This is a genomic window from Alphaproteobacteria bacterium LSUCC0396 (genome assembly GCA_041228345.1).
GTDB lineage: Bacteria > Pseudomonadota > Alphaproteobacteria > Puniceispirillales > Puniceispirillaceae > UBA3439.
The window spans coordinates 518133-747644 of the sequence record CP166131.1; the positions used below are offsets into that span (position 1 = coordinate 518133).

Genomic DNA, 229512 nt, shown 5'->3' on the forward strand with positions numbered 1-229512 from the left:
GAAAACAGCTGCTCAGTTTCCTGCGGTGTCAGCACTGATGTTGGCTCGTCCATGATCAGCAATTTCGGATCTTGCAGCAAACAGCGGATAATTTCCACACGCTGTTGCTGACCGACGGAAAGATTATGGATGCGAGCCGCCGGATCGACTTCGATCCCGTAATCCTTGGAAATGCCTGAAATACGGGCAGATAATGACGCGATACTCTCGCCGGCGGGCATGGCAAGCTGGATATTTTCTGCAACAGTCAGGGCGTCAAACAAAGAAAAATGCTGAAATACCATGCCGATACCCAGCTGGCGCGCCTGTTGCGGCCCGCGAATTGACACAATCTCACCATTCCAGAACAATCTACCCTTGTCTGGCTGCAAAAGACCGTAAGCGATTTTCACAAAAGTGGATTTACCGGCGCCATTTTCACCCAAAAGCGCATGGATTTCACCCGGATGGATGCGAAAGGACACATCAGCATTGGCGGTGAAATCGCCAAATTTCTTGGTGATGCCAACCGCTTCAAACAGGGGCTGTGGGTGCGAACCGCTTGCGTTTGATTTTTGCGACATACGTCTCTCAGCTCAGTTAGGCACCCATGTTAAATCCGGTATGGGCGCCGCTAACATCAGGCACATTCCGCCCGCGGAACTTGAGCCGTTAGAATAGGAGAAAAGAACAACTTCTGTAAAGGTTCAATGAGGGCTGAAATATTATGTTTTTCCACACCTTAAACTTGGGTTTCCTCTAACCTAAGTAGGGGGTTTCAACCTAAACAGCCAGCCCCGATCAAACCGGCGCTGGCTTCTATTTTAGGTCAGTGCGGCAGTGCCGCTTTAGTGCTTAGCGTGAAAACTCGGGATAGGCATCCATGCCGAGTTCGGCGCTGTCGAGACCCGCCAATTCATCTTCTTCGCTAACCCGGATGCCCATGATCTTATCAATCGCAAACCAGACAATCGCTGAGGCGATAAAGGTGAACGCACCGACGATGACAATTGAGGTGATCTGGGTGCCAAAGCTGGCATCGCCGTTTGTCAACGGCACCGCAAGTGTTCCCCAGATACCGGCAAAAAGGTGAACCGGGATCGCACCAACGACGTCGTCAATCTTGATCTTGTCAAGGAACGGTACGGCAAACACGACCAGCACACCGCCAACACCGCCGATTAGAGTTGCCGCGCCAAGGGTTGGGGTGAGCGGCTCGGCAGTGATTGACACCAGACCAGCAAGCGCGCCGTTCAGCACCATGGTCAGATCAACCTTGCCATAGAAAATTTGAGTAAGGGCAAGGGCCACAAGCGCGCCGCCAGCAGCAGCCGCATTCGTGTTCGCAAAGATCCGCGAGATATCGGCAACATCACCAACACTTCCCATTGCCAATTGTGAGCCACCGTTAAACCCGAACCATCCCATCCACAAGATGAATGTTCCAAGCGTTGCCAGCGGAAGGTTTGCGCCCGGCATCGGCACAACACGCCCGTCCTTGTATTTACCAATACGCGGGCCAAGGATTAACACACCGGCAAGCGCTGCCCAGCCGCCAACCGAGTGTACGACCGTCGATCCAGCGAAATCAAGAAAGCCCATGGCGTCAAGGAAACCGCCGCCCCATTTCCAGCTGGCCTGCAATGGGTAAATAACCGCTGTCAGGATGAAGGTGAACAACAGGAACGGCCATAGCTTAATACGCTCGGCTACCACACCCGACACGATCGACGCCGTTGCCGCACAGAACATCAACTGGAAAAAGAAATCCGACCCGGTTGCAGCATAGCTAAGGTCGTCAACCTTATCAGGTGCAACACCAACGGCCTCAAGCACAGCCACCGCCGGTAAGACACCGGACAAAACACCCTCAATCGACCATGTCCCAAGCGGGTACATCAAATTATAGCCGATAAGGTAATAACCGATAGCCGCAAGTGAGAATAGCGCCACGTTTTTCGTCAATTGCATCGAGGTATTCTTGGCTCTGACAAGGCCCGCCTCAAGCATACAGAAGCCGCAGGCCATGAACATGACCAAAAAGCCAGACATCAGGAACAGCAGCGAGTTCAAGATGAACACGCTGTGCGCTGGTGCCTCTTGCGCCAAAGCCGGGCTAGCGATCAGTCCAACCACACCCGCAAGAGGTAAAGATTTCAACATTAATTTAACCATTGGTAACTCCTAAATTTGGCTTTTAAAGCGCGCTTTGCCCTGTTTCGCTGGTGCGGATCCGAACCGCATCCTGAAGATCAAAAGTGAAGATTTTGCCGTCACCGATTTTGCCGCTGTTGCTAGCGGCCTTGATCGCCTCGACGGTCTTGCCCGCCATTTTTTCTGGAACGGCCAGTTCGATTTTGACCTTTGGCAAGAAATGAACGGTGTATTCTGCGCCGCGATAAATCTCGCTTTTGCCCTTTTGCCGGCCGTAGCCTTGAACCTCGGTCACGGTCATGCCGGTAATGCCGATTTCAAGCAGCGCATCATGCACAGCTGTCAACTTTCCCGGCTGGATGATTGCAATGATATATTTCATGTCTCGTCCTTCCTCGACGTTTGTCTGGCACTTTTAATGCCGTCCTTAAAAAGCTTGGTGATCCGCCCTCGACTTGGGGCTTTCATCAAACAAGCGGTAATTCGTGACGGTCTTTTGGGGGGAACCTGGCGCCGTCGATCCTGCGGTTATGAGCCGTTGGCAAGGGTGTAACAGCTGCTTTGCGAAAAAAATTCTGCTAGTTTTGCATAATTATGATGCGTTTTTTGCACCACCATACTAATGTTGCGCGGTAATCTTAGTGTTTTCTTATTTAAATCGAGTCTATGCCGATGCGTTTTATGACTTCTTTACGGTTTATTGATGCGGTTGCGCGGGAAAAATCAATCCGCAAAGCCGCTGAAAAACTGGCCATCACCTCGACTGCATTGAACCGACGAATCCTGCAAATTGAAGATGAAATTGGTCAACCGCTATTTGAACGATTGGCATCGGGGGTAAGGCTAAACACGGCTGGTGAGTTGTTCGTTCAACATATTCGCACACAGACGGCCGAACTGGCCCGGGTACAATCACAAATTGCCGATTTATCAGGGATACGGCGCGGTCATGTGCGGATTGCTAGTGGGGCGGATACGATGCGTTATTTCCTGCCCGAGGCGGTCGCCCGCTACCGCAGCGAGCACCCCGCCGTTACATTTGATCTGATTCGCCAGCAAGGCGACGCCGCCGAGGCAGCTTTACGCACGCTTGAGGCTGATCTCGCGCTGATTTTTGAGCCGATCAAAAGCGCCGATTTCCAAACCATGGCGACCGCCCGCCAACAGCTGCATTGCATGATGGCCGCTGATCACCCGCTCGCCAAAAAATCGGTGATAAGGCTTCGCGACTGTATCGGCCAGCCAGCGATATTGCCCCGATCCGATGCTGGGCTTCGGCAGCTGCTCAATGTCGGTCTGATTCGTCGCAATGTCGCGCTTGGCACAGTGATTGAGTCCAACAGTCAAGAATTTCTGCAGAACTACCTCACGCTGGAGCCAGTTATTTCGTTCCAGATTCCCATTGCCATGCCAAGTGATCTTATCACCACCCCCCCACCATCAGATAAAATTGTCGCAAGGCCTGTCGATCTTGGCGATGTGCCAGCCGGTGTCTTGCATATTGGCCAGCTTAAAGGCCGCGTTCTACCTGTCGCAGCGGCAAAGTTTTTGGATAGCATCATTACCGAATTGGGCGCGCGGTACGGTGATGATATTGACCAATAGATCGGCCAATAGATCAGCTGGCAAAACCGCATTAAACTGGATTTTGCAAATCAAACCAGCTATTCTGCCCAGGCAATTTTGGGGCGTGCATCTTTACCGGTAAGACGCCTGCAATGTGACAAAACTGACAAGGGTGAGCGATTATGGCGGCAACGCAACTTCCAACCTATCTGACCCAACGGTATCTTGGCTGGAAAGCAACAAAATATCAGGAAAACAAGGCTTGGTTCCGCCATCTTGCCGATATGGGTCAGCACCCCCGCGCGATGGTCATTTCCTGCTGTGATAGCCGTGTTCATGTGACTGCAATTTTTGGCTCGGATACCGGCGAGTTCTTCATTCACCGCAATATTGCCAATCTGGTACCGCCATATCTGCCCGATGGTGATCATCACGGCACCTCGGCTGCTGTCGAATATGCGGTAACGACGCTGAAGGTTGCGCATATCATTGTGCTTGGACATTCAAGCTGTGGCGGCGTGCACGGGTGTTATGAAATGTGTTCGGGCGCTGCTCCGGAACTTGAGCAAAGCTCGAGTTTCGTTGGCCGCTGGATGGATATTCTGCGCCCTGGCTATGAACGCATTAAAGATAACGGCACCCGCGAAGAACAGATCGTCGCGCTGGAACGTGAAGGCGTGGTGGTATCCCTAGACAATCTGATGAGCTTTCCGTTTGTGCGTGAGGCTGTGGAGGGCGAGACCCTGTCAATCCACGGTTTGTGGAACAATATTGGCGAGGGCAGCCTGTTTTACTATGACCCCGAGACCAAGAACTGGGGCCCGGTCGAATAACCCAAACCACCGATCAGTATCCCAATAATCAGGCATTCCGGCCGGCAACATAGCCAGACGACCACGCCCATTGGAAATTATACCCACCAAGATGGCCGGTTACATCGACCACCTCGCCAATGAAATAAAGGCCATCAACCGATTTCACCTGCATTGTCTTGGATGATAATTCGTCCGTGTCCACACCGCCAAGCGTGACTTCGGCGGTGCGATACCCCTCGGTTCCGCTTGGCACTAATTGCCAGTCATTGACCATCTGGCCAAGCTGGCGCAAATGCTTATCACTGCGATCGGCCAACCGGCCAGCCACCCCAGCAAGATCGCATAATTCCGCCGCCAGCCGTTTTGGCACCAACTCAGCAAGGCAACTCGTAACATCGGCCTTCGGCTGGCTGGCTTTACCGCCCAGCAAATGTGCTGTTGCATCATGCTGCGGGGCAAGATCTACCGCGACAGGATTTGCCTCTTGCCAATAGGATGAAATCTGCAAAATCGACGGGCCGGATAGGCCGCGATGCGTAAATAACAGTCCCTCGGCAAATGCGGTGTTGCGGTAATTAACCTCGGCCTCGACCGACAGACCCGACAGGGTTTTGCAACGGCTTAGTACATCTTGATCAAACACAAGCGGCACAAGCCCCGGGCGCTGTGCGCGCAGCTTTAACCCGAATTGACGGGCAATATCATAGCCGAAACCGGTCGCGCCAATCTTTGGAATCGACAGGCCGCCGGTCGCCACAACTAATGATTGCGCCCTAAAAATCCCATGATCACCCCTCACATGAAACCCGTCTTCCAGCTTGTCAACGGCGTGAATTTTGAGCCCCATCTGCAAATCAACACCGGCCTGATCACATTCACGCACCAGCATATCAATGATATTCTGCGCCGAGTCATCGCAAAATAGCTGACCCAGCTTTTTCTCGTGATAGGCGATCTTGTGGCGTTCAACAAGGGCGATGAAATCATGCTGACTATATTGACGGAGTGCCGATTTACAGAAATGCGGGTTGGCCGATAAAAACGCCTCTGGCGCGGTATAAAGATTGGTAAAATTACAGCGACCACCGCCCGAAATACGAATTTTCTCAGCCAGCTTTGTCGCATGATCAATCAGCAGAACGCGCCGCCCCCGAAACCCTGCCGTGCTGGCACACATCAGACCCGCCGCCCCGGCCCCAATGATAATCACATCAACATCGCTCACAACAGCATTGGCCGTCATCGCAAACTCGCTCGAACCATACGCAAATCCAAAACCCTCAAAATCTGTCCGACACGACCTTATCGCGCAGGTTATGTTAGCAGGTGATGCGCCAGAAAGCTTAACCAAAGCAGGCTGGTAAAATCGTCTTTGTCCAGTATGATATCGCAAAACCCTTGCGATAAGTGATGCTTTTTATGGATTGGCAGATTTACATTTTGAAATGCCGCGATGGCAGCCTTTACACCGGCATCACCAACGATCTGTCAAAACGAATTGCCGCCCATAATGATGGCACTGGCGCCAAATATACTGCGGCGCGGCGCCCTGTCAGGCTGGTCTATAGCGAGGCATCGGCTGATCGCTCGAGCGCAAGCAAACGTGAAATTGCCATCAAACGGCTGACCCGAAAGGCCAAGCTGGCATTATGCCAATCCCCATGATGACACGCCCCAAAATGGCAAGCCCCATGATGACACGCCGGGTAAATTTCGGTTACGCAACCACCTGATCCAGCGCGGCCTCAAAATTGCGCACTGTGCGGTCGATGTTATGCAGTTTATCAAGGCCAAAAAGTCCGATGCGAAAGCTCTTGTAATCTGGGCCTTCACCGCACTCAAGCGGCACGCCAGCGGCAATTTGCACGCCGGCAGCGGCAAATTTGCTGCCATTCTTGATCATATCATCATCGGTAAAGCTAACCACAACGCTGGGGGCTTGAAACCCTTTCGCCGCAACCGAACGAAAGCCACGACTTTCCAGCAACTGGCGAATTTCGGCACCAAGCGCGATCTGCTCATCACGCACCTTTGCAAAGCCATATTCCTGTGTTTCAAGCAAGGTATCACGGAACACCGCCAACGCGTCGGTTGGCATGGTCGCGTGATAGGCATGACCGCCATTTTCATAAGCCTGCATGATCGCGTGCCATTTTTTGACGTCACAAACATAGCTGCTGGATTCGGTCTCACCCATCCGGGCTATTGCCGCCTCGGACAGCATGACAAGACCGCTACATGGTGATGCGCTCCAGCCTTTTTGCGGCGCGCTTAACAGCACATCAACCCCAAGCGCCTTCATATCCACCCACAGCGTCCCCGACGCCACGCAATCCAGCACAAACAAACCGCCAACCGCATGAACCGCCGCGGTAACCTGCTTTATATAATCATCCGGCAGCATCATTCCTGCCGATGTTTCAACATGCGGCGCAAACACGACCGCAGGCTTATCCTCGGCGATACGGGCGACCACCTCGTCAATTGGTACCGGTGCAAAAGGCTCTTGCTGATTGCTGCCGGAAACCCCGCCCTCACGGCGTGCTGCAAGCACTTTGGTACTGGCCGCAATTTTGCCCTTTTGAAGAATTTCCGACCAGCGAAAGCTAAACCAGCCATTACGGATTACCATCACATGCTGGTCACCGGCGAATTGACGCGCGATCGATTCCATACCATAGGTGCCGCCACCCGGGATCACGACCACCGCATCGGCGTTATAGGCGGTCTTCAGCGACACAGAAATGTCGTTCATAACGCGCTGAAATGACTTGGACATTGAATTTAGCGAGCGGTCGGTAAACACCACCGAATATTCAAGCAATCCGTCAGGATCAATATGTGGCAATAAAGATGACATGAAACCCTCCTTGCATAAGGCGCGGCACCAGACCGTCCTCTGACCTGTCCATATATAGGCCTGGCATTACCCGAATGCAAATAGACAAAATAACGCGTTTGCCAGAACCGCCATTGCGGTACCAGACTGGTCAAAAGCTTGGCTAAAAGCTTGGCTTCATCGCTTGGTCAATGGCCTGATAAGGAACGCCAAAAATCCAGCCTTCATAGCGCGCCGCCATTGCCAATGACTGCGGCAACTCAAAGCCCGAATTTTTAGCAAAAAACCGTAATGCCGCCGCCGCAATGATGGCATCCGCCTCGTCAGCGTCATTGCCGTTGGCGATAAAATCAGCCGGCACCGCTTTGCTGTCATATTGGGCCAGCGCGCGACCTAAAAACGCTGGATCTGCTGCGGCTTTTTTCGCTGGCACCATACCAAGCCGGTAAAAGTAAAAACTGGGAAAGATTTCCACCAGAACCATATCGGTCACACCAGCAATAATATCGTCAAACGGCCAGACTGACAAACGGCGGCCCATCCTTTGCCGCAACCGGTGCAGCAAGCGCATTCCAGCCAGTGATCCGGTTGCGACATTATCCGCCCCAATGGCCTTAAAGGTCGGCGATGGGCTGCGCCCGGCGTTACGGGCGGCTATTTCGGTGATGCGGCGGCGGCTCGCATAATGATCTGCCTGATAATCTGGCGGCGACAGGTAATAAGCGCCCCATATATCATGCGCAAACATCGAGCCACCGTATAAATCGGGCTGTCCTTCATTCACCTCGTCAACCAGCGCCCACAACGTGTTTGCGCTGGCCGGTCTGCTGGCCGGTATGCTGTTTAGTGCATTTTCGGCACCGGGAAAATATTCGCCTTGATCGACAAAAGGGTGCGCAAACGCAAAATCGATTCCCACCAGAACCGGCGCATCGCCTGTGGCGGCATCGGCCATTGCGGACAAATGATCAAAAACCTGCTGGCGCGACCAATATTTTGTTAATGGCGGCGCAACCCGCATTGGCACCGATACTCCCGGCATTGCCGCGGCAATTTGCAGACCTTGATGGTGCTTTGCCTTTGCCCCCGACCAATCAATACCAAGATAGGATGAAAAACGAATTTGGCTTTTCATGTAAGATCAGAGAAATCTGTGATAATACCGTTCACGAAACGCCCCTTTGGTCATCGCCATTGCCCCTTTGCCCAGCCCGGGCCCTATCGCCGGTGCGAAGGCTAGACCAGATGGGGGATCGTGTTAAGCTATTTGATTTCGAGAAAAGGCCGTCCGTGTCCAGATTAACGCCAAAATTCACCCCAGCCGGATCAAACTTGCCTGATCCCATTATGTTTGATCTGATGATTCTAGGCAGCGGCATGGCCGGGCTTGCCGCAGCACAATGCGCGCAAAATGATGGAAAACAGGTTATGCTCGTTGATAAGGGGCGACGCCTTGGTGGACGCGTCGCCACGCGCCGGAAAGATGGCTTTGTTTTCAACCATGGGGCCCAGTTCGTCACCGCGAAAGGCACTGTATTTGCCAGCTTGCTTGGCCGTGCCCAGCAATTAGGCTGCCTTACCGACTGGCAAATTAGCCCGGATAAAACTGTTCAAATCGGCGCACCGACGATGCGCGACTTGGCGCAATTCATCGCCAAAGATCTCGATATTTACCAGCAAACCGAAATCACCAGCATTGCCCATCACGGCGATGGGATCGGCTTTTTTGACATGGATGGTCTTGTTGCCTGCGGCCGCCAAGCAATTGTCACCGCGCCGGCCCCGCAAAGCGCCAGATTATTAGCGGCACTTTATCCCGGGCTTGCGGCAACCGCCAGTCTGGCCGCTTACGACCCATGCTGGACAATTATGCTTGGCCTCGAAAATGACGACGGCATAGCGCCAATGCCGCTGCGTGATGAAGCGGCCGGTATCCAGTTCGCTGCGCTCGAGACGTCTCGGCAAAAGCCTCAAAGCATCGCCGCTAATCAGATCCGGCCGGCAATGACCATTCAGGCCAGCGGCGCATGGAGCCAGCAGCATCTAGAGGACGATCCGCAAGAGGTGATCGAAAAGCTAACCGCCCTCTGGCAAGACATTACCGGACATAGGCTTGGCAATATCCTTAACGCCGCCGCGCATCGCTGGCGCTATGCAAAAGTCAGCCGGGCGACGCCAGAAACTGCCGCCCGGCTGAGTGACGATCAAAAACTCGCAATTGCGGGTGACTGGCTTGGTGGGCCGCGGATAGAACAAGCATTTGATAGTGGGCAACAGGCCTATTATGCCCTAAAAGCAAGCCTTGAGGCCAGACACGCCCGATAAACCGGCGCAAACCCCCGTTACCTAATGGTCAGGCTGGCCGCGAGCGTGCTAGAAAATATAAATTGAAATAGCGAATTTTTTAGATGATTGACGTTCTAAATATCTCGATCCCATTTTTTGCACTGATCTTTTTGGGGTTTGGTGCCCACGCGATCGGCTTTATTGATATCGCTGGCGCAAAAACCATGTCGCGGTTTGCCTTTTATGTGACGCTACCGCCCTATATGTTCTTAAAGGTATCGGCAAGCGAGCCGTCAAGCATCCTGAATTGGGGATTTGTCTGGCGTTACGAAAGCGCCACAATCATCATGTATCTGGCTGCGGCTGCCATCGGTTATTGGCTATTTCGCCTAAAGCGTCTGGAAAGCGGCATTTTTGGGCTGAATGTTGCCTATCCAAATTATGGCTATATGGGAATTCCTTTGGCGATCCTTGCCTTTGGCGATGCAGCGGCACTGCCCATGGCGTTGATCCTGTTTGCCGACACAATTGTTCTGCTGGCCCTGACATCCTGTTTTGTTGCGGGCAAAGATGGCGGTGTTTTTCCGGTTATTAAGCGTATTTTTATCACCATGCTCAGCAACCCGCTGGTTCTAGCGGTGATGGCGGGATTGCTATTTTCGGCATCTGGCCTGCCATTGCCCAAGATACCCCAACAATTCGGCAATCTTCTGGCCGGGGCTGCTGCACCGGTGGCATTATTTGCGCTAGGCGCCACGCTATATGGTCAGCCGGTACGCGCCGCCGCAGCAGAGGTGACTGCCATTTCCCTGCTAAAATTGATTATCCATCCGCTGTTGGTTGCGTTTTTCTTTTTGGGCATGGCTGGACAAGACCCGCTATGGATCAAGGTTGCCATTCTGTCGAGTTGTTTGCCGGTTGCTGCCAATGTATTTATGCTGGCTAATCATTACGGTGCCTACACCGGACGCACCGCATCGGCCATTCTGGTCAGCACGCTATTTGCCAGCATCACCGTTCCGGTATTTCTTTATTGGCTATTTTATGGGCATTTCTAAACGATTTGCAGGTGACTGCCAGCACCCCCCGCTGATACGAAGGGGGGCGTGCGACATATCGTCTTGGCGGTGGCAGGTTGGACGCGCTGGCATTTTTCCGGAGGCAATCTTATGCTAGGCTCTTGCCAATTCCGTGAGGCTGTTGGTCTGGATGCGCGCCCCCTGTTAACAGAAAGCTGCTTGATGCCATGATTACCGAACTTGGACATTTTGCGTTAATTACCGCGTTTGTACTCAGCCTTGCTCAGGGGGTTTTGCCGTTAATCGGTGCGGCACGCGGCAATGCCGCCACAATGCTAATTGCGCCGGCGGCAGCGATCAGTGTCATGCTGGCCGTTGCGTTTTCTTTTGGCGCACTTGTCTGGGCTTTTATCACCTCTGATTTTTCGCTTGCGCTTGTTGCTAATCATTCGCATTCAACCAAGCCAATGATCTATAAAATATCCGGCACATGGGGCAATCACGAAGGCTCGTTGCTGCTGTGGATTTTGATCCTCGCGATTTACGGCGGGGTTTTGGCGCTTGGCGGCCGCGCCATGCCGATGGCTCTCAAAGCCCGCATTCTTGCCGTTCAAGGTTTGGTCAGCACCGGCTTTCTGGCTTTTAGCCTCTTTACCTCAAATCCGTTTTTACGACTGGACACGGCCCCGCTGGATGGCAAAGGCCTGAATCCGATTTTGCAGGATCCGGGTTTGGCAATTCACCCACCGATGCTTTATCTTGGCTATGTTGGCCTGTCGATGGCGTTCGCGTTTGCTGTTGCGGCACTGATCAGTGGCGAGGTTGATCGGCTGTGGTCGAAATGGATGCGCCCATGGATTATGGCGGCATGGTGCGCGCTGACCTGCGGCATCGCACTTGGCAGTTGGTGGGCTTATTATGAGCTTGGTTGGGGTGGCTGGTGGTTCTGGGATCCGGTCGAAAACGCATCACTCATGCCGTGGCTGGCGGCGACCGCCCTGTTGCATTCGGCGATTGTTGTTGAAAAACGCGGCCAGTTAAAAAGCTGGACAGTGCTGTTGGCGATCATGGCTTTCTCCCTATCGCTGGTTGGCACTTTCATCGTTCGTTCGGGCCTGTTGACCTCGGTGCATAGCTTTGCCTCTGATCCGGCACGTGGTGTTTTCGTGCTGGTAATTTTGCTGTTTGCCGTCGGTATCCCGCTAGCACTCTACGCATGGCGCGGGCCACAGCTCGTCACCACCGCAGATTTCAGCCTGACCAGTCGCGAGGGCGGGCTGATAGCCAATAATATGCTGCTTGTTGTGGCAACTGCGATTGTTCTTCTTGGAACATTTTATCCGCTTGGTCTGGAAATGGTTACCGGTGCCCGCATTACGGTTGGACCGCCCTATTTCGACGCAACGTTTAACCCGGTTATGGCGCTATTGATGATGATTATGGCGATCGGACCGGTGATGGCGTGGCGGCGCGGAAAAACAGCGCGATTACGCGCAGTTCTGATCACGGCTGCCGCTGGGGCAGGCATTACCGCTATCCTTGTATCGGCCTTTGCCGCCGGATTTAGCATCGGCGCCCTGGTCGCACTTGGCCTGATCGGCTGGTTGGGCGCGGGCATTGGCGCTGATATCTGGCAGCAGCTTAAACCGCATGAAGGCGCTGGTATCGTTGGCCGCGCGCGGCGTGTTCCAAATGACGTTATCGGGATGTGGGTGGCACATTTTGGCATTGTTATTTTTATGCTTGGTGCGGTTGGCGATATTCTGTTTAACAGCGAACAGGTAGTCAGGGCAAAACCGGGTGATGTAATCCAGATTGCCGACCGCAACGTAACCTTTACCGGCGTTAAACAGGTTCAAGGACCAAATTATCAAGCCTTGGCGGCGCAGCTAGAATATCGCGATCAATCAGGCAAGCTATTCGCCGTTTTAACGCCTGAAAAGCGCGTCTATAACGCTGAACGCCAAACTACAACTGAGGCCGCAATTCGGCCAACTTTGCGCGGTGATGATTATGCTGTGCTCGGCGATGGTGATAACAAAATCGGCTATACGTTACGGCTCTATTACAAACCGCTTGTCAGCTGGATTTGGGGCGGTGCCGTAATAATGGCGTTTGGCGGGCTGATCGCGGCGTTCGGGCGGCACCGTACCACAGCCACGCAAACCAGCCACGGCCATGGATCAACACGCGCGATACCAGCATCAGGCGGGGGTGCATAATGAGCAAGGTTCGCCTGTCATTTCTATTACCGCTTTTGGCCTTTGGCATCTTGGCGTTGGTTGGCGCTGTGGCACTTTATGCCACCCTTTCGGGAAGCCGTGATCCAGCGCAACTGCCATCGGTTCTTGTGAACAAATCAGCGCCGCGCACAAACCTTGCCAGCCTAATGCCAAATGATGCTGGTGATAACATGGTCCAGCTTGCCGCATTCAGGGGGCAGCCCTTGCTGGTAAATTTCTTTGCCTCATGGTGCGCGCCTTGCCGCGCCGAAGCAGCAGCCCTCGAAATGTTGTCGAAACGCGTCGCAATTATGGGCATAGCCTACAAGGATCGCGGCGAGGACACGAACAGCTTTCTTGCACAATATGGAAACCCATTTCGGGCGATCGGCATGGATACGGATGGGCGAATGGGCATTGAATGGGGCGTTTATGGCGTGCCAGAAACCTATTTGCTGGATGCGAATGGCGTGGTGAAACTGCGTCATGCTGGCCCGCTGACCAGGGGCGTCATTGATACTACCATCATTCCGGCGCTAGAGGCACTTGGATCATGATTATGAGTCTAAACCGAACGCGCCATCTTATGCTTGTCAGCATTTTGCCGTTGGGATTGCTGCTTGCCAGCTTTTTGCCAAATACCATCGTCACGACAGCGGCAAACGCAATCACCGCCGAGGAAATGCTCGCCAACCCCCAGCTTGAAGAGCGGGCGCGCAATCTTTCCAAGCAATTGCGCTGTCTGGTTTGCCAGAATCAATCAATTGACGATAGCGATGCCGATCTTGCCCGTGATTTGCGACGTGAAGTCCGCAGTCAGATTGCTGCAGGCGATAGTGATGATGCGATTATTGATCAACTGCGCCAGAAATATGGTGATTATGTTTTGCTAAACCCGCCCCTTGATCCAGCCACGATGTTTCTATGGCTTGCGCCATTTGCGTTTATAATGCTTGGCGGGGTGATTGTGCTGGTGGCACGCCGCCAGCGCGGCATTGAAGACGTAAATGAGCTCGACGCAAGCGAGCGGGCAAAAATTGAAAAACTGCTAGCAAGCCGCAATGACCGGGACGAGCCAAAAACATGACCGCGCAAATCCTGAATAATTTGTCACTTGCCAACCTGCCGGTTATTGCCGGCACCATCGTGATCGCATTGGGTCTAACAGGGCTGGTTCTATGGATCATTCAGCGCGGCCGCCCGCAGGTGGCGCCGGGCGAGCAAGCCCAGATTATATATCGGAAAATTGATCTTTTGCAGGCCGAACGTCAGCGCGCCGACCAAGAGCGTGCCGATAGCAATATCAGCACCGATGATTATGCCAGCGCTTGCCGCGATATTGACCGGCGGTTACTTGGCCTTAGCGCCGAGATGGACCGGCTCACGACCATTGGTAACTCAATTTTGACATGGCCATCGGTGCTTGCCAGCTTGCTGGTGCCGGTGCTGTCGCTGGGGATTTATCTTGGCATTGGTAATCCTGACAGCCCGGACAGGCCTTTTGCCAGCCGGACCGCCGAAATTGCCGCGGCCAAGGCTGGCGCAAATGAAAATCAGAACGCCGCGGCCAATGCGCTTCGCGATGCCATCGCTGCAACCGAAAAAGCCCCCCAAGATATCGAGGCTTGGTTAATGTTGGCACAGGCGGCGGCAAATGTTGGTGATAGCGAAACCGAGATTCGCGCCTTGCGCACCGGCATCGACATCACCAACGGCGACATTGCCATCACCTCAATGCTTGCCGAGGCGTTAAGCCGTGCCGCCGATGGTCAAGTGACAATTCCGGCGCGCGCATTGATAAAAACCGTGCTTGCGGCTGATCCGGCGGAACCACGAGCCCTATTTCTTGCCGGTCTGGCAGCGTTTCAAGATGGCGAATACGCCGCCTCTATCCAACAATGGCAATCATTGTTGGTCGTATCAAACCCGGATGCGCCGTGGGTTGCACTCGTGCGCGAGAATATACAGCGCGCCGCCGAGGCTGGTGATATCGCTTTGCCCGCAAGCCAAACCGGAAATCAAGCCACTGGTGGCATGCCGTCAGGGCCAGATGCCGAGGATATCGCCAATGCGGCGAATATGACCGAGGCCGAACGCGATGAGATGATCGCCAGCATGGTAAAGCGACTAGAGGACCGGCTTGCCGAAACACCTGACGACACTGATGGCTGGGTTCGCCTTGCCCGCGCCTATGATGTATTGGGCAAAAGCGAGGCCGCGCTCGAAGCCCTAGCCAAGGCGGCAAAATCGGCACCGGATGACCTTGATATTCAGCTAAGCCTGCTGGAGCTTATTCTTGCCACTGGTAACACAAGCGCCGATATAACACGCGCAAGCGCCGCGCTTGCCGCTGCCAAGGCGATCGCACCAAACAACCCGCAAACATTATTTTTCGAAGGGCATCTTGCCCGCCTGTCTGGAGATAATGATGCCGCGCGTACCGCATGGCAGGCATTGCTGAAAATGATGGAACCGGGCAGTGGCGCGGCGAAAGCACTGGCAGCCGAGATCAAGAAACTCGACTAGTCATATCGCGCAACATCACATAAAAACCCGCGCTAAAGCGCCTTTTTTAATTTAGCAGCGTCCTTTTTCACCGCATCAAATTCGGCACGCAAACGGGCAATTTCTGCATCCGACAATAGCGCAATATTGGAATAATCTTTTTTCCAGTCGGCCGCCCCCGCCCATTTTAGCGGCGATGGCCTAATGGTGCGTGCCTCGCTGGCCTCCAGCAAAAGGTCTAGCGCCATCTTTGCGGCAAGATCCTGTGATGGCTGGTCGTGGGGCAGACCCGCACCATTGCCAAGCGGCAGATCATTAAACAGCAACCGCGGCGCCCCGACATAGACAATAATATCGCGGGCACAGCCCATAATCACCGTTGCAATTCCAGCCGCCTCCAGATGCGCCGCTGCCAGCGCCATTGATTGATGACAGACCGGACAATTTGGCACCATCACCACGGCATCAACTGCATCAGCCTTACATAATGACAATAATTCCGGGCAATCTGTTTGCGTGGTTACGCGTTGGGAACGGTTGGTTGGCAACCCATAGAAATTTGGTGATACCCCGCCAATATACCCAGCCTCGGCAAGCCGCTGTAACGCAGCAAGCGGGAAATAGCTTGCCATATCACTAGCGGTTGTATGCGCTCGGTCAATGGCAATATGCGCGACCCTGACATCAGGAAAAGGTGTAATCGGTTCAGCATAACAGCGAAAGAATTTCGCCTTGCCATTATAGGGCGCACCCGGCCCCTGCTCACCATTCGCCGGATCAAAGATTGACGCGGTCGTAACAATGCCAATCCGCGCCCCAGAAAGCGGCTTATTTAGGCGGGTGAACGGCACATCATCAAGCCTCGCCCATTCATAGGGCTTGCCATAGCCGAGGCCGATATAATAGCTCTTGATCCGCGGCAAATAATCCAGCGGCGCGTCGTAATCAGGTTCCATTTCACAATCCCCCTTAAAAGACTGCACCATAAGGTTTTCGGGCATATATTATGCCTTGGAAAAAGATAGCACCAGCGCCTGATCTAGGCCAGATGTCACGCCCCAACCCGCCGCATTATAATGCGGCCAGCCAGCAATCCGGCAATCAGCATACCGAAAAATGGTAACATCGCCGTGCCGTTCAGCAATAAACTGGCAACCACCGGCCCCGGGCAAAGCCCGGCAAGCCCCCAGCCAATTCCGAAAATCACGCTGCCCAGAACTAGCGGCTTGTCAATTCTAGACGCGGTTGGCAGCAAAAATTTTGCCGATTGGATTGGCGTTTTCCGCTTTAGCACAAAACGCAGACCTATGGCATTTACCAATACACCGCCGCCCATAACCAACACCAGAGACGGATCCCAATCGCCAAAAATATCAAGAAAACCAATGACTTTAGACGGATTTAGCATGCCAGCAATCGCAAGGCCGATGCCAAAGATAGCGCCAATAACCACGGCTGTTATCAAACGTGTCATAATCACCCCCGCTGCCGACTATATATGATTGACGATCGCGACGGTTGCCACCGCGCTTGTCATAAAGGCCATAACGGCAACGAATGAACGCGGCGAAAAGCGGGCAAGCCCACAAATGCCATGCCCTGATGTACAGCCCGATCCAATCGCCGTCCCCAGCCCAACCAGAAACGCCGCAATATAAAATTGCGGGCCAGCGGCAAAGGCCTGCCAGACAATCGGCGCTTTGATGACTGCCTGCCACGCAATCGGGCCGCCGACAACGCCTAATAAAAATGCTAACCGCCAGGTGCGGTCACCTGATGACGTGGCACCAAACAGCCCACCAAGAATGCCACTTATGCCCATTACCCGCCCTTGAAATGCCATCAGCAAGAGTGCCGCAAGACCGATAAGACAGCCGCCTAGAAACGCGCTAAGCGGGGTAAAACTTGCCCATGCAATAGTCATTTATTTTCCTTTGGTAACAATATTTTGTCGAAAAAACCCAGCGGAAAACAGTCATCTGGCACCGCTGAAAACAAGATCAGGATTATTTTCTAGGCTTTAGCCCTGAAATGGGAACTTTCAGATAAACGCCGCCATCAGGCTCGCTTGCTGGCATATGACCGGCTCGCATATTCACCTGAATTGACGGCATGATCAGCGTCGGCATGGCAAGAGTCGCGTCGCGTTTTGTGCGCATTGCAACAAAATCTGCCTCGCTGGCACCTTTACCAATATGGATGTTTTTTGCACGTTCTTCGGCAACGCTCGTCTGCCATGCCACCGCACGCCCACCGGGGCCATAATCATGGCAAACAAAAATACGCGTATCATCGGGAAGCGACAGAATTTTCTGGATCGACCGATAAAGCTGGCCCGCGTCCCCGCCCGGGAAATCGGCGCGTGCGGTGCCGCCATCTGGCATGAATAATGTATCCCCGACAAAAGCTGCATCACCAATAACATGGGTCATACACGCCGGCGTGTGGCCGGGCGTATGGATGACATAGGCCGGCATTTCACCAATCATGTACTGGCTGCCGTCCGTAAACAGCACATCAAACTGGCTTCCATCGCGTTGAAATTCGGTGCCAGCATTGAACATTTTGCCAAACGCTTCCTGCACCTCGACAATCTGCTGGGCGATCCCAATTTGCCCGCCGCGTTCCTGCTGGATATAGGGTGCTGCCGATAAATGATCCGCATGGACATGCGTTTCAATCAGCCATTCAACCGCCAATTGATGTTTTTGAACATAATCGAGAATTGCATCTGCGTGAGCATAGCCAATCGTGCCCGAGGCATAATCAAGATCAAGCACGCTATCAATAATCGCACAGGCATTACTATTCGGGTCTTTGGCCACATAGCTGATCGTGTTGCTTGCCGTATGGAAAAACCCTTCTACATGCGGGATGATTTGATCTGAATGATTACCAGATGGCATTTTTTAAAGTCTAGCCTCGCCTAAATTATATTTATAATCAGTTTATCAGAGATCAAAAAAATTGATATGACCTGCACTAATTTCTGCAAAATATATTACAGCAAAATCGGTTAGGCACGCAAAATATTTTCCAGTTGTAATTCATTTGATCGCCTGCCAAACTTTTACACATCCATAGGGTGTGTGCCGCGACATGGCATGTTCTTTCGTGATCCAGACATGGTTTTGATCCCGCAAAACCGAAGGTTTGGCTTTATTATGAATGCGGGCAAAACGGATTTTGAAATGCGCAAAGCTTATTGGATCAGCACCTACCAGAAAGTCATTGATGAAACTAAATTGGCCGCCTACGCAGCGCTGGCGGGGCCCGCAATTAGCGCTGGCGGTGGACGGTTTCTTGCCCGCGGCACGCCGACAAAGGCCTATGAGGCTGGCCTGCTTGAGCGCACGGTTCTGATCGAGTTTGACTCGCTTGAGACAGCCATTGCAACGCATGATGGCGCGGCTTACGGCGCCGCACTTGACGCGCTGGATGGGGGTGCGGTGCGTGAAATCCGTATCATCGAGGCGGCCGAGTAACCAGATAATCAAACAATAGTTCCCCTAAAGAATGGGGGCTTGGTCATTTATGAGGTTAATGGAGGCTTGCAATGGATTATGAAATTAAGCCACTGACCCAAGGATTTGGCGCAGAAATCTTTGGACTCGATCTTGCCACTGGATGCAGTGACAATCTTGCCCAAGATTTAGTCGGCGCGTGGAACGATGCCGGCGGCCTGATGGTGATCCATGGCCAGACCCTGTCGAGCGAGCAGCATATTGCGCTGTCAAAAAAATTTGGTCCGCTTTTTGGTGACCCGAGCGAAAGCCCTCTGCAAGACACGGTAAGCCGCTATATTCACCCCGACCATCCGGAAATCTATCGGGTGTCCAATCAGGTTGGCAAAGATGGTGCACCGAAAGGACGCAAAGGGGCTGGCACCTATTGGCATTCGGATGTGTCATTTCGTGACCGGCCAGCACAGGCGTCGCTGCTGCACGCCAAAACCATTCCACCGGTTGGCGGTGACACAATCTTTGCCGATCAGGCCGCAGCCTATGAGGCTCTGAGTGATGGCATGAAGGCCATTTTGGCACCGCTTTATGCATGGCATGATTTTGAAATGGCCGCGCGCACTCAATATGCCAAGCCGGTGATTGTTGAAAATGATATGGATGGAGGCAATCGGGCGCGTCATCCGCTGGTGCGCACAAAGCCCGAAACTGGCAGCAAGAGCCTGTTTGTAAATCCGGGGTTCACCTCGCATATCGACGGGCTTGATCCGGCCGAAAGCAACGCCATTCTTAACTTTTTGTATCAGCATTCGATCCAGCCACAATTTCTCTATCGGCATCGCTGGACCGAGGGGGACTTGCTCATCTGGGACAACCGGTCGCTGATGCATTATGCCGTGATGGATTATCCTGATGATGAGCCACGCTATATGGAACGCTGCACGGTAATCGGCGAGCGGCCGGCCTAGCTAGGCCACTAAAATCCATCGCTGTTCCGGTATTTTAAGAGGAAATGTCAATGCCCAAAGCCTATTGGATCACCACCTATCATAGCATCTCTGACATCAGCAAGGTCGAAGCCTACGCCAAGCTGGCAGGCCCCGCTGTCGAGGCGTGCGGCGGGCAGTATCTGGCGCGCGGCGTTGCCCAAGCGGTTTATGAAGCCGGCATTGCCGAGCGCACTGTTCTCAGTGTCTTTCCCAGCCTTGAGGCCGCTATCACGGCACATGACAGCCCCGGCTATGGCGCAGCCCTAGAGGCATTGGGCGATGGCGCGGTGCGTGAAATTCGCATCATCGAGGGGCTTGACTAGCGCGATAGATTTCGCTTTCCCGGGAGGCGCGCCCAAGCCCCGAAAACAATCAGCATGACTGGCCAGCGCCAACCACCAGGGCCGCACATTTCTCGCGGGTTACTGCATCAATCGGACAGGGGCGCTGATCATCGCTGGCAACGTTGACATGAACAAAAAACCCCGTTGCCGCCGTTGTATCAGCACCGGCCAGAAACAGCCCGACATCATATGTGATCGAGCTGCTGCCAATGCGGCGGATTGCAATCCCAACATCGACATCATCCGGATAGGCGACTTCAGTGAAGTAATCACAGCCCGATGATGCCACCAGAAACAGTGTTTCATCACCGGCAAGTGTTAGAATTCCCGAATCAATCAGGAATTTATTCACCGCGGAGTCAAACAGCTCGTAATAGACCGCATTATTCATATGCCCATATTGGTCATTATCACGCCAGCGTGTGGCAAAGCTGGTAAAGTGGCGATAGGCATCACGCCCTTTTGGATGCGGCCGCATGGTCTCTTTGGTCATCATCACCCCTTGGTTAAACTGCTTTTTTACCGGTCGCTATTCAGTTTTATGTTGGCATAACCGCGTCATTATCGCCTGACAAAAATCGCCGGATTACGACGGATAAGGACAAGCACATCACGCAAGGTGATTTTCCAGAAACGCCATGCTCCGGTTCCACGCCGTTGCCGCCGCCGCGGCATCATACTGGCCGCGATGATCGCAATTAAAGCCATGTCCGGCGTCATAGAAATAGGTTTCACTATTCGGCTGGGCAGCGGCAAAGGCACGCGCGCCCGCTTCGGGAATAGACGCATCAAGCAGGCCGAAATGCGCCATTACCGGACAGCTCGCCTCAAGCCCCGCCAATGCCGGCAACTCGCCGCCGTAATAGCTGATCGCCGCAGCAAGGCCGCTGGCACGATCACAAGCCATTCGCCACGCCAGCGATCCACCCCAGCAAAACCCAACGGCCCCCACCATGCCTGCAGACGCCACAAAATCAATCGCGGCCTTCACATCATCTTGGCTATTTGCATCGGCCTGTTCTTTCAGGCGCCGCCCCTCAGCAACGCCATCAGCATTATAAGCCAGCGCGATTGCTGGTCCAATCCGGTCGAAGAGCGCTGGCGCAATCGCAAGATAGCCCGCCGCGGCAAACCGGTCAGTGACCTCGCGGATATGCGGGTTCACCCCGAAAATTTCCTGAATTACCACCACCGCGCCTTTTGGCGTTGCGGCAGGGGTGGCAAGATACGCATCCAGTTGATGCCCGTCTGTTGCGGTTAAAATCACATTATTACCCATACTAACCTCTTTCCTGAACCAGACGCCCACTTACAGACCGCCAAGACACCGCATGATCGCGATGAAAACTGGTCATAGTTTGACCCAGCACCGCGGCAAAGACAATAATATTGGACGATAATATTGGGCATCAAAACCCGCCATCGACAGATTTGTCACCGCTTAGGGCTTGAAGCCGGTTTCCTCGCATGAAATAGTGATAAGGCAAGAAAGCAAAGCAAGAGCATGATCGCAGCAAGGCCATTCTGTAAGGCTATTTTGTGAGGCCATTCTGGCGGCACAGCGATAACAGCCCCTCCTAAACCCTTGTCAGCCCAAAATGCCCAGCCCATCATATTCAGCCCATTGTATCCAGCCGAGGAGAGTTTTATGCAAAAAAGACAATTAGGCAAAACCGGCCCGCATCTATCCGCCATTGGCATTGGTGCCATGTCTTTTACCGATTTTTACGGCAAAACCTCAGCGGCAGAATCGCATCAGGTGATGACGGCGGCACTGGATTTGGGGGTTAATCACATTGACACCGCCAATGTCTATGGTGGCGGCCTCAGCGAGACGGTCATCGGCAGTTTTCTGGCAAAGCAGGGGGCGCAAAAGACCAGCCTTTTCCATATTGCCACCAAAGCCGGCATCGCCGTCGACAAGGAAAGCGGGCGCCGTTATATCGACAATAGTCCGGCCTATCTTCAGGCCGAGCTTGACGCATCACTGGCGCGGTTGGGGCTGGATTATGTCGATCTTTATTATATCCACCGGCGCGACGCCGACACCCCGATTGAAGAGGTAACCGAAACGCTGGCGGCGATGGTAAAGGCCGGCAAGATTGGCGGTTTTGGCTTTTCCGAGATTGCCCCCACATCGCTTTATCGGGCCGCGGCCATTCATGATGTTGCGGCTGTGCAATCGGAATATTCGCTGTCGGTTCGCAGTCCGGAAATGGGGCTGGTGCAGGCGACAGCCGGATTGGGTGTATCGCTGGTCGCCTTTTCGCCGGTTGGCCGGTCTTTGCTGACCGACAAGCCGCATTCCGCCGACAGCGCCGCGGCCAGCGCATGGCTGAGGACCAATCCGCGTTTTATCGAACCGAACCTTTCCGCCAATATCGAGGCTACCGCCGGTTTCCGCAAATTGGCCGCCGAATTTGGCATGAGCGCCGCCGCGCTGGCGATAGCGTGGCTGTTGCATAAGGGCCCGCATATCATCCCGATCCCGGGCACAAGGTCGGCCGATCACCTTCGCCAGCATTGCGAGGGCGCGGCGAAATCATTGTCTGCCGATGATATGGCGCGGATCGAAACCGTGCTGCCAATCGGCTGGGCGCATGGCGACCGCTATTCAGACGGTCAATGGGTTGGCCCCGAAAAATATTGTTAAACAAAATATCATCGCCGCGACCATTTTAACGCATGGAAAGGGTCACTTCATTGCCCCTTTTTTCTGCTTTTGCTATCATCACCACATGATCACCGGATGATCTGTTCACGCGATCACCTTTCGAAAGGGTTGCCCTATGCCTAGTTTTGACATTGTGAGTAAGATTGACACGACCGCGGTCGATAATGCGCTGGCTGGCGTGACCAAGGAAATGGACGTTCGCTACGATTTCAAAGGCAGTAAATGTGAAGTTTCGCGCAACGACGAGACCATCCTGATCAAGGCCGATGATGAATTGAAACGCCGTCAGGTTGAGGAATTGATCGTCACCCACCTCACCCGCAAGGGCGTTGATACCAAGGCGCTGGAATTTGAAAAGCCGGAACAGGCTGGCGGCAATAGCGTTCGCCAGACGGTGCTGGTGCGACAAGGCGTGCATCGCGAGGTTGCGCAAAAGATCGTCAAGGCGATCAAGGGCGCCAAGCTGAAGACGCAGGCCGCAATTCAGGGCGATGAAATTCGCGTGTCAGGCAAAAAGCGTGATGATTTGCAGGCCACTATGGCGATGATCAAGGCACTGGATATCGACCTGCCGCTGCAATATGAAAATTTCCGCGATTAGGCAATTTTGACGATTAGGCTGAGCGTTAGCGAAATCAGGCCTTTGCCGGTTAACCCCTGCGATCAAATTACACGCAGCAAAAGAAACAAATACCCCACGCCCACCGCCGGTTAGCAACCGGCTGGCATTGATCAGCAAATATAGGGGAGATGGTGCGGCCGAGAAGGGTTAGCACCATTTTCCTTCTGAAACCCAAAGAAAATATAGCGATATGTCCATTTTATGCCCCTAGGTCGTACAAATGGTCACGTCCTTAAACTTGTTTTGACCGCAATGGGCTTATTTTTAACTCCCTCACGGAAAAATATATAAATCCCACTCAGCGTGATCAAAGTCATACCAACAAACGAAAAGTAGTCTGGGATTTCACCGAACAACCAATAACCATTAACTATCGCAAACACCAATAACACGTACTCAAACGGTGCAATTACAGGTGGATTTGAAATCCTGTAAGCGCTTGTAAGAAGCAGCATACCGCAGCTTCCGATGCATGCTATGGTCAAGATAGCTAAAATTGCATTCCAATCAGATATCACCCAAGGCCGCAGCAGATAGGCATAGCTTTTTGAAGTGCCAATATCTGGGCCTATCAGAGAGATTATGATTGAAGCGACAAGCCCTAGGATGCAACTACCCCAATACAAATGCATCATTTGCTGCCAAACGCTGTCTCTATCACGTGTATATTTAGCTATCATCATTGAGACCGAATATGTGAACGCCGAGACAAGCGGCAGCAAAGCGATCATTTCAAATTTGTTTGGGCTAGGTTTCACTATCAGAATAACACCTGCAAAACCGGTCAAAACCGCCCCTAAACGATGAAAACCAATGTGATTTTTGAACAAAAACTTTGATATTATCGTCACGAATATTGGGCTAAAGAAGAATAGACTAGTAACCTCCGCTAGCCCCATTTCGCTGAGCGCAAAATAAAAGCAAAGAAACCCAGAGAAAAATAGTATGACCCGGCATAAAGCTAGCTTTGGATAGGATGAAGTAAATAAAATAGGACGACCCGTTAGCTTCAAAAACGCTATAAGAATTGACCCGCCGATCAGTCCTCTGATTGTCATGATTTGGGGTAGTGAGGCTACATCAGCCAAATGCCTAACTAGTATGTCCTGAACACTGAATAGTGACATTCCAACCAAAATAAAGAGAATGCCACGCACATCATCGTTCATCGAGATCATCTCATCAGTTAATGAACCTCAAGATTGATTTAAAAAGCACGCTTAATCAATAATTTTATCAATAAAAACAGTCGTATAATGAACATTTAGTATCCTTTTTACGTCAAAGACTTATTCAAATCTACTCAGTGGTGCTGCCGCAGATGCTGGAAGGACGATAGCTTGCATCCATCGACTAGTGATCTCGATTTCGTAACCTTCCCCATAACTTTGACCCACGCCCGATGTCTTCCATCCATCCAGTTGATCAATGATGTCCGGCGGAAATTCGACAGCCCTGAGCCGATCGCGAAAACTGTGACGGAATGAATGGACAACACAGCCATCAGGAACTAACGGCCGCAGCCATTTATTTAACCCATTACTAGCGTAGTCCGACTTATTGCCTTCCGGTGAGAAATAACGAGGAAACAAAAAGTCACTTTCGGAAGACGCTTGAGCGCGTTTTATGCCCCACAGAGTGGCTCCAACGGCTGGAACGCGCCTTTGACTATTCTCAGTCTTTAGAGGCCTCCAAGGCCGCTCTGTGAGCGTTATAAGCGGTACTTTGCAATCCAAAGATATATCTTGCTTAGTGAGACCGATCGCTTCAGCTAACCGCATACGGCTGTCAGACAAAACAGCTATTAACCAACGCATCTCGTCATCTTTGCGTCGGCACTCTTCCTGAATAACTCGCAATTGCTCATACGGTATGGGCAAACGCCGAACAGGCTTGGCGCCGTTGCCATAATTCATGTTTGAGAAGGGGTTCACTGCATCAATAGCATTTTCAGTTGCGATGAAGTTCCATATGGCGCGAATACACTCAAAATTCCGTTTTACTGTGGCTTGCGCGACCCCTCTGGCAACAAGTGTATCGCTAAACCGAAATGCATCAGCACGAGTATAGGCCTTGATAGACTTGTTTCCAGAAACAGCCACTACCTCTGCTACCACTCGGCTTACATAACCACAGAACCGTTTATCGTCAGACTTACCCCTCATTTTACAACAAGTATCGGCAGCCTCTGTCAGTAACAGCACCTGTAGAATCCCTGATTTCAGGAAATCTGATGCGGCCACACCTTTTGGCAAAGTAAAACGTAAATCCTGCCATTCTTTTTCAAGCGACAGGACTATATCACTGGATATGCGAACGGCTTGCGCTCGGTCTCGCGTTCTCAACGATTTTTGGATAGAATGTTTCCCATAATGCGGCACAAGATCCGTTGGAATGCGGTTTTGAAGGTAGTAAATACCGCATTTGCGTTACAAATAAGGAGCTGAAACTTTCGTCATAAAGTACGACCATTTGTACGACCCTAGGGGCACAAAATGGACATATCGCTATATTTTCTGCGGGTTTCAGAAGGAAAATGGTGCGGCCAAGAAGAGGTTCGATGCCTTTCCCCTGCGCTAGCAAGTAACTGAATCTAGCTATAACAATAGCTTAACAGATCATCACATATGGTCAACTATCAAAACTTTGCCTGCAACCTTGCCTGAACCCAGTTTCGAGGGCCAAGAGCCAAGCCTCTCCAACATAGCGACTGGAACCTCCGCTCTCGGATCTCGAACCGGGGGGTTACTGAGGATGTTTCTGAGTTAGGTTTGGATTTGATTAGAGGGGGTGGGGCCGCAGGGCGCAGGGGCTTGCGTCTCAAGGGGGCGGTTTACTTGATTGGTTGGCAGGCTATTTGTTGTATTAATGTCAGTGATTTCTTTCAATACGACAATTTCACCAATTCTAAAGGTCTTACAATTTGTGATTTGCAATCGCAGAGTCATAACTTGACTGAAGGCTTTTTGTTATTTCTTTCAATTTTTCCTGAAACGCCTTTTCAGAGTCAAATAACTCACAATCAACAGAGACAACCGCTATTTCATCTCTCATGACCGACCTTCGACCAGTTTTGCGGTCGACTAAAATATTGGTTTCTTGACCGTTGTTGCTCAATGTCCAACTTATCGACGACGTGTTAGTTTCATATGGGACACCGTGGCGTGTTGCCTTCATCTCAATGCTGTCATTTTTTCGTTGCCAAGTATGCGTTGAGACCCGTTTTTCATCAAACCAATGCGCAACCAAAGATGATAACGGCTCATCACTCACCGCCCATTTAGATAAAAGATCCTCTGTTCTGCTGCAGATAAGGCCTTTTTCGGCGACTGCAGCATACGTCTGAATTGGTGCCATTGCGCTTACCATTAACAGGCACAGGGTAATAGAGAACAGGACTTTCATAGTTACGTTTAACGGCACAGCTTTACAAAATTATAGTCACAGGATTTCAACCTCAAAGACCTGCAACCAAACGTAAAAGAAAACCGCGCCTTTTTCTCCTTTCTGAATGATTGACTAACAGCGAATGACCAGTTTTTAGGGCAAATGAATGGTCATAATTGCCCCACCAGAAATCGGCGTAAGGTCAATTTTTGCGTTTATTTTTCTGGCGCGCATCATCATGTTATTGATACCAAACCCACCTTCGCGGTTGCCTTCAAAGCTTTTGCCGCCAGTATTTTCAATGGTAATGTTGAACTGGTTTTCGGCGGTTTTGCTGGCTGAAACAACCAAGGTTTTACAATCTGCTCGCACAATCGCGTTATGAAGTGCCTCTTGGAAGATGCGCGTAATTTCAAGAATAATGACCGAACTGCTTTTTGGATAACCCATCAAGGCAAGAATTGACCAATCAACCTGGATCTTCTCTTGTGGAATATGATCGACGATTTGCTGTCGCAATGTGCCAAGTGCAGAAAATAAATCTTCGTCAGATGCCTCGCGCTGACCAAGAATGACTCGAATTTCATTAATGGCAAAGCGGCTAAGCTTTTGAATGTCTGCAAGCGCAGTTTTCTGCTTTTCCTGCGATAAAATATTTACGATCGATAGGTAATTCAAAACACCATCATGCAGTTCTGAATGGACTTTTAGCATGGCTTGCGATTGCGACCGTTCTTTTTCCAAAATCAAATTATTGGCGGCAAGTTGGCTTCGTGAGTGCGCAACCCCGCTGATATATAACGTGCCAACGCAAAGAATGACGGCAACCGTACCCGCATGCACCAAGATAATGCCGTCAGATATCAGCCCAAACCGATATGCAGCGTCATGTCCCAATGTCACCAGGATGGCCATCATCGCGGCAAAATAAATACCTGAATTATTATTCCCAAGCCAAAAAAAGCGATGAAAACTTTTTGCCAAAACATAAAGAACAACCAGCAGCAGGATAGGAAGCGTCAAATATAAATTGGCAAGTTTCATCAGGGTTACTGATTGCGATCCGAACAACAGTAATGCAACAAATACGACGATTGCCGCGCCAAGATGCGATTTATTGATTGGTGGTTTGGACGGGTCAAATATGTTGTTGCCAAATTGAATCAGCCCAAAAGCAGCTAATGACATGAATGTGACTAAATAGGGAAAAGCATCAATGAGGGATGGAAACGCATTTCCGAAAATCCCAATCCCACCAATGATAAGTGCCGTCATAATAAAGATCGGTGCAACAGCGTCAGCATATACCAAGCCAAACGCAACAAGGGTGATCAGAACGATAACGATGAAGATTTCAGTGCCCCACAATGCAGCACGCATATTTTCGTAATAAACCGTGTTACGCTGTGCAGAGACGGCGAGTGAGGTTTCCTGTCCAAAATATATTTTGGACATAGTGACCGAACCAATTCCCTTGTTTTCGATTGAAAAGCTTATGTCAGGCCGGTGCTTTCCGTCTGTTTTGGGTAATTGAATAAGAGCATCAGGAATGCGAAGACCGCTATGCCAATATTTCTGAGTGTCACTGTCAAAGAATTGAGTGCCATTGGCGAAAAATTTCAGACGCCCTTCGTAAAAAGGAATGTAAATGGTATCCGTGGTGATGGGATCGTATCGATCAATGCTCAGATTTCCCTGAAGGCGAACCGGGGTATCAGTGCCATGCACGACCTCAGAAACAGGCAGGCCAATGCTGTGCGCCAAAGTGGGCGCGGCGTTAAATTCTTCAATAACGAAGTCATATTCAGACACGTTCAAAAACGCCTTTGGCGCCCAAAAACACATCAGGGGGCCCAAAATTGTGAGCATAACAACTAGAATTTGGCTTTTGGATTTTCCCCACACTAGTTCAGTAATCCCAAGTTCCGTGCTTCAAAAACAGCCTCTGAGCGATTATTCGATTGCAGCTTTCGATAAATATTACGGATATGAACTGGCACTGTCGTTGGTGCAAGAGATAATGTTGTGGCCACTTCAGAATAGGAAAGCCCACGTGAAATGAGATTCAGAACCTCTAATTCGCGCGATGATAAAATTTTGGCTTTTTGTTTTGGCTCGGCTTGACCTTCGGGCGTGCGGCCCGCCTTATTCCGGAAAAGGCTAGCAAGCTGCGCGTCGTTACCATTATTCTGAAGGGTGGCGACAATCTTATTTGCAATCGATGGCGAGATAGGTGAATCTCCAGCCATTGCTGTTTTGATAACTGTAATGATTTCAGACGATTCATCGCCCTTGTGAATATAGCCAACAGCGCCATCAGTAATCGCTTGCAGAATAACCGCACTATCCATTGATGATGAAATAACAATTGAGATCGCTGTATCGACTGCGGTTGAAAACCCCTTGATGCTTTGGTTTCCTCGCCCATCTGGCAAATCAAGATCAGCAAGAAGAATATCAATATGATGGTTTTCCAAACAGGCTAAAAACTCGGCATTGTCTGAACATGTAAAAACCTGCTGAACGTGATCCCAATCTTTTAGGACACGCGCAAATCGCCGCTGTAAATATAAATCATCTTCTAAAACGGCAATATTGATCATTCTTCGCTCTCTTGCATTCGTGCGCATTTATCTAGACGTGTTTTTTCAAGCTGTGCAAACAATCTAACTAGTTTTTGGTGCGAGCTACCATATCCGTAGTATTGAACGACTGGCTAATTTGCTGATGGTTAGTTTGGCAAAAAAATAGCTATTTACATGCTGGAGTCGTAAATTATGAAAAAGTCCCAACTTGCTGGCAGTGTTCTTTTGCTGTCACTGACTGGCTGTTCTTCAATCGGCAGCGGTTGGAACAACACGGTCGACTTTATTTTCGGGCCGGAGGATGGCGCGGGTCAACGTCAAGAAGCCGCTGCCAAGATGGCATCTGATGCGGCCACTAGTGCCAACCCAGAACAGGCTTTGGTCGATAATATCGTCAAGAAAAGCGTTGATAAAGCCGCTATGTCAACTGCGGCTGCCATCGACAATTCTATGGCCTATTCCAAAACTGACATCAGCATAACCGGCATTAAAAGTAAAAAGACACGTTATGCGATTACCAATGTCAAGGGCTTTGAACCAAGCGATAATAGCCATGCGCAAACATTCATGCAGTCATCGTTAACTAACGCTAATTCAAGAGCTGTTTTGAATTTGGGTTTGGGGCGCCGTTATCTTAGTGATGATGAGAGCGTCATTACTGGCGTCAATGCCTTTTTGGACTATGACCCAAAATATGGACATCAGCGGGTCAGCATTGGGGCAGAGTTAAAATCCTCGGCGTTTGAATTAACCGCAAATAACTATAAAGCCCTAACCAAATGGAAAAAAGGCAAAAGCGGCAATCAAGAACGAGCGCTGGACGGACATGATATCGAGCTTGGCGCACAAATCCCCTACATGCCGGCTGCAAAGCTTTATGTGAAAAATTGGAAATGGAAGGGCGAAGACGGCGCTGGTGACACCAAGGGTAATACCTACAGTTTAGCTTTCTCCCAGTTGATAAATGGTGTTCAAGTTGAGCTTGGCCGCAGAGATTATGATGGACTTCAAAAAGATGAAAATTTTGGCCAATTAACCTACACCATTCCAATGGGGAGTGCGCCTGCGCAGTCTAGCCAGCCATTATTCTCAAGTGAGATGTTTGAAAGCGCGTCGATGAAAGACAAAATGCTCGATAAGGTTCGGCGTAATAACGCAATTGTAATCCAAACTAAGTTCGTTGCTGCGGTTGGTGGAGTTTAATACTATGTCACATTATTTGAAAATTTTGTTTTCAGCATTGTTTGTTTTTTCAACGTTATCATTATCAGCCAATGCTCAGACAATAGTAAACGAGAACGCCATGGCTTTCTCCGCCTGTCCCGCAACCGGTGACATGGTGGCAGAAGATGGAGAGTGCCGCGTCACGCCATCAACGTTTTCGACAAAGATATATGAAATTGGGTTATGCACCGCACACCCATATGGTGCGGCAAAAACAAGCGCAACATTTGACGCTTCAACTTGTGTTGTGATTTATACCGATGCAGCCCCTGCTGCCGTCGACCTTGCGGCTGCAATCGGAACCAATACGTCTCTTCCCGGAACTGCATCAGCGCCACCTGAGGGAACTTATGGGTTTCCGTATATTAAGTTAGGAACAGATTTTACAGTAGCTGGTTCATTTACAAACACACCGACTGGTGGAGTAGCAACCACCTACTACAGCCGTAGCAATGGGACCGTTGGCACTACTGCGCCAGCAGTTGCGAAAACAGACTCACTGAAAAACTTTGGTGATGACGATTGCTCATCGGGTTATGTGGGCGCTGCAGTTGTTGGTGGAACTATGGACGGCTTCATCACCAATACTGCTTTTACAAGAAGTACTGATACTGACAAGAGCGGCGACCCGGTCATCTGCAACAAAAGTGATAGATTAGTCGCGGTTATGAATCTAGCGGCGCCCTTCACCGTTACGAGTCAAACATATGCGGTAAACTTTAACTTTATTCTTACTAACTATGGAGCTCAGTTTGTTGATGGAAACAACACTGCCGGCGCCCCTGAAGAATTTGCAAGCGCACCCTTTGCTGGTTACTTTACTGTGCTAAATGCTGACTAAACAAAGACTCTAAAATTTAACCTAACAAACTCTGATACTGCCGCCAAACAAAATGGCAGTGGTATCAGAGAAAATTTGGCTGATGGCAGCCGAGAAATTATGGACATTTTATGCATCACCAGTCTCAATCATTGTGAGGCTCTTATTTTCGAGACAATCCTTCAAGTACCCAATGTTCCGGGAAGAGCTTTGGAAAAACAAGCTAGCCTTCCCTGTTCCCTTTAGGCTTTGATAGCAGCGAAGCGCATCATCCAAACTTAGTGAAGTTTTCTTATCATTCGGTCGCAAATCAGCATTTATTAGAGATAACCCGAGTTCACGCGAATGAATCTGCTCAAGCCTCAAGCTATCCCAATAACGTTCTAGCCTATCAGACAGTGTCATCGATAAGCTGCGAGCCTTATCTGCTGATTTTGTCTTGAGTGATACTTCAACACGGCGCTTATTGAAGCGTGCCTGCAGGTCCGTAGGAACTGCGCGAGAGAAGTAATAAATGTCATTTCTTTGATAAAAGTATACCGGAGACCTTGTCCACACCATAACGTGTACCACCCTGCTCTAAAACATTAACTGTTTAGATACAGTTACTAGGCCACCGATCCGCGGTTCTTGAAACTAGGAAATGGTGCGGCCGAGAAAATCTATTATGCCTTACGTATGCACCATCACTGACCTGAACATCAGCAATACTCACATATTATGTGTCACTGACTCACTGTCAACAGGCACGTAATCTTTCACAGTTTCTTTCACAGTGAATAGAAATCTTCGGGTAATGGAATAAGCCTACATATCCTTATCGTTATCAGTACAGGGTAAGTGAGATATGTAGGTGATAGATACATATCCTTGTTAAGGACACCTGACTGTTAGCTTACAGTGCCTTAACAATCCCAATGTCAATAACACCTAACCACCTATGGGGCGGCGGGCGCCACCCCCCAGCCGCACGTATATATAAATGGACAATTACACAGATCAGTCTTTAAAAGTGTTAACCACTATCAGTTGTCATTCTTGTCATTTGTGTCATTTTTAATGAAGGCGTGCTTTGGATTGTGGCTAGATTAATCAGTCTAGGTTTGTCAGGTAATATCTGAGTAGTTAATTGGAAGCAAAATGATTATTGTATTTTTTAGGGCCTGACGATTGGTACGTGCTGGTCTTCTTATTCACCTGATCATGACTACTATTGCCGGAATTTATCCTGCCAGTGCGGCAGACTCTGCAAGGCGTGATATTTCCTGTGGCAATTACCGCTACATCATAGAGAAATCTTTATTTGGTGTTAATGTCAACATCATGAATATTAATGATAATATTATTGCCTCAACCGAACGTCCTTATTGTCAATCAAACCCCGATGCTCAGATGGTGGCTGAACTTTCAGTAGATGGTGATGATATATGGTGTGTTGAAAAGTTCTTTATCGTGATGGATCGAAAGCCCATTGCAAAAACTTCGCGTTTGCTAAGCCTCACTCTGGACCGCGTCTTTGAATATGACTATTTGTGGCAAGCTGGTGACTGGGTAAAAGCTGACACACGGACCATTACTTGTGCCAGTCACAAAGAGCCTAAAATGAAAAAAATCCCCGATTAGGACTGGTAATTTCTCGCCTCGCTCCTTTGTTGTCCTATCCTATTGGTTCTAACCGCGCAGGTAAGTGAACTCAACCATTAGCCTCGCAAAAGGCGCTTTGATTAGTTTGTGAGGAAATTATGAGTGCAAATCTGAAAAGTATAATCCTAATGGTTATTGGGATGGGTTGTTTAACCTTAGGTGATTTGCTGATCAAAATCGCCAGCCAAACATTACCGCTCGGACAGGTAATGATTATATTTGGTGCCGGCTCAATAACAGTATTTTTGGGGGTTATGCGTATTGAGGGTGAGTCTGTTCGGCTATCGCCATTCACTAATCTTGCAGTAGTGTTGAGAAATATTGGTGACCTTATTGCCATAAATGGTATGTGCTTGGCATTAGTATTTGTTCCCATATCCACTATTGGGGCAGTGATTCAAACTGTACCATTGATGGTTACCGCAGCCGCAGCTTTGTTTCTTGGCGAGCGAGTTGGCCCACGGAGATGGTTGGCCATTCTTATTGGTTTTTTAGGAACTCTGCTTATCATCCAGCCGGGTGCTGCTACCTTTGATATCGCGACAACCCTTGTATTGATTGCTGCAGCAGGTATGACGTTACGAGATATAACGACCAAGCTGGTTCATGAAAATTTTTCAACTCTGCTTCTGTCCTCGTATACGTCTGTACTATTTATAATAAGTGGCGGCGTTTTACTCATAATCTCAGGTGGAGCCAGCATACCTGATATAAAGATGATAGCCATACTTGTAGCAATGATCGCCTGCGGTTCTTTGGGTTTTTTCTTTACAACTAAGGCTGTCAGGTTGGGAGATGTGTCTGTTGTAATCCCTTTTCGTTACACTCGACTTCTGTTTTCTGTGGCGGCTGGCATTTTAATTCTTGGCGAGCAGGTAAATTTGATCATGCTAATTGGTAGCGCTTTAACGATTTCATCTGGCCTTTACATTTGGCGCAGAGAAATTGTTATTCAAAATTAAAATAGGCGTGGCAAGAAATTGCCTCGCTTTCTCATACAGCTTTCGATTAGTGTTTTTTTCAAAATGAAATAATCCTATTTTCCTCATAAATTCAGAGCAAAAATGACAAAGCCTATTGCTACAATATTAGTCCTTTTTGGGGCTTCAATGATGAGTTTTGTTGGGGTCCTGATGAGGCTGCTCGATGAGGCTACGGGGTTCCAAATTCTTTTCTATCGGTCAATTAGCCTCACATTAATGGTTTTGCTGGTCGTCTGTATTCGGCGCAGAACCACTCCTTCATTTTTCATCAAATCAATTGATAAGCATGACCTGCTGATGGGAGGCTGGCTTTCAGTAGCCTTCACCACGTACATTTTCTCTATGCTCTGGAGTTCAGTTGCATCAACCCTATTAATCATCACTATTGCACCGTTTCTTGCTGCAGTAATTGCTTGGAAGTGGATTGGTGAAACTCCCCACCCTGTTACATGGCCAACCATGATCGTTGCAACTTTTGGCGTGGGCTTAATGGTTTATGATGGGGCTAATCTTGGTTATTCACTGGGAAATATCAGTGCATTTGTCTCTGCATTATGCTTTGCCATAATGCTAGTTGTAGCAAGGCGCAGTCAAAAAACGGATGTTTTAGGCGGAACGTTCATGGCTGGCGTATTTAGCGTTTTACTTGGAGCCATAACCGCAGTTGTTTTTGATGGCAGCCTTAAAGTCAGCCAATCAGATATTTCAATTATTTTATTTATGGGTGCCTTCACTATTGGTCTTGGAATCGCTTTGGTAACAACTGGAACAGGATATATCCCTGCTGCAGAGGTAAGTCTACTTGTGTTGATTGAAAGTGTTTTGGGTCCAATTTGGCCGTGGGTGTTTTTAGGTGAACCAATCACTATTTATGAAATTATCGGCGGAGTAATTACACTTTTAGCCGTAGCTGCCTTCACTATTTATAGTCGTAAATCACGAGTGCCTTTATCTGATTGAGTTAACCCCCGCCTCCCAATGACACAAATGACAAGAATGACAACTGATCTATAAACCTCTGCCAATTCTTCTCATGGACGACTTTCCATTTCCTTTGTCATTTCTGTCATTCCTGTCACATACCCATTTAAAAAGATCACCAATAATGCATCACGTATTAGGCACCGGCTTTGCCTAAACACGTTTATGGGCATTTTAGTGACTCATTGAATTGCACTTAAATGGCAACTGATAGTGGTTAACACTTTTAAAGACTGATCTGTGTAATTGTCCATTTATATATATGTGTGGCAGGGGGGTGGCGCCCGCCGCCCCATAGGTGGTTAGGTGTTATTGACATTGGGATTGTTAAGGCACTGTAAGCTAACAGTCAGGTGTCCTTAACAAGGATATGTATCTATCACCTACATATCTCACTTACCCTGTACTGATAACGATAAGGATATGTAGGCTTATTCCATTACCCGAAGATTTCTATTCACTGTGAAAGAAACTGTGAAAGATTACGTGCCTGTTGACAGTGAGTCAGTGACACATAATATGTGAGTATTGCTGATGTTCAGGTCAGTGATGGTGCATACGTAAGGCATAATAGATTTTCTCGGCCGCACCATCTTCTCATCTAAACACCTGATATGTCGGCACATTATGTGCAACAGATTAGGCGTGTGAAATAGACACTCACGAAATCTGATGCTCCATCGTACTTACAGTAAATTGAGTATCAACATGGAATTTTTACTTCTTTGGGTTCTTGGTGGAAATGTATTGGACAGCGGTCTTCGCTATGAAGATGCTGGCAGCTGCTACGCTGCTGCTCAGAACAGCGGTAAAGACCTCCAAGAAATAGGCCTGTCTCCACCCAAGTTCACTTGTGTTCCAGTTGCCGAAGGCAAAGAATTGAAACTGCTGGTTCCTGAACAGCAAGGTTCACGCTTTCCATTCTGATACAGATTAGAGTCTCCTCATCCACTTCTCTAAGACCTCTAATGGATACCCATTCCCATATCCATGACCTACGCCAGAGGTCTTCCAGCCTCCTATTGCATCAACAATATCCGATGGACATTCCACGGCTCTTAAACGGTCACGAAGACTATGTCTAAAGCTATGAATGACACAGTTGTCTGGCACGTATTGATGCAGCCATTTATTAAGACCACCACTAGCTGAGTTGGCTTTACAGCTTGCTGCATCGCAGTATCTAGGAAAAGCAAAGATACTATCATTGTTGGCCTCTAGAAGCCTCTTAGACGCCCACAGAGTAGCCCCAACAAGCGGAATACATCTGTGACTGCCTTTGGTCTTTAAACTCCTCCACGGATGAGGTTTAAGGTCTATGTGAGGTATACAGTCATCTAGTTTTATGTCTTCTTTCAGTAACCCAGCTGCTTCTCCTAATCTCATGCCAGTGTCACTGATAAGAGCAATGAGCCACCGCATCTCATCGTCTATGTCTTTGCACAGAGATTGCACCCTCTTGATGTCTTGAATGGATATTGGCTGTCTTGATTGAGCATCATCATCATCAGGAAAGTAAGTCTTGGCAAAGGCATTGGAACAATCCAGCCCCTCCTCTGCTATCGCTAGGTTCACTATGGCTCTTATTGATGAAAAGACACGCTTGACTGTCTTAATACCCATACCTTTATCAATACACCAATCACGAAACTGAGCAGCTTCATTGGAGGAGTAAGAGGATATGGGTCTATCGCCCAAGAGTTTGGTCACATAGCTAGTGTTACGATTGGCGGTTCTTATGAACACCTTGTCTTTACCCACGCCTTTCAGCCGCAGGTATAACTCACAGGCTTCAGACAGAAGTAAACCATCATTAACAGCAGAATCACTTGATTTGACCACTTGAATAGCAGGTATATCCATATTTTGCAGTCGCAAACCAAGCCAATAATCCTCAAGGCGTTGGTTTATTGATTTGCTTGCACGAACAGCTACAGAGGCTGATTTGGTTTTAAGGCTGAAGCAGAGCCTACTCACATTATAGTAGGCAATTAGGTCATAAGGTATGTGACGAACATAATAGTAAACACCATCACGATTCATCACGTGTTCGGGAGCAAATTTCTTTCTCATTCTATTTCACACGCCTAATCTGTTGCACATAATGTGCAGACATATCAGGTGTTTAGATGAGAAGATGGTGCGGCCGAGACGCAATGTGGTGCGGAATCATTAGTGTCTAACTAATTGAATCATATAGACAGTTGTAAATCTTGGCAAGAGGCTTGTGATACCGATTGTGACACCTTTTTAAGGCTAGGGATTTTAGGAATCCTACTTCTAAAACCAACCCCCATACCCATCGAAATCTCACGGCTTCAAAAAAGGGGGCTAAAAGTCAGAGGTGTTGTTCTTGTTGTTAAAATCACACAGCAGTTGATGCAAGGGCAAAAAAGAGAGGCGCATTATCACGCCTCTCCGAGTTGTTATTGTAATGTCATTTTTTAGGATTCATGGTGAACATAAATATTTGCCCACCTGCATCACCGCCGTGCGCTTCCACAGCTCCACTCGATTCTGGACGAGCCTGAACCACTCCAATGTAGGTTTGCTCTGCGGTGCTGATTTTGCTGCGAATGTCCTGACGAGCCGTTCCTTTCAATTCTTCCATGGAGTAGAAAGAGCCATCAGTTTTCTTTGCAATTAGTGCAGTTACAGGCCATGAACCTGAAAATTCGGTTGTTCCTGGCTTAGTGAAAGCGCCACCCAGTGCAGATACACCCGCTTCATAACGTGAGCTGTATTTACCGCCGGAAATTGCTAGAAGATGGGCATCAGTGACGTTCATGTCATCGTCGATTGTCAGCACATATTTGCGTTCGCCGAAGTCATTTCCTGAGTCTTCGTCTACAATCAAATAGTCACCGTCTGCTGTTTTAGCCCAATAAAGTCCATCAGGATCAACCATCTTAGCGACACCTTTTTCCATATGGATAGACGCATCACCACCTTTCACCTTACCTTCGCCACCAACCTTTAGAGTTAAAGCGCCATCCACAGCTGCAACAGCCCGTTTGACTGAAACATCGAGAAATGCAGGAAGCTCACCCTTAGCTAGATTAAGAGCCTCAGCAAGGTTGCCAAGGTCAAAAGCAAGCAAGCCGCCTTCGTCAGTCATGTTTTGGAAATAACGCGCAGCCCCTGAAGGGTCAGCAGCAGGGTGTTCTGTTTTTGTGTCTCCATTAAAGAAGGCATAACCTTTTGGCTGTTCCTCTTTTTGTTCCCATAACATCATCTCTGTGTCTTGCACGGCGAGTGGTTTATCAAAGCCCTGCCATTGATAAGATGTTGGATAAAAACGACCATTGAAACTATTCGGAGCATCCTTGTTTTTCATATAGTCATCAACCATTTTTGCATCGAGTTTTGCCTCAATACCCAGTTTGGCGAATGTCTCACGAGCAAGTGCTAATCCATAGATTTTGCCATATAACAGGCCATTTCTCGCAAGGAATGCGTCACGTTCATTTGCTGTTGCATAGTTAATTTTGCTGCCATCTGCTCGGCGGTCTTTAATGCCAACATAAATACGATTCGGCGCTGGTTCTTGGCCATGATTGTAGCCAGCTGCCACGATAACCACGTAATCCTTATGGCCTGAGTTGATTGGCATTAGCTTTTCATAACCAGTTTGACCGAGAGCGGGAACCGTATATGCGGTCCGATTGGCAATATCCACGACAACACTCGCCAGACCCAGCGTTGATGCCGAGTCATGTTTCCCAGCAGGGAACATCTGCCCAATTTCCCACTCCTCAGCGGTCAGCCAGACATCGTCTCGAAAACCAATACCTTGACCATATTTATTCGCTTGCTCGTACCACGCTCCGCAGAAACTCTGGAAAAAATAATCAGCTTCGCTCAGGCGGAAATTCGGCTTAAACTGAACAAGTGTTCCGTCGGGTCGGGTTTGGTTGCCCCATTTGCCAGACAGGTAGGATGGGTCGAAAGATGGTGCAGAGACAATCTCGCCGAAACCGTTATATACTGTGTCAAATAGTTTCCCTGAGCCTTTTACCATCCCCTTTGCGGAGTTTGCATTCTTCATAAAGTCTGCAAATTTTGCTCTATCATAATCGATGGTATGGATGTGGGAGCCTGTGAAGGTTACACCATTCTTCATTCTCCAGGGATATGTTTCTGGCCGTGGGGCGCGGCCCATCGTTGCATATGACTCACTTTGATAGATCACCCTTACAGTTTCATCATCTGTGAGCATGGCTGCATGACCATCTGGATAGCCTGTCAAAGTTTCACCAGAAACAACGTCAACTTCGCCAACAGTTGCAATAGCTTTGAAGCTGGCAAAAGGAAAATTTGTATTAGCGCTTTCACCATCTTTCAAAGGCTTTGTTGCAAGACCAGCCTCAGGAATAAGAGCAGTGGTCTCGCCGATTACTTTTTGCGAGCCGTGGCTGCCAGCAACCGCTGAAAAAACAACTGAAGTAGATAGCAAAGTGGTGCTTAAAAGCGCAGTGAGAATTAGGTGTTTCATTTAGGAAGCCTCTCAAAATGAAGCGATTGGGAGGCTCTTCTTTCCAATTTTTTTATTTCACCTATGTTACCGAAATATTAAATTTTTGCTATTGAGGCATCCCCTCTGCGTCGCAGGACAAGGAAGACAAAACATATAAGCTAATCAGGCTTTAAGTTCTATTATAAACAGTATGATATTGCGCTGATATTAGAGGCAGAAATACTGATTAAGAAAATTTTTTATGGAACACCCACTATGTCTTGCAGCTGAATTTAAAGTTATTTTCCAAAGGTTGCCGTATCTGAACCACCCACTGCCAAGTCATTCAAGTCCAAAGGCTGATTGATGCAGAGTTTAATGTCAGCCAAATTGAAAAAAATTAACCGAGAATTAAAATTATTATAAGACGCGCTTCAGCCAATTATGACACGATTCGTGCAACTTTGGAGGGGTTGCTGAATATTTGAGACAAGCCTCACCGTTCTAGTAAACTTTTAGAATCAGTTGCTTAATGAAGTGGCTCGCTCTTGTAATAAATCTGCAAAGTTCGGTTAATCTACTCCAATGCGCAGAAACCGTTAACAAATAGTTTTGTTACAAAAATGGAGCTGAAGATGAAAAACGCTGTTCCCCTTAACACCATAGCAAGCACATATAACGTGTCCATTCACGAGTTGTTACTTTTGGTTAGCTCGATGAAGTTAGATTTGACTTATGTAGAGGGTATTGCATTTGTAAACGCCAGCGATTTTGAAGTTTTAAACACTGTAGAAGACATTTTCATCTACACGTTCGCTGACAGGCATAACTTATCGTCTAATGCCGAACTTTGATTTCGTGAGGGTTTGAGACTGCAAAAGTTTGGTTTGTTTGGTGCCTCAGTGACCCTCGGCCGTTGGTGTAGCCATCAAATATTAAGAAGATGTTATGTTAATATTACAATCAAGTGAAGAGTTGCACTGATTTTTTGACCACAGACCACAGCACACCCCCGTACCCTTCGTAATCTCACAACTTCAAAAAAGGGGCTAAAGGCTCTGGTTCTTGTTGTTCTTTTTGTTTCTGAGAAAATAAACACTAAAAGATAAGACAGCAAACAAAGCTATACTTCTCAGCTTCAGTCTGCCTTGGCCTAAGGTTCACTTAGGTTCCAGTGGCCTTTGGTTACTCTGGTCTGGTCTGTTTAATGGTGGTGTAGGAGGTGTAGGGTCAAGACCTTCATTCCAAAGAACCATTGTTCTTTAGAACCTATAGTTCACCCCTACACCCACTACACCTTTTTGTTTGGACTGGGGAACTAAGGTTACTTTGGGCCAAGGTTACTCTGGCCTATAGAACCTATGACCTTAGTTTCAGTCTTGATTGTTAATAATTAACTACGACACCTTCTACCTACTGCCTATAGTCAGGCAGGGGCGGACCGGAGTATACTAGTACGCATAAGGATGTGTACTCATGGAAGATGATTACGAAGACATCAGCAATGCGGCCTTTATGGCATTTAGCACCAAAGCAACCTCAGACAAGGCCAAGCAGCTTGTTGTTGAGGTGTTGCATCTCCTTCAGCAATCCGAACAGAGAAAACGCAAGCGTAAGGCAACAGACCAAGCCTCATTTGAACTTGGTGTTGAATTGGTTGTGTCTGACTTGCTCTCCACGTTAGCCAACAAACGTTCATCTTGGGTTTATCGGTCTATGTTTAGAAACACCTTCTCTGGTGAACCTATCGGAGCAGACACATTCAACAAAATCATAAACCTGATGCAAGACAATGACCTCCTAGAGACACACAAAGGCGGAAACGTAACAAACCCCTTCTATGACCCAAGCACAAGTTCACCAAAGTATATTCCAGGCAAAGCCAAGAGGTTCAGGCCATCAGAAGCATTGCTGTCTCTAGCTGCTTCCTATGAAATTAACGGTGATAACTTCTACGACCACTTCACAGTCTCTCTCCCTAAGAAGCCTATCAGGCTCAGAGCCGCTAAAGGCAGCTTTAAGTCACGCATGGACCGAGGGCCAGCTATGCGGTTCGAAGAGACAGAGCAAACAAAAGCCTTAACCGGGCAAGTACACAGCCTGAATGAATATTTGATAGACCACAGTCTCGAAGGTGGAAACTTTAATGGCTACATCAGAGGCTTTAATGAAGGTAATCACCCTGCCTTCAATTGGGATAGAGGTGGACGTCTATACGCTGTTGGCGCAGACAGCTACCAGCTGCTAAAGAAAGCCGAAAGGCTAAAGATGAAGATTGATGGCAAGCCAGTAGCAGAAATCGACATCAACGCTTCATTCTTGAGAATATTCCATAGCCTTATAAACCAGCCCCTGCCAGACCGAGATGACCCCTACACAGTTGATGGCCTTCCAAGGGATGTCGTTAAGGCTTGGGTCACCGCTACCTTTGGGCACGATAAGTTTCATCAGTCTTGGCCACCTAACTTGAACAAGCGTCTGAGGGACGATGGGATTGACACATCAAAGGGTATGTCGATGACCAAAGTCCAAGAAAAGGTGGTTGAAGCCATTCCATCCTTCAAACTCTGGAATCCACAGGAACATGGGTGGCCAAGCCTAATGTTTCTTGAGAGCGAGCAGATGATTACTTCAATGGGGCAGCTGCGAGACAACCACGATGTGCCAGCGTTTAGCATCCACGACAGCGTTGTTGTTCCAAAGGAAAGCGTTGAAATTGCTACAGCCGTTTTACGCGAAAGGTTCGAAGGCCGCTTTGGACTAGAGTATCGTTTTACAGCGCATTTTTCCAACAATCAGAGTGTCGCGATTTAAGACTCACTGAAGCCTCTTTATTGGGTGTTTGCTAGCAGAGTATGTCGCAGCCTGTAACACCGCTCAGTGACTCTCAAATCGCCGTTAAATGGCACCCCAAGTGTTGTGGTTTGGTTGCTTTGTTGGTGACGTCTAATCATTCAGGCTGACAAGGTGCTTGAAACCGCATTTCTTCGTCAAAGACCAACCCCCATCCAAATAATTTTCTCAAAAATACAGCTAGATAACGACCTGTTCCATGTACCTATGAAGCCTCTCCAGAGACGACCCTTGGCCATAGGTTTGACCAACGCTGGATTTAGACCATCCACCTATCTCATCCATTACATCTTGAGGACAATCGACCTCTCGCAGCCTATCCCTCATAGCGTGTCTAAAACCATGAAGAACATACTGAGGCGGAATATGCTCCTTCATCCATTTGTTAAGACCATTGCTAGCAGAGTTACTGTTGGTGCTGGCTTGCTTGTTGTACCTTGGGAAGAGGAACGGCGTATTGTTTCCAAGAGAGGCTTCTAAAGCCTTCCTAGCGGCCCATAGAGCCACGCCAACAAGAGGGACGCGTCTCTTGCTTGTCTTTGTCTTAAGACGCCTGTTGTCAGTCTCCTCAACGATAACGTGAGGAACTTCAGCGCCAAGATCAACGTGGCTTCGCTCTAATCCAGCAGCCTCTCCAAGTCTGAGGCCAGTGTCGCTGATTAAGGCTATCAACCAACGCATATCATCGTCTATTTCACGACAAAGCCCTTGAATATGAGCAATATGTTCGACTGGTATCGCTGGTCTCTCTTGCGGCTCTTGTTTCCTATATCGAAGACCAGCAAAGGGGTTATCCAGCTTTAGTGAATGCTCCTGATTCGCTAGATTAAAGACCGAATTAACAGAATCCATGGAGCGTTTGACGCTGGAAGTAGACAAAGGCGACTTGTTCAGTGCTTGGTCTGTTTCATCGTAAAGCCAGTCTTTGAATTTGTTTGCATCTGTTCTGGTGTACTCAGACAAAGGCTTGTCACCTAATACCGACAACAATCGTCTAATCGGTCGCTCTATATGGTTAAGGTCATTCTTGGATTTACCACTACCATTCATCTGATGATGAAGAGAAAGAGCATCTTCCCAATGCCAAGCCTTTCCATAGTTCAACTGGGTTGCGGCCTCTCTGATGATAGCAGTCTCTTCAGTCTCTTCTCTAGAGCCATAGCGAACTTCATCTAGCTTATCCTCGTACAACTCAAGCATAAGTTCGATGGCTGTAAAAGATGTCTCACGGTCAATCTTGCCAAGAGACTTCTTTGCTTGCCCTGGCTCGAATCCATGGCTCTCAAGGAAGGCTGTTGCCCTTTGACGCAAGGTTAATGGAATAGAACGGTCATCAGGATTACGGAAATAAGCCCACAGCGTGTCCAACTGCTGAGTAATACGAATTGCCGCAGCTTCTGCTTTAGCAGCCTCATGTGTCTTTAGTGATTGAACAAAGAACGACAGTCCATCATGGTGACCCTTGAGGTCATCAGGGATGCGTCTTCTGTAATAATACCGACCAGACGGTTTTCGCAGAACATACTTCAAATCGAGCCAAACTCGCATTTGTGATACCTTTGTGACACCTGTTATAACAACATAACTGGCTAAACACTAGGGTTTCCGGCACTTTTTGAAGAGAAATGGTGCGGCCGAGAAGACTCGAACTTCCACGGGGGTTAGCCCACAGCGACCTCAACGCTGCGCGTCTACCAATTCCGCCACGGCCGCACGTTTGAAGCACACCCTATATGTCACCTTCATGCTGAATTATCAAGCCTGTTTCGCCGGCAATCGGTAAAAAGAAAATCGCGGGGCTTTGCAGCATTCTGCCCAATCCCCAGAGGGATAGCCAGCCGCCCAAAGGCAGGCTATGCTGTCGTCATCGCCGTTGACGGCTTTTTTGAACCGGATCAATGCCCATGCCGCCCCCAAATCTGCCGCCCCAAAACCTGCCGACCTTATGGCAAAATTACCCAGATTTACAGCCCTATGCCCCGCTGGTGGCCGCAATGCAGGCGCACGCCGCCGCCATTCGCCATGATGGTGCCAGCGAGGCGATATGGCTGCTTGAGCATGAGCCGGTTTATACTGGCGGCACCTCGGCCAAGCCGCATGATCTATTAAACCCGGGCGACGTTCCGGTAATCGAGGTTGGGCGCGGCGGGCAATGGACATGGCACGGCCCCGGCCAACGGGTGGCCTATGTCATGCTGGATCTAACCCGCCGCGGTCAGGATGTTCGTGCGCTGGTCCATGCGCTGGAGGGCTGGATTATTGCCAGCCTTGCCGCCTTTGACGTTGCCGGTCAGCGGCGCGATGGCCTGCCCGGTATCTGGGTGAAAAGCGGCACAAGTGCCAGCGGCCTTGACAAGATTGCCGCGATTGGTATTCGCATCAGCCGCTGGGTGAGCTGGCACGGCATCTCGATTAATCTTGACCCCGATCTTGCCGCCTTTGACGCGATTGTGCCCTGCGGCGTCAGCGATGGCGGGGTGACCTCGTTTGCCCGACTTGGCATCAGCGCCACTATGGATGAGCTTGACGCCGTTCTAAAAGCGCAATTTGACAGGTTTTTCCCAACCCCTGCTGCCGGATCCTAGCATCAAGATCAACGGTTTCAGCGATCGGGGAAATTAGGGCAACCAGGACAATCAGGGCAAATCTTGCAGGAAATCCAACAGCGCAGTCACCGCCCGTTCCGCATCAGCCGTCAGCCAGCGCCCCGCATCGGCCTCGCCCATCAAGCCATCGCTTGGTGCTTCGTGATGCAACAACAGATTGCGCCGCCCCCGCAACCAGCCAAGATTGGCCGTGCTGCCGGCATAGGCAAAGGCCGCCCCGTCCAGATACCCCGCCGGACCTGCCTGTTCATGCTGCACAACATCAATGATCGTGGCGGCAAGAATAATGCTGCTTGCCGGTAATCCACTGGCCGCGCTGGCGATCAGTTCGCCGTACAGCAGGCGCGCATGCGGGCCTAAATCGCCTGTATCAAAACCCGACAGACGGTGCATTAAAGACGCGCTAAGCGCCATCGTGGCCGCGCCGCGCTTCATGCGCCCGTACCGCCCACATCCGGCGGCGTCAGCAAGCCGAGAAACCGCGCGGCATCAGCCAGTTCAGCCTGCAAAAACCGGTGCCGGTCAGCCGCCTCGAAATCGGTTCCCCATTTTTCGTTCTGCCAAAGCTCGTCAAGAAAGGCCAGCTCGAACATCTGCACAGGGTCAATCACACCCTCGACAAATCCCAGCCCCAGCACCAGCGATCCTGAAAGGCTGGTCGCACGGTGTAATATGCCAAGGCGCCAATCGTCAAAAACCGCGATTAGCGGCGGGAATTTCACCGCATCGGCCTGTGTAACCGGCATAATGCCGTTCACGGTTTCAAGATGAATAGCCCGTTCATCGCCAAGCCGGTCTAGCCAAGGCTGCCACTGGCGATGCTGCCGGCTGGCAAGGTCATCCTGATCATCACGGTAACATAAAAGGTCGTTCGCACCATAGGCGGCAAGCTCGGTAATAATCGCCTCGCGCTGCGGCGTTACGCGGTCAAGCACAGTGACGGCAAGGCTAAATAGCGGCATGGTCGACGGCTCAATATCATCACCCTGCCCGCGCCATTCATCGGCGATGGCGCCGGCCAGTGGCAGGGTTGGCACCAGCAAAAGACTGCCCGCGGGTGAGCGCAGATCTCGCCCATCAAGCTGTACCGATATTCCATAAGCCGATTTTGTGTCACCCGCATCCCCTATCGTGACGTCTTTATAAAACCGCTTTTTCGCACTCATGATATTTAACTTTCTTCAAAACATTCTTTGCCAGACGTCGCTATCCGATGTTCCGCCCCCATTATCGGCAGCACAGAAACCGGCGTAAGCCGCAACGGCCACCGCGCCCTATTTAATAATCCTGAAACCGCCACCCGGGCACCGGCAGTTCCATGCCCAGATCATCAAGACTGGCTTTTAGATGCGGGCTAGGCGGCGCGGTGATAACCTTGCCATCGGTTAATTTCAGCTGCCACGCATGGAGATGAAGGCGGCGCGCAATCAGCCCGCCCGGATGCGCATCATCACCGGCATATTTGCCATCACCGCAAATCGGGTTACCAAGATGCGCCATATGAACCCGCAATTGATGCGTCCGTCCGGTCAGCGGTCGCAGCGCCATCAGCGCCATTTTCCGGCCAGCATGATCCAGCCGCCGATAGAGTGTTTGCGCGCTTTGCCCATCATCATGGACTTGCATTTTCTCGCCAGCCTTCCCGCCAAGTTTCAAAATTGGCGCCCGGATACTGCCAGTTTCAGGCGGCAGGCCGATCACCAGCGCCAGATAGGTTTTCTCGAGCCGGTGCTTTTGAAATGCCTCGGTAAGGCTGCGCGCAGCCTCGATTGTTTTCGCCAATAGCAAAACCCCGCTTGTATCCTTGTCAATCCGGTGAACCAGCCGCAACCGGCTGCTTGCATCATCACTCATCGCGCGCAACATACCGTCAACATGATGATGCGTTCCGGTACCACCCTGCACCGCCAAACCGCTTGGCTTATTCAACGCCAACCAGCCCTTGCCTTCAGCCAAAAACATATCGTCAAATTGCTGGCGCAGCGAACTGCTGGCAACAATGCGCGGCGCCACAGGCGTGGCGGCGGCAGGCACTGCCGCGGCGATATTCGCTGGCAATCTTATCATCTGGCCTGCGGCAATCCTCGTTGCCGCCTTGGCCTTTACCCCATCCAGCCGGATCAAACCGTTGCGTAACATCCGCTCGATCTGCCCCTGACCCAAACCGGCAAAAAGACGCCGCAAAAACCGGTCTAGTCGGGTGCCATCCTCATTTTCTGGTACAGCTTCAAACCGCCATTGCTTATCGGCTTGCTTCTGAGGCTTTTCTTGTGCTGCGATATCTTTGCTCATTGCCATATCCCGCTATGCTTGACCGCCCAAAACGCCGCGCCAAACGCCAAGAGTGATAGAATAACCGAGGCCATCACATAGGCTCCCGCCATCAGGGCCCCCTGTTTCTGCCATAGAGTGCCAGCATCAAGCGCAAAGCTGGAAAAAGTGGTTAGCGCCCCAAGCAACCCAACCGCGAAAAAACCGCGCCACGTTTCGGGCAATACCATGCCAGCCGCAATCAAACCGGCAAGCCCGCCCATCATTGCCGATCCAGCGATATTCACCAGTAAGGTTGCCAATGGGCCAGCCATGCCAAAAATGCCCGCACCAACCACAAGGCTGGTCGTATAGCGCAATACCGCGCCAATCGCCCCGCCCGTCGCAACCGCAGCAATCATCATAGCATTCGCCATCTAACCCTCATCCGCTGGCGCATCTAATTTGCCATCAGCCTGTTTTACCTCTCGCAACCGGTTCCAATAGGCGAGCCGCTTGGCAATTTCACGTTCATAACCACGCGCAATCGGCTGATAAAACACCTGCCGCACCATCCCATCGGGGAAACAATTCTGCCCTGAAAATCCGTCAGGATCGTCATGGTCATACGCATAATCAGCCCCATAGCCAAGCTGTTTCATCAATTTGGTCGGCGCGTTCAAAATATGCGCTGGCGGGCTAAGCAATCCAGTTTTGAAGGCTGCCTTGGTGGCGGCCTTAAAGGCCTTATAGGCAGCGTTAGATTTCGGTGCGGTTGCCAGATAAATTACCAAGCCGGCAATGGCAAGATCGCCCTCGGGACTGCCAAGTCGCTCATAAGCCTGCCATGCAGCCAGCGCACGCGGCTGTGCCTCGGGTTCGGCAAGACCAATATCCTCGGCCGCAAAGCGCGTCAGCCGCCGCAGGATATAATGTGGATCCTCACCACCCGCCAGCATACGCGCCAGCCAATAAAGCCCGGCATCAGCATCCGAGGCCCGCAAAGTTTTATGAAGCGCCGACATCAGATTATAATGCTGATCACCGGCGCGATCAAAAGCTGGCGCCCGCCCGGCAACCAGTAACGCCAAAGCGTTGCTGTCAATCACCGGTGATGCCGGCAGATCAACCAGCTGGCCCGCCATATTCAAAAGATACCGCCCATCGCCATCGGCCATGCCAATAAGCGCCGTACGTGCCTCATCATCCAACGGTAACTCACGCCCGATATGCGCCTCAAGACGGGCCAGAATTGATGCCAGCGCCGCGCGATCAAGCCGGTCGAGTACCAGTACCTGCGCGCGTGACAATAACGCCCCGTTCAGCGCAAATGACGGGTTTTCCGTGGTCGCACCAACCAACGTAACCGTGCCATCCTCAACATTTGGCAATAACCCGTCTTGCTGGGCTTTATTAAACCGGTGCACCTCGTCAACGAATAACAGGGTGCGGCGCCCCTGCCGGCGTCGTTGCTGGGCACGCTCAAACACCTTACGCAATTCGCCAACCCCGTCAAACACGGCCGAGATTGGCTCAAACGCCATATCAGCCGCATCGGCCAATAATCGCGCAATCGTCGTTTTTCCGGTTCCGGGCGGCCCCCAAAAGATGATCGAGCCAAGCACATTGTTCGCCAGCATCACCCGAAGCCGGCCATTAGGGCCAAGCAACTGATCCTGACCAACAACGTCATCAAGCGTTTTCGGACGCAATAGTTCGGCCAGCGGTGCGGCAGGCACACTCTCAAGATCGAGTTCATTCATAGGCGCTATATTCGCCCAAGCCGGATATTGGTGCAAAGAAAAAAGGGCCACCCGCAGGCAGCCCCTTGTCAAATTCAAATTTTACCCGAACGAGGGGCGCGCCCAAAGTTAGGCAGCAGCACCTGATTCGGCTGCAACGGCGTCATCCACTGCAACCGGCCCTGAGTCCTGACCGCGTGCGTCCTCATCGCGATCAACAAGCTCGATCACCGCCATTGGCGCAGAGTCGCCATAGCGGAAACCGGCCTTCAATACACGTGTATACCCGCCCGCACGCTCTTGATAGCGGGGGCCAAGCACGTCAAACAATTTCTTTGTCATGGCTTCACAACGGATCCGGGCAAACGCCAGACGGCGGGCGTGCAGATCACCACGCTTGCCAAGCGTGATAAGACGCTCAACAACAGGGCGCAATTCCTTGGCCTTTGGCAAGGTTGTCACGATTTGTTCGTGCTTGATCAGTGCCTGAGCCATGTTGCGGAACAACATTTGGCGATGCTGCGAAGTACGGTTTAATTTCCGACCGGCATTACGATGACGCATGATATTTCTCCTAAGTTCCTCTGGGGTGAGACTGGTGTGCCGTTAAAACGGCTCATCCAGGCGCCGCGCCAATTCTTCAACATTTTCTGGTGGCCAGTTGGTGACATCCATACCAAGCTCAAGATTCATACCCTTCAGCACTTCCTTGATCTCGTTTAGGGACTTCCGGCCAAAATTCGGGGTCCGAAGCATTTCATGCTCGGTTTTTAGAACCAGATCGCCAATATAGACGATATTGTCATTCTTCAGGCAGTTAGCCGAACGAACAGACAATTCAAGCTCGTCAACTTTACGCAGCAGATTGCGGCTAAACGGCAATTCTGGCTCGCTTGGTGCTGGCTCGCCTTTTGGCTCTTCAAAGTTAATGAAGGTTTGCAGCTGTTCCTGCAAAATACGCGCTGCATAGGCAACCGCATCTTCAGGTGTGATTGACCCGTCAGTTTCGATGGTCAATAACAGCTTGTCATAGTCGGTGATCTGGCCAACACGGGCGTTTTCAACCTTGTAGGCAACCTGACGAACTGGGCTGTAAATCGCATCAATCGGAATGAGACCGATCGGCGAATCCTCAACCCGGTGAGCGGTCGCTGGCACATAGCCTTTGCCCGTATTAACGGTCAATTCCATCGATAATTTTGCGCCCTTATCGAGCTGACACAGCACGTGATCAGGGTTCATGATATCGACATTGGCTGTCTCGGTGATCATGCCAGCAGTCACAGTCGTCGGACCATCAACATTCAGGCGCAGACGCTTTGGCCCTTCTTCTGCCATGCGAACGGCAACACCCTTGAGGTTCAGCACAAGGTCGGTAACATCCTCACGAACGCCGGGGATTGACGAGAATTCATGGACAACGCCTTGGATCTGAACCGAAGTCACTGCCGCACCCTGCAAGGATGATAGCAGCACACGCCTAAGCGCGTTACCAATGGTAACGCCAAAGCCACGCTCAAACGGGCCAACAGCAACAACGGCCTGGCTTGGGTTATATTCGGAAACCTTAATTTCCATTTCGTCCGGCTTTTTGAGGTCTAGCCAATTCTTTTCAATCATGGCGGTATCCTTTAATTCGAGATGATCCGGCAGATTGCCAAAGGGCAAAAGCCGAAAATAAATTCAACAATAACGGTCGGATTAAACCCGCCGCCGCTTGCGCGGGCGACAGCCATTATGTGGAATAGGGGTTACGTCACGGATTGAAGTGACGTTGAACCCAACTGATTGCAGCGCACGAAGCGCTGACTCACGGCCTGACCCGGGGCCACGTACCTGAACATCCAGCGACTTCATGCCATGCTCGGCGGCTTTCTTACCAGCGTCTTCAGCCGCAAGCTGTGCCGCAAATGGTGTCGATTTCCGCGAGCCTTTAAAGCCCATCCCGCCAGCAGATGCCCAGGCAATTGTGTTGCCTTGCACATCGGTGATTGTCACCATGGTGTTGTTAAATGTTGAATTCACATGAGCAACGCCGCTGGTGATATTCTTCCGCTCGCGACGACGAACACGGCCTTGGCTTGGTTGTTTTGCCATTTGATAAGTCTCCTAGTGTTCGCGTTGTTATTTCTTCTTACCAGCAATAGCCTTTGCAGGGCCTTTGCGGGTACGAGCATTTGTATGGGTGCGCTGTCCACGAACCGGCAGGTTGCGGCGATGGCGAAGTCCGCGCAAACAGCCAAGGTCAAGGTAACGCTTGATGTTCATCGAAGTTTGACGACGAAGGTCGCCCTCAACCAGATGGTCTGCATCAATAATGTCGCGAAGACGGGTTAACTCCTCTTCCGACAGGTCATTGACGCGGCGTTCGTCGGGAACACCCGCCTTTGCACAGATATTTTTAGCACTGGTTGTCCCAATACCATGAATGTAAGTCAGTGCGATCTCGACCCGTTTTTTGGTCGGAATATTTACACCAGCAATTCGTGCCACAGCCTGGCTCCTTTTTAACTCACGACTATCATCTTTGGTTATCCGCGACGCGGAACCCATTTTCGCCAGTTTCGTCGGGTTTCCCTTAGAAGGCGGCGAATTATAGGCCTAAACCTGAAACAGTCAACCTTAACGCTATCGCGTTATCCCAAAATTCGATCAATTTGTGACGCGACATCATCAATTGAATTCATGCCGTCCACAGTCTGCAACACCCCTTTTTCCGCATAATACGGAAGCAGTGGTGCTGTATTCTCATGATACACCGCCAATCGCTTGCGCAATGTGTCGGCATTGTCATCACTTCTGGCGCCACCAGTTTCGGCAGCGCGGTTTTCGATGCGCGCGAACAGCGCCGCTTCGTCAACCTTAATCTCAATTACAAAATCAAGGGCAAGACCCTTGCTCATTAACATTTCATCCAGCGCGTTTGCCTGAGCAACGGTGCGCGGAAACCCATCGAGGATGACCCCTCTGGCGCAATCATCATCATCAATCCGGGCGGCAATCATACCGACGATGATATCATCTGACACCAAATCGCCCCGATCCATAATATCCTTGGCGCGAAGCCCAAGTTCGGTTCCCGCAGCAATCGCCGCACGCAGCATGTCGCCGGTTGACAATTGCACCAGCCCGCGACCGGCAACCAGCCGCTCTGCTTGTGTTCCTTTACCCGCACCCGGTGCGCCAAACAGAATGACATTCATTTATCTGCGTCCCTTCAAACGAGACTTCTTCACCAGACCCTCATATTGATGGGCAAGAAGATGCGATTGGATCTGTCCGACCGTATCCAATGTGACCGTCACCACAATCAGCAAGGACGTACCACCAAAGTAAAACGGCACTGCATATTTACTAATCAGCAATTCCGGCAGGATACAGATCGCCGACAAATAGGCGGCACCAAGCACGGTCAAGCGGGTCAAGACGAAATCAAGATAATCAGCTGTCGATTTCCCCGGACGGATCCCCGGGATATAGCCGCCATATTTCCGCAGATTCTCGGCCGTTTCTTCTGGATTGAAAACAATCGCAGTATAGAAGAACGCAAAGAATACAATCATTGAAACATAGATCAACAAATACAGCGGCTGCCCACGACCCAGCATCGCATTCAACGCCACCAACCAATCCGCGCCGCCAGCCTGACCACCCGTAAGGTTGATAATCGACACCGGCATCAACAAAAGTGATGAGGCGAAAATTGGCGGGATAACACCTGGAACATTGATCTTTAGCGGCAGGAATGACTGATCACCCCCAAACACTTTATTGCCATGCTGGCGCTTTGGATATTGCACCAGAATTTTGCGAACCGACCGTTCGATAAAGACGATGAACGCGATCACGGCCACAGCCATCGCCAACAACAGCACGATCAGCAATGAAGACAGCGCCCCTGTGCGACCCAGTTCAAGCGTACCAGCCAAAGCCGTTGGCAGATTAGCCACAATGCCAGCGAAAATAATCAGCGAGATACCATTGCCAACCCCGCGGCTGGTAATCTGTTCACCAAGCCACATCAAGAACAAGGTGCCACCAACAAGCGTTACAACAGTCGTAAGGCGGAAAAACAGCCCCGGATCATCAACAACACCGCTGGCCGCCTCGAGACCCAACGCAATACCGTAGCCCTGAACCGTTGCCAACAGCACGGTAAGGTAACGGGTATATTGATTGATCATCTTGCGACCGGCCTCGCCATCTTTTTTCATGGCTTCAAGCGTTGGCACAATCGCGGTCATCAACTGCATGATAATCGAAGCCGTAATATAGGGCATGATATTCAATGCAAAAATCGTCATCCGGCTAAGCGCACCGCCCGAGAACATATCAAACATTCCCAAGATGCCGCCTGATTGCTGCGAGAAAATATCCGCCAGCGCGCCAGGATCAATGCCGGGCAATGGCAAATAAGTGCCAAGCCGGTAAATAATTAAGGCGCCAACAGTAAACCACAGACGCTTCTTCAACTCGTCAGCCTTTGCTAACGCGCCAAAGCCTGCGCCTGCTGCCATGCGGTCTGCTGATGATGCCATATGCCTTGCCTGCCTATCTATTCGGCTGAAGCGGTTGGGACAATAATCTTGCCGCCAGCTTTTTCAACTGCCTCAACAGCTGCCTTTGAGGCACCCGCTGCGTGAATCTCGATCTTCTTGGCGGTCAGTTCACCCTTGGCCAAAATACGAACACCGTCACGCATTTTTGAAATAACGCCGGCCCCAACCATTGCAGCGGCATCAACCGGCTTGCCGGCATCCAGCTTGCCTGCATCAATTGCAGCCTGCAAACGGCCAAGATTAACCTCGGCATAATTCTTGCGGAAAATATTGTTGAAACCACGCTTTGGCAGACGGCGATGGATCGGCATCTGGCCGCCCTCAAAACCGTTGATAGAAACGCCTGAGCGTGCCTTCTGGCCTTTGTGACCACTACCTGATGTCTTACCGGTTCCCGAACCAATACCACGGCCAACCCGTTTGGCGTTCTTTGTTGCCCCCGGATTGTCTCTGACTTCGTTCAATTTCATTTGTCGCTCCTGCTAGCGCGCCACCTTAAAAGGCACGCCGCTGATAAAAACCGTTTACTGTTGTTCGACCCGAACAAGATGCTTGACCTTGTTGATCATGCCGCGGACAGATGCTGTATCTTCCAGCTCGCGGGTACGACCAATCTTGTTCAACCCCAGCCCAATCAAAGTTGAGCGCTGGTCAGCCTTCCGGCCAATCGGACTTTTTGTCTGGGTGACGATCACTGTTTCTTTGGCAGCCATCTTACTCTCTCCTGTTAGGATGCGGCGGCGTCGCCGGCAGCCTTATCTTCGCGTTTCACAAGAATGTCGCCAACGCGCTTGCCACGCTTTTGCGCCACTGCCCGTGGTGCCTGAATATGATTCAACGCGGAAAATGTTGCCTTGATCATATTATGCGGGTTTGAGCTACCGATTGACTTTGCAACGATGTCCTGAATGCCAAGCACTTCAAAAACTGCACGCATCGGGCCACCAGCGATAATACCAGTACCAGCCGGAGCCGCCCGAAGCAGAACCTTACCAGCGCCGTAATTACCCTTATTGTCATGGTGCAATGTGCGACCATCACGCAGCGGGATGCGAACCATGTTACGCTTGGCGCCTTCAGTTGCCTTGCGAATGGCTTCTGGCACCTCGCGCGCCTTGCCTGTGCCAAAACCGGCGCGGCCTTTACCGTCGCCAACCACAACCAAAGCGGCGAAACCGAAACGCCGGCCACCCTTTACAACTTTGGCAACACGGTTAATGCCAACCAACTTTTCGAGCAATTCGGGCTCTTCGCGCTCCTGGCTACGGTCCCGTCTGTCGTTATTGTGTGCCATCAATCGTACTCCCTAGAATTTCAGACCGGCTTCGCGCGCGGCTTCAGCCAGCGCCTTAACCCGGCCATGGAAAATGTAACCGCCGCGGTCGAAAACCACTGCGTCAATGCCTTTTGCCTTGGCGCGCTCGGCGACCAATTTGCCAACCGCAGACGCTGCGGCGATATCGGCTGTCTTGCTTGTTGCTGATTTAAAACCGGCATCAAGGGTTGAGGCAGCTGCCAAAGTTTTGCCAGCGACATCGTCAATCACCTGAGCATAGATATGCCGAGACGAGCGATGCACAGACAGCCGCAACTGGCCTTTGCTTGTTTTACGAAGCTTGGAACGAGTCCGCTGACGGCGGCGTTCGAATAATTCTTTAGCTGTAAACATGACTGTTCCCTACTTCTTCTTGCCTTCTTTGCGGACAATATGCTCTTCAGCATATTTCACACCCTTGCCCTTGAAAGGCTCAGGCGGCCGCTTTGACCGAATTTCAGATGCAAACTGACCTAGCAACTGCTTATTTGCGCCGCTGAGAATGATTGTGGTGTTGTTTTCAACAGCCGCAGTCAAACCAGCCGGAACATCCATTTCAACCGGATGGCTAAACCCAAGGCTGAGAACGAGCTTATTGCCCTGCATAGCCGCACGATAACCAACACCGTTGATTTCGAGCTTGCGGGTAAACCCAGTCGCCACACCGACAACCATGTTGCTGATCGACGCCCGCATGGTTCCCCATAGCGACAATGCCAATTTGGTTTTGCGCTTCGGCTTCAAGGTGGCAACATTATCGGCAACGCTTAACTCAACCTCACTGTGAAGTGGGGCGCTCAGCTCACCGTTCTTTCCTTTGACGACGACCACACCGTCCTGCTGTGACAAGGTCACATCAGCGGGGATGGTAATCGCACTACTTCCAACACGAGACATGCGAACAGCTCCTTAAAATACGTGGCAGAGGACTTCACCGCCAACCTTGGCTGTGCGGGCCTCATTGTCAGACAGGACGCCACGCGGAGTTGACAGTATGGCGATGCCAAGCCCGTTATAAACCCGCGGCAAGTCGCGAAGTCCGTAATAAACACGACGGCCCGGACGCGATACGCGCTTGATCTCGGAGATCACCGGTTGACCTTCATGATATTTCAGCTCGATCTTCAGCTCTTTTAAGCCCGGACGGATATCAACGCTTGAATAGTTACGGATATAACCTTCTCGCTTCAGAACTTCCAAAACATTGCTGCGGAACCGTGATGCTGGGCTAGACACAACGCTTTTGCGCGCGTTCTGGCCGTTACGGATGCGTGTTAGCATATCGCCAAGAGGATCACTCATAGACATTTTCTTTATCTCCTCTTTACCAGCTTGACTTCACAACGCCCGGAACCTGCCCCATTGAGGCAAGGTCACGTAGGGCGATACGAGACATTCTGAGTTTACGGTCATAACCACGTGGACGGCCTGAGACCTCACACCGGTTACGAATACGAATTTTTGCACTATCGCGTGGCTCCTGAGCCAGCTTAAGAACTGCTTGGAAACGCTCTTCAATTGCGACGTTCTTGTCAGCGATGATTGCCTTCAATGCAGCGCGACGAGCACCACGGGCGGCAACGATACGCTTGCGCTTGTTATTTTTTTCAACGGCGCTTTTCTTAGCCATGATTAAACCCCTTTGCTCTTACGCTTTAACGAACGGGAAGGCAAAACCAGCGAGCAATTCGCGGGCCTCATCATCCGTCGTTGCCGATGTCACCACAATGATATCCATACCGCGGATTTCATCCACCTGATCATAATCAACTTCTGGGAAAATGATCTGTTCTTTGATACCCATGGCATAGTTGCCACGTCCGTCAAAGCTCTTACCATTCAATCCGCGGAAGTCACGAACCCGTGGAAGGGCAATATTCACCAGCCGGTCAAGAAATTCATACATATGCTCGCGGCGCAACGTTACCTTACAGCCAATCGGCATCCCTTCGCGCAGTTTAAAGGCAGCGTTTGCCTTTTTTGAGCGAGTGATAACCGGCTTTTGGCCAGTGATTGCAGCGAGTTCACGGGCAGCATGTTCGACTTTTTTAGAGTCGCGTACCGCTTCACCCACACCCATATTAATGACAATCTTCTCGAGCTTTGGCGCCTGCATAGGATTGGCATAACCAAATTTCTCAATCAGAGCCGGGCGAACTGCCGTCAGATAGTGTTCTTCTAAACGCGTCTTCATCTCAGCTTTTTCACTCCTTACCCTTGGCCTTACGCCAGGGCTTTTCCAGACCGACGAGCGACCCGGACTTTTTTACCATCTTTTTCCTCATAACCGACACGCGTTGCGGTGCCGCTATCTGGATCGATATGCGCAACGTTGGAAATATGCAAAGGCGCTTCCATCGAAATAATACCGCCCGTGTCAGTCTGGGTGGCACGACGATGGCGCTTGACCATGTTTACACCCTGAACCCGAACACGTGACTCGGCGCGAAGAACTTCGAGAACCTCGCCCTTCTTGCCCTTATCACGACCGGTGATAACAATCACCTGATCGCCTTTTTTGATTTTAAACTTCTCAGCCATTATAGCACCTCCGGTGCCAGAGAAATGATCTTCATGAACTTGCGACCGCGCAACTCGCGGGTCACAGGGCCAAAAATACGAGTGCCAATCGGCTCGTCCGACTTGTTCAGCAAAACCGCTGCGTTGCGGTCAAAGCGAATGGCACTGCCGTCGGCCCGGCGAATTTCCTTGGCCGTACGAACGATCACCGCGCGGTGAACATCACCCTTTTTTACCTTGCCCCGTGGGATGGCTTCCTTGACCGAAACAACGATCACATCACCAACGCCCGCAACCTTGCGACCGGAACCGCCTAGCACTTTGATACACTGGACGCGGCGCGCACCAGAATTATCGGCAACTTCAAGATTTGACTGCATCTGAATCATGTCAGTCTCCCCTAATTCTTAGCTGCATCGTCATAGACCACTTCAAAGGTCTTTGACTTAGACATTGGCGCGCATTCGCGGATACGCACGGCATCACCTTCCTTGAAACGGTTTTCAGCGTCATGAGCTGCAAACTTTTTCGATTTTGTGATGAACTTCTTATACACCGGATGCATGATACGACGCTCGACGCGGACGGTTACCGTCTTGTCGGCCTTATCGCTCACAACAGTGCCTTGCATGGTACGCTTTGGCATAACTAGACTTCCCTATTTAGCTGCATTTTCTGAACTGGCCTTTTGACCAAGTACAGTTTTGATGCGGGCGATCTCACGGCGCACAATCTTGGCCCGTGTTGGATTTTCGACCTGACCACCAGCGGCCTGAAAGCGCAGATTGAACTGCTCTTTCTTCAGGTCAACGAGCTGTGTTTTCAACTCATCTGGGGTCTTTGCGCGAAGCGCTTCAGCTTTAACAATTGCCATCGGTGCTTCCCTTCTTAATAACTATCGCCTAAGCGACGAACAATCCGCGTATCCAGCGGTAATTTAGCGGCGGCAAGCGTAAACGCCTCTTTCGCCAAATCCCACGGAACACCATCAATCTCAAACATGATCCGGCCAGGCTTTACGCGCGCTACCCAATATTCAGGTGAGCCCTTACCCTTACCCATCCGAACCTCGGCTGGCTTGCTTGAAACCGGCACATCAGGAAAGATGCGGATCCAGACACGGCCGGAACGACGCAGGTGGCGCGTGATAGCACGGCGCGCTGCCTCAATCTGGCGTGCTGTTACACGCTCTGGCGTCACGGCCTTTAAACCGTAAGAGCCGAAATTCAACTGCGTGCCACCCTTGGCAAGACCGTGGATCCGGCCTTTATGGGCTTTACGAAACTTTGTACGCTTTGGCGAAAGCATCTACTTATCTCCTAAGACTTAACCGTTGCCGCGTGGCGCTGGGCCAGACTGCTGCTCGGCCATCCGCTTATCCTGAGCCATTGGGTCATGAGCCATGACCTCGCCCTTAAATACCCAAACCTTGATGCCACAGGCACCATAGGTGGTGAATGCTGTTGCTTCACCGTAATCAACCTCGGCGCGCAATGTGTGAAGCGGCACCCGGCCTTCGCGGTACCATTCGGTACGGGCAATCTCGGCACCGCCCAAACGGCCAGCACAATTGATCCGGACACCCAATGCACCAAGGCGCATGGCTGACTGAACTGCACGCTTCATCGCACGGCGGAAACCAACGCGGCGCTCAAGCTGCTGTGCAATATTCTCGGCAACCAGCTTGGCATCAATCTCGGGCTTGCGTACCTCAACGATGTTCAGGCTTACCTCACCGCCAATACGGCTAGCGAGATCGGCGCGCAGTTTTTCGATATCCTGCCCCTTCTTACCGATGATAAGACCCGGGCGGCCAGCGTGGATGGTCACACGGGCGCGGCCTGCCGGACGTTCGATGACGACGCGGCTAATCGCAGCCTGCTTGAGGCGATCCATCAAATATTCACGAAGTTTGATATCCTGATGAAGAAGCTGTCCATAGTTACGGCCAGCATACCAGCGCGAGTCCCATGTCCGGTTGATACCGACACGCAGGCCGATTGGCTTAACTTTCTGACCCATCCTACTGCTCTCCTCTTTCACCGACAATGATTGTCAGGTGTGAAAATGGCTTTAAAATCCGTGCGCCGCGACCCTTTGCCCGTGCCCGAAACCGCTTCATGACAAGACCTTTGCCGACATGAGCTTCTTTGACAAACAACCGATCAACATCCAACGAATGGTTGTTTTCGGCGTTGGCGATGGCTGATTGCAGCGCTTTTTTCACGTCACCGGCGATGCGGCGGCGCGAAAATGACAACGTCGCAATGGCCTTATTCACGTCCATACCGCGGATCATTGTCGCAACAAGGTTCAGCTTTTGTGGGCTGACGCGCAAATTGCGCACGACAGATTTTGCTTCACTGTCGGCCAAGCTGCGTGGATTTGATTGCTTACCCATAACCTACCCCTAACGCTTTGATTTCTTGTCGGCGGCGTGGCCGTAATAAGTGCGGGTTGGCGCAAATTCACCAAGCTTGTGCCCAACCATTTCCTCAGAAACAGACACAGGGATGAATTTGTTGCCGTTATGCACACCAAAAGTAAGCCCGACAAATTGCGGCATGATGGTTGAACGCCGTGACCATGTTTTGATCACTTCATTGCGACCAGACTCGCGAACCTTGTCCGCTTTTTTCAATAGATGCCCATCAACAAACGGGCCTTTCCAAACTGAACGTGCCATGATTAAGAATGACCCTTATGGCTTGCGACGCCGCACAATCAGGCGGTCAGTCTTCTTGTTAGAACGAGTACGCTTGCCCTTGGTTGGCTTACCCCAAGGTGTTACCGGATGACGGCCACCTGAAGTACGACCCTCACCACCACCATGCGGGTGATCGACAGGGTTCATGACAACGCCGCGGACGTGCGGACGACGGCCTAGCCAACGACTACGGCCAGCCTTACCAATTTTAATATTCTGCTGATCAGGATTTGATACAGCGCCGATAGACGCCATACATTCCGAACGCACGAGGCGAACCTCGCCTGACGTCAGGCGCAAAATCGCATAGCCGCGGTCACGACCAACCAGCTGGATATATGTGCCGGCTGAACGCGCCAACTGGCCGCCCTTACCCGGCTTAAGCTCTACGTTATGGATCAATGTTCCGACTGGAATATTGGCCAATGGCAGCGCATTACCCGGTTTGATGTCAGAAGCGATACCCGAGCTAACCTTATCGCCAACAGACAGGCGCTGCGGTGCAAGGATGTAGCTTTGCTCACCATCTTCATAAGTGATCAGCGCAATAAATGCAGTCCGGTTTGGATCATATTCGATCCGCTCGACAGTCGCGAACATACCGGTTTTGGTGCGCTTGAAGTCAATCAGGCGATACCGGCGCTTGTGTCCGCCACCCTTTTGCCATGCCGTCACGTGACCAGAATTGTTACGGCCACCTGTCTTGGTAAGACCCTCGGTCAGCTTTTTAACCGGCCCACCCTTATAAAGGGCAGATTTGTCGACAAGGACAAGGTTCCGCTGGCTTGGGGTTGTTGGATTAAATTTCTTTAACGCCATCTTATTACACTCCCATCAGGTCAATATTCTGACCCTCAGCCAATGTGACCATTGCTTTTTTCATGTCTGAACGACGACCGGGACGACCCTTGAAGGTTTTTGTCTTACCCTTTTGGACGATCGTATTCACCGCAGTGACCTTGACATTAAACAGCATTTCAACCGCTGCCTTGATCTGTGGCTTTGTTGCATCAATGGCAACAGCAAAGGTCACCTGGCCGTTTTCATTCGCCATCGTCGCCTTTTCGGTGATGATCGGGCGAAGGATTGTGTCATAGGCAGCTGCCTTTGAGACAACAGTTTTTACGGGCTTGCGCGCACGAACACTCATTTCAGGCGCTCCTCAAGATGGGCCGCAGCATCCTTGGAAAGAACCAGAACGTCACGACGCAGGATGTCATACACATTGATGCCTTGCTGGGGCAGCACATCAACCAGCGGAATGTTGCGCGCTGCCTTTACAAAGGCTGCATCCAACTCGGCACCGCCGATGATCAGCGCGTTTTCAGCGCCAAGCTTGCTCAGCTGCTCACGAAGTTTAGCTGTCTTACCAGCAGATTTGCCAGTTGATGCCAAGCTGTCGATAACCAGCAACTTGCCCTCTGCTGCCTTGGTAGACAGGGCAGACCGCAGACCAAGCTGGCGTACCTTTTTCGGCAATGCGTGACCATGATCACGAACGACCGGACCATGCACAACCCCACCACCACGGAACTGAACAACAGCGGCAGAACCGTGACGAGCGCGGCCAGTGCCTTTCTGCTTGAACATCTTCGCTGTGGTAATAGAAACCTCAGCGCGTGACTTCACCTTATGTGTCCCGGCGCGGCGTTTTGCAAGCTGCCACTTCACCACACGCGCAACAATGTCAGCGCGCGGTGCGACCCCAAAGACAGCATCAGCAAGCGTAATGTCGCCAGCCGCCTTGTTGTCGATTGTTTTCACATCAATCTTCATGACCCTTATTCCTTCTCGGCTTCCGCGTCCGCAGCGGCAGGTGCCTCAGCAACGGTCTCGTCAGCAACAGTCTCGTCAGCGGGCGCTGCGTCAGCGCCAGCGTCTGCAGCAATAACATCTTCGGCCACAGCGGCTTGCTCGCTTGCCGCAGCAAGGTCAGACAGCAAACCGGCAGGGAACGGCGCCTCATCAGGGCGCTTGACCTTGATCGCGTCGCTGATCAGTACCCAGCCATTCTTTGGGCCAGGAACCGCGCCGCAAAGCAGAACAACGCCTTCTTCATTATCAACGGCAACAACCTCGATATTCTGCGTGGTGTTGCGGACCGCGCCCATATGGCCGGCCATCTTCTTGCCTTTGAACACCTTGCCCGGATCCTGACACTGGCCAGTTGAACCGTGCGAGCGGTGAGATACGGACACACCATGCGATGCACGCAGACCGCCAAAGTTGTGACGCTTCATCGCACCGGCAAAACCCTTACCTTGGGTTGTGCCTACAACGTCAACCTTCTGACCAGCAACGAAATGTGAGGGAACCAATGTTGATCCAACCTCAAGTACCGCATCGTCACCAACCCGAAATTCGGCCAGCTTTGACTTTGGCAATACATTCGCTTTGGCAAAGTGACCACGCATCGGCTTTGATACATTCTTTGCCTTGGCAACACCCGCACCAAGCTGAACGGCTGTATAGCCATCCTTTTCCTTGCTACGAACTGCCACAACCTGAACATCGTCGAGTTTAAGCACGGTAACCGGCACATGGTGGCCAGCATCGTTAAACACTCGTGTCATTCCCATCTTACGGGCGATAATGCCGCTACGCATAACTCTGGTCCCTTCCCTAGAGCTTGATCTCGACGTCAACACCAGCCGCGAGATCGAGCTTCATCAGCGCATCAACGGTTTGTGGTGTCGGGTCGATAATGTCCAGCAGACGCTTGTGCGTACGAATTTCGAACTGCTCACGGCTCTTTTTGTCGATGTGCGGCGAGCGAAGAACGGTCATACGACGCATATTGGTCGGCAGCGGGATCGGCCCACGCACTTCAGCACCTGTACGCTTGGCCGTATTCACGATTTCTGCCGTGGACTGGTCAAGAATACGGTGATCGAATGCCTTCAATCGGATTCGGATATTCTGGGTTTCCATAACTGCTTTACCTCGTCTGGATAAACAAAGAAGGGCGAAACACCGCCCCCCTCTAACTTTAGACTATTTACTTAATGACCGTAGCAACGACGCCGGCACCAACGGTGCGGCCACCTTCACGGATCGCAAAGCGCAGACCTTCATCCATCGCAATTGGTGCGATCAATGTCACGGTCATTGCAATGTTATCGCCAGGCATAACCATCTCGGTGCCTTCCGGCAATACCACTGATCCGGTTACGTCTGTTGTCCGGAAATAGAACTGTGGGCGATAGTTCGAGAAGAATGGTGTATGACGACCACCCTCATCCTTGGTCAAAACATAGGCCTCACACTTGAACTCGGTATGCGGTGCGATTGAACCCGGCTTACACAATACCTGACCGCGCTCAACCTCTTCACGCTTGGTACCACGAAGCAGAACACCAACGTTATCGCCAGCTTCACCCTGATCCAACAGCTTGCGGAACATCTCAACACCGGTGCAGGTTGTCTTTTGTGTGTCTTTCAGACCAACAATCTCGATCTCTTCACCAACATTCACGATACCGCGCTCAATACGGCCAGTCACAACTGTACCACGACCCGAAATCGAGAACACATCCTCAATCGGCATCAAGAATGGCTGATCCTTCGGACGCTCTGGCTGGGGAATATAGCCATCAACCGCATCCATCAGCGCCTTGATCGCTTCACGACCAATGGTCTCGTTGCTGTCTTCCAATGCTGCCAATGCTGAACCACGAACAATCGGAATATCATCGCCAGGGAAGTCATATGATGACAACAGCTCACGAATTTCCATCTCAACCAGCTCAAGCAACTCTTCGTCGTCAACCTGATCAACCTTGTTCATGAATACGCACAAAGCAGGCACACCAACCTGACGCGCCAACAAAATATGCTCGCGGGTTTGTGGCATCGGGCCATCAGCCGCTGATACAACCAAAATCGCGCCATCCATCTGCGCCGCACCAGTGATCATGTTCTTCACATAATCGGCGTGGCCCGGACAATCAACGTGGGCGTAGTGACGGTTGGCTGTCTCATACTCAACATGCGCTGTTGAAATCGTGATGCCGCGCGCACGCTCTTCTGGCGCCTTGTCAATCTGGTCATATGCTGAAAACTCAGCGCCACCAGACTCAGCCAAAATCTTTGTGATCGCTGCGGTCAATGAGGTCTTGCCGTGGTCAACATGGCCAATCGTGCCAATGTTACAATGCGGCTTGGAACGGTCAAACTTTGCCTTGGACATCTTATCTGCTCTCCTATTTCTTAAGTTCGGTTAGGCCATCTTGGCACGGACTTCATCCGCAACCGCCTGAGGCACTTGTTCGTAATGGTCAAAAGTCATTGAATATTGGGCGCGACCTTGGCTCATTGAGCGTAAGGTATTGATATAGCCAAACATATTAGCCAGCGGTACCATCGCATCAATTGCACGCGCATTACCGCGCTGGTTCATCCCGCCAACGTTACCACGGCGGCTATTCAGATCGCCGATGATATCGCCCATATATTCTTCAGGGGTGATTACCTCAACCTTCATGACCGGCTCAAGCAGCTTTGGACTTGCCTTATTCATTGCCTCGCGGAACGCCGCACGGCCAGCAATCTCAAAGGCCAGAACTGATGAATCGACATCATGGCTGGCGCCGTCAATAAGCTCGGCTTCAAAGTCAATCACAGGGAAGCCAGCGATTGTGCCAGATTCTTTCGCCTGATTAATGCCCTTTTCAACACCCGGTACATATTCTTTTGGAACCGATCCACCAACGACAGAGTTGCTGAACTGGAACCCGCCCTCGGCCAAAGGCGCAAACCGGATTTTAACCCGTGCGAACTGACCTGAACCACCAGACTGCTTCTTGTGGGTGTAATCGACTTCAACTTCTTTGGTGATGGTCTCACGGTAAGCCACCTGCGGCGCACCGATGTTTGCCTCAACCTTGAACTCGCGCCGTAGGCGATCAACCAAGATATCCAGATGCAATTCGCCCATACCACGCATAATGGTCTGGCCCGACTCAAAGTCAGTGCTGACCTGGAAAGACGGATCTTCAGCCGCAAGACGCGCAAGACCGGCACCCATCTTTTCCTGATCGTTCTTTGTCTTTGGTTCAATCGCGATTTCGATAACCGGATCCGGGAACGTCATTGTCTCAAGAACAACTGGCTTTGCAGGATCGCACAAAGTGTTTCCTGTTGTGCTGTCCTTCATTCCGGCGAGCGCCACAATGTCACCAGCAAAGGCCTCTTCGATCTCTTCACGGTTGTTCGAATGCATCATCATCATCCGGCCAACGCGCTCGCGCTTGCCTTTTGTTGAATTTAGCAGGCTGTCGCCTTTTTTCAAAACACCAGAATAGATGCGGACAAAGGTCAATGAGCCGACAAACGGGTCATTCATAATCTTAAAGGCCAAGCCAGAGAATGGCTCAGCATCGTTTGCACGACGCTCAATGTTCCGGGTTTCAGTCACATCATCAGGCGAGAAACCGGTGTAGGCAGCAACGTCCAATGGACCCGGCAAATAGTCGATAACCGCGTTCAACAGAGGCTGCACACCTTTGTTCTTAAAGGCAGAGCCACAAAGAACCGGGACAAATGACATATTCAATGTGCCTTTGCGGATCAGCCGCTGGATTGTCTCAACATCAGGCTCTTCACCGTCAAGAAACTTTTCCATGACATCATCGTCCTGTTCGACGATCAGCTCGATCAACTCGGCGCGCATTTCAGCCGCCTTGTCAGCCAATTCAGGACGAATATCAGACAAGCGCCATGTCGCACCCAAATCTTCTGAGTCCCAAACCCATTCCTGCATGGTGACAAGATTAACCAAGCCAGCGAATTCGTTTTCCGCGCCAATCGGCATATGGATTGGTAAAGGCTGGGCACCGGTACGATCTTTGATCATATGGACACAGTTAAAGAAGTCTGCGCCGATCTTGTCCATTTTATTGACGAACACAATCCGCGGCACTTTGTAACGGTCAGCCTGACGCCAAACTGTCTCGGTCTGCGGCTCTACACCGGCATTCGCATCAAGCACACAAACCGCGCCATCAAGAACCGCCAATGAACGCTCAACCTCAATCGTAAAGTCAACGTGTCCGGGGGTATCGATAATGTTGAAACGGAATTTGGCCGCATCAGCATCAGTACCGTGCTCACCTGATGGGTCACTGCCATTTTCAGTGCGGAACCAGAAACAGGTTGTCGCAGCAGATGTGATCGTGATGCCACGCTCTTGCTCTTGCTCCATCCAGTCCATGGTAGCGTTGCCGTCATGCACTTCACCGATCTTGTGCGAACGGCCTGTATAATAAAGGATACGCTCGGTCGCAGTGGTCTTGCCAGCGTCGATATGCGCCATAATGCCAAAGTTACGATAACGATCTAATGAATATTCGCGTGCCATGATCTAGCTCCTACTAACCCAACTACCAGCGGTAATGTGAGAAAGCCCGATTTGCCTCGGCCATTTTGTGGGTGTCTTCACGTTTTTTAACCGCGTTACCGCGATTGTTAGCAGCGTCCAGCAATTCGCCTGACAGGCGGTCAACCATAGTTGTCTCACCGCGCTTGCGCGAGCTGTCGATCAACCAACGGATGGCCAATGCCTGTGCCCGCTCGGCGCGAACTTCAACTGGCACCTGATATGTGGCACCGCCAACACGGCGCGAGCGAACTTCAAGGTTAGGACGCACATTTTCCAGCGCATCATGGAACACCTTGACAGGCTCATTGCCTGACTTTTCCTGAATACGGTCAAACGCACCGTAAACAATCTTCTCAGCCACTGAACGCTTGCCATCAAACATTAAGCAAGACATGAATTTTGAAACAACAGTGTCCTTGAACTTCGCATCAGGAAGAACCGGGCGTTTTTCTGCTCTATGACGACGTGACATATCTGCCTCTTCTTACTTAGGACGCTTGGCGCCATATTTTGAACGACGCTGGCGGCGATCACCAACACCTTGTGTGTCCAAAGTACCGCGAATGATGTGATAACGCACACCCGGAAGGTCTTTTACACGGCCACCGCGAATCATCACCACTGAGTGTTCCTGCAGATTATGCCCTTCACCAGGGATATAGCTGGAAACTTCAAACCCATTGGTAAGGCGCACGCGGGCGACCTTACGAAGAGCCGAGTTCGGCTTCTTCGGTGTTGTTGTGTACACTCTGGTGCATACGCCACGCTTTTGTGGACATGCTTCCATAGCCGGAACTTTGGTACGTGCTACCGGACGCTTGCGCCCGTGACGAATCAACTGGTTAATCGTTGGCATTCCTGCCCCTTTTTTCTCGACCTAAACGCACAAAACGTGCAACAGGGCGGTTCTGCTCTCGATAAACATGAGCAGAACACCCATCCTTCTCCGCGTACGGAGCCTAATTTTCGACACCTAATATTCTGACTTAGCGTCTGGAACGACCACTGCGAAACGCTGGGTGATCCACCACCTAAGTCCAAAAGGTTGCCGGATACTATTTTTTGCAGGCCGAGCGGTCAAGCGGTTTTTACGCCTTCGCCTCGGTTATCCGCATTTTTTTTAATTCACCACCAGATTCATCGGATCTGGCGGCGATTTCTTATATATTTGCGTCAACTTCGGCAGTTTCAGCCTCAGATTCGACCACTTCAAGCTTTGGAGCCGCGGCTGCGCGCTGCGCCATGATGGATTTATCGCGGTCAGCCGCGATCCGGCGGAGGCGATTCATCACTGAACCAGTTCCTGCGGGAATCAGCCGCCCTACGATCACGTTCTCCTTCAGACCATCAAGCGTGTCTTCCTTGCCGCTTACCGCAGCTTCGGTCAGAACGCGTGTTGTCTCTTGGAATGACGCAGCCGAGATAAAGCTATTGGTCTGCAATGACGCCTTGGTGATGCCAAGCAGAACAGGATGCGCTGTTGCTGGCCGCAGACCCTCAGCCTCAAGGGCAGTATTGGCGCGGGCAAACTCTTCACGGTCTACCTGCTCACCAACAAGGAAGGTGCTATCAGCCGCATCTTCAACCTCGACCTTTTGCAACATCTGGCGGACAATCACTTCAATATGCTTGTCGTTGATCTTAACACCCTGCAACCGGTAGACGTCCTGAATTTCCTTCACCAGATATTCAGCCAGCGCCTCGACCCCAAGAATGCTGAGAATGTCATGTGGCACAGGGCTACCATCAAGCAGCAGATCTCCTTTACGAACGACATCACCCTCATTGACCGCAAGCGGGCGACCCTTTGGCAGCAGATATTCAACCGCATCAAGATCACCATCCAGCGGAACAACGCGGATACGACGCTTGGCCTTATAGTCATTGCCAAACTCAACCCGGCCTTCACCTTCAGAGATCACCGCAAAATCCTTTGGACGGCGCGCTTCGAACAATTCTGCAACCCGCGGCAAACCACCCGTAATATCGCGTGTCTTTGACGACTCGCGCGGGATACGTGCCAATACATCGCCGGCCTGCACCTTGGCACCATTCTCAACCGAGAGAATCGAACCAGCTGAGAGGAAGTAACGTGCCTCAAGCCCGTTTGCCAATGTCAGCACTTCGCCTTTTTCATTACGCAAGGTAATACGAGGGCGAAGGTTTGATCCACCGGCAGCCTGTTTCCAGTCAACCACCTCACGGCTTGAAATACCGGTTGCATCATCGGTGACTTCACGAACTGAAATGCCTTCGGTCAAATCAACGAAATTAGCAACACCGTTCATTTCCGTGATGATCGGCAATGTGTAAGGGTCCCATTCGATCAGAATGGCACCAGCAGCAACGTTCTGCCCATCTTCGACAAGCAGCTTACCGCCATAAGGCAGGCGGAAACGCGAGCGCTCGCGCTCTTGCTCGTCAAGGATCAGCAATTCTGTGTTACGGCTCATAACAATCCGGCTGCCTGTTTTATCAGTCACCAGTGATGCATCTTCCAGCTTTACCACACCGCCAATGTTGGCTTCGATATTTGACTGTTCCGCACCACGCTGCGCCGCGCCACCAACGTGGAATGTCCGCATGGTCAACTGCGTTCCAGGCTCACCGATTGACTGGGCTGCGATAACACCAACCGCCTCGCCGATATTAACATCGGTTCCACGGGCAAGGTCACGGCCATAGCAATTGCCGCAAATGCCCTTTTCAGCTTCGCAAAGCAGCGCTGACCGGATCAACGCTTGATCAACGCCTGACGCCTCGATCGCCGCGCCATGTTCCTCGGTCACCATCTGACCCGCCGGAACCAGAACATCACCAGTTTTCAGATCAATCAGATCTTCGGCCAGAACACGGCCCAGAATACGATCAAACAACGGGTCGACAACGTCACTGCCGTTCATAACGGGACGGATGGTCAGGCCCTTGTTGGTGCCGCAATCAACCTCGTGAACGATACAATCCTGTGCCACGTCAACAAGACGGCGTGTCAGATAGCCCGAGTTCGCTGTCTTCAACGCGGTATCGGCAAGACCTTTACGCGCACCATGTGTCGAGTTGAAATATTCCAGAACATTCAAGCCCTCTTTAAAGGACGAAATGATCGGTGTTTCGATGATTTCACCCGAAGGCTTGGCCATCAGGCCGCGCATACCGGCAAGCTGTTTGATCTGAGCAGCTGAACCACGTGCACCGGAATGTGCCATCATCCAGACTGAGTTGATCGGCTCGCCGTCCTTTGTGGTGGAAATACCCTTCATCATCTCATCGGCAACAAGGTCCGAACAACGTGACCAGACATCGACCACTTTATTGTATTTCTCACCTTGAGTGATCAGACCATCAAGATACTGCTGCTCAAAGGTTTTCACCTCTGACTCGGCTTCAGAAACATATTTTTCCTTGAGTTCCGGTGTTGTCAGATCAGCGATACCGAATGAAATACCAGCATCACAAGCCTGACCGAAACCAAGCCCCATCAAACGGTCACAGAAAATCACCGTGTCCTTCTGTCCGCAATGACGATAAACATGGTCAATCACGTCGCTGACCTCTTTTTTGGTCATCAACTTGTTCACCAGCTCAAACGAACAGGCTGGGTTATCCGGCAACAGATCAGCAAGCTGTGCACGACCCGGGGTTGTTTCGATCACTTTTAGAACACGCGTGCCATCGACACTGTCACGGGTCGGTACCCGCGCTTTCACCTTGGCGTGAAGGCTGACCGAACCATTCCCAAGCGCCAGCAAGATTTCCTGAACGTTTGAGAACATCATGCCCTCGCCCCGCTCATTGTCGCGTTCCATCGACATGTAATAGAGGCCAAGGATAATATCTTGTGACGGCACGATAATCGGCTTGCCATTGGCCGGGCTGAGGATGTTGTTTGTTGACATCATCAAGACGCGGGCTTCAAGCTGTGCCTCCAGCGAAAGCGGCACGTGAACCGCCATCTGGTCACCATCAAAATCGGCGTTAAACGCTGTACAGACCAGCGGATGCAGCTGAATGGCTTTGCCTTCGACCAACACGGGTTCAAACGCCTGAATACCAAGACGGTGCAGCGTTGGCGCACGGTTCAGCATAACCGGATGTTCACGGATTACTTCTTCAAGAATATCCCAAACCTCTGGGCGTTCCTTTTCGACCATGCGCTTGGCCATCTTGACAGTGCTGGCCAATGAATAGAGTTCCAGCTTTGAATAGATGAACGGCTTGAACAGTTCGAGCGCCATTTTCTTTGGCAGGCCGCACTGATGCAGTTTCAGCTCTGGGCCAACCACGATAACCGAACGACCAGAATAATCGACGCGTTTACCAAGCAGGTTTTGCCGGAACCGGCCCTGCTTGCCCTTTAACATATCAGACAGTGATTTCAGCGGACGCTTGTTCACACCGCTAATCACGCGGCCACGACGGCCATTGTCAAACAGCGCATCAACCGATTCCTGCAACATACGCTTTTCGTTACGCACAATGATATCAGGCGCACGCAATTCGATCAGGCGCTTTAGACGGTTATTCCGGTTGATAACACGGCGATAAAGATCGTTCAGATCAGAGGTCGCAAAACGGCCACCATCAAGCGGCACCAGCGGGCGCAGCTCGGGCGGAATCACCGGAACAACATCCATGATCATCCATTCTGGACGGCAGCCAGACTCGCGGAACGAGTCGATCAGCTTTAGCCGCTTGACCAGCTTTTTCCGCTTGGCTTCTGAACCGGTTTCCGCCAGTTCGGTGCGGATCTTTACGCGCTCATCATCTAGATTCAGATCTTCAAGAATTTTCTTGATCGCTTCGGCACCAATGCTGGCTTCGAATGCATCATCGCCATTTTCGTCCTGTGCGTCGTAAAACTCTTCTTCTGACAAAAGCTGGCCTTTGACCAATGAGGTCATGCCCGGCTCGATCACCACAAAATTTTCAAAATAGAGGACGCGCTCAAGATCCTTTAGCGTCATATCGACAAGCAAGCCAATACGACTTGGCAATGATTTTAGGAACCAGATATGCGCCACTGGCGCGGCCAGTTCAATATGGCCCATACGCTCACGCCGTACTTTTGACAGGGTGACTTCAACACCGCATTTCTCGCAGATAATACCGCGATACTTCATCCGCTTATATTTACCGCACAGACATTCGTAATCACGCACCGGGCCAAAAATGCGGGCGCAGAACAAACCGTCTTTTTCCGGCTTGAAGGTACGATAATTGATGGTTTCGGGCTTTTTGATCTCGCCAAATGACCATGAGCGGATGCGCTCAGGCGCAGCGATTGAGATTCTGATCTTGTCAAAGCTTTGTGGGCCTTGGGACTGCCCGAAAGGGTTCATCAAATCATTCATCTATTTATCTCCCCAACATTAGTTGGTGTCGTGTGAGTCAATTGGGTTTGGGTCAGCCAGACCAGCCTTTTCTGAAAAGGCTGGTCATAAGCCGGTTTAATATTCGGCCTCGTGGAGATCGACATTCAGGCCAAGTGAGCGCAGCTCTTTGACAAGAACGTTGAAGGATTCCGGAATGCCGGACTCAAAATCATCATCGCCGCGGACAATCGCTTCATAAACCTTGGTACGGCCTGAAACATCGTCCGATTTCACCGTGAGCATTTCCTGTAAGGTGTAGGCCGCGCCATAGGCCTCCAATGCCCAGACTTCCATCTCACCAAAGCGCTGACCACCGAATTGCGCCTTACCACCAAGCGGCTGCTGGGTGACAAGCGAATAGGGGCCAATCGAGCGGGCATGAATCTTGTCATCAACAAGGTGATGCAGCTTCAGCATATAGATGTAGCCAACGGTTACCTGACGATCAAAGACCTCGCCAGTACGGCCATCGGTTAACCATTCCTGCCCGGTTTTGCTAAGCCCAGCCTTTTCCAGCAGCGAAATGACATCGGCCTCGCGCGCACCATCAAAGACAGGGGTTCCCATTGGGACGCCGCGTGCCAGAATACCGGCCTGCTCGATGATCTGATCATCATCCATCACCGCCAGCTCAGAGCTATATTGCTCGTTACTATAGATATCAGCCAGCATCGTGCGGATTGGCTTGGTGTCGAGATTGGCGCGTGCAGCCTCGGCGGCGGCGCCGATCTGTTTACCAAGGCCGCGAGCAGCCCAGCCAAGATGCGTTTCGAGAATCTGACCGACGTTCATCCGCGACGGCACCCCAAGCGGGTTCAGCACGATATCAACAGGTGTACCATCATCCAGATACGGCATGTCTTCCATTGGCACGATGCGGGAAATCACCCCTTTGTTGCCATGACGGCCAGCCATTTTATCACCGGGCTGAAGCTTACGCTTGATCGCCACAAAGACTTTTACCATCTTCATCACGCCCGGCAGCAATTCATCGCCGCCCTGCAGCTTGTCTACCTTGTCGGTAAAGCGTGCCTGCAATGCAGCAACAGCTGAGTCAAAGTTGGCAACCTGCGCCTCGACCAGTTTTTGGACATCATCATCCTTAACGGCGATCTGCTGCCATTGCGACTTTGGCAATTCATCAAGAATTTCCTGCGTCAGCACGGTGCCGGCTTTCATGCCCTTTGGCCCGCTGGCAACGGTTTGCCCATCAAGCAATTCACTCATCCGGCCATGGAAACCACGCTCCAAAATAGCGCGCTCGTCATCGCGGTCCTTGCCAAGACGGTCAATCTCCGCCCGGTCAATCGCCAATGCCCGCTCGTCCTTTTCAACGCCGCGGCGCGAGAACACCCGCACCTCGACAATTGTGCCAGACCCACCCGGTGGCAGCTTGAGTGATGTGTCACGAACATCCGACGCCTTTTCACCAAAGATCGCCCGAAGCAACTTTTCTTCAGGTGTCATTGGTGACTCGCCCTTTGGCGTAACCTTGCCAACAAGAATATCACCCGGCCCGACCTCGGCACCAACATAGACGATGCCAGCCTCATCAAGATTTTTCAGAGCCTCTTCACCGACGTTCGGGATATCGCGCGTGATTTCTTCTTGTCCAAGTTTGGTATCGCGCGCCATGACCTCATATTCCTCGATATGGATCGAGGTGAAAACATCATCGCGGACAATACGCTCAGAAATCAGGATTGAATCCTCAAAATTGTAACCATTCCAAGGCATGAACGCGACCAGCACGTTCCGGCCCAAAGCCAATTCACCATCCTCGGTAGACGGGCCATCGGCAATAATATCACCGCGGCGAACCGTATCACCAACCTTCACGAGCGGACGCTGATTGACAGTTGTGTTCTGGTTTGAGCGCTGGAATTTCAACAGGCTGTATATATCAACAGGCGATACGTTGCCTTCGGTATCTTCACTGGCGCGAACCACGATACGGGTTGCATCAACCTGATCGATAACACCGGCACGATGCGCAACGATTGTAACACCAGAATCCCGCGCCACACGCGCTTCCATACCCGTGCCGACGATCGGTGCTTCGGCGCGCAAAAGCGGCACTGCCTGACGCTGCATGTTCGATCCCATAAGGGCGCGGTTCGCATCATCATTCTCTAGGAACGGGATCAATGCCGCCGCAACTGAAACTAGCTGCTTTGGCGATACATCCATCAGTTCAATATCGGTTGGCCGGGCAAGGCCAATATCACCTGAACGGCGAACCGGGATCAATTCGCCAACAAATTTATTGTCGCCATCCAGTTCGGCATTCGCCTGCGCAATTGTGTAGCGGCCCTCTTCCATCGCTGAAATATACCGCACCTCAGCCGTCACCTGACCGTCAACAACCTTGCGATAAGGTGTTTCGATAAAGCCATAGCGGTTGATCTTGGCAAAGGTTGCCAACGAGTTGATCAGACCAATATTTGGCCCTTCAGGTGTTTCAATCGGGCAGATACGGCCATAATGGGTTGGGTGAACATCGCGCACCTCAAAGCCCGCACGCTCGCGGGTCAGACCGCCCGGCCCAAGGGCCGAAACGCGGCGTTTATGGGTAATTTCAGACAATGGGTTTGTCTGGTCCATAAACTGTGACAATTGTGATGAGCCAAAGAATTCACGAACCGCAGCGGCGGCTGGCTTGGCATTAATCAGATCGGCAGGCATAACCGTGTCGATTTCAACTGATCCCATACGCTCACGAATGGCACGCTCCATGCGAAGCAAGCCAATCCGGTACTGGTTTTCCATCAATTCACCAACCGAACGCACACGGCGGTTGCCAAGATGGTCAATATCGTCAATGTCGCCCTGACCGTCTTTCAGACCGACCAGAACCTTCAGAATTGCCATGACGTCCTGTTTGCGCAGGATGCGGAGATTGTCCTCGGTTTCAAGATCGAGGCGCGAATTCATTTTTACCCGACCGACTGACGACAAATCATACCGATCAGAGTTAAAGAACAAGCTCTGGAACAGGCCATGCGAGCTTTCCAATGTTGGCGGCTCGCCCGGGCGCATGACACGGTAGATATCAACCAGCGCCTCTTCACGGCAGGTGTTACGATCAGCCGCCAGCGTGTTGCGCAGATGCGGGCCAAAATTAACATTGTCAATGAACAGAGTGCTGATTTCCTTGGTGCCATTGGCATCCAGCTTGGCAAGCAAATCCTCGGTGATTTCATCACCAGCCTCGGCAAAGACCTCGCCAGTTGTCATATTGACAACATCTTCAGCAGCAAACCGGCCCAGCAAATCTGAATCACCAACAAGAACCGACTTCACCCCGGCTTCGGCCAGCTTGTTCAGCGACCGCGGGGTCATTTTGGTACCAGCGCTAGCAATGACCTTTTTGGTTTTCGCATCGACCAGATCACGGATCAGCTTGCTGCCTTTCAACGCATCGACATCAAAATCATAGGCCCAGCCATCGCCCCGACGGCGATAATTCACTGACTTGTAAAAATTGCCCAGAATTTCTTCACGGCTCATGCCAACGATCCGGCTTGGATCAACGGCTTCACCGCTTTCCTCACAGCTTGCCATATAGGCAGCCGAATCTTCATCAGGCAGTGCCATCATAAAGGTTGTTGCCGGCAGCTTGCGCTTGCGGTCGATCCGTACGTTCAAGATATCTTTGGCGTCAAATTCGAAATCCAGCCACGAGCCGCGGTAAGGAATTACCCGTGCAGCAAACAGCAATTTGCCAGAAGCATGCGTCTTGCCGCGATCATGGTCGAAAAACACCCCCGGTGACCGATGCATTTGCGATACGATTACGCGCTCGGTGCCGTTCACGATGAAGGTACCATTCGATGTCATCAACGGCATATCGCCCATATAGACATCCTGTTCCTTGATATCGCGGATTGAACGCGATCCGGTATCTTCATTTTCTTCCCAAACAACCAGACGAAGTGTGACGCGCAGCGGCGACGCAAAGGTCAAACCGCGCTGCTGGCATTCTTCGACGTCATATTTTGGGGTTTCAAGGTCATAGGAAACAAATTCCAGAATTGACCGACCGGCGAAATCCTCAATTGGAAATACCGATTTGAAGGTTTCCTGCAAACCCAGATCAGCCCGCTCGTGTGCGGCCACATCCATCTGCAAGAAAGTATCATAGCTTGAGCGCTGAACATCAATAAGGTTGGGCATTGGGGTCACTTCTTCAAGTTGACCGAAAGTGCGGCGTACCCGTTTGCGGCTGTCCAGAGTGCTTACATGCGATACCATCAGTGATCCCTCGTCATAACTCAAGCCGCCAGTGGCAAAATCTACAAGCCATAGGCGCTTTTTCAAGTGGGTTTCGGACCGGTTAAAAACCGCCGATTATTAAACGACCTTGCACCGGACAGCCGAAACCGCCCGGTGCAAATATTTTAGACAGCTAAAAAACCAGCTGTACTGCCAAGTTATTTAACTTCGACAGTTGCGCCAGCTTCTTCAAGCTTTGCTTTGATCTGGTCGGCTTCGTCCTTAGACACGCCTTCCTTAACAGCCTTTGGTGCGCCTTCAACCAAATCTTTGGCTTCTTTCAGACCAAGGCCGGTGATGCTGCGTACTTCTTTAATGACGTTGATCTTTGACGAACCTGCGGACGCCAGAACAACATCAAATTCAGTCTTTTCTTCGGCTGCGCCGCCGGCGTCACCACCAGCAGGCATTGCAACAGCCATAGGAGCAGCAGCGGCAGAAACGCCCCACTTCTCTTCTAGCATGGTTGCCAATTCAGCAGCTTCAAGAACTGTTAGGTTAGAGAGGTCTTCTGCGATTTTTGCGATATCAGCCATTATATACTCCATTAAGGCTTGAACTTCTGATTTTGGGCATTATGCCCCTTGCTGCAATTGGTCTTCGCGTGCCTTGATTACACGAGCGAGTTTGCCGGCCGGAGCCTGAGTAACCCGTGCAATTTTGGCTGCCGGAGCTTGGATAAGCCCGACAAGCTTGCCACGCAATTCGTCAAGAGAAGGCAATTTGGCCAATGCTTCAACGCCAGCTTTGTCGAGAATTTTCCCGTCCATGCTGCCGCCAACAATGGTCAGCTTTGTATTTCCCTTGGCAAAATCAACGAGGGTCTTGGCGGCTGCGACTGGGTCTTGCGACATACCAACGGCTGTTGGTCCAGTAAACAGGCTGTCAAGATCTTCGAAGCGCGTGCCCTTTAGCGCTAGCTTGGCAATCCGATTTTTGGTTACCTTGAAGCCAGCATCGGCGTCCCGCATTTTTTTGCGCAGGTCACCGCTTTCCGCAACGGTCATACCAACCTGATGCGCCACAACAATTGTTGATGACTCATTAAAGGCTGATTGCAGCGTTTCGATCAGTTCGGCTTTTTCTGTTCTATTCACCGATCGTCTCCGCTCTCGATTGGGCAGTGTGGGTCACCCACTGTCTGCCTAGTTGCAAAATGAACCGACGGTCACCGCCAGTCCGCTGGCCTGCCCATAAGAAGTTCAAGCGAAATTCTTCGCCCTTGCTCCCCGTCTATTACGGGTTATTAAGTCCTGCCGATGGCAGCACCCCCGTAGTCTTGGACAGGTGCGGGGCATTTGTGTGTAACCACATCTGCCCCTGGTCTCCAACCCAGCCAATGGCATGAGCTGAAGAATTCTTATTACCCCAGCCTTATTGGCCGGCTGCTTCCTCAACGAACACACCTGCGCCCATTGTTGATGAAATGGTGATCTTTTTTACATACTGGCCTTTGGCACCAGATGGACGTGCTTTGCGAACCGCATCAATAAATGCTGATGCGTTCTCGACAATTTTTGCCTCGTCAAAGCTGGCCTTACCGATACCGGCATGAACAACACCAGCTTTTTCAGCGCGGTACTGCACTTCACCAGCCTTGGCAGCGGCGACCGCGGCTGCAACATCGGCAGTCACTGTGCCCAATTTCGGGTTTGGCATCAGGCCGCGTGGGCCAAGAACCTTACCAAGACGACCCACAACACCCATCATGTCAGGTGTCGCAATCACCCGGTCAAAGCCTGACTCGCCGTTCTGGATTGCTTCGGCCAGATCTTCGGCACCAACAAGATCGGCACCAGCGGCTTTTGCCTCATCCGCCTTGGCGTCTTTTGCAAAGACGGCAACCCGCATGGTCTTGCCAGTGCCATTTGGCATGGCAACAACGCCGCGAACCATCTGGTCTGCATGGCGTGGATCAACCCCAAGATTCATCGAAATTTCGATGGTCTCGTCAAATTTTGCCTTGGCATTGCCCTTTACCAGCGCAACAGCTTCGGCAAGTTCATACGCCTTGTTCCGGTCAATCGCCGCGTAGGCTGCTTTCAAATTCTTGCTATTTCTTGCCATCTTCTTAGCCCTCCACGACTTCGAGGCCCATGGCACGGGCAGAGCCGATCACCATTTGCATTGCGCCTTCAACGTCAACAGCATTCATATCGCCCATCTTCTGATCGGCAATTTCGCGCACCTGCGCCATTGTTACCTTGCCGGCAACCGAACGGCCCGGCTCTTTTGATCCACCCTTCAGACCGGCAGCCTTTTTCAAGAAATAGCTCACTGGCGCAGTTTTGGTGACAAATGAGAATGACTTGTCCTGATAGACAGTGATGACAACCGGCACTGGCATATTCTTTTCCAGCGAATCTGTTGCCGCGTTGAACGCCTTACAGAATTCCATGATGTTTACACCGCGCTGGCCCAATGCTGGGCCAACTGGTGGCGACGGATTGGCCGCGCCTGCCGGAATATTCAGCTTGATGTAACCTTGGATCTTCTTTGCCATCTTAATGCTTCCTTGACATAGGTACCGCCTGCCATCGACAGGCGCGATGTTCATTTGCCGCCCACCGAGTGCGGCACTTTAAAAATCTATATTTTTTCGACCTGACTATATTCCAGCTCAACCGGCGTTGACCGGCCAAAGATAGAGACCGCCACTTTCAAGCGCGCCTTATCATCATCGGCCTCTTCGACATAGCCGTTAAATGATGCAAACGGCCCGTCAGCCACCCGCACCTGCTCGCCGATATCAAAGGTGATGGTTGTCCGTGGACGCTCAACCCCTTCGCTGACTTGCTTGATAAGCCGCTCGGCTTCCTTGTCAGTAATTGGGATCGGGCGACCCTTGCCACCAAGAAAACCGGTAACCCGCGGCTGGCTTGTCACCATCTGCCACGCTTCATCGCTTAGTTCTAATTTCACCAGAATGTAGCCGGGGAAAAATTTACGCTCACCCTCAACGCGGACACCGCGCTTGACCTCGACCACGTTTTCGGTCGGAACCATGACGTCTTCGATCTGATCTTCCAATCCATGCGTAGCTGCTTGCTCACGGATAGACTGCGCGACCTTTTTCTCAGATCCTGAGAAGACATGAAGGACATACCAGCGCTTGGCCATTACCATTCTTTCCCGATGCGATTCGCCAAGGCGAAACGACAAAAAACCACTTCGCTCTTAGCCACCAAGGCCAAGAACAAACTGGACACCATTCGACAACACCCAATCAACCAACAGAAAAAACAGCGCGGCAATTGTTGTCATTATAAACACAGTTAGTGTGGCCGTGCCCGTCTCACGCTTAGTAGCCCAGGAAATCCGGTTGATTTCCTGACGGACCTGCCTAACAAATTGTGCGGGCGACACTTTAGCCATCGATATCTGCCAATTCAAGTTCAAATTTAGTCAAGGCAAAGCAATCAGCACCCGACGGTTTTCGTGGGTTTTCTATCAGGCTAATGGCCAGCGCCCTCGCAAAAAGGGTCTGGCTATTTATACCGTGAAAGGCTGGTCGCACATCCTTGGATAGCGGCTTCTATCAAAACCACCGCAGGAAGGCAACCATTTATCGCGCGTCCGGCGCCATAAAAGATGACAATGCCGCGCATAACGACATGATCAAGAGGCCGGTTGCGGTCACGACAAATTGATTAGCACCACCAAGCGCGATAATCACGCTGCCTGCAACGGCGCCAAACAGCATCTGCATCGCGCCTAAAATACCAGCCCCCGCCCCACTATTTTTGCCCGCTGCCTGCATGCTGCAAATCATCGAATTGGCAATGACCAAACCATTACAACAGCCAAAGCAGAAGCATAAAAAAGACAACAGCAACGGCGTCATAACCCCGCCAAGCGCCACTAACAGCATCGTCAACGGCACCAGAACCGTCAGCAGGCTGCCTAAAAACGCCATGCGGACAACGCCAACAGAACCAACCAGCTGGCGATTGGCAAAATTCCCGAAAACATAGCCAACCGAGGTCATCGCAAAGAACAGTCCATATTCCAGCGGGCCAACACCCATACGGTCGAATTCATAGGGCATCGCACCGCCCATGGCGAAAAACATCCCAACCGCCAGACCACCGGTTAACCCGTGAAACATCACCCCCGGCGTGCGAAGTAACTGCAAATAGGCTGTAATCGCCGATATCGGAGCGGTTGGGGCGGGGTCACGCTGGTGCGATTCGTCAATGAACAGATATGACGTGACGGTGATCAAAAGCGCGCCCATGACCATGATGCCAATGCTGCCGCGCCATCCGATAAATTCGGCAATCACCCCACCAAAAGCAAAACTTAATGCAGGAACAATAGCCTGCGCGCTGCTGACGATTGATAATTTACGCGCCGCCTCGGCCCCCTTGTAGACATCATTTACGATGACCCGTCCCATGGTCATACAGGCTGCCGCCCCAACCCCTTGCAAAATACGGAACCAAATCAACATATCGATATCGCCAGAAAACAGCGCACCAAAGCCGCCAACGGCAAAGATGACCGCGCCGCCGACAAGAACGCGTTTCCGGCCGAACCGGTCAGATAGTGATCCACTAATTAACTGGCTGATGGCAACCGACAGCATAAAGGCACTAAGCACCAGCTGTGCCTGATTGGCCGAGGCGTCAAGATCATCGCGAAGACCGGTGATAACCGGCGATAATATGGACAGACCAAGATTGGCGCTAGACGCGGCCAAAATCAGCACCCCAATGGGCGGCATCCTTACGGGCAGTGCCTTGACGGCAGGCGGGGCAGATTTTGACATGAGAACTCCACAGAAAATGGCATCCGATGCATCCGGTGCGCCCGGTGTAACGAAAAAACCCAAAAAATCCGGCCAAACATGACGCTCCCGAAATAGGACGCCAACCCAACCTTTGGAACTTCTTAACGGCAATTTCAAGATCACATTGGCCGCCGTTACGTCAAACCATATACCGGCACCTCATCACCGGTCACGCCCGCAATTCGTCATAAGATACGATGATATTGTTTTGATAGGCTGGCCGGCGACACAGCAACTCGTAATAGCGCCGTAGATGCGGCAAATCACGCCGCACCACATCAATATCGTAATAGCGGTAGAGGCAATAGCCAAAGGCGATATCAGCAAGGGTAAACGCATCACTGGCAAGATAGGTGCTGGTGGCAAGCCTAGCATCAGCCATCGCCAGAATATCTTCGAGGGTGACCAGCGCCGCCCGAACCGCATCATGATCAACCTTATCAGCTGGCGTGCGCACCAATTTCCAGAATGCCGTCATGATAAAGGCGTGACCAAAATTCCATTTCGCCCATTCGGCCCATTTATCGACCTGCGCCCGCGCCGCCGCCGCCGATGGCCAGAAACTTTCATCACCATATCGGCCAGCAAGATAGCGCAGGATCACCGCCGACTCAAAAATTGGCGGCGCATCGCCATCAATCAATACCGGCACACGGCCATTCGGGTTCATCGCCCGAAATTCGTCAGTATCGACCACCCCATAGATAAAACCGGCGTCGAGGCGTTGATATGGCAGGCGCATCTCGTCAAGCGCCCATAACACCAATTGGACATTGACCGAGGATTTACGCCCCCAAACGGTGATTTCACTCATCAAAAACCTCTCTTGGACGGGCATCTTTACGCATTGTCATACGCATTCTCATATGATCGTCTCGCTTGGCCGGCTGTTTCCGATTTTGAACGGCGACGAGCACATCTTGGCAAGCGGTGCATCTTGGCGGCAGGCGCCGGAAAGATCAAGCCTAACTGGCGTTCGTAATTTGCGCAGATGGCAGCATGTAAAGCTGCAAAACAGCGTTTACCAGCGATATCAAAATAGGCTAGCGTGCTATATCAATTATTTTTCATAAAAACCATCACCTGCTCAAACGGACTGGCTGGGCGATCCGAAAAAGGAACTGTAAAACATGAAATCAATTGGGTTTGTTGGATTGGGCGCGATGGGATCGGTTATGGCGCCTTTGCCTGTTCAGGCAGGGTTTAGCGTAACCGGATTTGATCCGGCGGCGCGGCTTGACGATGACACTGGCGTCATCATGGCGAACCAGCTCGTTGATCTTGCTGGCTGCGATGCAATCGTCTTAATGCTTCCCGACGGCAACGTTGTTACCAAAGTTGCGACCAGTCTGGCTGATGCTGGCTTTTCCGGCTTGATCATTGATATGTCGTCCAGCCAACCCGAAGGCACCATCGCCCTTGGCAAGCAGCTAGCCGACCGCGGCATTCGCCTGATTGACGCGCCGGTATCAGGCGGGCGCAAGAAAGCTGCGCTTGGCACATTAATGGTGATGGCTGGCGGCGATGCTGGCGATCTGGAAACGGCTGGCAAGCTGCTTGCTTGTTTCGGTGAGGTCGCCCATGTCGGGCCATTGGCCGCTGGTCATGCAATGAAGGCGCTAAACAACTATGTTTCAGCCGCCGGATTACTGGCCAGCATGCAGGCACTCGCAACCGCACAATCATTTGGCATCGCGCCAGAAACATTTACCAAGGTGATTAACGGATCGACCGGCCGCAACAATACCACCGAGGTCAAGCTTGAGCCATTTATCATTTCACGCCGATACGATTCCGGCTTTTTCCTGCGTTTGATGGCGAAAGATGTCGGTATTGCCAGCGAATTGATCAAAAATGCCGGATTTGATGCACCAATAACGACAGCATTAAATGAGTATCTAGCGGTTGCTGTTGACCAGCTCGGCCATGACGCCGATCACACCGGCCTCTATGAAATGGTCAATCCGGCCACATCATAACCCTGTTTTGCGCCGCCGCTTGATAGGCTGTCTAAAGATTATTTTGGCGAATGAATATTTTAGCAGGGCGCTAACGATACGCGCCCATCGCCTGCAACGCCTTCTCGCCATATTCCATTAATTCGTACTTTAGCGATAAAGCTCCCATTTTTGCGGTCACCGCATCGACCGTTTTAGGTAACGGTGGGATGGGCATAAAAAACCCTGTGGCGAGGCCTCGTGAACCGTTTTTGGGCGCGCCAATCATCCCAAGTAAATGGTCGATATGCTGGTTTATCTCGGTCTCGATATGCCGTGTATCACCCGCAAGGCTTTGCACCGCCAACGCGTTTGCAGTGCCCATCATGGCAAGTTCGGCGCGCAGTTCGTCAAGGTAACGCGGCACATCATCGCGCGAAAATGGGACGCCGGTTTTACGTTCAATCAATTCCATACCGGCAAATTCAAGCCGAAGTTTACGGATAAAATAACGCTGACGGGGCTTCTGCCGCGTTAGGGTCTTTCGCGCATTTTCTGACGCGTTGAAATTGGTATCGCCGCCGTCGTCGCGTCCCGAATCATTGGCAGCATCATTGGCCGCATCACTTTGGCTATCATTGGCAGCATCATTGGCCGCATCACTTTGGCTATCATTGGCAGCATCACGGCTACGCGCCGAAGCGCTGTCATCATCAGCACTCACCGACGCCGATGATGCGTCACTGCTAACACCCGGATATTGGGCTGTCGCCGGCGACAAACCGAGCGCAAAAATCACGCAACTCATCCCAATTAAGCAACGCCATTGGCAACGCCGCAGCCAGCACTGGCAAAAACCAGGATCAGCTTGACTGTTTCTTTTGGGCGCGCGCATCTGTCGGTTATCCTTTACGCCAGCGTTAAATGCGGCTGGCCTGAACATTGTCTGGCTAAGCAGGCTTAACGTCAGAACCAGTCCCATGTTTAGGACAAACCTGTGGCCGTTGGCGATAAATCACGCCTCGCATCAAAGAACTGGCAACGAAAACCATGTCAGAAAAGGCATCTGGCGACAAACAAAAACCCCCCTCAACCGCTTCGGGCTGAGAGGGGCTTTACTGTATGCACTACAGCTTTATCTGGCAGGAGTGGAGGGGCTCGAACCCCCAGCCCCCGGTTTTGGAGACCGGTGCTCTACCAATTGAGCTACACTCCTAAATGATCAGTGCCTGATAATAAGACACATAAATCACCGTTCGTCGATAGGCGGCCTTACTTAATGACCGTAGCAACGACGCCGGCACCAACGGTGCGGCCACCTTCACGGATCGCAAAGCGCAGACCTTCATCCATCGCAATTGGTGCGATCAATGTCACGGTCATTGCAATGTTATCGCCAGGCATAACCATCTCGGTGCCTTCCGGCAATACCACTGATCCGGTTACGTCTGTTGTCCGGAAATAGAACTGTGGGCGATAGTTCGAGAAGAATGGTGTATGACGACCACCCTCATCCTTGGTCAAAACATAGGCCTCACACTTGAACTCGGTATGCGGTGCGATTGAACCCGGCTTACACAATACCTGACCGCGCTCAACCTCTTCACGCTTGGTACCACGAAGCAGAACACCAACGTTATCGCCAGCTTCACCCTGATCCAACAGCTTGCGGAACATCTCAACACCGGTGCAGGTTGTCTTTTGTGTGTCTTTCAGACCAACAATCTCGATCTCTTCACCAACATTCACGATACCGCGCTCAATACGGCCAGTCACAACTGTACCACGACCCGAAATCGAGAACACATCCTCAATCGGCATCAAGAATGGCTGATCCTTCGGACGCTCTGGCTGGGGAATATAGCCATCAACCGCATCCATCAGCGCCTTGATCGCTTCACGACCAATGGTCTCGTTGCTGTCTTCCAATGCTGCCAATGCTGAACCACGAACAATCGGAATATCATCGCCAGGGAAGTCATATGATGACAACAGCTCACGAATTTCCATCTCAACCAGCTCAAGCAACTCTTCGTCGTCAACCTGATCAACCTTGTTCATGAATACGCACAAAGCAGGCACACCAACCTGACGCGCCAACAAAATATGCTCGCGGGTTTGTGGCATCGGGCCATCAGCCGCTGATACAACCAAAATCGCGCCATCCATCTGCGCCGCACCAGTGATCATGTTCTTCACATAATCGGCGTGGCCCGGACAATCAACGTGGGCGTAGTGACGGTTGGCTGTCTCATACTCAACATGCGCTGTTGAAATCGTGATGCCGCGCGCACGCTCTTCTGGCGCCTTGTCAATCTGGTCATATGCTGAAAACTCAGCGCCACCAGACTCAGCCAAAATCTTTGTGATCGCTGCGGTCAATGAGGTCTTGCCGTGGTCAACATGGCCAATCGTGCCAATGTTACAATGCGGCTTGGAACGGTCAAACTTTGCCTTGGACATCTTGTTTCGCCCTTTATCTCGCTTTAGTGGGCCGACGCTATGCTAACGTCTTCCAGCCCCATGTGATTTCAACTTTTGACGCCGGCGCAGGCACCACCGTCATTCCGCGCACCCACGCAGTAGTCAGATTGGCGGTGGTGGTGGGGGTAGGATTCGAACCTACGTACGCTACGCGGGCAGATTTACAGTCTGCTGCCTTTAACCACTCGGCCACCCCACCGGCTCGCCATTTTATCGCGCGCTCTTTGCTTGCAATGACGCGGCGATCCTGCGAGATAAAAAGGCACAGCTAATTTGTCAACAAAGAAGTCGTCTCATGGCCCCAAAAAGCGCGAAAAAACAACATTCGGCGAAAAACCCGCACCGAAACCGGCAAAAGCCAAATGCTAATCGCGGTGCTGCGGCCGATCCTAACGGCCGGCATAATCCTGCCAAGCGGCCGGCGCAATCGGGAAATATGGGTCATGCAGGCGGCAAGACCGTGCCAAAACCCCCACAGAACGGCTATTTCATCTGGGGGCGCCACGCCGTTTTTGCGGCACTTGCGAATCCGGATCGGCGCATCCAGCAGCTCTATATCACCAATGATAGCAGCGATGCGCTGACGGCCGTGATCACTGATCTGCCAGCACAGCGTCAGGCCGAACTGCCGACACCGCAGCTGACAGACCGCAGCCGCCTTGATCCTATCGGCGATGCCGGTGAAAAAGCTGTGCATCAGGGGATTGCCGCGGCGGTTTGGCCGTTAGACCCACCGCATCTTGATGATTTTCTTGCCAATCTTGCAATCCATCTTCGACCAGATAATGACCAAGAACAGGCAGAACCGGTTCGCCTGCTGCTGCTTGATCAATTATCTGATCCGCGCAATGTTGGGGCAATCATGCGTTCGGCGCGGGCCTTTGGTGTTGCCGCACTGATCACGACCTTTCGCAATGCCGCCGAGGAAAATGGCGTCTTGGCACGAACCGCATCTGGCGCGCTGGATCATGTGCCCCTGATCCGAGTGGTTAATCTGGCCCGCGCTATCGAGCAATTACAGGATCACGGGTTTCTGGTTGCCGGTCTTGCTGGCGAGGGTGATGTCGAAGTGAGCGCCCTTGGCACGCATCAGCGGCTTGCCATTATGCTTGGTGCCGAAGGGAGCGGCCTGCGGCGTCTCAGCCGTGACCATTGCGACATGCTGGTTCGGATTAATATCAATGAAGATGCCGAAAGCCTGAATGTTTCGAATGCCGCTGCGATCGCGCTTTATGCGGCAAGCCTCTATAAACCGGACGCGAACAAATGATCAGTATGGTTGGGTAATCGGGCGAGCCAGCTCAAGAGAGGTGGCCTTGAGCTGACCCACAGGACGTTGGTCGAAATTAGGCAAAATGGCCTCGCTAAGGGCTGCCGGCCAATGCCCAAAACCTTCTATCAGAACTGGCGTTCTTGGCCGGTACCGGAGGTGAAACGCCGATCAGGACAGCCCGTTCTGATACGCCATGATCATCATTTTTTTTTGCGCTGTAGCTGACACCTGCAATTTGGCTCTGCCACGGCACCCGCCCCACCCATGAACCGCGGCTGGCTTCGGTTTTGGCGGCGACCCGATCAATACCGATATCGCGGCGCTGCCATTCAGGCATATGGGCAAGGTGCCGCCGCTGGCGCGCCAATTCAATACGCATCGAATAAGCACGTAAACACGCACCGCACAGCCGCCGTGCCTTTGTGCCAATAGCGGCCAGCAACAATGCGCTTTTCACCGCACGAATTGCGCTGGTTCTGTATGTTTCATGGCTGTGATCTAACTGGGTCATGTCCCGCTCCTCGCTGCTGATAGGCTCGTGATCATTTGCGATCGATGCCCCGGCCAAGTGACCAGATCATCGCGACAAATTTATCGTGTTGGGTGATTTTGGTTAATTGAACCTATTTTGAATAATGATAAATCTTGGATGAAATCATCAAGGATATTGATATGAACAGAACCCTTGATCTGACGGCGCTTCGTTCGTTCGTTGCTGTTGCGGAAATTGGCGGTGTAACTGCGGCTGCTGATCGCCTACACCTCACCCAATCAACTGTTTCAATGCAGATAAAGCGCCTTGAATCGATGCTTAATCTCGACCTGATTAGCCGGTCTGGGCGCGGCATTGAACTGACCCCGCATGGCGAACAGCTCGCCCGCTATGGCAGGCAAATTCTGGGCATCAACGACGAAGTCTGGAACCGGATGACCAATACGCAATTTGAGGGCACGCTTGTCATGGGGGTGCCGCCAGATATTCTATATCCGCATATTCCGAACATTTTGAAAGCGTTCAGCGATGCATTTCCGCGCGTCCAGATCAAGCTGGTTTCAACCCGGACAAGTGAGTTAAAGGAAGAATTGGCGAAAGGCACACTGGACTTAATCCTCACCACCGAGGCAGATGATGCGAGGGGCGGCGAATTTCTATCCTCGCAGCCACTAAAATGGTTTTGTCAACGCGGTAACAAGCAGATATGGCGACGGCGCCCCTTGCCACTGACCTACGAAAGCACTGTATGTTCCGCAAAACAGTGATCGAAAAGCTGGACGCTGAAAATATCGAATGGGACATGACCTTCACCACAGCCAGCTGTCTTGATAGCATCCCATATGTCAGCGCCGGTCTCGCCGTTGTCGCGGTCTTGGAACAAAGTCGCCATGAGGATTGGGAAGAAATTCCCGCCGCTGCTGGCCTGCCAGAGCTGCCCGAATTTCGGATCCTCCTTTACCTGAACGATGGGCCGCAGAGCCTCCTACCGCATCATCTGGCTAGCATCGTGCGGGATGCCTATCACCATTAATGCACTGTTTCAGCCGAAATATGACGGCCGAAAATGACCGCTTGGCGACGGCAATAACATGATTAGGTTGGCCGCCAGAAATGGCGTTGATTTCACCAAAAGCCAGATTTTTAGCATTACGGCTATTGACCGCACGGAAATCTCTGGTAAAAAGCCCGAGATCGCTGGCGTGGCTCAATTGGTAGAGCACCCGATTTGTAATCGGGCGGTTGGGAGTTCGAGTCTCTCCGCCAGCACCATCTACCCCTCATGAAAATGGTGATACCCGCCCCGCATTCTCAAGCCTGATTTGGCTCATGTCAGCAGTTGATTTGGCGGTCTGATTTGGCGATCTTATTTGGCACGATATGGCGGTGAAACTACCCACCCCCCCTTGCGGTTACTATATTGTCGTGGCCGCCGTAAAACTGGTTTCAGTTTGAAAAACGGCGAAACCTCACAGATGCTAAAGATCATTCTCATCTCTGTTCTGGCCTTCCTCTTGGTCGTGGCCGCGATCAAGGCGGTGACGCGGTTGCGCGCATCAAGCCACGCCGCCGGTAAACCGCGCGCTTTGGCCCAACGCCTCTTGCAAAACCCGATTGTTCGGGCAATCTTGATCCGGGGGATATGGCGTTTGATTAGGCTGTTTATATTCAAGCGTTAAACGCCAAAAAGGCGGCGTGAAATCCACAGCACGGGGGGGGGCGCAGGCACATGACCATTGTCGTGATAATGAAGTTTTTCCATTACATCTCGCTATTTCTGGCAGGTGGTTTGGGCGTTGCCAATTTGATGCTGTTCAAAAATCATCAAAAAGCCGGTATACCGCCGGCGCTACCAGTTCAAAAAACCATGATGGCACTGGCACGGCTTGGCCTCGTTGCAATTCTCGCATTATGGATCACCGGCTTTTTGCTGATCCATCAGCTTTATGGCAGTTTCACCTTGGGCATAGCGTTCCATTTCAAAATGCTTGGCGCGGCAATTTTACTTGGCACCGTGGCTTTTCTGAATATCCACCTAAACATAAGGGCAAGACAAAACATCCCACCCCACCCCACAGTCATGAAGCTGGTGCCGCCGATTACCCGCGGCGCGCTGGTTTTGGCGCTTGTCAGCGTCGCCGTTTTGACCACATCCGCATAACCATGCCGCGCCCCATTTATCGAGAATGTTTTGCCCAATTGAAAATCCTTCAGAACGGATCATCTTGGCAGGCACCAACGGGCAGTATAGGTTAACGCTAGTATAGGTTACGAATTCATCAATAAGGGTCCACTCACTTGCAAATTTTTGGAACTTTTGCGCCAACCGGTGTGAACCGGATTATTCTGACCCTTGCCAAAATTGGATTTGGCCGCGGCCGGTTGAAACTATTATTTTCTCGGCTTTGGAACCGGCTCAATGGCGACCAGCCTGTTGATCTGATCTATCACGCGCTGAAATTGCGCCTGCAACCTCGCCGAAATACGATTGATGCAAAGATCATGTTCAGCGCAAAACGGCGGGAAGCAGCTGAATTGACGATGATCCGGCATCATCTTCTGGGCGGGGGCGTGATTGTCGATATTGGCGCGAATGTCGGCTATTACGCGCTGAATGCGGCGCTGATGAACGCCGATCAGGTTATTGCGGTTGAACCAAATCCGCCTATGTTGGCGCGGCTGCGTGATCATATTGCGCTGAATGAGCTTGCGGCAAAGATCACTGTTCACCCGGTTGCCGTTGGCGCGGTTGCCGGCGTGGCAAAACTAACCGTCTCGGACAGTGATTTTGGCAGTAGCTCGATCGTGAATGACAATGTTGGCACATCGCATATCGAGGTTGGAATTATGCCGCTTGTTGATATTTTAAAGGCCGATGGCGTTGCCAAGGCTGATATCATCAAAATTGATATTGAGGGCATGGAAGACCGCGCCTTATTTCCGTATTTTGAGGCGATTGGTAAAGATCAATATCCAAAATTGATTGTGATGGAGGACGGTATTAATGCCCGTTGGGAACGCGACATTCTGGGCTGGTTGCTGGAAAACGGCTATCACGCCGCCGCCCGCACAAGGGGCAATATCATGCTGGAGCTAACCCCGTAATCGGCGCGAAATATCTTTTATATTCTGGCCGATTTTGGTCTGCCTCGGGTAAGCGCCAAATGGCATCACTTAGACGCGCAATGCTGGCAACCCGACACCCGTTGCCTCAAAACCACCATCGACAGCCAGTGTTTGGCCGGTGATATAGCTGGCTTTTTCTGAACCAAGGAACACAATCGCCTCGGCAATTTCAGCCTCGCTGCCATATCGGTTCAGCGGAATAGCATCATGATAGGCATCAATAATCTCCTGACTATGAACCGCCATTGCCAATTTTGTGCGCACCGGACCCGGGGCCACACAATTCACCCGAATACCATGCTCGCCCATCTCGGCGGCAAATTGCTGGGTCATTTGAATCACCGCCGCCTTTGACGTGCCATATGCAACGCGCAAGGTTGACGCGCGCAGCCCTGAAATCGACGCTATATTGACGATATTGCCGCGGCTCTGCTTGAGCCCCCCTAGAACTGCGCGCGAGCACAGATAGACGCCATCCAGATTGGTTGCCATGATTGTCCGCCAGCGCAAAAAGCTTGCCTCTTCGATCGGGCAAAAATCGGCCACACCGGCGTTATTGACCAGACAATCAATCCGCCCGGAAAATGCCAGCACATCTGCCACCATTGCCTCAACTGCCCCGGGATCTGACACATCACAGATAAAAGCCCTGCCCCCGTCAAGCGTTGCCGCCGCCTCGTTTAGTACGTCGGCATCCCGGTCAACCATCGCTACCTGATAGCCCTGATCGGTAAAAAGCCGCGCTGTGGCAAGCCCGATACCGCGCGCCGCGCCTGTTACAATTACCGTTTTCATTCATCATGCCTCCAAAGCTAGTTTCAGCAACCATCACCCGTTCTTTTGGCCATTTCCCGAGCGTCAGCCGGTAAAATAATCGCCTTAGTGACTGTCCTTGATTGACGCCAGCTTGACAAGGTGGATTGATAGAGGCTCAAAAAAAGCGATCAAGCGAGGAAAACATGAAGTTAAAGCTGCATCACATTAATCTATCGACCAACAATGTTCCTGGCATGGATCAGTTTTACCGTGATGTTTTGGGGCTTAAAACCGAAACCGAAGGCCTGCCCGTTCTGGAAAAAAAAGAAAGGCTATGATGGCGATGTTGCGTTTGTTTCCGACGGTCATATCCAAACGCATCTCGCGCAAAAGGATCTTAATGTCAGGTTTCGCACTGGCCATATCGTCAATCCACTCGAGCGCGGTCATATTGCCTATCGCACCGATGATCTGGACGCTTTTAAGGCGCATCTAATCGCCAAGGGCATTGCCTTTTCCGACTGGGGCGAGACGGCAGTTGCCGGCTGGCAGCAGATTTTCTTTTATGACCCTGACGGCAATATCATTGAGGTTCATGAGGTCGGATCATAACCGCGTGGCCGCGCCATGCACCGCCGATTACCCAGCTAGAACTGCAAAGCCAAGCCCGATTGAAACACCAAAAAGTGAGTGCATCATCAACGCCAACGCACAAACAAGCGGCGGGTTCGGCGTCAGGCGCGCCATTATCCCTTTGCCAAGACAGGGCAGGAAAAACAGCCATGGCACTAACACGCTGATCACGCCAAAGACCAACCCACCAAGAAATCCGGCGTCAAAAATATTGCGATCCAATAACCATGCAAAAACTGCCGCATAGCCGATTGCAACGCCATAGTGAACCGCCCAGCCAAGCGCCAATTCATGGCGGCGCTCTGGCCTTGCTTCAAGATCACGGGCAATTAACTGACCATTGGTCATTAAACCAAGACTCCAGCGCCCAACCAATGCCCAATTGCTCGGTGGAATGGCCGTCAATTTCTGAAAAATACGTTGCCATAGATCAAAAATGACACAAGCGGCAATGCCCACAATGACAAATTGGAAACTCAACATAACGGCATCTCTCATTTCAGCATTTTTTACTGGCCAGATTTGGTGCGGCGGTGACATTTTAACAATAACGGCCGGAAAGGATATCCTTTAAACCATGACAATCATGCGGCCAGCTTCAACCATAGCCAGCTTCAACTATAGCCAGCATCATGGGCAAAAGACAGCAGAGAAAAGATCAAGCATTTGGGCAGATTTTATCATCCGGTCACTGCTGGCTTCATTTCGCCGACATCCTCTCAGTTTCGTCATTACCGGGTCACAGGACTTGATCGGCACTCTTGCCTTGTCTAGGCTGGTGATGCTGCGCTGCATTCGGACAAGCGCTGAAACCCACACAACCGCTTATGAGGTTTACCACCATGCCGCATCGGACAATCTTTCATGCAAATGAAGAAGACACCACCCTTGGCGGCCGCATTTCGATGGCGCGCGAAGCCTCTGGCCTTAGCGTTGCAGATGTCGTCAAACGCCTCGGGGTGAGGGCGGCAACCTATGAGGCGTGGGAGGCTGACCGGTCCGAGCCACGGGCGAACAAGCTTGTTGCGCTGGCTGGCATTTTGAATATTTCGCCGCCCTATCTTTTAAGCGGGCTTGGCAGGCAGCCTGTCGGCAATGATGCAGTTGGCCGGAAAATACAGCGGCTAACGGCGCAGATTGAACAGCTGGAGCAAAGCTTGAAAGCCGCAACAAGCAGTCTACGTCAAATCAAGAAATCGGTTGCCAAGTTGAAATGACCAAGATTGACCTTGGGCTGAAAACTGGCAGCAAACTGGTACTTATCATCCAACAACAGGTTGCTGCCGACTGAACATTCACGCAAAAACCGTCCCAAAGCGACAGGCCCCTGCATTAACATATTGATGGCAACAGGTAAAATGCTCTAGCTTGGCGGTCTATTATTTATCGTTTGTTACAAAGGATCGAGACACATCATGGATATTGCAGGTAAAAAAGCCATTGTTATCGGGGGTACGTCGGGCATTGGCCTAGCGGCGAGCCTTATGCTTGTTGAGAAGGGCGCAGAAGTTGTTGCCGTGAGCCGTGACCCAAGCAAGGCTGGCAACGTTCCCGCTGGCATTCGCCTTGCTGCACTGGACACGCGTGATGGCGAAGCGGTTGAGGCCTTTTTCAATGCTGAAGGTGATATCGACATTCTGGTGAATTCAGCCACTGGCGGCTCACGCGCTTTTGGCCCGTTTATGGAAATGGACGTAAAGGGGTTTCGGGGCTCGTTCGACAAATTATGGGGCTATGCCAACGTCGTCCGCTATGGCGCATCGCATGTTCGTGATAATGGCAGCATTGTTCTTGTCAGTGGCAGCCCTGCCCGCAAGCCAAAGCCGGGGCAGATCGCTTTGTCTGCCGTTGGTGGTGCCGTTGAGGCCTTTACCCGTGCAATCGCCGCGGAAATCGCTCCAAAGCGGGTTAATGTTGTCTCACCGGGCATTATTGACACGCCAATGGTGGCGTTGAGTGGTGATGACCGCAACAAGCATTATCAGAATGTCACCAAGACCCACTTGATCGACCGGGCCGGCTTGCCAGCCGAGGTTGCATCAGCGATCATCTTTGCGATTGAGAATGATTTTATTACTGGCACAACAATTGATGTTGATGGGGGCTGGCTAGTTGCGCAATAAACGCGCCTAAATCAGACCGATAGAAACTGTTCCAACCCCAATAATTTGTTCGGGCAATTTGTTTGGGCACATGATTCAAGCAAAGAGACCCAGCAAAAGGGCGGCTCAGCATGGACCGACAAAAATGGCTTGAATGGACCGGGGTTGGAACGGCGATCATATATTCGATGTTGATCGCACTGAATATGGGCTACCAAGTTCTCGGCTTTTTCTTGCTGTTTCTCTCGGCCGTCCTCATTGGCTTATGGGCCCATTTTGGCAAGCACCGCGGCATTTTGTTCCTACAGTTATTTTATGCAACCGCAGGATTAATCGGTATGGTACGCTGGTTTTAGATGTTATTTTATTGTTTTGAGCGTCGCGTCTGAGGCTGCAACTGTTTAACGTCGCCTTTTAGAAGTCATGTCACCTTTTAGAATTCACCAAATCCTCACGTACCAAAGATTAATATTCAAAAAACCCCGAGAGCTTTGACGTAGATGCGAGAACGTTTCGTAAATCTGTGCCTGCATTGGTCGACGCTGGTATTCATTGCCTATATTTCCCTCGCGGCAATTCAGATCCTGATCATTATGCCGATCGAGCAAGCAATTATTGGACATAATGTCACACTGGTCAGCCTGCTCTATTTACCGCATGCGGTGCGTGTCTTGGCGGCGTGGCTGATCGGCCCGCGCGCAATTTTTGTCCTTATTCCCGCCTCCCTAATTGTTTCGCTAGCCAATCAGGCAGATATCAGCGTGTTAACACAAGCCGACATCGTCATTCCGCTGGTTGGCGCGTTGTGCGCCCCGGTCGCACTTGAATTAATGCGTATTGTTAAAATCGATGTTTACCCGAATCAAAAAGGCGTCATCAGTTGGCGCACATTGGCATTTGCTGGGTTGTTAAGCTCGATTCTCAACTCTTTTTTCTCGACCTTTTTTATGGAAGGTCGCTTCCCTCTCGAGGATACGTTTGACATTCTAACGCGTTTCATCGTTGGTGATGTTATGGGACTTGTGGTAGTGTTAGTGGTATTGGTAGTAATATTAAAACTAGTTAGGAGAATTGGACGTGTCTAACCGCCTTGTGTTTGCACGTTTGTTGGAAACCATTACCGACATGGAAAAAGATGTTGGCTTAGCCGACTTCACCGCAAACGAACAGCAGGTCTATGCAGCGGTCGTATTGTTGTCTAATGATACTAATACACCGGTATCGATACATGACATCCGCGCGCACTACCTTGTTCGCAACATCCCGATGCCAACCGTTTATCGATCCTTTAACCGGTTGATCAGCGGCGACAAAATCGCCCATATTGGCGGCGAGCGTTCAGGGCTTTATGCCGTTACCGCCTAGCGGTGTGCTAGGCCTATTTCCTGCTGGCGTTAGCGCCATTGGCTAGGCCAGAACCCACATACTGCTAATCGTTATGGCGGCGCCAATAACGGCACCGATCAGCATTGTGATGATAGTGCCTGATAGCGCGGGCCTGACGAATGCTGTGGGGTTGGTGACCCACAGAAGTTTTTTAGGCTTAGATTTTCGTGCCAGGGTGCTTTCGAACAGGGCTTTATCGGTGAACGCAGTGATCTCTGCTTCGCTTAAGCCGATTGGTTTTTGCACGCCCGAATCCATACAAGAAGTGACCATCCATCAAGAGGCACTAACCCCCCAATAGGTCGCCTATTTTGCCGCTGGTTAACCTTTTTCACCAAATCAGTACGATAAATCAGGCGGGCCACTCGGGGCGGGCAATCGGGGGGTAATAAAATCGGCAAAATCGCAAATGCCTATGCTGGCGCGTCCGCCGGTGTAACGACATAGCCTAAAACCGGAAAATGCACCGCGATTTCCCCAACCTCGTCATGCTGATGATCAATTGAAACCCGCATCTGGTCGCAATAGCGCAGGCGGCCAATAACGTCAGGGTCGGCAGTGTTGCCCTTGGGCCTTATCCGGACAGTCTGGCCAACGGCAAATCCGCCGCCTCCATTCATGATGCCGATTGGCGATTGCGGCGTGGCCGCCTTGGCAATGGCCAGCGCATCAATGGCATCTAAATTTTCTGACACGCCCTCACCGCACGCGGCAAGACCTGCCTCTACCGCGCACAAGGCCGGATAATGCGACAGCATCTCGCCGCCGCCATCCCAACGCCCCCGCAGAAACCAGCAAATATATGCAAGTGACGCATCGCCATAGCAGGGCTGCTGCCCACCAAGGTAGATACCGTTTCCGGCTGCCAGCTGTGCATCAGCCAGCCGCAATGCGGCATGCATCTCAGAAATCACCGAAGGCAGGCTAGCGCGCAGTCCGGCCTCGGTCCAATTTTGCTCAAAATATAGCGATCCACGATCACGGATGAAGTCATCGGGCACCTGACCTAGCGCATTGGTCAGAACAATACGCACCGCCAAATCAAACAATGTGGTCTCGGCCCAAGCGCTGATCATCATCGCCATGCCAAATGTCTGGTCCGGGAACAGGCGCGCTGGCTGGCCTGACTGTTCGATGGCAAGCGCGATATTCTGACTATCGCAATAGATATCAGCCCCGATCTGCAAAACCGGCGTCCGCCGATAACCGGCAGTCAGCGGCATTAACAGCGGCTTTGGCGGCAATCGCGGGATTTCAACCGACTGCCAGCTTGCCTTGGCGATGCCGAGCGCCAACCGCACCTTGTGCGCGACCGGCGATTGCGGATAATGATGCAAGATAAGCGATGCCAAAGCCAAGGCCCCCCTTTTTTTCAATGAGCAGCTGCCCACGGCCGAAGATCGACAGCATAGCAAGCAATGACGAGGCGGCAAGCGCCACCCGCCGGCACGAAAACCTATCGCTAAAGTCCCAAGAAATACATCTTTTTCAGCGCAACAATGCTAAGCTTAAATTTGCGCTTTTTATTGATTAAACTTTATGTTTTACTCCCGCCACTTGGGTGAGACTTCTAGTCCCAAAAAATCATATCCACGTTGCAAATATCGCGACTTAACGTTGGAAACGAGCCAGAAAGAGTGCCGCTCTCATGTCTATTAACCAAAAGATTGTTAGTGATTTTATCAAAAATAAAATCGAATTTGTTACCACCGTCCCTTGCAAGCAATTAGCCGGTGTCATTGACGAGATTGAAGCCTCAAAGGATATCTTTCATATTCCGTCAAACAAAGAAGATGAAGGCATGGGGCTATGCGCTGGTGCCTATATGGGCGGCAAGCGTTCAGCGATCATTATGCAGAACACCGCAATTGGCGTTACCATCAACACGCTGGTAACATTGATCCAATATTATAATATCCCGCTGCCAATGCTGATCAGCTATCGCGGCGAAATTGGCGAGCCGGTTGCCTGTCAGGTCGAAATGGCAGTTCACACCAAGGCCTTGTTGAACCAGTTGAACATCCCGACCTATCATTTCCATGAGCAACGCGATGCGGATGAGCTGGATGGTATTTTGAACCACAGCTTCATGGCGAAAAAGCCTGTTGCCATTCTTACCGATGCCAGCTTTTGGCAGGGAGCATAATCGATGATTAGAAGCGAAGTTCTGAAAACACTGATCCCGATCATTTCTGATCAGTTGGTTGTATCCAACATCGGCCTGCCATCACAAGAACTGCATCTGCTTGATGACCAGCCAACCAATTTCTATATGCTTGGCACCATGGGGCTCGCCTCATCAATCGGTCTTGGCCTCGCGCTGGCACAAAAGGCCAAGGTGATTTCCATTGATGGTGATGGTTCGGTTCTGACCAATTTTGGCACATTGCCAACAATTGCGAATAATCCGGCCGATAATTTCATTCTGCTGATCATTGATAATGGCAGCTATGGCTCAACCGGTGACCAGCCAACCTATGCCGGTATGAAGACGTCGCTGGCAAAGGTTGCCACCGCTTGTGGATGCGAGAATGTTGTCGAATGCAGCGCCGAAGACACCGCCGCCGCCGTTCAGGCAGCATTAGATGGTGATAAAATGACCATCATTGTCAGCAAATGCGAGTCCGGCAACATCAAGGTGCCGGTCATCGAGATGGACGCCCCAGTAATCCGCCATCGCTTTATGGCCGAAGTCAGCCGCCGCAACGCATAATGATGATAATTGTCCCGGCCACCCCTAAAAAGCCCACACCAAAACAGCCCCGGCTAATGTCAAAGCTGTTTCGGCGGTTAGTGGTGCTGGCCGGGCTGATCATCACCATGATTTTTACCGCCAGCCTGCCTGCAACGGCAGATGACGGCCGCTTTGACGGAACAGTGATTTTCCTGCGCCACGCATTGGCACCGGGCAATGGTGATCCGTATAATTTCAATCTGAAAGACTGCAAGACGCAGCGCAACCTTGACGAAACTGGCCGGCGCCAAGCACGCGCGATCGGCAAACGTATCGCCGTGGCCAATCTGAAACTTGCCGGCATCTATTCCAGCGAATGGTGCCGGTGTCTTGAAACTGCATTATTGCTTGATCTTGGCGCGGTTACGCCCTTTAGCGGGTTAAATTCCTTTTATGAGAACCACGCCCCGCGTGAGGCAACATTGGCCTCATTAGAGGCCAAGCTTGCCAGCCTACCCCGTGATGGCGCGCCGGTGATTATGGTTACGCATTATGTAACGATACAAGCGATCACCATGCAATCTGTGCCGTCGGGCGGTGCTGTTCTGTATGATCTGAAAACCGGCTATGCGCGTGAATTATCGCTATCGGCTTTTTCCAGCGCTGATTAACTGGCATCCTCGTCTCGGCGCGCTGGCCTGACAACGACATCTTTCACCTGCCGCATGGTCAGCCACACAGCAACGGCAATCGCCGGCACCGATGCCGCCTTGATATAGGTCAGCGACAATCCCCATTCGGCGATCGGCAGGCTAACCGCTATATACCCGACAAGCCCAACACCATAATAGGTCACCGCCGCAATCGACAGACGCTCGACCATTTGTTGGATGCGGAGTTGATGCTTGGCACGCTCATCCATTGATTGCAGCAGATCTCGGTTTTGCCGTTGGATCACCAGTTCGGTCTGGGTGCGCAGCAATTCGCCAGCACGGCTAATGCGGCGTGATAGGCTGGCCAGCCGTTCAGAAAAGGCCGAACAGCTTTGCATCGCTGGTGCCATTCGCCGGTCAAGAAATCCCCGAACCCCCTGAAAGCCCGGCAGGCGCGTCATCTGCATTCGATCCAGCCGCGATGTCAGGATATTGAGATAGGCCGTTGTTGCTGCTAGCCGGTACGACGTTTTCGAATAAATATCCTCAACCTCGGCCGCTTGTGATGACAAGATTGATAAAAGTGCCTGTACCTGTCCATCGGGCAGTTTGATCTGTTCAGCCAGATCATTCGTCAATGTGCTGACAACATCCTCGATCATGCCAAGCCGAGACGAATATTCCTTGACCGTTGCAAGCCCTAGCAAGGCCAGCAACCGGTAGGTTTCCACCTCGACAACCCGTTGTACCACGCGCCCCATGCGGCTAGACTCGATCTCCTGATTAAAAATCACCACCCGCGAAAAACCAGCCTGATCAATATCAAAAGCGAAATGAACCTGTGCCGCATCATCGCTGAATTTATTTGACGCGACGGCACGGCTTTCTAAAATTTCCAGCATACGCGACTGGGCAAGGCCGCGCGGTGGATTGCCTCCCACTTCGACCCATATCGCATGAAACAACGGGGCTGGCGCATTGCGCGCCCAAGAAAACGGCAGATGCTGCAAACCGGCCTCATCAAACGAATTCGCCGGCAACCCATTTTTGGCGCGCAATCCTTTTTCAACAAAGCTGATGGATAAAAACTCTGTGTGACGCTCAATGCGCAGCGCGTAACCATCCATGTCCTGACGGCGGAATTTTTCACCCGCATCAATGGGGGCAATTCCAGCACCTGACAGGAATTGATTGACATAGGCAACGACCTTGCCATCATCACTGCCAACCAGATAGACAAAGCGGATAAACCGGCCAGCCCCCTCAAAATCGTGAAACGCGCGAGCGTGCAATTCATCAGATAAAACGCGCCGAAGGGCATATTCCTGCATAAAAGCGTCCTTAAAAACAAGCATCCCGGGGGAATCATAAACGGCCCAAGGGTTAGGATGCGTTGTTCCAGCGAGCCTGTCCAGCCCCAATAAATGTGCCTGCGGCGATATGCGCCAACCAGATCAGGCCATGCGTAACACAATTACGCCGGAGAAAATCAGCAAAATAATCACCATTTTAAACAGCGTCATCTTTTCCTTTAAGAACAGAACACCAAGGGCAACAGCGAACAGAACCGAGGTTTCACGAAGCGACGATACCACCGCCACAGGCGCCGATAAACAGGCCCATAACACGGCGACATAGGCAAAATAAGACGCCGCGCCGCCAATGATAAAGGTGCGCGGCGCATCGGCGTACATGCGCTGCAAAACGGTCGGATGAAACCGCGCCAGATAAATGCCAAACAGAACTGCATTCGCCGTGGTAGAGGCGCCATAATAGCTTAACGCGCTCTGTGTCAGGCGCGTGCCGGTTGCATCAACAATCGAATAGCTGGCGATAAAGCAGCCGGTAATCACGGCCAGCACAATGCCGGTTATCCCAACCGACTTGTTGCGATATTGGGCGATGCCATATGCCATGATCGCGCCCGATACCATGACCACGCCCACAATTTCCATTGGTTTTAAAACCCCCGGAACCGTAATCATGGTAAATAGCGTGATCAATAAGGGCGATGCACCGCGCGCAACCGGATAAATCTGCGTCAGCTCGCCAAACCGGTAAGCGTTCAGCAGGAACACCTGATACCCCAGATGCAGAAACGCACTCGCCATAACATACGGCCACGCGCCTTCGGGCGGTAATCCGGCATAGAACAGCCCGACAAAAGCCAGCGGTAAATGGCCGAACATAACCGCCGCCATACCTAACGCCTTGTCAGCAGTGCCCCGAACCAGAAAATTCCAGAATGCGTGCAAAAAGGCCGCACCAAGAACGACGAGAACAACGCTGATTTCCATAAAATCCCACCCCGCTTGTCATCACTCACGGGGTGTTTTTCCTGATCACGCCGCTAATAAAAACGGCAAATCTAGCACAGATATCCGGACTAAACAGCGAAATAGGCCAAGCTGGAAATCACTTAGCCAGCGCCGCGTCGATTGCTTTGCGAAGGCGGGCGCTATTCGGGCCGGTGGTCGAGGCAAACCAATCAACCAAGGCACCATTACCGTCGATCAAATGCTTGTGGAAATTCCAGCGCGGAACCGCTAATCCGCCATGCGCCTCGGCAATCCATTTGTAATAGGGATGCGCATTCGGGCCTTTGACATGAACGATATCGGCCATTGGAAAATCAATGCCATAATTGATCGTGCAGAATTCTTTTACCTGTTTGGCATCGTCCAGTTCCTGCCCGCCAAAATCATCGCTTGGAACGCCGATGACGACCAAACCCTTGTCCCTATATTCCGCCCACAGGCTCTGTAACCCCTCATATTGACCGGTAAAACCGCACATTGAGGCAGTATTCACCAGCAAAATGACGTTCCCCTGAAACTTTGACAATGGTAAATTATCACCATCAATACTAGAAAAACTGAAATCATGGGCAGTGGCAGCAACGGCAGGCATCACGCCTCCTTTAAGCAGAAAAATGGCAAAAATCAGCAATAGTCGGTGGATCAGTTTTCGTGTCATGCGGTGATAGTTAGGTGCCGCGGTCAGCAAACGCAAGTCCCCAACGCCCCCGCATCACTAAAAAACACATGACAGCATGGTATTTTACTCATAGGCTATCCTGGCTTATGCAACTTATGAAAAGGAGGTGATCTGATGTCTAGTGATACACGGTTTGGTTCAAACGGCTTGGTTTCTGTTTTGCGGGCTCAGGAGCAGCCTTCTGGGCGCGCCTAGAGCAGAAATTGACAGAGATAACATCCTGAAAAACAGGTCTGTTTGATGACCGATCACGAAAAGGGGGGCAAACGCCCCCTTTTTTTATCGCCCAAACAAATTTATCGCGTCACTGGCAATCGCGGACAGAAATGATCTAACCGTGCATCCGGCGGCCCTACGCCTCAGATTTACCGCCAGCCGCAATCCACTCAGAGATGCCGCCAACATTAGACACATTATGATAGCCCATTTCCCTTAGTGTTTTTCCGGCAAGCGCGGCCTGCCCGCCAGCACCACAAACAAGAACGATGTCGGCGTCTTTGGACAATTTGGCATTGAAATATGGCAGATTTTCATCAGCGGCAAATTCCAGAAAACCTCGCGGAATGCGAAGCGCACCGGCGATTGTGCCGCTTTTCGCGATATCACCGCTGTCGCGTACATCAATAAATAAACTGGCACCAGCGTCATGTTTTGCAATGCCGTCCGCCGGCGAAATGCGCGGCACGATCGCATTGGCTTCTTCAAGATATTGTTTAGCATTTTTCATAGGATGGGCCTTTCAACTCGTATGAGTCCGTAAGAGGAATACGGCTAATAATCACACATGCTATAGCTTGCGCATAGGTAAATCAGGTGGAAATTATAAAACTTCACCGCCTCTTCTGGCAAACAGAAAAATGATCACCACTGGTTCCACCCGATGGCATAAACCGGGGCTAGCCGTTTAACCGCGCAACCACCTGCCGCAGATGATCAGGCGAAATACCGCAACAGCCACCAATAATCCTTGCACCTGACGCCGCCCATTTCACCGCATAATCAGCATAGGCATCGGGGGTGATATCACCGCGCAATTCATGCAAGGTTTGATTGGCGCCACCATAGGTCTTTTCGATCAGCGGAAAGGCATTCGCCAACACCCCGACAAGCGGCGGCACTTTATCAGCAAAACCGGCCCTATCATTAAAATTAGCCCTGTCATTAAAATAGGTAACAACTGCCTGCACCGCATCATCCATAATCTCGGGCTGGCTGCAATTAAACAAGATCGCGCTCGGCACGGCCATATTAGACCCTGAGCCGATTATCGCCAGAAGATCAGTCAATAATTCACCCGAGCGCAGCATTGGCTTGCCAGCAACCGGGTGTGCATCCTCCAATGTCAAAGACAGCCATACCGGTTTTGTTGTATCGGCGAACACCTCTAAAAAACAGCGCGCCTCGGCAATCGAGCTATGCGTCTCGGCCATAAACAAATCGGCATAAGGGTCAAGATGATGACGGAACAGGGCAATCATATCGGCCGCCCGCTTGGCATCAAACTTGTCTGGCTGATAAGATCCAAACATTGGCGGCACACCAGCTGCAACCGTAACCGGGTGCGGCGCCGCATCGGCTGCACCGCGCGCCAATTGACCGGCAAGGTCGAGCAACGCCCCAGCCTGATCACGGAACCGATCTTCACCGATATGAAACGGGACGACTGCATAGCTGTTGGTGGTGATGATATTGGCACCAGCCTCAATGAAGGCGGCATGCGCCTCGGCAATAAATTCTGGGCCTTCCATCAGCGCAAGCGCCGACCATTCTGGCTGGCGAAACGGCGCACCCATCGCCTGCAACTGTCGGCCCAAGCCACCATCGAGAATAATCATTATCGTGCCTTCTCCAGATAAAGACCCAAAACCTTACAGCAGCCTAGTCTAGCGTAAAGCCGCACATAGCCGCAATCTGGCGGACAATTTCACTGTTACGCAACGCAAATGGCAGCACCGCCACCGCCAGCAACACCAGCCCCAGCCAGATCATCCAGACTGAACGGTCGGCGTGATGCGTCGATTCATTTTTATCATTTTGTCGGTTGGCTTGCCCCATTTCCACCTCGGTGGCTGCCCCTCTTATCTTCATCCAATATCTATATCTTCATCAGAAACTCAAGGCCCGATTGGCTGCCAACATAAAGACCCGGCTTTTTCATCTGCAACGAGATTAAAAGCCCGCCCTGATCCAGCGCCACATCAACCCGGCTGCCCTGAATTCGCACAATCGTTCCAGCCGCTATTTGATCATTATCAATACAGGTCAAATTCACTTTTTTGTTCAGGCTAAGCATCGGCGGCAATCCCCTTTCAATTGGTTATAACAGCGACCCAGACTAGCCGGATTAATTCAAATCAATCGCATGCGCCTTCAGATCATCTAGCTGGCACAATGCCAACGTCACCTGATTAGTCGCAGCAAGCCGAACTTTGGGCGCCTTGCCAGCAACCCGCGCCTGTTCCCACCGTGCCGCGCAAAGACACCATTGATCACCGGCCTTCAACCCGGGAAAGCCAAATTCAGGATGCGGCGTCGACAGATCATTGCCAGCGTCTTTGCTAAAGGCCAGAAACGCATCGGTCATAATCGCGCATACCGTATGCAGCCCCATATCGGACGGTCCTGTATTACAGCAGCCATCACGAAAAAAACCTGTAACCGGGTCATGCGAGCAGCTTTCAAGAGCGCCGCCAAGCACATTTAGTTGCCGTTGTGGGCGACCGCCTGATCCATCCATGTTTTTATGCCCTTTTTCGATTATCGGCAAACCCATCATCAAGGCTTGCCATCCGGTCTTCAATACGCTGTTTCAGCGTCGACATGAAGTTTTTTCGATCAAGTCCCGGATCAATGGGCTCAAGAAATTCGACGGTCACCAGCCCCGGATATTTCATCCAGCTATTGCGCGGCCAGACATGGCCCGAATTCAGCGCCACCGGCACCACCGGCAGGCCGGTTGCCTCATACAGCGCGAAAACACCAATCTCATACGGATGATCAACGCCCGGCGCAACACGGGTGCCTTGCGGAAAAATTAGCATCGAGCGGCCTTTTTTTGCCAGTTCCTTTCCGGCAACACGCATATCACGAAGCGCCTTCATCCCCGCCGACCGATCAACCGGAATACAGCCGGTTTTCAAAAAAAACCAGCCAATGATCGGCAGGCGCAATAATTCTTTTTTCAACACAAAAGCCGGTGCCGATAAAAGCCAGCTAAGAATGATAGTTTCCCATGCCGATTGATGCTTAACCGCATAAAGCACCTGACGATCAAGCTGGCGATCACCACTGACCGATTGTTTAATGCCAATCATCGCCAGCAGCAGATAGGCCATATAGCCCCAGAACCGGGCAACCCCTCGCGCACAGCGTGACGGCAATAATAAGACCGGCCCCATGACAATGACCAGAACGCCGGTACCGACATAAAACAAGCTGTTAAACACGAGAGATTTCAGATAAACCATGCGCGGATGTTAGGCAGAAACCAGTCTGGCTTCAATAGTCAAAGCACTACAAAACTCGAAAATCTGGGCTATTTTTGACAATGCTAATCCGGCAATGAGGAACGGGCAGATGCCATCGACACATGACCAAGATCACATTTGGCATCGGCGCGCCGCGATGGCACTTGCCAGCGTAGCCGAGACCGGCCGCACCATTACCTATGCTGATCTGGCCGATGCGGCCAGCATTCCGGCACCGCACCGCATCAATAAATTGACCCAATGGCTAGAGGCGACAATGCGCGAGGATCATGCGGCTGGCAGGCCGCTTCGCGCCGCATTGGTGATATCACGTAACCGGGGCGGCTTGCCTGCGCCCGGCTTTTTTCAGCTGTGCGGCGAGCTTGGACTTTACCAGGCATCAGCCAGCAGCATTGCGGCGGCGCAATTTCACCAAACCATGCTAGATGCGCTGCGATCCCGCATAAAAGACTAGACAAATGCGCCAACAAAACAGGCCCGCACGCAACCAGCCTTAAAAAAATCACCCAGCAGCTTTAGCAATTCGCATGGTGAATACGCCATCCTTGGCCGTGCTTTCCAGCAACTCATGTCCACCAGTCTGGCAGAAATGATCAAAATCCAGCGGTGCCGCCGGATCATCAGCCATCACCACAAGCACAGCCCCCGCTGGCATCTGGCCTATTTGACGGCGCGCCTTTAACACCGGCAGAGGGCATTTAAGGCCGGTCAAATCCATCGTTACCGATGCAGCATCATCGCCGGCAACCGGCGTGGGTTGGGTATTTATCGTATCGTTCATGGGCGCCACCATAAATCCAGCCGCAGCGAATTGCCAGCCCCATTTTGCGAATTTCACGGCCTGCGTTTTTCACCGCTAAATCGCCTGATAAACCTTGCCTTTCACACCTGGTGCCAGCTAGATAAGGCCATGAGCATTTGGGGCATTATTATCGGCGGCACGGCGGGGTTTGCGCTTGGCGGGCCCATTGGCGGATTGCTTGGGGCGATGGCTGGCCATGCGGTCGAGTCTAAATTCGTGCCAGCAAAGCCTGATCCACAGGCAACACGGCGCGTTGCCTTTACCGTTGCGGTCATCGCCCTATCAGCAAAAATGGCCAAGGCTGACGGCGTCGTGACACGTGATGAAATTGCCGCGTTTCGCGCCCGTGTCCATATCCCCCCTGCCGAGGTGAAGCAGGTCGGCCGCTTTTGGGATTTGGCACGCCAGACGCCCGACGGATTTGAGGATTACGCCAAACAAGTGTTGCGGCTATTCGCGCCGCGCGCGCCCGTGCTGGAACAATTGCTTGACCTGCTGTTTCACATCGCCCAGTCAGATGGCGATATTACCGGGCCAGAATTATCCTATTTGACAACAGTTGCCGATATTTTTGGGTTTGATCAGGCCAGCTTTGACCGGCTGTTGGCACTGCATCAATCAAATAGCCCCTCGCCATATGAAATTTTGGGGGTGAGCCGTGATATTGATGATGCGGGGCTGCGCAAACATTGGAAACATCTGGCGCGCACCCATCACCCCGATACATTGACCGCCGAGGGAATGCCTGAAGAATTTATCGCCGCAGCAAATGATCGGCTTGCCAAAATCAATGCCGCCTATGACACTATTGCCCGCCAGCGCGGCCTTTAAATGACAGGGAAATAAAACCAATGGCGCCCCCGCTTTTGACCATTGCCGATGCTGGCGTCAATCTTGGCGATCGCTGGCTGCTTCGGGGCGCTGACCTATCGCTTCATGCTGGCGACCGGCTGGCACTTGTTGGGCCAAATGGTGCCGGTAAATCGACGCTGATGAAGCTGTTATCGGGGCATGGCGAAATGGATGAGGGCACCTTGTGGGTGGCCCCCGGTGCCGAGATCGCCTATCTGCCGCAAGCCCCGCAGATCCCATCTGGGATGAGCCTGCGCTCGATTGTGATAGCCGGCATGGATGTCACCGCGCACGGGCACAAGGCCGATGCAATGCTGATGCGGATGGGGCTTGATCCGATGCGGGTCAGTGACGGGCTGTCGGGCGGCGAGGCACGGCGGGTATCGCTGGCACGCGCGCTTTACACCAAGCCCGATATTCTGCTTCTTGACGAGCCAACCAACCATATGGATCTGCCAACGATTGAATGGATGGAAGATATGTTGCGCCAGCATCGAGGGGCGCTTTTAGTGGTCAGCCACGACCGTGCTTTTTTACGGAACCTTGGCACGGGAATCATCTGGCTACATGACAGCAAACTGCGACGACGCGACGGTCATTTCGACGAATTTGAAGCCTGGTCTGACGGTATTCTTGCCGAAGAAGCGGTGGTGCTGCATAAGATGGATCGCCGCATTGCCAGCGAGACCAAATGGTCGCGTGAGGGCATTTCGGCACGGCGCAAACGTAATCAGGGGCGGTTGCGCGAGCTTGCCGGACTTCGCGCCGAACGTGCCAAGACGTGCGGCATCACCCAGCGCGCCATGCGCATGGAAACAGGCCCCGCTGATGGCGGCGGCCAATTGGTGCTCGAGGCGATTGATCTATGCGCCTCGGTGCCGATCACCCAGCATGGCCCGGATCAGACCAAAGCCGATGACAGCCCCGCCGAACGCCGACAATTATTGCAGCATTTCAACCTGCTGGTAAGGCGCACGGACCGCATTGGTATTGTCGGGCCAAACGGGGTGGGCAAATCCACGCTGGTGCGATTATTGCTGGAAATCACCACGCCCGATAGCGGGCGCGTGCGGCAGGGGTTTGGCCTGATACCTGCCTATTTTGACCAACGGCGCGAAGCCCTCGACCGTGATCAGTCGCCCTGGACGATCCTAAGCGCGGGCGGTAGTGATATGATCGAAGTTGCCGGCCAGACCAAACACGTCACCAGCTATCTTCGTGATTTCATGTTTGATGATGTGAAAATGACCCAGCGCGTATCGACGCTGTCGGGCGGCGAGCAAAACCGGCTATTACTGGCCAAGCTGTTTGCCCAGACGCATAATTTTCTGGTGCTTGATGAGCCAACCAATGACCTCGATATCGAAACGCTGGAATTGCTGCAAGAGGTGATTGCCGATTATGACGGCACTGTGCTGATCGTCAGCCATGACCGTGATTTTCTAGATCGCACCGTGACCGCTATTCTGGCGTTTGAAGGTGATGCCAAAATCGTTGCTCATGCGGGCGGTTATTCCGATTATCTGGCACGCAAAAAGGCCGCTGATGCCCGTAAAACCGACAAGGCCGATAATAAGAAACCGAAAAAATCTACACCAGACAAACCCAAAGGCAACCGCCCTGCCCGGCTTAGCTTTCGCGACAAGCACCGGCTGGCTACCCTGCCGGGTGAAATCGACGCAATCGACGCCGAAATTGCCGCCACTGAAGCCAAGCTGGCCGCCCCCGACCTGTTTCAAAAAGATCCCGATAAATTCAACCGCCTTGTCGACAGTCTGACGGCGCTGCGAGACAAAAAAGAACAAAAAGAGATGGAATGGCTAGAGGCCGCAGAAAAAGCCGAAGCCTTGGAGGGCAACAGCGAAGAATAGGCGTCATATGGAGAATAGGCGTCATATGGAGAATAGGCGTCATATATTGACTGCACACCACCGCCAGCTTTATAGTCCCGCCCTGTCAGATGGTCGGGTGACTGCTGCCCCTTATCGCAAGAGCGGGGGGAGAGGAAAGTCCGGGCTCCACAGGATCAGGATGCCGGGTAACGCCCGGCGGGGGCAACCCTAGGGAAAGTGCCGCAGAAAAGATACCGCCGTGGCCTGCCATGGTAAGGGTGAAATGGTGCGGTAAGAGCGCACCGCCGGTCTGGCAACAGAACGGGCATGGTAAACCCCATCCGGAGCAAGACCATATAGGGACATACGAACGGCACGCCCGTTCAGGTGCGATCCTGCATCATGTCCGGGTAGGTTGCTTGAGGCGGCTGGCAACAGCCGTTCTAGATGAATAGTCGCCAATGCTGGCAACAGCGTTACAGAACCCGGCTTACAGACCATCTGACAGATTACCCATAACAGAATGATCCCCAACCGGATAAACCTGCCACGCCTGCCGCGGCGGGTGCCTCTACCATTTGCACCAGTTCACAGGCATCTTCGGCAGAACATAGAACAAAAACAGAACATAATAATATCAAATTGATATATATTGTTATGATTCAGTGTGTTGTTGAATATTGCTTATAGATCATATTAACCGACTGAAAAGATTAGCTTTTCCCATAAAGAACTAGGTAAAACCCATTGACGTCCATCAATTCCCATGATATCCCATAATATCCCAGTTTCGGGTTTCCTTGCGGTCTTGGCCTGTCTCCCTAGCCACAAATCGCTGAAACTAAACAAAAAACTGGGCCGGAAACCGCTGGATCTAACGGGTACAGCCACCATATTCCGGATTAGTCGGCGCGGGGATGAACAGGAGCTTTGGGTATCGTGGATCTATTTCTATCCACATTTGAGCATCGCATAGATAAGAAGGGGCGCCTGTCCGTGCCGGCTCCTTTCAGATCTGTGCTTGAGCGCCGCCGCGACCCTCTTTATCTTTTCAAATCATTGACCGAGCCATGCCTTGAGGGCTGTGGGCCTGAACGGATCGGCCAGATTGTAGATGCGATCGATTCAATGGACAGCCTGTCAGCCGAGGTCGCCACCTTGCAGACCATGTTGTCGAGCGCGCAGGAAATGAAGCTTGATGCCGAAGGCAGGATCATGCTGAACGCCGATTTCATCGCCTTTGCCGAGCTGGAAGACGCCGCCCTTTATGCCGGCATCGGACGCTCGTTCCAGATCTGGCTACCTGACCGCTATCGCAACCGTGAGGCCGAGGCACGCGCCCGCGCCAAAACCACCGGATTGCCCAGCCTTCACCTAGGCCGTGCACATCAGCCCCCCGCTGAAAACGGAGGCAGCTGATGTCTGGACAAACGCTTCACCAATCTGTCCTATTAAACGAGGTGGTGGAGGCGCTTGGCCCACAAGACCGAGGCTGCTACCTTGATGCAACCTATGGTAATGGCGGCTATAGCCGTGCCATTCTTGACGCTGCTGATTGCCGGCTGCTGGCGATCGACCGCGACCCTGATGCGATTGCGCGCGGCGGCGAAATGCTGGCTGAATATAACGGCCGGTTTCACCTTGCCGAGGGCTGTTTTTCAGATATGACCGCGCTAGCGCAGGCGCATATCAATGATTTTGACGGGCTGGATGGCGCGGCATTTGACCTTGGGGTTTGTTCAACCCAGCTGGATCAGCCCGAGCGCGGTTTTTCGTTTCGGGCAGACGGCCCGCTAGATATGCGTATGTCAAAATCAGGACAAAGCGCCGCCGATATTGTCATGCAAATGGACGAGGCCGACCTTGCCCGTATTTTCTGGGAATATGGTGAAGAAAAAGCATCACGCCGTATCGCCAAGGCGATTTGCCGGGTGCGCGCCGAAACCGAAATTGCCAGCACTGGACAGCTTGCCGCCATCATCCATGATGTCATGCCAGCAAAACGCCCCGGCCAAATTGATCCGGCCACACGCAGCTTTCAGGCATTGCGTATTTTCGTGAATCGCGAGCTTGACGAATTGAGTGCCGGCCTTGAAGCGGTTGAACGGCTGTTGCGTCCGGGCGGAATCTTGGCGGTGGTATCATTCCACTCGTTAGAAGACCGAATCGTCAAACGCTTTTTGGCAACGCGCAGCCAGCACGCCGCACGGCCGTCGCGACACCGCCCCGAAGTTGATGGCCCCGCCCCCAGCTTTGAGCTGCTTAGCCGCAAAGCCATTTTGCCAATCGAGGAAGAACGCTTGCAGAACAGCCGCGCCCGTTCGGCCAAATTGCGGATTGCGCGACGAACCGATGCACCGCTTGGCAATCGGGCAGGCATTGATGGAACTGATCTGGGGTCGTCCAGCCACCCCAATGTGATGAAGGAGCAAAACCGATGCGGCTGATTCTGCTTTGCGCTCTTATATTGGTCGGACTTGGAACGACATTATATCAGGTCAAAACGGGCATCGACGAGCGCCAAGACCGGCTGCATAGCCTTGAGCTGCGCATCGCTGATACCAAACGCGATATCGCCATCCTAGAGGCAGAATGGGCCTATCTGACGCGCCCCGAGCGTATCATGACCTTGTCGGGCGATTTGTTGAAGATGACGCCAATTGGACAGGATCGGATTTTGCCGCTTGATGCCATTCCAATGCGCATTGAACTGGGCCCGACCAGCATCAAGAAAATCGCCTTTACCGCAAAACAGTCAGCAAACAAAGAGCGGTCAGATCTTAACAACCTGTCTGCTAGCAACGCTCACTCTATCCGAAATGGTATCGCCGAATGAATGCACCGCTTGGTAAATTGCGGCACTTGATTTTGCCACCCCGCCCCGATCCGACACGCTCACGGCGTATTGCCGAGGGGCGTCTGATGATTTGCTGCCTGCTTGCGCTTGGCATCTTCATCAGCATTGGAGTGCGCGTCGTTGGGCTTGCCGATGCGAATGCCAGCACCCACCTTGCCAATAGCGGTGCTGCTGTCACTGCCGAGCGTGGCCGTATTCTTGACCGCAAAGGCCGTTTGCTTGCCGGTAATTTGCCGATCACAATATTGCACGCCGATCCAAGCGAGATTATGGATATAAGCGATGCGGCGGCGAAATTAGCACCGTTATTACGGGATCATGATCAGGCAAGCCTGACCACGCTATTGAGTAAAAAAACCCGCTATGTTGAGCTTGACCGGCAATTGCCGCCAAAGCGCCATGCAGAGATATTAAAGCTTGGTATTCCTGGTGTTTATTTTGCCAAGGGCGCAACCCGTATTTATCCGCGCGATCATGCGGCGGCGCATATTCTGGGTTACGTTGACACAGATGATAATGGCATTGCCGGTATCGAAAAATCGATGAATACACAGCTGGTAGCGGGCCAAGATGTCACCTTGTCGGTTGATCTTGGGCTACAGGCGGTGATGCGGCGTGAAATTCAGCGGCAGATCGACAGCTTTGAGGCCATTGGCGGTGCTGGTATCCTGCTCGATATTCAAACCGGCGAAATGCTGGCAGTAACCTCGCTGCCCGATTTCAACCCCAACAAATTCTCCCTCGCCAGCGACGATGCGCGCTTTAACCGCGCCACCAAAGGCCTGTATGAAATGGGGTCTACCTTTAAGGTGCTGAATACCGCAATCGCACTGGAATCCGGCGCGGCGACAACCAACCAGCGTTTTGAAGTGTCAAAACCGTTGCGGATTTCGCGCTTTACCATCACCGATTATCATCCGCATAATGAGCCGCTGAATGTGCCGGAAATTCTGGTTTATTCGTCCAACATCGGATCGGCCCGCATGGCCGAGGCCATTGGCGCCCAAACCCAACGCGCCTTTATGGACAAGCTAGGCCTGCTTGACCGGCTAGATCTTGAATTGCCCGAAACATCGCGGCCTTTATCGCCAGCGCGCTGGCACCGCACCACCACGGTTACGGTTTCATATGGCCATGGCATTTCCATTTCGCCAGCCCATCTTGCCAGCGCTGTTGCCGCCGCATCCGGCAATGGTCACTGGATTCAGCCAACCCTGCTAAAGCGTCAGACCGGCGATAGCCCCCTGCGGTTGCGGGTATTTTCCGAACAGACGGCGCGCGCTGTCCGCTCGATGATGCGGCTGGTCGTCTCGCATGATGACGGCACCGGTAATTACGCCGAGGCGCGCGGCTATATGGTTGGCGGCAAAACTGGTACTGCCGAAAAAATCAAAATTGGCGGCTATAATAAGAAAGCAAACCTTGCCACCTTTGTTGCAACCTTTCCGGTTCATGATCCGCGTTATGTCATCGTCATTCTGGTTGACGAGCCAAAAGGCCAGAAACATTCGCACGGCTATGCGACTGCTGGCTGGGTCGTCGCACCAGCAATACGCCGTATTGTTGAACAGATTGCGCCGATGTTAGGGGTTCTTCCTGTTAACGAAAAATCGCCGTTAATTCGCCAAAAACTGCTGCTTGATTTCACGATTGGTAACAAGGAGGCAACGCTTGCATCTTACTGATCTTTGTCATCAGCTGATCACCATTCCAGACGGGGCTGGCACGATTAACGTGACCGGCCTTTCGGTCGATTCAACGCGGGTTGCCGCCGGCCATGTGTTTTTTGCCCTTGCCGGGACCCAGCGCAATGGCCGCGAATTTATCAGTGATGCAATTGACGCCGGGGCTGTTGCAGTTGTGACCGGTGCTGAGCCGATGGCCGCTGAGACAAGCAAGCTGGCACAAGATGCCGGCGTCCCGATTTTGCAATGCGAGAACCCGCGCCGGATCATGGCCCTGATGGCAGCACGATGCTGGACGCCGCAACCGGGCATGGTCGGTGCCGTTACCGGCACGAATGGCAAAACATCAACGACCGAATTCCTGCGCCAGCTATGGCAACGCGCAACCTGGTCAGCGGTCGCGGTTGGCACGCTTGGCATCACCGGCACCGAACTGCTGAAATCCGGCGGCGCCTTATTCAGCCTGCCGCCACTTACCACCCCTGACAGCATCAGCCTGCACGCCACCATCGCGCCATTGAGCAAAGCCGGTGTCACGCATCTTGCACTCGAAGCCAGCAGTCACGGCCTTGAGCAATACCGGCTTGATGGCCTCAATATTCACCTTGCCGCCTTTACCAATCTTAGCCGTGACCATCTAGACCATCATCAGGATATGGAAAGCTATTTTGCGGCGAAAAAGCGTCTGTTCACCGACCTGTTGAGCGACGGCGGCAGCGCTGTGGTCAATCTTGACGACGCCTATAGCCACCAGATCCTTGATAGTCTTAAAGATCGGGCGATTGTGGTGAAAACATTTGGCTATGATGAAAATGCCGATTTCCGGATCCTGTCAATCACCCCATCGGGCGACGGGCTTGATATGCAGGTGGCCTATCGAGGCGAGACTTGGCATATTCCGCTGGCGCTTTCTGGTACCTTTCAGGCACTTAATGCGCTGACTGCCGCAATCATGGCGCATCTTGGCGGCTTGCCGCTGCATGACTCGCTTGGTGCCCTGCCCTATTTAAAGGCCGCACCCGGACGGATGCAAACCGTTCACGGCCATCCATGTGGCGCACGGGTGATTGTCGATTACGCACATACACCTGATGCCTTGGCCGCCGCGTTGGGCGCGCTTCGTCCCGAGGCCACCGGCAAGCTTGCGGTGCTGTTTGGCTGCGGCGGCGACCGTGATCCGGGAAAACGCGGATTAATGGGGAAAACCGCCTGCGAAATCGCCGATGAGGTGATCGTTACCGATGATAATCCGCGCAGTGAAGACCCTGCCAGCATCCGTAAAGCCATTCTGGCTTGCTGTGCCAAGGCCAGTGAAATCGTGCCGCGTGACAAGGCCATCACCCAAGCCCTAGCAGGGTTAAAGGCAGGCGACGTTCTATTGATTGCCGGCAAGGGTCATGAAACTGGCCAGCTAATCGGCAATGAAACCTTGCCGTTTGATGATACCGCGGTTGCCAGCAACAAAATCCGTGCAATGCAGGAGGCGCTGCAATGACCGCGCCGCTATGGACAGCCGATAATCTGATTGCCGGTACTGGCGGAACATTAGGTGATCCGGCAGTCGCTTGCCCGCCAATTCTGGGCATCGAGATTGACAGCCGCAATTGTCAATCGGGAGACCTGTTTGTGGCGCTTGATGGAACGCAAAATGACGGGCATGAATTTATTGGCGATGCTGCAAAAGCCGGTGCGGCCGCCTGTCTTGTCAGCCGTCCAAACAAGGACGTTCCGATTGCCCAGATCATTGTTGAGGACCCCCTTGCCGGCCTGGCGCGCCTTGGCGATGCCGGACGCGCCCGCTTTACCGGCCAGATGATCGGCATCACCGGATCAGTTGGTAAAACCGGCAGCAAGGATATGCTGGCGCACGCGGTGGCCGCCTTTGGTAAAACCCACGCAAGCCAGCGCAGTTTTAACAATCATATTGGTGTGCCCCTGACGCTTGCCAGCCTGCCGGTCGATGCTGATTTTGCCGTTCAGGAAATGGGTATGAATGCCCCTGGCGAAATTGCCAGCCTAACCAAACTTGCACGCCCCGACATTGCGCTGATCACCCGCATCGCCAGCACCCATGGGGGCTTTTTTGAAAGTCTTGACGATATCGCCAAGGCAAAAGCTGAGATTTTTCAGGGCCTTGCCGTTAGCGGAACAGCAATTCTTAATCTTGACGATCCGTTCTATCCAGTGCTTGGCGATGCTGCACGCACGGCAGGCGCGGCGCGCATTATCACATTTGGCCGCAATGATGACGCCGAATTTTGCCTGCTTGAGGCCCGCCAGCATGATTGGGGCATGTCTGTTCACGCTGAAATCGCCGGACATGAATTGCGCTTTGAAATGGCGATGCATGGCATTCATTGGGCACAGAATGCGCTTGGGGTTCTGGCGTCGGTTGATGCGCTTGGGCTTTGCGTTGAGACGGCGGCGGCGCGCCTTGCTAGCTGTCCAACGCCAAAAGGCCGGGGCGGCCGGCAGTCAGGGCTTTATCACGGGTGCAGCATCACCTTAATTGATGACAGCTATAACGCCAGTCCAGCCTCAATGATGGCGGCCTTTGCCAGCATGAGCACGACCCCGCCAACGATCATGATCCTCAGCGAAATGCGCGAGCTTGGCGGTGCTACCGCTGCCGAACACGCCGCCTTAATGCCGCAGATTAATGCCCTTGCGCCGCGATTGGTCATTGCACTTGGCAGCGCCATGCATGGTGCGCTTGACCTTTTGGAAGACAGTATTGCGGCCATCGCCGCCGCCGACATCGCCGACGCTGTTAAGAGCCTCGATGATGCCGTTGAAGATGGCGATATTATTTTTATCAAAGGCTCGCTTGGGTCGGGATCATGGCGGGTGCGTGATGCCATATCCGCCAGCCTTGATCCTGCGACATCATCCGGCACACCAACGAAAAACGGAGGGAACAGCCATGCTGCCTGACCTGCTTGTTCCCCTGGCTGACCAGTTTCAGCCGTTTAACCTGTTCCGCTATATCACCTTTAGAACCGGCGGTGCGACAATCACTGCGCTGCTGATTGCCCTGATTTTTGGGCCGGACTTCATTCGCTGGCTGAAAACGCATCAGGCCGAGGGTCAGCCAATTCGTGATGACGGGCCGCAATCGCATCTGATCACCAAAATTGGCACGCCAACCATGGGCGGACTGTTGATCCTGATCGCCTTTGCGGTGTCAACTTTATTATGGATGCCGCTGTCCAACCCTTACCTGTGGCCGGTGCTAATGATCTCGCTTAGCTTTGGCGCCATTGGCAGTATTGATGATTGGATGAAATTGCGCAAACGCTCGCATAACGGCATGTCGGCGCGGATGAAGATGCTGCTGCAGCTGGTGATCGCGTTTTTTGCCACCTTGATTTTCATCGAATTATCGCCCGAACAGCTTCGCTATGGCGTTGCGGTTCCATTTTTAAAGGAAACGCTCATCACCATGGGGATGTTTTATGTTCCCTTTGCGATGGTGGTGATGGTTGGCGCATCAAACGCGGTTAATCTAACCGATGGTCTGGACGGGCTGGCAATTGTTCCGGTGATGATTGTCGCCGCGTGTTTTGCGCTGATTGCCTATCTTGCCGGCAACTACAATTTTGCCACTTATTTGCAGATCAACTATGTGCCGGGAACCGGCGATCTGGCGGTTATGTGCGGTGCCTTGATTGGTGCCGGATTAGGGTTTTTATGGTTTAACGCGCCGCCTGCCCGCGTGTTTATGGGTGACACTGGGTCATTGGCGCTGGGCGGTACGTTGGGCGCAATTTCAGTAGCGACCCGCCATGAGTTGGTATTGGCCATTACCGGCGGCTTGTTTGTTGTCGAAACCCTGTCAGTAATCTTGCAGGTGGCGTCGTTCAAATTAACCGGCAAGCGCATTTTCTTGATGGCACCCTTGCATCATCATTTTGAAAAAAAGGGGTGGGCCGAACCCACAATCGTTATTCGTTTCTGGATCATTGCGGTGGTGCTGGCTGTGGCTGGCCTATCGTCGCTAAAGCTGCGCTAAGGAAGGATTTGAATGCTGGTTCCGCATGACATGAATGGACAGGCGATCGGGGTCTTGGGCCTTGGTGGATCTGGCATTGCCGCTGTTGCCGCGTTACGTGCAGCTGGGGCGCATGTCTTTGCGTTTGATGATGTGAAAAGTCAGCATGACATCCCCGAAATTCTGATGACCAGCTGGCAGGAATGGCCGTGGCAGAACCTTGACGCCATGGTGATTAGTCCGGGCATCCCGCACCATCATCCAAAACCGCACCCTGCCGCCGCCTTGGCGACAAGCCTGAACATCGACGTGATCAGCGAGGTCGAATTGGCATTACGCGCCAAACCAGCGGCGCCACTGTTGGTAATCACTGGCACGAATGGTAAATCCACGACCACCGCATTGATCGGCCATTGTCTTAAATTCGCCGGGCGCGCGGTGGCGATTGGCGGCAATCTTGGCGATCCGGCAAGCTCACTTGACGATCCGGGCACAGACGGCGTGCTGGTTCTGGAACTATCGTCTTATCAATTGGAAACCACCCCGTCACTGGCACCGGCAATCTCGATTTTGCTGAATATCAGCCCCGACCATCTCGACCGACATGGCGGTATGGACGGCTATATCGCCGCCAAAGCGATTAGCCTTGACTGCCTTGGCCCCAATAGTCTGGCGATTATTGGCGATGGCGATGATCACGTGCGTGCCTTGGCCGACACCACCCGCCAGCGCGGCATCAAAACCTTGATTGCGCGGCCCGATTTGGCACCAGAGGCACAGCGATATTCAGCCTCACTTGCGGGGTTGCATAATGCCGAAAACGCGGCGGCGGCGGCGCTAGCGCTTGGCGCGCTTGGGCTTGATACCGACATGATCAATCGCGGGATTGAGGGTTATGTCAGCCTGCCACACCGCCTGCAACCCGTGGCGCATTGCGGCAAGATTCAATTCATCAATGATTCCAAAGCCACCAACGGCGTCGCCGCTGCCAAGGCGCTGCTGGCGTTTAACGATATCTATTGGGTGGCTGGCGGTCTTGCCAAGCAGGACAGTCTGGCCCCTCTAATGGATTGTCTTGGTGCGGTGAAAAAGGCCTATTTGATTGGCACCGCCGCCGCCGAATTCGCTGCTAGTCTGACCGGCCATTGCCAAACAGCGATTTGCGGCGATCTGGAAACCGCAACCCGCGCCGCGTTTGATGATGCCAGTGCGGCCGCTGATGGTGGCACCATTTTGTTGGCGCCCGCCGCCGCCTCATTTGATCAATTCAGCAATTTTGGTGCGCGTGGCACCGCCTTTGCGGCACTTGCCCAAAGCCTTTGCACCAACCGATCGGGAGGCACGCATGCTTGACCGTACCGATCGCTCGCTTGTTGGCATCTGGTGGTGGACTGTTGATAAATGGCTGTTAGCCAGCGCCCTTTTATTAATGACGCTTGGGATGATCTTGGTGATGGCAGCAAGCCCCGCTGTTGCTAGCCTGATTAACCTGTCATCACAGCATTTCATCCTGCGCCAGATCATTTATCTAGCCCCGGCATTGGTGATCATGCTGACCGTCTCCATGCTGGAGCCGCGCCCCATTCGCGCCCTATCACTCATCGGCCTGACAGTCACGATCGGGCTGATGATCCTTGCGATTGTTACGGGCAGTGAAATCAAGGGGGCAACAAGATGGATTTCGGTCGCCGGTTTCACCTTGCAACCATCCGAGCTGGCAAAACCGCTATTCGCGATTGTTTCAGCGTGGTTGCTGACGCTGTGGCGTGAAGGGCAGGATTTTCCCGGCTGGGCCTATGCGTCGGGTTTAGCCGCCATAATTGTGGCGATACTTGTTGCCCAGCCTGACATTGGCATGACCGCGTTGATCTTGATGACATGGGGCTTTCAGATGTTTCTGGCCGGTATGCCGATGATGTTTGTCATTGGCGCCGCCGCGCTGGCCCCGATTGGTTTCTATCTTGCCTACCTTAATCTTGACCATGTTCGGCTTCGGGTTGACAAATTCTTTGAAGGCGGTTCGTGGCAGGTCGAACAGGCGATGCAAAGCTTTGCCAAAGGTGGCTATTTTGGGGTTGGGCCGGGCGATGGTGTGATCAAGCTGCATCTGCCCGACGCGCATTCCGATTTCATCTTTGCCGTTGCTGCCGAAGAATATGGTGCGATTGCCTGTCTTGCACTTCTTGGGCTTTACGGTTTTGTGATTATCCGTGGATTTGCCAGAGCCCTTACCGGTGAAGGGCTGTTTTGCCTGATTGCTGCCTCCAGTCTGGTCATGCAGATCGGCGTTCAGGCCAGCATCCATATGGCCTCGTCGGTTAACCTAATTCCAACCAAGGGCATGACCCTGCCATTCATCAGCTATGGCGGCTCGTCATTATTGGCCAGCGCCCTTACCATGGGGCTGATCCTCGCGCTGACCCGTAAACGCACTACCAGCGATCATTTCGCAGATCGGCGGCAAGCATGAGCGCGGCACGGATCTATCTCGCCGCCGGTGGCACCGGTGGTCACATATTCCCAGCGCTGGCGGTTGCCGAGGCATTGAATGCCAAGGGCCATGAAACCTGCCTGTTTACCGACAAGCGTGGCGCCAATCTCCTTGCAGGTATTGCCGATTTGCCGGTTCGCCTTTATGTGATCAGCGCCGCGTCACCGTTCCAATCAGGTTTGCTTCGCCGGATCATCGCAACTGGCAAATTAGGTTTGGGGGCATTGTCCAGCCTGTGGCATATCGGACTGCGCCGACCTGAGGTAATGATCGGGTTTGGCGGGTATCCATCATTTGCCCCAGTGCTGATTGCGCGGCTGCTTGGCGTGCCGGTAATGGTGCATGAACAAAATGCCTATCTTGGAAGAGCCAACCGGGTGATTGCCGCCCGCGCCCGCCTGTTGGCGCTAAGCTGGCCGCAAACCAAAAACCTGCCAGATGGCGTGCAAACCCATATCACCGGGATGCCTGTCCGCACCGCGTTTTTTGCCAAGCGGCGGCCAAGCTGCACAGGTGATGACCGGGTGCTAAGCGTTCTTGGCGGCTCGCAAGGGGCCAGCATTCTTGGCACATTAGTGCCTGACGCCATCGCGATGATTGATCCGCCATTGCGCAACCAGATCAAAATCTATCAACAGGCGCGTATCGAACAGGTTGAGGATTTGAAGGCGCGTTACACCAAACTGGGGGTCAGCGCGTCAATCAAGCCATTCTTCAGCAATATGCCCAATTTACTAGCAAAGAGTGACCTCGTGATCAGCCGATCAGGTGCCTCGTCAATTGCCGAGCTGGCCGCAACCGGCCGTGCGTCACTGATGCTGCCACTGCCAAGCGCAATGGATGATCATCAACGCGCAAACGCCTTGCAAATGGAACAGGTCGGAGGCGGCTATTGCCTTGACGAAGCCACTGTCAGCTCGGCCTTTCTGGCAACCCGGATCATGCAGCTGTTCGAGGCGCCGGACGAGCTTGGCAAAATGGCCGCCAACGCCACCGTCCTTGCCAGCCCAAACGCCGCGACCGACATTGCCGCGCTCGCCGAAGGGCTGATCAGCAAACGCAACGCACCAAATCTAGGAGCAATCGCATGAGTGAATTGCCACTATCTATCGGCACCATGCATTTCACCGGGATCGGCGGCATCGGTATGAGCGGCATTGCCGAAATTCTGTTCGAGCTTGGCTATGCGGTTCAAGGCAGCGATATGTCTGACAATGCCAATGTCAGACGGCTTCGGGCCAAAGGCATTCCAATTGTGACCGGCCAACGCGCCGAAAATGTCGAAAACGCGTCTTTGGTGGTAATCTCAACCGCAATCAAGCCAGATAATCCCGAGGTGGTTGCCGCACGCGCCAAATTCCTGCCCATCGTTCACCGTGCTGAAATGCTTGGCGAATTAATGCGGCTTCGCTGGTCAATTGCCGTTGCAGGCACCCATGGCAAAACAACGACAACCAGTCTTGTCGCCACTTTGCTAAACAGTGCCGACATCGACCCAACAGTGATAAATGGCGGCATCATCACCGGATGGGGCAGCAATGCACGCCTTGGAAAAGGCAGCTGGATGGTTGTCGAGGCAGATGAAAGCGACGGATCATTTGCCAAATTAAAGCCAACCGTTGCTGTGGTCACAAACATTGATCCAGAACATCTCGACCATCACGGCAGCTTTGAGGCACTTGAGACCGCGTTTTTGAATTTTGTTGCGTCGATCCCGTTTTACGGTTTTGCCACGCTATGTATTGATCATCCATCGGTGCAGCGGCTTATGGCAGGCATTAAGGATCGCCGCATCATCACCTACGGCATGAGTGCAAATGCCGATGTTCGGGCGATCAATTTGCGGGCTGATGCTGGCGCGATGCTGTTTGATGTCCAGCTGTCAGACCGGATTAATGGTGATAGCGCCGCATTGCAGAATGTGCGGTTCCCGATGCTTGGCGATCACAATGTGCAGAACTGCCTCGCCGCGATCGGGGTGGTGTTGGAAATGAATATTGATGCGCCGCGTATCCGTGACGCGCTGGCCGCATTTGGCGGGGTAGGTCGGCGGTTTGAAACAATAGGGATCAGCAACGGCGTGACCATCATTGATGATTACGGTCATCATCCGGTGGAAATCAAGGCCGCCCTTAAGGCTGGCCGGATGCTATCTGGCAATAACAAACTGATTGCCGTCGTCCAGCCGCATCGCTATAGCCGCCTCGCCGATCTATTTACCGATTTCTGCAGCTGTTTTAACGATGCTGATGAAGTGCTCGTTGCCGATATTTACGCCGCTGGTGAAGCCCCGATTGATGGCGCTGACAAAACTGCATTAGTCGCCGGATTACGCGATTACGGGCATAAGGCGGCGGCTGGCCTTGAGGGGCCAGACAAGCTAGCCATCGAGATTGCGGCAAGAACCAAGGCTGGCGACGTTGTCATGTGTCTTGGTGCCGGTGATATCACCGCATGGGCAGCCGCCCTTCCAAAAGAGCTGGACAGGTTGGCAGGAGGGCAAGCATGACCTCGATACATGACCGGCTTCCTGATGTGCGGGGCAGCTATACAGCAAATGATCCAATGGCACGCCATACATGGTTTGGTGTCGGCGGGCCGGCAGAAGTTTTATTCAGCCCGCTGGATACCGCTGATCTGGCAGAATTTCTGGCGGCTTGTCCACGAGACATTCCGCTATTTGCGGTTGGTGCTGGCTCAAACCTGCTGGTTCGTGATGGCGGGGTAAGCGGTGTTGTGATCAAGCTTGGCACCCATATGAAAGCAATCCGGCATGACGGTACCCGCATCATTGCCGAGACCGGTGCCAGCGATGCCGATGTGGCGCGCTATGCACAAAAGGCTGGCATTGGCGGGCTGGAATTTCTGATCGGTATTCCGGGCACAATCGGCGGCGGCTTGCGGATGAATGCCGGTGCCTATGGCAGCGAATTTAAGGATGTAACGATCGTGGCGCATGGGCTTGATCGAAGCGGCAAGCCGGTCAGCGCAACACCAGCGGCGATGGGCATGGCCTATCGACATAGCGAGGCTCCGGCAGACTGGATTTTCACCGCCGCCGAATTGCAAGGCCAAAAGGATGATCCGGCAGCGATCAAGGCGCGGATGAAAGAAATTATTGCCAGCCGCGGCGACGCCCAGCCGCGCGGCGTTCGCACCGGGGGCAGCACCTTTGCCAACCCGGATGGCGGCAAGGCGTGGCAAGAAATCGACAAGGCCGGTTGTCGCGGTCTTTCAATCGGCGGGGCACAAGTCTCAGAAAAACATTGTAATTTTCTGATCAACACCGGCACCGCAACCGCCGAGGACATTGAAACGCTGGGTGAAACTGTTCGTGACCGTGTTTTGGCCGGTGGCGGGCCACCACTTAGATGGGAAATCCGCCGTGTTGGGCGCAACCAGAACGAAGGGGCACCGGAATGACCGATAACCGTGATCGCGTCGCCGTGTTAATGGGCGGCTGGACATCCGAGGCAGCGGTTAGCCGTGTATCTGCGAGCTTTTGTGCGCAGGCCGCGCGCAACGCCGGTTGGGATGCGATCGAGGTCGAGGTTGACCGCGACATTGCGCAGAAATTGAAAGAGATCAATCCCGGCCGTGTATTCAATGCGCTGCATGGTCAAATCGGTGAAGATGGTAATATTCAAGGTCTGCTGAATATTATGAATATTCCCTATACCCATAGCGGGCTGACGGCATCGGCGATCGCCATGGATAAGCTATTGGCAAAAACCCTGCTTGCCGGAACCGGGATCATGGTGCCGCCTACCTTGCCACTCGTCGAAGATAGTCATGTCTATCCCCAAGACAGCACTGGTGCGCATGTGATTAAGCCGCGCAATGACGGGTCCAGCTTTGGCGTGGTGATTGTACCTGACGATCAAACCCGTCCGCCGGCGCGCAGCATTTGGCCTGCCGATGCACAACTGATCTGCGAGCCCTATATCCCTGGCCGTGAATTGACCGTTGCCGTTCTTGATGGGACTGCACTTTGTGTCACTGAAATCACGTCTACGCGCGAATTTTACGATTTTGACGCCAAATATGCGGTTGGCGGATCGAACCATATCCTGCCTGCCGATATTCCCGAAGCGGTCAATCTTAAAGCCTGCCTGTGGGCCGAACACGCCTATCGCCAGCTCGGTTGTCGCGGCATCATCCGCGCCGATTATCGCTGGGACGATAAAAATGATGCGCTGTTCATGCTTGAAGTGAACACCCAGCCGGGCATGACCGCAACATCACTTGTGCCGGAACAGGCTCGTTTTGTCGGCATGTCAGGCGAAGAACTGGTCAACCACCTATTGGAGATTGCACAATGCGACGACTAATCGGATGGATTAAACCGCAACAGCAGACGCCGCCGCGCAGCCCAGAAACACGGCTGGACCTGTGGAAGAAGGTTAAAATCGGCTTTTGGTCACTTGTGATGATTGCGGCTACCAGCACAATCGGCGTTGCAATGATGGACCGCAGCAAGCTGGGCGATGATTTCTTGGCAATAAGCGCAAATGCTGGTCTGGTGCTTGATGATATTCAGGTTCAAGGACGCGCCCATACGCCGCAAGCCAGTCTATTGGCTGCCTTGAATCTGCAAATCGGCACGCCCATTCTTGGCATTGATTTACGCCAGCTTCACAGCAACATCAGCAAGATTGGCTGGATTGAGGATGTGATTGTCGAGCGCCGCCTGCCAAGCACCATCTATCTCACCCTTCGTGAGCGTGTGCCGATTGCCCTGTTACAAAATAATGACCAGCATAAATTGATCGACCGCAGCGGCGCGATTATCGACGGAGCGGACCCCAGCCATTTCACCCATCTTACGGTTGTTGCCGGTGAAAATGCAGCGCCTCATGCGGCCGCTATTCTGGCGATTTTAAAAACCGAGCCTGAATTATTCAGCGAGGTTTGGGCGGTCAGCTATCGCTCGCAGCGGCGCTGGGACGTGCATCTGAAAAACGGCATGGAAATCCGCCTGCCAGAAACTGATCCGGTCACAGCATGGTCTCGGCTCGCGGTGATTGATCGTAAAAAAGCCATTACCAATCGCGACCTCGCAGTCATCGATTTGCGCGTGCCGCAACAATTGATCGTCGAGCCAAACATTCCGGTAAGAGGGAAAGGAAACCGCACATGATCCTTGGAAAGACAAAAGCCATTACGCGGCGCCCCTTTGCCGTGCTTGATATCGGATCATCAAAAATCTGCTGCATGATTGGTGAGTCTGATGGTTCGGGCGGTGTTCGGCTATTAGGGCACGGCACGCACGCATCGGCGGGGATCCGCGGCGGGGAAGTTAGTGACCTTGAAGCGCTGAGTACGGTGATTGGCAAAACCGTGCAGGCGGCCGAGCGTGATGCCGGCATCTCGGTTACATCAGTAACAATTGTTGCCCCCGGCGGTACCCCGATTTCCAGCATTTGTACAAAATCAGTTCGGCTTAGTGATGCGGTGGTTCGCCGCCGCGATATCGACCGTCTCATGGCGCGCAGTGACAACGGCAATTTTCCAGAAAACTATCAGCCAATGCATTTGCAAACCCTGCAATATGGGCTGGATGATGTCCGCGGGATTGCCGACCCACGCGGAATGCGCGGCACAAATCTGTCAGTGGATTACACACTGGTATGTGGTCTGCGCACCTCGCTGGCAAATCTGCGTGAGGCGTTGGCGTTAAATCATCTCGAAACCGACCGGTTTCTACATTCGGCCTATGCCAGCGGGCTTGCCTGTCTTAGTGCCGAGGAACGTGATCTTGGCAGCGTGATCGTTGATATGGGCGGCGGCACGACATCAATTGCCATCTTCATGGAAGGCAAGCTGGTCTATGTCGACACAATCAAGATTGGCGGCAACCGCGTCACCACCGATATTGCCCGCGTGCTTTCAACACCAATTGCCGAGGCCGAGCGACTAAAGGCGATTGACGGATCGGTTATGCCAACCGACATTACCGGCGTTGCGCCAGACCAGCTTCGAGAAGTGGTGCGCCTTGGCCGCAGTGACAATATCACCATCCCAACACTTGGCACTGCCGAGGTGGCGGGCCAGACCATTGAGCGTAATTTGCTCAGTGCCATCATCCGTCCCCGCGTTGAGGAAATTCTCGAACTGCTGCACACCCGTATGGAGCGTGCGCGGATGGAACATACCGCCGGAAGCCGCTATGTGCTGACCGGCGGTGCCAGCCAATTAACCGGCCTTGCTGATCTGTTTGCAAAGCAAGCAAAGAAATCGGTTGGAATTGGCAAACCTATTGGCATTGCCGGCCTTGATGAGGACAGCAGTGGCCCCGGATTTGCCGCCAGCACTGGCGCGCTGATCCATGTAAGCCGGATCGAAGAAAATGACCCAACAGACCGGCAAACCCGCACCCTACCACACGGACCGTTTGAGCGTATCGGTGCGTGGCTTCGTGACAATCTTTAGCCAAGGAGATCAATGATGGCCACATGTTCAAACCCTGTTTTTAGCTGGCAACGACCCCAGCGAACCATGCAGCAAACCATCGGAAACCGGCAGATATACCCTGCCGGAACCACCCGCCTAGCACGCCATAACCCACTCTACTCAACCAAGAACAGTCAAATTTACAATGAAGGGAATCAGTCATGACAATCAACCTCACCGTTCCTCAAACAATGCAAGAGCTTCGTCCACGGATTACCGTTGTTGGTGTTGGTGGCGCTGGCTGTAATGCCGTCAACAACATGATCAATGCCAATCTTGAAGGCGTTGATTTTCTGGTTGCCAATACTGACGGGCAGGCACTTGCCCATTCACTATCAAGCCGGAAAATTCAGCTTGGTAGTGCGATCACCCAAGGCCTTGGCGCCGGTTCAAAGCCTGAAATTGGCCGTGCCGCAGCCGAAGAAAGCCTGCAGGATGTGATGGCTGAACTGGCTGATTGCAACATGGTCTTTATCACTGCTGGCATGGGCGGTGGAACAGGCACAGGCGCAGCGCCGGTAATTGCACGAGCCGCACGCGAACGCGGCATCCTGACGGTTGGCGTTATCACCAAACCGTTTGAATTTGAAGGCCAGCGTCGGATGAAGCAAGCCGAAGACGGTATCGAAGAGTTACAAGCCTATGTTGATACGCTGATCGTTATCCCAAACCAGAACCTGTTCCGGTTGGCAAATGAGCGGACAACTTTTGCCGATGCATTCCATATGGCAGATGCGGTTCTGCATCAGGGCGTTTGTGGCGTTACTGACCTGATGATCAAGCCCGGTCAGATCAATCTTGATTTTGCCGATATCCGTGCCGTTATGGGCGAGATGGGTAAAGCCATGATGGGCACCGGCGAAGCATCTGGCGAAGCCCGCGCAACACAGGCCGCCGAAGCCGCAATTAACAACCCGCTGTTGGACGACACCACAATGAAGGGCGCCAATGCAGTTCTGATCAATATCACCGGCGGCCTTGATATGACCCTGTTTGAAGTTGATGAAGCGGCCAACCGGATCCGCAAAGAAGTTGATCCGGACGCGACTATCATCTTTGGTTCAGCGTTTGACGATAAGCTAGAAGGCGTCATGCGCGTCTCGGTTGTCGCAACCGGCATCAGTGGTGCCAGCCAGAGCCTGCACCGGCCAAATGTCATGCCGCAACGAACCGAGGCTGTGGCAGCCCGGCAAAGCACCGCGATGCCAAGCAGTTCTATGACAAGCAGTTCTATAACAAGCACAATTGTGCCAAATCCGATCAGCAGCCTTTCAGCCCTTACCCCTGAAGTTGCGGTTGATGCGATTGGTGCCACATCATCACCGATGGCCGATGCGCCGACTGATTTGCTTGACGATCAGCTGAGCAATGAGCTTGCTAGCGAGGCAATCGACGAAATCATCAGCACCGATGCCGGCCATGAGCAGCAGATGGACATCACTGACGCCATTGGCACCGCCCAAGATGCACATCCGCGTGACGCGGCGGTTCCAGCCGAGCCAAATGAGGCAAATGCAACCAGCGAAAATGACGCGATGGCACCGTCGATGGGGGACACGCCAGCCATGCCGTTAACCACATCAGATGAAACAACAGCCCCACCACGGGCACGGTTCATCCCAGCAGCGGCAATCGCAATGCCGGATGAAGACAGCGTTGCTGAAGCGGTTGAAACACCGGTTGCGCGCTCGGCAAGCCTGATCAACAAAATCTCTGGATTATGGTCAAGCAAGCCGGTCAGCAAACCTGCCGAAGCAGTGCAGAAAACCCAGTCTGAGCCTTCGTTAGAGACGAGTGCGCCCAAGAGTGAAGTCGCGGTTTCAATCCTCGATTTATCACGCGCAGACGCGGTCAATAAGGCCGTTGCAACGGCCGCGCCAGCAGCGCCAAACGCCGATGAGGACGACCTAGATATTCCGGCATTTTTGCGCCGGCAAGCCAACTAGAAACACAGCAATGGCGCGGCAGTGCCATTGCTACAAACTGTTACCAAATGTGATTTGGATTGACCTGAGGAAAAGAGTAATCTTTCCTCAGGTTTTATTTAGCCAGCCATCCGTGGCGTGGCTGATCGTCACAAAGCACAAATCTAGTACATGGGAACCGCCCCTGACGCTAGCCAGAAACGAAAGAATGATCGCAGTTCAATGCCTGATACACTCACCTATAACGGGTTTGTTGACCAGCCGTTTCAAACAACGGTTCGCGAGGTCGCACAGCTAGAAGGTATTGGCCTGCATTCAGGGCGCTTTGTGCGTTTATCTATCTGCCCTGCTCCGGCGAATAGCGGGATTAAATTCCGCCGTATTGACGTTGACGGGCAATTGCAAACAGTCATCGCTCATGCCAGTTATGCCGAACAGGCGCGGCTCTGCACCCGCATCGTGAATAGCGAAGGCATCACGCTGGAAACAATCGAGCATCTGATGGCCGCATTCGCCGGTGTCGGACTGGACAATGCCACGATCGAGATTGACGCATCCGAAGCGCCTATTCTTGACGGAAGCAGCCAGCCAGTTCTAGAAGCGTTGAACAATGTTGGAATCGAGCTGCTGCCAGCGCGGCGCAAATACATGATCGTCACAAAGCCTGTTGAGGCACAGCTTGACTGCGGCGCATGGGCGCGGCTTGAGCCGGCTGAACAGTTACAGATCGACGTCAAAATCGAATTTGATGATCGGGCGATTGGTCACCAAAGTTTTATTTACACCCATCATGATGGTAGTTTTGCCACCGAATTGGCCGCGGCCCGCACCTTCTGCCAGCTTCGCGATGTCGAATTGATGCAAAATGCCGGGCGCGCGCTTGGTGGATCATTGAATAATGCTGTGGTTGTTGATGATGGCGAAATCCTGAACGAAGGCGGGTTGCGTATTGAGCGTGAATTTGCACGCCATAAGGCATTGGATTGCCTTGGTGACCTGTTCCTTGTTGGTATGCCGATCAAGGTCAAGATGACGGCGCTTCGCCCCGGTCATGCGCTTAGCACCAAACTAGTGCACGCATTACTGAATGACCCGACTGCCTATAAAGTCATTGAGGCCGGATCCGAGCATAGCCGGTCTGATAGCTTTGCAATGCCGGAATATGCTGCCGCAGCGATGGCATAACCTGCCAGCCAGTGCCTATCCACCCCGCGATTTAACAATAAAACAGCCCAAGAACTGATCAAAAGCGGATGAATTTGCATCCATGCGCATCGCGCTCTTTTCAGTAAGGTTTTATCCAGCTATTGTTAGCGCATCGGAACCAGTCTGTTCCCTTTTGTTTATCAGCCGTCAGCGGAGCCGGATGTGACCAGTCAAAAGAAATTCCTGATGATTGCTGCTTGCTGTTTTATGGCCGGATGTTCGTCCGGCCCCGAAATTGTCGAACAGGTCGAACAGCCGGTTGAAGTGCTGTATCGCGACGCGATGACAACGGCAGTAAGCGGCGACACCAAAGCTGCTGCGCCTAAATTTGAGGAAGTCGAGCGCCAACACCCCTATTCCAGCCTTGCCGTTCGCGCCCAAATCATGGCCGCATGGTCATTTTATCAAGCCAATCAATATTCGCGGGCAATTTCGGCGCTTGACCGGTTTGTCGAGCTTAATCCTGCCGACCCACTGGTTGAATATGCCTATTATCTAAGGGCGCTGTCACATTACGAACAGATCGTTGATGTGGAACGTGACGCCGAAATGACCAAATTGGCGCTTGCAGCGTTTGAAGAATTGGTGCGCCGTTTTCCCCAAGGCATCTATGCGCGTGATGGTCAGCTGAAAATTGATCTGACAAAATCGCATCTTGCTGGCAAGGAAATGGCGGTTGGCCGGTTTTATCTGAAACGCCAGCAATATACCGCCGCAATCCGCCGCTTTGATATTGTGATCAAAACGTACGATACCACCAATCAGGTGCCCGAGGCGCTTTATCGTACCGCCGAGGCCTATTATGCGCTTGGCCTGTCTGATCAGTCGGAACGCATCTTTGAGGTTGCAGCATATAACTATCCGGACTCGGTCTGGACTGAACGGCTAGCTAGCCTGCGTGCCGACCCGGAAAAGCCCGGCAAAAAAGGCGTGCTGGAGCGATCCGTTGACGTGATCTCTGATATTTTTAACTGACCATGCTACACAAGCTTACTGTTTCCAATATTGTTTTGATCGAGCAATTGACCCTGCAGTTCGCACCCGGGCTGACGGTGCTAACCGGCGAGACAGGCGCTGGCAAATCGATTCTGCTTGATGCGCTGGGGCTGGCGCTTGGCAGTCGGGCCGATTTTAGTCTGATCCGGCAAGGCCATGATCAAGCCCATGTAAGCGCCAGCTTTACCCTGCCACCCACGCATCCGGCATGGCAGCTCGTCGAGGATGCCGGCATCATGCCGGAAGATGAGATGATCCTTCGCCGCCGGTTAAAAAGTGACGGCAAATCAAGCGCCAGCATCAATGATATTGCCGTTTCAATCGGGCTATTGCGTCAGGTCGGGGATTTGCTGGTCGAGATACAGGGTCAATTTGAAGGCCGCGGCCTGCTTGATGTTTCAACCCATATGGCGCTGCTTGACCGCGCCGGCGCACATCACGAACTTTTGGCACAGGCCAAACAGGGCTGGCAGCAATGGACCGCTGCTCGCAAAGCGCTTGACGAGGCGCGGGCTGCGCTCGATCAGGCCAAAGCTGACGAAGACTGGCTGCGTGATGCCGTTGATGCGCTTGACCGCCTCGCCCCTCAAACCGGCGAAGAAGATACGCTGAAAAACAAACGAACCCTGCTTGCCAACGTCACCAAGATTGGCGAGAGCTTGGCGTTGGCTGAAGATGCGGTCTTTGGCGACGCCGGCGCCCAAGCAAGACTTGGTCATGCGCTGGCAGCATTGGAAAAAGCCGCACCGCTTGCTGGCGGCCAGTTGGATCAGGCTTTAGACGCGCTGATCCGCGCTGATGCCGAACTTGGCGAGGCGAGTAGCGCGATCCGATCTGCCGCCAATACGCTTGAGGCTGATCCGAATGCGTTGCACCAAATCGATGACCGCCTGCATGAATTACGCCAGCAAGCCCGCAAACATAGTTGCAGCCCCGATGAATTACCGGCAATCCACCTGACATTAACCGACCGGATGGCAGCGATCGAGGATTCGTCGGGCGCCCTCGGCAGTCTTGGTGAAACCGCGCAGAAATGGCAGGATTATTACCTTGATATTGCGGGACAGCTTGAAACCAGCCGCAAGCAGGCCGCCGCAAAATTGGATCAGGCAGTCCGCGCCGAATTGCCGCCCCTAAAACTCGAAGGGGCTCAATTTACCACCGCCATCAGCCCGCTTGCCGAAGCCCAATGGGGGCCACGCGGCACCACCGCAGTTCGGTTTGAGGCCAGCACAAATCAGGGGATGAATGCTGGCCCGATTGACCGGATTGCGTCGGGCGGCGAGCTGGCGCGGTTTTTACTGGCGTTAAAAGTATGTCTGGAAGAAAGCAGTCACCCAAGAAGCCTGATTTTCGATGAGGTTGATTCTGGCGTTGGGGGCGCGGTTGCCGCAGCGGTTGGTGACCGGCTATGCCGGCTTGGTGCCACCACCCAGACCCTTGTCATCACCCACTCACCGCAGGTAGCAGCCCGTGCTAACCAGCATTTGCGCATTGCCAAAACAGCAACCGACAGCGGCGTTGTCAGCGTGACCGTCGCCCTAAGCGATGACGAACGCACCGAAGAAATTGCCCGCATGCTAGCAGGTGAGACAGTGACCGATGAAGCACGCGCCGCAGCGGCTGCGCTGATCGGGGGCTAGATCATGGCAAATAGCGTGTTTCGCCTTGGTAGTGCCGATCCGGCCAGCATGGATCAGGCCTCAGCTGCCAGCGAGCTGGCCGCCCTTGCTGGTGAAATTGGCCGCCATGACCAGCTCTATCATGGGGATGATGCACCCGAGATATCTGACGCCGATTATGACCGGCTAATCGCCCGCAACCGCGCCCTTGAAGCTGCCTTTCCAGCGCTTGTTCGGGCCGATAGCCCAAGCCAGCGCGTTGGCGCCGCCCTGCCAGCACAAAGCCTGTTCGGCAAAGTCCGGCACGTGCGGCCAATGCTGTCGCTTAATAACGGGTTTAGCGATGCAGATATCGAGGATTTTGTGACCCGCGTTCGCAAGTTCCTATCGCTTGCTGATGCTGATGCGGCGCAATTTGTTGCCGAACCCAAGATTGACGGCCTGTCGCTCAGCCTACGCTATGAAAATGGCCAGCTGGTGCAGGCTGCAACGAGGGGCGATGGTGCCGAGGGCGAGGATGTAACCGCCAATGTCATGCAAATTGCCAGCGTGCCAAAACAGCTTGGCGGATCACCACCAGCAGTTTTAGAGGTGCGCGGCGAGATGTATATGAACCGGCAGGATTTTCTGGCACTTAATGCTGCCCAGACTGACGCTGGTAAAAAGATATTTGCCAATCCACGGAACGCCGCTGCCGGATCGCTGCGGCAAAAAGATGCCACCATCACCGGTCAGCGTAATCTGCAATTTTTCGCCTATTCAATGGGCGAAGCCAGCGCCAGCATTGCCGACAGCCACTGGGATTTTCTCCAAGCGCTTCGGGAATTTGGGTTTTTTGTCAATGACTTATCACGGCTTTGTGATGATGTTAACGCGCTAATCACCACCTATCAGGCGATTGGCAGCCAGCGGGTTGATCTGCCTTATGATATTGATGGGGTCGTCTATAAAATTGACCGGCATGATTACCAGCAGCGTCTTGGGCAGGTTGCGCGTGCGCCGCGCTGGGCTATTGCGCATAAATTCCCCGCCGAGCAGGCTGAAACAGTCATTATGGCGATTGATATTCAGGTCGGACGAACCGGTGCCTTAACGCCGGTGGCGCGTCTTGCGCCAATTTCGGTTGGCGGGGTGATCGTGTCAAACGCGACCTTGCATAACGAGGATGAAATCGCCCGCAAGGATATCAAGATCGGTGACCGCGTGGTGATCCAGCGCGCCGGTGATGTCATTCCGCAGATTGTCCGCGTGATCGAAACCGTGCGCAGCGGCGATGAGCAATCATTTGAGTTCCAAACCCATTGTCCAGTTTGTAGCGCACCAGCGATCCGGCCTGACGGTGAGGCGGTACGGCGCTGCACTGGCGGGCTGAATTGCGCGGCACAGCTTTTTGAGGGATTAAAGCATTTTGTGGCACGCGATGCGTTCGATATCGAAGGGCTCGGGGCGCGACAGATCGAACAGTTTATCGAGCTTGGCTGGGTGAAGGCACCGGCTGATATCTTTCGGCTTGATGAAAAGGCGGATGCGCTGGCGACGCTTGACGGCTATGGCGAGCTGTCGATTAAGAAACTGCTCCAAGCAATTGCAGCGCGCCGCGAAATTGGGCTTGAACGCTTTATTTATGCCTTGGGAATACGCCAAGTCGGACAGGCCACCGCACGGTTATTGGCGCTCTATTACGGCTCTGCCGAGGCGATGCTGAAAGCCCTCAATCCTGACGCCGATCTTGAGGCAGCGCATCAGGCGCTGGTCGAGATAGATCAGATTGGCAGCGCGGTTGCCGATGATATCATCAGCTTTTTTGGTAACCGCGATCTGCACCAACTGATTGTCGATCTGGTCGGCCTGTTGACCATCCTGCCGCCCGAACGCCCCGCCGACAACAGCCCGATCAGCGGCAAGACAATTGTCTTTACCGGGACTTTAGCGCGCATGTCGCGTGCCGAGGCCAAAGCCAAGGCGGAATCGCTGGGGGCGCGGGTCGCAGGGACAGTCTCGGCAAAGACCGATTTTCTGGTGGCGGGCGCCGATGCAGGGTCAAAGGCACGAAAAGCCGCTGAAATCGGCGTTACCGTGTTGGATGAAGACGGCTATTCAGCACTGATTAATCAATCATAAGCCGGCAAGAAACCGGTAACAAAACCTCTGGATTGATATGTGGCAGGGATTGATTGGCAGGGATTGATTCTTGCCTAGCGGGCCTATAGCGGGCGACACGCCGCGGCAAGCCATGTCTCTGCCGCCGATGATAATGCCGGATGCAATTGCGCATATACGTCGCGGTGATAGGCATCAACCCAAGCAATTTCAGGCGCGCTCAGCAATGATTTATCAATCAGGCGGCGGTCAAGCGGGCATAAGGTGATCGTCTCAAACTCAAGGAACTGCGCCGCCGATGATGCGGTTACGACAACAAGATTTTCAATGCGAATTCCCCAGTCGCCTGTTTTATAATAGCCCGGTTCATTCGACATCACCATGCCGGGCTCAAGCGCCACCTTACCACGCTTGGAAATGCTGGCCGGCCCCTCATGTACCGACAGCACATGACCAACCCCATGACCGGTTCCATGGGCAAAATCCAATTGTGCCGACCACAGCGGCGCACGCGCGATCGCATCAAGCTGGCTGCCAATTGTGCCGACGGGAAATTTTGCCATTGCCAGATGAATATGACTGCGCAAAACATGGCTATAGGCGCTCACCGCCCCAACTGGCGGATTGCCAATGGCGATGGTGCGGGTGATATCGGTGGTGCCATCGCGGTAATGCGCGCCCGAATCCAGCAACAGCACATCATCTGCCGCCAGCCTTCGATCGGCGCCGGCAATCGCGCGGTAATGCACAATCGCACCATTTGGGCCTGATCCGGCAATCGTATCAAAACTGGGCGCCAAAAACGCGTCCTGTTGGTGACGGAATGCACGTAATCTGGCGGCGATTTCAGTTTCGCTATAGGTCGCCGGAGATGCCGCAACCGCCTGATCAAGCCAGCACAAAAATTCGACCATCGCCACACCGTCACGCCTATGTGCAGCCCGAAACCCGTCAAGTTCAGCTGGCGTTTTGCAGGCTTTTGTCGCGGTGAGCGGGCAATCGGTTTCAAGTGTTTTCACGCCGCTTGCGACAATCTGATCAAACAGCATCCGCGGCAGGCTGTCAGGGTCGATCATCAAACGCCCCTCGCCTAGCTTGCCAAGCCGTTCTGGCAATTCGCCAAGCGGGGCAACGCTGATGTCGCTACCGATTACCGGGGTCAGCCGCGCGCTATCACCAAATAGACACAATCCCGCTTGCCTATGATAAAAGGCAAAACACAGATTGACCGGCGTACAGGGCAGATCCGCACCCCGCATATTGACCAGCCAATTGACCGTATCCACACGGGTCAACAAAACCGCATCACAATCCTTGGCATTCAGCTGCGCTGCCAGATCATTAATTTTGTCGGCAACCGCTCTACCAGCAAGCTCAACCGGCATCTGCCAGCTTGCAGCAGGCGGCATCGCTGGCTGATCAGGCCATAATGGGTCGAGCAAATTTTCCCCATGACAGACTAAATTCGCCCCCGCCGCCAACACTGCGCGTTCCATCCGCCGGAACAGTGATACCGTAATCAGGTGTCCATCAACCCCGATCACCGCAGCTTCGGGCAACGTGACCGTTTTCAACCAATCTTCAAAAGTCGTGTCGGGAAGTGTACAGCATTGCCAGATAGCAGGGTCGGTTTGCGCCGCCATCTGCAAGCTATAACGGCCGTCGCTGAACAGCCCTGCCCGATCAGCAAGCACCACGGCAAACCCTGCCGATCCGGTAAAGCCAGATAGATAGGCAAGACGTTCGTCGCCAGCTGGAACCTCCTCGCCCTGATACATATCCTCACGGCCAATGATCCAACCGTGTAATCCAGCGTCAGCAATGGCTGCGCGCAGTAATTTCAACCGCTTGTTATGGGTTTCATGCTGCTGGCTCACAATTTACGCGCCTCCACGCCAAAGCTGGGGCATTGTGCCGGCGGCGGCTGGCCGCATAATAATCGTGGTCCAATCACCAAGACAGATCCGGTGCCAAACCCGCATATTTTGCGCCCGGTATGCAACCTCGACAGATCGCGCCTGCCGGTTCAAAATGCCGGATAAAATCAACCAGCTATCCGGCGCAAGCCGCGGCACAAGATCGGGCGCCATCCGGCTCAGTGGCCCTGCAAGAATATTCGCCAGCACCAAATCATACGGCGCCTGATTGCACACAATTCGGCTGCCAAAGCCATGCGAAACCGCCAGCCGCATTTTAGCTGGTGAAATCGCATTCAGCGCACGGTTCCGCGCCGCAACACGCACGGCAACTGGATCATTGTCGGCTGCAACAATCTGGCATGACGGCCATAGACGCGCCCCAGCCATGGCCAAGATTGCCGAGCCACACCCCATATCCAGCAACCGCCGTGGGGCACTATTGCGGATCATCTGCATCGCCCGCAAGCAGCCCTCGGTCGTTGGATGGGTTCCAGATCCGAACGCCAACGCAGCATCAATCAGCAGGGGCAAACTGGCCGGTGGCTGAGGCTGGGTGACATGGCTGCCATAAATCCAGAACCGGCCGATATGCAACGGCGGAAAGGCGGCCCGATTTTCGGCCAGCCAGTCACGCGTTTCAACCGGCACCACAATAATTGGCACAGGCGTAATTCCCTGTTGCTGATAGAGCGGTGCTAGCAGACTATCAATCACCGCCGCATCCGGGGCGTATTCGAACAATGCCTCAATGTGCCAGTCGCCATTATCATCTCGCTGGTGCGAGGTGGCAACACTGTCCAAAAGCTCGCTGAAGACCAGCTCAAATACCGCCATTGCCTTGTCATCCAGCCGTGCTGGCAGTGATAGCGCCGCCGATTGAAGTGCTGTCATGGTTTACTCACAAATCCTGAAACTACTTTTTTATGGCCAGCTTTATCAAAGGCAATCAATAGCTTATCACCATCAATCGTCAAAATATTTCCCATGCCGAATTTCTGGTGAAACACCCGATCGCCGATAGTGAATTCGGTTTTGTTATTTGCCGGTTCCCAGCCGCCCTCGGCCGGCTGTGCGCGCCGTGCTTCCATGCGCCGCCAGCCTGCGCCGTACCCACCAACAGCAAAGCCACCAAATCCGTTACTGCCGTTATCGCCAAGTTGCGGCGCACTGACCCGGCCAAGCCCCATGCCTTGCGCCAGATCCTCGATTATATTTTCACGAGGCAATTCCTGCACAAATCGCGACGGTATCGACGATTGCCATTGCCCGTGAATCCGGCGGCTATTGGCGAAACTGATAAAAAGATCATGCCGCGCCCGGGTAATGCCTACATAGGCAAGGCGGCGTTCTTCTTCCAATCCGACAGCCCCATTTTCATCCATGGTCCGTTGGCTGGGGAAAACCCCTTCTTCCCACCCGGGCAAAAAGACCGCGTCAAATTCCAATCCCTTTGCCGCGTGCAACGTCATCAATGTCACCTCGCCATGTTCAGGGTCGGCATCGCCATCAGTGACAAGGGCGATATGTTCGAGAAAGCCCTGTAGCGAGTCAAAATCCTGCATCGCATTGATCAATTCGGTTAGGTTCTCCAACCTGCCCTCGGCATCTGGAGATTTATCAAGCTGCCACATTTTTGTATAGCCGGACTCATCAAGCACCATTTTGGCAAGGTCACCCTGATGAACCGATCCCGCAAGATCGCGCCAGCGTTTGATATCCTGCACAAAACTATGCAGCGTATTTCGGGCTGCAGGGCGTAATTCTTCAGTTTGCACCAGATCAATTGCCGCCGCCAAAAGCGGTTTGTCAGATGCCCGCGCCTGAATATGCACCGCCTGCAAACTGGCCGTGCCAAGCCCGCGTTTCGGCGTGTTGATAATGCGCTCAAAAGCAAGATCATCAGATGGCTGGGCAATCAGCCGCAAATAAGCCACCGCATCACGTATCTCGGCGCGCTCATAAAACCGCGCCCCAACCACCCGATATGGCAGACCAATCGCGATAAACCGTTCTTCAAATTCACGCGTTTGAAAGCCAGCCCTTACCAGAACGGCAATTTGTGAGAGATGCACCCCGTCCTTCATCATGGTTTCGATCTGACTGGCTATATTACGCGCCTCATCCGGCCCGTCCCAATACCCATTAACGCGCAGCTTTTCACCATCGCCTGACGCGGTAAAAAGCGTTTTTCCAAGCCGCGTTTCATTATGCGCAATGATTTTAGACGCAGCTGCAAGAATATGCCCGGTCGAACGATAATTCTCTTCAAGCCGCACCGTTTTCGCGCCGCTGAAATCACTCTCAAAGCGCAAAATATTGCCAACCTCAGCGCCGCGCCAACCATAGATTGACTGGTCATCATCACCAACGCAGCACAGGTTATTACGGTTACCTGTCAGCAACCGCAGCCATAAATACTGCGCGACATTAGTATCCTGATACTCATCCACCATAATATGAGTTATCCGATTCTGATATTCCGCCAACACATGTGCATGGGCTGTAAAGATGCTCAGCATATGCAGTAACAAATCACCGAAATCAACGGCGTTTAGCGCGATCAGGCGCGCCTGATAACGTTCATACAGCGATCGAACCCGCCCATTGGCAATATCCCCCGCCTCGGCAAGCCTGACTTTTTCGGGCGGTAAGCCGCGATCTTTCCAGCGCTGGATAACCCCGCCAAGCATCCTTGCGGGCCAGCGTTTTGGATCAATATCTTCGGCGTCCATCAATTGTTTAAGCAGCCGTATCTGGTCATCAGTATCAAGAATGGTGAAATCAGACCGCAGGCCGACCAAGTCAGCATGGCGGCGCAGCATCTTGGCGGCCAGCGCATGAAATGTACCAAGCCAAACCTGTTCGGCCATCGGGCCAACCAGACTGGCAACCCGCATTTTCATTTCGCGCGCCGCCTTATTGGTAAAGGTTACCGCCAGAATATTCCACGGCTTTGCCGTACCACTTGCCACAAGCTCGGCTAGCCGCGAGGTTAGAACACGGGTTTTACCGGTGCCGGCACCCGACAAAACCAAAAGCGGGCCGTCAAGGGTTCGCACAGCCTCTCTTTGCGCCGTGTTCAGCCCGTCAAGCCAGGGACTGGATGGTGTTTTTATAACTTCGTTCATGATGCCCTAAAACTCGCAAATAGGGCTGGTCCGGTCAATCGCAATAGGGCGATCCGTGGCACTTATTTTTTAAGGTTTGGCTAGATAAGCCGATCATGGCTGCCGAATCATTTTTGCATTCTGGGTTTATTGCGATATGTTGCATATACCCAGCCAAAACCGTGGACAGATCATTATGTTTGCATCACCAGAAAACATCGCACGCAAAGCCCGCCTTTTGCCGTTGATGGCAATGATCGTCGTGGCTGCGTGTAGTTCTGTTCCCGAGACCGAACGTACCGACCAGCGTGACCCCTATGAAGCATCCAATCGGAAAGCCTTTGCCTTTAACATGGCGGTTGACACACATCTGCTGGAACCAGCGGCTAGCAGCTATCGAAAGCTAATGCCAATGGCTGGACGCCGTGCCATTGACAATCACGTTGACTGGACGGGGCTTCCCGCCACCACATTCAATTCAACCCTGCAAGGCCGGTTTGAAAATGCCGGACTTTCAGCGATACATTTTACTATTAACAGCCTGACACTCGGCCTGATTGACCTGACCGAGAACCCAAAGGCGGTGAAGGAACAGGATTTTGGCCAGACATTGGCGTCATTTGATGTGCCTGAAGGCAATTATCTGATGGTACCGCTGCTCGGCCCCAACACAAGCCGCAGCCTGACCGGGCGGATTGTTGATGGGGTGACGAACCCGATGTCGTTCCTGAAAGCCGGCAGTTCGATTGGGACCATGCAGTCATTGCGCACCCCGGTAGCCGTTGTTGCCCAGCGCGCAAACCTGTTTGAACCCCTTAATGATGTGAAATATAATTCGCTTGATCCGTATGCCCGCACCCGCTCGCTTTATTATCAGGGACGGGCCGGCCGGATTAATGCCAAGATCGGTAAGCCAACCGACAACCGCACAACCGACGATCAGTTTGAGTCATTCCTCGAGAATCCAAAATGATGATTTTGACACAAACCCTTAAAATGCTGACGACAGTAAAGCGCTGGCTTGGCAAAAAGCTGATGGTAATCTGCCTTTTACCGATGGCGTTGGCTGGCCTGCCTGCCCATGCCGACAGCCAAATCAATGCTGCCACCGAGGTTATCACCAAGATGATTGGCGAGGTCGAAGCATATCTTGCCACTGATTCTGGTGATGTTGCGAAACGCACGCAAAATATCGCCCAGCTTTTTGACACGCATTTTGATTTAGAGGGCATCGCCCGTTTTTCGGCTGGGCCTTACTGGCGCGCCGCCACCGATCAGGAACGCATCACCTATATCCAGACCATGCGCGATGTGATGGTTGGTACAGTGGTGCGTAATTTCGACCAATTATCGGGGCTGAATTTCACCACTATCGACAGTCAGGCAAAGGGCGAGAAGATGGTGCTGGTGCGCGGTACATTCAATGATGCCACCGGCAAACGCCCACCAGTTTCAGTCAGCTGGCGCGTCATCACACCCAGTGCAGCACCGGCAAAGGTTCTCGATGTCGAAATTGAGAACATCTCGATGTTGGTGACCCAAAAACAGGAAAATATTGCCATTATCCGCAAAAATGAAGGCCGGTTTTCCGCACTGATTGAGGCCATGAAAGAACGCCGCCAATCCCGCTAATGTCACGCCCGCTTTATGGTATCGAAAAGCGTCCAGCCGGAAAAACCGGCTGGATTGAGCACTCATCTAGCGTGAAATCGGTTTATATTTGATCCGTGTTGGCCGATCAGCATCAGCCCCAAGACGGCGCTTTTTATCGGCTTCATAGGCTTCGTAATTGCCCTCAAACCATTCAACATGGCTATCGCCTTCAAATGCCAGAATATGGGTTGCAATCCGGTTAAGGAACCAGCGGTCGTGGCTGACCACAACAGCGCAGCCGGCAAACTCCAAAAGCGCCTCTTCAAGGGCCCGCAGCGTATCAACATCAAGATCGTTGGTTGGCTCGTCAAGCAGCAGAAGGTTAGCGCCTGATTTCAGCATACGTGCCAAATGCACGCGGTTGCGTTCACCGCCGGACAGCTGGCCGACCGTCTTTTGCTGGTCGCCACCTTTAAAATTGAATTGGCCGACATAGGCGCGCGACTGCATGGTGCGCTTGCCAAGCTGAATATCTTCCATCCCGTCAGAGATAACCTGCCAAACGGTCTGTTTGTCGTCCAGCGCATCGCGTGACTGATCGACATAGCCCAGCTTTACCGTTTCCCCGACAGCAAAATCACCGGCATCAGCGGCTTCATCGCCGGTAATCATCCGGAATAATGTGGTTTTACCGGCACCGTTCGGGCCAATCACCCCAACAATACCGCCCGGCGGCAAACGGAATGACAGATCATCAATTAACAATCTATCGCCAAAAGCCTTGCGAAGACCATTTGCATTGATCACCACATCGCCAAGGCGCGGGCCTGCCGGAATTGAAATTCGCGCCACATCAACTTGGCGCTGCTGATCATCGGCAAGCAGCTTTTCATAAGCATTAATCCGCGCCTTTGACTTGGCCTGACGCGCCTTTGGTGCCGCGCGCACCCATTCCAGTTCACGCGACAATGATTTAACCCGCGCATCATCAGCCCGGCCTTCCTGCTCAAGCCGCTTCTGCTTTTGCTCAAGCCAGCCCGAATAATTACCCTCATAGGGAATACCAGCACCGCGATCAAGTTCAAGAATCCAGCCAGCAACCTCGTCAAGGAAATAGCGATCATGCGTAATCGTCACAACCGTGCCGGGGAAGTCATGCAAAAACTTCTGCAACCAGGCAACAGACTCGGCGTCCAGATGGTTTGTCGGCTCGTCAAGCAGCAGCATATCAGGCGCGCTTAGCAATAATTGGCACAGCGCAACACGGCGCTTTTCACCACCCGACAGTTTTGTTACGTCGGCGTCGCCCGGCGGCACCCGCAACGCATCCATCGCGATTTCGGCCTTGCGCTCGAGATCCCACGCATTAATCGCGTCAATTTCTTCTTGGAGTTCCGCCTGTTCAGCGATGACTGCATTCATTTCATCATCGGTCATTTCTTCGGCAAATTTCGCGCTAACCTCGTTAAACCGGTCGACCAGCTGTTTCGCGCGCCCCATGCCGGCCAGCACATTCCCCGCCACATCCAATGATGGATTCAGTTCCGGCTCCTGCGCCAGATAACCAACCTTAATCCCATCGGCGGCCCAAGCCTCGCCTTGGAATTCGGTCTCGATACCCGCCATGATTTTCAACAATGTTGATTTACCAGACCCGTTCAAGCCCAAGACACCAATTTTGGCACCGGGCAGGAATGACAGGCTGATATTTTTCAGAACTTCCTTACCACCGGGCCAAGCCTTGCTTAAGCGATTCATTACATAAACATACTGATGGCTTGCCATGATTTTTGCGTCCTTTTCCCGGCCTCGACGAGGTTCAACTAGTGATTGGCGTCAGATGATTGGGCGGCAGCACTGGACAAAATCCGGGACTGCGTACGGCCAATATCTATCCCGCCCATATGTATCTTTTTTTGCCGCAATATGCCAGCCCTCGATCATTTCCGATGAATAAAAGGCAGGCGCGCCGCGCTAGCGTGGCTGTCATCGATCGAGTTTGACGATGATCACCTTTGGAGCAGGTGCGATTTCGAGGCAAGCGCGGCGTTCGATCCGATATCTTGGGCTTGCGCGAAATGGCATATTCGGTTTTTATTGTGGAATTCTAAAAATATCACCGCTACCAGCAATTTAGGATCTGCTCGCATGACAACCACCACGCCACCGATCGGCATTTTGATCGACCTGCCTTTTGGTTTTCTGATGTGGACGAGCATTGCGCATTTTCTGCTGATCATCGTGATGAATGAGGATAGCACCTTTGGCCTATTGCGGATATTGCGCGGCATAAATGCGCCGATCCATGCGGTGATCAAACTGGTCAAGCCACATTTTATCATCACTCGTTTGGTGCCGCTTTATGCCGCCCTGATCCTGTTTATCCTGCGCTATTATCTATTGCCACTGGTACTTGGATTTGATGTTTGGAGCTTTACTGATATGCCGCTGGAACGGCTGTTATTATCCGCAAAATCAGATCTCGGTCTCTAGGTCCGGTCATCATTGGCGCATTTTGTTGGCCTATTGGGCCGATATAATGCGGGTTTTCCTCTGGATTTTACCTGACGCATCAAGCTGCCATAATTGTTGGCCTGTTTTATCCTCGATGATCACGAGCAATTTCCCTTTTTCGCCAAGGCTGGCACCAGTAATTTTGCTGTCAGCCGGAATGGTCAGTTCGGTCTGCTGAATTGCCTTGGACGAACTGGCTACGGTCAGACGGCTGTAAATGGTCACAATGATCACCACCAGCGCGGCAACAATCAGCACCGCCATGATAATGGCCATCGCCTTTATCAAGCCAAGATTGCGCACCACCGCGGATGGTGCCTCTGCTGCCATTTCAGATGATTGGGGGACTGTTGTAGTGGCCGGTTTTACGTTATTGTCCTGATCCATGACCTATTCCTCTGATGATCCATCAACCCGTCTCGTTCATCTTGCCGCTGACGATGTTCCCGCAGACCGCATTGACCGGTTTCTGACAGCCCATTTTGGCACGCCAAGCCAGCCATTGTCACGCAGCCGGATTAAGGCGCTGATCCTTGACGGGCAGCTTAGCGAAGATGGCCGCACCCTAACCGATCCATCGGCACCGGTCAAACCCGGCGCGACCTATCTGTTGATTTTACCGCCACCTGTCGACGCCGTGCCAAAAGCGGAAAATATCGCGCTGAATATACTTTTTGAGGATGCGCATCTGATTGTCCTCGACAAGCCAGCCGGCCTCGTGGTTCACCCGGCGCCCGGCTCGTTAACCGGCACATTGGTCAATGCGTTGATTGCACATTGCGGGCCATCGCTTACCGGCATTGGCGGGGTTATGCGGCCGGGCATCGTCCATCGCCTTGATAAGGACACCTCTGGCACCATGGTTGTTGCCAAAACCGATGCGGCGCATCATGGCCTGACCGGAATGTTTGCCGCGCATGATCTTGACCGGCGGTATCAGGCACTTGTCTGGGGCACAAATGTTGAACGTGATGGCATTATTGACCAGCCGATTGGCCGCGCCAGCTTTGATCGCAAACGCCAAGCCGTCACGACAAAAGGGCGCAATGCCGTAACGCATTGGCAATTGCTGCGCCGCTTTCCCCCGTTTGGATCACATATCGAATGCCGTCTGGAAACTGGTCGGACACATCAAATTCGTGTTCACATGGCGCATATTGGCCATGGGGTAATTGGCGACCCGCTATATGGGCGGGCGCCACGCGCCGGTCAGATGCCAGATAATCTGGCACGCACCGGCCTGTCGCAAATGCGCGCCTTTGGACGGCAGGCATTGCACGCTGCACATCTTGGGTTTGCCCATCCGATCACCGGCGAGCCTCTAGAGTTTGCAACACCGCTTCCCGATGATATGGCGGCACTTTTAGCACTGATGGACCGCACGGTTTTGGATCGCGCTACCGGCAAAACCCACCCATCTGAATAGGCTTTATTTTTGCTCATTTTATGGGTAATTATTCTTTTTAAAGCCCGTATATGTGCGAAAATTAGAATTATTGAAAAAGACTTTTGCAAAAAACAGCCTTAATCTGGCCGCGTTTAAATGGTTAAATTTTTCCGTGGAAATCTGTTTGTGATCGCCGCATGGGTGGCTGATTTCGGTGCCCCCCGACGATGTTTTGAGTTCGAATACAGAGGAGAGATAAAGATGGTCGCAAAAGCAACGCTTCCCGCGCTAAGTCCTGATGGCAACCTTTCACGCTATCTTGAGCAAATTCGCGCCTTTCCAATGCTGGAACCGGGCGAAGAATATATGCTTGCCAAATCATGGAAAGAAAAAGGGGACGTTCAGGCCGCGCACAAGCTGGTTACCAGCCATTTGCGGCTTGTTGCCAAAATTGCGATGGGCTATCGCGGCTATGGGCTGCCAGTTGCCGATCTGATTTCTGAGGGCAATCTTGGCATGATGCATGCGGTCAAAAAGTTCGAACCGGAAAAGGGGTTTCGGCTGGCTACCTATGCGATGTGGTGGATCAAGGCAGCGATTCAGGAATATATTCTCCGGTCATGGTCGCTGGTCAAAATTGGCACGACAGCCGGTCAGAAAAAGCTGTTTTTCAACCTGCGCCGGATAAAGGGCCAAATTCAGGCCATTGATGATGGTGATCTGAAACCAGAACAGGTTACCCAGATTGCCACCCAGCTTGACGTGTCCGAAGCCGAGGTTATCTCGATGAATCAGCGTATGGCGGGCAATGACCGGTCGCTGAACTTGCCTCTAAGCCGCGATGGTGAAGGCAGCGGCGAATGGCAGGACTGGCTAGAGGATGACAGCACTGATCAGGAAACCACGTTTGCCGAACAGGAAGAATATGGCGCCCGCCGCGATCTGATGGTGGTGGCGATGCAGGGATTGAACCCGCGCGAACAACGCATTCTCGAAGCCCGCAGGCTGGCAGAGCCGCCGCTGACCCTAGAAGACCTCGCTGCTGAGTTCGATGTCAGCCGTGAACGGATCCGCCAGATCGAGGTGCGCGCCTTTGAAAAGCTGCAAAAGGCGGTTCGCGACAAGGCCGAAGAATTACAGCTATTGCCGCATCACAGCGGGGCTAGTTAGCCCTCAAACGGGTCTTTAACCAGAATCGTATCGTCACGCTCGGGGCTAGTTGACAGCAACGTCACCGGCAGCTTTGTCAATTCTTCGACACGGCGGATATATTTCACCGCATTGGCCGGCAATTCGGCCCAGCTGCGCGCACCATAGGTGCTGTCTGACCAACCGGGCATTTCCTCATAGACCGGTTTGCATGCGGCCTGTGCGCCTGCATCTGAGGGGAAGTAATCCATTACGGTATCGCTACCTTCAACCTTATAGCCAACACAAATCTTTAAGGTTTCAAATCCGTCAAGAACATCCAGCTTGGTCAATGCCATGCCGCTAATGCCCGCAACATGGCCCGCTTGGCGTACCATTACCGCATCGAACCAGCCGCACCGCCGTTTGCGACCCGTGACGGTTCCAAATTCACGGCCTCTTTCGCCCATCCGGTCGCCATCAGTGCCAAAATCCTCGGTCGGGAACGGGCCACTGCCAACGCGGGTTGTATAGGCTTTGGTGATACCAAGAACAAAGCCGATATCTGTTGGACCAGTGCCTGATCCGGTGGCCGCCTGACCTGCCACTGTATTGCTGGAGGTCACGAACGGATAAGTGCCATGATCGATATCAAGCATGACGCCTTGTGCACCCTCAAACAGCACCCGTTTATTTGCCACCCGTGCATCCGCAAGACAGCGCCAGCTTTGGCCGGTGTAAGACAGCAATTCATCGCGCATCGCAACGAGATCGGCCTTCATCTTATCGGCATCGGCAAGCAGCTGACCCGCGGCGGCAAGCCAGACATTGTGATGCGCAACAAGCGCCGCCAGCTTTTCCGACATCACATCATCCGACGCCAGATCGCCAAGACGAATCGCACGCCGCGCAACCTTATCTTCATAAGCCGGGCCAATGCCGCGTCCGGTTGTACCAATTTTTGCAGCGCCACGAAGCGCCTCACGCGCAGCATCAACCGCCTGATGAACCGGCAGGATCAGCGCCGCAGATTCTGAAACCAGCAGGCTAGATGGGCTAATCACCGCGCCCTGATCACGCAGAATGCCAATTTCTTTTAGCAAATGCGCCGGATCAATGACCACGCCATTACCGATAACCGACAGCTTTCCCGGCCGCACAATCCCGGATGGCAGCAATGACAATTTATATTCAACACCGTCGATCACCAGTGTATGGCCAGCATTGTGACCACCCTGAAATCTGACAACAACATCAGCACGACTTGACAGCCAATCGACAATCTTGCCTTTGCCTTCATCGCCCCATTGCGCACCGATAACTGCTACATTTGTCATGCAAAACCCTTTGTCCCTATGCGGGGATCGACAGCAAGATCGAAACCAGAGCAGACGTCTAACAGCTGCAGTGATTGCAACAGATAATACGCGTCTACCGTGAAACCATAGATCATGCCGACGGGCCGCATGAACCGCGGCAGGTTATAGCAGAGTTTGCGCGGCAAAGGCAACGGTGCCTTGCCCCCCAAGCCGGTTAATTTCTGACACCTAGCGCCCGTCTATATCCCCAAACAAGATGGCATAAGGCATGGCATAAAACATGGGGTTTTACGAGGCGATGCCAAAAGATGCACCATCCAAGACTGCAACCTTGCCCCTATCCGGATTTAGGCGTTTATAGATCCTGCGCAAAATGCAGCGCATCAGCCCGCACCACCTGATCAAGTGCACGAATTTCCGGCAACATCGTATCCGGCAACCCGCCATCAATCTCGACCAGCGCAATCGCCTCGCCGCCAGCCTCGCGCCGGCCAAGGTGAAAGGTCGCAATATTGACCCCGTTCTTGCCGCAAAGACTGCCAAGGTCACCGATAAAGCCCGGCTTGTCATAGTTGCGCAGATATAAAAGGCTTGCTGGAAAGTCAGACTCGACCGCAATATGCTGCACCTCAACGATACGTGGCTTATTCCCGCCGACCAACGTTCCGGCAATCGTACGATCACCCGATTTATGCGAGATCGTTACCCGAAGCAGTGTCTCATAATCGCATTGCCGATCATGGCGTATTGTCGAGACCGCGATGCCATTTGCCGATGCCACAGCCGCCGCGTTCACCATATTGACCGATTCCATTGCTGGCCCCAGCAACCCAGCCAAGGTTGTGGCAACAACCGGTTCCGGATTCAGTGATGATGCCTTGCCATCCAGCTCGATCACCACGGCGGTTACGCCATCCGATTCCACCTGCCCCAGAAACGCCCCCAGCAAGCCGCCAAGTGCCATATATGGTTTCAGGATTGGCGCCTCCTCGGCCGAGACTGACGCCATGTTTAGCGCGTTTGTGACCGCGCCCTTGATCAGATAATCAGACATTTGTTCAGCCACCTGAAGCGCGACTTTTTCCTGTGCTTCGGTCGTGCTGGCGCCAAGATGCGGCGTTGCAATCACGTTATCAAAGCCGAACAGCACATTGTCGGTAGCCGGCTCAACCTCAAACACATCAAAGGCCGCACCAGCAACATGACCGCTGGTCAATGCCGCCGCCATCGCCAATTCATCAACAAGGCCGCCGCGCGCGCAATTGATAATCCGCACGCCTTTTTTCGTCTTATTTAACGCATCAGCACTAATGATATTGCGGGTCGCATCGGTTAATGGCGTATGCAGGGTGATAAAATCAGCCCGCGCCAGCAACTCGTCTAGTTCCAGCTTTTCAATGCCAAGCCGCGTTGCATTTTCTGAGCTTAGATAGGGATCATAACCGATAACCCGCATTTTCAGCCCCTGCGCACGTTCAGCAACAATCGTACCGATATTGCCACAGCCAATAAGACCAAGCGTTTTGCCGGTGATTTCTGTTCCCATAAAGCGAGATTTTTCCCACTTACCAGCCTTCGTAGATGCGTTCGCATCAGGGATTTGCCGCGCTAACGCCAGCATCATGGTGATCGCGTGCTCGGCCGTTGTGACCGAGTTACCATGCGGCGTATTCATGACGATCACGCCGCGTTTGGTTGCGGCGGCAATATCGACATTATCGACCCCGATACCCGCACGGCCAACAACCTTGAGGTTTGTCGCCGCATCCAGAATTTCACGCGTAACCTTGGTCGCCGACCGGATTGCCAAACCATCATAATCGCCAATAATGGCCTTTAATTCGTCTGGTGTCAGGCCATGTTTTACATCAACCTCAATACCATGTTTCTCAAAAATCTTGGTGGCGTAAGGGCTTAGCTTGTCGCTGATCAGTACTTTTGGCATTATCTCATCTCATTAATAAAAAGCCCGTATGAAAGGGCAGGACTGCGCGCGGCTCATTGGAGTGATCTTACGCACGCAGCAATATTGAAAATTACGTGAACCGATTTAAGCTGCCGCCAATGCAACCTGCCGAATTTCTGCATATGCCCAATCAAGCCACGGCAACAACGCCTCGATGTCACTTGGCTCGACGGTCGGGCCAGCCCAAATCCGCAAACCCGGAGGCGCATCACGGTAAGATGCCGCATCCATGGCGACACCCTCGTCCTGTAGACGTTGATCAAGGCGCGCCGCAACCGCTTTTTTTTCAGCGTCATCAAGGCTGACAAACCACGGATCAATGATCGACAGTGTGATACCGGTATTAGATATTGTTGCCGGATCTTCAGCCAAAAAGCCAAAATAAGGTGTGGTCTCTACCCACGCCTTGACCGCAGCAAGGCTGGCCTCGGACCGCGCAATCAACGCTGGCAAACCGCCAATTGATTTTGCCCAGCCCAAGGCGTCAACCGCATCCTCGATCACCAGCATTGACGGGGTATTGATCGTTGAGGCACCAAAAATCCCCTCATTCAACTTGCCTTTTGAGGTGAGCCGGAACAGCTTTGGCACCGGCCATGATGGGGTATGCGTTTCCAAGCGTTCAACTGCACGCGGCGAAAGGATCAGCACACCATGTCCACCCTCACCACCAAGCGATTTCTGAAAGCTGAAGGTCACGACATCAAGCTTGTGCCACGGCAGATCCATGGCAAAGCAGGCCGATGTTGAATCGGCAATTGTCAGACCGGCGCGGTCGTCTGGTATCCAGTCACCATTTGGCACCTTGACACCGGCAGCGGTACCGTTCCAAGTGAAAATCACGTCATTATTGAAATCAACTGCACTGAGGTCAGGCAGCTGCCCGTAAGGCGCAACACGGACGACCGGATCAATCTTTAGCTGGCTGACAGCATCGGTGACCCAATCCTTGCCAAAGGCTTCCCACGCCAAAACCTCGACGCCGCGGGCCCCAAGCAATGACCACATCGCCATTTCGACGGCGCCAGTATCAGACCCCGGCACAATACCAATGCGGTAATCATCAGGCAGGCCAAGAACCTCGCGGGCGAGCTTCATTGCTTCTTTGATTTTGCTTATTGCTGGTTTGGAGCGATGCGACCGGCTAGTGCAGGCATCGTTCAGTGAGGCTTGTGACCATCCGGGGCGTTTCTTTGTTGGCCCAGATGAAAAATACGGCATAACCGGACGGATTGCCGGCTTGGCATATGTTGTCATAACACGTTCTCGCGCTCAAATTTGACCACCCGTTGGGGGATGGCGACCCGTCGAAAGGGATCGCACAAAATCATAGTTTGAGTCAACATACTGAAGAAAGCCGTAAGGGAAATATATTCCTATAATTTAACCTATTGATATATAGTGATTTTACTTCACTTCGGCTTTGATGCGCAAAATTAACGCTGTCATGACCTCGTTCAAAAGCGCTTCATTATCAGCCTCAGCCATCACCCGAACCAATGTTTCAGTGCCAGAAGGGCGGACCAAAATGCGCCCCTTGCCGTTCAAGCCCTCATCAATCTTGGCAAGATCACGCTGCAGGCTTTCATCATCAAGCACCGCCGGATCAATCCCGCGCAAATTTTCCAGACGTTGCGGATTCGGGGTGAAACTGTTGAACAGCGCACTGGCTTTTTTACCGCTGGCTTTCAACAAGGTCAGCATTTGCAGTGCGGTTAACAGGCCGTCACCTGACCGGGCAAAGTCGGTCATCAGCACATGACCCGACGGCTCACCGCCGAGGTTAAGCCCGTTTTGACGCATCTTTTCCAGAACATAGCGATCTCCAACTGCGGCGCGGTGCAGGGTAATTCCAGCAGCGCCAAGCCGGGTTTCAAGGCCGCGATTACTCATCACCGTACCAACCACCGCCGCGTTGGCAAGTTTACCACGTTCCTGCATGGCAAGCGCAAGACAGCCCAAAATTTGGTCACCATCAATGATCTTTCCCGTTTCATCAGCCATGATCAAACGGTCGGCATCACCATCAAGACAGATACCAGCATCCGCGCCATGCGCAACAACGGCGGTCGCCATCATCTGCGGATGCACTGCACCACAATTCTCGTTGATGTTAAAACCATCGGGCGATACTGATAGCGGCACAATTTCGGCGCCCAACTCATAAAGAGTGTCAGGTGCAGTGCGATAGGCCGCGCCATTGGCGCAATCCACCACCAGCTTTAGCCCATCGAGACGGGTGCGGCCAGGCAATGTAGATTTCGCAAATTCGACATAGCGTCCGACCGAGTCCAGCATCCGTCGGGCACGGCCAAGGTCCGGCGCATTAGCAAGTTCAATAGACCCTGCTGCCAAGGCCGATATCCCAGCTTCGATGTCATCATCAAGTTTAAACCCGTCTGGGCCAAACAGCTTGATACCATTGTCGTGGTGCGGGTTGTGACTGGCAGATATCATCACCCCCAGTTCGGCCCGCAGTGAGCGCGTCAGATGCGCCACCGCAGGCGTGGGAATAGGGCCAAGCAACCGGCAATCAAGCCCGATTGAGGTAAAGCCTGCAACCATCGCCGACTCCAGCATATAGCCAGATAGCCGCGTATCCTTGCCAATAACCACAATGGGGCGGGCGTTACTCGAGCGGTCATTATGATCAGCAAACCAGCGCCCGGCGGCCAAAGCCAGCCTTACAACCGCCTCGGCAGTCATTGGCCCTGTATTAATGCGCGCCCGAATACCATCGGTGCCGAATAATCCTGCCATGATGTTCCCCTGTTATTCAGATTGTCACATTTCTAACGAGCTACGCGCGGTGTGGCCGCTCCAGGGCCTAGGATAGAATAGCTTGACCCTATTTCACAAGCGCACAAAAACAAACCGGCAGCTAGTTATCCGTCGCCCTTAACGCCGCCTCAACTGCCAATGCCTGTGCCGTTTCGCCAACATCATGTACACGAATAATCTGTGCGCCTTGGCGCCATGCCGCGGCTGCCAGCGCCAATGATCCGGCAAGCCGCGCATCAGCGGGTTCACCAGCAGATATTTTTGCAATTGACGATTTGCGGCTAGCACCAAAAAGCACCACAACCCCCAGCCCATGAAACAGCGACAACCAATTCACCAGTGCTAGATTATGCGCCACTGTTTTGCCAAAGCCAAAACCCGGATCAATCGCGATTGACGCTGCTGGAATCCCAGCCGCAATGGCCGCCTCGACACGCGCGCGCAGGAATTCATAAATCTCGACCGGTGCGAAATCATAATATGGATCCTGCTGCATCGTTTCTGGCGTGCCCTTCATATGCATCATCGCCACTGGTGCGCCGCTTTTTGCTGCCGCCTCTAATGCACCCTCGCCCTGCAAGCTCTCAACATCATTGATAATCGCGGCTCCGGCTGAAACAGCCCGCGTCATCACCACCGCATGGCGCGTATCAACCGAGGTTAAGATAGCCTCACGGGAAAGCCCCGTAATTGGTGGTATAATTCGTGCCAGTTCTTGATTGCGGCTGATGGGTGCTGCACCCGGGCGGGTAGACTCGCCGCCAATATCAATGATCGATGCTCCGGCTGCCGCCATCGCCTTACCCGCGGCAATCGCCTTTGCTGGCAAAAGATTAGTACCGCCATCAGAAAAGCTATCTGGGGTCACATTCAACACGCCCATCAGATGTGCCCGCCCCATATCAAGACCGGCATATTGCGGGCGTGCGGCGGTAATCCGGTCAAGGGCAGCACTGGCAAGATTGCGATCATCCGCATCGGCAAGCAGCTGATCTGATGACATCCGGCTGGCACAATATCCGCCATTCCCGTCAGCCATCACGACATCAAGCTGGGTAAAGCTGGCAACCCCGCCAGCAATACGGTAGCCGCCGCGCGATGTAATAATCGGACGCAGCCATGTTGGCTGGCAAAAAGGCGGCAGTTTTAATGCCGCCTCATAGGCTAGTTTCGGGTCGTTAGATGCGGTCATCGGACAGAAATCTAGGCAGGTTCACTACCCGGATTTTTTGGCCGGCCGGTACCCGGAAGACCTGTCCGTGATTTACGCTTTGGCTTTTGGTTGATCGGCGTATCTTCGGCGTCTTTGCGAACCAATGTGCCGCCCTCAACGATGATTTTGATCTCGTCGCCATCCAGCGTTTCATATTCAAGCAGCCCTTGTGCCAGACGCTCAAGCTCGACAGCAAACTTTTTCAATATCTTGGTTGCATCCTTGTACGCCTCATCAACAATCCGGCGCACTTCTATATCAATCGTCGAGGCAGTGGCATCGGCAACATTCTTTTGCTGTGAAACCGACCGGCCAAGGAAGACCTCTTGTTCATCCGCGCTGTACGCAAGAAAGCCCAATTTATCCGACATGCCCCATTCGGTGACCATGCGGCGTGCCATGTCTGTTACCATCCGGATATCCGATGACGCGCCGGTTGTTACCTTGTCATTACCAAAGATCAGTTCTTCGGCAATACGGCCACCACAAGCCACACGCAAATCAGCATGAATCTTGTCACGCGCCAGCGAGATACGATCCCCCTCGGGCAGCCGCATCACCATGCCAAGCGCGCGCCCGCGCGGGATGATGGTTGCTTTGTGAATTGGGTCAGATGCCGGACAGTGCAGCGCCACAACCGCGTGACCTGCCTCATGATAGGCAGTCAGGCGCTTTTCATCGTCGGTCATCACCATCGAACGACGTTCCGAGCCAAGCATAACCTTGTCTTTGGCCTCTTCAAATTCGGCCATAGAGACAGTCCGCCGCCCCTTACGCGCCGCCAGCAAGGCCGCCTCATTCACCAGATTGGCAAGGTCAGCACCAGAAAACCCCGGGGTTCCACGTGCAATCACACGCGGCTCAACACCTTCGGCAAGCGGCGTCTTGCGCATATGCACTTTCAAAATTTTCTCGCGGCCCATCACGTCGGGGTTTGGCACCACCACCTGACGGTCAAAACGACCCGGGCGCAACAGCGCGGGATCAAGCACATCAGGACGGTTCGTTGCGGCAATCAGGATGACCCCTTCATTCGCCTCAAACCCATCCATTTCCACAAGCATCTGGTTCAACGTCTGTTCGCGCTCGTCGTTACCGCCGCCAAGACCGGCACCGCGATGGCGGCCAACAGCATCAATTTCGTCAATAAAGATGATACATGGCGCGTTTTTCTTGCCTTGTTCAAACATATCGCGAACCCGGCTGGCACCAACACCAACAAACATTTCGACAAAGTCAGAGCCAGAAATCGTGAAAAACGGCACATTTGCCTCGCCAGCAATCGCCTTGGCGAGCAAGGTTTTACCTGTACCGGGAGGGCCTACCAGCAACACGCCTTTCGGAATTTTACCACCAAGACGCTGAAACTTGCCCGGATCTTTGAGGAATTCTACAACTTCTTCCAGTTCGGTTTTGGCCTCATCAATACCGGCCACATCCTCAAATGTGACGCGCCCCTGATGTTCGGTCAGCAGCTTTGCCCGGGATTTACCAAACCCCATCGCGCCGCGGGAACCGCCCTGCATTTGCCGCATGAAGAAAATCCAGATGCCAATGAATAACAGCATCGGGAACCATGACAGCAGGATCGAAAAGAAACTTGGCATACCGCTATCTTCGGGCGTCGCAACAATGCGGACATCATTTTCGTCAAGCACCTTCACCACATCGGTCGATGGCGGCATTACCGTGGTAATTACGCGTCCGTTACCTGCCTTACCGCGCAAATTACGCCCGTCGATCAGCACCTCTTCGATCTGGTTCGTTTTGACCTGCGCGACAAAGTCGGAATAGGCCACCTGATCGGACGGGGTGTTTGTTGAAGGGCTCTGGAACATATTAAATAGTCCCATAAGCGCCGCGCCAAAAATAAGCCAGATGATGATATTACGTGCCAGATTATTCACTAGATTTATCCTATCCCGGGTTCAACCTATGCCAGATTCAACCCATCAATGTATTGGCAAGAAATACTGGGCGCCTTGCCATGCCTAAAAACCGCGCCGAGGTAACAGCTGACGACTGTGTCCGATCTCCCCTTTTTAATTGGGGATAAATCAAGCCGCCGTCAAGGGTTGTTACGACAGGAATTGCCTGTCGGGCGCGATATGGCAGCGAACGCCATGATAAAGGCAGCGCTTGGCCGGTAGAACACCTGTCAGAGCTGGCAAAAATCGCGGTCGCATCAGCAAACGCCTGAACGATTCCAGCCCGCTCACTTTGCACCAGCCAACAGCCAGCAAAAACAACCTCCTCACCCGCAATAACAGGCATCGCACGCGGGTTGCGACCGGTTTCACGAAACAGGCGATACTCACTTGGCTTTTTGTCTCGGCAAGACGTTTTGTCCGGTCTAGCTGATTTATCTGTCTTGGCCGATGTGACGGGGCTGAAGTGACAGCCGCCAATGGTTGCAGACCGACCATCTTTGCACCGATCATAAAGACGATCCAAAGCGCCGGAAGATGGGCCGTAATCAGCGCCGCCAACCGCCATGATCAGTCGGCGCATGGCCAGCCTCCAGACAGGTTGCGGCAAATCCAGCAATGCCGTCATCGCGATGCTGGCAAATCCAGCCTCATGCAAATCAACCGCCCCCGCAAACCGGCGATCAGCCGCAGTCTCAGCAGCCATAGCCAACCGCGCCGCCGCATCACCAAGGCGGTGCAGATGCCGTGATGAAACCGCGCCTGATACGGCAGTTTGCTGGTCAATTTCAGCCAGAAATCTGCGAATACGAACACGCTCAAAAACCGTGTTTTCATTACTGGAATCAGTCTCAAAATCACAATCCAGCAATCGGCAAATTGCAACAAGCTGATCAGGCGTCCACGCCAGAACAGGCCGGCCGATTGAAACGTCATGCTGTATCCGGCAGGCTGGAATACCAGCAAGACCAGCAAGTCCCGAGCCCTTTAACAGACGCATTGCGACCGTTTCAGCCTGATCACCTGCATGATGCCCAAATAACAGGGCTGCGTCGCGTTGCCGCGCCATTGATCGTAAAATATTATGCCGGTTCAGACGCGCCCATTCCTGCAGACCAGACGCCGGACGCGGTGCGGTAATCGGAATGATATCGGCAGAAATCTGATAGCGCAGCAGCCGCGCCTGAACACGGCGCGCCTCTGCCCCGGCTTCAGCGCGCAATTGATGATTTATGATCACCGCTTGATGCGGCTTTCCCGCCACCGCCGCATAGCGCGCGGTAAGCAAGGCCAGTGCAGTACTGTCCGGCCCGCCCGATACCGCCGTTAGATACCCATTGCACTGGTCAAGCCCCAGCCGCGCCATCGCCGCAGCAAAGCGATCATCATAGGCAATGATAGGGTTAGCTGTCACATTTTGCAGCATCACGAAGGGCGGCAAGCCGGGTCATAAATGATTCCGGCGGCGTGTCCAGCAGCTTTGGCAGGGATTCATAAATTTCACACGCTTGTTCCGGCGGGGCAAAATTCGACACTGATTCGGCAATCCACATTGTTGTATCCACAAGCCGCGCATCGGCAGGATAGGCGGTGTTAAACTCGGAAAAAGTCATTGCCGCCTTTTCATATTCGCCACGCATAAACTGAACCCGGCCTAACCAGAATGTGGCATCGGCCTCGCGCTCATGCCCCTTGTTAAATATACGGAATTCGGCAAAGGCCAATTCGGCTGTTTCCAGATCATTTTGCAGGGCGCGCCCTAGGGCAAATCGGTATTGTTCTTCCGGGCTAACCGCCGGCAGGACCTCGGGTTGGGCTGGCTCAACCGGCTGCGCCGCGGCGGCCACTTCTGCTGTCATGTTCTTTGCGTCGGCGTTATTTCCAGCAGTTGCCAGCGGCATTGCATCACCGCCGGACAATGCCGGATCAGCTGGCGTGCCTTCGGGCGCATTACCAACCGCCTGCACCTCGGATTGGGCATTATTACTCAGCGTATCAAGCTCACGGTTGAGCGCGCCTTCTTCGACCGACCATTTCATCACACCGCTGTTGCTCTCGCGCGTCATCTGAACATTTGCTGGCGCATCTGCAGCCATCGTTTCTTGTTGTGCTGTTGCCGAGGCAAGCTCACTGCCGCCAAGCGAAATCAGCGTTTGCACCCGCTTTTCCAGACGAAGGAGGCGAAATTCGGTATCTGAGGTGATTTCTAAAGTTCGCTCCATCCGGCGGCTTGTCGTCGCCAGCGTATCATTCAGCCGTTCCATCTCGTTACGAAGTGCATTCAGATCGGCAATTTGCGCCGTTCCAGCTTGCGCCGAGCTTGAGCCAAGCTGTTCAACCTTCATTTTGATTTCACGAAGATCCTTCTCAACTACCCCGCGAATTTCCTTTAAACCCTGTTCGAGAATATCCATACGTTGCTGGTGCCGCGTTAACAGCGCACTGGTGTTTGATGAGATTGCACCATCGCTACCAATGTTCTGAGCCATGGCATTCCCGGGCACCATCAAACTTGCCACCACCAAAAAGACTATCCGTTTGTTCATACCGTCTGTTCCCAACGCTGAAAATCAAGGTGGATGACCGCAATCATCCAGTGCTGCCACCATAGAGACGGTTTTAGGCAGAAATTAGGCAAAAAAAAGAGGAGCTATTGCTCCCCTTACTCTTTAGGTGCAATCGGCTTAGTTGAGAAGCGTTGCAGCGCGACGATTTTTCGCCCACGAGTCTTCGTTTGAGCCCACAACTGACGGGCGCTCTTTACCGTATGAAACGGTGCGGATGCGCGCCGCGTTCAGGCCTTTGGCCAGCAAATAATCGCGCACAGAAACTGCACGACGATCACCAAGCGCGAGGTTGTATTCTCGGGTTCCGCGCTCATCAGCGTGCCCCTCGATGATCACAACCATTGTTGGATTTACGTTCAAAAATGCTGCCTGACGGTCAAGTGTGGCTTGCGCCTCACCATCCAACTCGGAGCTGTCAAAACCAAAATAGACAGTGTTACCGACCTGAGCTAGCTTTTCAGCGTCACTCATCTGCGTTGCGGCTGTTGTACTACTGCTAGACGATGCGGCGCTAGCTGTTGCGCTGCCTGTCGAACTGCCTGTCGAACTGCCTGTCAAACTGCCTGTCGAACTGCCTGTCGAACTACCGGAAGCGCTATCTCCCGAAACATTTGATGCTGTTTCACAAGCAGCAAAGAGGAACGCTACAGCGAAAAGAGCGAGGATTCGTTGAAACATCTATATGCTCCCTATTTGTTGGTCCGGTATACCGGATGGTTTGTCTTCCGCTTTGTTATAGGTGACCAGATACACAACGCACGCTTGATTGTCACTACATTCGTTTCACGGACATGCTCATCAACCAGCTTTCGCCAGTCTTTATCTACTTTGTGCATAGCCTAAAACCAGCAAGAATGAAACCCAAAAGTTATTCAATAGGCACTAAAACAAAGAATTTCTCGAGGAAATTCCCGCCACCCCGTTCCTGCGAATTCCCCAAAAAACCCATAGATGTCACCCTGCGAACCGGCGTAGCACGGCCTCGTTTGGGCGCATTAAACCGCCAGCAACATGCCCGTTGCCCGCGCTTTTGAGCCTTTAAAAACGCATAATGCCATTCACGCAAAACGATCTAGCGCAATATAGGTGACCATGCCGGATCAGACGCATCCGACGGCGTAATAATCCGTTTTTCGTTAAAGCCGGTAATATCGATCCGGTAAACATGAGTATCACCGCCACTGCCATCAGTTTCGAAAGGCTGTTGCTTAAAATACATCAACACACGACCATTTGGCGCCCATGTTGGGCCTTCAACAAGAAACCCGCTGGCAAGCAGTCGCTCATCACTGCCATCAACATTCATCACCCCGATATAAAACTGGCCATTAGCCATTTTGGTAAAGGCGATAATATCACCACGCGGCGACCAGACCGGCGTTGCGTAACGCCCCTGATTAAAGCTGATCCGCCGCACATTAGCCCCGTCGGCATCCATCACATATAGCTGCTGGCTGCCGCCACGATCCGAGTTAAAGACGATCTGCTTGCCATCTGGTGAATAGGACGGCGATGTATCAATCGAGGCTGATTGCGTCAGACGGTTAATCGCCTGTGTGCGCATATCCATTTCGTAAATATCGGTCATGCCATTTTGCGCGAGGCTCATAATCAGCTTGTCCCCGGACGGGGCAAATCGCGGCGCGAATGTCATCCCCGGAAACGAACCAAGCCGTTCGGTTCGCCCCGTCGCAATTTCAAACAGATAGACATTTGGCTCGTCGTTAAAATAGTTCAGATACGCAATCTCATTTGCAGTTGGCGAAAAGCGCGGGGTAAGAACCAAATCGGCACCAGAGGTTAGATATTGATGATTATGCCCATCCTGATCCATGATTGCCAAACGTTTCAGACGGCGGCTTTGCGAGCCGGATTCAGCAACATAAACAACGCGCGTGTCAAAATAGCCGGTATCGCCGGTGAATTCTTCATAGACAAAATCGGCGATTTGATGCGAGATGCGGCGGATCGCCGCCTGATCAGCATTGCCGCCACCGCCGGTGATATTACGCTGGATCACCGCGTCCCATAGCACAAATTCAACTTGCAGCATTCCAGCACCATCGACATAGGCCGACCCGACAAGCAGTCCTTTCACGCCCAATGGTGTCCAATTCGTAAAATTTGGCCGGATAGATGGTGCCTTTGGCGGCTCGATAAACGCAGCGCTGTCAACCGGTGCAAACAGGCCAGAGCTTTCTAGATCTTCTGAAATAATTTGCGCAATCTGCTTGCCAATTTCAGTAACCTTGCCGTCCGGACCGGTAAAATTAGCAATCGCAATCGGCGTTGGCGCCACCTGACCTTCGGTAATATCGATCCGAAGCTGCGCATGTGCCAGATTACTTAACAGGCCAAAACAGGTTACCATCACGGCTATCAGTCGAAAGAACATCATCATTGTCAGCCTATTCCCATTCATTTCTTTTCGCCTTTGGGTAGCGCGCCATTGCGTTTTCCCATTTTATCGTTAACGGGTTAGGAATTTTGGATCAAACCCGAAAATAAAGCTTTTCCACTGTTCGTACTTGTCCAATGGCACTGGCAGCGGCGAGCATTTAAACATTGTGCGAATAGCCTCATCCGCCGCAACCCGGTATGTCCGGTCGGTGGCAAGCCGCATTTTGTTATCAACCTCGGCGGTCAAAACCTTTCCGTCTCTATCTAACGTGACAATTATGTCAACAATTAGCGTGTTTGCCCCTGCTGTGCCAATTGGCGGCGACCAGCATGATGACACATGCTGGCGGATACGATCAATATCAGACAGGCCAAGCGGGCCAACGACCGGTTTATCCGGTGCGCGGATAGCGTTACCAGCCGCCGATGTCAGGCTCGAGCTCAGTTTTTCGGCTGCATCTTTGCGCTCTTGTTCACGCCGCTTCTTTTCAGCCTCCTCAGACACAGCCTTTGCCTTGGCAAGGTTTTGCATTACCCCGCTCAACGCATCCTGACGCGCTTTGTCTAACGCCTTTTGGCGTGCCAGCTTATTGACGCGCGTCGGTGGTGATTGCGGCACTGGAACCGGCGCCTTTTGTGCTGCCACCTGCTTTGGCTTGGATTTTGGCGGGGCTGGCGGTTGCTTGATTTCCGGCTTTGGTTTTGGCTTTGGCGCGACTTTTTGCGGCAAAATCTCGGCTTTTAGATCAGGTGCCTTTGGCAGTGGCTTTGGGGCTGGCTTTGGGGCTGGCGGTGTTGGCGGTTTGGCGCGCGGTGGGGCCGGCGGAGGTGGCGGCGTTGGCTTTTTAGAGCGGGCCTCTTTTTGTTCCTGCTTTGCCGTGCTTGGCTTGTCGCCCTGATCCAGATTTGTCGTTGGCACAGATTGCACCATTTCCATCACAATAATCGGCTGTTCCTCGGGCAGATCACGCTTGATCGACGGCAGACCAATCCACGCCAGCACAACAACACTGACGTGCAGTCCAACCGAAATTAACAGCGAACGACGATCCATTTCTAGCGTTCCACGCGCATCTGCATCAGCTAGCCATTATTTTGCTTCGGGCAGCTGGGCCACCAAGGCAACCTTTTCAAATCCGGCCGACTGTATCCGCCCCATAACGCCCAGCACCTCGCCATAAGTCACCGCCTTGTCGCCGCGAACAAAAATACGGACATCGGGATTGGCGTTAGATATTGCCTTTAGGCGCGGGATTAAAACCTCAGCCTCAACCGCGGTTTCCTGCAAATAAAGGCTGCCGTCAGATTTGATCGAAACCACCAAAGGCGCCGCATCGGCATTAATGGCACCGGCTTTGGTTTTCGGTAAATCAACCTCGACCCCGACGGTTAAAAGTGGCGCCGTAACCATAAATACGATCAACAGCACCAGCATCACATCGACAAACGGCGTGACGTTAATTTCGCCCATTGGGCGATGCCGCCTGCCGCCGGTCGAACGTTTGATCCCCGCACCCATTATTTACCGCCTTCATCGAGCTGGCGTGCCAACAGCGTGCTGAATTCCTGCGCAAAGGTTTCCAGCCTCGCGCCAAACCGTTCCAGATCACCGGCAAATTTATTATAGGCAATCACTGCTGGAATTGCTGCCGCCAGACCCAGCGCCGTGGCAAACAGCGCCTCGGCGATACCCGGCGCAACAACAGCAAGGCTGGTATTTTTGGACTCGGCAATTGACTGGAACGAACTCATGATCCCCCAGACCGTGCCCAGCAACCCGACAAAAGGTGATACCGAGCCGATTGAGGCAAGAAAATTCATCCCCCGTTCCATCCGTTCCATCTCGCGGGTGATGGTAAAGGTCATTGACCGGTCAATCCGGCTAACCAGTGAGGCGCGCAGATCAGCCCGGGCCGAATCTGCTAGCCCGCGCGCAGTTGCCCGGCGCCACTCGCGCATCGCCGCCACAAACACAATCGACATCGCATCGCGGGGGTTTGCGCCGGTATCATCATAGAGCTTGTCTAACGAGCCGCCTGACCAGAACGCATCTTCAAAGGCGTGTGCTAGCCGGCGCTCGCGCCGAATGATGGTAATTTTTTCAACAACAATGGCCCAGCACCACACCGATGCCAGAACCAGCAACACCATAACCAGTTTGACAAAAGGATCCGCCGCCCAGAACAGGCCCATGATGGTGAGATCTGCACTTGAATGGGTTACCGTCATTTCCACAGAATTCATTTAACTACCCTTTGTTTTCGCCTTAACGGCATTCAATTTTGCATCCACATGACACGTGCTTAATATCAATCTAGGTCTATCAGACCGGAAAATTTGGCTTTAACCGCCGCCGGAAGTCGGCAGATTTTCGGTTTTGTGTCATGTTTATCCGCCCCATGAGAGACCACAACTAGCCCTATGTCTACGACAAGTCGGGCAAGAATATGGCGATTTTCACAATTTATGATTTTTTGGTGCAATTTCAGTGATGCGCCGCCAAGCCGCAGTAAACTGCTTTCAACCTCAAGCACGTCACCAAGGCGTGCCGGTAACTGGAAATCAATCTCGATCCGGCTCACCACAAAGCCCATCTTATCATTGGTCAGCATCGCCGGCTGATCAATGCCGAGACAGCGCAGCCATGCCGAACGCGCCCGCTCGGCAAAGGCCAGATATTGTGCATGATAGACAATCGCACCAGCGTCGGTATCTTCATATTGAACCCGCAGCCAATAGCGGTGAAAGCCATTATCAAAGCCGCCATCTAGAGTGAAATTTGGATTGGTGTCGGGGCGCATGTTGCCGCCTGTGCCCGGCTGGGAATTTTGCCACTCGTCTGTCATCATATCCTATTCGACATCCGCGTCATCACCGGCAATCCGTGTCAGCAGATCAAGCTGTTTGGTCGCCGCGGCAGGCGGCGTCATGCCAAGATAGGCCCATCCTGCAACCGACAGACAGCGTCCGCGCGGCGTTCGCATCAACAGGCCAGTTTGCATCAAATAAGGTTCGATCACCTCTTCAAGAACATCGCGCTGTTCCGACAATACCGCCGCCAAGGTTTCAACCCCGACCGGCCCGCCAGCATAGGATTCTGCCAAGCAAGAGAGATAACGCCTATCCATCTGATCAAGGCCGCTAGCATCAACCTCAAGCCGGTGCAAGGCCGCGTCCGCCACCGACGCCGTTACCGTCCCCGCCGCCTCAACCGCCGCAATATCACGCACCCGCCGCAATAGCCGACCAGCCACCCGCGGCGTACCGCGGGCGCGCCGGGCAATTTCGGCAGCACCATCTGCACCAAGGTCAAGCCCCAGCTTTGCTGCCTGTTTGGTCAGGATCAGTGACAATTCATCGGCGTTATAGAACTGCATCCGCATCTGAATGCCGAACCGGTCACGAAGCGGCGTCGTCAATAATCCCGAACGCGTTGTCGCCCCAACCAGCGTAAAGGGCGGCAAATCAATCCGCACCGAACGCGCCGATGGCCCTTCACCGATAATCAGATCAAGCTGAAAATCCTCCATCGCCGGATAGAGCACCTCTTCGACCGCCGGTGCGAGGCGATGAATTTCATCAATGAACAAAACGTCGCGCGGGCGTAAATTGGTCAATAGCGCAGCAAGATCGCCAGCGCGCGCAATCACCGGCCCCGAGGTAGCCCGAAACCCAACCCCCAATTCAGCGGCGATAATCTGTGCCAATGTTGTCTTGCCAAGACCGGGCGGGCCATGCAGCAAACTATGATCCATCGCATCGCCGCGATCACGCGCCGCATGGATAAATGTTTCCAGATTGCGCCGCCCATTGCCCTGCCCGATAAATTCGACAAGCGAGGTCGGCCGCAGCGCATTATCATGACGATCCTGATGTTCCCCAGCAACGAGGCGACCGGCATCATCCGATTGGGTCATGTTCCCATCTCCCGCAGCGCCGCCGCAATCACATCTGACAGATTATCACTGGCTGCATTTGCCTGCACCCGCATCACCGCGCCATGCGCTTCTGCTCGTCCATAGCCAAGATTGACCAAAGCCGAAACCGCATCCAAGAACAGGCCAGATGCCGCCGCACCAGCACCGACGCCAGATAAACCGCCAGCACCGCCGCCAGCATCACCGATCGCCAAAGCGCCGCCAAGACTGGATATTTTGCCAATTTTTTCGCCAAGTTCATTTACCACACGCTGGGCAATTTTTGGCCCCACACCATCGGCGCGCGCCACCATCGCCTTGTCGCCAGCGATAATTGCAGTGGTCAGGTCATGTGGTGCCAGAACCGACAAAATCGCCATCGCCGCTTTTGCGCCGACGCCCTGCACGGTGATTAGCAGTCGAAAGGCGTCACGTTCGCCAAGATCCAAGAACCCGAACAGGGTCATGCTGTCCTCGCGCACCTGCATCTCGGTCAATAATGTGACCTCACCTGACATCGTGGCAATCTGGCCTTGTGTTCGGCCTGAAACATGAACCGCATAGCCAACCCCCTGAACATCAAGAACCGCCTGCTGGTCACCGCTATGCACTATGGTACCACGCAATTGCGCAATCATCTCTTGCCCCCGTTATTGGCATCATCTCGGGCAAGCGCCGCAGCAATCGCCGCCGACAGGCCGTTTGCCGCTTGTCCCTTGATTAATCCTACCTCGACTGGTGCAAGTGTTCCAGCCTCATTACTTGCTGCAATCGCAATTGCCAGCGCATCAGCAGCATCAGCGTTCTTTGCTGTCACCGCCAGTAATCGTGTCACCATTTCCTGAATTTGTTTTTTATCTGCAGCCCCTGTGCCGGCAACGGCTTTTTTGACAGCGCGCGCCGAAATCTCGCCAACGGTAAGGCCATGAGTCCCACATGCCAGCAAGCCAACCCCGCGCGCCATGCCAAGGCGTAACGCCGACCCAGCTGACTTTGCGACAAAAATCTGCTCAATCGCGGCCTGATCCGGTCGGTGCTGGCCAATCACATCACACAGCCCGTCATATATAATTTTTAGGCGGGCAGCATCGGCAAGGGCTGGTTTCGGCTGAATAGCGCCATTGGCAATATGCTGTAAACGCCCAGCGTCAACCGCGACAATGCCCCAGCCAGTAGACCGTAATCCGGGGTCAATACCGAGAATCCGCATCATCTGCCCTGCTTAGGTAAGCTTGGCAATGACATCATCCGAGATATCAAAATTTGATGACACATTCTGAACATCATCATTATCGTCCAGCGCATCCAGCAGCTTTAGCAAGGTTGCAGCCTGCGCCTCGTCAACGGCGATGAGGTTTTGCGGCTTCCATGTAAGGCCTGATTCCTCTGGCGCACCAAAGGCGGTTTCCAACGCCTCACGCACAGCGTTGAAATCATCCGGCGCACAGATCACCTCATGGCTGCTATCGTCAGAGTCAACATTATCCGCACCCGCCTCAAGAACCGCCTCAAACATTGTATCGGCATCGGCCACATCAGCCGGATAGATAATCTGCCCGACACGATCAAACATAAAGCTGACCGATCCAGTTTCACCCAGCGAGCCGCCAAATTTATTAAACGCAGCGCGCACTTCTGATGCGGTACGGTTGCGGTTATCGGTCATTGCATCGACGATCAAAGCGGTGCCGCCCGGGCCATAGCCCTCATAGCGGATTTCATCATAATTTTCGCCCTCACCGCCCTCGACACGTTTCAATACACGCTCGATATTGTCTTTGGGCATATTGGCAGCGCGCGCCGCCGAAAGTGCCAAGCGCAACCGCGGATTTGAGTCAGGATCGGTACTGCTGCGTGCGGCAACGGTAAGTTCTTTGATCAACCGTCCGAAAACCTTTGCGCGTTTTTTGTCCTGCGCCCCTTTGCGGTGCATGATATTTTTGAATTTGGAATGGCCTGCCATGATCTCTAAATGCTTTATCTGCTGTGACACGTGTTTTTGGGCGCACCGCAATGGCACGCTCCAACCCGAAGAGGGTATAGCAGATCAAGTCTTTAGGAGCCAGCCTTGCGGTTCATTTTTCATGATGACCCGCTTTTATAACGGCCCGCTTTCATAACGGCCGGTGATTTTTCATCATATGCGTACCGCCACGCCAGATAGGGTTGCCCATCGCGGCTTTTGCGCCAATTTAGCTGGCAGCCAAAACCCCGCCACGGCGCAACGGGTAAATCGCGCTGGCAAGTCCGGTCTCGCCAGTTTCAACAATAACACCGCAAAGCGTAACTGGCCCCAGCGCAACCGAAAGCCGGCTGTTGCCCCGACCGATAAACCGGTCAGTTGCCGCCGCTTTATCCATGCCGATCACACTGTCATAATCGCCGCACATACCGGCATCGGTCTGATAGGCGGTACCGCCGGCTAGGATCCGATGATCGGCGGTTGGCACATGGGTATGCGTGCCCACGACGAGCGATGCCCGGCCATCAGCATAATGCCCGAGCGCCATCTTCTCTGATGTTGCCTCGCCATGCACATCAATCAGAATAAAATCGGCGTCTCGGCCCAGCTTGTTGCGAACCAGCGCATCATTCAGTGCGGCAAAAACCGGGTCATTGGGTGCCATAAAAAGATTGGTCATCAAATTTGCCGCTACTAGGCTCTGGCCTTTTGCGTTTGTAACCTTTGCAATGCCTTTACCCGGGGTGCCCTCGGCCATGTTCAGCGGCCGCAACAGACGCGGCTCCGCAGCGATATAATCGATGATTTCTTTTTTATCCCAGACATGGTTACCCGTGGTCAGCACATCCGCGCCAGCCGCAAACAATGCCTCACAGATTTTTGGCGTAATACCAAAGCCACCGGCCGCGTTTTCACAATTCACGACAATGAAATCAAGCCCAAGCTCGCAACGCAGACCGGGCAATTGCTCGATCACCTCATTGCGCGCCGTCCGGCCAACAATGTCTCCCAAAAACAACACGCGCATTGTGGTTTACCCTCGTTAATTAATCACCATTGACCAGCGATCATCAATCAGCTGTCAAACCGCCATTTTCGTGCGGTACCAGCGGCAACAAACCCGACGGCGTCAGCACCCCATCTAGCGGCATGTCATAGGGGCCAACCGGTATTTTGTCCAGCTTTTGGCCCTCATAGGCGATGCCCAGCACCGTAATCTGGTACCCCGCGCCACGCAAAACTGCGATCGTGCGATCATAAAACCCGCCCCCATAACCCAGCCGCCACCCAGCCTGATCATAGGCCAGCATCGGCGCCAGAATCACATCTGGCCGGCATAATGCACAATCTGCCGGCGGCTGTTTTGTGCCATAGGGGCCATCATCCAGACGATCGGTCACCGCCCAGCGATGAAAGCGCAAAGGCTGGCCCTTGGCGGGCGTTATCGGCAATGATGTCACGCAACCAAGACCACCAAGACGCCCCAGCAGGTCAAGCGGCGATAATTCGCTGCGGATCGGAAAATACGCGGCATAGATACCCGTGCCAAAGCGGTTTATCAATGTTTCAGCATGATCAGCAAGGGCGCGCGCCGCATCGGGTTCGGCCGCGGCCAGTTTCGCGCGGGTCAGTGCTGTCAGTTTCCGACAAGCAGCTTTGGCGGCGGCTGGATCTTCGCTGGAAAAACCAGCCGAGGGAGATGAGGGAGGTGACATTAAAGCCTCTTGGACACGCAAGAAGAAAGCGGCGAAAACCACCTGTAACCGTCGGTGTATTCATCCTCTGTGACCTGCTTTGCAGGTGGGTGCCACATAACCAAACCACGGCCCGGCCAGAGGCAGCTCCCGAGAGAAAATTTATGGCCCCAGGGATCGAAAAACCAAACGCGAAAAAGCAGTCGTCGCCTAATTGATCATTTAGGGTTTTGTTACGTCAGATGCAAGCATTGATGTTAGCCGGGCAATCCGCAGCGCCGCATCTTCCAGTGCAGCAGCAGCCCGGTCTTCGCTTTCGGTACTGGCGGGTGTTGCTGGCTGTTCATTATCTGCCGGTGCGGCCTGCCCATTATTTACCGTTGCTGGCGCACTGGCACGATCAGCCAGAATAAGCGCCACCATTGCCAGTAATCGCGCCTCGCCAATCTGGCCAACGGCACCGATTAGCGACTGCATGATCGATTCGACCTCAGCGCCCAAATTGGCGACATGATCTTCCTCGCCTGCCCCACAGCCAATCTGGTAGGGGTGTCCATTTAACCGGATGGTGACCACTGACTGGCTCATTCGCTATCGCCTTTCCCGCTGGCTTCAGCAGTATTTTGGGCAGCAGTATTTTGGGCAGCAGTATTTTGGGCAGCAGCGATTTGGGCAGCATCAATTTCAGCAACCATTGCGATGGCCGCGCCAAGCTTGGCTTCGATTTCGCTTACCTCATCCACAAGCGCCGCGAGGTGTTTTGATGACGCGCTATCGGCCGGTGCCCCCCCAGATGATGCCGTTTTAAAGGCCGATTCCAAGGCTGCAAGCGCATCGGCTAGTTGTTTTTCGGCATTTTGCAATCGCGTCATTAACCGTCACATCTCTCTATTCTGCAAGTGCCGCGCCTGACATATGGCTCTCACTTTGGCCGCCAACTAGCATGGGATTAGACTTATTTTTTCTCTTGAACATAATATGTTATGAGATGAACTTTGCCTGATTCACGAATCGAAATAAAGCGCAAAATGTGACTAATCCCATAAAGATGGCCCTTATGCCTTTCGTAATCTTACTGTTGGTGCATTGACGAACGCGCCCAACAAGGGCAAATTGCGGCTCATCATTTCTCTCGTGATTGGGCTGGAAAACGGCGCGTTCACGGGGACATTCAAAACAGCGGTCTTTGGAGGCTAGGATGCCGAATTCGTCTCAACGTCAAACTATGGCAAATGCGATTCGGGCACTGGCCATGGACGCTGTTCAGGCCGCAAATTCCGGTCATCCGGGCATGCCAATGGGCATGGCTGATGCGGCGACCGCACTGTTCTGTGATCATATGAAATTTGATGCTGCCAGCCCGAACTGGCCGGATCGTGATCGTTTTGTGCTGTCTGCGGGTCATGGCTCGATGCTGATTTATGCGCTGTTGCACCTTACCGGTTATCAAGACATGACCATCGATGAGATTCGCAACTTCCGCCAGCTTGGTGCGCGCACGGCCGGCCATCCGGAATTTGGTCACGCAGATGGAATTGAAACTACGACCGGCCCGCTTGGTCAGGGAATTGCGAACGCGGTTGGGATGGCGATGGCTGAACGTCATCTGGCCGCGCGCTATGGAGATGATCTTGTGGATCATTATACCTATGTTATCGCGGGTGATGGCTGCCTCATGGAAGGGGTCAGCCATGAGGCCGCGTCGATGGCAGGCCATATGAAGCTAGGCCGGTTGATTGTGTTGTTTGATGATAACAGCATCTCAATTGACGGTAGAACCGACCTTGCCATATCTGATGATACGGTTGGCCGGTTTGCGGCCTATGGCTGGCAGGTATTAAGCTGTGATGGGCATGATATGGATGCCGTGTCCGCCGCGATCAGCGCGGCCAAAGACGATAACCGACCCAGCCTGATCTGTTGCAAAACCATCATTGGCCTTGGCGCACCGAACAAGCAGGGCACATCCGGCGTTCATGGTGCGCCGCTTGGTGATGCCGAAATTGCGCTGGCACGAGAACATCTGGGCTGGACGCATCCTGCCTTTGAAATTCCGGCCGATATTCTGGCTGCATGGCGGGCAGTCGGTGCCAACGGGGCACGCGCCCACAAGGCGTGGCAAGATCGTCATGCCGCAAGCCAGCACCGCACCGCCTTTGACGCCGCCATCAAGAATGATTTTGACCAGCCGGTCGCCGCTGCGGTTCTCGCATGGAAAGAAGCGCTGGCCAGCAACCCGCAAAAACTGGCAACCCGGGTTGCCAGCCAGAAAGCCATTGAAGCGATTTTACCCGTCTGCCCGACCCTGTTTGGCGGATCAGCCGATTTGACCGGATCAAACAATACCCGCGTCGCTGATCACAGCATTTTTGATCACGGCAATTATGGCGGCACCTACATTCATTACGGCGTTCGCGAACATGGTATGGCCGCCGCGATGAACGGCATCGCGCTGCATGGTGGGGCGATACCCTATGGTGGCACATTTATGGTCTTTACCGATTACTGCCGCCCCTCCATTCGCCTGTCAGCGCTGATGGGCCAGCGTGTCATTTATGTGATGACGCATGACTCTATCGGGCTTGGCGAAGACGGGCCAACGCATCAACCGGTTGAACATCTGGCGGCTTTGCGTGCAATTCCGAATTTGCTGACATTCCGCCCGGGCGACGCGGTGGAAACTGCCGAGGCATGGCAAACCGCACTTAAGGCCAAAACAACCCCATCAATTCTGGCGCTTAGCCGGCAAGGGCTTGGCCAGTTCCGCAGCGGCGATATGCGCGAAAACAAAACCGCCAAAGGCGGCTATGTCGCGGCTGATTGCAATGGCACACGCCAGATCACCTTGATGGCATCAGGATCCGAGGTCGGCATCATCATCGCAGCGCAGAAGATGCTGGCTGATAGCGGCATTCAAGCGGCGGTTGTGTCAATGCCGTGCCTTGATTTATTTGCGATGCAGGATGCGGGCTACCGAAAGGATGTTTTGGGCACTGCGCCGCGGATTGCAGTCGAGGCCGGCCTGCGGCAAAGCTGGGATTGGTTGCTGGGCGAGAATGACCATTTTATCGGCATGAGCGGATTTGGCGCCTCTGCACCGATTGACGATCTTTATAATCATTTCGGCATTACCGCTGAGGCAGTTGTTGCCGCTGCAAAGAGCCAAATCGCCTAGGCAAAGGTGGGCCCCCCCAGACCGCAAATAATATCATCAAATTACTAATATCATCAAATTACGGCCGCCCGATCAAAGGCCGTCAAAAGCAAACATATCGAATTAGACACCAAGGAGACAGTTTCGTGACATTACGATTGGCAATCAGCGGGTTTGGCCGTATCGGCCGGATGACACTTCGTGCGGTTCAGGAAATGAAGCGCAGTGACATGGAGGTTGTGCTTATCAACAGCCCCGGACCAGTTGAAACATCGGCGCATCTTTATGAATTTGATTCCGTTCATGGCCGCGCAACCGGCAGCGTTACCCATGGTGATGACTGGATGGATGTCGGCAGCGGCAAGATTCATATGAGCCGTGAACGCGATCCAGCCAATATCCCGCATGCCAAGCTAGGTGTTGATATCGTTCTGGAATGTTCCGGCAAATTCAACAGCCGTGACGCATCAGCCGCGCATCTTGCCGCTGGCGCGAAAAAGGTGCTGGTATCTGCACCGTGTAAAAATGCCGACCAAACGATTGTGTTTGGGGTGAATGACAATTTGCTGACCGCGGCCGCCGACATCGTATCAAACGCATCATGCACCACCAACTGCCTCGCCCCTGTTGCCAAGGTTCTGGCCGACAGCGTTGGCATCGAGGCTGGCTATATGACAACGATCCACGCCTACACAGGCGATCAGCCAACGCTGGATTCCAGCCATAAGGATTTGCGCCGCGCCCGCGCTGCGGCCATGTCGATGATCCCAACATCAACCGGAGCCACAAAGGCGGTTGGCGAGGTATTGCCGCAATTGCAAGGCAAGATGACCGGATCGGCCATTCGGGTGCCGACGGCAAATGTATCGGTCGTCGATCTTGTCGTTACAACAAGCCGCGATACATCCGTTGACGAGATCAACCAGCTGTTAAGTGCGGCGGCAAACGGGCCGATGAAAGGCGTTCTTGGTGTGAATGAGCGGCCGCTTGTTTCAATTGATTTTAACCATGATCCGCATTCTTCGGTTGCCGACCTGACCCAAACAAGCGTATTGAACAATCGCTTGGTACGGGTGCTGGCATGGTATGATAATGAGTGGGGCTTTTCCTGCCGGATGCTGGACAACGCCGCCGCCATTGGCAAATTTCTGTAGGCATAGAGACCTAGCCTGCGACGGACACTAACGCCTAGCAACAAGGTTTGGCAAAAAGGTTAATGAGGGTTTAGCAATGAAACTAAATGGAAATGCCGTCAAACCCGGCAATGTAATCGAACATAATGGCCGCCTCTGGACCGCCGTGAAGGTTGCGCATGTTAAGCCCGGCAAAGGCGGCGCATTTGCCCAGATCGAGCTGCGCGACATCCGCGATGGCACCAAACTTAATGAGCGGTTCCGGTCATCAGAAACAGTTGAGCGGGTGATCCTTGATGAGGCTGAATGTACCTTTCTTTACGACGAGGGCGACCATCTGGTATTTATGCATTCCGAAACATTTGAGCAGATCAGCATTGGCAAAGATATGGTTGGTGATCGCGCCGCCTATTTGCAAGATGGCATGATTGTCACCATGTCCAGCCATGAAGGCGACCCGATTTCTGTCGAGCTTCCTGACACTGTTGTTATGGAAGTTGTCGAAGCTGATGCCGTGGTCAAAGGACAGACTGCATCATCATCCTACAAGCCCGCCGTGCTGGAAAATGGCGAACGTGTGATGGTGCCTCCGCATATTGAAACGGGAACACGCATTGTTGTGCGCCCCGAAGATGCAAGCTATGTAGAGCGTGCAAAAAACTGAATTTTAGAGTTACAGGACTTTTTATGGCAACCCGTTCGGCCCTTATCAATGTTATGCACAAGGCAGCAACAGCCGCTAGCCGCAATATGCTCCGCGATTTTGGCGAGGTCGAGAATTTGCAGGTTAGCCGCAAAGGTCCGGCCGATTTTGTCTCGCGCGTTGACACGAATGCCGAGCGCATCATCAAGGCAGAGCTGTCAAAGGCGCGCCCGGATTGGGGCTTTGAAATGGAAGAAAGCGGGATTACCGCTGGCGCCGATCCCGATGCCCCTTGCTGGATCGTGGATCCACTGGACGGCACCTCCAATTACCTGCACGGGATTCCGCATTTTGCTATTTCGATCGCCGTTCGCGATAAAGGGAAAATTACCGCTGGGCTGGTTTTTGACCCGTTGCGCCATGAGTATTTCTTTGCCGAAGCCGGATCGGGAGCCTATGTAAACGATCGCCGGTTGCGCGTTTCCGGCCGCCGGAACATGGCCGATTCCATCATGGCGACCGGCATCCCGTTTATCGGCCGCGGCAGCGACGAAGATCATGCGCTATTTTCCCGTGAATTATATAATATCATGGGTGTCAGCGCCGGTGTTCGCCGCTTTGGCTCGGCAGCTCTTGATCTTGCCTATGTCGCGGCGGGCCGGTTTGACGGTTACTGGGAACATGGCTTGCAAAGCTGGGATATTGCTGCTGGTATATTGCTGGTGCGCGAGGCGGGTGGCTTTGTATCTGATTTTGCGTCGCGCGACCGGGTCTTGCAAAGTGGCGATGTTGTTGCTGCCAATCCGGCGCTTCATGCCGAGTTGTTAAAACATCTGGCAAAAGCACGCTCTTAGGTTTTTCACCAATATAATCAGTTTATTACGTCGCATGGTAAGCCGCCTTTCGCGCCGAAATGCGGGCGCGCTTGCTTGCACGGCGCGGCCGGCAAAGCATCGTTTGATTGAAATCTTCAATGACAACCGTTTGCTTCAATGCTTGCGAATATTCACAATCCTGCCATTGTTTTATGCCAATGAGGTTTAGAGTGTCATTTCGGAAGTGGATGTAGCATCGGATTTGCCGCCAGATTTGCTGCCAGAGTCGCCGCCAGAGTCGCCTAGGAGATAAAATCATGGAAACCAACCCAAGACGATATCTTGTCAGAATGTTTATGTTCCTGCTTGCGGTTGGCACAATTGCTGGGCTGCTGGCAGCGCCATTAGAAGCCGCTTTTATGGGCAATCCGGCATTAAATGGCTTGATCCTTGGCGCATTTTCTATTGGCGTTCTATATATCATGCGGCAGACATTGCGGCTGACGCCCGAGCGCAATTGGCTGCTCGCGGTAAAGTCTACCGGCAAGCTGGACCCACCGGAACGTCGGCCGGTTCTGCTAGCAACGGTTTATGCAATGCTGGCAGATTCGCGCCATGACGCACAATTATCGGCATTATCATTGCGCTCGGTACTGGACGGGGTCGCTGCCCGCCTTGATGAAGGCCGCGAGATTTCGCGCTATATGATTGGATTGCTTGTATTTCTTGGGCTTCTTGGTACCTTTTGGGGGTTGCTTCAGACAATTGGTGCCGTGGGCAATGTTGTTGGCTCGATCGACACGAATAGCAGTAATTTTGAAGCGATGATGGGGCAGTTGCGTGTTGGGCTTGATGCACCGCTTTCCGGCATGGCGACCGCATTCTCATCATCATTATTTGGCCTCGCTGGCTCTTTGATCCTCGGTTTTCTGGACCTCCAGCTTGGTCAGGCAATGGGCCGGTTTTTTAACGAGCTGGAAGATTGGCTGTCAGCATTTGCCCGCTTTAATGATAGCAGCCCATCAGCCGCGCAAGCGCAAAGCCCGCTTGCGAGTGGAATGAGCGAAGAGGCCGCCCGCGCGCTTTTGGCATTGTCGCAATCGATCGAAAAAGGTGAGGCCAACCGCGAGCGTATGCTCGAGCAGGTATCACTTTTGAACAGTACGATCGCGCAGATGCATGAAGCATTGCTTGACGATCGGCGGATCCGTGACCAATTGGCTCAATTAAACGCCAATATCCTCCAGCTATCCGAAGATTTACGCACCGATCGAAACCAGCGAACGGATATTGTTGCCAGTGAATTGCGCGGCCTGTCATCATCAATTGCCACGATGATGGATTTAAAAACCCGTCGCAGCAAAGCGGACTAGCGGCAATGGCGCTGGCAAGGATTGGCAATGCACGCCGGGTCGAAAATTTTACCTGGCCCGGATTTGTTGATGCATTAGCAACTTTGCTGATGGTCATCATTTTTGTGCTGATGGTGTTTGTGCTAATCCAAGTGAACCTCGCCTATCGGGTATCAGGTCAGGATGCCACCCTTGGCGAGATGCGCCAACAGCTTGCCTCACTTAGCGAATTATTGAATATCGAACGGCGCGCCAGTGCCGACCTTGCCGCCAACCTAGCGCAAATCACCAACCAATTGAACAGCAGCAACGCCGGTCGTACCGAGCTTGAGGCAGAGTTAAGCAGCGTTCAGGCGGCACTCACCATGCGCAATAGTGAGATAGCAAAATTGGCCGCAAGACAGGCAGATATCGAGGCCAGCCTTGCCGCAGCGCGGGCCAGTTTAGAAGAGAGGCTTGGCGCCTTACAGCTTGCCGAGGGGCAGTTAGCAATGGCCCAAGCCAAAAACCAAAGCGCGACAAATAAGATCGGGACATTGTCAGCAGAGATCACTGCATCCAAGGCCGAGACCGAGGCATCCCGCGCTGAAGTCGCTGAAATGACCAGAGCCTTGGCCGCTTTGAGACTGCGCATCGAAGACCTAACCAACCTTCTTGCCGAAAAGGAACGCGAGACAACGCGTGACAAAGTCGCGATTGCCAATCTTGGCCGGTCATTAAACAATGCGCTGGCGACCCGTGTTCAGGAATTACAGCGTTTCCGTTCGGAATTTTTTGGCCGCCTCCGTGACGTGCTAAAAGGCCGTGATGATGTACAGATTGTCGGTGACCGTTTCGTCTTCCAGTCCGAAGTTCTTTTCGCGCAAGGTCAGGCTGAAATCGGCCCGCAAGGTCAAGAACAGCTTGCCAAGCTGGCAATTACCCTTGCCGATATTGCGCAGAAAATTCCGGGCGACATAAATTGGATTTTGCAGGTCGACGGCCATACCGACAATGTGCCAATTCGTGCTGGCCGCTATGCCGATAACTGGGATCTATCGACCGAACGCGCTCTATCAGTGGTGCGCTATCTCAATCAGCAGGGTTTACCTGCCAACCGGCTTGCGGCTGCCGGTTACGGCGAATACCAGCCGCTTGACGCCAGTGACAGCGCCAATGCCCGCCGCAAGAACCGCCGGATTGAGTTGAAAATCACCCAGCGTGTGGCGATAAAGTAATCTAGCCCTACCCCATTTCCGCATTATCAATCATGCCGCCATCTGGACTCAAAGCCATGTAATTTGCGCTTTTTGACGCTTTAGGACTATCCTTTCGGATATGACGAGATTGCGCCTAAAAAGGATATCAAGCTGTCGGTGGATATCGGGGCGCAAGCGCGGTTTCATTGCCTGCCTGTTATTTATCAGCCCGGGCATTATGGGCGGCTGCATCATTGCCTAACCGCGGCGGCAGAGCACGGCGTTTGAAACCGTTATATTTGCCGAAAATCTTGAGGATCTATCGCTGGTGCCGTCCGCGATACCAGTTGACGGCGACGAGCTCCAACTGCCATCTATTCATCAGGCGGTTATCCCGCCGCCTGTGGGCGCAGACTTTGACCGGCCAGTTTTTAATGAACTAGTTGGCATCGAAACTGGATTGTTTCTGCCCAACCTTGTCACCACGTATTTCATAGCGCCACGCCGGTTACAGTTTGATCAATCCATCACCCCTTTCTACGATGATAAAAATCTGCCGTCGCTGGGCTATTATAGCCTGCAAACAATCATACCGACCGCCACATTCACCAAACCGATGGTCACAAGCCTGACGCACGCTATTGAGCTTAGCGTGCTGTGCCACTGCTTTGACGATGGTGACATCGCACGCTTTTCTGGTGGCGGCTTGATCGACATAGATTTCACCGCTGAAACCGCTCAGATCCGCGAAATCAACCTTGAGGACGGGCAACAGCATAGCCTTCAGGGCACCATTAATTTTCGAGTTAGCAACGAGATTAACAGCTTTGAAGATGATGATGCGCAAATCTGGATGCGGTTGAATGAAAATATCGGGCAACAATGGGGTGGCACAGTGAAAGGCGCATTTCAAACCTCGCTAGAAACACTGGTCAACGGGCATTTCACCGCCCAAAAAGATAGCGGGGATGTGAGTATGATCGGGCGCTTTGGAACCTCGTAAAATTCATGTTCTCGTCTTTATCAGACCTTTGGAATTGAAAATTGCAATTCAGCAAGGGTTCGGTAGAGTGCGGATTCAGCCATCAGCGTTTCGTGGGTGCCCTCGGCAATGAGCCTGCCCCGATCCATCAGCAAAATCCGGTCGGCGCGCACCACAGTCGCCAGTCGGTGCGCAATAACAAGGCTAGTGCGGTCGGTCATCAGATTTTCCAATGCGTGCTGGACTGCCGCCTCTGATTGCGCATCAAGTGCGCTTGTGGCCTCATCGAGCAGCAATAGACGCGGGTTGCGCAAAATTGCCCGTGCAATGGCAATTCGCTGGCGCTGCCCGCCTGATAGTCGCACACCTTTTTCGCCGACAAACGCATCATAACCACCCTCAATCGCCATGATGAAATCATGCGCCTGCGCCTGTTTTGCGGCCGCGATGATGGCAGCATCATCAGCATCCGGCTGACCAAAGGCAATATTGTCACGCAGCGATGCAGAAAAAAGTGCCGATTGTTGTGGAACCAAACCGATATGCGCACGAAGATCGGCAAGCGATAAATCACGAAGATCAATGCCGCCTATCCGCACCGCACCACCAACCGGATCATAAAACCGCAACAAAAGATAGAAAATGGTCGATTTGCCAGCCCCGCTTGGCCCGACGATCGCGACCCGCTCACCCGCTTTAATGGTAAAGCCAACGTCGCTGATTGCTGGCCGGTTCAGTGCCGCCGGATAGGCAAATTGCACGCCAGCAAATTCACACGCCGTCGGCGCAGCCGGATCAATCAGTTGTGGGCACGCTGACGCGGGCAGGCTAGCCTCGGTATCCAGCAGCTGGGCGATCCGTTCAGCCGCACCGGCGGCGCGCTGAAGGTCACCGGCAAGCTCGGATAGAAAGCCGGTCGAGCTTGCCACCAAGAAAGCATAGAAAATAAACGAAGACAGATCACCGGCGCTGATCCGTCCGGCCATCAGATCCTGCCCGCCAATCCATAGGATGACGCCAATACCGCTAAACACCAGAAAAATAACAATTCCGCTGAGCAACCCTCGAAGCCGCACTCTGGCAAGGCCTGCCGACAATGATAGATCAACCGCCCGTTCAAAATTACCTTTCACGAACTGTTCGCGGCCAAAGGCCTGAACCGTACGGATTGCACTGACCGTTTCCTCGGCCTCAACCCCAACATCGGCAAGCCGGTCTTGTGCAAGCCTTGATGCAGTGCGCAGCCGTCGCCCCATGAAAATCAGCGGCACCACCACCAACGGCACCACCACCAAAACAACAAGCGACATTTTCGGGCTGGACAGAACCACCATTACCAAACCGCCGATTAACAGCAGGAAATTACGCGCCGCCATCGACAGCGTCGAGGTCATCACTGTTTGCACAATGCTCGTATCGGTTGTAATTCGCGATAGCACATCACCGGTTCGGGCATTTTCAAACCAACCCGCCGACAGCGTAATCGCATGACCAAAGATGGCGCGGCGGATATCAGCCAAAACCATCTCGCCAATCTTATTCACCATGCTGGTCCGAAGATAACTACCAAAGGCCAGCACGACAGCGATCATCGCCGTCGTCAAGACCGCCCGATCCAGCAAAGCCGGATCGCGTTTACCAAGACCCTCATCAACAAGATAAGCAAGCCCGCGCCCCATGCCCAACAAGGCGCCAGCAACCATCGTCAAGGCCAGAATCGCCAGCGCGATTCGGAAACGATGCGGTAATAGATAGGGCCAGAACACCGCCAATAATTGGCGACTGCTGTAGCTGCGGGCCGGCGCTCCTGCCTGATCATGGTTAAATACTGCTCCCTGATCACTTTTTTGCCCTGTTGTCATGTTCTAACCCCAACTTTTCATCGATCAGCCCATCAGTGATCTATTTTTAGACCGGAAGGGCTTGCTTCTCGTCGCTATAGGGGATATACCACCAGCGCTGTTTGTTGGCGAGGATCATTCTGCCGCATGGCAAATCAAGCATTAAAGACAAGCAGTAAAGTGTAAAACCGGAGACCGGCATGAAAAAAGATATTCACCCAGATTACCACGAAATCACCGTTGTAATGACCGATGGCAGCGAACATCCGACGCGCTCAACCTGGGGCAAGCCCGGCGATGTGTTAAAACTCGACATTGACCCAAAGACACACCCAGCATGGACTGGTCAGCACCGTATCCTTGATTCTGGCGGCCAGGTGGCTCGCTTTAACAAGCGTTTCGGTGGACTCGGCATCAAATAAGACAGAGGCCAAGATAACGCGAGAGCAATCTTGCAATACGACAAAAGCCAGCTTAACGCTGGCTTTTTTCTTGCGCGGATCTATTAGTCATGCCGAGCCAGCTATGAGAGGCCAATTATGAGGGGCCAATTATGAGGGGTCAGCTATGCCGTGATTTGATTGTTGCCTGCGCCGCGGCAAGGCGTGCCGCCGGCACCCGGTAAGGCGAGCAGGACACATAATCAAGGCCAACCTTTTCAAAGAATAATATTGAATCGGCATCACCGCCATGTTCACCGCAGATCCCCAGCTTGATATCGGGCCGCGTTATCCGGCCACGCTCGACACCCATTTCGACAAGCGTGCCAACCCCCTCAAGATCGATCGATACAAACGGATCAACTGGATAAATATCTTTATCGGCATAGTCATGCAGGAACGAGCTAGCATCATCACGGCTGATGCCAAGCGAGGTTTGCGTCAGGTCATTTGTGCCAAAGGAAAAGAATTCTGCCTCAACGGCCAAATCAGATGCACAGATTGACGCGCGTGGCAATTCAACCATGGTTCCGACAAGATACAATATGGTGATGCCTGTTGCCGCCATAACCGCCGTTGCAGCTGTATCAATTTCCGCCTTACAAAGCGCGATTTCCTTGGCCGTTGCAGCCAGCGGCACCATAATTTCAGGGATTGGCGCGTGGCCGGTTTTCTGAGCAACCGCACAGGCTGCCTCAAAAATTGCCGTTGCCTGCATCCGGCAAATTTCTGGATAGGTGACTGCTAGCCGGCAACCACGGTGGCCAAGCATCGGATTTGTTTCAGCCAGTTTAACTGCGCGCTGGCGTGCCGTTTCAATCGTCACCCCTGCCGCCGCCGCAACTTCGGCCAATTCATCGGCGGAATGCGGCAGAAACTCATGTAACGGCGGATCAAGCAGCCTTATTGTTACCGGCAAACCCGCCATGATGGTGAATAATTCCTCAAAATCACGACGCTGCATCGGCAATAGCTTGGCAAGCGCTATTTCGCGGCCTGCTGTATCAGCGGCCATAATCATCTGGCGCATCGCAATAATCCGGTCAGCGTCAAAAAACATATGTTCGGTGCGGCAAAGACCGATGCCCTGTGCACCAAAATCAAGCGCAACACGCGCCTCGGTCGGGGTTTCGGCATTCGTGCGCACTTCCATGCGGCGCACGTCATCAGCCCAGTCCATAACACTGGCAAACGCCCCAGACATTTTTGGCTGAATTGTATCAACCTTGCCTGCATAAACCTCGCCGCTAGTCCCATCAATGGTGATGATATCGCCCTCGACCAACACATGATCAGCGATAAAGACCTTGCCGCCAACCTCGTCAAAGCGCACATCACTGGCACCCGAAACACACGCCCGCCCCATGCCACGTGCCACCACCGCCGCATGGCTGGTCATCCCGCCACGCGCCGTCAAAATACCAACGGCGGCGTGCATCCCGTGAATATCCTCAGGGCTGGTTTCAAGACGCACCAGAATCACATCCTCGCCGGCAGCCGCCATTTCCTCGGCACGGTCAGCGTTCAACACAATCTTTCCGCAAGCAGCCCCGGGTGAGGCCGGCAGGCCGCGTGCCAATATGGTTTTTTCAGCAGCAGGATCGAGCGTCGGGTGAAGCAGTTGATCAAGCGCATTCGGATCAACCCGGCATAACGCCTCATCTCGGGTGATCAGCCCTTCATCAGCCATCTCAACAGCCATCCTCAGCGCGGCCTCGGCAGTGCGTTTGCCGCTGCGCGTTTGCAGCATATAAAGCACGTTCTGCTGCACGGTAAATTCAAGATCCTGCATATCTCGGTAATGCGCTTCAAGCGTTTTGCGAACGGCATCAAGCTGGGCAAACACTTCGGGCATTGCTTCTTGCATTGACGGGGCATCACCGCCCACAATCTGGCGCGCCGCCGCGGTAAGCGGCAATGGCGTGCGGATACCTGCCACCACATCTTCGCCCTGCGCATTGATCAGGAATTCGCCATAAAAACTGTTTTCACCGGTTGACGGGTCACGCGTGAAGGCAACGCCGGTCGCACAATCTTCACCCATATTGCCAAACACCATCGCCTGAACATTCACCGCGGTTCCCCACGCGGCCGGAATATTGTTCAACCGGCGATACATCACCGCACGGGCGTTCATCCAGCTGGTAAAAACGGCCCCAACAGCGCCCCATAGCTGTTCCCAAGGGTCTTGCGGAAAGGCAATGCCCGCCTCGTCCAGAACAATATCCTTGTAGCTTGCGACCAGTGTTTTAAGGTCATCGCCGCTAAGTTCGGTATCTTCAAAAACACCACGCTGTAGCTTCATATCTTCGAGCGCGTCCTCAAACAGCCCGTGATCAACCTCAAGCACGACATCACTATACATCTGGATAAACCGGCGATAGCTGTCATAGGCAAAACGCGCATCATCAGCCCGGGTTGCCAGCCCTTCGGCGGTGGCATCATTCAGCCCGAGATTAAGCACCGTATCCATCATGCCGGGCATTGATGCGCGCGCACCCGAGCGCACCGAAACAAGCAACGGGTTCGCCGGATCGGCAAAGCAGGTACCGGTTTCTGTTTCGATTTTCGCAATCGCGCTGCGCACCTCGGCGTCTAGCGTATCGGGGTAGGTTTTATCATGGTCATAAAAATGGGTGCAAACTTCGGTGCTGATGGTAAATCCGGGCGGAACCGGCAAGCCAATAGAGCTCATCTCGGCCAGATTAGCACCCTTACCGCCCAGCAAATTACGAAATGACGCATCACCATCAGTGCCGATTTTGCCAAAACTATAAACCCATTTTGTCATGTCTTTAATCAGCCCTCTATTTTCGTGAAATCAGCCACGGATAGCATCTTCTCACGGATCATTGCCAACAATCCAAGCCTGTTTAGCCGGATCGCCGGATCATCATCATTCACAACAATCTTATCAAAAAACACATCAATGGGGGAACGCAACGCACCAAGCGCGGCAAGCTGCGCGTCGATAGTTCCTGTATTCGCCGGCATTGTCGATAATGGGGCGAAAAGGTCTTTCTCAATCGGGGTAAATAATGCCGGATCACACGCCGCCGCAAAAGACGTTTTAGCCTTTTTCTCTTCGGCAGCAAGAATACTGCTGACCCGCCGCCAGCCCGCCATTAATCCACTGCCATCCGCTGCCTCAAGAAACCCAGCCAGCGCCAACGCACGGGCCACCATCAGGCAGACATCATCACCATCATCACCGGCCAGCGCCGCCGCCACGACATCATGCCGCATATTCTGATCGCGAAGATAGCCGCGAAGCCGGTCACGAATAAACGGTAACAGATCAGCATCAACCGCAGCAAAACCATATCCCTTGGCAGCCTCATCAAGGATCTTGCCAAGCGGAATGGTTAACTTTGCATCAACAATAATACGAATAACGCCCAAGGCCGCACGGCGCAGTGCAAACGGGTCTTTCGATCCGGTTGGCTTGGCTCCAATGCCAAAAAACCCGACAAGCGTATCAATTTTATCCGCAAGCGCAACCACCATAGCCTCAGGCGTTGGGGGCAGATCATCGGCTGGCCCTTGCGGCCGGTAATGCGCGGTAATGGCGGCACAGACGGCCGTATCCTCGCCGCCTGCGGCCGCATAATACCCACCCATGATACCTTGTAACTCGGGAAATTCACCAACCATGCCGGTGACCAGATCAGCTTTGGCAAGCCGGGCAGCCCGCACCGATGCCGCAATATCAATTGCCGGCATATGCTGTCCAATCGCGCTAGCCAAACCCTCCATACGGTTTGCTTTATCAAGGATTGAGCCAAGCCCTTCATAGAAGGTGACCTCGCCAAGCGATGGCAAATAGCTATCGAGCGGTCGGGTCTGATCCTGTTGCCAGAAGAATTCGGCATCGGCAAGGCGTGCCCGCAGCACGCGCTGATTACCTGCGACGATTACCTGATCACGTGCAGCCTCAGCAAGCCGGTTTGACAGCAGGATGAAATAGGGCGAGAACGCCCCCTTGGCATCACTAAGGGTAATGTATTTCTGATGCGTGGCGATGGTGGCTTGCAACAATTCTGGCGGCAACAGCATGAAGCGATCTTCGATCTTGCCCAGCAATGGTGTCGGCCATTCGACCAAACCGGAGATATCGTCTAGATAACTGCCAAGTTGCGCCTCATTGACGTGACAGGAATATGTTCCTGCCAGTTCCTTGGCCCCCTCAATGATCGCGGCGTGCCGTTCGTCTTGATCCAGCATCACATAACCGGCGCGTAAGCGGGCCTTCACATCATCAAGGCTGCGGACGCCAATAAGGTCGATATCAGCGGGCGCCTCAAAATAATGACCACAGCTTGTCGCACCAAATTGGATAGCACTGCCGCCACCAAGATCCAGCGTGCAGCCAAGTGGCTTGCCGTCAAACAAGACATTGATCCGGTGCAACGGCCGTACCCAGCGAAACTTACCCGCGCCCCAGCGCTGGCTCTTTGGCCATGGAAAATGGGTTAAAATGTCGGTTATAACCGGCGCCAGCAACTGGGCCGTGTTCACGCCAGCTATTTCGCTGCGGGCAAAGAAGAACCTGCCCTTCGGCGTGTCCTCTTCCACCAGTTCATCACGGGTTAGGCCGGCCGAGCTTAAAAAGCCATTGATTGCCGCCTCTGGTGCATCAACACGCGGGCCACGTTTTTCGACCACCCGGTCAGGCTGCGATGCGGTGATATCTGTGACATAAGCCAGCAGATGACGCGGCGCACAAAGGCCGGTTGCGGTGCTGTTTTCACCCCAGACGCCAAGCGTTGTTAGCGCCGCCTGAACAAGACGCGCCAGATCACGACCAGCCGCGGCCTGCATGCGGGCAGGAATTTCTTCCGAAACCAGTTCGATTACCAGATCAGCCATTCGTCGAACTCTCCGTTAGTCCCATCCATGCTTCACAGCATCCCTTGGCAAGGCTGCGCACACGCCCGATATAGGCGGCGCGTTCGGTAACCGAAATTACCCCGCGCGCATCCAGCATATTAAACAGATGGCTAGCTTTCATACATTGATCATAAGCCGGCAACACCAATGGCGTTTCCAGCGCAAGCAGGCGGCCACATTCGGCCTCGGCATCGCGGAAATGGCCAAGCAGCATATCAGTATCGGCCTGCTCAAAGTTCCAGCCGGAAAATTCAACCTCGGCGCGTTTAAAAATATCGCCATAGGTTTTCCCGCCGTCTTCGGCTGGCACACCGTCCCAATCAAGGTCATAGACATTTTCCACACCTTGAATATACATCGCCAATCGTTCCAAGCCATAGGTCAGCTCAAGCGGTACCGGATTGCATTCAATGCCGCCAACCTGTTGAAAATAGGTGAATTGCGAGATTTCCATCCCATCGCACCAGACCTCCCAGCCAAGCCCCCAAGCGCCAAGCGTCGGCGACTCCCAGTCATCCTCGACAAACCGGATATCATGTTTCGCGGGATCAAGCCCAATGGCCTTTAGCGAGTCCAGATACAGGGCCTGCGAGTCTGCGGGCGACGGCTTGAAGATCACCTGAAACTGATAAAAATGCTGCATACGGTTCGGATTTTCACCGTAGCGACCATCAGATGGGCGGCGTGATGGCTGCACATAGGCGGCCCGCCAAATCTCGTCCGGACCCAAGGCGCGCAAGGTCGTTGCCGGGTGAAATGTGCCAGCCCCAACCTCCATATCATAAGGCTGCAGAACAACCGCGCCCTGCTGCGCCCAATGGCGTTGAAGATTCAAAATAATCGACTGGAAATCAGTTCGAATTTCGTCACTTGGTGATGTTGGCATCCGTCACGCATCCTATTGCAAAAGATGCGCCAAAATTAGCCGGAAACCGCACCAAAAGGCAAGCAGTCGCTGCCGCTAATAAGGACAGTTTTCCCGATCGCAAGTCTCGCCGCTGACCCATGCCCCGCAAACCGTGCATTCCTGCAAATCGACAGATGCGCCATCATTGTTCTGTTTTGCTGATCCGCCCGTATCCTGATTTTTATCTGCCGCCTGATTGGCGATGTTTTTCTGACGCGCCTCAAAAAAACGAAATACCGTCCAGACCAGCCAGATCGCGGCAAAAAGACCAAGCAGTTTCGGTAGTGAGAGAACCATCGTTCAAAAATCCTTCATCATTGAGATGATTGGTTTCAGCAAAAAAGCACGCAAGAAAAGCGCTGGGCGCCCTCGATCATCGACAGGCCTATAACCCTTGCACAAGCCCGCGCATTTTTACAGCCCGAAACGCGAAAAATAGGCACGTTCAACCGCCAGACCTGCGGTTTCCTGCACCAGATGACTGCTCATCCCGGGCAAGCCAAGCGACAGAAAACTGCGCTTTGGCCCGATTTGCATTATCTCAGTATCCTCGCCAAATCGCTGCAACAGGGTTTGCCGACATTCGCCAATCCCATCAATCAGCCCAAGATCAAGCGCGCGCTGCCCCGTCCAGAAGGCACCGCTGAAAAGCTCGTCAGCTGCGCCTTTCAGCCGCGAGCCGCGTCTTGTTTCAACATGATTGATAAATTGTTGGTGAATATCTGCCTGAAGCGCCTTCAGCCGGCCCACCTCTTCATCACGTTCCGCCTGAAACGGGTCAAGCGTCATTTTGGCCTCACCAGCTGTGTAGACGCGCCGGTCAATGCCCAACTTGGCAATCGCCTTATCAAACCCAAAACCAGCCGAGATAACCCCGATCGAGCCAATCACCGACGCAGGATTGGCAAAAATCTCATCTGCCGATGCTGCCAACCAATAGCCGCCGCTCGCCGCTACATCCTCACAAAAAGCCAGAACTGGCACATCGGCCCGGCTGGCAAGATCGCGGATACGCTGACCGATCAATGATGATTGCACCGGCGATCCACCCGGCGAATTGATAATGAGTGCAACCGCCTTGGCCCGCTTGACCGAAAAGGCCTTTTTCAATTGCGGCTCAATCGCTTCAAGCGATAATCCGCGCCGCCCAAGACTGCCTGATTGGGCAATCACACCCGTTAGCCGCACCACCGGCACAATCGGCTTGTGGCGGCGCCAGAACATTAATTTGGAGAACAGCCCCATTTTCACTCAAATTCCCTTTATTGGTTTTAGCCCCAAGATATTTAGACCTGAAATATTTAGGCTTTGCGTGCCGGATGCATAATATAAAGGCCATCACCATTCATAATCCGGCTGGCCGCTTCGGTAAAGCTGCCATCATCATTATGCAGCACAAGGCCGGGTAAAATTGCACCCGGGCCATTAATGCCTTTACGCACCTGAACAATCACCCGCGCTGCCGGCACCATCGGCCGCGGCCATAGTGGAAATTGCAGCGTTTCAGATGCCCCCGACGCGGCAAACAAATGGATCAATTCAGCCGCCCTGTCGGCGCGGCAGATAAAACTGATCCGGCCGCGTGGTTTGGCCGCCCACAGCGCCGCCGTAACCCAGTCACCGAGTTCCAGCCCATCGCCAATATGCGCCAGCGCGCGCCGCTGATCCCGAGGCCTTGTGCCAGCCGCATAATGATAGGGCGGGTTGCTAACAACATGATCATAGCTGCCAGCAAGAACTGGCGGCATCTTGGCGATATCTTCACATAAGACGCGCAGCCGTGCATCAAAGCCGTTTGCCGCGACATTGCGTTGGGCTAACGCCGCCATCACCGGATCAATCTCGACCGCGGTAATCTGCACATTATCAAGCCTTTGGGCCAGACACAGGCTGACGCCACCAACGCCTGCCCCCATATCCAATATTCGGCCGCGATTTACCCCAACCGCTGCCGCCAGCAAAACCGCATCGCTGCCTACACGAAAGCCGCTTTTGGGCTGCATCACCGAAACGGTTTTTGCCAGCAGATGGTCGTGCGTTACCGCCAGATTATCCAACAGATCAGCCCTATTATCGCCAGCCTTATCATTGCCAGTTTTGGCGTCATCATCCGTTGTTAAATCCCGGGTCATACTGCCCTCACCCTCCAAAACCACTGGCCTTACATTACCGCAACGATCCAGCCATTTGGCGACAAGTGGTCAGCGGCCAGATTGATGATCTCACCGGTTAATCGTCAAAGAACTCGCCCGCATCTTCAAGCAGCGTTTTTGCGGCTAAACGCCGCTCTGCCGGTACCATGATTCGGCGCGGAAAGGCACCAATACCGGCCTCAAGCGCCGAAATATTTGCGTCAAACACAACTGCCTCGATACCGGCATCAGCCAGCAACGCCAGCAAAAATGACAGGCGAACGCCATTTGTCGTGCTAACAAGATGTTCCATACCGCCCTATCATGCCGCATATTCGCTAAATTACCAAGCACAGGCCTCGTAAATTCCCCCGTAATCCAGCTTTTTCCTTGCCCGATTATCGCCCAGCATCGTATTGAGTAACTGGTGTTTTGGTAGGCAAAGACCACGCTGACGCCCCCTTGTTTGATGTTTGCGCCTTTTATGTTCAATATAAGTCGGCGCTAAATGCTGGGTGTTCGTAATTTTGCTGCTAATCTGTTTCGGCGGACAATACCTATATGCCTGCTTACATTACAATGATGGCGCGCTGCCACGGATGAGATGAGTTTATGAGTTCGAATTTAGACGTTAAAACCAAGTCTGAGCTGGCGTCACTTGATCCGTTGGCCGGGCTGCTTGCGGGTGACATGAAGGCGGTCAATGCGATGATCCTCGAGCGGCTTGCCGGTGACGTGCCGCTGATCACTGAATTGGCCGGACATCTGATTGCGGCTGGCGGTAAACGTATCCGACCGATGATGACCCTCGCCGGGGCGCGCATTGCCGGTGGCACGCCGCACGCAATCGGGCTGGCAACAGCGGTCGAATTTATCCATTCGGCAACCTTGCTGCATGATGATGTGATTGATCAGTCTCATTTGCGGCGTGGCCGTGACACGGCGAATGCGCTGTGGGGGAATGAGGCATCGGTTCTGGTTGGGGATTTTCTGTTTGCCCGCGCCTTTGAATTGATGGTCGAGGCAGGTGATATTGCGGTTCTTGGTCAATTGGCGAACGCGTCGGCGCGGATTACCGAGGGCGAAATCAAACAAATGACCATCGCCGGACAGCCGGACACGGCAAGGGCTGATTACCTCGACGTGGTCACTGGCAAAACTGCCGTGCTGTTTGCCGCCGCCGCCGCCGCAGGTGCGCGGCTAGCCGGTGCAAACAACAATGATATCACTGTGATGTATGACTATGGAATGCAGCTTGGCCTTGCCTTTCAGATCATGGATGACGCGATGGATTATGCAGTTTCCAGCAGCACAATGGGCAAAAATGTGGGTGATGATTTCACCGATCAGAAAATCACCCTGCCGGTGATTCTGGCATGGCAGGATGGCGATGCAAATGATCGCAAATTCTGGCAGCGCACGATGGGTGATGGCGATTTTGCCGATGGTGACCTTGCGATCGCGCAGGCGATCCTAACGCGCCATGACGCCCTCAACCGGTCAATTACAATTGCTGGTGATTATGCAAATGCCGCCATTGACGCATTATCGCGCCTGTCGTCAACCAGCGCCGATCAGGCCGAATTAATCAGCGCACTTGCCGCCGCCGCCAGGTTTTCCGCCGCCCGCCAGAATTAGTCGCAATGATTGCCGCGCAAAATTGCAGCAATTTCAGTGGCACAATGCCGTATCTGACGCGCCCATAGGCTGTTTACCGCCTCATCAGCCGCACCATGCCAATTGCCGCGATTAACCGTCACGCGCAGTCGCCGAAATCCGGTAAGACGCGGCCTGCCAAGGTTAAACGCCATCGACTGGCGACACGCTCATCACCGGTGCCAGCCCGAACCGGCCTCGCCAATTTGCGGTGCCATTTCTTGACCTGTCGGCCAGTGCTGGCGGCGGTGCAGAAGTTGACATTGCCAGTGAAACAACATCCGATCCGAACAATCAATGGATCTTTCCGCGTCACTGGCTTGCTAGGCTTGGAGGCAGACAGCCATCAAGTTTGCGGATGATTTCGATAAGTGGTGACTCGATGGTGCCCCTTCTTGAACATGATGACACGGTAATGCTTGATTGCAGCCAGACCCGCCCCTCACCGCCGGGCATTTTCATTCTTGATGACGGCGTTGGCCTTGTTGCCAAGCGCCTTGAGATCATCCCCAACACCAATCCGCAGATGCTTCGCATCGCCTCGCAAAACTCTGCTTATAGCAGCTATCAACGACGGATTGATGAGGTACATATCATCGGGCGTGTGGTATGGTTTGCGCGCCGTCTCTAATCGGGGGCTCAATTGCGCATTTTTATGCATACTATTTCTAACCAAAGGGCGATCAGCATATGGCACGCCATACCCACAGAAAATCTGGCAAAAAACGGTCGATCAAATCCAATCAGATGGCTGGTCGATTGCCGCGAAATGCAGCACCGATTGAGGTGACAATCAGCCATATTGGGGCGCGCGGCGATGGTATCGGCAAGGCGCTTTACACGCATAATTACAACGCTTTGGAATATGATGTGTTTGTTCCGGCCAGCCTTCCGGGCGAACGGTTACTGGTACAGCCACTATCCTTGACCGCACAGGGTATCAAGGCGCGCATCATAGAGCTGCAATCCCCGTCGCCACAACGCCATGCACCGCGCTGCAATGCGTTTCCGGCCTGTGGTGGATGCCGTTTTCAGCATTGGGATGAAGCTGAAATTGGCAGGTGGAAAACCGCACTTGTCGGCAAGTTCCTCGACCGCGCCTACGTCAGTGCGGGCAGCATCAGACCGTTATATAGCTCGCCAGCAAAAAGCCGTCGCCGTGCCAGCTTTCACCTCAAATGCCTTGCCGATGGGGCGGTTGTGGGGTTTCGCGAGCATATGGGCCAGCATATTGTCAGCCCCGATCAATGCGCCATTCTGCATCCCAGTCTATTGGAATTGCAATCTGCCCTGCAGAAATTTGCCAGCGCCCATTTGCCAGCTGGCTTTGCCGCCGATGCGCACGCCAATCTCCTTGATTGCCGCACGGGCAGCACGGATGACAATAATATATGCCTCTATCTTGAGCCAATTTCGGGCGCGCAGCCATGGAACCCGGATATGCTTGCCAGCCTCGGCGATTGGGCTGTCACGCTTAATCTGGCGCGTCTGTCGGTGGCCGATCATGGCAGCCCCATGACGCTATACGCGCCCGAGGTGCCGATGGTTCAATTTGGTGAAACGGCAGTTTCACCGCCGCCTGGCGCCTTTTTGCAGGCAACCCGTGATGGCGAGGCTGTCTTGCAAAGTGCGATCGCCGAGATTGCTGGCACCTCGCGGCAGATTGTTGATCTGTTCGCCGGATGCGGCACGCTTAGTTTGCCACTTTTAGGTCAGCTATCACATCTTTTGGCTGTCGAACAATATGACGATGCCCTTGCCGCATTAAAGGCCGGTGTCGATGCAGCCGGTATTGGCGGGCGGGTTAAAATTGCCAGCCGCAATCTGTTTGATGCACCATTAATTCCGGATGAATTAAGCGGATTTGATCTGGCGATACTCGATCCACCACGCAGCGGCGCAGCCGCACAATGCCAGATGCTGGCACAATCTGATATCCAGACCATCGCAATGGTATCGTGTAATCCGGCAAGTTTTGCGCGTGATGCTGCCATTCTGAACGAAGGCGGGTTCGAGTTGGACTGGCTTCAGATCATTGATCAATTCCTGTTCAGTAATCATCTCGAGCTTGTCGGCGCCTTCCGCCGTAAACCCTAGCCATGTGCGTGGCAACCCAAACAGACTGACGGCGACATTGCCAAACACAATATTACCAGCACAGGATAGCCATATGATGATAAAGCGATCCATGACCATTCACGGCCACCGAACAAGTGTGTCTCTTGAGCGCTCGTTCTGGGAGATGCTTGACGAGATGGCGCTGCATCAGGGCCGGTCACTTGCCAGTTTGGTACAAGCGGTTGACCGCAAACGCGAAGGCAGCCTGTCCTCTGCACTCCGGCTATATGTTTTGGCCGAATTGAAAAAAGAAACCGCCGCAGATAAGACAGATACAAAGCCGCTGGATCACTAACGTTTTTGGGATTATAACGCTGTTTAGACAGGCTCTTTGGCGCGGCATCTCTGGTAAACACCCCATACGGCAAACGCCATCAAGGCAAACGCCAGCAAGGGACGCCAAAGCACGGCGAGTGTTAAATTTGATAGGAAACCAAGCGCATGCATATCGCAATTCTTTTGGCGGGTCATACCAACAAAGCCATGCCAGCACGCTTTCAAGATTACAATGATATGTTCAGCGCGCTCTTCACCAGCCTGCCGCAGGGCAAGACATTTCACTTTACCACGCTGGCGGTGGTTGATGATGTGTTTCCGCAAGATATCAATGATTATGACGGTTTTCTGGTGTCGGGTTCGGCCTATGGCGTTTATGATGACGCGCCGTTCATTCCAAAATTAATGACCCTTATTCACCAGATTCACGCTGCCGGCAAGCCGCTTGTCGGGGTCTGTTTTGGCCATCAGATCATCGCCCATTCGCTGGGCGGTCATGCCCAGAAATGGGATCATGGCTGGGGCATAGGCGTAAAAGAAATGACCATGCTTGACCATCCGGACTGGATTGATAACAAGGCCGAGACGATTAACCTCATTCATGTTCATCAAGATCAGGTGACCCGCCTTCCAGATGGTGCGCGGCCAATCGCCAGCGCCGCACATTGTGCCAACGCTGCCTTTGCCATCAGCGATAACGTATTTGCTGTTCAAGGGCATCCGGAATTTGACGTTGATTATACTGATGCGCTTGCAGATTTGCTGACACCAAAGGCAGGTGCTGACTGCATTCAAGCGGCGCGTCAATCCTTGACCACCCCACATGACGGCAAAATGGTGGCCGGCTGGATTCTGGCCTTTTTTGCCAAACACGCTGCATAAAAGATGATGACGCCAGCAGAGCGATGCCCCAAAAAGCCAAGCTCAGAAAAGGAATGCCATGTCACTTGTAATCGGCCTTGATACTGGCGGCACCTATACTGATGCAGCTCTTCTTGATGTTGATCGGGGCGTTGTTCTGGCAACTGGCAAGGCCCTAACAACCCGCGATGATTTGTCGGTTGGGCTTGGTGGTGCCATTGCCAAGGTACTGGCTGCCTATGACGGGGCACCGGCTGATATTGGCATGGTCTCGCTGTCAACAACGCTTGCCACTAACGCCGTTGTCGAGGGTGTTGGTGGCCGCGTTGGCCTGTTCTTGATCGGTTTTGACGAGATGGCACTTGAACGCGCCGATCTAGCCCGTGCCCTAGGCCAAGATCCGGTGCATTTCATTACCGGCGGTCACCGGCCCGATGGTGGTATTCAGGAACCGCTTGACATCGCCGCGCTAGAAGCCGCAGCACAGCGCCTGAAATCAGAAGTATCCGCCTTTGCTGTTGCCGGTCATTTTGCCACGCGCAACCCGCTTCACGAGACCGAAGCCCGCGATATGCTGCGCGACATTACCGGCCTACCGATTACCTGCAGTCATGAATTATCTTCATCACTGGGTGGCCCAAGACGGGCGCTTACCGCCGTGTTAAATGCTCGTCTGATTAATTTGCTGGAACGGTTAATTGCCGCCACCCAGTCGATCATGGATGCGGCGGGGTTGGCTTGCCCGCTAATGGTGGTAAAGGGTGATGGATCGCTGCTCCAAGCCGATTTTGCCCGATCACGTCCGGTTGAAACAGTGCTATCGGGGCCAGCGGCCAGCCTATCTGGCGCCGCGTTTTTGGCCGGTGCTAAAACCGCGTTGATTGCCGATATCGGCGGCACCACGACCGATATTGCTTTTTTGCATAATGGCACACCGCGCCTCAAGCAAGACGGGGCATTTGTTGGCGGCTGGCAGACTATGGTCGAGGCGGCCGAGATCCGCACCTGTGGGCTTGGCGGCGATAGCGAGGTAACGCCGATCTTGCGCGGGCGCACTGGCGGGCTAACACTTGGCCCGCGGCGGGCAACGCCGCTGTCATTATTGGCAATGCGCTGGCCTCAGATAAAGACCCATCTTGCCAGCCAGCTTGATCTGGCTGTACCCATGGCAACTGATGCGCGCTTTGTGTTCCCGATCATGCCTGATGGGGTGCCAAAATGGCTTACCCGATCTGAGATCCGGCTGGCCGAAAAGGCTATTGCTGCCGGCCCATCGCCGGTTGCCGAACTGGCCGCGACCCAATTGGCGCTTGGTGCCGTTGACCGGTTGATCAGCCGCGGCCTTCTTGGCCTGTCCAGCTTTACCCCGACCGATGCCGCCCATGTTACCAGCGCCTTTACTGAATTTGATAGCGAGGCGGCAATGCTTGGCGCAAAATTAATGGCGCGTCAACGAAATGGTGCTGGTGTTGCGATTGCAGCATCACCAATGACGCTGGCGGAAATGACGCTTGGCGAATTGCATCGGCGTTCGATATTGGCGCTTATGGATGCAGCTTTGGCGCATGAAGGCGGCGGCGAAGCGGCGATATCGAATAACGCTATTCTGGCGCAATCTTTTCGTGCGGCACCGGAAAACAGCAATCCGCCTGCGCAGCCGCTGGTGTCGGTAAAAGTGTCATTGAACAGCGATCTTATCGCGCTTGGCGCATCGGCTGCAACGCATTACCCGCCAATCGCCGCCGCGATGGGGGTTCAGTTAAGCGTGCCTGATCATGCCGATGTTGCCGGGGCGGTTGGTGCGGCCGCCGGATCGGTTCGCCAGCGTGTGATGATTTCGATCACCCAGCCGGCCGAATCCAAATTTCGCGTTCACCTTCCCGATGGCCCGCTGGATAAATCCAGCCTTGATGACGCGCTTGCGACGGCGCGCATTGCTGCCAAACAGCTCGCCGAGGCGCGCGCCCAAAATGCAGGCGCGACCAAGATTGACCTGCATTTGGACGAAGATATCAAGCTGGTGCCACTATCATCGAACAAGGATCTGTTTATCGAGGCCCTGATCTATGCCACCGCCGAGGGCCGCGCCGCCTAGACCATTTCGCATCACCTGTTTTTTGATCAGCAATCTGGCTTATGACTAAAATAGCCGCTGCTGCATCACATCACAATCGGCGGCGAATGATTTGTGATCACTATAGCGTTTTTTGATGCTGCGAATGGCGCCAACCGGCAGAAAATCGCGCACTTCATGCCAATGCCAATCGACCTGCACGCGGCCCGAAATGCGATTTAGCTGAACAGTCATTTCATGCGCATTTGTCGGGGTCTCGACATAGGGGTCATCACCAACAACGGCATAGACCATTGGGCCTGACTGCGATGTCTTGCTGATCCGCAGATCATCATCACTTGCCACAAAATCAATAATATCGCCATTGGGTGAAAGCGGTGCATTCTGGATAAAATCAAAGGCTGGCAAACGGCGACTGCGCTCAATGGGAACCATGCGCACCCGCGATACGTCACCACCGTCAACATCGACCGTGACATAGACCGCGCCTTGAAATGAATCGGTTTCGGCATTTTCGCCACGCATCTGTTCAATTTCAAACAAGCCGTTACAAACCATGAAAACCGATTTTGCAGCGGCTGATGGTGCGGATAGCACCGCCATCAGCAACCCTCCGGCCAGCGATATTTCCAGCACGCGCCATCTTGCAAAGATTTGCTCTATCAGTGACGGCGTTATCAACAACCGCCTTGTTAAAGGCCCGAAATTAGCCACCAATCGCATTTGCGTAACATAGCCTCCTTTGCCACGCGCCAGCCTGATTGACGCATAAGGCATTTGGGTTAGGTTAATTAGATTAAACTTTTAAACAAAATGCTGGTTTTAACTGCTGGCGTTTACAGGCCGCTTGGTCATAGACGGCATGGCCTGATGTCTTCAGTGACGGCCCGTTGCCCGGGGTTAACAGAAAATTCATCTCATTATGCCAATCTTCACTCGACGTTTTTGGGTTTAGTTTCTGCGGCGACATCACAGCAAACTGGGGATGCCTATGATGACCTTTCTTCGCCGTGACGAGGCACTGTTCCTCTTATTTTGGAGCTCTGGATATATTGGGGCAAAGCTTGCGGTGCCGCTTGCTGGGACGTTTACGCTGTTGTTCTGGCGCTATGCGCTGGTCATTGTCGTCGTCGGTCTTATTGTCACCTGGCGCGGTGAATGGCGGCGTCCGAATGCTGGGACTTTTTTAACTGGCTTTTGGGCACATTTTGTCTGGCTGATCGCTATCTCAAAGGCCTTGGAATTTGGCATTGGCGCTGGCGCAGCTGCGCTTATCGCAGCGATGCAACCGGCATTTACCGCGCTACTTGCTCCACTTTTCCTCAACGAACGAAATAGCATCCTTCAATGGGTTGGGGTCGGTGTTGGCTTTGCCGGGGTGGTAATCTTTATTGGTGCTGACAGTGGTGCCTCTGGGGCGGCGTTATGGGTCTACGCACTTCCTGTGCTAGCAACCGCCAGCCTGACCTTTGTCACCCTTTGGGAACGCCGCCGCGCTTCGATAAAGCTGGAAATAGCTGCAAACACATCTTTGACATCAGAGCCAGATATGCCGATTTTTACGTCACTTTTCTGGCAGGGCGCGTTGACGGTTCTGCTTCTACTGCCGCTCGCACAACAATTTGAGAACTTCGCTGCTGACTGGCGGATTGAACTATTCCTTGGGGTAATTTGGCTGGCAGTAATTGCGTCGGTTGGTGCCTATGGGTTGATGTTCCACCTCATCCGTACACTCGCGGCGACACGGGTTTCGGCACTGCAATATTTCGTGCCGCCGGTGACTATGTTGATCGCTTGGTTTGTTTTTGGTGAGGGTTTGACATTGAACGGGCTGGCTGGGCTGCTCGTTACATCAGCCGGACTTTGGCTGATGGCACGCGGCGAGAAACATTAAGCCTGTTGATGGTGCCACTTCGTTATCTGCAACATTCTAATCGACGGTGGCTGGGTATTTGGAAGCAAGGGTTGGTGGGCCCGGCAGGACTCGAACCTGCAACAACACGGTTATGAGCCGTGGGTTCTAACCAATTGAACTACAGGCCCCACCTTTGATTGCGGTTCGTTCCGCCGGCCAAATTGCCAGCCTTCATCCCCGCACCTGATCCCCTCGACAAGCGGCCCTTTCAGGCCTGCTATCTTGCCTAGCTTTCGAGGAAGCTACGCAGTTTGCGCGAACGTGACGGATGCTTCAACTTACGAAGCGCCTTTGCCTCGATCTGCCGGATCCGCTCGCGCGTCACGCTAAATTGTTGACCCACTTCTTCAAGCGTATGGTCGGTATTCATGCCAATGCCAAACCGCATCCGCAGCACCCGCTCTTCACGCGCGGTAAGGCTGGCCAGAACCCGCGTTGTGGTTTCACGCAAATTCGCATGGATCGCCGCATCAAGCGGTTGAACAGCGTTTTTATCCTCGATGAAATCACCGAGATGGCTATCTTCTTCATCGCCGATCGGGGTCTCAAGGCTGATTGGTTCTTTTGCGATCTTTAAAACCTTGCGCACTTTATCAATGGGCATTGACAGCTTTTCTGCCAATTCTTCTGGCGTTGGCTCGCGGCCAATTTCATGCAGCATCTGACGCGATGTCCGTACCAGCTTGTTGATCGTTTCGATCATATGAACCGGGATACGGATCGTGCGCGCCTGATCGGCAATCGACCGGGTAATCGCCTGCCTGATCCACCATGTGGCATAGGTCGAAAATTTATAGCCGCGCCGATATTCGAATTTATCAACGGCTTTCATCAGGCCGATATTGCCCTCTTGAATCAGATCAAGGAACTGGAGGCCGCGATTGGTATATTTCTTGGCGATCGAGATCACCAGCCGCAAATTAGCCTCAACCATCTCGCGTTTGGCTCGTGCCGCCTCGCGCTGGCCGCGCTGGATGGTCTGGATCACTTCACGGAATTCAGGGATAGACAGCCCCACATCATCGACCACAAGCTTGATCTTGTCGCGCAACTCGGCAATCTCGTCGGCGTTCCCCGCCAACAGCTTTTTCCACGCCTTGTTGTTATAGCCACTGCCGGGCCAATCTTCACATACTTCGCGGCCGTTCCAAGCATCAAGAACCTGTGCCCGGGTCACACCGCTATCGGTGGCAAGCCGCATCAACCGGCCTTCGATCTGGGTGAAATGACGGTTCAGGGTAAAAACCTGCTCGCTCAAGGCTTCAATCCGGTTGGGGTTGAAAATCACCCCTTCCATCAATCCGCACAGCTTGACCTTAATTTCGAAATGTGCCGCTTCGCTCTTGGCAACCAGCGGTTGTTCCTTTGTCATCCGGGCAAGGCGACGATCCTGACTTTTCACAAACGCCTTATAGGCCGTACCAATCTCATCAAGAAGCGTCATCACATCGTCACGAACCGCATCTTCCAAGGCGGCAAGCGACAGGTTCAGATCGTCATTTTCGTCATTGTCATTATGCGAGTCACGGGTCGATGTGTCGGTATCGCTATCACCACTGTCATCATCCTCGTCATCGACATCTTCTTCCTCAACCTCATCATCTTCCAGATCATCATCCGGAATATCATCTTCAAGCGGGTTGATCGTGTTCTGGTCGATCAGCGGGTTACCGTTAATCTTGGCATAGGTTGCCTCAAGATCTATGATATCGCGAAGCGGCACAACGCCATCGGCGATCTGGTCACGCCAATGCAGCAATGCACGAATGGTCAATGGCGACTCGCAAATGCCGCCAATCATCATCTCGCGGCCAGCCTCAATACGTTTGGCAATGGCAATTTCGCCCTCGCGCGACAACAGCTCAACACTGCCCATCTCACGCAGATACATCCTTACCGGATCATCTGTTCCCGACACATCGCTATCTGACAGGTTACCGGCGGCGCGGCCGTCTTCTGATGCCTCATCCTCGTCACTATCGCTCTCGGCGCTATCGACAACAGACACGCCCATTTCGCTTAGAGATGACATCACATCGTCAATCTGCTCGGACGTGTAATCCTCGGCAGGAAGCGCCGCATTCAATTCATCATGCGTGACAAATCCGCGTTCCTTGCCAAGCTTCATCAAGGTCTTGATGGTTTGCTGAGCAGCGTCAAGGCTGGCCGCTTCGGCTGCCTCTGGGGTATTCTGATCAGGTTCGGCTTGTTTTTTTGCTTTACTGGCCATCTTGTTGCTCATGTTCCTATCCGGCTTGGCACGCAACCGGAGGTGCTTGCCCCGGCATTGTTGCATCAAATGTCATTCAAGTGGCGATGTTGTCATCGCTGTGGGCGGTGGCCCGTTATTATCTATTTTTTGGGGCACCGGTCTGTGAAAACAGCCCGGACTTACCGCCGACAAGTTGAAGTAGTTCATCTAGATGTATCGCGGCTTGATCGCTTGCCAGCGCAACCGGATCAAATGGCAATCTGGCTTTCATGTCATCCCCCGTCACTGCCGCTAACACATCACCCAAATTCAATCCTTGTAAATGATAGCTTATCGCTGCGGCGTCAAGGTCTGGATCACGGATTACCGCGTCAATAAGTGCTTTTTTCAGGCTTTCGAGTGCTTGATCCCCCGAATCCAGCATCGACAATGTCTCAAAATTCGCAGAAACCAGCGAAGGATGCGCCAATAACAGTGCCAGCACCGCCCGATGCCGATTAATTAATCCGGTTTGCGGCCGCGGTGTGCGTCGCGGGGCGACCACCGACGATACCCCGCGGATTTGATTACGCATCGCAGCGATTCGGCTTTCAATTTCATCGCCATACGCGCTGCGCACCTGATTATTGCCGATACTGCGGACATAGCCGCGAACCGCTTGCCAGAATTGCGCCCGTGTTTCGGGCTGGCGCACGTCAAATTCGGCCCCTACTCGTTCCCAAAGACTATCAACCAATGCGCGTGCAGTGCTGATCACTTTGCGAAACCCTTCCGGCCCGCTTGCGGCGATCAAATCATCCGGATCAGTGCCCTCAGGCAGCACCGCCAAGCGCGCCGAACGCCCCGGTTCTAAAAGCGGTAATATCCTCTCAAGTGCCCGCATTTGCGCGCGCTGGCCAGCGGTATCACCATCAAAACACAATACCGGTTCATCATGCAGCTTCCATAATAGCGCAATCTGCTCGGCGGTTAATGCTGTCCCCAGCGGCGCCACCGCCGCGGCCGCACCACTCCGGTGAATGGCAATCACGTCCATGTAACCTTCTGCAACAACCAGTGGTAGATTACGCCGCAATCCTTCACGCGCCTGCACCCATCCGTAAAGCACCGCCTTTTTGGAAAAGGTCGACCCCTCGCCCGAATTCAGATATTTGGGTTGGGCATCGCCTAGCGCCCGCGCCCCGAATGCAATGACTTTGCCTTGCCGGTTTTCGATCGGGAACATGACGCGATCACGAAAATAATCAAACAGGCTGCCATCACGGTCCGATTTACGGATCACACCAGCAGCAAGCATATCATCGTCGGAGAACCCCTTATCCGTTAGCGCAGCGCGCAACCCGCTTCGCGGTGAATAGCCAATCCGATAGGTCTTAACAGTGGCCGCATCCAGCCCGCGCTGTTTTAGATAGCGCGTTGCATCACGGCCTTCGTCACGGCGCAAAGTCGCTTCGAAAAACAGGGTTGTTTCTTCAAGAATATCAAGTGCTGCCTTGCGCTGGCGCGATGCCGCAACATCTTGTAGCGCGCTCCAAGGCATGGCCAAGCCGGCCATTTCGGCAAGCCGCTCAACGGCTTCCATGAATTCCAACCCATCCATCTCACGCAGAAACGAGATCGCATCACCATGCACACCGCAGCCGAAACAATGGTAAAAACCATCATCATCAACTACGGAAAAAGATGGGGTTTTTTCCGAGTGAAAGGGGCATAGGCCGCTATGACGGCGCCCTTTGCGCACAAGTTTGACCCGGCGCCCAACAACATCCGATAGCGGCACACGCTGACGAAGATCTTCGATAAATTCGGGCGGCACCGCCATAATTCAAAGCTCCGCTTACTAATTTAGCCGGTTGGTCATCGACGGGGCGCATCAACCCCAATATTCATACCGTTATCATAGACTGCCGCGGCAAAACCATCAAATTTCATGGCAAGTGGCCGCAATATTCGGCCCCAATATTCGATCATTTTGAGTGAGGCTCGAAAGACCTTCGAGTGAAGCCAATAATGGCGCCAGTAATCTTGAATGGGGCCAGTAATCTTGCCATTATTTGGCGGCAGGCAATGTTTCACATGATTGCTGGAATGTGCCTCAGCGCCTCTGAAGATCCTAATCCTTTGCCATCAGGGCTGTCTTAACTGCCTGACTAGCCGCAGAAAAATCCATCTGTCCTGCATAATTGCCTTTCAGATAGCCCATCACCTGCCCCATATCCTTGACCGACGATGCGCCGGTTTCGTCTATCGCTGCCGATATCGCCGCCTGCATTTCGGCGTCATCCAGCTGGGCTGGCAGAAACCCCTTAATGATGGCGATCTCGGCTTCTTCGGCATCCGCAAGCTCCGGCCGGTCACCATCACGATACATCTTGGCCGATTCTGTCCGCTGCTTGATCATGGTCTGCAGCAGGCCAAGGATATCATCGTCACTGATCCCATCAGGGTTGCCATTACCTCTTGCGGCGATATCACGGTCTTTCAGGGCAGCCATGATCAGCCGCATGGTACCAAGCGCAGCCTGATCCTTGTTTTTTAATGCTTGCTTCATTGCTGCTGCAATATTTTCGCGCATGATTTTAGCGTTCCCCTGTAAATCAAAGTCGGGAAAGTCCCCCCCAAATCGTCAGCGCGCTTATACGCGACTCTGACAAATGCCGCAAGCCCTTCCGCTTTGGCTTGACCAATGCAGCAGGCTGCGGTATCACCACTGCCGTTTGGCAGACACGGGCTGAACCACGCGGCTTTTATAACAGGATGTGGGATCAAATGGGGCAGAAAATTACGTCTGGCCAGTATTTTGCTGCGCTTCGCGCCAACCGGGAAAACCCGACAGCAGCCCTCGTTCTTGAAGATGGATCCGTCTTCACCGGTTACGGATTCGGTGCCGCCACCACTAATGTTGGCGAAATCTGTTTCAACACATCAATGACTGGATATCAGGAAATCCTGACAGATCCGTCATATGCTGGGCAGATCATCACCTTTACCTTTCCGCATATCGGGAATGTTGGTGCCAATGATCAGGATTTTGAAACTGGCAAGCCCACAGCGCTGGGGTTAATCGTCCGGCAGGCGGTAACCAATCCTGCCAGCTGGCGAGCGACAAGCAGCCTTGATAGCTGGCTGAAAACCCATAATTTACCCGGGATCAGCGGTATTGACACGCGCGCGCTGACGCGCCGCATCCGCGACCTTGGCGCGCCGCGCGGGGCGCTTTGTCATGCGCCCGACGGCAAGATTGATCTCGACGCCTTAAAGGCTCAAGCGGCCGCGTGGCCCGGGCTTAAAAACATGGATCTCGCAATTGAGGTCACCACCGATAAAGCCCATGACTGGCATCAGGGCAGCTGGCAGATGGATCAGGGCGCGCATCTTGAAACGCCCGCAAAATACAAAGTTGTCGCCATGGATTTTGGCTGCAAACACAATATTCTGCGCTGTCTAGAAGATGCCGGATGCGCGGTTCATGTTGTCCCTGCTGAAACCACAGCCGATGAGATTTTGGCATTGCAGCCTGATGGGGTTTTCCTATCAAATGGGCCTGGTGATCCGGCCGCGACCGCAGCATATGCCGGCCCGCAAATTGCCAAGCTGATCGAAAAAAACATGCCCGTCTTTGGCATCTGTATTGGCCATCAATTGATGGCGCTGGCGCTTGGTGCGAAAACCCATAAAATGGAACGCGGTCACCGCGGTGCCAACCATCCGGTCAAAGACCTTGCGACTGGCAAGATCGAAATTACCAGCCAGAATCATGGCTTTGTGGTGGACCCTGACAGCCTTCCCGCAGAATTGGAAGTGTCGCATATCTCGCTTTTCGACCAATCTGTCGAGGGGCTGCGTCACACCAGCAAACCTGCTTTTTGCGTTCAATATCACCCCGAATCATCGCCCGGCCCACATGATTCGCGCTACCTTTTTGAACGATTTACCGACATGATGGAAAAGACGAGAGATTAACGATGCCGCGCCGTAACGATATCAAATCTATTCTTATTATCGGCGCTGGCCCCATTGTTATTGGTCAGGCTTGCGAGTTCGATTATTCCGGTGCACAGGCCTGTAAAGCCCTAAAGGCTGACGGCTACCGGGTTATTCTGGTCAACTCGAACCCAGCGACGATCATGACCGATCCGGAAATGGCCGACGCCACTTATATCGAGCCGATTACACCGGCGACCGTCGCCAAGATCATCAAGGCCGAGCGTCCGGATGCGCTATTGCCGACGATGGGCGGCCAAACCGCGCTAAACACTGCATTATCGCTTTATAATGACGGGACGCTGGAAAAATATGGCGTCGAGATGATTGGCGCGCGTACCGCATCAATCGAGATGGCCGAAGACCGCGAATTGTTCCGTTTGGCAATGCAGCGGATCGGGCTTGAATGTGCGCGGGCCAGCACCGTTAACAATTTTGAGGATGCGTTAACGGCGCTTGATAAGGTCGGGCTACCGGCGATTATCCGCCCATCATTCACCCTTGGCGGCGAAGGCGGCGGCGTTGCCTATAACCGCGCCGAGTTCGAAACCATCGTTAGTAACGGCCTGCGCCTGTCGCCCGTTTCTGAAGTTCTGATCGAAGAATCACTTCTCGGCTGGAAAGAATTTGAAATGGAGGTTGTGCGCGACACAACCGACAATTGCATTATCATCTGTTCAATTGAAAATATTGATCCGATGGGCGTTCACACTGGGGACTCGGTAACAGTGGCTCCTGCCCTGACCCTGACTGACAAGGAATATCAGGTACTGCGCGATGCCTCGCTTGCCGTATTGCGTGAAATTGGCGTTGATACTGGCGGCTCGAATGTGCAGTTTGCCGTCTGTCCGGATACGGGCCGCGTTATTGTGATCGAGATGAACCCCCGGGTTAGCCGCTCATCAGCCCTTGCCTCTAAGGCAACCGGTTTTCCTATTGCCAAGGTTGCGGCCAAACTGGCGGTTGGCTATCGGCTTGACGAATTGGTCAATGATATTACCGGCGTTACACCGGCTAGCTTTGAGCCAACGATTGATTATGTCGTGACCAAAATCCCGCGCTTCACATTTGAAAAATTCGCCGGTGCCGAACAGAATCTTTCGACCTCAATGAAATCGGTTGGTGAGGCGATGGCGGTTGGCCGATCCTTTGAAGAAAGTCTACAAAAAGCGCTTCGTTCAATGGAAATCGGCCTGACTGGTCTGAATCCGGTTGAAATGCCTGCACCGGACAGCACGCTTGGCGAAGACCCGCTTCGCGGATGGCTTGGCGAGCTGGTACCAAACCGGATTTTGCGCATTGCAATGGCATTGCGCAGCGGTATGTCAATCGCCGAGGTTCACGCCGCAACCAGCTGGGATATTTGGTTCCTTGAACGAATTGCGGCAATTCTTGATGCGGAAAATGCAGTGATCGAGAACGGCTTGCCCGATGATGCTACGTCCTTGCGTCATTTGAAATCACTTGGCTTTGCCGATAGCCGCCTTGCCGAGCTTGCCAAGCTTGAACCGGCGTATGTGCGCGCGATGCGGCAGGCGGCAGGGGTCACGCCTGTCTATAAACGCATTGATACCTGTGCCGCCGAATTTGCGTCTGATACCGCCTATATGTATTCAACCTACGAGGCCAGCGATCAGGCCGAGTGTGAGTCCGACCCAAGCGACAAGAAAAAGATTGTCATTCTTGGCGGCGGACCGAACCGGATCGGCCAAGGGATTGAATTTGACTATTGCTGTGTTCATGCCTGCTATGCGCTGTCTGATGCCGGCTATGAAACCATCATGATCAACTGTAATCCGGAAACAGTATCAACCGATTATGACACATCCGATCGGCTTTACTTTGAGCCCTTGACCGACGAAGACGTCATCTCGGTGATCAAGCGCGAGGCCGAAAATGGTGATCTACGCGGCGTTATTGTCCAGCTTGGAGGGCAAACCCCGTTGAAAATTGCCGCAGCTCTTGAGGCTGAAGGCATCCCAATACTGGGCACCAGCCCCGATGCGATCGACCTTGCCGAAGACCGCGAACGCTTCCAGCAGCTTTTGCAAAAGTTGAATTTATTGCAGCCAGAAAATGGCATCGCCCATTCAGCCGAAGAAGCCCGCACCATTGTCGAGCGGATTGGCCTGCCGGTCGTTATCCGCCCATCATACGTGCTTGGGGGGCGCGCGATGGAGGTCGTTCACCAGATGGCTGATCTCGAACGCTATATGCGCGATGCGGTTGTGGTATCGGGCAGCAATCCGGTACTGATTGACCGCTTCTTGAATAACGCCATCGAGGTGGATGTCGATGCGCTATGTGATGGCAGCGATGTCTATATTGGCGGCATCATGGAACATATCGAGGAAGCTGGTATCCATTCTGGCGATTCTGCTTGCTCATTGCCGCCGCAACACCTATCGGACGAGATTCTTGCCGAGATCAGGCGGCAGACCTCAGAGCTGGCTTTTGCCCTGAATGTAGTTGGCTTGATGAATATTCAGTTCGCAATCCGCGAGGACAAGATTTACCTTCTTGAAGTCAACCCGCGTGGCAGCCGGACCGTTCCGTTCGTTGCCAAAACCACTGGCGTGCCACTTGCCAAGATCGCCTCACGCGTGATGGCTGGCGAAAAACTGGCTGGCTTCAATCTTAAAGACCTTGAATTACCCCATGTTGCGGTGAAAGAAGCGGTTTTCCCCTTTGCCCGTTTCCCCGGTGTTGATGTCTTCCTTGGCCCGGAAATGAAATCAACGGGCGAGGTTATGGGCATTGACCGTAATTTCGGTGCAGCATTTGCAAAAAGCCAGCTGGGTGCAGGCGTTGGACTGCCGCTCTCTGGTACCGTGTTCATTTCGGTCAAGGATGAGGACAAGCCGGCCTTTGTCGAGATTTGTCGTAACCTTGTTGATGATGGCTTTAAAATTCTTGCGACTGGCGGCACAACTGATGCGTTAAACGCGGCAGGGGTTCCAGCAACGCGGATCAATAAGGTGATGGAAGGCCGTCCCCACGCGGTTGACGCAATGTTATCCGACGAGATTCAACTTGTGTTCAATACAGCCAAAGGTGCCGGCGCAATTAAGGATTCTTTTTCGCTTCGCCATAACGCTTTAACCAACAAAATTCCCTACTATACAACTGTTTCGGGAAGCCGCGCGGCGGCTGAGGCAATCCGCGCCCTGCGGCAAGGTCAACTGGGCGTTCGTACATTGCAGGATTATCTTGCAGATATTAAGCGTTAGCAGTTAATCTGGGCAATCAGGACAGTGTAAGGCGGCCTTGCGGCAGCTGGGTAAACGGATATTAAAGCGATGGAAAAGATACCTTTCACCCCGCAAGGGTTGAACGCAATCAAAGAAGAGCTGGCGCATTTAAAGGGCACCGAACGGCAGGCGGTGATTAATGCCATTGCCGTCGCGCGTGAACATGGTGATTTGTCAGAAAATGCCGAATATCATGCTGCTCGTGAAAAACAATCATTCATCGAAGGGCGTATTTCCGAATTGGAAGACGTAACCAGTCGCGCCGAGGTTATTGATGCGGCGCAGTTGAGCGGCGAGAAAGTTACATTCGGAACAAGTGTTGGGCTGGTCGATGAGGAAACCGACGAAGAGTCGCTATATCACATTGTCGGGCCTTATGAGACCGATATTTCCAAGCGTATGATTTCGACATCATCACCGGTTGCCCGTGCGGTTATTGGCAAAAGCGTTGGCGACTCGGTTGAGGTGCAAACCCCTGGTGGTCTTCGTTCTTATGAAATTCTGACAATTGCGCTGTTTGATATCACCAAAGTCTAATTCGGGCGATTTATAGCGCCTGACCTGTCGCTAGGGCCGGTCAGTTGAAGGCTGTTCAGTTTAGCGCCGGTCAATTGGTACCCCGGCAAGCTGTTTTGCCGAGCGGATTGCCAATGCAGTTTTGACATGGCTGACATTTTTTGCCGGCGTTAGATGACCGGTCAGGAATTTTTGGAAATCATCCCAATCATGCGCGACAATTTTCAGCAGAAAATCAGTCTCGCCCATCAGCATATGACATTCGCGCACCTGCGGCCATGTCGATACCAGCTTTTCGAAATCCTGCAAATCAGCTTCGGCCTGACTGGTTAGCCCCACAAAGGCAAAAACCTGCACGCTAAACCCAAGCGCATCAGGATCAAGATCTGCATGATAACCTTTGATAATATTGGCATCTTCCAGTGCCCGGACACGCCGAAGACATGGCGGTGCTGAAATGCCCGCCCGCTTTGCAAGCTCAACATTGGTCATCCGCCCATCATTTTGCAAATCATGCAAAATCTGTCGATCAACCATATCCAGTTTAATTTTTTCAGCCATGAATAGAGTGCCAGCATCAATGAAGCATTACCGTAAGCATCGCCATAATAGACGCGGCAGATGCCGTTCGACAAGCGCTATTGCGTAATATTATTGCCTGAAGCCCCCGTCCAAGTTACTTATAGTTATCAGACTCGACGTAGTGGAGGCATCGTTTTGCCCGCATCCAGACCATCCAAACCCCGTGCAAAATCTAGCACTAGAGTTCGCGGGGAACCGCGCGAGACACCGCGAAAGGAAACCCGAGCGAACAGATCAACGATCTGGGTTTTAAGCGATGGTACCGCGGGAATGCGTCTTCAGGCGATCGCGCTTGGCGACGCATTGGTGGCGGCTGATGCCCATAATCAAACCAATCTTGTCGACGTCATTTTAACCCTGCCATGGTGGGCGCGCCGGTTTCCGCGTCTTGCCGCCATTCTGCCGCTGTCTTGGCTGCGTGCGGGGCTGCGTGCGGGGATAAATGCGGGGCGCCATCCAGCATCCGGCCAGCCCGATCTCAGCGCTGGGATGCCCGATATCGCCATCACCTGCGGCAGGCGTATGGCCGGAATATCCATCGCGATCCGGCGGCTTGGCAAGGCCGGCGGCGCTGATACGCGCACCATCCATATTCAAGACCCACGCCTTCCACCAGATTATTTTGACGTTCTGGTGGTGCCGCAGCATGACCCAGCCCGCGGCCCCAATATTGTGACCAGTCTGGCATCATTGAACAGGTTGGATACCGCCAAGATTAAACAGGCTGCGGCACGCCTTACCAGCAAATGGACATCGCTTCCCACGCCATTGGTGGCGGTCATGCTTGGCGGAACAAATCGACGATATCGGATTTCGGCGGACATGGCCGACGAGATGGCTGCAAGATTGGCTAAATTTGCGGCTAAAACCGGTGCCAGCCTTGCCATGATTACCTCGCGGCGAACCCCTGTCGATCTGCTAGATCGCCTGACCAGCAGTCTGGATAAAACGTGCTATGCGGTCTTGGATCAGCATGATGACAATCCCTATCCGGGCATTCTTGGCATTGCAGATGCGGTGATTGTGACGTCGGATTCGGTGAATATGATATCAGAAGCGACGGTGACAGGCCTGCCGGTTCTAATTGCCGACTGGCAGCGTGAAAGCGGGCGTATTGGTGCGTTCCATGATGCGATGATGGCGGCTGGTCATTGTGCGCCGCTGGCCGACACTCTGCCTAAAAAGGGCTTTTTGCCCCTTAATGAAATGCCCGAAATTGCCAAGGCTGTCCTTATGCGTCTTGGCCGCTAGCCGCCAGAGCCGCACTCATATACACGCTGTTATCGGGTCGCTATTCGTGCCGTTTCTAGTGAAATAGCGCGCGCCCGTCATTCGGGAACATTCCATCATAAAGGCTGGCAACTTGGGCACCATATCCGTTGAAAATTTGGGTTGGTACATTCTTGTTGCTGCCAAGCAGCCGTTCGGTTTTTTGCGACCAGCGCGGATGCGATACATCTGGATTCACGTTCGCCCAAAACCCATATTCGCGCGCATTAAGATGTTCCCAGAACGAGACCGGGCGCTCATCAGTAAAGGTAAATCGGGTAATGGATTTCACTGATTTAAAGCCATATTTCCACGGTGTAACCAGCCGGATCGGCGCGCCATTTTGCGCCGGCATCGGCTTGCCATAAATACCGGTCGCAAGAAAAGCCAATTCATTTGTCGCCTCGTCAAGGGTCAGGCCCTCAACATACGGCCACGGGTACCAATCCTGCTTTTGCCCGGGGGCGATAGAGGGGTCAAAGAAGGTTTTCATTCGCAGATATTTAGCCTCAGCCCTTGGATTTGCTAGCGCGACCAGTTTTGCCAGTGGCACCCCGCTCCACGGCACAGCCATTGCCCACGCCTCGACACAGCGATGCCGGTAAAGCCGTTCTTCTAATCCGCCTGCCCGCGCGATCAAATCTTCGGCATCGAGCTGCAACTCGGTCTCGACCAGCCCGTCAATTGTGACCATCCAAGGATCAGTAATCAGCTTTTGCGCCCGTCTGGTGATATTTTTTGACGATCCGAATTCATAAAAATTCGTATAGCTTGTTGCATCTTCTTCCGGCGTGATATCGCGGTCGAGCCGATAAGCCAGATTTCGCGGCGCCGGATAACCGGCAATGCCTGCCGCCGCGCTGGCCGCAAATCCGCCGATACCAGACATGGCAGAGGCCAGCCCAAGGCCAGCAAATCCGGCGCCGCGCAACCAGTCTCGGCGATTCAAATAGATATGTTCGGGGGTGGCGTCAGCTTCAGCCATAGCCCAGCTTGGGCGCTTTTTGATCAGCATTGACTATCTCCTTCGGCGATAAGGCGTTGGTGATACCATCACCTATACCCAACCAATATGGCAAATATGCGGCATGATGCTATCATTAGTCACCCCTGATCAGCCGTAATCAGACTGGATCCTGCATACGCGGTTCGGTATACGCGGCTTTGGCACGTCTTAGGACAGGCTGGCAGTAACTTTGGCAATACGTTCGAGCGCATCCAGCAAAACATCATCGGCTGCCGCATAAGAAATTCTGAAATATGGCGACAAGCCAAAAGCAACGCCGGGCACTACAGCCACTTCGCCAGCCTCAAGTAGATAGCTGACAAAATCACTGTCAGTCTCGATCATTTGCCCATTGGGGCGCTTCCTGCCTATTAACTTGGCGATCGACGGGTAAACATAGAACGCGCCATCAGGACGCGGGCAATCAATGCCATCAATATCATTCAACGCATCACAGACAATCTGCCGTCGCCGCGCAAAGGCGGCGCGGTTTTCATCCATGAAATCCAGCGGCCCGTCGAGCGCCGCGATCGCCGCATATTGGGCAATCGAATTTGGGCTTGACGTTGATTGTGACTGAACCTTTGCCATGGCCTTAATCAAAGGCACCGGCCCGCTGCCATAACCAATACGCCAGCCCGTCATGCAATAGGATTTCGACACGCCATTCACCGTCAAGATACGATCCCGAAGGTCCGGTGCAACTGTCGCCATTGTGGTAAAGCGAAAATCATCATAGACCAGATGCTCGTAGATATCGTCGCTGATCAGATGCAGATGTGGATGGCGGCGCATGACCTCGGCAAAGGCTAAAATATCATCAGCATTATAGCCAACCCCACCCGGATTTGACGGGCTGTTCAGGATTAACCATTTGCTGTTTGGTGTAATCGCCGCCTCTAGATCATCTGCACTGATTTTCATCGGGTTGGCACCACTGCCCTGCACAAAGACCGGCTTGGCCTCGCACAGCTCAACAATGCCGGCAAAGCTGACCCAATAGGGCGTCGGGATAATAACTTCATCATCCGGGTTGAGGCTGGCCATCAATGCGTTAAACAGGATTTGCTTACCGCCGGTACCGACCGAAATCATGTCGGGGGTGCATTCCATATTGTTTTCGCGAGTAAATTTACGGCAAATAGCCGCCTTTAATTCAGGAATACCATCGACTTGTGTATATTTGGTTTTGCCAGCCTGCATCGCCGCGATTGCCGCATCCTTGATATGCTGCGGCGTGTCAAAATCAGGCTCGCCGGCGGCAAGACCGATTACCTTGCGGCCCGCCGCCTTCATATTCAATGCCATGTCGGTTATCGACACGGTTGGTGATGGTGCGATGCGATTAAGCCTGTCAGAAATAAGGCCCATTGGTCTGGTCTCCCTTTGTCTCTCAAATTTATGAGGTGGTTTGCCATCAAGAACAAGTGCTTTTCGCCGTGCCCCCTTTCTTCTTGGCGAGAAGATGCCTATCTTATGCCACATGGACGAAAACAGCAGCGACAACCTCATCATAACCCGCTCAAGCGGCCCGGCAAATTTTGACCTTACCTCAGAGTTTAAGCCTGCCGGTGACCAGCCAACCGCGATTGCCGAATTGATTGCCGGCATTAAGGAAGGTGAACGCGATCAGGTGCTGCTTGGGGTTACCGGATCAGGCAAAACCTTTACCGCCGCTCATGTCATCCAAGAAATCAAGCGACCGACACTGATTTTGGCGCCAAACAAAACTCTGGCAGCACAGCTATATGGCGAGATGCGCTCGCTCTTTCCGAATAACGCGGTCGAATATTTTGTCTCATATTATGATTACTATCAGCCCGAGGCCTATGTGCCACGCTCGGATACCTATATCGAAAAGGAATCATCAATTAATGAACAGATCGACCGTATGCGCCACTCGGCAACGCGGGCGCTGCTTGAACGTGATGACGTAATCATTGTTGCGTCAGTATCATGTATTTATGGTATCGGTTCGGTCGAAACCTATTCCAGCATGACGTTAAAACTTACCACGGGTGAAACCGTTGCCCGTCAGGAACTGCTTCGCCAGCTCACCGAATTGCAATATCGCCGTAATGACACAAATTTTGTCCGTGGTACGTTTCGGGTGCGCGGCGACTCGGTTGAGTTATTTCCCGCTCACCTTGAAGATCGGGCATGGCGCATTTCACTTTTTGGTGATGAGATCGAAGCGATATTCGAGTTTGACCCATTGACCGGCGCAAAAAACGGCAGCCTCGACAGCATCACAATTTTTGCCAATTCGCATTACGTCACACCGCGACCGACATTGCAGCAAGCCTGCAAACAGATCAAACAGGAACTAAAAGATCAGATCGCTGTCTTTACTGCCAATAACCAGTTGCTCGAGGCGCAGCGCATTGAACAACGAACGCAATTTGACGTTGAAATGATCGAGGCCACTGGCGTTTGTGCGGGAATTGAAAATTATTCGCGCTATCTTTCTGGACGCGGGCCCGGCGAGCCACCGCCGACCTTATTTGAATATCTGCCAGAAAATGCGCTTTTGATCATTGATGAGAGCCATGTCACCGTGCCCCAGCTTGGGGCGATGTACAAGGGTGACTTTGCGCGGAAATCGACCTTGTCAAAATATGGGTTCAGGCTGCCATCATGCCTTGATAACCGACCGTTGAAATTTGAGGAGTGGGAGGCCTTTCGCCCGCAAACGATTTTTGTTTCAGCAACGCCTGGCACATGGGAGCTAGAGCGAACCGGCGGCGTTTTCAGTGAACAGGTGGTGCGCCCAACCGGATTGATCGACCCTGACTGTATCGTCCGGCCAACCATCAATCAGGTTGATGATATCATTGCCGAATGCCGTGATGTTGCCGCCAAAGGACAGCGCGCGCTCATCACCACCCTGACCAAAAAGATGGCCGAGGCATTATCTGAATATATGTATGAGTCCGGCTTGCGCGTACGCTATTTGCATTCCGATATTGATACGCTTGAACGGATCGAGATTATGCGCGATCTGCGCCTTGGGGTCTTTGATGTGCTGATCGGTATCAACCTGCTCCGCGAGGGGCTGGATATTCCGGAATGTGCGCTTGTTGGAATTTTGGATGCCGATAAAGAAGGCTACCTTCGTTCGAAAACCTCATTGATCCAGACGATTGGTAGGGCGGCGCGAAATCTCGACGGGCGCGTTATCCTCTATGGTGACCGTGTGACCGACTCGATGCAATATGCACTTGATGAAACGAACCGGCGGCGCGCACGCCAGACCGCCTATAACGAAGCCAACGGCATTACCCCCGAATCGATCCGCAAGGATATCGCTGATGTACTGGACTCGGTGTTCGAACGCGGTGATCATTTAACGCCACAAGCTGGTGCCAAATCAGGCGACTTGATTGGCAGCAACTTCAAAACCGTGATTGCCGATCTCGAAACCAATATGAAAGCAGCGGCGGCCAATCTCGAATTCGAGGAAGCGGCAAGATTGCGTGACGAAATCAGACGCATGGAAGCGGCCGAGCTTGGACTTTTTGAACCCGGCGTTCCCGCCGCCATTGCGCAGCGACACGGGTTTCCTGCCGGCACCCCGGGCGCACCAATCAAAAAACGTGGCCGTCGTCGCTAGCAGCGCTGAAAATCAAAGCCACCTCTAGATCACACCGCTTTGCAGCAAATGCAATAATTGTCATAAACTGATGGCGAATCGGTGATGGTTTTGCACAAGTTCTGCGAAAATGCCCTAATTTGCGGATGTCGCCGTAAAATTTACATTGATCTAAGCCGTTTTCTCTCTTGAAATATTTTAACTTACTGTTTTCATTCATTTAAATTTTTATGCCTATTTTTTAGGCAAAGAGTATTTTTTTGTAGAAAAACAGTAAGCCATAAAAATTTTTGAGGGTTTTTCCACAGGTTTATCCCCAGCTTTCGTGGAAAACAATTTTTCGCTTTTTCGTGTCATTATCACACCTGATTCGCCGCCGCTGAATTACCCTTCACCCGCCACAGCCAATTCGTTTAACAACGCCCGCTATGGCGCCCGCGTCTGGACAGCCTGATCTGCAAAAAAGAGGCAGTGATCCCCCCGTTAGCGGCAATGACTTTACCGCAGAAATTTCTTATAGTGGCACCATCATAGAGGCCGCCGCCAAAACCAACAGCAGTTAACCCTAGGATGGTATCAACATTGTGGATGACGCCCTTAATATGCCGCCAAATTTAAAACGCGGCATTACCTATTTAAAATCCGAGCTAAAAACGCTGCCAAGTCAGCCCGGGGTTTACCGCATGCATAATGAGGCGGGCGAGGTGCTGTATGTTGGCAAGGCGCGCAATCTCGTTCGGCGGGTCACCAGCTATACCCAGCCCAACCGTCTGTCGAACCGGATCATGCGAATGGTTGGCGAGACCAAGAAATTGGAAGTCATCGTCACAAAGTCGGAAATTGAGGCACTGCTGCTTGAATCAAACCTGATCAAGAAGATGAAGCCGCGCTATAATATTCTGCTTCGCGATGATAAAAGCCTGCCGCAAATCCTGCTGACTGACGACCATGAATTTGGACAGCTGACCAAGCATCGCGGCCGAAAAAACCGCAAGGGAGATTATTACGGGCCATTTGCTTCGGCAGGTTCGGTTAACCGCACTGTTGCCGATCTGGCGCGTGCCTTTATGCTGCGTACCTGTTCGGACAATGTATTTTCCGGCCGCACACGCCCCTGTTTGCAATATCAGATAAAACGCTGTTCAGGGCCATGTGTTGGGCTGGTCAGTCGCGAGGATTATGCCAAACAAATGGCGCAGGCACGTCGGTTTTTAGATGGCGGGTCAGCCGATGTTCAGCGTGAATATGCGGCCCGGATGCACGCCGCCGCTGAAGCGCTGGAATTTGAAAAAGCTGCTATCTGGCGTAATCGAATTCGCGCATTGACCGGCATTCAGGCCAATCAAGATATCAACCTGCCAACCGTTAGCGACGCCGACATCATCGCCGCCGCGCGCAGTGGCGAGCGAAGCTGTATTCAGATATTCTTTATTCGTGGCGGTTCCAACTATGGCAATCGCTCATACTTCCTGACCCATCTTACCGATACTCCGGCGCATGAGGTGATTGGCGCCTTTATTGGTCAGTTTTATGAAGATAAGGAAGCACCTGCCGAGATCATGCTTAGCGAAATGCCCGAAGATCACCTGCTGCTTGCCGAGGCGCTTAGCCGGAATGCCGGCCATAAGGTCGTGCTGAGCCAGCCGGTTCGCGGCAATCGTCGCAAGGTTACCGACATGGCGCTAAAGAACGCCGAAGAAGCATTGTCACGCCACCTCGCCAATGCCTCGTCACAGCGCCGCCTTTTACGCGAATTAGCGGCCGTGCTCGACCTTCAGGAACCGCCGAACCGTATTGAAATCTATGATAATTCACACATTCAGGGGAAACATGCTGTTGGCGGCATGGTTGTTGCCGGACCTGATGGGTTTGAAAAAGGCGCTTATCGACGGTTTAACATTAAGGATGAGGGCAAATTTGCCACTGCCATCGGTGATGATTTTGCGATGATGCGTCAGGTTATTCACCGCCGTTTCTCCCGCGCTCTAAAAGATGACGCTGATCGCCAATCTGGCAATTGGCCAGATCTATTAATGATTGACGGCGGTGTTGGCCAGCTATCGGCGGTACATCAGGCACTTGACGATCTGGGGATTAATGATCTTGCGGTCGTGGCGATTTCAAAAGGGCCGGATCGGCACGCCGGACGCGAACAATTCCATATCCGTGGCCGCCCAAGCTTTACCTTGCCTCCCGACAGTGCCGCCATGCATTTCTTGCAGCGACTTCGTGACGAATCACATCGTTATGCAATCGGCACCCATCGTGCCAAACGCGCCAAGACCGAATTCACTAACCCATTAGATGCAGTGCCCGGCATCGGCCCAAAGCGCAAAAAGGCACTCCTTGCACATTTCGGCTCGGCACGCGCGGTTTCGGCAGCTGGCTTGAGCGATTTGGAAGCCGTTGAAGGAATTTCGAAAAAATATGCTCAACAAATCTACGATTGGTTCTATAGTGGCACCTAGCTAGCTAAAGGGGGGGGGTTCACCGTACCCTTTAATCGCGCTAGATTGTTAAAAAGGCCTCCAGCAAAAGGATCGCAGGCGCATTCATGTTCACACTCGCTTCGCTTCCAAATTGGATGACCGTTATGCGCATCGCCATCACACCGCTTATTGCGGTATTGATCTGGAGTGATGTGGCACCGCTTTATTATCAATTGGCGCTTTATCTCTATACAATTGCCAGCGTCACCGATTATGTCGACGGATATATTGCACGCCGGCTAAAGGTTGAGTCGCCGTTTGGCGAAATGCTCGATCCAATTGCTGACAAGCTGTTAATCGCGGCGGTTTTACTGGCGCTTGCCAGTGTCGAGACAAGCGGATGGTTGTTTCTCGTACCAGCTCTGATTATCCTTATCCGAGAATTTATGATTTCGGGGTTGCGCGAATATTTGGCCAAACAAAATATCTCGGCACCAGTTACCCTGCTGGCAAAATGGAAAACCACCGCACAAATTCTTGCGCTTGGCTTTCTGATGGGGGCGCCCGGCTTTCCCGGCTTTCCCTTTGCGCATGAGATCGGGCTGACATTATTGTGGGTTGCAGCCCTTTTGACCGTGCAAACAGGTTCGGGCTATGTCAAAGGCGCGCTGCGTCACGTTACTAGCCTGCGTTAGATAGCGCCTTAAACGGCATGATGATCGACGCTCAACGATAAATGACAAAAGAGACATAAAACAATGAAGATTATGTATTTTGCCTGGCTGAAGGAACATACTGGCTGCTCATTTGAGGATATGCCAATTCCCGACGGCGTTGATACAGTCGGCGCATTAATCCCTTACATCACTCGCAAATCAGCCGGTCATAAAACCGCACTTGAAAATCTTGATGCGGTAAGGGTTGCGGTGAACCGTGTTTACGGTGATCTTACAACGCCGATCACTGATCGTGACGAAATTGCCTTTTTCCCGCCCGTTACAGGTGGCTAAAACATAACGGGTGATGTAAAAAAACCACCAGCCGCATCGGGCTAGTGGTTTTCAGATAAAGTTATATATCAGTCCTATCGATTTGCAAGGCCACGCTTAGCCATGCACCAATGCGCTATAGCCTTCAACCATTTTTCGGCAGATATCACCCGGGGTGAAATGGTAATCGCCAATCCGCGATACCGGCGTTACCTCGGCGGCTGTGCCGGTCAGGAAACATTCCTTCATTGACGCCAGTTCCTCGGGCTTGATATGGCGCTCAATCACTTCGATCTGCATTGATCTTGCCATTTCGATCACGCTCTGCCGGGTGATACCGTTCAAAAAGCAATCGGCGATTGGCGTGTGCAAGGTACCATTTGCATCGAGAAAGAACACATTGGCACCAGTTGCCTCGGCCACATAGCCGCGATAATCCATCATCAACGCATCCTGAAACCCTTTGCGCTCGGCCTCATGTTTGGACAGGGTGCAAATCATGTAAAGACCGGCAGCCTTGGCATGAACCGGCGCCGACTCAGACGATGGCCGCTTCCAGCTAGCAATATCAAGAGTGATGCCCTTCATTTTTGTTTCCGGATCGAAATAGCTAGGCCATTCCCAAGCCGCAATGGCCAAATGCGCCGTCGTTTGCTGTGCCGAAATCGCCATCATCTCTGAACCGCGCCAGCAGAATGCCCGCACGTAACCATCGACAATATTATTGGCATCAAGGACAGCCTGCTTGGCGGCATCCACCTCATCGTCCGAGATCGGCAAATCAAAATCCAGCATTTTGCTAGATTTGCGAAGCCGCTCTGTATGTTCGCGGCCTTTAAAGATTTTCCCGGCATAAACACGCTCGCCTTCAAACACCAGACTGGCGTAATGCAATCCATGACTTAAGGTGTGCGTTTTCGCGTCGCGCCATGGCAAAATCTCGCCATCCATCCAGATGCTACCATCGCGATCATCAAACGGAATTAACGCCATATCATGTTCTCCCTAAAAACAGTCAAAGCTATTTTTCTCACGAATTTAAATGGTTCCATTTCGGCCATTTCATGGTAAAGACTGAAGGTCTTTCTTATCACTCAAATTTCTTATTGGTCAACATGGCTGACGTAAAACCAATTGGCAAGGCTCTTTTTCTTCGCGAGGAAGAATTGCGTCGCGGCATTGAATTAATGTTCTTTGCCTACCGAGATTTTACCGGTGAAGCTGACTCGATTTTGGCCGAACAAAACATGGGACGGGCGCATCATCGGGCGATCTATTTCATTGGGCGCAATCCCGGTATCACAGTCAGCGACCTCTTGACGATTCTTTGTATTACCAAGCAAAGCCTGTCGCGTGTTCTATCTGGGTTAATGAAAGACGGATATGTGACCCAAAAGCAAGGGCCATCCGACCGGCGTCAGCGGCTGCTTTATCTGACCGAGACTGGTACGGCGCTGGAGACGCGCCTGACATCATTGCAAGGGCGGCGGTTTGCTGCCGCGTATCGCGAAGCGGGTGTTGATGCGGTTGATGGCTTTCAGCGCGTATTGCGGGGATTGCTTGACAACGATACGATCAATCAGATTGCCCAGCAGGATCGTTCAGCTGACGTTTGAGCGAAATGACCACTGATGACGAGCCACCAGCTTGTCCTAAAGTGACCTAACCTGTGCCGATATCGTTTTTGGCACCCAACCATTGAGGGACTGTATGTCGAAGCATCACATCCTAGTCATCGATGATGATGAACGGCTTCGTGTCCTGCTTCGCCGGTTTCTTGAAGAAAGCGGCTTTCGCGTCACCGACGCCGGTAATGCCAGTGATGCACGCCGCATTCTAGAAGGCGTTGCCTTTGATTTACTCGTTGTCGACATTATGATGCCGGGGGAAACCGGCCTCGAATTTCTAGCAGGTATCCGGAAAGAAAACACGGTTCCGGCGCTGTTTCTGACCGCAAAGTCGGATACAGAAAATCGCATTGAAGGGCTGGAGGCGGGCGCTGATGACTATATGTCAAAACCGTTTGAGCCGCGTGAATTAGTTTTGCGGATCAAGCGTATCCTGCAACGCAACAGTGCCAGCGAAAATGTGAATACACTGGTCAATTTCGGGCCATTTCTGTTTGACCCCGATACCGGCATGCTATCCAAATCAGGCGAGCGGTTGCATATCACCACTGCCGAGCAGCAATTGCTGACCAGCTTTGGTAAACACCCCAATCAAATCCTGTCGCGCGATGATCTGGGCGCAGCATTTGAGGGGCGCATGGAGGGCCGTTCGATTGACGTTGCGGTTGCCCGGCTTCGGCGCAAGCTGGAACCCGACCCCCGTCACCCTGTCTATTTACAGACTGTTCGGAACCACGGCTGGATGCTGCGCACCGACAGCACCCCACCACAGCGTTAGGCGGGGTTGATTATGCAGCTGCGCGAGTTTCTTCCTAAAACGCTGTTTGGCCGGATGTTATCAATCATCCTTGTGCCAATGATTTTCGTGCAGGTGATTACCGTATTTATTTTCTATGAGCGCCATTGGGATACGGTTACGCGTCATATGGCGCAAAATCTTGCAGGCGAAATAGGCCTGCTGATTGATAATTTAGGCACCCGCCCCGATCAGGCTGCGGTTGAGGCTGTGACGAACAAAGGCTGGCAATATTTTAACTTTCCAATCCATTTTCAGAATGATGCAATTTTGCCGAACAAGCCGCTTGGCCCGCCTGAAAGCTATGCCGAAACGATGCTGCGACGCGAATTGAAAAACCGGCTTGCCCAGCCATGGGTTCTTGATACCAGCAGTCATCCCAATCTGATCTTTGTTGATTTGCAAATGGAAAACGGTGTGTTGCGGATTTATGCCAGTCGCAAACGGATCTTCAGCTCGACCAGCTGGACTTTTATCAGCTGGACGGTTGGCAGCTCAATCATTTTGTTTGGCATTGCGCTGATGTTCTTGCGCGGGCAAGTACGGCCGATCCATCGTTTGGCTTCGGCTGCGCGCCAGCTTGGCCTTGGGCGGACGGCCCCCGACTACCGGCTGGAGGGGGCGCGTGAAGTGCGGCTGGCTGGCCGGGCATTTCAGGCAATGCGGTATCGGATAATGCGGCAATTGAACGAACGAACCGAAATGCTGGCCGGTGTTAGCCATGATTTACGCACCCCCCTCACCCGGATGCGGCTGCAACTGGCGCTGATGAAAGATAGTGCTGACACCAAAGCAATTGGCAGCGATATCAGCGAGATGGAAGAAATGATTGGTGGCTATCTTGCATTTGCCGCTGGAGAAGGCGACGAAAATCCGCAAGACATAGCCATTGATGAGATGCTGGACCGGCTTGTCACCCAAGCGCGTAAGGCGCATAAATTCGACATTGCCCTGTCGCCGGTTAAAGATGATATTCCGGTCTTTCCGATGCGCCGAAATGCTATTCAGCGTGCCTTTGCGAACATCATTTCAAACGCAATCCGCTATTCGTCAAGGACCGTTGTCTCGATCCGGCTGCGCAATGACGAGGTGATTATTACCTTTGACGATAATGGCGCTGGCATCCCGCAAGAACGCCGCGCCGATGCGATCCGCCCGTTTATCCGGCTTGAGGAATCGCGGAATCGACGTACTGGCGGGGCTGGTCTTGGATTATCAATCACCAGCGACATTATTCTTAGCCATGGCGGTGAGCTCGTCCTCGGCGACTCGCCCTTCGGCGGCTTGCGCGTCGTCATCAAGCTGCCGGTCTAAATTTTCCCTCGAAACTGGCATGCTGGCTTTAAATTAGAACAGCTTGCCACCAGCTGGCACAATTTGATCCGGCGTCACCAGCACCACCTCACCATCCGCATCAGGCACCCCAAGGGTTAGGACCTCCGACATGAACGGCCCAATCTGCCGCGGCGGGAAATTCACCACTGCCATAACCTGCTTGCCGACCAAATCCTCGGGCTGATAATGTTTGGTAATCTGTGCTGATGATTTTCGCACCCCAACTGGCGCGCCAAAGTCAATTTCCAGCTTATAGGCGGGTTTGCGCGCTTCGGGAAACGGCAAGACGGCAATAATTTTACCGCAGCGTATATCCAGTTTTAAGAAATCATCATATGAGGCGTCAGTCATTATCAACGCCCCGACGACCTCTATCATGACCATAATCATCGCCGGCAGCTGACCCTGCCTGATCACCGCGCCGGTCATCTGCAAACAGCCGCAGACTATGGCCCCATTCCTCTGCCTTAGTCATGTTATTATCAAGCGCCTTCATTGTCGCAGCAAGGTCTGCGCCGTCGTCTTTCATCCAGACCCGCGCCACGGTTAAAACCACGCCGATCACGCCCTTGACCCGCAGCATTCCCTGTAGCCCCCGCACCGGATCACCTGACATTACCAGAATCCTGCGAACCACGGCTTCTAATCCATCAAACAGCCGCAATGCCAATTCCGGGTGGCGCCGCGCCGCACGATTTAGATTCTCAATCTGCTGGCGATAAGGCGCGTAGGTTTCAAACCTGTGCAACAGGCCTTCAATGATCTTTTCACGGATCGATACCGTGTCTTCATGTTGAATATCACCATAGGTTTCAAGCACTGTTTGATGATCAAGCGCGGCCATTTTCGCCAATAGCAGACGTTGCACACTGCCCCCAACTGCACCGGCAAGCCCATGATCAATACCGGCCATGTCAGAAACCATTTCCAGCTCGATCTGGTCAATATTATGGGTCGCCAACAGCGCCCAAGCAGCATCAGCAAGCTCCGCTCGTTTTTCATCATTCATGTTTGGCGAGGTGGTATCCTGCGACATCAGACATCCTTTTCATCAAAACGCAACCCAGCTAGCTAGATGACACCAAAAAAAAATTGCCGCCATCATCCTGACCATGCTCCATGCTAGCACAGAATAGGAACTAATCTAAGCTACAGATATGCGTCTCTGCTAATAGGCCTAATTGCCAAGCGCGATTGACCGCGCCTTTGCCGCCGCAACAGCCTTTGTCATCAGCGCTTCAAGACCATCATCAGCCATCAGAACCGCCAGAGCAGCCGCAGTAGTACCGCCTTTACTGGTAACATTTTCGCGCAGCACGGACGGCGGCGTATCTACTGCTGCCATCAAGGCAACGGCACCGCAAACGGTTGCCATTGCCAGTTCTTTTGCCAAATCGTCGGGAAGTCCGGCCTTGATACCTGCCGTGCTCATCGCCTCAACCAGCAAGAAAACATAAGCAGGCCCCGAACCGGAAACCGCAGTCACCGCATCCATCAGCCCTTCATCTTGCAAATGCACAACTTGTCCGACCGCCGTCAAAAGCTGTGTTGCCAGATCACGCACCCTTTGAGGTGCATCAGCAAATAACGCCGTGATCCCCTTGCCAACCGCCGCCGGCGTATTGGGCATCGCACGCATCACCGCCGCCTGATCGCCAAGCCGCTGTTTCAGCCAGCCGGTCGAGATACCCGCAGCAATCGAAAGGTAAGCACATTGGTCATGCGCCAGCGCGCCAAGTGCGGCAATAGCCTCATCCATCATTTGCGGCTTTACCGCCAGCACAATCATGGTGCTGTCAGGAGCGCCATCAGTAATCGCCGCCGCACAATCGGCATAGATCCGGACACGCGGTTGGCCATCCAGCCAGCCTAGATGGTCTTGGTAGGGTTCAATAATGGTAAAATTCGCTGCAAGGCTCGTGTCGGCAAGCCATCCTTCCAGCATTGCGCTGCCCATTTTACCGCATCCCAACAGCGTGATTTGCTGCGTTGCCATAATCTCTAGGCCTCACCCTCGGTGGTGAACATCACTGCTGCAGCGGCATCGTTTGCGGATAGCGCGCCTTGTGCCACCTGATAGATTGCCGGAAAGCAATGTTCACACTCACCAAGCATGATATCGACGACGTCTTCAATTTGTTCGGGCGTTGCCCCACCGGCACCGCGAAGTGGCAATGTATGCCGTAATTCCAATTCGCCGGTGCCAATATCAAGGGCCAAATGCCCCATGAAAATCTGCTGGTTCAGCAACGCCGCCAGCAGGGCAATATCACCCATCCGGTCATTTTCACAGCGAACATCTATCCTGCAGGTAACCTGCATCGCCTCTTCATTATGCTGCCACGTTACCGCAAGCTGATAATCGCACCATTTGCCCGGCACCTCGACAAGCACCGCATTTTCGGCGCGCCGCTGCAACAACCAATCCTGATTAGTCACAAAACGCGTGACCAGTTCGATTGGATCGCCAAGAAGAATGTCATGCTGATTTTGGCTTGGTGCCATGCGACGCGTTCCGAAATCCAGGCTCGGCTTTATTGCCGACGACCATCGCTAAAATGTCAAATTCGGATCGCGCATTCAATCTAATTCAACACAATATTTTGTGGCTCAATGGCAAGAGACCCACATCAATTTGTGGTTTTTCGGCCTTTTCCGCTGATTCGCGGCTATTGCATTATCGCATTATTTGCCACTATTTTTTGCACCTGTTTTGCGCTTTTTTGCTGATTTCGCGGGTGGCGCCGCCTTATCTGCCGACTCGGCCTCTTTTAGCATCGTCGATTCGAGAAATGCTACCCGTGCCGCCAGCGCTTCATGGCGGGTACGCAGCGCATCATACTCTTCACGCGTCACAAGGCCGCGCGCATTCAGGCTGCGTTCCATACGCTGGCGAATAAGGTTATCCACCTCTTCGCGCATTCCGCCAAATGCCGATGCAGCACCATTTGCCATTTGTGCAATATCTGCGATGAAATTTGAACGCGGTGCCATGATAAATCTCCTGTTACGATCCTGCCTGCCAAAAAAGCGGTAATCCGGATGGTACCAGCCACCATCTTTGCCCAAACAATCTGTAAATTACACAATCTGTAAATTACACAATCTTTAATTCGTGCGATCTTTTTTTGTGCCTTATGTTCCTTATCATAAATAATGCCGCTAGAGTAAGGATGCAACCGCCGAGGATAGGAACAAATCATCTTGGCGACCCCAAATCAAGATAACCAAAGCCAATCCAGCGCAGTGGAAAGACCGAAAGACATCACATGATCATTCAGCCGGTACCCGTTGATTACCTTGTTAGTGCCATCACGCTTCCCGAATTCAATGTCTTTGCGGTTCAGTTCGGGGATTTTGGTATTCGCTGGTACGCGCTTGCCTATATTGCCGGTCTGTTGATTGGCATTTATATTTTGCGCCGCGAAACCCGCCTTGCAACCGCGGTGATGACTGCTGATCAGACTGACCGGCTGCTTAATTATTTGCTGATCGGCATTATTCTTGGCGGACGTCTTGGTTATGTCTTTTTCTATAATGCGGGTTTTTACCTGAGCAATCCGATCGCGATCTTTTACGTCTGGCAGGGCGGCATGTCATTTCATGGGGCACTAATCGGCGTTGCTGCCGCGCTTTATGTCATGTCACGGCGCCATAAAATTCCGCTTTTAGCTGTGGCCGACAGGGTGGCAATGGTCACGCCGATTGGCCTGTTTCTGGGGCGCTTGTCAAACTTCATCAATGCCGAGCTTTATGGCCGTGTTACCGATGTGCCGTGGGCCATGATTTTTCCCAATAGCGATGGTCAACCGCGTCACCCAAGCCAGCTTTATGAGGCTGGTCTTGAGGGGGTTTTGCTTGGTATTGCGATGTATGTTTTCTGGCGGCGGGGATGGCTTGGCGCGCATGGACGCCTCAGCGGTGTGTTCTTGTCTGGCTACGGTGCAGCGCGATTCCTTGTCGAGCTTGTGCGCCAGCCCGATGCCCATATCGGATTGTTGGCAGGTGGGCTAAGCATGGGGCAGATATTATCCCTGCCAATGATGATGATCGGCATTTATCTGCTGCGCCAAAGCTGGCAGTCGGGCAGATAAATGGCAAACAAGATCGCCACCATTGTTGATAGCGTGCTATCTGATCATATCACAAATCAGATCAGGCGCCACGGGCCGCTAACCCTTGCCAGCTATATTGACCTTGCGCTTGGCGATGCTGAACATGGCTATTACCAGAAACAGGACCCGCTGGGTGCATCAGGCGATTTTACCACTGCACCCGAGATTTCTGGTCTGTTTGGCGAGATGTGCGGGCTATATCTTGCCCATATGGCCGACCTCGCCAACCTCGATAATCCGGCAATTCTTGAGCTCGGGCCGGGGCGTGGCAGTTTAATGGCTGATATGCGTCATGCGTGGGCTCAAATCATGCCGCCCCTCGCCGCCGCGCCGGTGCATCTCGTGGAAACCAGTCCAGCTTTGCGAAAACGCCAAAGTGACCGGCTTGGCGATGCCGCGCTTTATTGGCATCAGGATCTGGACGACCTGCCTGCGCGGCCGATCTTTGGGATTGCCAATGAGTTTTTTGATGCGCTACCGATAAATCAGGCCATTTGGCGGCAGTCCGAAACCAGCAAAACCGGCGCATGGCATCACCGGCTTGTCGGGCTTGTTGATCACCGGCTTGGCTTCGTTAATGGGCCGGCTCTTAGCGAGGCCGAGCTTGATGAGTGGCATTTATCAGCACCCGCGGGCGCCCTGCCAGCCGCTGGCACCATTGCCGAATATTGCGCCATTGCCGATCAATATACCGGCAAGCTGGCGCGCCATATTGCGACTTATGGGGGGGCGTGTTTGATTGTCGATTACGGGCGTGATGGGTCAAGTGGCGACAGCCTGCAAGCGGTTGCTAACCATCAGCCAGTTGACGTTTTCTATCAACCAGGCGATGCCGATTTATCGCATTGGGTTGATTTCGGTGCCTTGCGCCGCGCCGCAATTGCGGCTGGTGCGCGTCTTGTCGGGCCTGTTACCCAAGGCGACTTTCTCCGCGGTATTGGCATTGCCCAGCGCACCGAGGCATTAGCAAGACTGGCCGATGCCGAGACCCGCCGCGGCCTGCTTGCCGCGGTTGACCGTTTGGTGAGCAGCCATCAAATGGGATCGGCGTTCAAGGTCGGGTTGTTATTGCCGCCCGGAAACGGGTTACCGCCGGGATTTGCAGTTGCAGATGAAACGGAAACAGCCAAATGAGCAGAAAAATGCCAGTAACGCTCGCGGGCGGCCCTCAATGCTATCAACATGATGATTGGCTGACGGATCAAGCCAGTAGCGCGCAAAATAGTAACCGGCAAAATAATGCTGGGCAAATCAGGCATGGATTTTTCACCGCCAATGGGGGCGTCAGCACCGGTCTTTATCAAAGTTTAAATTGTGGCTTTGGCTCAGATGATCAACCGGCACTGATTGCTGAAAACCGGCGCCGTGTCGGTGCCAGCCTTGGGTTTCGTCCTGAACAGATGTTTGGCCTTCGCCAGACCCATTCGGCCAGCGTTGTTGAAATCACCGCCACCACCGATGCCAGCAAAGACGCCCGCCCCGCCGCTGATGCCCTCATCACAGATGCAGAAAACTGCCTGTTGGCAATATTGACCGCCGATTGCGTGCCAGTGCTTTTTGCTGTTCCCGCGCTTGGCCTTGTTGGCGCGGCACATGCGGGTTGGCGCGGTGCGGTTAATGGGGTTTTGGAGGCCACCATTACAGCAATGATGAACAAAGGCGCAGCAGCGGCAGATATCGAGGCCGTTATCGGCCCTTCGATCCAGCAAGCCAGCTATCAGGTGGGCGATGATTTGCGCACAAGCGTTCTAGCCGCCGATAACGACGCCGATCATTTTTTTCAGCCGGATATCGACGATAAATACCGCTTTGATCTTCCCGGATTTGTGCAATCACGCCTGCGAAAGGCGGGGCTGACCAAACTGCATGATCTTGGCATCGACACATATGGCGAATCATCTGGCCTATTTTCCCACCGGCAGGCAACACACGCCGCTTTACCTAACTCGGGACGACAAATTTCGGCCATAGGCCTTGTGAAAACGCCCATCGGTGAAACCTAGTTGAGGGGGCAGCAATCATGCCGCATCTATATATTTTCCTTGGATTGATGTTTCTTGCGCTGCTGGCGTCCTGCGTCATCAGCTAGACATAACCGCATAGTTTTTGGCGAAATTGCGGCTTATCTTCTTGCCCGTAGCGTGGCTGATTGCTATAGCAAGTGCCGGAGCCATCACGGGTCATCCTACACAAGGTTTTGATGTATGAAGATTTTATCCTGCAATAGCAACAGGCCGTTGGCGGAAGCCATTGCCGCCTATTTGGATGTCCCGCTTACCAAAGCCGATGTGAAACGGTTTGCCGATATGGAGGTTTTCGTCGAAATTGGCGAGAATGTTCGCGGTGAAGACGTTTTTGTTGTGCAATCGACCTGCTTTCCGGCGAATGATAATGTGATGGAATTGCTGGTCGCTCTTGACGCACTGCGACGCGGCTCTGCCCGCCGAATTACCGCTGTTATCCCGTATTACGGCTATGCGCGCCAAGACCGCAAATCAGGCCCACGCACGCCTATCTCTGCAAAATTGCTGGCGAACCTGATCACCTCTGCTGGCGCCGATCGCGTTTTAACGATTGATCTGCACGCTGGCCAGATTCAGGGCTTTTTTGATATCCCAACCGACAATTTATTTGCCGCTCCGGTTTTCGTTAGCGACATCAAGGAACGTTATGACGGCTCTAAGCTGATGATTGTTTCACCTGATGTTGGCGGCGTTGTGCGGGCACGGTCACTCGCCCGCCGGCTTGAGGCTGATCTTGCGATCATTGATAAACGCCGCCCAAAGGCAGGCGTGTCTGAAGTCATGAACATCATTGGCGATGTTGAAGACCGCCATTGCATCATGGTTGATGATATCGTCGATTCCGGTGGCACGCTTTGCAACGCTGCGGTCGCCCTGATGAAGGCTGGCGCCCTGTCGGTTGATGCCTATGTTACGCATGGGGTTTTATCAGGTGGTGCGGTCAGCCGTGTTGCGGCATCACCGCTTAACTCGCTGGTGACAACAGACTCGATTCCAGCCACCGAAGCAGTCCGCGTTGCCCGCAATATCCGGCAATTATCTATCGCCCCGTTATTGGGTGAGGCGATGCTGCGGATCAACGAAGAACGTTCGGTCTCAACACTGTTTTAAGGCACTGTCTGATTCGCGCGTGAAAACGCAAAAAAGCTTGTATTTTTCCAGTAATCAGCCTATATCTCCGCTGCCGCGCACCCCTGGAGGCGCGGTACATTGTTTTATAAAAAGGAGTTAGCAATGTCTGACAATACAACCATTAGCGCAGAACAGCGCGAACGGGTCGGTAAGGGGTCCGCCCGTGCGGTACGCCGTGCAGGTCGAGTCCCTGCCGTCATTTATGGCGACAAAAAGGAACCATTGGGCATCACCCTAGAAACCCGTGAGATCTCCAAGATCATTCATCAGCCTGGCATTTTCGGCCGGTTGCTTGATATCAAGGTTGGCAAAGACAGTCACACCGTTCTGACACGTGATATTCAGTTTCATCCGGTGAGCGATAACATTCTTCATATGGATTTCCTGCGCGTATCAGGTTCAGCCAAAGTTGCAGTTGCGGTTGCCGTTGAATTTATCAACGAAGATGATTGCCCGGGTATTAAGATCGGCGGCGTTCTGAACGTTGTTCGTTACGAGGTTGAACTGCTGTGTCCGGCAACAACAATTCCGGAAAAGATCACAGTTGACCTTAGCGGGTTAAAGATTGGTGACTCGGTTCATATCAGCACCATCGACTTGCCAGATGGTGTCACCCCGACGATCACTGATCGTGACTTTACCGTCGCGACCATCGCCTCACCGGGCGGCGGCGTGAAGAACGAAGACGAGGACGACGCCGAGGGCGATAGTGGCGGTGACGCCGCAGCTGAAAACGCTGAGGCATCCGACGAATAGGCATCAGCCTATCCAACCCAAAACGGGACAATCATGCGTCTTTTTGCAGGACTGGGAAATCCCGGATCATCATATGCCATCAACCGGCACAATGTCGGGTTCATGGCCCTTGATCATCTTGCCGATCAGCATGGGTTTACCCCTTGGAAAAAAAAGGGGGCATCGCTGATCAGCGATGGCCGTATCGGGTCAGAAAAAATCATTCTTGTGAAGCCGCAGAGCTTTATGAACAAATCCGGCCTTCCAATTGCCGAGATTGCGCGGTTTCACAAGATCGACATTAATGACATTTTCGTATTCCATGACGAGCTTGATCTCGTTGCGGGAAGGTTGCGGGTCAAGGCCGGCGGTGGGCATGGCGGGCATAATGGCCTTCGCGATATTGACCGGCATATGGGCGTTAATTACTGGCGTGTTCGCATCGGCATTGGTCGCCCGCCACATGATGCTATGGATGTAAAATCATGGGTTTTGGCCGACTTTGGTAATGACGAGCGATCGGGCTGGCTTGCACGCTTGCTTGAGGCAATCTCTGATGAGGCCGAACGGCTTGTGACACATGATGATGGCGGTTTTATGAGCCGTGTTGCCTATCTGGCACCGGCCCCGCAAACGGGTTCTTCAGGTGATAAAGACGGTAATGAAGACGAAAAGAAAGACCGTCCTGTCTCCACCCGACCAAAACAGACTTAAGCAAAAACAGCATTTAACGGATATGGGGTTTACCAGATATGGGATTTAATTGTGGCATCGTTGGCCTGCCAAATGTAGGAAAATCAACCCTGTTCAACGCCCTGACCGAGACAGCGGCAGCAGAGGCGGCAAATTACCCTTTCTGCACAATCGAGCCTAATACAGGCCGGGTGGCAGTACCTGACCTGCGTCTTAGCGCGCTTGCTGCGCTTGCCAGCTCAAAGAGCATCATCCCAACCTATCTGGAATTTGTCGATATTGCCGGCCTTGTCCGTGGTGCCTCCAAAGGTGAAGGTCTTGGCAACCAGTTTCTTGGCAATATCCGCGAGGTTGACGCGATTGCCCATGTGTTGCGTTGTTTTGAAGATAGTGAGATTACCCATGTCGATGGTGATGTTGATCCGGTTCGTGACGCCGCCACTGTCGAAACTGAATTGATGCTTGCCGATATTGACTCGCTAGAACGCCGCATGGCTGCGCTTGTCAAGAAATCACGCGGCGGCGACAAGGAGTCCAAAGCCGATCTGGCACTAATGGAAAAGATCTTTGCGCATCTATTGGATGGCCTGCCCGCCCGCAGTACAAAGAGCCTGACCGACGATGAAACCCTGCGCCTTCCCCAACTACAGCTGCTCACCGCAAAGCCGGTTCTCTATGTTTGCAATGTTGCTGAAGGCGATGCTGCGGTTGGCAATGAATATTGCCAGCGGGTTGCCGAAAAAGCTGCCGCCGAAGGGGCCGCTTCTGTAATTGTGTCAGCTGCAATCGAAGCCGAAATTGTTCAGTTGGACGAAGCTGATAAAGCCGAGTTTCTGGGCGAATTAGGCCTTGAAGAGGCTGGGCTGGCGCGCCTGATCAGAGCCGGATATAGCCTGCTTGATCTTTTGACCTTTTTCACTGTCGGCCCGAAAGAAGCCCGCGCCTGGACCGTTGCCAAAGGCGCCCGCGCCCCGCAGGCCGCCGGCGTTATTCATACTGATTTCCAGCGCGGCTTTATTCGTGCTGAAACCATCGCCTATGATGATTATGTGTCATACAAAGGCGAAAATGGTGCCAAGGAAGCTGGCAAGCTGCGCATCGAGGGTAGTGAGTATAAAGTCGTTGATGGCGATGTGTTCCATTTCCGCTTTAACGTCTAGGCACTAATGCTGATACTGGCTCGAAAAGAGCCGCGCAAAATTCCAAACAAGAAAAAACCCCGCCACATTGACGGGGTTTTTTTATGATCTTGTTTTAGTGCTGCTTAGTGGACGTCTGCCCACACCCGACGCTTTGCGAGGTATGAGAAGATCACAAAGATGCTGAGGAAGAATACCGCGGCAACACCGATCCGCTTGCGCACTTCCATCTTTGGCTCAGCTGCCCACATCAAGAACTGCACGAGATCGCTGGAAATCGCATCAACCGAATTATCGGCACCGTCGCTATAGGTCACATCCTCGCCATATAACGGCTGTGGCATTGCAATCAAATTACCAGGGTAGGCTGCATTGTAATGCATACCCTCAGGCACGGTTACGCCCTCAGGGGCCTCTTTATAACCGGCAAGCAGGCTGAAAAGATAATCCGGGCCATTCGCACGTGCCTTGGCAATCAATGACAGATCCGGCGGCAAGGCACCGTTGTTACCGGCACGAGCTGCATTGTCATTCGGGTAAGGCGATGGAATACGGTCGGCCGCGATACCGGGACGCATAAACAT

The 229512-nt window shown here is 52.9% G+C and carries 233 protein-coding genes, 5 tRNA genes and 2 other RNA genes (2 of these 240 running past the window's edge); 101 read left to right on the forward strand and 139 right to left on the reverse strand.

Annotation, left to right across the window (positions count from 1 at the left end):
- The 3 genes from AB8881_02595 to AB8881_02605 all read right to left on the reverse strand — a co-directional run.
- On the reverse strand, positions 1 to 563 hold the 5' end (the start) of the coding sequence (locus tag AB8881_02595) for an ABC transporter ATP-binding protein (protein ID XDZ63789.1). Its footprint begins 1006 nt before the window's first position; 563 of the gene's 1569 nt are visible here — the first part of the coding sequence; its start codon is at positions 561 to 563; its stop codon lies beyond the left edge, outside the window.
- 271 nt (positions 564 to 834) lie between these two features.
- Positions 835 to 2154 (reverse strand): ammonium transporter, encoded by a 1320-nt coding sequence (locus AB8881_02600; protein XDZ63790.1) that lies wholly within the window; start codon positions 2152 to 2154, stop codon positions 835 to 837.
- Between the two features lie 22 nt (positions 2155 to 2176).
- Complete coding sequence (locus AB8881_02605) at positions 2177 to 2515, reverse strand: P-II family nitrogen regulator (GenBank protein XDZ63791.1); 339 nt, start codon at positions 2513 to 2515, stop codon at positions 2177 to 2179.
- A gap of 299 nt (positions 2516 to 2814) precedes the next feature.
- On the opposite strand from AB8881_02605, the gene AB8881_02610 reads away from it, so the two are divergent.
- Positions 2815 to 3738 (forward strand): LysR family transcriptional regulator, encoded by a 924-nt coding sequence (locus tag AB8881_02610; GenBank protein XDZ63792.1) that lies wholly within the window; start codon positions 2815 to 2817, stop codon positions 3736 to 3738.
- A gap of 143 nt (positions 3739 to 3881) precedes the next feature.
- Positions 3882 to 4532, forward strand: coding sequence for a carbonic anhydrase (locus tag AB8881_02615; GenBank protein XDZ63793.1), 651 nt, complete (start codon positions 3882 to 3884; stop codon positions 4530 to 4532).
- Positions 4533 to 4560: 28 nt separating this feature from the next.
- On the opposite strand, the gene AB8881_02620 is transcribed toward AB8881_02615, so the two are convergent.
- Positions 4561 to 5757 (reverse strand): NAD(P)/FAD-dependent oxidoreductase, encoded by a 1197-nt coding sequence (locus tag AB8881_02620; GenBank protein XDZ63794.1) that lies wholly within the window; start codon positions 5755 to 5757, stop codon positions 4561 to 4563.
- Between the two features lie 176 nt (positions 5758 to 5933).
- On the opposite strand from AB8881_02620, the gene AB8881_02625 reads away from it, so the two are divergent.
- Complete coding sequence (locus AB8881_02625) at positions 5934 to 6179, forward strand: GIY-YIG nuclease family protein (protein XDZ63795.1); 246 nt, start codon at positions 5934 to 5936, stop codon at positions 6177 to 6179.
- A gap of 52 nt (positions 6180 to 6231) precedes the next feature.
- On the opposite strand, the gene AB8881_02630 is transcribed toward AB8881_02625, so the two are convergent.
- Together AB8881_02630 and AB8881_02635 are read right to left on the reverse strand one after the other, a co-directional pair.
- Positions 6232 to 7374 carry an aminotransferase class V-fold PLP-dependent enzyme gene (locus AB8881_02630; GenBank protein ID XDZ63796.1) on the reverse strand — a complete coding sequence of 381 codons (1143 nt, stop codon included), beginning with the start codon at positions 7372 to 7374 and terminating at the stop codon, positions 6232 to 6234.
- A gap of 142 nt (positions 7375 to 7516) precedes the next feature.
- The gene (locus tag AB8881_02635) at positions 7517 to 8488 is read right to left on the reverse strand and encodes a hypothetical protein (GenBank protein XDZ63797.1); all 972 of its coding nucleotides are present in this window, start codon (positions 8486 to 8488) and stop codon (positions 7517 to 7519) included.
- Between the two features lie 110 nt (positions 8489 to 8598).
- Here AB8881_02635 and AB8881_02640 point away from each other — a divergent pair, with 110 nt between their 5' ends.
- From AB8881_02640 to AB8881_02665, 6 genes are all read left to right on the forward strand, one after another.
- Positions 8599 to 9678 (forward strand): NAD(P)/FAD-dependent oxidoreductase, encoded by a 1080-nt coding sequence (locus AB8881_02640; GenBank protein XDZ63798.1) that lies wholly within the window; start codon positions 8599 to 8601, stop codon positions 9676 to 9678.
- Between the two features lie 83 nt (positions 9679 to 9761).
- A complete protein-coding gene (locus tag AB8881_02645) occupies positions 9762 to 10697 on the forward strand; it encodes an AEC family transporter (GenBank protein ID XDZ63799.1) in 936 nt (311 codons plus the stop codon).
- Between the two features lie 188 nt (positions 10698 to 10885).
- Complete coding sequence (locus tag AB8881_02650; protein XDZ63800.1) at positions 10886 to 12880, forward strand: heme lyase CcmF/NrfE family subunit; 1995 nt, start codon at positions 10886 to 10888, stop codon at positions 12878 to 12880.
- Positions 12880 to 13437, forward strand: coding sequence for a DsbE family thiol:disulfide interchange protein (locus tag AB8881_02655; protein XDZ63801.1), 558 nt, complete (start codon positions 12880 to 12882; stop codon positions 13435 to 13437). Before AB8881_02650 ends, AB8881_02655 begins: the two co-directional genes overlap by 1 nt.
- A gap of 2 nt (positions 13438 to 13439) precedes the next feature.
- Complete coding sequence (locus AB8881_02660; GenBank protein ID XDZ63802.1) at positions 13440 to 13967, forward strand: cytochrome c-type biogenesis protein CcmH; 528 nt, start codon at positions 13440 to 13442, stop codon at positions 13965 to 13967.
- Complete coding sequence (locus tag AB8881_02665; protein XDZ63803.1) at positions 13964 to 15406, forward strand: tetratricopeptide repeat protein; 1443 nt, start codon at positions 13964 to 13966, stop codon at positions 15404 to 15406. Before AB8881_02660 ends, AB8881_02665 begins: the two co-directional genes overlap by 4 nt.
- Positions 15407 to 15438: 32 nt before the next feature.
- On the opposite strand, the gene AB8881_02670 is transcribed toward AB8881_02665, so the two are convergent.
- The 4 genes from AB8881_02670 to AB8881_02685 all read right to left on the reverse strand — a co-directional run bounded on the left by AB8881_02670 (position 15439) and on the right by AB8881_02685 (position 18291).
- On the reverse strand, positions 15439 to 16341 hold the full coding sequence (locus AB8881_02670; protein XDZ63804.1) for a glycine reductase: 903 nt from the start codon (positions 16339 to 16341) through the stop codon (positions 15439 to 15441).
- A gap of 95 nt (positions 16342 to 16436) precedes the next feature.
- Positions 16437 to 16859 (reverse strand): DUF6691 family protein, encoded by a 423-nt coding sequence (locus tag AB8881_02675; protein XDZ63805.1) that lies wholly within the window; start codon positions 16857 to 16859, stop codon positions 16437 to 16439.
- 18 nt (positions 16860 to 16877) lie between these two features.
- Positions 16878 to 17309, reverse strand: a complete 432-nt coding sequence (locus tag AB8881_02680) for a YeeE/YedE family protein (protein ID XDZ63806.1) — start codon at positions 17307 to 17309, stop codon at positions 16878 to 16880.
- Positions 17310 to 17391: 82 nt separating this feature from the next.
- The gene (locus AB8881_02685) at positions 17392 to 18291 is read right to left on the reverse strand and encodes an MBL fold metallo-hydrolase (GenBank protein XDZ63807.1); all 900 of its coding nucleotides are present in this window, start codon (positions 18289 to 18291) and stop codon (positions 17392 to 17394) included.
- Between the two features lie 285 nt (positions 18292 to 18576).
- Between AB8881_02685 and AB8881_02690 the strand changes: the two genes are divergently transcribed.
- The 3 genes from AB8881_02690 (at position 18577) to AB8881_02700 (ending at position 20158) form a co-directional block, all read left to right on the forward strand.
- Entirely contained in the window at positions 18577 to 18870 is a 294-nt protein-coding gene (locus AB8881_02690; GenBank protein ID XDZ63808.1) for a DUF1330 domain-containing protein, read from the forward strand.
- Positions 18871 to 18941: 71 nt separating this feature from the next.
- Positions 18942 to 19814 (forward strand): TauD/TfdA dioxygenase family protein, encoded by an 873-nt coding sequence (locus AB8881_02695; protein ID XDZ63809.1) that lies wholly within the window; start codon positions 18942 to 18944, stop codon positions 19812 to 19814.
- 50 nt (positions 19815 to 19864) lie between these two features.
- Entirely contained in the window at positions 19865 to 20158 is a 294-nt protein-coding gene (locus tag AB8881_02700; GenBank protein ID XDZ63810.1) for a DUF1330 domain-containing protein, read from the forward strand.
- 49 nt (positions 20159 to 20207) lie between these two features.
- On the opposite strand, the gene AB8881_02705 is transcribed toward AB8881_02700, so the two are convergent.
- Together AB8881_02705 and AB8881_02710 are read right to left on the reverse strand one after the other, a co-directional pair.
- Entirely contained in the window at positions 20208 to 20675 is a 468-nt protein-coding gene (locus tag AB8881_02705) for an acyl-CoA thioesterase (protein ID XDZ63811.1), read from the reverse strand.
- 114 nt (positions 20676 to 20789) lie between these two features.
- Positions 20790 to 21458, reverse strand: coding sequence for a dienelactone hydrolase family protein (locus AB8881_02710; GenBank protein XDZ63812.1), 669 nt, complete (start codon positions 21456 to 21458; stop codon positions 20790 to 20792).
- 369 nt (positions 21459 to 21827) lie between these two features.
- Here AB8881_02710 and AB8881_02715 point away from each other — a divergent pair, with 369 nt between their 5' ends.
- Positions 21828 to 22832: an aldo/keto reductase gene (locus tag AB8881_02715; protein ID XDZ63813.1), complete on the forward strand. Its 1005-nt coding sequence runs from the start codon at positions 21828 to 21830 to the stop codon at positions 22830 to 22832.
- Positions 22833 to 22968: 136 nt separating this feature from the next.
- Positions 22969 to 23454: a YajQ family cyclic di-GMP-binding protein gene (locus tag AB8881_02720; protein ID XDZ63814.1), complete on the forward strand. Its 486-nt coding sequence runs from the start codon at positions 22969 to 22971 to the stop codon at positions 23452 to 23454.
- A 245-nt stretch (positions 23455 to 23699) separates the two neighbouring features.
- On the opposite strand, the gene AB8881_02725 is transcribed toward AB8881_02720, so the two are convergent.
- From AB8881_02725 to AB8881_02745, 5 genes are all read right to left on the reverse strand, one after another.
- On the reverse strand, positions 23700 to 24644 hold the full coding sequence (locus AB8881_02725) for a DMT family transporter (protein ID XDZ63815.1): 945 nt from the start codon (positions 24642 to 24644) through the stop codon (positions 23700 to 23702).
- 120 nt (positions 24645 to 24764) lie between these two features.
- A complete protein-coding gene (locus tag AB8881_02730; protein ID XDZ64498.1) occupies positions 24765 to 25892 on the reverse strand; it encodes a DUF6538 domain-containing protein in 1128 nt (375 codons plus the stop codon).
- A 499-nt stretch (positions 25893 to 26391) separates the two neighbouring features.
- The gene (locus AB8881_02735) at positions 26392 to 26832 is read right to left on the reverse strand and encodes a hypothetical protein (GenBank protein XDZ63816.1); all 441 of its coding nucleotides are present in this window, start codon (positions 26830 to 26832) and stop codon (positions 26392 to 26394) included.
- Positions 26833 to 27015: 183 nt separating this feature from the next.
- A complete protein-coding gene (locus AB8881_02740) occupies positions 27016 to 28674 on the reverse strand; it encodes a sensor histidine kinase (protein ID XDZ63817.1) in 1659 nt (552 codons plus the stop codon).
- Between the two features lie 92 nt (positions 28675 to 28766).
- Positions 28767 to 29465, reverse strand: coding sequence for a LuxR C-terminal-related transcriptional regulator (locus AB8881_02745; protein XDZ63818.1), 699 nt, complete (start codon positions 29463 to 29465; stop codon positions 28767 to 28769).
- 318 nt (positions 29466 to 29783) lie between these two features.
- Here AB8881_02745 and AB8881_02750 point away from each other — a divergent pair, with 318 nt between their 5' ends.
- Entirely contained in the window at positions 29784 to 30650 is an 867-nt protein-coding gene (locus tag AB8881_02750; protein XDZ64499.1) for an inverse autotransporter beta domain-containing protein, read from the forward strand.
- Positions 30651 to 30654: 4 nt separating this feature from the next.
- Complete coding sequence (locus AB8881_02755) at positions 30655 to 31512, forward strand: hypothetical protein (protein ID XDZ63819.1); 858 nt, start codon at positions 30655 to 30657, stop codon at positions 31510 to 31512.
- 108 nt (positions 31513 to 31620) lie between these two features.
- On the opposite strand, the gene AB8881_02760 is transcribed toward AB8881_02755, so the two are convergent.
- Complete coding sequence (locus tag AB8881_02760) at positions 31621 to 32052, reverse strand: DUF6538 domain-containing protein (GenBank protein XDZ63820.1); 432 nt, start codon at positions 32050 to 32052, stop codon at positions 31621 to 31623.
- Between the two features lie 609 nt (positions 32053 to 32661).
- Here AB8881_02760 and AB8881_02765 point away from each other — a divergent pair.
- From AB8881_02765 to AB8881_02780, 4 genes are all read left to right on the forward strand, one after another.
- A complete protein-coding gene (locus AB8881_02765) occupies positions 32662 to 33114 on the forward strand; it encodes a hypothetical protein (protein ID XDZ63821.1) in 453 nt (150 codons plus the stop codon).
- Positions 33115 to 33233: 119 nt separating this feature from the next.
- A complete protein-coding gene (locus tag AB8881_02770) occupies positions 33234 to 34097 on the forward strand; it encodes a DMT family transporter (GenBank protein XDZ63822.1) in 864 nt (287 codons plus the stop codon).
- Between the two features lie 102 nt (positions 34098 to 34199).
- Positions 34200 to 35078 carry a DMT family transporter gene (locus AB8881_02775; GenBank protein XDZ63823.1) on the forward strand — a complete coding sequence of 293 codons (879 nt, stop codon included), beginning with the start codon at positions 34200 to 34202 and terminating at the stop codon, positions 35076 to 35078.
- A gap of 729 nt (positions 35079 to 35807) precedes the next feature.
- Positions 35808 to 36026 carry a hypothetical protein gene (locus AB8881_02780; protein XDZ63824.1) on the forward strand — a complete coding sequence of 73 codons (219 nt, stop codon included), beginning with the start codon at positions 35808 to 35810 and terminating at the stop codon, positions 36024 to 36026.
- A gap of 6 nt (positions 36027 to 36032) precedes the next feature.
- Here AB8881_02780 and AB8881_02785 read toward each other — a convergent pair whose 3' ends face one another.
- Both AB8881_02785 and AB8881_02790 read right to left on the reverse strand, forming a co-directional pair.
- A complete protein-coding gene (locus tag AB8881_02785) occupies positions 36033 to 37172 on the reverse strand; it encodes a DUF6538 domain-containing protein (protein ID XDZ63825.1) in 1140 nt (379 codons plus the stop codon).
- Positions 37173 to 37536: 364 nt separating this feature from the next.
- Positions 37537 to 39594 (reverse strand): calcium-binding protein, encoded by a 2058-nt coding sequence (locus AB8881_02790; GenBank protein ID XDZ63826.1) that lies wholly within the window; start codon positions 39592 to 39594, stop codon positions 37537 to 37539.
- Between the two features lie 596 nt (positions 39595 to 40190).
- Between AB8881_02790 and AB8881_02795 the strand changes: the two genes are divergently transcribed.
- A complete protein-coding gene (locus AB8881_02795) occupies positions 40191 to 40409 on the forward strand; it encodes a hypothetical protein (GenBank protein XDZ63827.1) in 219 nt (72 codons plus the stop codon).
- Positions 40410 to 41031: 622 nt separating this feature from the next.
- Positions 41032 to 42369, forward strand: coding sequence for a hypothetical protein (locus AB8881_02800; protein ID XDZ63828.1), 1338 nt, complete (start codon positions 41032 to 41034; stop codon positions 42367 to 42369).
- A 219-nt stretch (positions 42370 to 42588) separates the two neighbouring features.
- Here AB8881_02800 and AB8881_02805 read toward each other — a convergent pair whose 3' ends face one another.
- Both AB8881_02805 and AB8881_02810 read right to left on the reverse strand, forming a co-directional pair.
- On the reverse strand, positions 42589 to 43956 hold the full coding sequence (locus AB8881_02805; GenBank protein ID XDZ63829.1) for a tyrosine-type recombinase/integrase: 1368 nt from the start codon (positions 43954 to 43956) through the stop codon (positions 42589 to 42591).
- Between the two features lie 78 nt (positions 43957 to 44034).
- Positions 44035 to 44121: transfer RNA gene (locus AB8881_02810), tRNA-Leu, on the reverse strand.
- Positions 44122 to 44312: 191 nt separating this feature from the next.
- On the opposite strand from AB8881_02810, the gene lipB reads away from it, so the two are divergent.
- The gene (gene lipB / locus AB8881_02815; GenBank protein XDZ63830.1) at positions 44313 to 44993 is read left to right on the forward strand and encodes a lipoyl(octanoyl) transferase LipB; all 681 of its coding nucleotides are present in this window, start codon (positions 44313 to 44315) and stop codon (positions 44991 to 44993) included.
- Between the two features lie 51 nt (positions 44994 to 45044).
- Here lipB and AB8881_02820 read toward each other — a convergent pair whose 3' ends face one another.
- From AB8881_02820 to AB8881_03045, 46 genes are all read right to left on the reverse strand, one after another.
- Complete coding sequence (locus AB8881_02820; GenBank protein XDZ63831.1) at positions 45045 to 45449, reverse strand: hypothetical protein; 405 nt, start codon at positions 45447 to 45449, stop codon at positions 45045 to 45047.
- A complete protein-coding gene (locus tag AB8881_02825; protein XDZ63832.1) occupies positions 45446 to 46180 on the reverse strand; it encodes an ATP12 family chaperone protein in 735 nt (244 codons plus the stop codon). Before AB8881_02825 ends, AB8881_02820 begins: the two co-directional genes overlap by 4 nt.
- A gap of 112 nt (positions 46181 to 46292) precedes the next feature.
- On the reverse strand, positions 46293 to 47306 hold the full coding sequence (locus AB8881_02830) for an RluA family pseudouridine synthase (protein ID XDZ63833.1): 1014 nt from the start codon (positions 47304 to 47306) through the stop codon (positions 46293 to 46295).
- Positions 47303 to 47701, reverse strand: a complete 399-nt coding sequence (locus tag AB8881_02835) for a CrcB family protein (protein XDZ63834.1) — start codon at positions 47699 to 47701, stop codon at positions 47303 to 47305. The genes AB8881_02830 and AB8881_02835 overlap by 4 nt, the downstream gene beginning before the upstream one ends.
- Positions 47702 to 49027: a replication-associated recombination protein A gene (locus AB8881_02840; GenBank protein ID XDZ63835.1), complete on the reverse strand. Its 1326-nt coding sequence runs from the start codon at positions 49025 to 49027 to the stop codon at positions 47702 to 47704.
- A 108-nt stretch (positions 49028 to 49135) separates the two neighbouring features.
- Positions 49136 to 49570 carry a 50S ribosomal protein L17 gene (gene rplQ, locus AB8881_02845; GenBank protein XDZ63836.1) on the reverse strand — a complete coding sequence of 145 codons (435 nt, stop codon included), beginning with the start codon at positions 49568 to 49570 and terminating at the stop codon, positions 49136 to 49138.
- A 42-nt stretch (positions 49571 to 49612) separates the two neighbouring features.
- Positions 49613 to 50626, reverse strand: coding sequence for a DNA-directed RNA polymerase subunit alpha (locus AB8881_02850; protein XDZ63837.1), 1014 nt, complete (start codon positions 50624 to 50626; stop codon positions 49613 to 49615).
- A gap of 81 nt (positions 50627 to 50707) precedes the next feature.
- Positions 50708 to 51103, reverse strand: a complete 396-nt coding sequence (gene rpsK / locus AB8881_02855) for a 30S ribosomal protein S11 (GenBank protein ID XDZ63838.1) — start codon at positions 51101 to 51103, stop codon at positions 50708 to 50710.
- 27 nt (positions 51104 to 51130) lie between these two features.
- On the reverse strand, positions 51131 to 51499 hold the full coding sequence (gene rpsM, locus AB8881_02860; protein ID XDZ63839.1) for a 30S ribosomal protein S13: 369 nt from the start codon (positions 51497 to 51499) through the stop codon (positions 51131 to 51133).
- A gap of 143 nt (positions 51500 to 51642) precedes the next feature.
- Positions 51643 to 52209 carry an adenylate kinase gene (locus tag AB8881_02865; GenBank protein XDZ63840.1) on the reverse strand — a complete coding sequence of 189 codons (567 nt, stop codon included), beginning with the start codon at positions 52207 to 52209 and terminating at the stop codon, positions 51643 to 51645.
- Positions 52210 to 53544, reverse strand: a complete 1335-nt coding sequence (gene secY, locus AB8881_02870; protein ID XDZ63841.1) for a preprotein translocase subunit SecY — start codon at positions 53542 to 53544, stop codon at positions 52210 to 52212. It lies immediately after the preceding gene.
- 17 nt (positions 53545 to 53561) lie between these two features.
- A complete protein-coding gene (gene rplO, locus AB8881_02875; protein XDZ63842.1) occupies positions 53562 to 54035 on the reverse strand; it encodes a 50S ribosomal protein L15 in 474 nt (157 codons plus the stop codon).
- A gap of 54 nt (positions 54036 to 54089) precedes the next feature.
- The gene (rpmD, locus tag AB8881_02880; GenBank protein ID XDZ63843.1) at positions 54090 to 54278 is read right to left on the reverse strand and encodes a 50S ribosomal protein L30; all 189 of its coding nucleotides are present in this window, start codon (positions 54276 to 54278) and stop codon (positions 54090 to 54092) included.
- Positions 54279 to 54292: 14 nt separating this feature from the next.
- On the reverse strand, positions 54293 to 54859 hold the full coding sequence (gene rpsE, locus AB8881_02885; protein ID XDZ63844.1) for a 30S ribosomal protein S5: 567 nt from the start codon (positions 54857 to 54859) through the stop codon (positions 54293 to 54295).
- Between the two features lie 12 nt (positions 54860 to 54871).
- Entirely contained in the window at positions 54872 to 55234 is a 363-nt protein-coding gene (gene rplR, locus AB8881_02890; protein ID XDZ63845.1) for a 50S ribosomal protein L18, read from the reverse strand.
- 9 nt (positions 55235 to 55243) lie between these two features.
- Entirely contained in the window at positions 55244 to 55777 is a 534-nt protein-coding gene (gene rplF, locus AB8881_02895; GenBank protein XDZ63846.1) for a 50S ribosomal protein L6, read from the reverse strand.
- Between the two features lie 12 nt (positions 55778 to 55789).
- Positions 55790 to 56188, reverse strand: a complete 399-nt coding sequence (gene rpsH / locus AB8881_02900) for a 30S ribosomal protein S8 (GenBank protein ID XDZ63847.1) — start codon at positions 56186 to 56188, stop codon at positions 55790 to 55792.
- Between the two features lie 16 nt (positions 56189 to 56204).
- Positions 56205 to 56510, reverse strand: a complete 306-nt coding sequence (gene rpsN, locus AB8881_02905) for a 30S ribosomal protein S14 (protein ID XDZ63848.1) — start codon at positions 56508 to 56510, stop codon at positions 56205 to 56207.
- Positions 56511 to 56528: 18 nt separating this feature from the next.
- Positions 56529 to 57074 (reverse strand): 50S ribosomal protein L5, encoded by a 546-nt coding sequence (rplE, locus tag AB8881_02910; GenBank protein ID XDZ63849.1) that lies wholly within the window; start codon positions 57072 to 57074, stop codon positions 56529 to 56531.
- 29 nt (positions 57075 to 57103) lie between these two features.
- On the reverse strand, positions 57104 to 57421 hold the full coding sequence (rplX, locus tag AB8881_02915; GenBank protein ID XDZ63850.1) for a 50S ribosomal protein L24: 318 nt from the start codon (positions 57419 to 57421) through the stop codon (positions 57104 to 57106).
- On the reverse strand, positions 57421 to 57789 hold the full coding sequence (gene rplN, locus AB8881_02920; GenBank protein XDZ63851.1) for a 50S ribosomal protein L14: 369 nt from the start codon (positions 57787 to 57789) through the stop codon (positions 57421 to 57423). Before rplN ends, rplX begins: the two co-directional genes overlap by 1 nt.
- A gap of 11 nt (positions 57790 to 57800) precedes the next feature.
- Entirely contained in the window at positions 57801 to 58046 is a 246-nt protein-coding gene (rpsQ, locus tag AB8881_02925; protein XDZ63852.1) for a 30S ribosomal protein S17, read from the reverse strand.
- A gap of 12 nt (positions 58047 to 58058) precedes the next feature.
- On the reverse strand, positions 58059 to 58274 hold the full coding sequence (gene rpmC / locus AB8881_02930) for a 50S ribosomal protein L29 (protein ID XDZ63853.1): 216 nt from the start codon (positions 58272 to 58274) through the stop codon (positions 58059 to 58061).
- A 14-nt stretch (positions 58275 to 58288) separates the two neighbouring features.
- Positions 58289 to 58708 (reverse strand): 50S ribosomal protein L16, encoded by a 420-nt coding sequence (rplP, locus tag AB8881_02935; GenBank protein ID XDZ63854.1) that lies wholly within the window; start codon positions 58706 to 58708, stop codon positions 58289 to 58291.
- 18 nt (positions 58709 to 58726) lie between these two features.
- Positions 58727 to 59422 (reverse strand): 30S ribosomal protein S3, encoded by a 696-nt coding sequence (gene rpsC, locus AB8881_02940; protein ID XDZ63855.1) that lies wholly within the window; start codon positions 59420 to 59422, stop codon positions 58727 to 58729.
- A 1-nt stretch (position 59423) separates the two neighbouring features.
- Positions 59424 to 59801, reverse strand: a complete 378-nt coding sequence (gene rplV, locus AB8881_02945) for a 50S ribosomal protein L22 (GenBank protein ID XDZ63856.1) — start codon at positions 59799 to 59801, stop codon at positions 59424 to 59426.
- 9 nt (positions 59802 to 59810) lie between these two features.
- Positions 59811 to 60086, reverse strand: coding sequence for a 30S ribosomal protein S19 (gene rpsS / locus AB8881_02950; GenBank protein XDZ63857.1), 276 nt, complete (start codon positions 60084 to 60086; stop codon positions 59811 to 59813).
- 15 nt (positions 60087 to 60101) lie between these two features.
- Positions 60102 to 60926: a 50S ribosomal protein L2 gene (gene rplB, locus AB8881_02955; GenBank protein XDZ63858.1), complete on the reverse strand. Its 825-nt coding sequence runs from the start codon at positions 60924 to 60926 to the stop codon at positions 60102 to 60104.
- A gap of 4 nt (positions 60927 to 60930) precedes the next feature.
- Entirely contained in the window at positions 60931 to 61257 is a 327-nt protein-coding gene (locus AB8881_02960) for a 50S ribosomal protein L23 (GenBank protein XDZ63859.1), read from the reverse strand.
- Positions 61254 to 61883, reverse strand: coding sequence for a 50S ribosomal protein L4 (rplD, locus tag AB8881_02965; GenBank protein ID XDZ63860.1), 630 nt, complete (start codon positions 61881 to 61883; stop codon positions 61254 to 61256). The genes AB8881_02960 and rplD overlap by 4 nt, the downstream gene beginning before the upstream one ends.
- A 5-nt stretch (positions 61884 to 61888) precedes the next feature.
- Positions 61889 to 62713, reverse strand: coding sequence for a 50S ribosomal protein L3 (rplC, locus tag AB8881_02970; GenBank protein ID XDZ63861.1), 825 nt, complete (start codon positions 62711 to 62713; stop codon positions 61889 to 61891).
- Between the two features lie 16 nt (positions 62714 to 62729).
- Positions 62730 to 63038 carry a 30S ribosomal protein S10 gene (gene rpsJ, locus AB8881_02975; GenBank protein XDZ63862.1) on the reverse strand — a complete coding sequence of 103 codons (309 nt, stop codon included), beginning with the start codon at positions 63036 to 63038 and terminating at the stop codon, positions 62730 to 62732.
- 67 nt (positions 63039 to 63105) lie between these two features.
- Positions 63106 to 64296, reverse strand: a complete 1191-nt coding sequence (gene tuf, locus AB8881_02980; GenBank protein ID XDZ63863.1) for an elongation factor Tu — start codon at positions 64294 to 64296, stop codon at positions 63106 to 63108.
- 30 nt (positions 64297 to 64326) lie between these two features.
- Positions 64327 to 66465 (reverse strand): elongation factor G, encoded by a 2139-nt coding sequence (gene fusA, locus AB8881_02985; protein XDZ63864.1) that lies wholly within the window; start codon positions 66463 to 66465, stop codon positions 64327 to 64329.
- A gap of 22 nt (positions 66466 to 66487) precedes the next feature.
- Positions 66488 to 66958: a 30S ribosomal protein S7 gene (gene rpsG, locus AB8881_02990; GenBank protein ID XDZ63865.1), complete on the reverse strand. Its 471-nt coding sequence runs from the start codon at positions 66956 to 66958 to the stop codon at positions 66488 to 66490.
- A gap of 12 nt (positions 66959 to 66970) precedes the next feature.
- Complete coding sequence (rpsL, locus tag AB8881_02995) at positions 66971 to 67342, reverse strand: 30S ribosomal protein S12 (protein XDZ63866.1); 372 nt, start codon at positions 67340 to 67342, stop codon at positions 66971 to 66973.
- Between the two features lie 304 nt (positions 67343 to 67646).
- The gene (gene rpoC, locus AB8881_03000) at positions 67647 to 71837 is read right to left on the reverse strand and encodes a DNA-directed RNA polymerase subunit beta' (protein ID XDZ63867.1); all 4191 of its coding nucleotides are present in this window, start codon (positions 71835 to 71837) and stop codon (positions 67647 to 67649) included.
- A 96-nt stretch (positions 71838 to 71933) separates the two neighbouring features.
- Positions 71934 to 76112 (reverse strand): DNA-directed RNA polymerase subunit beta, encoded by a 4179-nt coding sequence (rpoB, locus tag AB8881_03005; protein XDZ63868.1) that lies wholly within the window; start codon positions 76110 to 76112, stop codon positions 71934 to 71936.
- Positions 76113 to 76291: 179 nt separating this feature from the next.
- Positions 76292 to 76669 (reverse strand): 50S ribosomal protein L7/L12, encoded by a 378-nt coding sequence (gene rplL, locus AB8881_03010; GenBank protein XDZ63869.1) that lies wholly within the window; start codon positions 76667 to 76669, stop codon positions 76292 to 76294.
- Between the two features lie 39 nt (positions 76670 to 76708).
- Complete coding sequence (rplJ, locus tag AB8881_03015; protein XDZ63870.1) at positions 76709 to 77230, reverse strand: 50S ribosomal protein L10; 522 nt, start codon at positions 77228 to 77230, stop codon at positions 76709 to 76711.
- A gap of 277 nt (positions 77231 to 77507) precedes the next feature.
- Positions 77508 to 78200 (reverse strand): 50S ribosomal protein L1, encoded by a 693-nt coding sequence (rplA, locus tag AB8881_03020; GenBank protein XDZ63871.1) that lies wholly within the window; start codon positions 78198 to 78200, stop codon positions 77508 to 77510.
- A gap of 4 nt (positions 78201 to 78204) precedes the next feature.
- Positions 78205 to 78636, reverse strand: a complete 432-nt coding sequence (rplK, locus tag AB8881_03025; GenBank protein ID XDZ63872.1) for a 50S ribosomal protein L11 — start codon at positions 78634 to 78636, stop codon at positions 78205 to 78207.
- A gap of 86 nt (positions 78637 to 78722) precedes the next feature.
- A complete protein-coding gene (gene nusG / locus AB8881_03030) occupies positions 78723 to 79253 on the reverse strand; it encodes a transcription termination/antitermination protein NusG (protein XDZ63873.1) in 531 nt (176 codons plus the stop codon).
- A gap of 57 nt (positions 79254 to 79310) precedes the next feature.
- Positions 79311 to 79508: a preprotein translocase subunit SecE gene (gene secE, locus AB8881_03035; protein ID XDZ63874.1), complete on the reverse strand. Its 198-nt coding sequence runs from the start codon at positions 79506 to 79508 to the stop codon at positions 79311 to 79313.
- A 190-nt stretch (positions 79509 to 79698) separates the two neighbouring features.
- Positions 79699 to 80904 (reverse strand): MFS transporter, encoded by a 1206-nt coding sequence (locus AB8881_03040; protein XDZ63875.1) that lies wholly within the window; start codon positions 80902 to 80904, stop codon positions 79699 to 79701.
- Positions 80905 to 81094: 190 nt separating this feature from the next.
- Positions 81095 to 81739, reverse strand: a complete 645-nt coding sequence (locus AB8881_03045; protein XDZ63876.1) for a glutathione S-transferase family protein — start codon at positions 81737 to 81739, stop codon at positions 81095 to 81097.
- Between the two features lie 316 nt (positions 81740 to 82055).
- On the opposite strand from AB8881_03045, the gene AB8881_03050 reads away from it, so the two are divergent.
- Positions 82056 to 82904 carry an NAD(P)-dependent oxidoreductase gene (locus AB8881_03050; protein XDZ63877.1) on the forward strand — a complete coding sequence of 283 codons (849 nt, stop codon included), beginning with the start codon at positions 82056 to 82058 and terminating at the stop codon, positions 82902 to 82904.
- A 70-nt stretch (positions 82905 to 82974) separates the two neighbouring features.
- Here AB8881_03050 and AB8881_03055 read toward each other — a convergent pair whose 3' ends face one another.
- The 4 genes from AB8881_03055 to AB8881_03070 all read right to left on the reverse strand — a co-directional run bounded on the left by AB8881_03055 (position 82975) and on the right by AB8881_03070 (position 85545).
- Positions 82975 to 83661, reverse strand: coding sequence for a hypothetical protein (locus AB8881_03055; GenBank protein ID XDZ63878.1), 687 nt, complete (start codon positions 83659 to 83661; stop codon positions 82975 to 82977).
- A gap of 341 nt (positions 83662 to 84002) precedes the next feature.
- Positions 84003 to 84078: transfer RNA gene (locus AB8881_03060), tRNA-Trp, on the reverse strand.
- Positions 84079 to 84134: 56 nt separating this feature from the next.
- A complete protein-coding gene (tuf, locus tag AB8881_03065) occupies positions 84135 to 85325 on the reverse strand; it encodes an elongation factor Tu (protein XDZ63879.1) in 1191 nt (396 codons plus the stop codon).
- A gap of 135 nt (positions 85326 to 85460) precedes the next feature.
- Positions 85461 to 85545: transfer RNA gene (locus tag AB8881_03070), tRNA-Tyr, on the reverse strand.
- A gap of 96 nt (positions 85546 to 85641) precedes the next feature.
- On the opposite strand from AB8881_03070, the gene rlmB reads away from it, so the two are divergent.
- Complete coding sequence (gene rlmB, locus AB8881_03075; GenBank protein XDZ63880.1) at positions 85642 to 86616, forward strand: 23S rRNA (guanosine(2251)-2'-O)-methyltransferase RlmB; 975 nt, start codon at positions 85642 to 85644, stop codon at positions 86614 to 86616.
- A gap of 94 nt (positions 86617 to 86710) precedes the next feature.
- Here the strand turns inward: rlmB and AB8881_03080 are convergent, their stop codons facing one another.
- Positions 86711 to 87130, reverse strand: a complete 420-nt coding sequence (locus AB8881_03080) for a DUF1127 domain-containing protein (GenBank protein ID XDZ63881.1) — start codon at positions 87128 to 87130, stop codon at positions 86711 to 86713.
- A gap of 161 nt (positions 87131 to 87291) precedes the next feature.
- On the opposite strand from AB8881_03080, the gene AB8881_03085 reads away from it, so the two are divergent.
- From AB8881_03085 to AB8881_03105, 5 genes are all read left to right on the forward strand, one after another.
- Complete coding sequence (locus AB8881_03085) at positions 87292 to 87879, forward strand: LysR family transcriptional regulator (protein XDZ63882.1); 588 nt, start codon at positions 87292 to 87294, stop codon at positions 87877 to 87879.
- A complete protein-coding gene (locus tag AB8881_03090; protein ID XDZ63883.1) occupies positions 87861 to 88145 on the forward strand; it encodes a hypothetical protein in 285 nt (94 codons plus the stop codon). The genes AB8881_03085 and AB8881_03090 overlap by 19 nt, the downstream gene beginning before the upstream one ends.
- A 163-nt stretch (positions 88146 to 88308) precedes the next feature.
- Positions 88309 to 88384: transfer RNA gene (locus AB8881_03095), tRNA-Thr, on the forward strand.
- 457 nt (positions 88385 to 88841) lie between these two features.
- The gene (locus tag AB8881_03100) at positions 88842 to 89273 is read left to right on the forward strand and encodes a hypothetical protein (GenBank protein ID XDZ63884.1); all 432 of its coding nucleotides are present in this window, start codon (positions 88842 to 88844) and stop codon (positions 89271 to 89273) included.
- Between the two features lie 137 nt (positions 89274 to 89410).
- Complete coding sequence (locus tag AB8881_03105; GenBank protein XDZ63885.1) at positions 89411 to 90217, forward strand: FkbM family methyltransferase; 807 nt, start codon at positions 89411 to 89413, stop codon at positions 90215 to 90217.
- 69 nt (positions 90218 to 90286) lie between these two features.
- Here the strand turns inward: AB8881_03105 and AB8881_03110 are convergent, their stop codons facing one another.
- Positions 90287 to 91033, reverse strand: coding sequence for an SDR family NAD(P)-dependent oxidoreductase (locus AB8881_03110; GenBank protein ID XDZ63886.1), 747 nt, complete (start codon positions 91031 to 91033; stop codon positions 90287 to 90289).
- Between the two features lie 234 nt (positions 91034 to 91267).
- Here AB8881_03110 and AB8881_03115 point away from each other — a divergent pair, with 234 nt between their 5' ends.
- Positions 91268 to 91606, forward strand: coding sequence for a VOC family protein (locus AB8881_03115; GenBank protein XDZ63887.1), 339 nt, complete (start codon positions 91268 to 91270; stop codon positions 91604 to 91606).
- A gap of 27 nt (positions 91607 to 91633) precedes the next feature.
- Here AB8881_03115 and AB8881_03120 read toward each other — a convergent pair whose 3' ends face one another.
- Positions 91634 to 92110: a DUF2938 family protein gene (locus AB8881_03120; protein ID XDZ63888.1), complete on the reverse strand. Its 477-nt coding sequence runs from the start codon at positions 92108 to 92110 to the stop codon at positions 91634 to 91636.
- 359 nt (positions 92111 to 92469) lie between these two features.
- Here AB8881_03120 and AB8881_03125 point away from each other — a divergent pair, with 359 nt between their 5' ends.
- The 5 genes from AB8881_03125 to AB8881_03145 all read left to right on the forward strand — a co-directional run bounded on the left by AB8881_03125 (position 92470) and on the right by AB8881_03145 (position 95094).
- Positions 92470 to 92844, forward strand: coding sequence for a helix-turn-helix domain-containing protein (locus tag AB8881_03125; GenBank protein ID XDZ63889.1), 375 nt, complete (start codon positions 92470 to 92472; stop codon positions 92842 to 92844).
- Between the two features lie 198 nt (positions 92845 to 93042).
- Positions 93043 to 93750 carry an SDR family oxidoreductase gene (locus tag AB8881_03130; protein ID XDZ63890.1) on the forward strand — a complete coding sequence of 236 codons (708 nt, stop codon included), beginning with the start codon at positions 93043 to 93045 and terminating at the stop codon, positions 93748 to 93750.
- A gap of 110 nt (positions 93751 to 93860) precedes the next feature.
- Positions 93861 to 94085 (forward strand): hypothetical protein, encoded by a 225-nt coding sequence (locus tag AB8881_03135; GenBank protein XDZ63891.1) that lies wholly within the window; start codon positions 93861 to 93863, stop codon positions 94083 to 94085.
- A 144-nt stretch (positions 94086 to 94229) separates the two neighbouring features.
- Positions 94230 to 94814 carry a hypothetical protein gene (locus AB8881_03140; GenBank protein ID XDZ63892.1) on the forward strand — a complete coding sequence of 195 codons (585 nt, stop codon included), beginning with the start codon at positions 94230 to 94232 and terminating at the stop codon, positions 94812 to 94814.
- The gene (locus AB8881_03145; protein XDZ63893.1) at positions 94807 to 95094 is read left to right on the forward strand and encodes a hypothetical protein; all 288 of its coding nucleotides are present in this window, start codon (positions 94807 to 94809) and stop codon (positions 95092 to 95094) included. Before AB8881_03140 ends, AB8881_03145 begins: the two co-directional genes overlap by 8 nt.
- A gap of 42 nt (positions 95095 to 95136) precedes the next feature.
- Here the strand turns inward: AB8881_03145 and AB8881_03150 are convergent, their stop codons facing one another.
- Together AB8881_03150 and AB8881_03155 are read right to left on the reverse strand one after the other, a co-directional pair.
- A complete protein-coding gene (locus tag AB8881_03150) occupies positions 95137 to 95373 on the reverse strand; it encodes a hypothetical protein (GenBank protein ID XDZ63894.1) in 237 nt (78 codons plus the stop codon).
- A 155-nt stretch (positions 95374 to 95528) separates the two neighbouring features.
- On the reverse strand, positions 95529 to 96467 hold the full coding sequence (locus AB8881_03155; protein XDZ63895.1) for a glutathione S-transferase family protein: 939 nt from the start codon (positions 96465 to 96467) through the stop codon (positions 95529 to 95531).
- Positions 96468 to 96763: 296 nt separating this feature from the next.
- On the opposite strand from AB8881_03155, the gene comD reads away from it, so the two are divergent.
- Genes comD through AB8881_03170 form a run of 3 tightly spaced genes read left to right on the forward strand, consistent with a single transcriptional unit; the run spans position 96764 to position 98460 of the window.
- Positions 96764 to 97261, forward strand: a complete 498-nt coding sequence (comD, locus tag AB8881_03160; GenBank protein ID XDZ63896.1) for a sulfopyruvate decarboxylase subunit alpha — start codon at positions 96764 to 96766, stop codon at positions 97259 to 97261.
- A 3-nt stretch (positions 97262 to 97264) separates the two neighbouring features.
- Positions 97265 to 97828: a sulfopyruvate decarboxylase subunit beta gene (gene comE, locus AB8881_03165; protein ID XDZ63897.1), complete on the forward strand. Its 564-nt coding sequence runs from the start codon at positions 97265 to 97267 to the stop codon at positions 97826 to 97828.
- A gap of 56 nt (positions 97829 to 97884) precedes the next feature.
- Entirely contained in the window at positions 97885 to 98460 is a 576-nt protein-coding gene (locus AB8881_03170; protein XDZ63898.1) for a histidine phosphatase family protein, read from the forward strand.
- Here the strand turns inward: AB8881_03170 and AB8881_03175 are convergent.
- The 9 genes from AB8881_03175 to AB8881_03215 all read right to left on the reverse strand — a co-directional run bounded on the left by AB8881_03175 (position 98457) and on the right by AB8881_03215 (position 104906).
- On the reverse strand, positions 98457 to 99773 hold the full coding sequence (locus tag AB8881_03175) for a DUF3422 family protein (GenBank protein ID XDZ63899.1): 1317 nt from the start codon (positions 99771 to 99773) through the stop codon (positions 98457 to 98459). The genes AB8881_03170 and AB8881_03175 overlap by 4 nt on opposite strands.
- A gap of 123 nt (positions 99774 to 99896) precedes the next feature.
- Positions 99897 to 100739: an EamA family transporter gene (locus tag AB8881_03180; GenBank protein XDZ63900.1), complete on the reverse strand. Its 843-nt coding sequence runs from the start codon at positions 100737 to 100739 to the stop codon at positions 99897 to 99899.
- A gap of 118 nt (positions 100740 to 100857) precedes the next feature.
- Positions 100858 to 101352, reverse strand: coding sequence for a glutathione peroxidase (locus tag AB8881_03185; protein XDZ63901.1), 495 nt, complete (start codon positions 101350 to 101352; stop codon positions 100858 to 100860).
- 439 nt (positions 101353 to 101791) lie between these two features.
- Positions 101792 to 102166 carry a rhodanese-like domain-containing protein gene (locus tag AB8881_03190; GenBank protein ID XDZ63902.1) on the reverse strand — a complete coding sequence of 125 codons (375 nt, stop codon included), beginning with the start codon at positions 102164 to 102166 and terminating at the stop codon, positions 101792 to 101794.
- Between the two features lie 169 nt (positions 102167 to 102335).
- Positions 102336 to 103274, reverse strand: coding sequence for a homocysteine S-methyltransferase family protein (locus AB8881_03195; protein ID XDZ63903.1), 939 nt, complete (start codon positions 103272 to 103274; stop codon positions 102336 to 102338).
- Positions 103275 to 103317: 43 nt separating this feature from the next.
- Positions 103318 to 103527: a hypothetical protein gene (locus AB8881_03200; protein ID XDZ63904.1), complete on the reverse strand. Its 210-nt coding sequence runs from the start codon at positions 103525 to 103527 to the stop codon at positions 103318 to 103320.
- Between the two features lie 7 nt (positions 103528 to 103534).
- A complete protein-coding gene (locus AB8881_03205; GenBank protein ID XDZ63905.1) occupies positions 103535 to 103732 on the reverse strand; it encodes a hypothetical protein in 198 nt (65 codons plus the stop codon).
- Between the two features lie 51 nt (positions 103733 to 103783).
- Positions 103784 to 104176: a DUF2237 family protein gene (locus AB8881_03210; protein ID XDZ63906.1), complete on the reverse strand. Its 393-nt coding sequence runs from the start codon at positions 104174 to 104176 to the stop codon at positions 103784 to 103786.
- Between the two features lie 4 nt (positions 104177 to 104180).
- Positions 104181 to 104906 carry a lysophospholipid acyltransferase family protein gene (locus AB8881_03215; protein ID XDZ63907.1) on the reverse strand — a complete coding sequence of 242 codons (726 nt, stop codon included), beginning with the start codon at positions 104904 to 104906 and terminating at the stop codon, positions 104181 to 104183.
- A gap of 109 nt (positions 104907 to 105015) precedes the next feature.
- Between AB8881_03215 and AB8881_03220 the strand changes: the two genes are divergently transcribed.
- Positions 105016 to 105381, forward strand: a complete 366-nt coding sequence (locus AB8881_03220; protein ID XDZ63908.1) for a hypothetical protein — start codon at positions 105016 to 105018, stop codon at positions 105379 to 105381.
- 48 nt (positions 105382 to 105429) lie between these two features.
- Here the strand turns inward: AB8881_03220 and AB8881_03225 are convergent, their stop codons facing one another.
- Positions 105430 to 105708 (reverse strand): sulfurtransferase TusA family protein, encoded by a 279-nt coding sequence (locus AB8881_03225; GenBank protein XDZ63909.1) that lies wholly within the window; start codon positions 105706 to 105708, stop codon positions 105430 to 105432.
- 129 nt (positions 105709 to 105837) lie between these two features.
- Between AB8881_03225 and AB8881_03230 the strand changes: the two genes are divergently transcribed.
- The 23 genes from AB8881_03230 to ligA all read left to right on the forward strand — a co-directional run bounded on the left by AB8881_03230 (position 105838) and on the right by ligA (position 133760).
- On the forward strand, positions 105838 to 106560 hold the full coding sequence (locus AB8881_03230) for a TerB family tellurite resistance protein (protein ID XDZ63910.1): 723 nt from the start codon (positions 105838 to 105840) through the stop codon (positions 106558 to 106560).
- Between the two features lie 20 nt (positions 106561 to 106580).
- Positions 106581 to 108452 (forward strand): ABC-F family ATP-binding cassette domain-containing protein, encoded by a 1872-nt coding sequence (locus tag AB8881_03235; GenBank protein XDZ63911.1) that lies wholly within the window; start codon positions 106581 to 106583, stop codon positions 108450 to 108452.
- A gap of 85 nt (positions 108453 to 108537) precedes the next feature.
- Positions 108538 to 108922: RNase P RNA component class A (rnpB, locus tag AB8881_03240), an RNA gene on the forward strand.
- Positions 108923 to 109352: 430 nt separating this feature from the next.
- Positions 109353 to 109832 carry a division/cell wall cluster transcriptional repressor MraZ gene (locus tag AB8881_03245; GenBank protein XDZ63912.1) on the forward strand — a complete coding sequence of 160 codons (480 nt, stop codon included), beginning with the start codon at positions 109353 to 109355 and terminating at the stop codon, positions 109830 to 109832.
- Complete coding sequence (rsmH, locus tag AB8881_03250; GenBank protein ID XDZ63913.1) at positions 109832 to 110860, forward strand: 16S rRNA (cytosine(1402)-N(4))-methyltransferase RsmH; 1029 nt, start codon at positions 109832 to 109834, stop codon at positions 110858 to 110860. Before AB8881_03245 ends, rsmH begins: the two co-directional genes overlap by 1 nt.
- A complete protein-coding gene (locus AB8881_03255) occupies positions 110851 to 111249 on the forward strand; it encodes a hypothetical protein (protein XDZ63914.1) in 399 nt (132 codons plus the stop codon). The genes rsmH and AB8881_03255 overlap by 10 nt, the downstream gene beginning before the upstream one ends.
- Positions 111246 to 112955 (forward strand): peptidoglycan D,D-transpeptidase FtsI family protein, encoded by a 1710-nt coding sequence (locus tag AB8881_03260; GenBank protein XDZ63915.1) that lies wholly within the window; start codon positions 111246 to 111248, stop codon positions 112953 to 112955. Before AB8881_03255 ends, AB8881_03260 begins: the two co-directional genes overlap by 4 nt.
- Entirely contained in the window at positions 112942 to 114450 is a 1509-nt protein-coding gene (locus AB8881_03265; protein XDZ63916.1) for a UDP-N-acetylmuramoyl-L-alanyl-D-glutamate--2,6-diaminopimelate ligase, read from the forward strand. Before AB8881_03260 ends, AB8881_03265 begins: the two co-directional genes overlap by 14 nt.
- On the forward strand, positions 114447 to 115889 hold the full coding sequence (murF, locus tag AB8881_03270) for a UDP-N-acetylmuramoyl-tripeptide--D-alanyl-D-alanine ligase (protein XDZ63917.1): 1443 nt from the start codon (positions 114447 to 114449) through the stop codon (positions 115887 to 115889). Before AB8881_03265 ends, murF begins: the two co-directional genes overlap by 4 nt.
- Positions 115879 to 116967 (forward strand): phospho-N-acetylmuramoyl-pentapeptide-transferase, encoded by a 1089-nt coding sequence (gene mraY, locus AB8881_03275; protein ID XDZ63918.1) that lies wholly within the window; start codon positions 115879 to 115881, stop codon positions 116965 to 116967. The genes murF and mraY overlap by 11 nt, the downstream gene beginning before the upstream one ends.
- Positions 116968 to 116979: 12 nt before the next feature.
- A complete protein-coding gene (murD, locus tag AB8881_03280; GenBank protein ID XDZ63919.1) occupies positions 116980 to 118299 on the forward strand; it encodes a UDP-N-acetylmuramoyl-L-alanine--D-glutamate ligase in 1320 nt (439 codons plus the stop codon).
- Positions 118292 to 119416 (forward strand): FtsW/RodA/SpoVE family cell cycle protein, encoded by a 1125-nt coding sequence (locus AB8881_03285; protein XDZ63920.1) that lies wholly within the window; start codon positions 118292 to 118294, stop codon positions 119414 to 119416. Before murD ends, AB8881_03285 begins: the two co-directional genes overlap by 8 nt.
- The gene (locus AB8881_03290; GenBank protein ID XDZ63921.1) at positions 119413 to 120528 is read left to right on the forward strand and encodes a glycosyltransferase; all 1116 of its coding nucleotides are present in this window, start codon (positions 119413 to 119415) and stop codon (positions 120526 to 120528) included. The genes AB8881_03285 and AB8881_03290 overlap by 4 nt, the downstream gene beginning before the upstream one ends.
- Entirely contained in the window at positions 120525 to 121946 is a 1422-nt protein-coding gene (gene murC / locus AB8881_03295; GenBank protein XDZ63922.1) for a UDP-N-acetylmuramate--L-alanine ligase, read from the forward strand. The genes AB8881_03290 and murC overlap by 4 nt, the downstream gene beginning before the upstream one ends.
- Complete coding sequence (murB, locus tag AB8881_03300) at positions 121943 to 122860, forward strand: UDP-N-acetylmuramate dehydrogenase (protein XDZ63923.1); 918 nt, start codon at positions 121943 to 121945, stop codon at positions 122858 to 122860. Before murC ends, murB begins: the two co-directional genes overlap by 4 nt.
- Positions 122857 to 123768, forward strand: a complete 912-nt coding sequence (locus AB8881_03305; protein XDZ63924.1) for a D-alanine--D-alanine ligase — start codon at positions 122857 to 122859, stop codon at positions 123766 to 123768. Before murB ends, AB8881_03305 begins: the two co-directional genes overlap by 4 nt.
- Positions 123756 to 124577: a cell division protein FtsQ/DivIB gene (locus AB8881_03310; GenBank protein ID XDZ63925.1), complete on the forward strand. Its 822-nt coding sequence runs from the start codon at positions 123756 to 123758 to the stop codon at positions 124575 to 124577. Before AB8881_03305 ends, AB8881_03310 begins: the two co-directional genes overlap by 13 nt.
- Positions 124574 to 125869, forward strand: coding sequence for a cell division protein FtsA (ftsA, locus tag AB8881_03315; protein ID XDZ63926.1), 1296 nt, complete (start codon positions 124574 to 124576; stop codon positions 125867 to 125869). Before AB8881_03310 ends, ftsA begins: the two co-directional genes overlap by 4 nt.
- Before the next feature lie 182 nt (positions 125870 to 126051).
- Positions 126052 to 127836 carry a cell division protein FtsZ gene (ftsZ, locus tag AB8881_03320; GenBank protein ID XDZ63927.1) on the forward strand — a complete coding sequence of 595 codons (1785 nt, stop codon included), beginning with the start codon at positions 126052 to 126054 and terminating at the stop codon, positions 127834 to 127836.
- Between the two features lie 201 nt (positions 127837 to 128037).
- Positions 128038 to 129000, forward strand: coding sequence for a UDP-3-O-acyl-N-acetylglucosamine deacetylase (gene lpxC, locus AB8881_03325; GenBank protein XDZ63928.1), 963 nt, complete (start codon positions 128038 to 128040; stop codon positions 128998 to 129000).
- A 183-nt stretch (positions 129001 to 129183) separates the two neighbouring features.
- Complete coding sequence (locus AB8881_03330) at positions 129184 to 129996, forward strand: outer membrane protein assembly factor BamD (protein ID XDZ63929.1); 813 nt, start codon at positions 129184 to 129186, stop codon at positions 129994 to 129996.
- Positions 129997 to 129998: 2 nt separating this feature from the next.
- Positions 129999 to 131660, forward strand: coding sequence for a DNA repair protein RecN (gene recN / locus AB8881_03335; GenBank protein ID XDZ63930.1), 1662 nt, complete (start codon positions 129999 to 130001; stop codon positions 131658 to 131660).
- A gap of 3 nt (positions 131661 to 131663) precedes the next feature.
- On the forward strand, positions 131664 to 133760 hold the full coding sequence (gene ligA, locus AB8881_03340; protein ID XDZ63931.1) for an NAD-dependent DNA ligase LigA: 2097 nt from the start codon (positions 131664 to 131666) through the stop codon (positions 133758 to 133760).
- An 83-nt stretch (positions 133761 to 133843) separates the two neighbouring features.
- Here ligA and AB8881_03345 read toward each other — a convergent pair whose 3' ends face one another.
- The 3 genes from AB8881_03345 to AB8881_03355 are packed head-to-tail and all read right to left on the reverse strand — an operon-like array spanning position 133844 to position 138786.
- Complete coding sequence (locus AB8881_03345; protein ID XDZ63932.1) at positions 133844 to 135616, reverse strand: aminopeptidase P family protein; 1773 nt, start codon at positions 135614 to 135616, stop codon at positions 133844 to 133846.
- A 3-nt stretch (positions 135617 to 135619) separates the two neighbouring features.
- On the reverse strand, positions 135620 to 136549 hold the full coding sequence (locus AB8881_03350) for a 50S ribosomal protein L11 methyltransferase (GenBank protein XDZ63933.1): 930 nt from the start codon (positions 136547 to 136549) through the stop codon (positions 135620 to 135622).
- A complete protein-coding gene (locus AB8881_03355) occupies positions 136546 to 138786 on the reverse strand; it encodes an ATP-dependent helicase (protein XDZ63934.1) in 2241 nt (746 codons plus the stop codon). The genes AB8881_03350 and AB8881_03355 overlap by 4 nt, the downstream gene beginning before the upstream one ends.
- A gap of 175 nt (positions 138787 to 138961) precedes the next feature.
- On the opposite strand from AB8881_03355, the gene AB8881_03360 reads away from it, so the two are divergent.
- Positions 138962 to 139738, forward strand: coding sequence for a VacJ family lipoprotein (locus AB8881_03360; GenBank protein XDZ63935.1), 777 nt, complete (start codon positions 138962 to 138964; stop codon positions 139736 to 139738).
- Positions 139735 to 140397 (forward strand): phospholipid-binding protein MlaC, encoded by a 663-nt coding sequence (locus AB8881_03365; GenBank protein XDZ63936.1) that lies wholly within the window; start codon positions 139735 to 139737, stop codon positions 140395 to 140397. The genes AB8881_03360 and AB8881_03365 overlap by 4 nt, the downstream gene beginning before the upstream one ends.
- A 66-nt stretch (positions 140398 to 140463) precedes the next feature.
- On the opposite strand, the gene ettA is transcribed toward AB8881_03365, so the two are convergent.
- Positions 140464 to 142143 carry an energy-dependent translational throttle protein EttA gene (gene ettA / locus AB8881_03370; protein XDZ63937.1) on the reverse strand — a complete coding sequence of 560 codons (1680 nt, stop codon included), beginning with the start codon at positions 142141 to 142143 and terminating at the stop codon, positions 140464 to 140466.
- 363 nt (positions 142144 to 142506) lie between these two features.
- Between ettA and AB8881_03375 the strand changes: the two genes are divergently transcribed.
- The gene (locus AB8881_03375) at positions 142507 to 142851 is read left to right on the forward strand and encodes a hypothetical protein (protein ID XDZ63938.1); all 345 of its coding nucleotides are present in this window, start codon (positions 142507 to 142509) and stop codon (positions 142849 to 142851) included.
- A 30-nt stretch (positions 142852 to 142881) separates the two neighbouring features.
- On the opposite strand, the gene AB8881_03380 is transcribed toward AB8881_03375, so the two are convergent.
- On the reverse strand, positions 142882 to 143259 hold the full coding sequence (locus AB8881_03380; protein XDZ63939.1) for a hypothetical protein: 378 nt from the start codon (positions 143257 to 143259) through the stop codon (positions 142882 to 142884).
- Between AB8881_03380 and AB8881_03385 the strand changes: the two genes are divergently transcribed.
- Together AB8881_03385 and rpoH are read left to right on the forward strand one after the other, a co-directional pair.
- Entirely contained in the window at positions 143258 to 144298 is a 1041-nt protein-coding gene (locus AB8881_03385) for an RluA family pseudouridine synthase (GenBank protein ID XDZ63940.1), read from the forward strand. The genes AB8881_03380 and AB8881_03385 overlap by 2 nt on opposite strands.
- A gap of 222 nt (positions 144299 to 144520) precedes the next feature.
- Positions 144521 to 145429: an RNA polymerase sigma factor RpoH gene (gene rpoH, locus AB8881_03390; GenBank protein ID XDZ63941.1), complete on the forward strand. Its 909-nt coding sequence runs from the start codon at positions 144521 to 144523 to the stop codon at positions 145427 to 145429.
- On the opposite strand, the gene AB8881_03395 is transcribed toward rpoH, so the two are convergent.
- The 23 genes from AB8881_03395 to AB8881_03505 form a co-directional block, all read right to left on the reverse strand.
- Positions 145426 to 146724, reverse strand: a complete 1299-nt coding sequence (locus AB8881_03395) for an adenylosuccinate synthase (GenBank protein ID XDZ63942.1) — start codon at positions 146722 to 146724, stop codon at positions 145426 to 145428. The genes rpoH and AB8881_03395 overlap by 4 nt on opposite strands.
- A 337-nt stretch (positions 146725 to 147061) precedes the next feature.
- Positions 147062 to 148651: a phosphoglycerate dehydrogenase gene (serA, locus tag AB8881_03400; protein ID XDZ63943.1), complete on the reverse strand. Its 1590-nt coding sequence runs from the start codon at positions 148649 to 148651 to the stop codon at positions 147062 to 147064.
- Positions 148652 to 148756: 105 nt separating this feature from the next.
- Positions 148757 to 149929, reverse strand: coding sequence for a phosphoserine transaminase (locus AB8881_03405; protein ID XDZ63944.1), 1173 nt, complete (start codon positions 149927 to 149929; stop codon positions 148757 to 148759).
- A gap of 150 nt (positions 149930 to 150079) precedes the next feature.
- On the reverse strand, positions 150080 to 151435 hold the full coding sequence (gene glmM / locus AB8881_03410) for a phosphoglucosamine mutase (GenBank protein ID XDZ64500.1): 1356 nt from the start codon (positions 151433 to 151435) through the stop codon (positions 150080 to 150082).
- Positions 151436 to 151553: 118 nt separating this feature from the next.
- The gene (gene folP, locus AB8881_03415; GenBank protein ID XDZ63945.1) at positions 151554 to 152645 is read right to left on the reverse strand and encodes a dihydropteroate synthase; all 1092 of its coding nucleotides are present in this window, start codon (positions 152643 to 152645) and stop codon (positions 151554 to 151556) included.
- A gap of 11 nt (positions 152646 to 152656) precedes the next feature.
- On the reverse strand, positions 152657 to 154573 hold the full coding sequence (ftsH, locus tag AB8881_03420) for an ATP-dependent zinc metalloprotease FtsH (protein XDZ63946.1): 1917 nt from the start codon (positions 154571 to 154573) through the stop codon (positions 152657 to 152659).
- A 37-nt stretch (positions 154574 to 154610) separates the two neighbouring features.
- Entirely contained in the window at positions 154611 to 156008 is a 1398-nt protein-coding gene (gene tilS, locus AB8881_03425) for a tRNA lysidine(34) synthetase TilS (protein ID XDZ63947.1), read from the reverse strand.
- The gene (locus AB8881_03430; GenBank protein XDZ63948.1) at positions 155998 to 157140 is read right to left on the reverse strand and encodes a hypothetical protein; all 1143 of its coding nucleotides are present in this window, start codon (positions 157138 to 157140) and stop codon (positions 155998 to 156000) included. The genes tilS and AB8881_03430 overlap by 11 nt, the downstream gene beginning before the upstream one ends.
- A 138-nt stretch (positions 157141 to 157278) precedes the next feature.
- The gene (gene pal, locus AB8881_03435; GenBank protein ID XDZ63949.1) at positions 157279 to 157839 is read right to left on the reverse strand and encodes a peptidoglycan-associated lipoprotein Pal; all 561 of its coding nucleotides are present in this window, start codon (positions 157837 to 157839) and stop codon (positions 157279 to 157281) included.
- A gap of 394 nt (positions 157840 to 158233) precedes the next feature.
- Positions 158234 to 159583: a Tol-Pal system beta propeller repeat protein TolB gene (gene tolB / locus AB8881_03440; protein ID XDZ63950.1), complete on the reverse strand. Its 1350-nt coding sequence runs from the start codon at positions 159581 to 159583 to the stop codon at positions 158234 to 158236.
- Positions 159584 to 159631: 48 nt separating this feature from the next.
- Positions 159632 to 160615 (reverse strand): cell envelope integrity protein TolA, encoded by a 984-nt coding sequence (locus AB8881_03445; GenBank protein ID XDZ63951.1) that lies wholly within the window; start codon positions 160613 to 160615, stop codon positions 159632 to 159634.
- A gap of 36 nt (positions 160616 to 160651) precedes the next feature.
- Entirely contained in the window at positions 160652 to 161080 is a 429-nt protein-coding gene (tolR, locus tag AB8881_03450; GenBank protein ID XDZ63952.1) for a protein TolR, read from the reverse strand.
- Positions 161080 to 161805, reverse strand: a complete 726-nt coding sequence (gene tolQ / locus AB8881_03455; protein ID XDZ63953.1) for a protein TolQ — start codon at positions 161803 to 161805, stop codon at positions 161080 to 161082. Before tolQ ends, tolR begins: the two co-directional genes overlap by 1 nt.
- Positions 161806 to 161870: 65 nt before the next feature.
- Entirely contained in the window at positions 161871 to 162410 is a 540-nt protein-coding gene (locus AB8881_03460) for a YbgC/FadM family acyl-CoA thioesterase (protein XDZ63954.1), read from the reverse strand.
- A gap of 3 nt (positions 162411 to 162413) precedes the next feature.
- On the reverse strand, positions 162414 to 163478 hold the full coding sequence (ruvB, locus tag AB8881_03465) for a Holliday junction branch migration DNA helicase RuvB (protein XDZ63955.1): 1065 nt from the start codon (positions 163476 to 163478) through the stop codon (positions 162414 to 162416).
- A complete protein-coding gene (gene ruvA, locus AB8881_03470; GenBank protein XDZ63956.1) occupies positions 163475 to 164116 on the reverse strand; it encodes a Holliday junction branch migration protein RuvA in 642 nt (213 codons plus the stop codon). The genes ruvB and ruvA overlap by 4 nt, the downstream gene beginning before the upstream one ends.
- Positions 164113 to 164691 (reverse strand): crossover junction endodeoxyribonuclease RuvC, encoded by a 579-nt coding sequence (gene ruvC, locus AB8881_03475; protein ID XDZ63957.1) that lies wholly within the window; start codon positions 164689 to 164691, stop codon positions 164113 to 164115. The genes ruvA and ruvC overlap by 4 nt, the downstream gene beginning before the upstream one ends.
- A 9-nt stretch (positions 164692 to 164700) precedes the next feature.
- Complete coding sequence (locus AB8881_03480) at positions 164701 to 165441, reverse strand: YebC/PmpR family DNA-binding transcriptional regulator (protein ID XDZ63958.1); 741 nt, start codon at positions 165439 to 165441, stop codon at positions 164701 to 164703.
- Between the two features lie 229 nt (positions 165442 to 165670).
- On the reverse strand, positions 165671 to 166468 hold the full coding sequence (locus tag AB8881_03485; GenBank protein XDZ63959.1) for a YmdB family metallophosphoesterase: 798 nt from the start codon (positions 166466 to 166468) through the stop codon (positions 165671 to 165673).
- A gap of 43 nt (positions 166469 to 166511) precedes the next feature.
- On the reverse strand, positions 166512 to 167156 hold the full coding sequence (locus tag AB8881_03490; GenBank protein XDZ63960.1) for a 5-formyltetrahydrofolate cyclo-ligase: 645 nt from the start codon (positions 167154 to 167156) through the stop codon (positions 166512 to 166514).
- A 31-nt stretch (positions 167157 to 167187) separates the two neighbouring features.
- Positions 167188 to 167344, reverse strand: a non-coding RNA gene (gene ssrS, locus AB8881_03495) — 6S RNA.
- Positions 167345 to 167357: 13 nt separating this feature from the next.
- A complete protein-coding gene (locus tag AB8881_03500) occupies positions 167358 to 167723 on the reverse strand; it encodes a cell division protein ZapA (protein ID XDZ63961.1) in 366 nt (121 codons plus the stop codon).
- On the reverse strand, positions 167720 to 168007 hold the full coding sequence (locus AB8881_03505) for a hypothetical protein (protein ID XDZ63962.1): 288 nt from the start codon (positions 168005 to 168007) through the stop codon (positions 167720 to 167722). Before AB8881_03505 ends, AB8881_03500 begins: the two co-directional genes overlap by 4 nt.
- A gap of 326 nt (positions 168008 to 168333) precedes the next feature.
- Here AB8881_03505 and tkt point away from each other — a divergent pair, with 326 nt between their 5' ends.
- The 7 genes from tkt to AB8881_03540 all read left to right on the forward strand — a co-directional run bounded on the left by tkt (position 168334) and on the right by AB8881_03540 (position 176413).
- Positions 168334 to 170310: a transketolase gene (tkt, locus tag AB8881_03510; protein XDZ63963.1), complete on the forward strand. Its 1977-nt coding sequence runs from the start codon at positions 168334 to 168336 to the stop codon at positions 170308 to 170310.
- Positions 170311 to 170435: 125 nt separating this feature from the next.
- The gene (gene gap, locus AB8881_03515) at positions 170436 to 171443 is read left to right on the forward strand and encodes a type I glyceraldehyde-3-phosphate dehydrogenase (protein XDZ63964.1); all 1008 of its coding nucleotides are present in this window, start codon (positions 170436 to 170438) and stop codon (positions 171441 to 171443) included.
- A 76-nt stretch (positions 171444 to 171519) separates the two neighbouring features.
- On the forward strand, positions 171520 to 172086 hold the full coding sequence (efp, locus tag AB8881_03520; GenBank protein XDZ63965.1) for an elongation factor P: 567 nt from the start codon (positions 171520 to 171522) through the stop codon (positions 172084 to 172086).
- A 23-nt stretch (positions 172087 to 172109) separates the two neighbouring features.
- Positions 172110 to 172919, forward strand: a complete 810-nt coding sequence (locus AB8881_03525) for an inositol monophosphatase (GenBank protein XDZ63966.1) — start codon at positions 172110 to 172112, stop codon at positions 172917 to 172919.
- Between the two features lie 278 nt (positions 172920 to 173197).
- Positions 173198 to 174253 (forward strand): MotA/TolQ/ExbB proton channel family protein, encoded by a 1056-nt coding sequence (locus tag AB8881_03530; protein ID XDZ63967.1) that lies wholly within the window; start codon positions 173198 to 173200, stop codon positions 174251 to 174253.
- Positions 174254 to 174258: 5 nt separating this feature from the next.
- A complete protein-coding gene (locus AB8881_03535; protein XDZ63968.1) occupies positions 174259 to 175449 on the forward strand; it encodes a peptidoglycan-binding protein in 1191 nt (396 codons plus the stop codon).
- Between the two features lie 289 nt (positions 175450 to 175738).
- Positions 175739 to 176413, forward strand: a complete 675-nt coding sequence (locus AB8881_03540; GenBank protein XDZ63969.1) for a hypothetical protein — start codon at positions 175739 to 175741, stop codon at positions 176411 to 176413.
- Between the two features lie 20 nt (positions 176414 to 176433).
- Here AB8881_03540 and AB8881_03545 read toward each other — a convergent pair whose 3' ends face one another.
- Positions 176434 to 178254: an ABC transporter transmembrane domain-containing protein gene (locus AB8881_03545; protein XDZ63970.1), complete on the reverse strand. Its 1821-nt coding sequence runs from the start codon at positions 178252 to 178254 to the stop codon at positions 176434 to 176436.
- 179 nt (positions 178255 to 178433) lie between these two features.
- Between AB8881_03545 and rpmE the strand changes: the two genes are divergently transcribed.
- On the forward strand, positions 178434 to 178655 hold the full coding sequence (gene rpmE, locus AB8881_03550; protein ID XDZ63971.1) for a 50S ribosomal protein L31: 222 nt from the start codon (positions 178434 to 178436) through the stop codon (positions 178653 to 178655).
- A gap of 139 nt (positions 178656 to 178794) precedes the next feature.
- On the opposite strand, the gene ppdK is transcribed toward rpmE, so the two are convergent.
- The 7 genes from ppdK to AB8881_03585 all read right to left on the reverse strand — a co-directional run bounded on the left by ppdK (position 178795) and on the right by AB8881_03585 (position 186915).
- Positions 178795 to 181464 (reverse strand): pyruvate, phosphate dikinase, encoded by a 2670-nt coding sequence (gene ppdK, locus AB8881_03555; GenBank protein XDZ63972.1) that lies wholly within the window; start codon positions 181462 to 181464, stop codon positions 178795 to 178797.
- Positions 181465 to 181472: 8 nt separating this feature from the next.
- Positions 181473 to 183542, reverse strand: a complete 2070-nt coding sequence (gene glyS / locus AB8881_03560) for a glycine--tRNA ligase subunit beta (protein ID XDZ63973.1) — start codon at positions 183540 to 183542, stop codon at positions 181473 to 181475.
- Complete coding sequence (locus AB8881_03565; GenBank protein XDZ63974.1) at positions 183535 to 184449, reverse strand: glycine--tRNA ligase subunit alpha; 915 nt, start codon at positions 184447 to 184449, stop codon at positions 183535 to 183537. The genes glyS and AB8881_03565 overlap by 8 nt, the downstream gene beginning before the upstream one ends.
- Before the next feature lie 75 nt (positions 184450 to 184524).
- Positions 184525 to 184767: a hypothetical protein gene (locus tag AB8881_03570; protein ID XDZ63975.1), complete on the reverse strand. Its 243-nt coding sequence runs from the start codon at positions 184765 to 184767 to the stop codon at positions 184525 to 184527.
- A gap of 117 nt (positions 184768 to 184884) precedes the next feature.
- Positions 184885 to 185715, reverse strand: coding sequence for a S49 family peptidase (locus AB8881_03575; protein XDZ64501.1), 831 nt, complete (start codon positions 185713 to 185715; stop codon positions 184885 to 184887).
- A gap of 56 nt (positions 185716 to 185771) precedes the next feature.
- Positions 185772 to 186602: a tRNA1(Val) (adenine(37)-N6)-methyltransferase gene (locus tag AB8881_03580; GenBank protein ID XDZ63976.1), complete on the reverse strand. Its 831-nt coding sequence runs from the start codon at positions 186600 to 186602 to the stop codon at positions 185772 to 185774.
- A gap of 97 nt (positions 186603 to 186699) precedes the next feature.
- On the reverse strand, positions 186700 to 186915 hold the full coding sequence (locus AB8881_03585) for a DUF2007 domain-containing protein (GenBank protein ID XDZ63977.1): 216 nt from the start codon (positions 186913 to 186915) through the stop codon (positions 186700 to 186702).
- Between the two features lie 299 nt (positions 186916 to 187214).
- On the opposite strand from AB8881_03585, the gene AB8881_03590 reads away from it, so the two are divergent.
- Positions 187215 to 188240, forward strand: coding sequence for a polyprenyl synthetase family protein (locus tag AB8881_03590; GenBank protein XDZ63978.1), 1026 nt, complete (start codon positions 187215 to 187217; stop codon positions 188238 to 188240).
- On the opposite strand, the gene AB8881_03595 is transcribed toward AB8881_03590, so the two are convergent.
- Complete coding sequence (locus tag AB8881_03595; GenBank protein XDZ63979.1) at positions 188237 to 188413, reverse strand: hypothetical protein; 177 nt, start codon at positions 188411 to 188413, stop codon at positions 188237 to 188239. The two genes, AB8881_03590 and AB8881_03595, sit on opposite strands and share 4 nt — an antisense overlap.
- A gap of 56 nt (positions 188414 to 188469) precedes the next feature.
- On the opposite strand from AB8881_03595, the gene AB8881_03600 reads away from it, so the two are divergent.
- The 5 genes from AB8881_03600 (at position 188470) to AB8881_03620 (ending at position 193608) form a co-directional block, all read left to right on the forward strand.
- Positions 188470 to 188889 (forward strand): helix-turn-helix transcriptional regulator, encoded by a 420-nt coding sequence (locus tag AB8881_03600; GenBank protein ID XDZ63980.1) that lies wholly within the window; start codon positions 188470 to 188472, stop codon positions 188887 to 188889.
- A 59-nt stretch (positions 188890 to 188948) separates the two neighbouring features.
- A complete protein-coding gene (locus AB8881_03605) occupies positions 188949 to 190355 on the forward strand; it encodes a class I SAM-dependent RNA methyltransferase (GenBank protein XDZ63981.1) in 1407 nt (468 codons plus the stop codon).
- A gap of 73 nt (positions 190356 to 190428) precedes the next feature.
- Complete coding sequence (locus AB8881_03610) at positions 190429 to 190671, forward strand: ribbon-helix-helix domain-containing protein (GenBank protein ID XDZ63982.1); 243 nt, start codon at positions 190429 to 190431, stop codon at positions 190669 to 190671.
- Positions 190672 to 190817: 146 nt separating this feature from the next.
- On the forward strand, positions 190818 to 191534 hold the full coding sequence (locus tag AB8881_03615) for a type 1 glutamine amidotransferase (protein ID XDZ63983.1): 717 nt from the start codon (positions 190818 to 190820) through the stop codon (positions 191532 to 191534).
- Positions 191535 to 191592: 58 nt separating this feature from the next.
- Positions 191593 to 193608, forward strand: coding sequence for a hydantoinase/oxoprolinase N-terminal domain-containing protein (locus AB8881_03620; GenBank protein ID XDZ63984.1), 2016 nt, complete (start codon positions 191593 to 191595; stop codon positions 193606 to 193608).
- A gap of 45 nt (positions 193609 to 193653) precedes the next feature.
- On the opposite strand, the gene AB8881_03625 is transcribed toward AB8881_03620, so the two are convergent.
- Positions 193654 to 194364 carry a hypothetical protein gene (locus AB8881_03625; protein XDZ63985.1) on the reverse strand — a complete coding sequence of 237 codons (711 nt, stop codon included), beginning with the start codon at positions 194362 to 194364 and terminating at the stop codon, positions 193654 to 193656.
- A 214-nt stretch (positions 194365 to 194578) separates the two neighbouring features.
- Between AB8881_03625 and AB8881_03630 the strand changes: the two genes are divergently transcribed.
- Positions 194579 to 195481, forward strand: a complete 903-nt coding sequence (locus tag AB8881_03630; protein XDZ63986.1) for a DMT family transporter — start codon at positions 194579 to 194581, stop codon at positions 195479 to 195481.
- A 72-nt stretch (positions 195482 to 195553) separates the two neighbouring features.
- Here the strand turns inward: AB8881_03630 and AB8881_03635 are convergent.
- The 4 genes from AB8881_03635 to AB8881_03650 all read right to left on the reverse strand — a co-directional run bounded on the left by AB8881_03635 (position 195554) and on the right by AB8881_03650 (position 200289).
- Positions 195554 to 195630 (reverse strand) — tRNA-Ile (locus AB8881_03635).
- Positions 195631 to 195728: 98 nt separating this feature from the next.
- Positions 195729 to 197732 carry an RNA polymerase sigma factor RpoD gene (gene rpoD / locus AB8881_03640; protein ID XDZ64502.1) on the reverse strand — a complete coding sequence of 668 codons (2004 nt, stop codon included), beginning with the start codon at positions 197730 to 197732 and terminating at the stop codon, positions 195729 to 195731.
- A 118-nt stretch (positions 197733 to 197850) separates the two neighbouring features.
- Complete coding sequence (gene dnaG / locus AB8881_03645; protein ID XDZ63987.1) at positions 197851 to 199536, reverse strand: DNA primase; 1686 nt, start codon at positions 199534 to 199536, stop codon at positions 197851 to 197853.
- Between the two features lie 291 nt (positions 199537 to 199827).
- Positions 199828 to 200289: a GatB/YqeY domain-containing protein gene (locus AB8881_03650; protein ID XDZ63988.1), complete on the reverse strand. Its 462-nt coding sequence runs from the start codon at positions 200287 to 200289 to the stop codon at positions 199828 to 199830.
- A gap of 194 nt (positions 200290 to 200483) precedes the next feature.
- On the opposite strand from AB8881_03650, the gene carA reads away from it, so the two are divergent.
- The 3 genes from carA to greA all read left to right on the forward strand — a co-directional run bounded on the left by carA (position 200484) and on the right by greA (position 205486).
- On the forward strand, positions 200484 to 201677 hold the full coding sequence (carA, locus tag AB8881_03655) for a glutamine-hydrolyzing carbamoyl-phosphate synthase small subunit (GenBank protein ID XDZ63989.1): 1194 nt from the start codon (positions 200484 to 200486) through the stop codon (positions 201675 to 201677).
- A 2-nt stretch (positions 201678 to 201679) separates the two neighbouring features.
- A complete protein-coding gene (gene carB / locus AB8881_03660) occupies positions 201680 to 204928 on the forward strand; it encodes a carbamoyl-phosphate synthase large subunit (protein ID XDZ63990.1) in 3249 nt (1082 codons plus the stop codon).
- Between the two features lie 69 nt (positions 204929 to 204997).
- Entirely contained in the window at positions 204998 to 205486 is a 489-nt protein-coding gene (greA, locus tag AB8881_03665; GenBank protein XDZ63991.1) for a transcription elongation factor GreA, read from the forward strand.
- Positions 205487 to 205546: 60 nt separating this feature from the next.
- Here greA and AB8881_03670 read toward each other — a convergent pair whose 3' ends face one another.
- Complete coding sequence (locus AB8881_03670; protein XDZ63992.1) at positions 205547 to 206026, reverse strand: Lrp/AsnC family transcriptional regulator; 480 nt, start codon at positions 206024 to 206026, stop codon at positions 205547 to 205549.
- Between the two features lie 291 nt (positions 206027 to 206317).
- Between AB8881_03670 and AB8881_03675 the strand changes: the two genes are divergently transcribed.
- A complete protein-coding gene (locus tag AB8881_03675; GenBank protein XDZ63993.1) occupies positions 206318 to 207298 on the forward strand; it encodes a mitochondrial fission ELM1 family protein in 981 nt (326 codons plus the stop codon).
- Positions 207299 to 207353: 55 nt separating this feature from the next.
- Here AB8881_03675 and msrP read toward each other — a convergent pair whose 3' ends face one another.
- Both msrP and AB8881_03685 read right to left on the reverse strand, forming a co-directional pair.
- A complete protein-coding gene (gene msrP, locus AB8881_03680) occupies positions 207354 to 208331 on the reverse strand; it encodes a protein-methionine-sulfoxide reductase catalytic subunit MsrP (protein ID XDZ63994.1) in 978 nt (325 codons plus the stop codon).
- 159 nt (positions 208332 to 208490) lie between these two features.
- Entirely contained in the window at positions 208491 to 209693 is a 1203-nt protein-coding gene (locus tag AB8881_03685) for a pyridoxal phosphate-dependent aminotransferase (protein XDZ63995.1), read from the reverse strand.
- A gap of 112 nt (positions 209694 to 209805) precedes the next feature.
- Here AB8881_03685 and uvrB point away from each other — a divergent pair, with 112 nt between their 5' ends.
- From uvrB to moaD, 4 genes are all read left to right on the forward strand, one after another.
- Complete coding sequence (gene uvrB, locus AB8881_03690) at positions 209806 to 211935, forward strand: excinuclease ABC subunit UvrB (GenBank protein ID XDZ64503.1); 2130 nt, start codon at positions 209806 to 209808, stop codon at positions 211933 to 211935.
- Positions 211936 to 212498: 563 nt separating this feature from the next.
- Complete coding sequence (uvrC, locus tag AB8881_03695) at positions 212499 to 214382, forward strand: excinuclease ABC subunit UvrC (protein XDZ63996.1); 1884 nt, start codon at positions 212499 to 212501, stop codon at positions 214380 to 214382.
- Between the two features lie 86 nt (positions 214383 to 214468).
- Entirely contained in the window at positions 214469 to 215038 is a 570-nt protein-coding gene (pgsA, locus tag AB8881_03700; protein ID XDZ63997.1) for a CDP-diacylglycerol--glycerol-3-phosphate 3-phosphatidyltransferase, read from the forward strand.
- 63 nt (positions 215039 to 215101) lie between these two features.
- Positions 215102 to 215353 (forward strand): molybdopterin converting factor subunit 1, encoded by a 252-nt coding sequence (moaD, locus tag AB8881_03705; GenBank protein XDZ63998.1) that lies wholly within the window; start codon positions 215102 to 215104, stop codon positions 215351 to 215353.
- Positions 215354 to 215449: 96 nt separating this feature from the next.
- Here the strand turns inward: moaD and AB8881_03710 are convergent, their stop codons facing one another.
- Positions 215450 to 216325, reverse strand: a complete 876-nt coding sequence (locus AB8881_03710; GenBank protein XDZ63999.1) for a branched-chain amino acid aminotransferase — start codon at positions 216323 to 216325, stop codon at positions 215450 to 215452.
- Between the two features lie 122 nt (positions 216326 to 216447).
- Between AB8881_03710 and AB8881_03715 the strand changes: the two genes are divergently transcribed.
- The 3 genes from AB8881_03715 (at position 216448) to AB8881_03725 (ending at position 219070) form a co-directional block, all read left to right on the forward strand.
- Positions 216448 to 216948: a MarR family winged helix-turn-helix transcriptional regulator gene (locus tag AB8881_03715; GenBank protein XDZ64000.1), complete on the forward strand. Its 501-nt coding sequence runs from the start codon at positions 216448 to 216450 to the stop codon at positions 216946 to 216948.
- Positions 216949 to 217042: 94 nt separating this feature from the next.
- On the forward strand, positions 217043 to 217738 hold the full coding sequence (locus tag AB8881_03720; GenBank protein ID XDZ64001.1) for a response regulator: 696 nt from the start codon (positions 217043 to 217045) through the stop codon (positions 217736 to 217738).
- Positions 217739 to 217750: 12 nt separating this feature from the next.
- The gene (locus AB8881_03725; GenBank protein XDZ64002.1) at positions 217751 to 219070 is read left to right on the forward strand and encodes an ATP-binding protein; all 1320 of its coding nucleotides are present in this window, start codon (positions 217751 to 217753) and stop codon (positions 219068 to 219070) included.
- A gap of 33 nt (positions 219071 to 219103) precedes the next feature.
- On the opposite strand, the gene AB8881_03730 is transcribed toward AB8881_03725, so the two are convergent.
- The 5 genes from AB8881_03730 to AB8881_03750 form a co-directional block, all read right to left on the reverse strand.
- Complete coding sequence (locus AB8881_03730; protein ID XDZ64003.1) at positions 219104 to 219442, reverse strand: tRNA-binding protein; 339 nt, start codon at positions 219440 to 219442, stop codon at positions 219104 to 219106.
- Positions 219435 to 220127, reverse strand: a complete 693-nt coding sequence (locus AB8881_03735) for a hypothetical protein (GenBank protein XDZ64004.1) — start codon at positions 220125 to 220127, stop codon at positions 219435 to 219437. The genes AB8881_03730 and AB8881_03735 overlap by 8 nt, the downstream gene beginning before the upstream one ends.
- 141 nt (positions 220128 to 220268) lie before the next feature.
- On the reverse strand, positions 220269 to 221087 hold the full coding sequence (gene proC / locus AB8881_03740) for a pyrroline-5-carboxylate reductase (GenBank protein ID XDZ64005.1): 819 nt from the start codon (positions 221085 to 221087) through the stop codon (positions 220269 to 220271).
- A gap of 5 nt (positions 221088 to 221092) precedes the next feature.
- On the reverse strand, positions 221093 to 221596 hold the full coding sequence (locus AB8881_03745) for a YbjN domain-containing protein (GenBank protein ID XDZ64006.1): 504 nt from the start codon (positions 221594 to 221596) through the stop codon (positions 221093 to 221095).
- Between the two features lie 180 nt (positions 221597 to 221776).
- A complete protein-coding gene (locus AB8881_03750; protein XDZ64007.1) occupies positions 221777 to 222085 on the reverse strand; it encodes an accessory factor UbiK family protein in 309 nt (102 codons plus the stop codon).
- 275 nt (positions 222086 to 222360) lie between these two features.
- On the opposite strand from AB8881_03750, the gene lgt reads away from it, so the two are divergent.
- The 7 genes from lgt (at position 222361) to ychF (ending at position 228949) form a co-directional block, all read left to right on the forward strand.
- Complete coding sequence (lgt, locus tag AB8881_03755) at positions 222361 to 223185, forward strand: prolipoprotein diacylglyceryl transferase (GenBank protein ID XDZ64008.1); 825 nt, start codon at positions 222361 to 222363, stop codon at positions 223183 to 223185.
- Positions 223186 to 224340, forward strand: a complete 1155-nt coding sequence (locus AB8881_03760) for a class I SAM-dependent methyltransferase (protein XDZ64009.1) — start codon at positions 223186 to 223188, stop codon at positions 224338 to 224340.
- An 8-nt stretch (positions 224341 to 224348) separates the two neighbouring features.
- The gene (pgeF, locus tag AB8881_03765; protein XDZ64010.1) at positions 224349 to 225209 is read left to right on the forward strand and encodes a peptidoglycan editing factor PgeF; all 861 of its coding nucleotides are present in this window, start codon (positions 224349 to 224351) and stop codon (positions 225207 to 225209) included.
- A gap of 201 nt (positions 225210 to 225410) precedes the next feature.
- The gene (locus AB8881_03770) at positions 225411 to 226340 is read left to right on the forward strand and encodes a ribose-phosphate pyrophosphokinase (protein XDZ64011.1); all 930 of its coding nucleotides are present in this window, start codon (positions 225411 to 225413) and stop codon (positions 226338 to 226340) included.
- A 123-nt stretch (positions 226341 to 226463) separates the two neighbouring features.
- A complete protein-coding gene (locus tag AB8881_03775) occupies positions 226464 to 227117 on the forward strand; it encodes a 50S ribosomal protein L25/general stress protein Ctc (GenBank protein XDZ64012.1) in 654 nt (217 codons plus the stop codon).
- A 33-nt stretch (positions 227118 to 227150) separates the two neighbouring features.
- The gene (pth, locus tag AB8881_03780; protein XDZ64013.1) at positions 227151 to 227810 is read left to right on the forward strand and encodes an aminoacyl-tRNA hydrolase; all 660 of its coding nucleotides are present in this window, start codon (positions 227151 to 227153) and stop codon (positions 227808 to 227810) included.
- 38 nt (positions 227811 to 227848) lie between these two features.
- Positions 227849 to 228949 (forward strand): redox-regulated ATPase YchF, encoded by a 1101-nt coding sequence (gene ychF, locus AB8881_03785; GenBank protein XDZ64014.1) that lies wholly within the window; start codon positions 227849 to 227851, stop codon positions 228947 to 228949.
- Positions 228950 to 229053: 104 nt separating this feature from the next.
- On the opposite strand, the gene AB8881_03790 is transcribed toward ychF, so the two are convergent.
- Positions 229054 to 229512: the 3' portion of a cytochrome c1 gene (locus AB8881_03790; GenBank protein ID XDZ64015.1), read on the reverse strand. 297 nt of this gene lie beyond the right edge of the window; 459 of the gene's 756 nt are visible here — the last part of the coding sequence; its start codon lies beyond the right edge, outside the window; it ends in the stop codon at positions 229054 to 229056.

What these genes read in the sequence shown, in the direction of transcription:
- AB8881_02835 (XDZ63834.1), bottom strand. Translation starts at nt 47,701, where the DNA reads ATGGCGAATGCTATGATGATTGCTGCGGTTGCGACGGGCGGGGCGATT.
- AB8881_02600 (XDZ63790.1), bottom strand. Translation starts at nt 2,154, where the DNA reads ATGGTTAAATTAATGTTGAAATCTTTACCTCTTGCGGGTGTGGTTGGA.
- AB8881_03750 (XDZ64007.1), bottom strand. Translation starts at nt 222,085, where the DNA reads ATGGCACCGCGTTCAAATTTCATCGCAGATATTGCACAAATGGCAAAT.
- AB8881_03140 (XDZ63892.1), top strand. Translation starts at nt 94,230, where the DNA reads ATGCGAGAACGTTTCGTAAATCTGTGCCTGCATTGGTCGACGCTGGTA.
- AB8881_02605 (XDZ63791.1), bottom strand. Translation starts at nt 2,515, where the DNA reads ATGAAATATATCATTGCAATCATCCAGCCGGGAAAGTTGACAGCTGTG.
- AB8881_03585 (XDZ63977.1), bottom strand. Translation starts at nt 186,915, where the DNA reads ATGGAACATCTTGTTAGCACGACAAATGGCGTTCGCCTGTCATTTTTG.
- comD (XDZ63896.1), top strand. Translation starts at nt 96,764, where the DNA reads ATGTCTATTAACCAAAAGATTGTTAGTGATTTTATCAAAAATAAAATC.
- murF (XDZ63917.1), top strand. Translation starts at nt 114,447, where the DNA reads ATGACCGCGCCGCTATGGACAGCCGATAATCTGATTGCCGGTACTGGC.
- AB8881_02735 (XDZ63816.1), bottom strand. Translation starts at nt 26,832, where the DNA reads ATGGCACCAATTCAGACGTATGCTGCAGTCGCCGAAAAAGGCCTTATC.
- rplQ (XDZ63836.1), bottom strand. Translation starts at nt 49,570, where the DNA reads ATGCGTCATCGTAATGCCGGTCGGAAATTAAACCGTACTTCGCAGCAT.
- AB8881_03720 (XDZ64001.1), top strand. Translation starts at nt 217,043, where the DNA reads ATGTCGAAGCATCACATCCTAGTCATCGATGATGATGAACGGCTTCGT.
- AB8881_02665 (XDZ63803.1), top strand. Translation starts at nt 13,964, where the DNA reads ATGACCGCGCAAATCCTGAATAATTTGTCACTTGCCAACCTGCCGGTT.
- AB8881_02695 (XDZ63809.1), top strand. Translation starts at nt 18,942, where the DNA reads ATGGATTATGAAATTAAGCCACTGACCCAAGGATTTGGCGCAGAAATC.
- AB8881_03745 (XDZ64006.1), bottom strand. Translation starts at nt 221,596, where the DNA reads ATGGCACCAAGCCAAAATCAGCATGACATTCTTCTTGGCGATCCAATC.
- carA (XDZ63989.1), top strand. Translation starts at nt 200,484, where the DNA reads ATGGGGCAGAAAATTACGTCTGGCCAGTATTTTGCTGCGCTTCGCGCC.
- AB8881_02645 (XDZ63799.1), top strand. Translation starts at nt 9,762, where the DNA reads ATGATTGACGTTCTAAATATCTCGATCCCATTTTTTGCACTGATCTTT.
- AB8881_03670 (XDZ63992.1), bottom strand. Translation starts at nt 206,026, where the DNA reads ATGGCTGAAAAAATTAAACTGGATATGGTTGATCGACAGATTTTGCAT.
- AB8881_03595 (XDZ63979.1), bottom strand. Translation starts at nt 188,413, where the DNA reads ATGGCGTTTAACCTTGGCAGGCCGCGTCTTACCGGATTTCGGCGACTG.
- AB8881_03385 (XDZ63940.1), top strand. Translation starts at nt 143,258, where the DNA reads ATGACCTATTCCTCTGATGATCCATCAACCCGTCTCGTTCATCTTGCC.
- AB8881_02615 (XDZ63793.1), top strand. Translation starts at nt 3,882, where the DNA reads ATGGCGGCAACGCAACTTCCAACCTATCTGACCCAACGGTATCTTGGC.
- AB8881_02790 (XDZ63826.1), bottom strand. Translation starts at nt 39,594, where the DNA reads ATGAAACACCTAATTCTCACTGCGCTTTTAAGCACCACTTTGCTATCT.
- AB8881_02685 (XDZ63807.1), bottom strand. Translation starts at nt 18,291, where the DNA reads ATGCCATCTGGTAATCATTCAGATCAAATCATCCCGCATGTAGAAGGG.
- AB8881_03395 (XDZ63942.1), bottom strand. Translation starts at nt 146,724, where the DNA reads ATGACAAATGTAGCAGTTATCGGTGCGCAATGGGGCGATGAAGGCAAA.
- AB8881_03260 (XDZ63915.1), top strand. Translation starts at nt 111,246, where the DNA reads ATGAATGCACCGCTTGGTAAATTGCGGCACTTGATTTTGCCACCCCGC.
- efp (XDZ63965.1), top strand. Translation starts at nt 171,520, where the DNA reads ATGAAACTAAATGGAAATGCCGTCAAACCCGGCAATGTAATCGAACAT.
- AB8881_03775 (XDZ64012.1), top strand. Translation starts at nt 226,464, where the DNA reads ATGTCTGACAATACAACCATTAGCGCAGAACAGCGCGAACGGGTCGGT.
- AB8881_02625 (XDZ63795.1), top strand. Translation starts at nt 5,934, where the DNA reads ATGGATTGGCAGATTTACATTTTGAAATGCCGCGATGGCAGCCTTTAC.
- AB8881_03490 (XDZ63960.1), bottom strand. Translation starts at nt 167,156, where the DNA reads ATGTCACCTCCCTCATCTCCCTCGGCTGGTTTTTCCAGCGAAGATCCA.
- AB8881_03355 (XDZ63934.1), bottom strand. Translation starts at nt 138,786, where the DNA reads ATGAACGAAGTTATAAAAACACCATCCAGTCCCTGGCTTGACGGGCTG.
- AB8881_02805 (XDZ63829.1), bottom strand. Translation starts at nt 43,956, where the DNA reads ATGCGAGTTTGGCTCGATTTGAAGTATGTTCTGCGAAAACCGTCTGGT.
- fusA (XDZ63864.1), bottom strand. Translation starts at nt 66,465, where the DNA reads ATGGCACGCGAATATTCATTAGATCGTTATCGTAACTTTGGCATTATG.
- AB8881_02670 (XDZ63804.1), bottom strand. Translation starts at nt 16,341, where the DNA reads ATGGAACCTGATTACGACGCGCCGCTGGATTATTTGCCGCGGATCAAG.
- rpsH (XDZ63847.1), bottom strand. Translation starts at nt 56,188, where the DNA reads ATGTCTATGAGTGATCCTCTTGGCGATATGCTAACACGCATCCGTAAC.
- rplV (XDZ63856.1), bottom strand. Translation starts at nt 59,801, where the DNA reads ATGGGTAAGCAATCAAATCCACGCAGCTTGGCCGACAGTGAAGCAAAA.
- rsmH (XDZ63913.1), top strand. Translation starts at nt 109,832, where the DNA reads ATGTCTGGACAAACGCTTCACCAATCTGTCCTATTAAACGAGGTGGTG.
- AB8881_02775 (XDZ63823.1), top strand. Translation starts at nt 34,200, where the DNA reads ATGACAAAGCCTATTGCTACAATATTAGTCCTTTTTGGGGCTTCAATG.
- AB8881_03115 (XDZ63887.1), top strand. Translation starts at nt 91,268, where the DNA reads ATGTTTTGGGGCTTAAAACCGAAACCGAAGGCCTGCCCGTTCTGGAAA.
- AB8881_03205 (XDZ63905.1), bottom strand. Translation starts at nt 103,732, where the DNA reads ATGCTTAGCCTGAACAAAAAAGTGAATTTGACCTGTATTGATAATGAT.
- secY (XDZ63841.1), bottom strand. Translation starts at nt 53,544, where the DNA reads ATGGCATCATCAGCAGACCGCATGGCAGCAGGCGCAGGCTTTGGCGCG.
- AB8881_02655 (XDZ63801.1), top strand. Translation starts at nt 12,880, where the DNA reads ATGAGCAAGGTTCGCCTGTCATTTCTATTACCGCTTTTGGCCTTTGGC.
- AB8881_03090 (XDZ63883.1), top strand. Translation starts at nt 87,861, where the DNA reads ATGTTCCGCAAAACAGTGATCGAAAAGCTGGACGCTGAAAATATCGAA.
- murC (XDZ63922.1), top strand. Translation starts at nt 120,525, where the DNA reads ATGAGTGAATTGCCACTATCTATCGGCACCATGCATTTCACCGGGATC.
- murD (XDZ63919.1), top strand. Translation starts at nt 116,980, where the DNA reads ATGCTGGTTCCGCATGACATGAATGGACAGGCGATCGGGGTCTTGGGC.
- AB8881_03565 (XDZ63974.1), bottom strand. Translation starts at nt 184,449, where the DNA reads ATGCCAACATCACCAAGTGACGAAATTCGAACTGATTTCCAGTCGATT.
- AB8881_03230 (XDZ63910.1), top strand. Translation starts at nt 105,838, where the DNA reads ATGAGCATTTGGGGCATTATTATCGGCGGCACGGCGGGGTTTGCGCTT.
- AB8881_03200 (XDZ63904.1), bottom strand. Translation starts at nt 103,527, where the DNA reads ATGAAGATAAGAGGGGCAGCCACCGAGGTGGAAATGGGGCAAGCCAAC.
- proC (XDZ64005.1), bottom strand. Translation starts at nt 221,087, where the DNA reads ATGGCAACGCAGCAAATCACGCTGTTGGGATGCGGTAAAATGGGCAGC.
- AB8881_03180 (XDZ63900.1), bottom strand. Translation starts at nt 100,739, where the DNA reads ATGGAAATCAGCGTTGTTCTCGTCGTTCTTGGTGCGGCCTTTTTGCAC.
- AB8881_03615 (XDZ63983.1), top strand. Translation starts at nt 190,818, where the DNA reads ATGCATATCGCAATTCTTTTGGCGGGTCATACCAACAAAGCCATGCCA.
- AB8881_03580 (XDZ63976.1), bottom strand. Translation starts at nt 186,602, where the DNA reads ATGACCCGGGATTTAACAACGGATGATGACGCCAAAACTGGCAATGAT.
- tkt (XDZ63963.1), top strand. Translation starts at nt 168,334, where the DNA reads ATGCCGAATTCGTCTCAACGTCAAACTATGGCAAATGCGATTCGGGCA.
- uvrB (XDZ64503.1), top strand. Translation starts at nt 209,806, where the DNA reads ATGGACGAAAACAGCAGCGACAACCTCATCATAACCCGCTCAAGCGGC.
- rplN (XDZ63851.1), bottom strand. Translation starts at nt 57,789, where the DNA reads ATGATTCAGATGCAGTCAAATCTTGAAGTTGCCGATAATTCTGGTGCG.
- comE (XDZ63897.1), top strand. Translation starts at nt 97,265, where the DNA reads ATGATTAGAAGCGAAGTTCTGAAAACACTGATCCCGATCATTTCTGAT.
- folP (XDZ63945.1), bottom strand. Translation starts at nt 152,645, where the DNA reads ATGACCGCATCTAACGACCCGAAACTAGCCTATGAGGCGGCATTAAAA.
- AB8881_03500 (XDZ63961.1), bottom strand. Translation starts at nt 167,723, where the DNA reads ATGAGCCAGTCAGTGGTCACCATCCGGTTAAATGGACACCCCTACCAG.
- AB8881_03630 (XDZ63986.1), top strand. Translation starts at nt 194,579, where the DNA reads ATGATGACCTTTCTTCGCCGTGACGAGGCACTGTTCCTCTTATTTTGG.
- AB8881_03190 (XDZ63902.1), bottom strand. Translation starts at nt 102,166, where the DNA reads ATGAAAAATGCTAAACAATATCTTGAAGAAGCCAATGCGATCGTGCCG.
- AB8881_02710 (XDZ63812.1), bottom strand. Translation starts at nt 21,458, where the DNA reads ATGGGTAATAATGTGATTTTAACCGCAACAGACGGGCATCAACTGGAT.
- AB8881_03715 (XDZ64000.1), top strand. Translation starts at nt 216,448, where the DNA reads ATGGCTGACGTAAAACCAATTGGCAAGGCTCTTTTTCTTCGCGAGGAA.
- AB8881_03310 (XDZ63925.1), top strand. Translation starts at nt 123,756, where the DNA reads ATGCGACGACTAATCGGATGGATTAAACCGCAACAGCAGACGCCGCCG.
- AB8881_03285 (XDZ63920.1), top strand. Translation starts at nt 118,292, where the DNA reads ATGCTTGACCGTACCGATCGCTCGCTTGTTGGCATCTGGTGGTGGACT.
- AB8881_02720 (XDZ63814.1), top strand. Translation starts at nt 22,969, where the DNA reads ATGCCTAGTTTTGACATTGTGAGTAAGATTGACACGACCGCGGTCGAT.
- glyS (XDZ63973.1), bottom strand. Translation starts at nt 183,542, where the DNA reads ATGGCTGATCTGGTAATCGAACTGGTTTCGGAAGAAATTCCTGCCCGC.
- msrP (XDZ63994.1), bottom strand. Translation starts at nt 208,331, where the DNA reads ATGCTGATCAAAAAGCGCCCAAGCTGGGCTATGGCTGAAGCTGACGCC.
- AB8881_02785 (XDZ63825.1), bottom strand. Translation starts at nt 37,172, where the DNA reads ATGAGAAAGAAATTTGCTCCCGAACACGTGATGAATCGTGATGGTGTT.
- AB8881_02820 (XDZ63831.1), bottom strand. Translation starts at nt 45,449, where the DNA reads ATGAAGCGCGGCGCGGCCACGATGGCGCTTAGCGCGTCTTTAATGCAC.
- AB8881_02745 (XDZ63818.1), bottom strand. Translation starts at nt 29,465, where the DNA reads ATGATCAATATTGCCGTTTTAGAAGATGATTTATATTTACAGCGGCGA.
- AB8881_03430 (XDZ63948.1), bottom strand. Translation starts at nt 157,140, where the DNA reads ATGAACAAACGGATAGTCTTTTTGGTGGTGGCAAGTTTGATGGTGCCC.
- rplD (XDZ63860.1), bottom strand. Translation starts at nt 61,883, where the DNA reads ATGAAGATTGATGTGAAAACAATCGACAACAAGGCGGCTGGCGACATT.
- AB8881_03770 (XDZ64011.1), top strand. Translation starts at nt 225,411, where the DNA reads ATGAAGATTTTATCCTGCAATAGCAACAGGCCGTTGGCGGAAGCCATT.
- AB8881_02715 (XDZ63813.1), top strand. Translation starts at nt 21,828, where the DNA reads ATGCAAAAAAGACAATTAGGCAAAACCGGCCCGCATCTATCCGCCATT.
- AB8881_03290 (XDZ63921.1), top strand. Translation starts at nt 119,413, where the DNA reads ATGAGCGCGGCACGGATCTATCTCGCCGCCGGTGGCACCGGTGGTCAC.
- tuf (XDZ63863.1), bottom strand. Translation starts at nt 64,296, where the DNA reads ATGTCCAAGGCAAAGTTTGACCGTTCCAAGCCGCATTGTAACATTGGC.
- AB8881_03685 (XDZ63995.1), bottom strand. Translation starts at nt 209,693, where the DNA reads ATGGGCCTTATTTCTGACAGGCTTAATCGCATCGCACCATCACCAACC.
- rplX (XDZ63850.1), bottom strand. Translation starts at nt 57,421, where the DNA reads ATGGCTGAGAAGTTTAAAATCAAAAAAGGCGATCAGGTGATTGTTATC.
- rpsG (XDZ63865.1), bottom strand. Translation starts at nt 66,958, where the DNA reads ATGTCACGTCGTCATAGAGCAGAAAAACGCCCGGTTCTTCCTGATGCG.
- AB8881_03110 (XDZ63886.1), bottom strand. Translation starts at nt 91,033, where the DNA reads ATGAAAACGGTAATTGTAACAGGCGCGGCGCGCGGTATCGGGCTTGCC.
- serA (XDZ63943.1), bottom strand. Translation starts at nt 148,651, where the DNA reads ATGCCAAAAGTACTGATCAGCGACAAGCTAAGCCCTTACGCCACCAAG.
- AB8881_03575 (XDZ64501.1), bottom strand. Translation starts at nt 185,715, where the DNA reads ATGGGGCTGTTCTCCAAATTAATGTTCTGGCGCCGCCACAAGCCGATT.
- AB8881_03215 (XDZ63907.1), bottom strand. Translation starts at nt 104,906, where the DNA reads ATGGTTTATCTGAAATCTCTCGTGTTTAACAGCTTGTTTTATGTCGGT.
- rplA (XDZ63871.1), bottom strand. Translation starts at nt 78,200, where the DNA reads ATGGCAAGAAATAGCAAGAATTTGAAAGCAGCCTACGCGGCGATTGAC.
- AB8881_02770 (XDZ63822.1), top strand. Translation starts at nt 33,234, where the DNA reads ATGAGTGCAAATCTGAAAAGTATAATCCTAATGGTTATTGGGATGGGT.
- ettA (XDZ63937.1), bottom strand. Translation starts at nt 142,143, where the DNA reads ATGGCAAGCCATCAGTATGTTTATGTAATGAATCGCTTAAGCAAGGCT.
- AB8881_03120 (XDZ63888.1), bottom strand. Translation starts at nt 92,110, where the DNA reads ATGTTGAGTTTCCAATTTGTCATTGTGGGCATTGCCGCTTGTGTCATT.
- AB8881_03210 (XDZ63906.1), bottom strand. Translation starts at nt 104,176, where the DNA reads ATGGATGGATCAGGCGGTCGCCCACAACGGCAACTAAATGTGCTTGGC.
- AB8881_03735 (XDZ64004.1), bottom strand. Translation starts at nt 220,127, where the DNA reads ATGTCGCAGGATACCACCTCGCCAAACATGAATGATGAAAAACGAGCG.
- AB8881_02620 (XDZ63794.1), bottom strand. Translation starts at nt 5,757, where the DNA reads ATGACGGCCAATGCTGTTGTGAGCGATGTTGATGTGATTATCATTGGG.
- lgt (XDZ64008.1), top strand. Translation starts at nt 222,361, where the DNA reads ATGATCATTCAGCCGGTACCCGTTGATTACCTTGTTAGTGCCATCACG.
- AB8881_02865 (XDZ63840.1), bottom strand. Translation starts at nt 52,209, where the DNA reads ATGAATGTCATTCTGTTTGGCGCACCGGGTGCGGGTAAAGGAACACAA.
- AB8881_02705 (XDZ63811.1), bottom strand. Translation starts at nt 20,675, where the DNA reads ATGATGACCAAAGAGACCATGCGGCCGCATCCAAAAGGGCGTGATGCC.
- lpxC (XDZ63928.1), top strand. Translation starts at nt 128,038, where the DNA reads ATGCCTGATACACTCACCTATAACGGGTTTGTTGACCAGCCGTTTCAA.
- AB8881_02635 (XDZ63797.1), bottom strand. Translation starts at nt 8,488, where the DNA reads ATGAAAAGCCAAATTCGTTTTTCATCCTATCTTGGTATTGATTGGTCG.
- rpmC (XDZ63853.1), bottom strand. Translation starts at nt 58,274, where the DNA reads ATGGCAATTGTTAAAGCTGAAGCGCTTCGCGCAAAGACCCCAGATGAG.
- rpsQ (XDZ63852.1), bottom strand. Translation starts at nt 58,046, where the DNA reads ATGCCAAAGCGTACCATGCAAGGCACTGTTGTGAGCGATAAGGCCGAC.
- AB8881_03135 (XDZ63891.1), top strand. Translation starts at nt 93,861, where the DNA reads ATGGACCGACAAAAATGGCTTGAATGGACCGGGGTTGGAACGGCGATC.
- AB8881_02640 (XDZ63798.1), top strand. Translation starts at nt 8,599, where the DNA reads ATGGGGGATCGTGTTAAGCTATTTGATTTCGAGAAAAGGCCGTCCGTG.
- AB8881_03130 (XDZ63890.1), top strand. Translation starts at nt 93,043, where the DNA reads ATGGATATTGCAGGTAAAAAAGCCATTGTTATCGGGGGTACGTCGGGC.
- AB8881_03170 (XDZ63898.1), top strand. Translation starts at nt 97,885, where the DNA reads ATGTCAAAGCTGTTTCGGCGGTTAGTGGTGCTGGCCGGGCTGATCATC.
- AB8881_03185 (XDZ63901.1), bottom strand. Translation starts at nt 101,352, where the DNA reads ATGCCTGCCGTTGCTGCCACTGCCCATGATTTCAGTTTTTCTAGTATT.
- secE (XDZ63874.1), bottom strand. Translation starts at nt 79,508, where the DNA reads ATGGCTAAAGTGTCGCCCGCACAATTTGTTAGGCAGGTCCGTCAGGAA.
- AB8881_03710 (XDZ63999.1), bottom strand. Translation starts at nt 216,325, where the DNA reads ATGGCGTTAATTCCGTTTGATGATCGCGATGGTAGCATCTGGATGGAT.
- pth (XDZ64013.1), top strand. Translation starts at nt 227,151, where the DNA reads ATGCGTCTTTTTGCAGGACTGGGAAATCCCGGATCATCATATGCCATC.
- rpoB (XDZ63868.1), bottom strand. Translation starts at nt 76,112, where the DNA reads ATGGTATCGCATGTAAGCACTCTGGACAGCCGCAAACGGGTACGCCGC.
- AB8881_02780 (XDZ63824.1), top strand. Translation starts at nt 35,808, where the DNA reads ATGGAATTTTTACTTCTTTGGGTTCTTGGTGGAAATGTATTGGACAGC.
- ruvC (XDZ63957.1), bottom strand. Translation starts at nt 164,691, where the DNA reads ATGATGCGGATTCTCGGTATTGACCCCGGATTACGGTCTACTGGCTGG.
- AB8881_03480 (XDZ63958.1), bottom strand. Translation starts at nt 165,441, where the DNA reads ATGGCAGGCCATTCCAAATTCAAAAATATCATGCACCGCAAAGGGGCG.
- AB8881_03405 (XDZ63944.1), bottom strand. Translation starts at nt 149,929, where the DNA reads ATGACAACATATGCCAAGCCGGCAATCCGTCCGGTTATGCCGTATTTT.
- rpsN (XDZ63848.1), bottom strand. Translation starts at nt 56,510, where the DNA reads ATGGCTAAGAAAAGCGCCGTTGAAAAAAATAACAAGCGCAAGCGTATC.
- AB8881_02680 (XDZ63806.1), bottom strand. Translation starts at nt 17,309, where the DNA reads ATGACTATTGCATGGGCAAGTTTTACCCCGCTTAGCGCGTTTCTAGGC.
- AB8881_03610 (XDZ63982.1), top strand. Translation starts at nt 190,429, where the DNA reads ATGATGATAAAGCGATCCATGACCATTCACGGCCACCGAACAAGTGTG.
- AB8881_03505 (XDZ63962.1), bottom strand. Translation starts at nt 168,007, where the DNA reads ATGACGCGATTGCAAAATGCCGAAAAACAACTAGCCGATGCGCTTGCA.
- AB8881_03675 (XDZ63993.1), top strand. Translation starts at nt 206,318, where the DNA reads ATGCGTCTTCAGGCGATCGCGCTTGGCGACGCATTGGTGGCGGCTGAT.
- AB8881_03570 (XDZ63975.1), bottom strand. Translation starts at nt 184,767, where the DNA reads ATGGTTCTCTCACTACCGAAACTGCTTGGTCTTTTTGCCGCGATCTGG.
- rplK (XDZ63872.1), bottom strand. Translation starts at nt 78,636, where the DNA reads ATGGCAAAGAAGATCCAAGGTTACATCAAGCTGAATATTCCGGCAGGC.
- rlmB (XDZ63880.1), top strand. Translation starts at nt 85,642, where the DNA reads ATGGCCCCAAAAAGCGCGAAAAAACAACATTCGGCGAAAAACCCGCAC.
- rplP (XDZ63854.1), bottom strand. Translation starts at nt 58,708, where the DNA reads ATGCTTTCGCCAAAGCGTACAAAGTTTCGTAAAGCCCATAAAGGCCGG.
- rplB (XDZ63858.1), bottom strand. Translation starts at nt 60,926, where the DNA reads ATGGCGTTAAAGAAATTTAATCCAACAACCCCAAGCCAGCGGAACCTT.
- AB8881_02760 (XDZ63820.1), bottom strand. Translation starts at nt 32,052, where the DNA reads ATGGTGTGGACAAGGTCTCCGGTATACTTTTATCAAAGAAATGACATT.
- rpoD (XDZ64502.1), bottom strand. Translation starts at nt 197,732, where the DNA reads ATGGCCAGTAAAGCAAAAAAACAAGCCGAACCTGATCAGAATACCCCA.
- AB8881_03360 (XDZ63935.1), top strand. Translation starts at nt 138,962, where the DNA reads ATGTTTGCATCACCAGAAAACATCGCACGCAAAGCCCGCCTTTTGCCG.
- rpmD (XDZ63843.1), bottom strand. Translation starts at nt 54,278, where the DNA reads ATGGCTGCCAAAGAAACAGTGATCGTCACCCAGACAAAAAGTCCGATT.
- AB8881_03445 (XDZ63951.1), bottom strand. Translation starts at nt 160,615, where the DNA reads ATGGATCGTCGTTCGCTGTTAATTTCGGTTGGACTGCACGTCAGTGTT.
- AB8881_02610 (XDZ63792.1), top strand. Translation starts at nt 2,815, where the DNA reads ATGACTTCTTTACGGTTTATTGATGCGGTTGCGCGGGAAAAATCAATC.
- rpoH (XDZ63941.1), top strand. Translation starts at nt 144,521, where the DNA reads ATGGTCGCAAAAGCAACGCTTCCCGCGCTAAGTCCTGATGGCAACCTT.
- AB8881_03620 (XDZ63984.1), top strand. Translation starts at nt 191,593, where the DNA reads ATGTCACTTGTAATCGGCCTTGATACTGGCGGCACCTATACTGATGCA.
- nusG (XDZ63873.1), bottom strand. Translation starts at nt 79,253, where the DNA reads ATGGCCAAGCGCTGGTATGTCCTTCATGTCTTCTCAGGATCTGAGAAA.
- rplC (XDZ63861.1), bottom strand. Translation starts at nt 62,713, where the DNA reads ATGCGTAGCGGCATTATCGCCCGTAAGATGGGAATGACACGAGTGTTT.
- rpoC (XDZ63867.1), bottom strand. Translation starts at nt 71,837, where the DNA reads ATGAATGATTTGATGAACCCTTTCGGGCAGTCCCAAGGCCCACAAAGC.
- recN (XDZ63930.1), top strand. Translation starts at nt 129,999, where the DNA reads ATGCTACACAAGCTTACTGTTTCCAATATTGTTTTGATCGAGCAATTG.
- ruvB (XDZ63955.1), bottom strand. Translation starts at nt 163,478, where the DNA reads ATGACCCAATCGGATGATGCCGGTCGCCTCGTTGCTGGGGAACATCAG.
- AB8881_03050 (XDZ63877.1), top strand. Translation starts at nt 82,056, where the DNA reads ATGAAATCAATTGGGTTTGTTGGATTGGGCGCGATGGGATCGGTTATG.
- rpsL (XDZ63866.1), bottom strand. Translation starts at nt 67,342, where the DNA reads ATGCCAACGATTAACCAGTTGATTCGTCACGGGCGCAAGCGTCCGGTA.
- AB8881_03590 (XDZ63978.1), top strand. Translation starts at nt 187,215, where the DNA reads ATGAGTTCGAATTTAGACGTTAAAACCAAGTCTGAGCTGGCGTCACTT.
- AB8881_03150 (XDZ63894.1), bottom strand. Translation starts at nt 95,373, where the DNA reads ATGGATTCGGGCGTGCAAAAACCAATCGGCTTAAGCGAAGCAGAGATC.
- AB8881_02750 (XDZ64499.1), top strand. Translation starts at nt 29,784, where the DNA reads ATGGCATCTGATGCGGCCACTAGTGCCAACCCAGAACAGGCTTTGGTC.
- AB8881_03175 (XDZ63899.1), bottom strand. Translation starts at nt 99,773, where the DNA reads ATGCAGGAATATGCCCTTCGGCGCGTTTTATCTGATGAATTGCACGCT.
- rplE (XDZ63849.1), bottom strand. Translation starts at nt 57,074, where the DNA reads ATGAAGACGCGTTTAGAAGAACACTATCTGACGGCAGTTCGCCCGGCT.
- AB8881_02660 (XDZ63802.1), top strand. Translation starts at nt 13,440, where the DNA reads ATGAGTCTAAACCGAACGCGCCATCTTATGCTTGTCAGCATTTTGCCG.
- AB8881_02795 (XDZ63827.1), top strand. Translation starts at nt 40,191, where the DNA reads ATGAAAAACGCTGTTCCCCTTAACACCATAGCAAGCACATATAACGTG.
- ychF (XDZ64014.1), top strand. Translation starts at nt 227,849, where the DNA reads ATGGGATTTAATTGTGGCATCGTTGGCCTGCCAAATGTAGGAAAATCA.
- AB8881_03380 (XDZ63939.1), bottom strand. Translation starts at nt 143,259, where the DNA reads ATGGATCAGGACAATAACGTAAAACCGGCCACTACAACAGTCCCCCAA.
- pal (XDZ63949.1), bottom strand. Translation starts at nt 157,839, where the DNA reads ATGTTTCAACGAATCCTCGCTCTTTTCGCTGTAGCGTTCCTCTTTGCT.
- tuf (XDZ63879.1), bottom strand. Translation starts at nt 85,325, where the DNA reads ATGTCCAAGGCAAAGTTTGACCGTTCCAAGCCGCATTGTAACATTGGC.
- ppdK (XDZ63972.1), bottom strand. Translation starts at nt 181,464, where the DNA reads ATGACAAAATGGGTTTATAGTTTTGGCAAAATCGGCACTGATGGTGAT.
- AB8881_02630 (XDZ63796.1), bottom strand. Translation starts at nt 7,374, where the DNA reads ATGTCATCTTTATTGCCACATATTGATCCTGACGGATTGCTTGAATAT.
- AB8881_03545 (XDZ63970.1), bottom strand. Translation starts at nt 178,254, where the DNA reads ATGACAACAGGGCAAAAAAGTGATCAGGGAGCAGTATTTAACCATGAT.
- AB8881_03605 (XDZ63981.1), top strand. Translation starts at nt 188,949, where the DNA reads ATGGCACGCCATACCCACAGAAAATCTGGCAAAAAACGGTCGATCAAA.
- AB8881_02675 (XDZ63805.1), bottom strand. Translation starts at nt 16,859, where the DNA reads ATGACACGTTTGATAACAGCCGTGGTTATTGGCGCTATCTTTGGCATC.
- AB8881_03220 (XDZ63908.1), top strand. Translation starts at nt 105,016, where the DNA reads ATGCCATCGACACATGACCAAGATCACATTTGGCATCGGCGCGCCGCG.
- AB8881_03125 (XDZ63889.1), top strand. Translation starts at nt 92,470, where the DNA reads ATGCCGCATCGGACAATCTTTCATGCAAATGAAGAAGACACCACCCTT.
- AB8881_02800 (XDZ63828.1), top strand. Translation starts at nt 41,032, where the DNA reads ATGGAAGATGATTACGAAGACATCAGCAATGCGGCCTTTATGGCATTT.
- pgeF (XDZ64010.1), top strand. Translation starts at nt 224,349, where the DNA reads ATGCCAGTAACGCTCGCGGGCGGCCCTCAATGCTATCAACATGATGAT.
- AB8881_03305 (XDZ63924.1), top strand. Translation starts at nt 122,857, where the DNA reads ATGACCGATAACCGTGATCGCGTCGCCGTGTTAATGGGCGGCTGGACA.
- AB8881_02650 (XDZ63800.1), top strand. Translation starts at nt 10,886, where the DNA reads ATGATTACCGAACTTGGACATTTTGCGTTAATTACCGCGTTTGTACTC.
- tolQ (XDZ63953.1), bottom strand. Translation starts at nt 161,805, where the DNA reads ATGAATTCTGTGGAAATGACGGTAACCCATTCAAGTGCAGATCTCACC.
- AB8881_02755 (XDZ63819.1), top strand. Translation starts at nt 30,655, where the DNA reads ATGTCACATTATTTGAAAATTTTGTTTTCAGCATTGTTTGTTTTTTCA.
- AB8881_03225 (XDZ63909.1), bottom strand. Translation starts at nt 105,708, where the DNA reads ATGAACGATACGATAAATACCCAACCCACGCCGGTTGCCGGCGATGAT.
- AB8881_03375 (XDZ63938.1), top strand. Translation starts at nt 142,507, where the DNA reads ATGACAACCACCACGCCACCGATCGGCATTTTGATCGACCTGCCTTTT.
- ligA (XDZ63931.1), top strand. Translation starts at nt 131,664, where the DNA reads ATGGCAAATAGCGTGTTTCGCCTTGGTAGTGCCGATCCGGCCAGCATG.
- rplF (XDZ63846.1), bottom strand. Translation starts at nt 55,777, where the DNA reads ATGTCTCGTGTTGGAAGTAGTGCGATTACCATCCCCGCTGATGTGACC.
- AB8881_03365 (XDZ63936.1), top strand. Translation starts at nt 139,735, where the DNA reads ATGATGATTTTGACACAAACCCTTAAAATGCTGACGACAGTAAAGCGC.
- pgsA (XDZ63997.1), top strand. Translation starts at nt 214,469, where the DNA reads ATGTTCACACTCGCTTCGCTTCCAAATTGGATGACCGTTATGCGCATC.
- AB8881_02850 (XDZ63837.1), bottom strand. Translation starts at nt 50,626, where the DNA reads ATGATTGAAAAGAATTGGCTAGACCTCAAAAAGCCGGACGAAATGGAA.
- AB8881_03040 (XDZ63875.1), bottom strand. Translation starts at nt 80,904, where the DNA reads ATGTCAAAATCTGCCCCGCCTGCCGTCAAGGCACTGCCCGTAAGGATG.
- rplR (XDZ63845.1), bottom strand. Translation starts at nt 55,234, where the DNA reads ATGTTTACAGCTAAAGAATTATTCGAACGCCGCCGTCAGCGGACTCGT.
- AB8881_03625 (XDZ63985.1), bottom strand. Translation starts at nt 194,364, where the DNA reads ATGCCTTATGCGTCAATCAGGCTGGCGCGTGGCAAAGGAGGCTATGTT.
- AB8881_03650 (XDZ63988.1), bottom strand. Translation starts at nt 200,289, where the DNA reads ATGCGCGAAAATATTGCAGCAGCAATGAAGCAAGCATTAAAAAACAAG.
- AB8881_03235 (XDZ63911.1), top strand. Translation starts at nt 106,581, where the DNA reads ATGGCGCCCCCGCTTTTGACCATTGCCGATGCTGGCGTCAATCTTGGC.
- tolB (XDZ63950.1), bottom strand. Translation starts at nt 159,583, where the DNA reads ATGAATGGGAATAGGCTGACAATGATGATGTTCTTTCGACTGATAGCC.
- AB8881_03730 (XDZ64003.1), bottom strand. Translation starts at nt 219,442, where the DNA reads ATGACTGACGCCTCATATGATGATTTCTTAAAACTGGATATACGCTGC.
- rplL (XDZ63869.1), bottom strand. Translation starts at nt 76,669, where the DNA reads ATGGCTGATATCGCAAAAATCGCAGAAGACCTCTCTAACCTAACAGTT.
- ftsZ (XDZ63927.1), top strand. Translation starts at nt 126,052, where the DNA reads ATGACAATCAACCTCACCGTTCCTCAAACAATGCAAGAGCTTCGTCCA.
- AB8881_02840 (XDZ63835.1), bottom strand. Translation starts at nt 49,027, where the DNA reads ATGAATGAACTCGATCTTGAGAGTGTGCCTGCCGCACCGCTGGCCGAA.
- greA (XDZ63991.1), top strand. Translation starts at nt 204,998, where the DNA reads ATGGAAAAGATACCTTTCACCCCGCAAGGGTTGAACGCAATCAAAGAA.
- AB8881_02700 (XDZ63810.1), top strand. Translation starts at nt 19,865, where the DNA reads ATGCCCAAAGCCTATTGGATCACCACCTATCATAGCATCTCTGACATC.
- AB8881_03195 (XDZ63903.1), bottom strand. Translation starts at nt 103,274, where the DNA reads ATGATTATTCTCGATGGTGGCTTGGGCCGACAGTTGCAGGCGATGGGT.
- rplO (XDZ63842.1), bottom strand. Translation starts at nt 54,035, where the DNA reads ATGAAATTGAACGAAGTCAGAGACAATCCGGGGGCAACAAAGAACGCC.
- AB8881_02725 (XDZ63815.1), bottom strand. Translation starts at nt 24,644, where the DNA reads ATGAACGATGATGTGCGTGGCATTCTCTTTATTTTGGTTGGAATGTCA.
- AB8881_03045 (XDZ63876.1), bottom strand. Translation starts at nt 81,739, where the DNA reads ATGAGTGAAATCACCGTTTGGGGGCGTAAATCCTCGGTCAATGTCCAA.
- AB8881_02825 (XDZ63832.1), bottom strand. Translation starts at nt 46,180, where the DNA reads ATGAGTGCGAAAAAGCGGTTTTATAAAGACGTCACGATAGGGGATGCG.
- AB8881_03100 (XDZ63884.1), top strand. Translation starts at nt 88,842, where the DNA reads ATGACCATTGTCGTGATAATGAAGTTTTTCCATTACATCTCGCTATTT.
- AB8881_03080 (XDZ63881.1), bottom strand. Translation starts at nt 87,130, where the DNA reads ATGACCCAGTTAGATCACAGCCATGAAACATACAGAACCAGCGCAATT.
- AB8881_03530 (XDZ63967.1), top strand. Translation starts at nt 173,198, where the DNA reads ATGGAAACCAACCCAAGACGATATCTTGTCAGAATGTTTATGTTCCTG.
- dnaG (XDZ63987.1), bottom strand. Translation starts at nt 199,536, where the DNA reads ATGGCGGTGCCGCCCGAATTTATCGAAGATCTTCGTCAGCGTGTGCCG.
- rpsK (XDZ63838.1), bottom strand. Translation starts at nt 51,103, where the DNA reads ATGGCAAAACAACCAAGCCAAGGCCGTGTTCGTCGTCGCGAGCGGAAG.
- moaD (XDZ63998.1), top strand. Translation starts at nt 215,102, where the DNA reads ATGAAGATTATGTATTTTGCCTGGCTGAAGGAACATACTGGCTGCTCA.
- AB8881_03535 (XDZ63968.1), top strand. Translation starts at nt 174,259, where the DNA reads ATGGCGCTGGCAAGGATTGGCAATGCACGCCGGGTCGAAAATTTTACC.
- AB8881_03725 (XDZ64002.1), top strand. Translation starts at nt 217,751, where the DNA reads ATGCAGCTGCGCGAGTTTCTTCCTAAAACGCTGTTTGGCCGGATGTTA.
- lipB (XDZ63830.1), top strand. Translation starts at nt 44,313, where the DNA reads ATGCCGCCCCCAAATCTGCCGCCCCAAAACCTGCCGACCTTATGGCAA.
- ruvA (XDZ63956.1), bottom strand. Translation starts at nt 164,116, where the DNA reads ATGATTGCGCAATTGCGTGGTACCATAGTGCATAGCGGTGACCAGCAG.
- AB8881_03485 (XDZ63959.1), bottom strand. Translation starts at nt 166,468, where the DNA reads ATGCGCGTGTTGTTTTTGGGAGACATTGTTGGCCGGACGGCGCGCAAT.
- tolR (XDZ63952.1), bottom strand. Translation starts at nt 161,080, where the DNA reads ATGGGTGCGGGGATCAAACGTTCGACCGGCGGCAGGCGGCATCGCCCA.
- AB8881_02960 (XDZ63859.1), bottom strand. Translation starts at nt 61,257, where the DNA reads ATGAGTGTTCGTGCGCGCAAGCCCGTAAAAACTGTTGTCTCAAAGGCA.
- AB8881_03525 (XDZ63966.1), top strand. Translation starts at nt 172,110, where the DNA reads ATGGCAACCCGTTCGGCCCTTATCAATGTTATGCACAAGGCAGCAACA.
- AB8881_02690 (XDZ63808.1), top strand. Translation starts at nt 18,577, where the DNA reads ATGCGCAAAGCTTATTGGATCAGCACCTACCAGAAAGTCATTGATGAA.
- rpsS (XDZ63857.1), bottom strand. Translation starts at nt 60,086, where the DNA reads ATGGCACGTTCAGTTTGGAAAGGCCCGTTTGTTGATGGGCATCTATTG.
- rpsE (XDZ63844.1), bottom strand. Translation starts at nt 54,859, where the DNA reads ATGGCACACAATAACGACAGACGGGACCGTAGCCAGGAGCGCGAAGAG.
- AB8881_02830 (XDZ63833.1), bottom strand. Translation starts at nt 47,306, where the DNA reads ATGAGCAAAGATATCGCAGCACAAGAAAAGCCTCAGAAGCAAGCCGAT.
- AB8881_03085 (XDZ63882.1), top strand. Translation starts at nt 87,292, where the DNA reads ATGAACAGAACCCTTGATCTGACGGCGCTTCGTTCGTTCGTTGCTGTT.
- rpsC (XDZ63855.1), bottom strand. Translation starts at nt 59,422, where the DNA reads ATGGGTCAGAAAGTTAAGCCAATCGGCCTGCGTGTCGGTATCAACCGG.
- rpmE (XDZ63971.1), top strand. Translation starts at nt 178,434, where the DNA reads ATGAAAAAAGATATTCACCCAGATTACCACGAAATCACCGTTGTAATG.
- carB (XDZ63990.1), top strand. Translation starts at nt 201,680, where the DNA reads ATGCCGCGCCGTAACGATATCAAATCTATTCTTATTATCGGCGCTGGC.
- AB8881_03255 (XDZ63914.1), top strand. Translation starts at nt 110,851, where the DNA reads ATGCGGCTGATTCTGCTTTGCGCTCTTATATTGGTCGGACTTGGAACG.
- AB8881_03460 (XDZ63954.1), bottom strand. Translation starts at nt 162,410, where the DNA reads ATGATGACAGACGAGTGGCAAAATTCCCAGCCGGGCACAGGCGGCAAC.
- mraY (XDZ63918.1), top strand. Translation starts at nt 115,879, where the DNA reads ATGCTGCCTGACCTGCTTGTTCCCCTGGCTGACCAGTTTCAGCCGTTT.
- murB (XDZ63923.1), top strand. Translation starts at nt 121,943, where the DNA reads ATGACCTCGATACATGACCGGCTTCCTGATGTGCGGGGCAGCTATACA.
- ftsA (XDZ63926.1), top strand. Translation starts at nt 124,574, where the DNA reads ATGATCCTTGGAAAGACAAAAGCCATTACGCGGCGCCCCTTTGCCGTG.
- AB8881_03350 (XDZ63933.1), bottom strand. Translation starts at nt 136,549, where the DNA reads ATGACAGCACTTCAATCGGCGGCGCTATCACTGCCAGCACGGCTGGAT.
- rpsJ (XDZ63862.1), bottom strand. Translation starts at nt 63,038, where the DNA reads ATGGAAACCCAGAATATCCGAATCCGATTGAAGGCATTCGATCACCGT.
- AB8881_03760 (XDZ64009.1), top strand. Translation starts at nt 223,186, where the DNA reads ATGGCAAACAAGATCGCCACCATTGTTGATAGCGTGCTATCTGATCAT.